This window comes from Arthrobacter ruber (assembly GCF_002954225.1).
Classification (GTDB): domain Bacteria; phylum Actinomycetota; class Actinomycetes; order Actinomycetales; family Micrococcaceae; genus Arthrobacter_D; species Arthrobacter_D ruber.
Window position 1 is genome coordinate 169383 of the sequence record NZ_PPTH01000014.1, and the last position, 169429, is coordinate 338811.

145 protein-coding genes, 2 tRNA genes, 2 pseudogenes and 1 riboswitch (1 of these 150 running past the window's edge) are annotated in these 169429 nt (G+C 68.4%); of the genes and pseudogenes, 64 read left to right on the plus strand and 85 right to left on the minus strand.

Annotation, left to right across the window (positions count from 1 at the left end; all coding sequences use genetic code 11):
• The 11 genes from CI785_RS05915 to CI785_RS05965 form a co-directional block, all read right to left on the minus strand.
• Positions 1 to 1077: the 5' portion of a glycerophosphodiester phosphodiesterase family protein gene (locus CI785_RS05915; protein WP_105031166.1), read on the minus strand. The gene continues 150 nt to the left of window position 1, outside the view; the window shows 1077 of its 1227 coding nt (coding positions 1–1077); the start codon lies at positions 1075 to 1077; its stop codon lies beyond the left edge, outside the window.
• A 156-nt stretch (positions 1078 to 1233) separates the two neighbouring features.
• Complete coding sequence (locus CI785_RS05920; protein ID WP_105031300.1) at positions 1234 to 2451, minus strand: NAD(P)/FAD-dependent oxidoreductase; 1218 nt, start codon at positions 2449 to 2451, stop codon at positions 1234 to 1236.
• A gap of 284 nt (positions 2452 to 2735) precedes the next feature.
• On the minus strand, positions 2736 to 3125 hold the full coding sequence (locus CI785_RS05925; RefSeq protein ID WP_105031167.1) for a hypothetical protein: 390 nt from the start codon (positions 3123 to 3125) through the stop codon (positions 2736 to 2738).
• A gap of 123 nt (positions 3126 to 3248) precedes the next feature.
• A complete protein-coding gene (locus tag CI785_RS05930) occupies positions 3249 to 3983 on the minus strand; it encodes a glutamine amidotransferase (protein WP_105031168.1) in 735 nt (244 codons plus the stop codon).
• Positions 3980 to 6334 (minus strand): alpha-xylosidase, encoded by a 2355-nt coding sequence (gene yicI, locus CI785_RS05935; RefSeq protein ID WP_105031169.1) that lies wholly within the window; start codon positions 6332 to 6334, stop codon positions 3980 to 3982. Before yicI ends, CI785_RS05930 begins: the two co-directional genes overlap by 4 nt.
• A gap of 2 nt (positions 6335 to 6336) precedes the next feature.
• Entirely contained in the window at positions 6337 to 7233 is an 897-nt protein-coding gene (locus tag CI785_RS05940) for a carbohydrate ABC transporter permease (protein ID WP_105031170.1), read from the minus strand.
• Positions 7233 to 8189: a carbohydrate ABC transporter permease gene (locus CI785_RS05945; RefSeq protein WP_105031171.1), complete on the minus strand. Its 957-nt coding sequence runs from the start codon at positions 8187 to 8189 to the stop codon at positions 7233 to 7235. The genes CI785_RS05940 and CI785_RS05945 overlap by 1 nt, the downstream gene beginning before the upstream one ends.
• An 85-nt stretch (positions 8190 to 8274) precedes the next feature.
• On the minus strand, positions 8275 to 9582 hold the full coding sequence (locus CI785_RS05950; RefSeq protein WP_105031172.1) for an ABC transporter substrate-binding protein: 1308 nt from the start codon (positions 9580 to 9582) through the stop codon (positions 8275 to 8277).
• Positions 9583 to 9697: 115 nt separating this feature from the next.
• A complete protein-coding gene (locus tag CI785_RS05955; RefSeq protein ID WP_105031173.1) occupies positions 9698 to 10714 on the minus strand; it encodes a LacI family DNA-binding transcriptional regulator in 1017 nt (338 codons plus the stop codon).
• Positions 10715 to 10924: 210 nt separating this feature from the next.
• On the minus strand, positions 10925 to 12736 hold the full coding sequence (locus CI785_RS05960; protein ID WP_240615046.1) for an MFS transporter: 1812 nt from the start codon (positions 12734 to 12736) through the stop codon (positions 10925 to 10927).
• An 86-nt stretch (positions 12737 to 12822) separates the two neighbouring features.
• Complete coding sequence (locus tag CI785_RS05965) at positions 12823 to 13416, minus strand: MarR family winged helix-turn-helix transcriptional regulator (protein ID WP_105031175.1); 594 nt, start codon at positions 13414 to 13416, stop codon at positions 12823 to 12825.
• A 333-nt stretch (positions 13417 to 13749) separates the two neighbouring features.
• Between CI785_RS05965 and CI785_RS05970 the strand changes: the two genes are divergently transcribed.
• Together CI785_RS05970 and CI785_RS05975 are read left to right on the plus strand one after the other, a co-directional pair.
• Positions 13750 to 16170: an FdhF/YdeP family oxidoreductase gene (locus CI785_RS05970; protein ID WP_105031176.1), complete on the plus strand. Its 2421-nt coding sequence runs from the start codon at positions 13750 to 13752 to the stop codon at positions 16168 to 16170.
• 170 nt (positions 16171 to 16340) lie between these two features.
• On the plus strand, positions 16341 to 17603 hold the full coding sequence (locus CI785_RS05975; RefSeq protein WP_105031177.1) for an MFS transporter: 1263 nt from the start codon (positions 16341 to 16343) through the stop codon (positions 17601 to 17603).
• 55 nt (positions 17604 to 17658) lie between these two features.
• Here the strand turns inward: CI785_RS05975 and CI785_RS05980 are convergent, their stop codons facing one another.
• Positions 17659 to 17973, minus strand: a complete 315-nt coding sequence (locus CI785_RS05980) for a DUF6457 domain-containing protein (RefSeq protein ID WP_105031178.1) — start codon at positions 17971 to 17973, stop codon at positions 17659 to 17661.
• An 87-nt stretch (positions 17974 to 18060) separates the two neighbouring features.
• Positions 18061 to 19152: an AraC family transcriptional regulator gene (locus CI785_RS05985; RefSeq protein ID WP_105031179.1), complete on the minus strand. Its 1092-nt coding sequence runs from the start codon at positions 19150 to 19152 to the stop codon at positions 18061 to 18063.
• A gap of 70 nt (positions 19153 to 19222) precedes the next feature.
• Between CI785_RS05985 and CI785_RS05990 the strand changes: the two genes are divergently transcribed.
• The 5 genes from CI785_RS05990 (at position 19223) to CI785_RS06010 (ending at position 23756) form a co-directional block, all read left to right on the plus strand.
• On the plus strand, positions 19223 to 20746 hold the full coding sequence (locus CI785_RS05990) for a flavin-containing monooxygenase (RefSeq protein ID WP_105031180.1): 1524 nt from the start codon (positions 19223 to 19225) through the stop codon (positions 20744 to 20746).
• Positions 20743 to 21594, plus strand: coding sequence for an SDR family NAD(P)-dependent oxidoreductase (locus CI785_RS05995; protein ID WP_105031181.1), 852 nt, complete (start codon positions 20743 to 20745; stop codon positions 21592 to 21594). Before CI785_RS05990 ends, CI785_RS05995 begins: the two co-directional genes overlap by 4 nt.
• Positions 21591 to 22502, plus strand: coding sequence for an alpha/beta fold hydrolase (locus tag CI785_RS06000; protein WP_205753572.1), 912 nt, complete (start codon positions 21591 to 21593; stop codon positions 22500 to 22502). Before CI785_RS05995 ends, CI785_RS06000 begins: the two co-directional genes overlap by 4 nt.
• A gap of 49 nt (positions 22503 to 22551) precedes the next feature.
• A complete protein-coding gene (locus CI785_RS06005; protein WP_105031182.1) occupies positions 22552 to 23115 on the plus strand; it encodes a dihydrofolate reductase family protein in 564 nt (187 codons plus the stop codon).
• A gap of 221 nt (positions 23116 to 23336) precedes the next feature.
• Complete coding sequence (locus tag CI785_RS06010) at positions 23337 to 23756, plus strand: hypothetical protein (protein WP_105031183.1); 420 nt, start codon at positions 23337 to 23339, stop codon at positions 23754 to 23756.
• 132 nt (positions 23757 to 23888) lie between these two features.
• Here the strand turns inward: CI785_RS06010 and CI785_RS06015 are convergent, their stop codons facing one another.
• Entirely contained in the window at positions 23889 to 24875 is a 987-nt protein-coding gene (locus CI785_RS06015) for an alpha/beta hydrolase (RefSeq protein ID WP_105031184.1), read from the minus strand.
• Between the two features lie 154 nt (positions 24876 to 25029).
• Between CI785_RS06015 and CI785_RS06020 the strand changes: the two genes are divergently transcribed.
• Complete coding sequence (locus CI785_RS06020) at positions 25030 to 26832, plus strand: bifunctional metallophosphatase/5'-nucleotidase (RefSeq protein WP_205753573.1); 1803 nt, start codon at positions 25030 to 25032, stop codon at positions 26830 to 26832.
• A 94-nt stretch (positions 26833 to 26926) separates the two neighbouring features.
• On the plus strand, positions 26927 to 27481 hold the full coding sequence (locus CI785_RS06025; RefSeq protein ID WP_105031185.1) for a GNAT family N-acetyltransferase: 555 nt from the start codon (positions 26927 to 26929) through the stop codon (positions 27479 to 27481).
• Positions 27482 to 27492: 11 nt separating this feature from the next.
• Here CI785_RS06025 and CI785_RS06030 read toward each other — a convergent pair whose 3' ends face one another.
• From CI785_RS06030 to CI785_RS06040, 3 genes are all read right to left on the minus strand, one after another.
• Complete coding sequence (locus CI785_RS06030) at positions 27493 to 27813, minus strand: putative quinol monooxygenase (protein ID WP_105031186.1); 321 nt, start codon at positions 27811 to 27813, stop codon at positions 27493 to 27495.
• Between the two features lie 96 nt (positions 27814 to 27909).
• Positions 27910 to 30252, minus strand: coding sequence for a YhgE/Pip domain-containing protein (locus tag CI785_RS06035; RefSeq protein ID WP_105031187.1), 2343 nt, complete (start codon positions 30250 to 30252; stop codon positions 27910 to 27912).
• Between the two features lie 3 nt (positions 30253 to 30255).
• Positions 30256 to 31095, minus strand: a complete 840-nt coding sequence (locus CI785_RS06040) for an ATP-binding cassette domain-containing protein (RefSeq protein WP_157940184.1) — start codon at positions 31093 to 31095, stop codon at positions 30256 to 30258.
• Positions 31096 to 31159: 64 nt separating this feature from the next.
• Between CI785_RS06040 and CI785_RS06045 the strand changes: the two genes are divergently transcribed.
• The 3 genes from CI785_RS06045 to CI785_RS06055 are packed head-to-tail and all read left to right on the plus strand — an operon-like array spanning position 31160 to position 33380.
• Positions 31160 to 31804, plus strand: a complete 645-nt coding sequence (locus CI785_RS06045) for a TetR/AcrR family transcriptional regulator (protein WP_170068215.1) — start codon at positions 31160 to 31162, stop codon at positions 31802 to 31804.
• A 59-nt stretch (positions 31805 to 31863) separates the two neighbouring features.
• Positions 31864 to 32307 carry a YkvA family protein gene (locus CI785_RS06050; protein ID WP_105031190.1) on the plus strand — a complete coding sequence of 148 codons (444 nt, stop codon included), beginning with the start codon at positions 31864 to 31866 and terminating at the stop codon, positions 32305 to 32307.
• A 44-nt stretch (positions 32308 to 32351) separates the two neighbouring features.
• Positions 32352 to 33380 (plus strand): isopenicillin N synthase family dioxygenase, encoded by a 1029-nt coding sequence (locus CI785_RS06055; RefSeq protein ID WP_105031191.1) that lies wholly within the window; start codon positions 32352 to 32354, stop codon positions 33378 to 33380.
• A 202-nt stretch (positions 33381 to 33582) separates the two neighbouring features.
• On the opposite strand, the gene CI785_RS17465 is transcribed toward CI785_RS06055, so the two are convergent.
• The 5 genes from CI785_RS17465 to CI785_RS06080 form a co-directional block, all read right to left on the minus strand.
• Entirely contained in the window at positions 33583 to 34050 is a 468-nt protein-coding gene (locus tag CI785_RS17465) for a DUF3253 domain-containing protein (RefSeq protein WP_157940185.1), read from the minus strand.
• Positions 34043 to 34411 (minus strand): 2-polyprenylphenol hydroxylase, encoded by a 369-nt coding sequence (locus CI785_RS06065; RefSeq protein WP_105031192.1) that lies wholly within the window; start codon positions 34409 to 34411, stop codon positions 34043 to 34045. Before CI785_RS06065 ends, CI785_RS17465 begins: the two co-directional genes overlap by 8 nt.
• Positions 34408 to 34863 carry a DUF3817 domain-containing protein gene (locus tag CI785_RS06070; protein ID WP_105031193.1) on the minus strand — a complete coding sequence of 152 codons (456 nt, stop codon included), beginning with the start codon at positions 34861 to 34863 and terminating at the stop codon, positions 34408 to 34410. Before CI785_RS06070 ends, CI785_RS06065 begins: the two co-directional genes overlap by 4 nt.
• Positions 34864 to 35068: 205 nt before the next feature.
• On the minus strand, positions 35069 to 35272 hold the full coding sequence (locus tag CI785_RS06075; protein WP_026533290.1) for a cold-shock protein: 204 nt from the start codon (positions 35270 to 35272) through the stop codon (positions 35069 to 35071).
• Positions 35273 to 35481: 209 nt separating this feature from the next.
• Entirely contained in the window at positions 35482 to 36471 is a 990-nt protein-coding gene (locus CI785_RS06080) for an LLM class flavin-dependent oxidoreductase (protein WP_105031194.1), read from the minus strand.
• 153 nt (positions 36472 to 36624) lie between these two features.
• Between CI785_RS06080 and CI785_RS17045 the strand changes: the two genes are divergently transcribed.
• Together CI785_RS17045 and CI785_RS06085 are read left to right on the plus strand one after the other, a co-directional pair.
• Positions 36625 to 36783, plus strand: a complete 159-nt coding sequence (locus CI785_RS17045) for a hypothetical protein (protein ID WP_157940186.1) — start codon at positions 36625 to 36627, stop codon at positions 36781 to 36783.
• Between the two features lie 17 nt (positions 36784 to 36800).
• Positions 36801 to 38000 (plus strand): benzoate/H(+) symporter BenE family transporter, encoded by a 1200-nt coding sequence (locus tag CI785_RS06085; protein WP_240615033.1) that lies wholly within the window; start codon positions 36801 to 36803, stop codon positions 37998 to 38000.
• 58 nt (positions 38001 to 38058) lie between these two features.
• Here CI785_RS06085 and CI785_RS06090 read toward each other — a convergent pair whose 3' ends face one another.
• Entirely contained in the window at positions 38059 to 39360 is a 1302-nt protein-coding gene (locus CI785_RS06090) for a cation:proton antiporter (protein WP_105031303.1), read from the minus strand.
• Positions 39361 to 39525: 165 nt separating this feature from the next.
• Here CI785_RS06090 and CI785_RS06095 point away from each other — a divergent pair, with 165 nt between their 5' ends.
• Entirely contained in the window at positions 39526 to 42816 is a 3291-nt protein-coding gene (locus tag CI785_RS06095) for a DEAD/DEAH box helicase (protein ID WP_105031196.1), read from the plus strand.
• Between the two features lie 26 nt (positions 42817 to 42842).
• On the opposite strand, the gene CI785_RS06100 is transcribed toward CI785_RS06095, so the two are convergent.
• The 8 genes from CI785_RS06100 to CI785_RS06135 form a co-directional block, all read right to left on the minus strand.
• On the minus strand, positions 42843 to 43673 hold the full coding sequence (locus CI785_RS06100; protein WP_240615034.1) for an alpha/beta fold hydrolase: 831 nt from the start codon (positions 43671 to 43673) through the stop codon (positions 42843 to 42845).
• Between the two features lie 70 nt (positions 43674 to 43743).
• Positions 43744 to 45243 (minus strand): ABC transporter ATP-binding protein, encoded by a 1500-nt coding sequence (locus CI785_RS06105; protein ID WP_105031197.1) that lies wholly within the window; start codon positions 45241 to 45243, stop codon positions 43744 to 43746.
• Positions 45240 to 45995: an energy-coupling factor transporter transmembrane component T gene (locus CI785_RS06110; RefSeq protein WP_105031198.1), complete on the minus strand. Its 756-nt coding sequence runs from the start codon at positions 45993 to 45995 to the stop codon at positions 45240 to 45242. Before CI785_RS06110 ends, CI785_RS06105 begins: the two co-directional genes overlap by 4 nt.
• Before the next feature lie 3 nt (positions 45996 to 45998).
• Complete coding sequence (locus CI785_RS06115; RefSeq protein ID WP_240615035.1) at positions 45999 to 46877, minus strand: ECF transporter S component; 879 nt, start codon at positions 46875 to 46877, stop codon at positions 45999 to 46001.
• A 105-nt stretch (positions 46878 to 46982) separates the two neighbouring features.
• Entirely contained in the window at positions 46983 to 48023 is a 1041-nt protein-coding gene (locus tag CI785_RS06120) for a nucleoside hydrolase (protein ID WP_105031199.1), read from the minus strand.
• 2 nt (positions 48024 to 48025) lie between these two features.
• Positions 48026 to 48691 (minus strand): GntR family transcriptional regulator, encoded by a 666-nt coding sequence (locus tag CI785_RS06125; RefSeq protein WP_105031200.1) that lies wholly within the window; start codon positions 48689 to 48691, stop codon positions 48026 to 48028.
• 95 nt (positions 48692 to 48786) lie between these two features.
• A complete protein-coding gene (gene acnA / locus CI785_RS06130; RefSeq protein ID WP_105031201.1) occupies positions 48787 to 51627 on the minus strand; it encodes an aconitate hydratase in 2841 nt (946 codons plus the stop codon).
• A 114-nt stretch (positions 51628 to 51741) separates the two neighbouring features.
• Positions 51742 to 52005: a YegP family protein gene (locus tag CI785_RS06135; protein WP_105031202.1), complete on the minus strand. Its 264-nt coding sequence runs from the start codon at positions 52003 to 52005 to the stop codon at positions 51742 to 51744.
• 230 nt (positions 52006 to 52235) lie between these two features.
• Here CI785_RS06135 and CI785_RS06140 point away from each other — a divergent pair, with 230 nt between their 5' ends.
• Complete coding sequence (locus tag CI785_RS06140; protein ID WP_105031203.1) at positions 52236 to 52694, plus strand: hypothetical protein; 459 nt, start codon at positions 52236 to 52238, stop codon at positions 52692 to 52694.
• A gap of 136 nt (positions 52695 to 52830) precedes the next feature.
• On the opposite strand, the gene CI785_RS06145 is transcribed toward CI785_RS06140, so the two are convergent.
• Complete coding sequence (locus tag CI785_RS06145; RefSeq protein ID WP_105031204.1) at positions 52831 to 53679, minus strand: SDR family NAD(P)-dependent oxidoreductase; 849 nt, start codon at positions 53677 to 53679, stop codon at positions 52831 to 52833.
• A gap of 192 nt (positions 53680 to 53871) precedes the next feature.
• On the opposite strand from CI785_RS06145, the gene fdhA reads away from it, so the two are divergent.
• Together fdhA and CI785_RS06155 are read left to right on the plus strand one after the other, a co-directional pair.
• Positions 53872 to 55095: a formaldehyde dehydrogenase, glutathione-independent gene (gene fdhA, locus CI785_RS06150; protein ID WP_105031205.1), complete on the plus strand. Its 1224-nt coding sequence runs from the start codon at positions 53872 to 53874 to the stop codon at positions 55093 to 55095.
• Between the two features lie 390 nt (positions 55096 to 55485).
• Entirely contained in the window at positions 55486 to 56208 is a 723-nt protein-coding gene (locus tag CI785_RS06155; protein WP_105031206.1) for a LysM peptidoglycan-binding domain-containing protein, read from the plus strand.
• A 78-nt stretch (positions 56209 to 56286) separates the two neighbouring features.
• On the opposite strand, the gene CI785_RS06160 is transcribed toward CI785_RS06155, so the two are convergent.
• Positions 56287 to 56952: a hypothetical protein gene (locus CI785_RS06160; protein ID WP_105031207.1), complete on the minus strand. Its 666-nt coding sequence runs from the start codon at positions 56950 to 56952 to the stop codon at positions 56287 to 56289.
• A 114-nt stretch (positions 56953 to 57066) separates the two neighbouring features.
• Complete coding sequence (locus CI785_RS06165; protein WP_105031208.1) at positions 57067 to 57966, minus strand: SDR family oxidoreductase; 900 nt, start codon at positions 57964 to 57966, stop codon at positions 57067 to 57069.
• Between the two features lie 60 nt (positions 57967 to 58026).
• Between CI785_RS06165 and CI785_RS06170 the strand changes: the two genes are divergently transcribed.
• The 3 genes from CI785_RS06170 to CI785_RS06180 are packed head-to-tail and all read left to right on the plus strand — an operon-like array spanning position 58027 to position 61202.
• Positions 58027 to 59310, plus strand: coding sequence for a type III polyketide synthase (locus CI785_RS06170; RefSeq protein WP_276308007.1), 1284 nt, complete (start codon positions 58027 to 58029; stop codon positions 59308 to 59310).
• Positions 59311 to 59341: 31 nt separating this feature from the next.
• Positions 59342 to 60073, plus strand: coding sequence for a class I SAM-dependent methyltransferase (locus CI785_RS06175; RefSeq protein WP_105031210.1), 732 nt, complete (start codon positions 59342 to 59344; stop codon positions 60071 to 60073).
• Positions 60066 to 61202: an FAD-dependent oxidoreductase gene (locus CI785_RS06180; RefSeq protein ID WP_105031305.1), complete on the plus strand. Its 1137-nt coding sequence runs from the start codon at positions 60066 to 60068 to the stop codon at positions 61200 to 61202. Before CI785_RS06175 ends, CI785_RS06180 begins: the two co-directional genes overlap by 8 nt.
• Before the next feature lie 107 nt (positions 61203 to 61309).
• Here the strand turns inward: CI785_RS06180 and CI785_RS06185 are convergent, their stop codons facing one another.
• The gene (locus tag CI785_RS06185) at positions 61310 to 61849 is read right to left on the minus strand and encodes a hypothetical protein (protein WP_105031211.1); all 540 of its coding nucleotides are present in this window, start codon (positions 61847 to 61849) and stop codon (positions 61310 to 61312) included.
• An 80-nt stretch (positions 61850 to 61929) separates the two neighbouring features.
• Between CI785_RS06185 and CI785_RS06190 the strand changes: the two genes are divergently transcribed.
• On the plus strand, positions 61930 to 62331 hold the full coding sequence (locus CI785_RS06190) for a DUF3140 domain-containing protein (protein ID WP_240615036.1): 402 nt from the start codon (positions 61930 to 61932) through the stop codon (positions 62329 to 62331).
• Positions 62332 to 62376: 45 nt separating this feature from the next.
• Here CI785_RS06190 and CI785_RS06195 read toward each other — a convergent pair whose 3' ends face one another.
• The 6 genes and pseudogenes from CI785_RS06195 to speB all read right to left on the minus strand — a co-directional run bounded on the left by CI785_RS06195 (position 62377) and on the right by speB (position 68277).
• On the minus strand, positions 62377 to 62580 hold the full coding sequence (locus tag CI785_RS06195; protein ID WP_105031212.1) for a hypervirulence associated TUDOR domain-containing protein: 204 nt from the start codon (positions 62578 to 62580) through the stop codon (positions 62377 to 62379).
• Between the two features lie 220 nt (positions 62581 to 62800).
• On the minus strand, positions 62801 to 63451 hold the full coding sequence (locus tag CI785_RS17775; protein WP_476692377.1) for an alpha-amylase family glycosyl hydrolase: 651 nt from the start codon (positions 63449 to 63451) through the stop codon (positions 62801 to 62803).
• A gap of 125 nt (positions 63452 to 63576) precedes the next feature.
• A pseudogene (locus CI785_RS06200) lies at positions 63577 to 64443 on the minus strand (alpha-amylase family glycosyl hydrolase); the annotation flags it as partial.
• Positions 64440 to 65405: a TIGR03885 family FMN-dependent LLM class oxidoreductase gene (locus tag CI785_RS06205; protein WP_105031213.1), complete on the minus strand. Its 966-nt coding sequence runs from the start codon at positions 65403 to 65405 to the stop codon at positions 64440 to 64442. The gene CI785_RS06205 and the pseudogene CI785_RS06200, both read right to left, overlap by 4 nt.
• A 173-nt stretch (positions 65406 to 65578) precedes the next feature.
• On the minus strand, positions 65579 to 67270 hold the full coding sequence (locus CI785_RS06210; protein ID WP_105031214.1) for a thiamine pyrophosphate-binding protein: 1692 nt from the start codon (positions 67268 to 67270) through the stop codon (positions 65579 to 65581).
• Positions 67270 to 68277 (minus strand): agmatinase, encoded by a 1008-nt coding sequence (speB, locus tag CI785_RS06215; protein WP_105031215.1) that lies wholly within the window; start codon positions 68275 to 68277, stop codon positions 67270 to 67272. Before speB ends, CI785_RS06210 begins: the two co-directional genes overlap by 1 nt.
• Positions 68278 to 68675: 398 nt before the next feature.
• Between speB and CI785_RS06220 the strand changes: the two genes are divergently transcribed.
• Complete coding sequence (locus CI785_RS06220; RefSeq protein ID WP_105031216.1) at positions 68676 to 70484, plus strand: APC family permease; 1809 nt, start codon at positions 68676 to 68678, stop codon at positions 70482 to 70484.
• 10 nt (positions 70485 to 70494) lie between these two features.
• Here CI785_RS06220 and CI785_RS06225 read toward each other — a convergent pair whose 3' ends face one another.
• Positions 70495 to 71070, minus strand: a complete 576-nt coding sequence (locus CI785_RS06225; protein ID WP_105031217.1) for a helix-turn-helix domain-containing protein — start codon at positions 71068 to 71070, stop codon at positions 70495 to 70497.
• 155 nt (positions 71071 to 71225) lie between these two features.
• On the opposite strand from CI785_RS06225, the gene CI785_RS06230 reads away from it, so the two are divergent.
• A complete protein-coding gene (locus CI785_RS06230; RefSeq protein ID WP_105031218.1) occupies positions 71226 to 72740 on the plus strand; it encodes a sodium:solute symporter family protein in 1515 nt (504 codons plus the stop codon).
• Positions 72741 to 72932: 192 nt separating this feature from the next.
• Here the strand turns inward: CI785_RS06230 and CI785_RS06235 are convergent, their stop codons facing one another.
• Positions 72933 to 74291 (minus strand): AI-2E family transporter, encoded by a 1359-nt coding sequence (locus tag CI785_RS06235; RefSeq protein ID WP_105031219.1) that lies wholly within the window; start codon positions 74289 to 74291, stop codon positions 72933 to 72935.
• Positions 74288 to 76018: a long-chain-fatty-acid--CoA ligase gene (locus CI785_RS06240; protein WP_105031220.1), complete on the minus strand. Its 1731-nt coding sequence runs from the start codon at positions 76016 to 76018 to the stop codon at positions 74288 to 74290. Before CI785_RS06240 ends, CI785_RS06235 begins: the two co-directional genes overlap by 4 nt.
• Positions 76019 to 76317: 299 nt before the next feature.
• Between CI785_RS06240 and CI785_RS06245 the strand changes: the two genes are divergently transcribed.
• Entirely contained in the window at positions 76318 to 77415 is a 1098-nt protein-coding gene (locus CI785_RS06245) for a VIT1/CCC1 transporter family protein (protein ID WP_240615037.1), read from the plus strand.
• Positions 77416 to 77544: 129 nt separating this feature from the next.
• Here CI785_RS06245 and CI785_RS06250 read toward each other — a convergent pair whose 3' ends face one another.
• The 6 genes from CI785_RS06250 to pcrA form a co-directional block, all read right to left on the minus strand.
• On the minus strand, positions 77545 to 78009 hold the full coding sequence (locus CI785_RS06250; RefSeq protein ID WP_105031221.1) for an SRPBCC family protein: 465 nt from the start codon (positions 78007 to 78009) through the stop codon (positions 77545 to 77547).
• 86 nt (positions 78010 to 78095) lie between these two features.
• Positions 78096 to 79151, minus strand: coding sequence for a zinc-dependent alcohol dehydrogenase family protein (locus tag CI785_RS06255; RefSeq protein WP_105031222.1), 1056 nt, complete (start codon positions 79149 to 79151; stop codon positions 78096 to 78098).
• 76 nt (positions 79152 to 79227) lie between these two features.
• Positions 79228 to 80652, minus strand: a complete 1425-nt coding sequence (locus tag CI785_RS06260; protein WP_105031223.1) for a sugar porter family MFS transporter — start codon at positions 80650 to 80652, stop codon at positions 79228 to 79230.
• Between the two features lie 252 nt (positions 80653 to 80904).
• Positions 80905 to 81807: a succinate--CoA ligase subunit alpha gene (gene sucD / locus CI785_RS06265; protein ID WP_105031224.1), complete on the minus strand. Its 903-nt coding sequence runs from the start codon at positions 81805 to 81807 to the stop codon at positions 80905 to 80907.
• Between the two features lie 12 nt (positions 81808 to 81819).
• Positions 81820 to 82986 (minus strand): ADP-forming succinate--CoA ligase subunit beta, encoded by a 1167-nt coding sequence (gene sucC / locus CI785_RS06270; RefSeq protein WP_105031225.1) that lies wholly within the window; start codon positions 82984 to 82986, stop codon positions 81820 to 81822.
• 343 nt (positions 82987 to 83329) lie between these two features.
• Positions 83330 to 85783: a DNA helicase PcrA gene (gene pcrA, locus CI785_RS06275; RefSeq protein WP_105031226.1), complete on the minus strand. Its 2454-nt coding sequence runs from the start codon at positions 85781 to 85783 to the stop codon at positions 83330 to 83332.
• Positions 85784 to 85861: 78 nt separating this feature from the next.
• Between pcrA and CI785_RS06280 the strand changes: the two genes are divergently transcribed.
• From CI785_RS06280 to CI785_RS06290, 3 genes are all read left to right on the plus strand, one after another.
• Positions 85862 to 86500, plus strand: a complete 639-nt coding sequence (locus CI785_RS06280; protein ID WP_105031227.1) for a hypothetical protein — start codon at positions 85862 to 85864, stop codon at positions 86498 to 86500.
• A gap of 35 nt (positions 86501 to 86535) precedes the next feature.
• Positions 86536 to 86609 (plus strand) — tRNA-Arg (locus tag CI785_RS06285).
• A gap of 77 nt (positions 86610 to 86686) precedes the next feature.
• Positions 86687 to 87118, plus strand: a complete 432-nt coding sequence (locus CI785_RS06290; protein WP_105031228.1) for an NUDIX hydrolase — start codon at positions 86687 to 86689, stop codon at positions 87116 to 87118.
• Here the strand turns inward: CI785_RS06290 and CI785_RS06295 are convergent.
• Positions 87115 to 89022 (minus strand): ABC transporter ATP-binding protein, encoded by a 1908-nt coding sequence (locus tag CI785_RS06295; protein ID WP_105031229.1) that lies wholly within the window; start codon positions 89020 to 89022, stop codon positions 87115 to 87117. The genes CI785_RS06290 and CI785_RS06295 overlap by 4 nt on opposite strands.
• A gap of 222 nt (positions 89023 to 89244) precedes the next feature.
• On the opposite strand from CI785_RS06295, the gene CI785_RS06300 reads away from it, so the two are divergent.
• The 3 genes from CI785_RS06300 to CI785_RS06310 are packed head-to-tail and all read left to right on the plus strand — an operon-like array spanning position 89245 to position 91508.
• Positions 89245 to 90066, plus strand: coding sequence for an amino acid ABC transporter substrate-binding protein (locus CI785_RS06300; RefSeq protein ID WP_105031230.1), 822 nt, complete (start codon positions 89245 to 89247; stop codon positions 90064 to 90066).
• A gap of 31 nt (positions 90067 to 90097) precedes the next feature.
• The gene (locus tag CI785_RS06305; protein WP_105031231.1) at positions 90098 to 90757 is read left to right on the plus strand and encodes an amino acid ABC transporter permease; all 660 of its coding nucleotides are present in this window, start codon (positions 90098 to 90100) and stop codon (positions 90755 to 90757) included.
• Positions 90744 to 91508, plus strand: coding sequence for an amino acid ABC transporter ATP-binding protein (locus CI785_RS06310; RefSeq protein ID WP_105031232.1), 765 nt, complete (start codon positions 90744 to 90746; stop codon positions 91506 to 91508). The genes CI785_RS06305 and CI785_RS06310 overlap by 14 nt, the downstream gene beginning before the upstream one ends.
• 151 nt (positions 91509 to 91659) lie before the next feature.
• On the opposite strand, the gene fdhD is transcribed toward CI785_RS06310, so the two are convergent.
• The 8 genes from fdhD to CI785_RS06350 all read right to left on the minus strand — a co-directional run bounded on the left by fdhD (position 91660) and on the right by CI785_RS06350 (position 98397).
• A complete protein-coding gene (fdhD, locus tag CI785_RS06315; protein ID WP_105031233.1) occupies positions 91660 to 92487 on the minus strand; it encodes a formate dehydrogenase accessory sulfurtransferase FdhD in 828 nt (275 codons plus the stop codon).
• 112 nt (positions 92488 to 92599) lie between these two features.
• Positions 92600 to 93862, minus strand: coding sequence for a molybdopterin molybdotransferase MoeA (locus tag CI785_RS06320; protein WP_105031234.1), 1263 nt, complete (start codon positions 93860 to 93862; stop codon positions 92600 to 92602).
• Positions 93859 to 94143, minus strand: a complete 285-nt coding sequence (locus CI785_RS06325; protein WP_105031235.1) for a DUF6457 domain-containing protein — start codon at positions 94141 to 94143, stop codon at positions 93859 to 93861. The genes CI785_RS06320 and CI785_RS06325 overlap by 4 nt, the downstream gene beginning before the upstream one ends.
• 17 nt (positions 94144 to 94160) lie before the next feature.
• Entirely contained in the window at positions 94161 to 94766 is a 606-nt protein-coding gene (mobA, locus tag CI785_RS06330) for a molybdenum cofactor guanylyltransferase (protein WP_105031236.1), read from the minus strand.
• Positions 94763 to 95260, minus strand: a complete 498-nt coding sequence (locus tag CI785_RS06335) for an HNH endonuclease (protein WP_105031237.1) — start codon at positions 95258 to 95260, stop codon at positions 94763 to 94765. The genes mobA and CI785_RS06335 overlap by 4 nt, the downstream gene beginning before the upstream one ends.
• A 224-nt stretch (positions 95261 to 95484) precedes the next feature.
• Positions 95485 to 96420, minus strand: coding sequence for an NlpC/P60 family protein (locus tag CI785_RS06340; protein WP_105031238.1), 936 nt, complete (start codon positions 96418 to 96420; stop codon positions 95485 to 95487).
• A gap of 24 nt (positions 96421 to 96444) precedes the next feature.
• On the minus strand, positions 96445 to 97371 hold the full coding sequence (locus CI785_RS17470) for an NlpC/P60 family protein (protein WP_105031239.1): 927 nt from the start codon (positions 97369 to 97371) through the stop codon (positions 96445 to 96447).
• A 5-nt stretch (positions 97372 to 97376) separates the two neighbouring features.
• A riboswitch (cyclic di-AMP (ydaO/yuaA leader) is annotated at positions 97377 to 97529 on the minus strand.
• Positions 97530 to 97698: 169 nt separating this feature from the next.
• Positions 97699 to 98397, minus strand: a complete 699-nt coding sequence (locus CI785_RS06350) for an iron-dependent transcriptional repressor DtxR (protein ID WP_105031240.1) — start codon at positions 98395 to 98397, stop codon at positions 97699 to 97701.
• A gap of 269 nt (positions 98398 to 98666) precedes the next feature.
• On the opposite strand from CI785_RS06350, the gene serC reads away from it, so the two are divergent.
• Together serC and CI785_RS06360 are read left to right on the plus strand one after the other, a co-directional pair.
• Positions 98667 to 99791 (plus strand): phosphoserine transaminase, encoded by a 1125-nt coding sequence (gene serC / locus CI785_RS06355; protein ID WP_105031241.1) that lies wholly within the window; start codon positions 98667 to 98669, stop codon positions 99789 to 99791.
• A gap of 213 nt (positions 99792 to 100004) precedes the next feature.
• Positions 100005 to 101507: an HNH endonuclease signature motif containing protein gene (locus CI785_RS06360; RefSeq protein WP_105031242.1), complete on the plus strand. Its 1503-nt coding sequence runs from the start codon at positions 100005 to 100007 to the stop codon at positions 101505 to 101507.
• A gap of 5 nt (positions 101508 to 101512) precedes the next feature.
• On the opposite strand, the gene CI785_RS06365 is transcribed toward CI785_RS06360, so the two are convergent.
• Genes CI785_RS06365 through CI785_RS06380 form a run of 3 tightly spaced genes read right to left on the minus strand, consistent with a single transcriptional unit; the run spans position 101513 to position 104243 of the window.
• The gene (locus CI785_RS06365; protein WP_105031243.1) at positions 101513 to 102790 is read right to left on the minus strand and encodes an MFS transporter; all 1278 of its coding nucleotides are present in this window, start codon (positions 102788 to 102790) and stop codon (positions 101513 to 101515) included.
• 34 nt (positions 102791 to 102824) lie between these two features.
• Positions 102825 to 103850 carry a DUF3027 domain-containing protein gene (locus CI785_RS17350; protein WP_205753575.1) on the minus strand — a complete coding sequence of 342 codons (1026 nt, stop codon included), beginning with the start codon at positions 103848 to 103850 and terminating at the stop codon, positions 102825 to 102827.
• Positions 103851 to 103859: 9 nt separating this feature from the next.
• Entirely contained in the window at positions 103860 to 104243 is a 384-nt protein-coding gene (locus CI785_RS06380; protein WP_105031244.1) for a cold-shock protein, read from the minus strand.
• Positions 104244 to 104421: 178 nt separating this feature from the next.
• Between CI785_RS06380 and CI785_RS06385 the strand changes: the two genes are divergently transcribed.
• From CI785_RS06385 to CI785_RS06410, 6 genes are all read left to right on the plus strand, one after another.
• Positions 104422 to 104709: a hypothetical protein gene (locus CI785_RS06385; RefSeq protein WP_105031245.1), complete on the plus strand. Its 288-nt coding sequence runs from the start codon at positions 104422 to 104424 to the stop codon at positions 104707 to 104709.
• An 83-nt stretch (positions 104710 to 104792) separates the two neighbouring features.
• A complete protein-coding gene (locus CI785_RS06390; RefSeq protein WP_157940188.1) occupies positions 104793 to 107372 on the plus strand; it encodes a helicase-associated domain-containing protein in 2580 nt (859 codons plus the stop codon).
• Positions 107365 to 109020, plus strand: a complete 1656-nt coding sequence (locus tag CI785_RS06395) for a DNA repair helicase XPB (RefSeq protein ID WP_105031247.1) — start codon at positions 107365 to 107367, stop codon at positions 109018 to 109020. The genes CI785_RS06390 and CI785_RS06395 overlap by 8 nt, the downstream gene beginning before the upstream one ends.
• 59 nt (positions 109021 to 109079) lie before the next feature.
• Positions 109080 to 109790, plus strand: coding sequence for a response regulator transcription factor (locus tag CI785_RS06400; protein WP_105031248.1), 711 nt, complete (start codon positions 109080 to 109082; stop codon positions 109788 to 109790).
• 9 nt (positions 109791 to 109799) lie between these two features.
• Positions 109800 to 111410, plus strand: coding sequence for a sensor histidine kinase (locus tag CI785_RS06405; protein ID WP_240615038.1), 1611 nt, complete (start codon positions 109800 to 109802; stop codon positions 111408 to 111410).
• Between the two features lie 65 nt (positions 111411 to 111475).
• Positions 111476 to 111766: a WXG100 family type VII secretion target gene (locus CI785_RS06410; protein ID WP_105031249.1), complete on the plus strand. Its 291-nt coding sequence runs from the start codon at positions 111476 to 111478 to the stop codon at positions 111764 to 111766.
• A 462-nt stretch (positions 111767 to 112228) separates the two neighbouring features.
• Here CI785_RS06410 and groL read toward each other — a convergent pair whose 3' ends face one another.
• The 3 genes from groL to CI785_RS06425 all read right to left on the minus strand — a co-directional run bounded on the left by groL (position 112229) and on the right by CI785_RS06425 (position 115218).
• Positions 112229 to 113863, minus strand: a complete 1635-nt coding sequence (gene groL, locus CI785_RS06415; protein WP_105031250.1) for a chaperonin GroEL — start codon at positions 113861 to 113863, stop codon at positions 112229 to 112231.
• A gap of 391 nt (positions 113864 to 114254) precedes the next feature.
• On the minus strand, positions 114255 to 114875 hold the full coding sequence (locus tag CI785_RS06420) for a LytR C-terminal domain-containing protein (RefSeq protein ID WP_105031251.1): 621 nt from the start codon (positions 114873 to 114875) through the stop codon (positions 114255 to 114257).
• Positions 114876 to 114912: 37 nt separating this feature from the next.
• Complete coding sequence (locus CI785_RS06425; RefSeq protein ID WP_105031252.1) at positions 114913 to 115218, minus strand: DUF3263 domain-containing protein; 306 nt, start codon at positions 115216 to 115218, stop codon at positions 114913 to 114915.
• A gap of 110 nt (positions 115219 to 115328) precedes the next feature.
• Here CI785_RS06425 and CI785_RS06430 point away from each other — a divergent pair, with 110 nt between their 5' ends.
• Positions 115329 to 116168 carry a uracil-DNA glycosylase gene (locus tag CI785_RS06430; protein WP_105031253.1) on the plus strand — a complete coding sequence of 280 codons (840 nt, stop codon included), beginning with the start codon at positions 115329 to 115331 and terminating at the stop codon, positions 116166 to 116168.
• Positions 116169 to 116282: 114 nt separating this feature from the next.
• Here the strand turns inward: CI785_RS06430 and CI785_RS06435 are convergent, their stop codons facing one another.
• From CI785_RS06435 to CI785_RS06445, 3 genes are read right to left on the minus strand one after another with little or no spacing between them, the layout of a single operon-like run.
• Positions 116283 to 117980, minus strand: coding sequence for a threonine/serine exporter family protein (locus CI785_RS06435; protein WP_105031254.1), 1698 nt, complete (start codon positions 117978 to 117980; stop codon positions 116283 to 116285).
• 50 nt (positions 117981 to 118030) lie between these two features.
• Positions 118031 to 119104 carry a lipid II:glycine glycyltransferase FemX gene (locus tag CI785_RS06440; protein ID WP_105031255.1) on the minus strand — a complete coding sequence of 358 codons (1074 nt, stop codon included), beginning with the start codon at positions 119102 to 119104 and terminating at the stop codon, positions 118031 to 118033.
• 2 nt (positions 119105 to 119106) lie between these two features.
• Complete coding sequence (locus CI785_RS06445; RefSeq protein WP_105031256.1) at positions 119107 to 120147, minus strand: lipid II:glycine glycyltransferase FemX; 1041 nt, start codon at positions 120145 to 120147, stop codon at positions 119107 to 119109.
• Positions 120148 to 120272: 125 nt separating this feature from the next.
• Here CI785_RS06445 and CI785_RS06450 point away from each other — a divergent pair, with 125 nt between their 5' ends.
• The 4 genes from CI785_RS06450 to CI785_RS06465 all read left to right on the plus strand — a co-directional run bounded on the left by CI785_RS06450 (position 120273) and on the right by CI785_RS06465 (position 124006).
• A complete protein-coding gene (locus CI785_RS06450) occupies positions 120273 to 121277 on the plus strand; it encodes an aldo/keto reductase family protein (RefSeq protein WP_105031257.1) in 1005 nt (334 codons plus the stop codon).
• 17 nt (positions 121278 to 121294) lie between these two features.
• Complete coding sequence (locus CI785_RS06455) at positions 121295 to 122140, plus strand: NAD-dependent epimerase/dehydratase family protein (RefSeq protein WP_105031309.1); 846 nt, start codon at positions 121295 to 121297, stop codon at positions 122138 to 122140.
• 103 nt (positions 122141 to 122243) lie between these two features.
• A complete protein-coding gene (locus CI785_RS06460; protein ID WP_105031258.1) occupies positions 122244 to 122696 on the plus strand; it encodes a hypothetical protein in 453 nt (150 codons plus the stop codon).
• Between the two features lie 218 nt (positions 122697 to 122914).
• Positions 122915 to 124006: an alkene reductase gene (locus tag CI785_RS06465; RefSeq protein WP_105031259.1), complete on the plus strand. Its 1092-nt coding sequence runs from the start codon at positions 122915 to 122917 to the stop codon at positions 124004 to 124006.
• 34 nt (positions 124007 to 124040) lie between these two features.
• Here CI785_RS06465 and CI785_RS06470 read toward each other — a convergent pair whose 3' ends face one another.
• Complete coding sequence (locus tag CI785_RS06470) at positions 124041 to 124583, minus strand: hypothetical protein (protein ID WP_105031260.1); 543 nt, start codon at positions 124581 to 124583, stop codon at positions 124041 to 124043.
• Positions 124584 to 124707: 124 nt separating this feature from the next.
• Between CI785_RS06470 and CI785_RS17050 the strand changes: the two genes are divergently transcribed.
• Positions 124708 to 124854: a hypothetical protein gene (locus CI785_RS17050; RefSeq protein ID WP_157940189.1), complete on the plus strand. Its 147-nt coding sequence runs from the start codon at positions 124708 to 124710 to the stop codon at positions 124852 to 124854.
• A gap of 466 nt (positions 124855 to 125320) precedes the next feature.
• On the opposite strand, the gene CI785_RS06475 is transcribed toward CI785_RS17050, so the two are convergent.
• The 4 genes from CI785_RS06475 to CI785_RS06490 form a co-directional block, all read right to left on the minus strand.
• Positions 125321 to 125593 carry a hypothetical protein gene (locus CI785_RS06475; RefSeq protein WP_157940190.1) on the minus strand — a complete coding sequence of 91 codons (273 nt, stop codon included), beginning with the start codon at positions 125591 to 125593 and terminating at the stop codon, positions 125321 to 125323.
• Positions 125594 to 125696: 103 nt separating this feature from the next.
• Entirely contained in the window at positions 125697 to 126629 is a 933-nt protein-coding gene (locus CI785_RS06480; RefSeq protein WP_105031262.1) for an SDR family NAD(P)-dependent oxidoreductase, read from the minus strand.
• A 162-nt stretch (positions 126630 to 126791) separates the two neighbouring features.
• Positions 126792 to 127166: an SPFH domain-containing protein gene (locus CI785_RS06485; RefSeq protein ID WP_157940191.1), complete on the minus strand. Its 375-nt coding sequence runs from the start codon at positions 127164 to 127166 to the stop codon at positions 126792 to 126794.
• Positions 127167 to 127214: 48 nt separating this feature from the next.
• A complete protein-coding gene (locus CI785_RS06490; RefSeq protein WP_240615039.1) occupies positions 127215 to 127460 on the minus strand; it encodes a hypothetical protein in 246 nt (81 codons plus the stop codon).
• Between the two features lie 64 nt (positions 127461 to 127524).
• Here CI785_RS06490 and CI785_RS06495 point away from each other — a divergent pair, with 64 nt between their 5' ends.
• Both CI785_RS06495 and CI785_RS06500 read left to right on the plus strand, forming a co-directional pair.
• A complete protein-coding gene (locus CI785_RS06495; RefSeq protein ID WP_105031310.1) occupies positions 127525 to 128028 on the plus strand; it encodes a metallophosphoesterase family protein in 504 nt (167 codons plus the stop codon).
• 157 nt (positions 128029 to 128185) lie between these two features.
• Entirely contained in the window at positions 128186 to 129448 is a 1263-nt protein-coding gene (locus CI785_RS06500; protein ID WP_105031311.1) for a multidrug effflux MFS transporter, read from the plus strand.
• 25 nt (positions 129449 to 129473) lie between these two features.
• Here CI785_RS06500 and CI785_RS06505 read toward each other — a convergent pair whose 3' ends face one another.
• The 4 genes from CI785_RS06505 to CI785_RS06520 form a co-directional block, all read right to left on the minus strand.
• On the minus strand, positions 129474 to 130325 hold the full coding sequence (locus tag CI785_RS06505) for a universal stress protein (RefSeq protein WP_170068216.1): 852 nt from the start codon (positions 130323 to 130325) through the stop codon (positions 129474 to 129476).
• Between the two features lie 192 nt (positions 130326 to 130517).
• On the minus strand, positions 130518 to 131981 hold the full coding sequence (locus CI785_RS06510) for an APC family permease (RefSeq protein ID WP_105031312.1): 1464 nt from the start codon (positions 131979 to 131981) through the stop codon (positions 130518 to 130520).
• Positions 131982 to 132037: 56 nt separating this feature from the next.
• Complete coding sequence (locus CI785_RS06515) at positions 132038 to 133219, minus strand: glutathionylspermidine synthase family protein (RefSeq protein ID WP_105031266.1); 1182 nt, start codon at positions 133217 to 133219, stop codon at positions 132038 to 132040.
• A gap of 1 nt (position 133220) precedes the next feature.
• On the minus strand, positions 133221 to 133655 hold the full coding sequence (locus tag CI785_RS06520; RefSeq protein ID WP_240615040.1) for a tRNA-dihydrouridine synthase: 435 nt from the start codon (positions 133653 to 133655) through the stop codon (positions 133221 to 133223).
• A 385-nt stretch (positions 133656 to 134040) separates the two neighbouring features.
• On the opposite strand from CI785_RS06520, the gene rsgA reads away from it, so the two are divergent.
• Entirely contained in the window at positions 134041 to 135093 is a 1053-nt protein-coding gene (gene rsgA / locus CI785_RS06525) for a ribosome small subunit-dependent GTPase A (protein WP_240615041.1), read from the plus strand.
• A 626-nt stretch (positions 135094 to 135719) separates the two neighbouring features.
• Positions 135720 to 136757, plus strand: coding sequence for a hypothetical protein (locus CI785_RS17265; RefSeq protein ID WP_170068217.1), 1038 nt, complete (start codon positions 135720 to 135722; stop codon positions 136755 to 136757).
• A 644-nt stretch (positions 136758 to 137401) separates the two neighbouring features.
• On the opposite strand, the gene CI785_RS06530 is transcribed toward CI785_RS17265, so the two are convergent.
• Both CI785_RS06530 and CI785_RS17055 read right to left on the minus strand, forming a co-directional pair.
• Positions 137402 to 137989, minus strand: a complete 588-nt coding sequence (locus CI785_RS06530; RefSeq protein WP_105031268.1) for an RES family NAD+ phosphorylase — start codon at positions 137987 to 137989, stop codon at positions 137402 to 137404.
• A complete protein-coding gene (locus CI785_RS17055) occupies positions 137986 to 138363 on the minus strand; it encodes a hypothetical protein (RefSeq protein WP_157940192.1) in 378 nt (125 codons plus the stop codon). Before CI785_RS17055 ends, CI785_RS06530 begins: the two co-directional genes overlap by 4 nt.
• A 409-nt stretch (positions 138364 to 138772) precedes the next feature.
• On the opposite strand from CI785_RS17055, the gene CI785_RS06540 reads away from it, so the two are divergent.
• The 11 genes from CI785_RS06540 to CI785_RS06585 all read left to right on the plus strand — a co-directional run bounded on the left by CI785_RS06540 (position 138773) and on the right by CI785_RS06585 (position 160272).
• Positions 138773 to 139597, plus strand: coding sequence for a hypothetical protein (locus CI785_RS06540; RefSeq protein ID WP_105031270.1), 825 nt, complete (start codon positions 138773 to 138775; stop codon positions 139595 to 139597).
• Between the two features lie 80 nt (positions 139598 to 139677).
• Positions 139678 to 140373, plus strand: a complete 696-nt coding sequence (locus CI785_RS06545; RefSeq protein ID WP_105031271.1) for a helix-turn-helix domain-containing protein — start codon at positions 139678 to 139680, stop codon at positions 140371 to 140373.
• On the plus strand, positions 140366 to 140821 hold the full coding sequence (locus tag CI785_RS17475) for a hypothetical protein (protein WP_240615042.1): 456 nt from the start codon (positions 140366 to 140368) through the stop codon (positions 140819 to 140821). Before CI785_RS06545 ends, CI785_RS17475 begins: the two co-directional genes overlap by 8 nt.
• 29 nt (positions 140822 to 140850) lie before the next feature.
• Entirely contained in the window at positions 140851 to 141171 is a 321-nt protein-coding gene (locus CI785_RS17480; protein ID WP_240615043.1) for a hypothetical protein, read from the plus strand.
• Positions 141172 to 142386: 1215 nt separating this feature from the next.
• The gene (locus tag CI785_RS06555; RefSeq protein ID WP_240615044.1) at positions 142387 to 143241 is read left to right on the plus strand and encodes a metal-dependent hydrolase; all 855 of its coding nucleotides are present in this window, start codon (positions 142387 to 142389) and stop codon (positions 143239 to 143241) included.
• A gap of 504 nt (positions 143242 to 143745) precedes the next feature.
• Positions 143746 to 144012, plus strand: a complete 267-nt coding sequence (locus CI785_RS06560) for a hypothetical protein (RefSeq protein ID WP_105031273.1) — start codon at positions 143746 to 143748, stop codon at positions 144010 to 144012.
• 325 nt (positions 144013 to 144337) lie between these two features.
• Positions 144338 to 147190, plus strand: coding sequence for a Tc toxin subunit A-related protein (locus CI785_RS06565; RefSeq protein ID WP_157940193.1), 2853 nt, complete (start codon positions 144338 to 144340; stop codon positions 147188 to 147190).
• A 36-nt stretch (positions 147191 to 147226) separates the two neighbouring features.
• Positions 147227 to 154498 carry a SpvB/TcaC N-terminal domain-containing protein gene (locus tag CI785_RS06570; protein ID WP_105031275.1) on the plus strand — a complete coding sequence of 2424 codons (7272 nt, stop codon included), beginning with the start codon at positions 147227 to 147229 and terminating at the stop codon, positions 154496 to 154498.
• A gap of 199 nt (positions 154499 to 154697) precedes the next feature.
• Positions 154698 to 155888: a patatin-like phospholipase family protein gene (locus tag CI785_RS06575; protein ID WP_105031276.1), complete on the plus strand. Its 1191-nt coding sequence runs from the start codon at positions 154698 to 154700 to the stop codon at positions 155886 to 155888.
• Positions 155885 to 156274 carry a hypothetical protein gene (locus CI785_RS06580; protein WP_105031277.1) on the plus strand — a complete coding sequence of 130 codons (390 nt, stop codon included), beginning with the start codon at positions 155885 to 155887 and terminating at the stop codon, positions 156272 to 156274. The genes CI785_RS06575 and CI785_RS06580 overlap by 4 nt, the downstream gene beginning before the upstream one ends.
• A 383-nt stretch (positions 156275 to 156657) precedes the next feature.
• Positions 156658 to 160272: a tetratricopeptide repeat protein gene (locus CI785_RS06585; protein WP_170068218.1), complete on the plus strand. Its 3615-nt coding sequence runs from the start codon at positions 156658 to 156660 to the stop codon at positions 160270 to 160272.
• Between the two features lie 243 nt (positions 160273 to 160515).
• Here the strand turns inward: CI785_RS06585 and CI785_RS06590 are convergent.
• The 3 genes and pseudogenes from CI785_RS06590 to CI785_RS06600 form a co-directional block, all read right to left on the minus strand.
• Positions 160516 to 160757, minus strand: a pseudogene (locus CI785_RS06590) (transposase); the annotation flags it as partial.
• A 131-nt stretch (positions 160758 to 160888) separates the two neighbouring features.
• Positions 160889 to 161098 carry a helix-turn-helix domain-containing protein gene (locus CI785_RS06595; RefSeq protein WP_105031279.1) on the minus strand — a complete coding sequence of 70 codons (210 nt, stop codon included), beginning with the start codon at positions 161096 to 161098 and terminating at the stop codon, positions 160889 to 160891.
• 139 nt (positions 161099 to 161237) lie between these two features.
• Positions 161238 to 161314, minus strand: a tRNA-Thr gene (locus CI785_RS06600).
• A 221-nt stretch (positions 161315 to 161535) separates the two neighbouring features.
• Here CI785_RS06600 and CI785_RS06605 point away from each other — a divergent pair.
• The 4 genes from CI785_RS06605 to CI785_RS06620 all read left to right on the plus strand — a co-directional run bounded on the left by CI785_RS06605 (position 161536) and on the right by CI785_RS06620 (position 166530).
• Positions 161536 to 163029 carry an alpha,alpha-trehalose-phosphate synthase (UDP-forming) gene (locus CI785_RS06605; RefSeq protein WP_105031280.1) on the plus strand — a complete coding sequence of 498 codons (1494 nt, stop codon included), beginning with the start codon at positions 161536 to 161538 and terminating at the stop codon, positions 163027 to 163029.
• On the plus strand, positions 163019 to 163798 hold the full coding sequence (gene otsB / locus CI785_RS06610) for a trehalose-phosphatase (protein WP_105031281.1): 780 nt from the start codon (positions 163019 to 163021) through the stop codon (positions 163796 to 163798). The genes CI785_RS06605 and otsB overlap by 11 nt, the downstream gene beginning before the upstream one ends.
• A gap of 132 nt (positions 163799 to 163930) precedes the next feature.
• Entirely contained in the window at positions 163931 to 165019 is a 1089-nt protein-coding gene (locus CI785_RS06615; RefSeq protein ID WP_105031282.1) for an ABC transporter ATP-binding protein, read from the plus strand.
• Positions 165020 to 165165: 146 nt separating this feature from the next.
• Positions 165166 to 166530, plus strand: a complete 1365-nt coding sequence (locus CI785_RS06620; RefSeq protein ID WP_105031283.1) for a DUF4032 domain-containing protein — start codon at positions 165166 to 165168, stop codon at positions 166528 to 166530.
• 55 nt (positions 166531 to 166585) lie between these two features.
• On the opposite strand, the gene CI785_RS06625 is transcribed toward CI785_RS06620, so the two are convergent.
• The 3 genes from CI785_RS06625 to CI785_RS06635 form a co-directional block, all read right to left on the minus strand.
• On the minus strand, positions 166586 to 167110 hold the full coding sequence (locus CI785_RS06625; RefSeq protein WP_105031284.1) for a DUF4190 domain-containing protein: 525 nt from the start codon (positions 167108 to 167110) through the stop codon (positions 166586 to 166588).
• A gap of 100 nt (positions 167111 to 167210) precedes the next feature.
• Positions 167211 to 168581: an FAD-binding oxidoreductase gene (locus CI785_RS06630; protein ID WP_105031285.1), complete on the minus strand. Its 1371-nt coding sequence runs from the start codon at positions 168579 to 168581 to the stop codon at positions 167211 to 167213.
• A complete protein-coding gene (locus CI785_RS06635) occupies positions 168578 to 169030 on the minus strand; it encodes an SRPBCC family protein (protein WP_105031286.1) in 453 nt (150 codons plus the stop codon). Before CI785_RS06635 ends, CI785_RS06630 begins: the two co-directional genes overlap by 4 nt.
• Positions 169031 to 169429 lie beyond the last annotated feature (399 nt).

Below are 169429 nucleotides of genomic sequence, written 5' to 3' on the forward strand. Positions count from 1 at the left end.
GGGCTGCAGCGTGTACCCCTCCCCTACCCGGAGGATGTTGTTCGCGGCGTCGCGGAGGAAGTAGCCGCTGACATCCACGGCCGAGCCCGATACGTTCCGCAGCGTCACGTACTCGCCGCCCTCGGGCCGGACGTCGTCGCCCGCCGGGTTGTTCACGGCTCCGCTGATCTCGACGGCCGCTCCCGGGAAGACGGGGATCACGCGGAGGTACCGGCTGTTCTGGATGGGGAAGTCGGTGGTCACGGCGTCGACGCCGAGGTCCACGACGGCCTGCACGGCCTCGGGTGAGTTCACGGTGTAGACGCTCATGACGAGTCCGGCGTCCTTGACGCGGGCGACGTCCTGCGCGGTCAGGCCCCGGTAGTTCGCGCCCACGGAATCGACGTAGCCGGCCCACCGGGCCAGCACCTCGGCGCCCGGCACCACGCCGGTGAGCTGCTGCAGCGGCACCTCGGGGGCCAATGCGGCGAACGTCCGGTTCGAGGCCTCGTCGAAACCGATCACCTGCACCTTGTCGGCGGCGACGAGCTTCTGCCATGCGGGGTCGGTGCGCAGCTCGTCGGCCACCAGCGCCTCGACGCCCGGCGAGTTCCGGGGCGACTTGATTTCGATGTACACGCCGGTGGAGCGGGTCGCGATGGCCGCGGCGTCGTCGAGGTGCGGGATCCGCTCGCCGGTGAAGCGCACGTCGAAGTAGGAACCGGCGTCGAGCTGCTGCAGTTCGGCCCAGGTGAAGGACGTGATGGGATCGCCGGCGCGACCCGGGAAGACGTCCTCCACGTTGGTGGTGCGGGCGGGGGTGTCGTCGTGGAAGAGGAACGGGACGCCGTCGGCGCTGAGCTGCACGTCGATCTCGATGAAGTCGGCCCCGGAAGCCCGGCCGTCCTTGAAGGCGGCCACGGTGTTCTCGGGCGCCGTCCCCCCGGCGCCGCGGTGCCCGACCAGGACGGGTCCGGCTGCGGGCTGCTTCGTGGCGGACCGGGCCTCCGCCGTGGAGGCGGTCGTGGGGACGGCGAGCAGCGAGAGTCCGACGGCGACGGCGGCCGCCGAGCGGATGGAGCGGACGATACGGGGCATGGGATGTCCTTCGGGTGGAGGATGCGGGAAGCGCTGCGCGCTCGCTCCGATCCAACCGGCCGGATCCGACGTGACCGTCAACGGCGGGTGAACGTCCGGTGTCGGCTCGTCTACCCACCGGCACCCGACCCACGCGGCCGGCAGTGCCTCAGCGCATCAGGCGCGGCCCTTGAGGATGAGGTTCCAGTAGACCTTGGGCAGCACGATCCGGTCGGCGACGTACGTCAGCCTCCGCTCGCGCGCCAGGTTGTTCCAGCCCGGGATGGTGGGCATCGGCGAGTACTTGTCGTCGAACTCCGAAAAGACCACGGTGCCCCGGCTCACCACGAAGGGGCACGCGGAATAGTGGTTGTACTTCGCGGTGGGCTTCCTGCCCTTCAGCACGGCTTTCAGGTTCTTCGCGAGGACCTTGGTCTGCATCCTCAGCGCGGCGCCGGACTTCGAGTTCAGCGTGGACGCGGCATCTCCCAGGGACCAGATCTCCGGGAACCGCGTATGCCGCAGGATGACGGGGTCCACCTCCACGAAGCCGCCGGGGTTGCCGGGCGACGGCAGGTCCGTGGTCTTCAGCCACTCGGGGGCGGACTGCGGCGGGACGGCGTGCAGGACGTCGTAGGCCAGGGTCTCGGAGGCGCCGCTCACGGTGTTCGTGAGGTCCACCGTGCGACCCTCGGGGTCCACGGACGCGAGCTCGGTGCTGTACCGGACCTCGATCCCGTACTCCTCGATCTTCCGGCCGAGTTCCTCGTCGATGATCTCCATGCCGAAGATGGTGGGGGTGGAGACGGCGAGGACCACCCGGATGTCCTTCAGGACGCCCTGGCGCCGCCAGTGGTCGCACGCGAGGTACATGGGTTTCTGCGCGGCACCGTCACAGGACGCGGGTCCGGGCGGCTGCGTGAACACGACGGTGCCGTGCGTGAGGTCCTTGAAGAGCTTCCAGGCCTTCGGTGCGAGCTCGTACTCGTAGTTCGACGCCCCGTGCGGCCCCTCCATCGCCTGCTTCAGGCCCGGGATGGCGGTCCAGTCGTTCTGGATCCCGGGGCAGACCACCAGATGGTCGTAGGTGACGGCGGAACCGGACTCCAGCAGCACTGTCCGCGCGTCCGTGCTGACATCCGTGGCCTTGTCCTGGATCCAGGTGATCCCGCGGGGCATCACCGCGGACTGCAGCCGGACGGCCTCGAGGGCGTCGGCGGTGCCTCCGGCGATGTGCGAGAACAGAGGCTGGTAGAGGTGGCGGCTGCGCGGCTCGATCACCGCGATGTCCTTGACGCGGTACCGGCGGAGGCGCCCGGCGAGGGACACTCCGGCATTGCCGCCACCGATGATGAGCACCCGATGGTGCCGCTTCTCGCCGGGCGCAAGGATCACCGGCACCGTGCGGGCCGCTGGAGTGGTGCTCGTGCTGGAACCGATGGCAGCTACCTCTTCCGTGTCGCCCTGCCTGTTCCACGACAGTACCGCGCGGCACCGACGCGCGACAGGAAGTGTTCACCGGGCTGCACCTGTCTCCGACGACGGATGCGATACGGTCCGCACCCACCGGATACGGCGCGCCCGCAGGGCCGGACTGCTACGCAGCTGGGGACGGAGGCGAGACGGATGCGATGCGGTACGGACCCACCGGATGCGGGCCGGTCCGTAGAAGCAGACTCCTACGCAGCTGCGGACGGAGGCGAGACGGACGCGGGCAGGTCTGTAGCGGGCGTGGCAGGCGCGGACAGGGCAACGGACGGGTGCAGCAGGTCACCCGCGGCGGTGACGTCCGGGGTCCCGTGCGCGAGGGCGACGAGCAGCAGGTAGAAGGCGACGAGCCAGAGCCCGACGGCGACACCGGACGGCCCTCCGCGGCGCCTGACATCCCCGCGCGGGGACCCAGGGGCGGGATCGGCCTCGGCAGGCTCCTCGGAAGGGACCGGCCGGCGTTCGAAGAACTCGAGTTCGATGCGCGCCCGCGTCAGTTCCGCACGCAGCTGGTCGGCACGTTCCGCCGCGCGGTTCGCCTGCTCCTGCTGCGCCTCCCGCTCGCGCCCTGCGGCCTTCATCGTCCGTGATCACCCACTCCTTGATCGTAGGGTGCAGGGGCGCGGACGACCCTCAGCTTTGCGACAGGATCAGCGCAGACCGGTACACCGCAGGCGCAGGCGCTCGCGGTATCCCGGTGACCGTCAGTCCCGGGCGTACCGCGTGACGAACGTGCGCAGGATGACGTGGGGCTGGTCCACCACGGTGGCGCGCGCCCGCTCCATGTACTCGTCGGCCTGCTCCGCCGGGAAGTACCCCGCATGCCGATAGGTGTCGATCCTGCCCACGAGTGCCTCGACGTCGAGCTCCGGGTGGAACTGCGTGGCGTACACGTTCCGGCCCACACGGAACATCTGCACGGGACACGTGGCCGACGACGCGAGCAGCACCGCCGATCCGGGCAGCGTGGCACACGCCTCCTTGTGCCCCACGTAGGCGGCGAACGACGACGGCAACCCGGCGAGCAGCGGATCGGTGGCACCGTCCGCGGTCAGCGTGACCTCGACGGTGCCCACCGGCTCCGCATACGTGGTGTCGATGACGGCTCCCTGGTGACGGCCCAGGGTCCCGACGCCGTAGCACGCACCGAAGAACGGGAAGTCCTCGGCGACCACCCGGTCCAGCAGCAGGCCGAGCTCGGCCTCCACCCGCAACTGGACGGCGCTCTTGGACTCCTCGGGATCGGAGGAGTTGAAGGGACTCCCGCCGAGGAAGATCCCGGAGTAGTCCGCGAGGTCCAGGGCCGGCAGTGGCTGCGCTTCCACGCGGATGCGCCACAGGTCGTCGTCGTCGAGCCCGCCGTAGTGCAGGAAACTGCGGTATTCGGCGTCGGCCGCATAGTCTTCGGCACGGGTACCCAGCAGGAGGAACGGTTTCACCCTCCGATGCTACTGGTCTCCAGCTCCGCGGCACCGTCGTCGGACGCCACCTCCCCGCCCCCGGCGAGGCGGGCGCGGAACGCGCTGCCGTCCGGACCCGTGACGCGATAGCCCGTCGCGGAGCGCGACACCCGGAACTCGCCCCCGGTCCCTGACGGGGTGACCACGCGGACGGTGCTGCCATCGGCCGCACCCGGGTAGACGGTGATTAGAGGGTCGTCCAGGTAGTCGTAGTCGGGGCGGTCCGAGGTGCTGCCGGTGACGAGGACGGCGCCCCCGCGCACCCACAGGGGCAGGCTGTCGAAGCCGTGCGTCTCCCGCCGCCATGCACCACCGGTGACCACCTCCCCGGTGAGCAGTTGCGTCCACGTCCCGGCGGGGAGGTAGTACTCCACCACGCCGTCCGCGGAGAACACGGGGGCCACGAGCAGGTCGGGGCCGAGCATGTACTGCCGGTCGAGGTGGGCGACGGCGGGATCGTCGGGGAAGGCGAGCTGCAAGGGCCGCATGAAGGGCGTACCCCGCTCATGCGCCTCGTGGCCCACCGCGTAGAGGTAGGGCATGAGGGAGAGCTTCAGCCGGGAGAAGGCCCGGGTGACGTCGACGGCGCTCTGACCCTCGGGCTCGCCGCCCGTGTCGAACAGCCACGGGACGCGGTAGTTGGTGGAGCCGTGCAGGCGTGAATGGCTCGAGAGGAGGCCGAACGCGAGCCACCGCTTGAACACGGCCGGATCCGGGGAGCCCTCGAATCCACCGATGTCATGGCTCCAGTACCCGAAACCGCTGAGTGCGAGGGACAGCCCGCCGCGCAGCGTCTCGGCCATCGATTCGAACGACGACGAGTTGTCGCCGCCCCAGTGCACCGGCATCTGCTGCCCGCCCGCGGTCGCGGACCGGGCGAAGAGGACCGCCTCCCCCGTCCCGCGGACCTCCTCGAGGACGTCGAACACGGCCCGGTTGTAGAGCTGAGGGTAGAGGTTGTGCATGGTCTCCGCGGGCGTGCCGTCGTGCCAGCGCACACCGAGCGGGACGCGCTCTCCGAAGTCGGTCTTGATGGCATCGACGCCCTGGCCGAGCAGTGTGCGGATCTTGTCCTGGAACCAGGCGGTGGCGTCCGGGTTCGTGAAGTCCACGAGGCCCATGCCCGCCTGCCACAGGTCCCACTGCCACACCGTGCCGTCGTCGCGCTTCACGAGGTAGCCGGCGCGTGCTGCCTCGTCGAACAGCTTCGAGCGCTGGCCGATGTACGGGTTGAGCCAGGCGCTGACCCGCAGGCCCTTGCCGTGCAGCCGTGCGAGCATGCCCTCGGGGTCCGGGAAGACCCGCGGGTCCCACTCGAAGTCCGTCCAGTTGAACTCCCGCATCCAGAAGCAGTCGAAGTGGAAGACGCTCAGCGGCAGATCCCGTTCGGCCATGCCGTCGACGAAGCGCGACACCGTGGCCTCGTCGTAGTCCGTGGTGAAGCTCGTGGACAGCCACAGCCCGTAGGACCACGCGGGCACCTGTGCGGGACGTCCGGTCAGGCGCGTATAGCGCTCGAGGATGTCGGCCGGCGTGGGACCGCAGATCACGAAGTACTCGAGTGTCTCCCCCGGCACCGAGAACTGCACGCGTTCCACGGCCTCGGAACCCACCTCGAAGGACACGTGCTCGGGGTGGTTCACGAACACCCCGTACCCGCGATTGGTCAGGTAGAACGGCACGTTCTTGTAGGACTGCTCACTGGAGGTGCCACCGTCGGCGTTCCAGATGTCCACGGTCTGCCCGTTCTTCACGAGTGGGCCGAAGCGCTCCCCCAGGCCGTACACCAGTTCGCCCACACCGAGGGAGAGCTGGGCGTGGAGGTACGACGGCGACGGCGCGCGCCCTGTCTCGGTCACCCCGGCGACGCCGGCCGGCTCGGCGGTCACGGGTGCGTCCGGCGCGAGACCCATGCGGCCCACCGACTTGTGGCCGCTGGAGGTGAGCGTCCGCCCGTCCGCCTCGAAGGACAGGTTCCATGGCGCCCCGCGGCTGATGCGTGCAGTCAGTGGCCCGGCGGTGAGGACACCGCCGTCGTCGTCCGCCTTCGCCGCGCCGAGCCCATCCACCGCACCGACGAGCTCGAAACCCCGGTGCGGGGTGTCGCCGCGGTGGTTCTCGATCCGCACGCCGATCACGCCGTCGAGCGGGGTGCTGAGCGTGACCGTCAGCAGAGCCCGGTTCAGCGTATCGCCGCGGCGCCCGATGACCCTGGTGGGGGCCGAGACGACGAGGCGCCGGTAGTCCACCGCCTCGATGTCGTAGGCCTCCTGCGCGTACTGCGCGTCGACGCCGGGGCGGACATGCCAGAATCCATCGGTGAATTTCATGGTTACTTGACTGCTCCTGCGGTGATACCCCGGGTGAGGGTGCGTTGGAAGATGAGGAAGAAGATGAGCGTCGGGAGAAGTCCGAGGAGGGCTGAGGCGCTCGTGGTGGTGACGTCCATGAGGCGATCGCCCTGCAGGACGGTGATCGCCACCGGGACGGTCTGGTTGTCGTTGCCCACCAGGAACGTCAGCGGGATCAGGAACTCGTTCCAGGTCCAGATGAAGAAGAAGATGAGCAGCACGCTCAGCGTGGGCCGCGAGATGGGGAAGATGACCCGCCACAGGATCTGCCAGCGGCTCGCGCCGTCGAGCGACGCCGCCTCCAGCAGCTCCTTCGGGAACGTCCCGTACACCGACGCCAGCAGGTAGGTGCCGAACGCGCTCTGGATGACGGTGAAGATGATGATGACGGCCCATACGCTGTCGTAGAGGCCCACCTGCCGGAACATGAAGTACAGCGGGTAGAGGAGGACCTCCTGCGGCAACATGTTGGCGAGCAGGATCAGCAGCACCAGCCAGGTCCGTCCGCGCACCCGTCCGATCCCCAGGGCGAAGGCGTTGAACATCGAGATCCCGACGGCGAGCACCGCCACGACGGTGCTGATGAAGAAGCTGTTCCACAGCTTCCGGGGGAAGTCCACGCGCTCCCAGAACGCGGTGATGCCGTCGAAGTAGAGAGCCGAGGGCAGGGACAGCGGACCGCCCTGCGCGTAGTCGGTGGGCGACTTGAAGGAGTTGGCGAGGATCAGCAGGAACGGGACCGCGATGAGCAGCCCGATCAGGACCGCCACGGCCAGGATGAGCCAGTCACCGACGGTCTTGCGGGACCGGCCGGAACGCCGTCGTTGGCGGGGTGGTTCCTGGACCACCTCAGGGGCGGTCAGGGTGGGAACGGCCATCAGCGTGCCTCCTCGCTGCGCTCGAGCCTCGTCTGCACGAGGACGAAGATGATGCTGACGGCGGCGATGACCACTGTCAGTGCGGTGGCGATCGTCGCCCCGTAACCCACCTGCTGGGACTGGAAGAACTCGCTGTACGCGTAGTACGCGGGCACGATCGTGGAGGTGCCGGGTCCGCCGCCGGTCAGGGCATAGATGGGACCGAAGACCTTGAGTGCGGCGATGGCGCACGTGAGGGTGACCACGAAGATCTCGGGCCGGATGATGCTGACGGTGATCGCGCGGAAGCGCTGGAACCAGTTGGCGCCGTCGAGCTCGGCGGCCTCGTAGAGCTCGGGGTCGACGCGCTGCAGGGCCGCCATGAAGATGACCACGGGGTAGCCGAGCTGCACCCAGACCATGATGACCATGATGCTCGGCAGCGCGGTGTCGGGGTCGCCGAGCCAGTTGCCCTGCAGGCCGCCGAGACCCATGGCGGCGAGCACCTGGTTCAACGCGCCGTTCTCGGGCCGGAGGATCCAGCCGATCACGATCGCCGCGATGACGCCGGGGAGGATCTGCGGCAGGTAGTAGGTGGCCCGCAGGAAACTCGCGAGGCGCCCGCCGAACTTCCGACCGATGAGGTCGAACAGCATCGCCGCGAGGACGAGGCCGAGCACCGTGGGCACCACCACCATCGCGACGATCATGGCGACGGAGTTGCGGAACGAGGTCCAGAACGTGGTGTCACCGAAGAGCTCCACCCAGTTCTCGAGGCCGATGAACTCCGGCGGGCGGATACCGCGGTAGGAGGTGAAGGTCAGGTAGACGTTCCACAGCAGCGGTACCACGATGACGAGCGTGAGCAGGGCGAGACCCGGCAGCAGGTAGAACCAGAAGGAATTGCGGCTGGAGCCGGGGATGAGACTGGTGGTCGGGCGCGCAGTGCGCTCCTTCGACCGGGTTGCGATCGCCATGGGCGTGCACCTTCCAGGGCAGGGGTCAGGGGCCCGACCGCGCCGCCGCCGGGAGGGACGGGGCGCGGCCGGAGGGATGCTTCGGTCAGCCGACGATGTCGTCGACGCCGCTCTGGTACTGCTCGCCGATCTGCTGCTGGAACTCCTCCGGCGACTTCGTGCCGTTCATCAGCTCCTGGAGGCCGGCGTTCAACTCGTCGTAGAAGGTGGGCGTGGGCCAGTCCGGGTAGAAGGCGATGCCGTCCTTCTCGGTGAGGGCGTTGAAGTTCGAGATGAGCTCCGAGCTCTTCTCGTCGGTGATGTCCGCCGGATCGGCGGCGACCGGGACGCCGCCGTTGTTGCCGATCAGGTTCTGGATCTCGGGGCGCATGGTGATGTCGATGAACTCGTAGGCGAGGTCCTTGTTCGCGGCGTTCTCCGGCACGGCCCACATGTTGCCCGCGGACCCCGGGGCGAGCTCGGCCTCGGGGAAGAGGAATGTGCCCCATTCGAAGCCGGTGGCCTCGGTGGTGAACCGGTTGTGCCACCAGCTGCCCGAGAAGAAGATCGGGTTGGTGCCGTTGATGAAGGCGGTGCCCGCATCCTCCGCAGTCGAGCCGGTGGCGTTGGTCGAGATGTAGCCCTTGTCGGTCCAGTCCTTCACCGTCTCCGTGGCGAACGAGACCTCCTCGCCCTGCCAGTCCACCGGGTTCTTGTAGAGCTGGTAGTCCTCGACCCAGCCGCGGTCCGCCTTCGTCAGGGCGAGCTGGTACCAGAGCTGGCCCAGCGGGTACTCGGCAGCTGACTGCGCCATCGGGGTGACACCCTGGTCGGTGAAGGCCTGCAGCACCTGCTCGAATTCGGCCAGCGTGGTCGGTACCTCGAGGCCCGCCGCGGTGAACATGTCCTGGTTGTAGTAGACCTCGACGAACTCCCCGTAGTTGGGGACGCCGAACCAGCTGCCGGAGCCCATGATGCCCTGCTCGTCGTACTTCGCCGTGGTCTGCAGCGAGGGTGCGAGCTTGTCGTCCCACCCGTACTGCTCGACGGCGTCGTCAAGGTTGGTGAGCAGGCCCTGGCTGGAGAGCAAGCCGGCCGTCGCGTTGCCCTTGTTGTACTCGAGGAGATCCGGCGCCTCGTCCGAGTTCAGGACCTGGCTCGCAGTGGAGCGGATCTGCTCGAAGCTGCGTTCCTCGAACTCGACCGTTGCGCCGGTCTCCTCCTCGAACACCCTGATGGCCTCGGCCCAAGCGATGCCCATGGCGCTCGTCTCGCTCTCGAAGTGCCAGAGCTTGAGGGTGTCCCCCTCCCCTCCCGACCCGGGGTCCGAGCCCGAGCCGGAGCTCGAGCAGCCCGACAGGGCGAGGGCTGCGGCCGTCAGGGCTGCCCCTAGGATCATTCTGCTGTTCTTCATCGCTACTCCCTTGTAGTGGCCGGACGCCCTCTGGCGGGCGGCATTTGTCGAAACGTTTCGATAGATGGACCCAGGCCCCTCGGAGTGGAACCTGACAGTGGACAGGAGACCGGCGCTAGGGGCCCGGTCGGGGTGCCGCGACCGAGCCGTGATCGCGGTATCTGGGCGCGACGAGCTCGACGCGCGGGGCGACGGCGCCGTCGAGCTGCTGGACTGCGAGCTCGACCGCACGGGTGCAGGAATCCGCCGGGATGAGCGGGATGACGTTCAGTGGCGGGGTGAAGGCGGAGGTGTCGAAGGTCGGCACGCCCGCGATGATGGACAGGTCGCCGGGGATGGACAGGCCACGCCCCGCTACGGCGTCGAGGAGTGTCTTATGGACGCCCTCCTCCCCGTGGACCACGAGTCCCGTGGGCGCCTGATCGGCGTCGAGGAGCTCGGCCAGGGCGGAGCGGACCTGAGCTGCCTCCTTCTCGACCATGGTGAAGGACGCGGCGACCTCGCGTTCGGCCGCCCGGCGCAGGAAACCGTCCCGGAAGCGCATGGGGAAGTTGGAGCCGCGCTCGTAGACGGCCGCCGGGTGCCCGAGGAGCGCCAGGGAGGTGTGCCCGGCATCGACCAGCCGATCGACGGCGAGACCCGCCGCGGCCTCGAAATCCAGGTCCACGCAGACCAGGCCCTCCGCGTTCCGGGGCACCCCGATAAGGGCCGCAGGTACACCGAGCGATCGCACGAGATCTGCGCGCTCGTCGTTCATGGAGACGTCCAGCACGATGATGCCGTCCACGAGCCTGCTCGAGGAGACACGACGGAGCCCGTCCGTCGCCTCGTCCTCGGTGAGGAGCAGGACGTCGTAGTCGTACTTCCGGGCCGCCGTGACCACGGACAGGACGAATGCCATGTGGGCGGGCGCGTAGGTGTCACTCCTCAGCGGCGCCGTGAGCGCGAAGATCCGAGTACGCGTCCCTGCAAGCATCCGGCCGGCAGCGTTCGGCATGTAGTCGAGTTCGCGCACCGCCTCGTCGATGCGCAGCCGGGTCTTCTCACCGATGGGGCGCTTGCCACTCAGAGCGTAGGAGACGGTGCTGATGGACACACCGGCGACGCGCGCGACGTCGTGGATATTCGCCATGCCGACTCCTGTGTCCGCTGGGATGAGGGCGTCGCACCTGCTCCGACGACCGGTCGTCTAAACGTTTCGACGACCGATGGCCAGTACGCTACGGCACACTGACCGACAGGGCAAGGGTTTTGCAGCCCTGCGGAACAAATAGTCCCGGGTCGGCACACGAACAGGCCACCGGGATCTCCCGGTGGCCTGTTCCGATCCGAGGACGAGTGACTAGCGGCGGGCGTCCGCGCGGTCCGTGAGTTCGGCCTCGAGTTCGGTCAGCTCCCGGGCCACGCGGTCGACGTCGGCCTTCGAGATCTCGAGGGGTCCGGCACTGTGCCTGCCGTGGGACGGCTGCACGGCGACGACGTCGGGCTGTGCGTGCCGCACGCTCTCGACGCCTGTCTCATCGGCGGGGCGGGCAGCGGCGGTCGAGGACTGCGCCTGCGTTGCCGGGGCACCGGCGGCCGGCGACCCTGCGCCACCGGGCTCCGTCCCGGTGGCGGCCGGGGACACCGATCCGGCAGGACCCGCGGGGGCCGCCGGGGCGAAGTCGACGGTGCGGCGCAACGGCGACTCCTTGATGAACAGGACGCACACGAGGCCGATCACCGCGATGACCGCCGTGATGAGGAAGATCATGGCCGTGCTGTCGCCGTAGGCGGCGCGCACGATGTCGGCGATGGGCGCGGGGAGATCGACGAGGTCGAGCGAACCCCCTGCAGCACCGCCGGTGGTGGGGATCCCCGCAGCCTCGAGACCTTCGGTGGTCCTGTTCTCCACCTGCGTACCGAGGATGGCACCGAGGACGGCGACGCCCGCGGCACCGCCCATGGAGCGGAAGAACGCCACCGAGGCACTGGCGGACCCGATGTCCTTCACGGCCACCGTGTTCTGGACGGCGAGGACGAGGTTCTGCAGCATGAGACCGAGTCCCAGGCCGAAGACGAAGGTGTAGATGCCCACGAGCCGGAGGTCGGTCAGGTGGTCGATGGTGCCGGCCAGGCCGAGGCCCGCGATGAGGAACAGGGCGCCGGCGACGATGTACCGCTTCCACTTCCCGAACTTGGTGACGAGCATGCCGGCACCGATGGAGCCGAGCAGGTTGCCGGCGATCATGGGCAGCGTGAGCAGGCCGGCCTCGGTGGGCGTCGCGCCGCGAGCCACCTGGTAGTACTGGCCGAGGTAGCTCGAGCTGGCGAACAGCGCGATGCCGACGGCGATCGAGGCGATGATCGCCAGGGCCGTGGTGCGCTCGGAGATGATCTTGAGCGGGATGATGGGCTCGGCCACCTTGGACTCGACCACGAGGAGGAGCGCCAGCAGGATGACGCTGCCGCCGACCATCAGGGCGGATTCTCGGGAGAACCACTCGTAGTAGCCCTCCTTGCCGGCGAAGGAGACCCAGATGAGCAGCAGGCTGACGCCGGCGGTCAGGAGGATGGAGCCGAGCCAGTCGATGCGTGCCTTGCGGCGCGTGTCGGGGAGCTTCAGCGTGACCTGCAGCAGGACCAGGGCGATGATCGCGAGCGGCACGCAGACGAAGAACGTCCAGCGCCAGCCCAGCGGGGAGTCGACGATGAAGCCGCCGAGGAGAGGCCCGCCCGCGGTCGCCACGGCCATGACGCCGCCCATGTAGCCGGAGTACCGGCCACGCTCACGTGGCGCGATGATGGTGCCGATGATGGCCTGCGCGAGTGCGGTGAGGCCGCCCATGGCCACACCCTGGATGACGCGCGCCGTCAGCAGCAGCGGGATGGTCTGCGCGAGGCCCGCGAGGACGGAGCCCGCCACGAAGATGACGATGCTGGCCTGCACCAGGATCTTCTTGTCGAACAGGTCGGCGAACTTGCCCCAGATGGGCGTGGTGGCCGCATTGGCGAGCAGCGCGGCCGTGATGACCCAGGCGAAGTCCGTCTGGGAGCCGTTGAGGTCGCTCATGATCGTGGGCAGGGCGTTCGCCACGATCGTGCTGCTGAGGATCGCCGTGAACAGGCCCGCGAGCAGACCCGTGAGCGCCTGCAGGATCTGCTTGTGGCTCATGGGTTCGCCAGCCCGGGGCTGGGGTGTCGACACAGGTTGCGGCCCGGCGGCCTCGGCGGTCCTCGTCGTGGTGGGATGGGTGGCCATCAGCGTTCTTCCTTCGTGATCTCGGACGTGGGGTCCAGGTGATGACGGCCGTCATTGCCCGTGCGGTCTTCGGTGGTGCGGCGTTCGGTGGAGCGTGCTTCGGTGCGGTGTGCCCTGGGTGGTCCCGCACGGCCCGTCTGCCCCGTCCCGAGCGGGGCCGCGGAGCGGAGGGCGAGGGTGAGTTGCTGGACCGATCGCGACGCCGCCTCGGCCTCGCTCTCGGTCCAGTCGGACAGGATCTCCCGCAACGTCTCCGCCCTGCGCTCGTAGGTGTCCGCGAGGTACCTCTGCCCCTCCCCGGACAGCGAGAGCAGGCACGCCCGGCCGTCCAGGGGATCCGGGGTGCGCAGCACGAACCCGTACTGCTCGAGGTCCGCGAGCTGCCGGCTCAGGGCGGACGGCCCGATGCCGAGCTTCGCCGCAAGGGCGGACGCCCGCATGGGGCCGCCCTCTCCGATGAAGAACAGGACGCCGGTGTGCGCCGGCCCCAGCTCGGAGTACTTCATGCCGGCCGCCATGACCCCGCGCAGGGCGCGCTGCAGGTCGAAGATGTTGTGCACCAGCTCAGCGGCGGTGTGCTGCGCGACCGACATGAAGGGCTCCCGGGCTCGAATACTTTGTTGCTCTAAGTAACAGTACGCTTCTCATTTCGTTAGGTCAACTAAATAAGCCGCGGGCGCCCCTCGCGCTCCACTACCCGCCGGACCCGCCCGGATCGCCGGATCGTGGGTCTGCCCGACTCGCACACCGCGCCGTTCAGGAGCGCCGCCCGCCGCGCGGACAGGGCATCCAGGCGTCAAGCCGCCGTGGAATCTGCTCAGGATGCTTGCGGTTTGGACCGACACCCTGTTAGGCCTGATACACAAGGGCAGTTGGATCACCTGTCGAGGAGCGCCCGGGCCGGGCCGCGGAGAAGGACGTTCGCCATGACACGCAAGGAACCCCGGGTAGTCGAGCCGGACGAGAAGAACCTCACGGTCGAGGACCGGCCCAAGGAGTGGGCGGCGGGCCTGCCGGGCGTCTACTACTCCATGAAGCCCGCCATCGAGCACATGGGCGTGGAGCGCACGCTCAAGACCGTCCTCAAGATGAACCACAAGGACGGTTTCGACTGTCCCAGCTGCGCCTGGCCGGACCCCGCCAAGCGCAAGACCTTCGAGTTCTGCGAGAACGGCGCCAAGGCCGTCACCTGGGAAGCAGCCCCGGTGGTCATCTCCCCGAAGTTCTGGGCCGAGAACTCCATCAGCGATCTCCGTGAGCGGTCCGAGTTCTGGCTGGGCATGCAGGGCCGTCTCGTCGAACCCGTCTACAAGCCGGCCGGTGAGGACCACTACCGGCCCGTCAGCTGGGATGAGGCCTTCGAGATCATCGGCAACAAGCTGAAGAGCCTCGACTCCCCCGACGAGGCCGCCTTCTACACCAGTGGCCGCACGTCGAACGAGGCAGCGTTCCTGTACCAGCTCTTCGCGCGCGGCTTCGGCACCAACAACCTGCCCGACTGCTCCAACATGTGCCACGAGTCCTCCGGCTGGGCCATGGGCCAGACCATCGGCATCGGCAAGGCCACCGTCACGTTCGACGACTACGCCAATGCGGACCTCATCATCGTCATGGGCCAGAACCCCGGGACCAACCACCCCCGCATGCTCACCGAGCTCGAGGCGTGCAAGGAGACCGGCGGGCAGATCGTGGCCGTGAACCCGCTGCCCGAAGCGGCCCTCAAGCGGTACAAGAACCCCCAGAAGGTCAAGGGCATCGCCGGCAAGGGCACCGAGATCGCCGACCAGTTCCTCCAGATCCGGCTGGGCGGTGACATGGCGCTGCTGCAGGCCGTGTCCAAGCGCGTGTTCGAGGCCGAGGCGAGGAATCCCGGGACGGTCCTGGACCACGCGTTCCTCGAGGAGCACTGCGAGGGCCTCGACGAACTCCGCGAGTACCTGCTGACGCTCGATGACGCCACCGTCGTCGAGGCCACGGGACTCCGGATCGAGGAGATCGACGAACTGGCTGCCCGCTACCTCGCGGCCGACAAGGTGATCATCACCTGGGCCATGGGCATCACGCAGCAGAAGAAGGGCGTGGCCACCATCAAGGAGATGATCAACCTCCTGCTGCTGCGTGGCAATATCGGCAAGCCCGGGGCAGGCGCCTCGCCCATCCGCGGTCACAGCAACGTGCAGGGCGATCGCACCATGGGCATCTGGGAGCAGATGCCCACCACCTTCATGGATGCGCTCGGCAAGGAGTTCTCCTTCGAACCGCCCCGTGACCACGGTGTAGACGCCGTCGAGTCCATCAAGCGCATGCGCGACGGTCACATCAAGACGTACATCGCCCTCGGGGGGAACATCGTCTCCGCCATCTCGGACACGCAGGTTGCCGAGGAGGCGTTCCGGAAGACCGACATGACGGTGCAGATCTCCATCAAGCTGAACCGCTCGCACCTGATCACGGGCGAGGAGGCGCTGATCCTGCCCTGCAAGGGCCGCACGGAGATCGATCGCCAGGCCACGGGTGAGCAGTTCGTCTCCGTCGAGGACACGGTGTGCGCAGTGCACCCCTCCCGGGGCAGCGTGGAGCCGGTCTCCGACAACCTGCTCTCCGAGCCGGCGATCATCAGCCGCCTCGCCCGCGCCACCTTCGGCGGGAAGATCGATGCCGACTGGGAAGGCTTCGAGAAGGACTACGACCTCATCCGTGACCACATCTCCCGCGTGGTCGAGGGATGTGAGGACTACAACCGCAGGATCCGCCTCGACGGCGGTTTCGTGATGCCGAACGGCCCGAGGGATTCACGGACGTTCAACACGCCCACCGGCAAGGCCGTCCTCACCGTCAACGACCTCGAGTACCTCGAGCGCCCCGAGGGCACGCTGATCCTGCAGTCGCTGCGCTCTCACGACCAGTGGAACACCACGATCTACAGCCACAACGACAGGTACCGCGGCATCAAGAAGGGCCGCCACGTGGTGTTCATCAACCCGGAGGACATCGCCGACCTGGGCCTGAAGGACGGGCAGAACGTGGACATCCACGGCGTGTACGACGACGGCATCCAGCGCGTGCTGCGCGCCTACCGCGTCGTCTCCTACCCGACGGCGCGTGGCTGTGCCGCCTCCTACTACCCGGAGGCGAATGTCCTCGTCCCGCTGGACGAGGTGGCACAGGGCAGCAACACGCCGACGTCGAAGCAGATCATCGTGCGGTTCGAACCGAGTACACACACCGCACCCACCGAGCATTACGCGGCAGCGACGGCCCCGGTCCCCGAGGCGGAGGCTGACGGCTTCCCGGCTGCCCGCACGGAGGAGACACCGGCGAAGGAGGCTGCGGCCACGATCGCCTGACGCCCCTCGACGACCGACATGCCGACGGACATGCCGACCGCCCGACCGGATGTGCCCGGCCGGGCGGTCGTGTGATCCGGGTCGGAGCCGGCACATGATCGGCCGTCCCCCGGCAGGACGGGCCCTGCGATCCGCCGTAGACTGCTGCGGTCACAGTGACCGGGGGCGACATGGACCAGCAGGACCAGCAGCAGGATGATCAGCAACGCCACGTCATCCGCGTCCTCGTCGTCGCCCAGATCCTGGGCGGGATCGGCGCCGGGGCCACGCTGTCCCTCGGGGCGCTCCTCGCGGCCGAGACGTCGGGCTCCAGCGCATGGTCCGGGATGGCCGCCACCATGGCCACGCTCGGTGCCGCCGCGGCAGCCGTCCCCCTGGCGACGCTCGCCCAGCGCAGGGGGCGCCGCGTGTCCCTCGCGGCGGGCGCCGTCGTCGCCTGCTGCGGAGCGTTGCTCGCGATCACGGCGGCCTCGCTCGCCCTCTTCCCGCTCCTGCTCGTAGCCCTGGTGCTGCTCGGGGCAGGAGCCGCGGTAGGACTCCAGGCTCGCTTCGCGGCCACGGACCTCGCCACCGACGCGACACGCGGGCGCAGTCTCGCCGTCGTGGTGTGGTCCACTACGATCGGCGCCGTCCTCGGCCCCAACCTCTTCGAACCGGGTCAGGCCCTGGCCGGGGTCCTCGGTATCCCTGCACTCAGCGGCGGTTTCGTCTTCACAGCGGCGGCCCAGGCGGCAGCGGCGCTGGTCTATTCGCTGGGACTGCGCCCGGATCCGCTGCTCACCGCCCTGCGCCGCGATGCCGAGGACCGTCCGGCCGACAGTCCCGCCCCGGTGCGGAGGCGCGGCCTCGCCGTCCTCGCGCGGAATTCCACCGCACGCTTCGCCGTGGTGACCATCGCGGTGAGCCACGCCGCCATGGTCTCGCTCATGTCCATGACCCCCGTGCACCTGCACGACCACGGCGCCGGCCTGTCGATCGTCGGACTGACCATCAGTCTGCACATCGCCGGGATGTACGCACTGTCGCCCCTGTTCGGCTGGATCGCCGACCGCGCCGGCCGGGTCCAGGGCATCCTCGTGGGGCAGGTCCTCCTGGTCGCGGCCCTTCTGACCGCGTGGCGCGGTTCCGGTTCGGAGTTCTGGGTGACCGTCAGCCTGATCCTGCTGGGTCTCGGCTGGTCCGCGTGCGTGGTGTCGGCGTCCGCCCTGCTCGCAGGAGCCGTGGACGTCTCCGAACGCGCCCCCGTGCAGGGCTCCTCGGACCTCGTCATGAATCTGGCCGGTGCGCTGGGCGGTGCCGTCGCGGGCCCTGCCCTCGTCCTGCTGGGCTACTCGGGCCTCGGTGGAGCAACCGCCGTGCTCGTGGCCTCCGCACTGGTCTGGACGGTCGCGCGCCTGCCGAGTTCGCGGACGCGCACGCCGGTCCCGGCCTGACGGCGCCCGTGGGCGGTGTCCACGGGCGCCGGCCTTCAGACCGGGACGGCAGGCCCTACTGCGCGGACCCCGTCCAGCCCTTCTGCTCCTGTGTCTCCTCGTCCTTCACGATGACGGTGGTGACGGTGTTCGCGGCCTTCTCGACGGCGGCGCTCGTCTCCTCGCGGTCCTTCGTGGTGACGGTGCCCGCGGCGTAGCCGACCAGAAAGGCGCTGATGACGCCGGCATGCGGTCCCACGTGGTGCGATGAGCGTTCGGCCAGCTCCACGATCCTCGGGTGATCCACGTCGAGATCGAGGATCTGCAGGGCCTGCGTCAGGGTCCGGCTCCACTCGTTGAGGGTGCGGTCGTCGTCGTCGGGCGTTGCCATGGTGTCTCCTCGTATCGGGTGCAGTCCGTGGCTGCCGACTCGCGCCGGCAACGGTCCCCCAAGCTTTAGCATCGGTGCTCCTACGCTTCAAGGACCCTCGGCGCATGTCCGGTGGTTCTTGACTTCGTCCCGCGGAAGCCCCCGCAGGACAGCCGTGCCGATGGTCCCCTCGGCGTCCGGTCCGCCGGCGCGCAGCACGCTCGGCGTCGCGCCGTACCAACGGCGCACGCACCGCGTCAGCGCCGACTGCTCCGACAGTCCCACGAGGCCTGCGACCTGCTGCAGCGGAAGATCCGTGCGGGTGAGCAACCGCAGCGCGGCGTCCCGGCGGGCGTCGTCGAGCAGGGCCTCGAAGGAGGAACCCTCGGCGGCCAGCCGGCGCTGCAGGGTCCGCGGGTGCATCCCGAGGAGCCGGGCGGCGGAGTCGATCCGCGGCGGCGAGGTGCCGAGCACGCGGTCGATGGCGTTGCGCACCTGCGGGGCGACGACGCGTCCCGGTTCCGGGAAGTGGCTGTGCAGGTAGTCGAGGGCGATCTCCCGGAGGGTGTCGTCCACTCCTGCCAGCGGCCGGTCCAGCAGGCTCCGCGGCACACGCAGCAGCGATGCCGCTTGCCCGAACCGCACCTCGGCGCCGAAGAACTCGGCATAGCGGGCGGCGGGGGCCTTCGGCTGGTGCGAGAGGTGGACCGAGTGCAGGGCGTAGGGCCCGTCCACGAGGAAGCGGATCATGCGGTGCGCGAAGGCGAGGATCGCGTCCGTGGCCTGCCGCGGCGGCGCGCCCTGGGAGGATCCGTAGCACAGGCCTACGTCCCCGGCACGCCCCTCGGGGTCGGGGATGATCGTGAAGCGGAGCACGGGGCTGTGCAGGAAGAGGAACTGGGAGGCGCACGCGAGGGCCGCGCCGACCGTCGGCGAGTTCTGCACGGCCACGGCGAGAGGACCGAGGATGCCGATGTCCTGGTACTCCGACATCCGCAGGCCGAGGTCCGGGCAGGGCAGGTCGCGCGCCGCACCCTCCAGCAGCTTGGCCATGGCGACGTCCGAGACGAGGACGTCGTCGCTGCTGATGGCCTCCAGCGGGACCCGGTACCGCGCCGCGAGCGCATCGGGGTCGCCGCCGAACTGCTCGACGACCTCGCGGAAGCCCCGCATGCCGGCGGATCGGATGACGGAGCCCATGTCGTCCAAGGGTAAAGAGGTGTCGCGTGGAGTCAAGTGCGGGTCAGGGTGCAGCCCGAATAATGGAGGGATGGACTCTTCTCCCGAACACCTCGACGTCGTGATCGTGGGCGCCGGTCTCTCCGGCATCGGCGCCGCCTACCGCGTCTCCACGGGACTGCCGGGCAAGAGCTTCGCCGTCCTCGAGGCGCGTGCGGCGATCGGCGGCACCTGGGACCTCTTCCGGTACCCCGGTGTCCGTTCCGACAGCGACATGTTCACCCTCGGCTACCCGTTCCGCCCCTGGACGGAGGCGAAGGCGATCGCCGACGGCTCCTCCATCCTGCAGTACATCCGCGAGACCGCCGAGGATCCCCGCATCCGCGAGCGCATCCGCTTCTCCACGAAGCTCGTCGGCGCGGCCTGGTCCTCCGCGGACGCCCGCTGGACGCTGGAGCTGGACGTGACGGACGACGACGGCGCCGGCCGGGCCACGACGACGCGGCGGCAGCTCACCTGCGGGTTCCTCTACCTGTGCAGCGGCTACTACGACTACGAGCGCGGATACGAGCCGTCCTTCCCCGGCCACGAGTCCTTCCGGGGCGAGACCGTGCGCCCCCAGTTCTGGCCGGAGGACCTCGACTACGCGGGCAAGCGCGTCGTCGTGATCGGCAGCGGCGCCACCGCGGTCACGCTCGTGCCGTCGATGGCGGAGGACGCCGCGCACGTGACCATGCTGCAGCGCTCCCCCACCTACATCACCGCCGTGCCGAGCCGCGACAGATTCTCCGACGCCGCACGCCGCCGGCTGCCCGCCGGGATGGCGCACCACGTGGCCCGGGCCAAGAACGTGCTGTTCACGCAGGCGTTCTACCAGCTGTGCCGCCGGCGTCCGGAGATCGCGAAGAAGCTCATCCGGACGCAGACCGCGCGCATCCTCGGGGACGAGAAGACCGTCGAGGAGAACTTCACGCCCGCCTACAACCCGTGGGACCAGCGCCTGTGCGTGGCGCCGAGTGCCGACTTCTTCAAGGCCCTGAAGTCCGGCAAGGCCTCCGTGGTCACGGACACCATCGACACCTTCACCCCGACCGGCATCCGCCTGGCCTCGGGGCAGGAACTCGAGGCCGACGTCGTCGTCCCGGCCACGGGCCTGGCGATGCTGCCGCTCGGCGGCGCCACCTTCACCGTGGACGGGCAGCCGGTGGACCTCGGCGACTCCTGGGTGTACCGCGGCCTGATGGTCAGCGGCGTCCCCAACCTCGCGCTGTGCGTCGGCTACACCAACGCCTCGTGGACGCTCCGGGCCGACCTCAGCTCACGCTACGTCTGCCGCCTCATCCGCTACATGGACCGCCACGGGCACCGCTACGGCGCCCCGGTGCCCGACGACGCCATGAAGGCCCGCCCGATCCTGGACCTGACCTCCGGGTACGTGCAGCGCGCGGTCGGGGCGTTCCCCAAGCAGGGCGACCGGCAGCCGTGGACCATGCGGCAGAACTACCTGCTGGACGCCCCCACAGCGCTCCGCGGCAACCTCGCCCGGAACATGGTGTTCGATGCCCCCGCCCCGCCCGCCGCCCCGGCGCCCGACCTGCAGGAGATCCACGCATGAGCCTCCGCCCCTTCCAGTTCAGCGGTGCCACCGCCATCGTCACCGGAGCCGCCGGTGGCATGGGCGAGCACCTCGCCCGCGGCCTCGCCGAACGCGGGAGCACCCTGCTGCTCGTCGACCGGGACGCCGGGAGGCTCGAGGGCGTCGCGGCGTCCATCCGCTCCACCTTCCCGGGCAGCGCCGTCACCACGTTCGTCGCGGACCTCGCCGAGCGCGACGCCGTCGAGCGCCTCGCCGCGGACCTGCTGGCCGCGACCGACCGCGTGGACCTCCTCGTCAACAACGCCGGTGTGGCACTGGCCGGCACGTTCGACCAGATCAGCCTGGACGACTTCGACTGGGTCATGTCCATCAACTTCACCGCACCCGTACGCCTCACCTACCACCTGCTGCCGAGGATGGTCCCGGGCGCGCACATCGTGAACGTCTCGAGCCTGTTCGGCCTCGTGGGTCCCAGGGGACAGACCGCCTACTCGTCCAGCAAGTTCGCGCTGCGCGGTTTCACGGAGGCGCTCCGCAACGAACTGCTGCCCCGGGGCATCGGCACCACGACCGTGCACCCCGGCGGCATCCGGACGGACATCGCCCGCAATGCGCGGATCGGCGGCAACCTGAGCGGGGTCGATGTGGCCCGCGCGCAGGCCGACTTCGACAAGCTGCTCACGTTCCCGGCCGAGAGGGCCGCCGAGCTCATGCTCGAGGCCGTCAAGGCCCGCAGGCCGCGCCTGCTGATCGGCCTCAGCGCGAAGGTGCCCGACGTCGTCGCCCGCCTGGCCCCGATGTCCTTCGGTACCCTCGAACGCGGCGCCACCAGGCTCGTGCGCCTCGCCGGGAAGGTGCGGCGGTGACCGCGCGCCACATCGGCGTCGGCGGCGCCCCGGGCACGGACGCGGTTCCCGCAGGGCCCGACGACGGCTACCTGCGCGTGCACGGGATCCGCGTCCGCTACCGGGACCAGGGCGCGCGGGACCGGTCCCCCGTCCTCCTGCTGCACGGCATCGGGCGCAGCCTGGAGGACTGGGAGGGGCTGTACGGCAGACTCGCACCGGACCACCGCGTCATCAGCGTGGACCTCCCGGGCTTCGGCCTCTCCGAACGGACCACCGGCCGGTACTCGCTCGAATCGCTCGCGCGGTTCGTCATCGCGGCCCTGGATCTCCTGGGCGAGCACCGGCCGCTGCACGTGGTGGGCAACTCCCTGGGAGGCGCGGTGGCCATGAAGATCAGCGCGCTCGAACCGGAGCGCGTACGGAGCCTCGTCCTGGCGAACAGTGCGGGCTTCGGCAAGGAGGTCACCATCGCACTGCGCGTCCTCGCGATTCGCCCGCTGGCCCGGCGGCTCATGAAGGACAAGTCGCGCAAGGTCGCGTACCGCACGGAACGCGCGCTGTTCTACGACAAGAAGTTCGTCACCGAGGAGCGACTCGACCACGCGCAGGAGGTGAGCCGGAATCCCGGGCGCGACGACGTCCTGATCGCCGTCGCGAGTCACCTCGGGACCGTCCGCGGAGTACGGCGGCGCTGGCGGACGCGGCTGCTCCGTACGGTCGCGGCACAGCGGAAGCCGACGCTCGTGGTGTGGGGCGCCGAGGACCGCATCCTCCCGGCGTCGCACCTCGAGCACGCACGTCAGGTCTTCCCGCACGCTGAGTTCCACCTGTTCGAGAAGACCGGGCACATGCCGCAGATCGAGCGCGAGGAGGAGTTCGACGCCCTCGTGCGACGGTTCATCGGCGGACTCGAGGCGGGAGGGTAGGGTCCGGAGCGGCCCTTCCCGCGGCACGGGCGGCGTGGTGGAATGGCCCATGGCGCGCGTCATCTTCTACACGGCTTCCACCCTGAACGGCTTCATCGCCGACGAGCAGAACTCCCTGGACTGGCTGTTCGCCGTCGAGCCTCCGCCGCCCGAGCATTACGAGCGCTTCATCGCGTCCGTGGGCGTGCTCGTGGAGGGCTCGACGACGTACGAGTGGGTCCTCGCGTTCGAGCACCTCCTCGACGACCCGGGCAAGTGGCAGACCCTGTACGGGGACCGGCCCACCTTCGTCTTCACCACCCGGGAGCTCCCGATCCCGGACGGTGCCGACGTGCGGATCGTGGCAGGCGACGTACGCCCTGTCTTCGGGCGCATCAGCGAGGCCGCCGGTGACAGGGACATCTGGATCGTCGGGGGCGGCGACCTCGCCGGACAGTTCCTCGCCGCGGGGCTGCTGGACGAGATTCAGGTGGCGGTGGCCCCCGTCGCCCTGACCGGAGGCGCCCCGCTGCTGCCGCTGCGCGTCGAATCCGACCGGCTGAGCCTCCGCTCGGTGGAACAGCAGGGACAGTTCGCCGTGCTGACCTACGACGTCGGCCGCCAGGACGCCTGAGCCCTTTCCACCCTCCCTGCCCGGCCTGCGGATCCCTTGAAGACCGGCCGGCTGCGAGGACCGACGGGCTCCGACCCCGACTTCGGCCGTTCTTGAGGAAACCTCGAGCATCCCTCCGCCCCGGCTTCATGTTGCCGCGCGAGACTGGTCACCTCGGTGGGGACCTGGGGCACCCACCCGGGTGACCCCTCTGCCACCGGCCCAGCCTGAAGGGATCCGCGGTGCAGCCCATCATCGACACGGCAGCCTTCGCCACACTCGTGGCCGACGTCGGCTCCTCCAGGGCTGCGACCAGCTTCGTCTCCCGGTTCACGGATCTGCTGGACGAACACATCCTCACCATCGAGCGCTCCTTCCGGAGCCCGGATCCGCAGCAGTGGCACAGTGCCGTCGAGGGTCTCCAGCTCGCCGCGGCGCGGGCCGGGGCGGGCCGGCTCCGGGCCACCGCCGCCCTTCTGCTCGAACCGGGGGCACGGGACACCGAGACCGCACTGGCCCTCATCGGGCAGCTGAGGTGCGATGCCCGGGTCTTCACGCTGGCGCACTCCGCCCTGTGCGAGGAGCAGGCCCTCGCCGACAGGCTGGCGGCGTCCGCCCGCGTGCGGCACCACGTCCATGAGCGCGCCCGCGTGAGCAGCTGACCCGCGACGGATCGACGCGCGGCGCTGCCGGGCGCGGTCACCGTACCTCCCTGACCGTCCGCGGGTCACCAGCCCCGGACCAGTCCCGGATCACCGGTCACGGGTGACCGGACACGCATCACCGCGCACGGATCACCGGTCACCCGCCGCCGGGACATAGGCTTCCTGCCAGCGCGCGAGCTCGGCGAAGAACGCAGCCCTGGCCGGTTCGGGCGAGAGTGTGAGGTCGTGGATGCCACCGGCGATCCGCACCAGGGTGACGAGCCCGCCGAGCTTCGGCGCGCGGCCGGCGATGTGCCCGACGTCGAGCACCACGTCCGTGGACGAGACCCGCGCCGGTTCCCTGGCCGGGTTCGAGGTGGCGTCGGAACATGCGACGAGGACGGGGCAGTCGATGGCGAGGCCACGGTTGAGCTCGGCGTGGCCACGCCGGATGGCGCGCAACCAGCCTGCCACGACGGGGTACCCGCCGTGCGGCTTCCAGGCCAGGTCGTAGTCCCACGTGCCACCGGTGTCCCGGTGCAGGTATCGGCCGTAGGAGGATCCGAGCTTCCCGACGACCACGCGCGGCCGAAGCGTGCCGATCCGGTGGACCGCGGCTGTGCCGACCGTGCGCTGGAAGAAGCTCGCGTTGAGGTCGAACCAGGGGCTGTTGAGGACGAGTGCATCGACGATCCCCCGCCCACGGCGGCGGTTCGCCCACAGGGAGGTGATCAGCCCGCCCGTGGAATGCCCCATGACCACGAGGACGTCGTGCCCTTCCTCCTCCCGGATGATGCGGGCCGCCTCGTCGAGTTCCGCGTCGTAGTCCTCGAGGGACGTGACGTAGTTCGGGGTCTGGTGCTCGCGGAGGGACCGTCCGTACTTGCGGAGGTCCACGGCGTAGAAGTCGAAACCGGCCTCGTGCCAGGCATCGGCGAGGTGGGTCTGGAAGAAGTAGTCCACGAAACCGTGGACGTAGAGCACGGCCCTGCGCGACCCGCCGGGGACGGCGCTGCGGATCAGGGTGGCGACGACGTCGCCCTCCTCGTCCGGGCGCAGCGGGAGTGTCCGCACCTCGTACCCGGCACCGAGCACGTCCTCGCGGTACGCGTCCTGCTGTCCTGCCGTCGTGGTCATCCGCGGTCCTCCCGATACGGTCCCTGCGGGCGTCCAGGCCGGGGCGCCCGGTGCCGGCCCTCCCCCGTTCACCTGGAGCAAGGCCGCCGTCACCAGTGTGTCACCCGTCACCGGTAGGCTGCTGCCACCGCATTCCTACAGGAGCTGATTTCACGTGTCAGAAAGTTTCACCAGGGGACACCGCCGCGTCGCAGCGGCCGTCGCCCTCGGCTGCGTCGCAGCACTCGGCCTCGCACCCGCCGCCACCGCCGCACCCGGCGGGAGCAAGGGCCCCAAGGACCCGACGGTCTCCGTCACCGTCATGGGGACCAGCGACCTCCACGGCTACATCGAGAACTGGGACTACTTCACCAACGCGGAGTACGACGACGCCGCGCACAACGACGTCGGACTCGCCAAGATCTCCACGCTCGTCAACCAGGTCCGCGCCGACCGCGGCGAGGAGTCGACCCTGCTGATCGACAACGGCGACACCATTCAGGGCACGTCCCTGACGGACTACTTCGCCAATGTCGAGCCGGTGACCGAGACCGGTGAGACCCACCCGATGGCCGCCGCGATGAACGCCATGGACTACGACGCCACCACGCTCGGCAACCACGAGTTCAACTACGGCGTGCCGCTCCTGCGCACCTACGAGGACCAGCTCGACTTCCCGCTGCTCGGCGCGAACGTCAAGGACGCCGTCACCGGCGAGGACGCGTTCACGCCGTACGTCATCAAGACCGTCAGGATCAAGGGCCAGAAGCCCATCAGGGTCGGCATCCTGGGTCTCACCACGCCCGGCAGCGCCATCTGGGACAAGAACAACGTCGAGGGCCGGCTGCGGTTCGAGGGCATGGTGGAGCAGGCCCGGAAGTACGTCCCGGAGATGAGGTCCGCAGGTGCGGACGTCGTCGTGGTCAGCTCGCACTCCGGCCCCTCCGGCACGTCCTCCTACGGCGGCGCACTGCCGGTCGAGAACGCGTCCACGCTGATCGCGGAGCAGGTCCCCGGGATCGACGCGATCCTCGCCGGCCACGAGCACCAGGAGATCGCCGAGCGCTTCGTCACGAACAAGGAGACCGGTGAGCAGGTGCTGCTCACCGAACCCAAGAACTGGGGCATGCGCCTGTCCGTCCTGGACTTCGAGCTGACCAAGGTCCGCGGCCAGTGGGACGTCACCTCGGCGAACTCGGAACTGCTGAACACCAACACCGTGCCGGCGGACCCGAAGATCTCCGCGATCGCCGCCGACCAGCACCAGCGCACCATCGACTACGTGAACACCGCGATCGGCACCGCGACCGAGACCATGTCCGCCGCCGAGTCCCGCATCCGCGACACGGCCGTCATGGACTTCGTGAACGAGGTCCAGGCCGGTGCGGTGGACAGGGCCCTCGAGGGGACGCCGAATGCCGACCTCCCGGTCCTGTCCATCGTGGCGCCCTTCAACCGGGCCGCCGTCATCCCCGAGGGCCCCGTGACCATCCGCGACATGGCCGGACTGTACGTGTTCCCGAACACGCTCTTCGGTGTGGAGCTGACCGGCGCGCAGGTCAAGGACTACCTCGAGTACTCGGCGAAGTACTTCACCCAGACCGCGCCGGGTGCCCCGGTGGACCCGGCGACGCTGACCAATGCGGCGGGGACCCCGGACTACAACTACGACATGATGTCCGGCGTCTCCTACGACATCGACATCAGCAAGCCCGTCGGTGAGCGCATCACCGACCTGAGCTACGCCGGCGCACCGATCGATCCCGCGCAGCGCTTCGCCGTGGCCACGAACAACTACCGGCAGTCCGGCGGCGGCAACTTCCCGCACATCGCGACGGCCCCGGTGCTCGTGAACCAGACCACGGAGATCCGCCAGCTCCTGATCGACTACCTGATCGCCGAGGGCACGATCGACCCGGCCTCGTTCTTCGACGAGAACTGGAAGCTCACGCGCGACGGCGAGCCGGTCTTCGGCTAGCACCTGCGCACTGGTGCCGGTCGACAGGCACTTCCCCACAGCAGGACGCGGACCCCGGTCCGCGTCCTGCTCGCGTTCGTCCTAGATTGGAAGCATGACCATCGACATCTCCCCGGCGACGGCCGACGACGCCGCGGGCCTCGCCGCGTGCGCCGCCGTCACGTTCCCCCTCGCCTGCCCCGCGGACTCACGGCCCGAGGACATCCAGCACCACATCGACACGCACCTGTCCGCCGAACGGTTCGCGGCGCTCGCAGACCTGCCGGACCACACGATCCTCTGCATCCGCGAGGAGGGCAGGATCGCGGGCTGGAGCATGGTGGTGCTGGACCAGCCCGAGGACGCGGACGTGCTGTCAGCCCTGTCCATCTCGCCCGTCGTCGAACTCAGCAAGTTCTACGTGCACCCCGACCACCACGGACGGGGCTCGGCCTCGGCCCTCATGGGCGCGACCCTGGAGCTCGCCGCTGCCTCGGGGCTGCCGGGGGTCTGGCTCGGTGTGAACCAGGAGAACGCCCGTGCCATCCGCTTCTACGAGAAGCACGGATTCCGGAAGACCGGCACCAAGCGGTTCCGGCTCGGGGACCGCTTCGAGGACGACTTCATCCTGCAGCAGGCGCTCCCCGGGGGTGCGGGGGACGCCGCCTGACGGTGTGGCGGCTATGCGACGGTCAGCTCACCCATGCGGCCCCAGCCCTCGGCCCCGATGCGCTCGCTGATGATCTCCGGCGTCTCCACGAGGGCCTGGGGCATGTCCCGCATGGCCTGGGAGAAGTGGTCGCTGTTCACGTGGGCTTCCGCGGCGTCGTCCTGGAACGCCTCCACGAGGACGAACTGGTTCGGGTCCTCGACGCTGCGCGACCAGTCGAACCACAGGTTGCCCGGCTCCTGGCGCGTGGCCTCCGTGAAGTCGCGGGTGAGGTCGATCCAGCGGTCGCTCCACTCGGGCTTCACGGTGAACTTGACGACGATGAAGATCATGGGATGGTGCCTTCCTGGTGGGAGTCGGTACCCACCCAACCTATGACGTCCTCTCCCGGAACGCATGTGCACCGGGGGCACATGGACCCGGAGTTGTCAGATCGCGAGGCTCGGGTGCAGCTTCTCCAGCGACCAGGAGCGCCTGCGGTGCGATGCGAGGACCGAGAGTCCCGCGGCGAGCGCGAAGAAGACCAGCAGCTGGGCCGCTGCCAGCCAGACGACGCCGGTGTCGCCGCCCGCGATGAGGTGGCGCAACCCATCCACGGCGTGCGTCATGGGCAGCAGCGGACTCAGGAAGCCGAAGAAGCCCGGCGCGGTGGCCACCGGATACGTGCCGCCGGCGGAGGTGAGCTGCAGCATCAGCAGCACGAGGGCCACGAGCCGGCCCACCCCACCGAGGAGTGCGACGAGCGCCTGGTGGATGGCCGTGAACACGAGGGCAGTCAGGACGGTGAAGGCCAGTAGTCCCACCGGGTGGGGCGTGGTCAGTCCGACGCCCAGGACCAGGACGCCCAGCAGCACGAGGACCTGCAGGACCGCGAACAGCGCGCCCTGCAGGTACCCGGCGGCCGAGACACGCCAGGAGGCCGCCGTGGAGGCGAGGGCCCGCGGCGAGACGGCGCGGAGCACGGTGTAGGTGATGATGCCGCCCACCCAGAGCGCCAGCGGGATGAAGTACGGGGCCATGCCCTCGCCGTAGGCGTCCACGGCATTGACGTGTGTCCGCTCGATCGAGACGGGTGAAGCGGCGACCTCGGTCAGCTCGGCGCGCTGGGCGTCGTCGTAGTCCGGGACCTGCCCCGCGCCCTCGTCGAGCTGCTGCGCGAGGTCCGAGGATCCGGTGGACAGTGTCCCGAGCCCGTCCTCGAGCCGGGTGGCGCCGTCGTAGGCCTGGGCGGAGCCGTCGGCGAGGCCTGCCGCTCCCCCGGCCACCTGCGCGGCACCGCCGCTGAGCGTCGACGCTCCCGTGGCGAGCCGTGCGGCGCCGTCGGACGCGGACACGATCCCCTCCCGCAGCGCGGGGGTGCCGCCGGCGAGCGTGGCCGTGCCGGCCTGGAGCTGGGCGAGCCCGTCGGCGAGGCCGCTGGCGCCCTGCGAGAGCTGGGTCGCTCCAGCGGCGGCGGCGTCCGCGCCGAGCGCGAGCTCTGAGGCCCCGGTGCTGAGGTGGCCGGCGCCGTCGGCCGCGGCGGCAGCCCCGGTGGTGGCGGTCCCGGCTCCTGCGGAGAGATCGGAGGCCGAGGCGGCGAGACGGTCCGCGCCGGCCGTGACCTGCTCGGTCCCCGTGGCTGCAGCCGACGCGCCGGCGGAGAGCTGCTGGAGGGCGGCGAGCCGCTCCGCATCGGTGAGCGAGCCATAGGTCTCCGCGAGACCGGCGAGGCCGTCGGCCAGGGTGCGTGAACCGGTCGCAGCCTGCCCTGCTGCGGACTGGAGCTGCGTGGCACCGCCTGCCAGGGCGCCCGCACCGCTCCCGACCTGCGCGACGCCCTCGGCGACGGCCCGCGTGCCGTCCGCCAGTGTGGCCGACGAACCCGAGAGCTGCGCGGCACCGTCGGCCACGGCCTGCGTCCCCGTGGCGAGACTGCCCGCACCGTCGCGCAGGGTCGCCCCGCCCGTGACGGCGGTGGCGGCGCCGTCCGCCAGCTGCTGCGACTGCGGCACGAGATCCGCCGTCGCCGTGTCGAGACGGTCGAGGCCGGTGGCGAGTTCGCCCGCGCCGGTCGCCAGGTCCGCGGCGCCACCGGCCACCCGGGTGGTGCCCGACGACAGCTCGCTGCTGCCGTCGACGAGACTCCCGAGCCCGACGACGAGCGACGCCGATCCCTCGTCCGCACTGCGGGCACCGTCGGCGATCCTGCCGGCGCCCTCGCCGGCCTCGGTGAGGGAGCCGTGGAGCGAGGAGAAGCCGAGGTAGATGCTGTCGAGGTAGTCCGCGGTGGCGCCGGACTGCACCTGCCGCTGCAGGTTCGCGGCGACGGTGTTGCCGACCTGGCCCACGATGTAGCTGTCGGCGTCGTTGGTGGTGATGTCGAGCATGGCCCGGGCGGGTGCCTCGCCGCCCACGGATGCGAGGGTCGACGAGAACCCGGCCGGGATGGCGAGTGTGGCCGCGTACGTGCCGTCGTCGAGTCCCTGCTCCGCCTCGTCCCGGCCGACCTCCACCCAGGTGAACCCGCCGTCGTCGGACGAGGTGAGCGTGGCGGCGAGGTCGGCGCCGGCATCGATGCCGGTCGGGCTGCCGTCCGGTCCGACGGCGGCGGCCGGCTGGTCCTCGTTGATGACGGCGGCCGTGAGGTGGTCGAGGTTCCCCGTCGGGTCCCAGTTGGCGGCGAGGTAGAGCCCGCCGTAGAGCGCGGGGATGAGCGCGACGACGAGCAGGGCGGCCTTCGACAGGAGGGTGATGCGGAAGCGGGAGAGCTCGACGCGGAGCAGGGAGAACACGCGTTACCTGATTTCGGGTGCTGGGGTCGGTTCGGAGGACGGGATGAGGGCGTGGACGGTGACGGGCCGCAGGGGCAGGGCGGCGAGGCGATGTCCGGCGTCCAGGACGTCGTCGAGCTCCTGCCGGTCCTGGCAGGTCGCGACGACGGTCAGCGGACGAGCGTCGTCGCGCGTGCGTCCCAGGGTGAGCAGCGCGGCCCAGGCGGCGCGGCGCTCGTGGACGGTGCGGAGCTGGTCGACGTCGTCCACCACGAGGATGTCGGGATCGGAGGCGAGTGCGAGGACGAGGCCCAGCGCGAAGCGCGCACCAGGGGCGGCATCGCGGACGAGTTCGCTCCGGTGGAGCCGGGCACGCACCAGGGAGGTCGCGGTGCCGCCGTCACCGACCACGCCCTCGAGGGCGCCGAGGAGGTCGTTGGCCGCCGTGATGGTGCGGTCCACCCGCCCTGGGGATGCGGAGGGCTTCCACCACGGGCCCGCCAGCTTCAGGGCCTCCGCCACATGGTGCTTCACGGGAAGTGTCCCGTCGAGCGGGGTCACGGTGGCATTGCCGGTGACGCCGACCCGGCGGCGTACCGCACCGGCGTACCGGGGCAGCGCGAGCCCGAGGACGGACACGCGCCCGGCGGTCGGGGTGAGCCGTCCGGCGACGGCGAGCGCCAGGGCGCTCTTGCCCGTGCCTGACGGACCGGTGAGGACGGCGAGGGACCCGGCCGGGACGTCGAAGGTGACGTCCTCGAAGATCGTGCGCTTCCCCGCCCGCAGGGCGAGTCCGTCGACCGAGATGGCGGGCACGCCGTCGGCGGGGCGCTCGGCGGGTGGAACGGACTGGGAGGTGGTCATTGCGTCCTTCATTTCAATACCTTGGGTATTCAATACCGATGGTATCCTACTTCTAGGAGGACGGATGACGACCACGAACACCGATACCAGCAGTACGACGGCGGGCAGACCGCGACGGCGTCCCCGCCGCGAGGACGTCCGCGCCGGACTGCTCGCCGCGGCCCTCGAGGTCTTCGAGGAGATCGGGTACGTCGCCGCACGGCTCGATGCCATCGCCGAGCGGGCGGGCTACACGAAGGGCGCCGTCTACTCCAACTTCGGCTCGAAACAGGAGCTCTTCGCCACCCTCCTGAGCGAACGGCTCGCCGACACCGCCGCCGACGTCCTCAGCCAGGTGGACAGGATCACCTCCCTCGACGAGACCGTCCTGCACACCGCGCGCTATCTGGCCCGTGGCGTCCTGCGGGAGCAGCGCTGGCACGCCCTCGTGGTCGAGTTCGCCCTGCAGGCCGGCCGCGATCCCGAGGTGGGCGCGGTGTTCCGCGAGCATCGGCGCACGCGGCGCACCCTGCTCGCCACCACCCTGGCGGAACGGGCTGCGACGTTCGGCGCGCCGTCGGACCCGGAGCACTACACCGTCCTCGCGACCATCCTGCTGGCCACCGTCAACGGCATGGCCGTGGAGTGCGCGGCCGATCCCGAGGCGGTCACGGAGGAACAGGTCACCGAGAGCATCGCGGCGGTCCTCCGCGCGGCGCTCGCACCCTAGTAACGCGAGGCGCGGCGCTCGCACCCTGGTAACGCGGAGTAAGGACAGGGAGGCACCGCATGGACCCAGGTCTCCTGCTGCGGTCGGCGCTCGCCCTCCTCGGGGCCTATGCGCTGTTCCTGCTGGCCCTGGCCGTCTATGCGCGGCGGCATCCGGAGGTCCTCTCGCTCACCGACGTGCTGCGCCTCGGACCCGATGTCCTGCGGCTTCTCCGCCGCCTCGCCGCCGACCGGGCCGTTCCGTGGTGGGTGCGGTTGCTGCTGTGGGGGCTGGTGGTGTACCTCATCCTGCCCCTCGACCTCGTCCCGGACTTCCTGCCCGTCATCGGGTACGCGGACGACGTCGTGCTGGTGGCCGCCGTCCTGCGCACCGTGGTCCGCAGCACGGGCGCCGGAGTCCTGGAGCGGCACTGGCCGGGGACCGACGGCGGGCTCCGCCTGCTGCGCCGACTGGCGGGCGTCGGGCCTCCCGGTACGGGCGGGTCAAGCCGCAATACGGCGTAACGTAAAGGCGGGCAGGCCTTTTCAACGGGCGTAACGTCCTGCGCATGCAGCACTCTCCGGGATCGATCCCCACTCTTGACCTCAGCACCGCACGTTCCGCCGATGGATCCTTCAACCCCGCATTCATCGACGAACTGCGCGACGCCGCCCACACCGTCGGCTTCTTCCACATCATCAACTACGGGGCAGCGCCCACCCAGGTGGACGACCTGTTCTCCATCACGCGCCGCTTCTTCGATCTCCCGCTCGAGGAGCGACTGAAGATCCACAACCGCACGAGCCCCCACTTCCGCGGGTACGCCGGCCTCGGCACCGAGATCACCCGCGGGCGCCCTGACGCCCGCGAGCAGATCGACTTCTCCCCCGAACGCGAGCCCCTCGCCGACTACCCGGCCGACGAACCGTACTGGCTGCTCCAGGGCCCCAATCTGTGGCCCCGCGAGGCCCTGCCCGCGCTCGAGGAGCAGGCCATGGCCTGGGCAGGCCTGATGTCCACGGTGGGCGCCGAACTGCTCTCCGCCATCGCCGTCGCCCTCCACCTGCCCGAGGACTACTTCGCCGAACCCTTCGAGGGGAGCCCGGCCTGGATGGCCAAGCTCGTCCACTACGTGGGCGGCGTCGTCCAGGGTGCCGGCTCCCAGGGCGTCGGCGCGCACGCCGACTACGGCTTCGTGACCCTCCTGCTGCAGGACGAGGTGGGAGGCCTCGAGGTACTCCCCCACAGCGCGACCGAGTGGGTGCCTGTCACGCCGATCCCCGGAGCGCTCGTGGTCAACCTGGGCGAGATGCTCGAGGTGGCCACCGAGGGCTACCTCGCCGCGACCATCCACCGGGTCACCGCGCCGGCACCCGGTGTGGACCGCTACGCCATCCCGTTCTTCTGGTCACCGCGCCTCGACGCCGTGATCGAGCCGGTGCCGCTCGCGGAGGACCTGAAGGCCGCGGCGCGCGGGCTCTCGGACGACCCCGAGAACCCCATGCTGTCCTCCTACGGTTCGAACATGCTCAAGGGACGCCTCCGCGCCCACCCGGACGTCACCGAGCTCCACTACCCGGAGCTCGCCCGGAAGTAGGCACGGCCCCGGGAGCAGTCCCCCGCCGGCGTGGTCCCGCTTCGCATCACGTCACGACCGGGGACATCCGCGACCCGCACTCCTCGGTGGACGACGGCGCCTCCCTCGCGGGGCGCCGTCGGCTGCTTGGGGTCCATCGGCGCGATCGGTGGCCGCTCGGGCGGAACGACCCCTCCGCTGGGCGGCAGCCGTCACGCCGGCATCACACCCCCGGGTTCTCCCTGCGCGCGAGTTCCTCGCGAAGGAGCCGGAGCGCCGTCGGGCCGACGCCGTGCAGAGCGGCGAGGTCACCCTCCGGGACGCCCTCGAGATCCGCCCTCGTCCGGTAGCCGGCCTGGTGCAGGGCACGCAGCGCCGGGGCGCCCACGGCCGGCAGCGCTGCGGCGTCCGTTGCGGACCCGGTCTCGTCCTCGGGCCGGCTGATCCAGCGGATCCGGATGGGCCCGCGGACGTCGGGATCCACGCGCTCGCCGTGCTGTGTCACGTCGACCAGACCCTCCCCCGCCAGCGCGAACGCGATGCGCCGTGCAGACGGCATGAGGTCCCGCCACGTGTCACCGCCGATGCTGCGGGCGGCCTCCGACGGGCAGAGCGTCTTCACACTCCCGCGCTGCTCCGCGATCCGCAGGATCTCGGCCCGCAGCCCGTCCTCCGAGGACTGCTCAGGCATCGCTGGGGCTCTTCCTGGCGGCGTCGCCCGCCGGCGGGGCGGACCGCTTCGCGTGGAGCGTGTCGAGCTCCTCGAGCGCGGCCGTCCACCGAGCCTTCCGCTCGGCCGCCGATTGCTCCCACCAGGGCGTCCCGCGCTCCCCGAGGCCCTCCTTGGCCAGCTGCACCGTGCGCCGCGCCCGCGGCAGCGCCGTGCCGTCGTCGCCCTTGGCGCTGTTGCGCACGCCCGAGCGACCGCGCCCTAAGTGGGACATGAGGCGCGCCTTGACGTCCTCCGGTAACGACGGGTCGGTCTTCCGCCAGCGGCGCCCGCTGTGCAGGAAGAACCGCTCGTCGTCGGTGGTGTTCCCCAGGTCACTCATGCGGACCCGGGAGGGCCGACCAGCAGCAGCACCGTGAAGACCACGGAGATGCCGCTCACCGCGACGAGCAGGGCGGCGACCGGGCTGCGCAGCACCCACGCCTGCACCTGCTCGGCCCGGTTCCCGGGCACCTCCGCCCCGGGCGCGAGGCGCCATGCACCGGCCAGCTGCCCGCGGCGCTCGATCCACCGCTCGTACGGGACCGTGGCGAACGGGACGACGGCGGAGGCGAGCCCGAGCAGACCGGTCAGGAATGACCAGCGCTGGTTGATCCACACAAACATGACGGTGACCACGAAGCAGAGGAACACGAAGCCGTGCACGGCGCCGGCCGGCGGCACGAGGGCCTCGGTGGAACGGGTCACGTACTTGAAGAACATCCCCAGCAGCAAGAAGGCCCAGGTCACCGCCTCCGCGACGGCGACGGTCCGGAACAGCGTGCGGGGGTTCATGGGTCCTCCTGGTCGATGGTCGATTGCGCCCATTCTCCCATCCCCACCGGAGGGTCCGAGCGCCGCTGCCCGGGCACGGGTGCGGGAGCAGGGCGGTCACCGGACTGGGCGCCGCCTTCGGGCATCGGACGGACACGAAAAAAGGAAGCAGGCCGGACCGGGGTCCGACCTGCTTCCTTCGAAGATCTAGTAGAAGATCCGAGCCTTAGAGGGGCTGGATGTTCGACGCCTGGGGACCCTTGGGGCCCTGCTCGGTGTCGAAGCTCACCTTCTGGTTCTCATCGAGCGAGCGGTAGCCGCTTGCGTTGATGGCGGAGAAGTGTGCGAACACGTCTGCGCTTCCGTCGTCGGGAGCAATGAATCCAAAGCCCTTTTCAGCATTGAACCACTTCACGGTACCTGTTGCCATTTTTATCTTCCTTCTGAAAATCAGACGCACTCCGACTTTCGGAATGCCCCAGTCGCGGCGTGCTTGTCCGCTCTTTCAGAGACGCGACCTACCCCGCAGGGGAAGACCGTGCGAAATACAAATGCGCAACACTACAACTGCGTCCCACTAAACCAAACCCGGGAGGGTAATGGCAAGCAGGAGTTCCAAGGTTCTTGTTTCGAGACCCTTCAGGCGGCCACCGGCAGCATCGCCCCCGCCAGCAGTTCGAAGGATCGCAGCCATGTCTCGGTGGTGCCGGCCTGGGTCGCGACGATGAGTTCGTCCGCCCCGACCTGCACCGCGAAGCGCTCCAGGTAGTCCCGGACGACGTCGGGCGTCCCCACGGCGCTGTAGCGCGCCATGTCCGCCATCTGCCGGCCGCCGGGAGACGCGAGGATCGCCTCGGACTCCTCCCGCGTGAAGGTCTGGCCGCGTCCGAGGAGCAGGGTGACGCGGCGCAGCATCGCCTCGTGGAACTCGTGGTGGGCGTCGTTCGCGGTGTCGGCCGCGATGACGTTCACGCCGGCGATGAAGTGCGGCGTCTGTGCCTGCGCGGAGGGCCTGAACTCCCGGCGGTAGATCGAGGCGGCGTCCTGCAGGGACTGCGGGGCGAAGTGGGAGGCGAAGGCGAAGGGCAGGCCGAGGGCGGCGGCCAGCCGGGCGCCGAAGAGGGAGGACCCGAGGATGTACAGCGGCACGTTGGTGCCCCTACCGGGCGTGGCCTGGACACCCGGGACGCGCGTCTCGCCGGTGAGGTAGCCCTGCAGTTCCAGGACGTCCTCCGGGAAGCTGTCGGCGGCCATGGGGTCGCGGCGCAGGGCGCGGGCCGTGGTCTGGTCGCTGCCCGGGGCGCGCCCGAGACCGAGGTCGATCCGGCCGGGGTGGAGGCTCTCGAGGGTGCCGAACTGCTCGGCGATGGTCAGCGGCGAGTGGTTGGGCAGCATGACGCCGCCCGAGCCGAGCCGGATGGTCGAGGTCTGCGCGGCGACGTGAGCGACCAGCACGCTCGTGGCCGAGGAGGCGATGCTACCCATGTTGTGGTGCTCCGCGTACCAGATGCGGCGGTACCCCCACCGCTCCGCGTGCTGCGCCAGCGCCACGCTGGACGCGAACGTCTCGGCCGGCGTGGAGCCCTCGGCGACCTGCGCGAGATCCAGGATGGACAGGGGGACAGACATGGGTGCACCTTCCGGTTCTTGGGATCCGCGACGGGGGTGTTGCGCGGTCCTTCTCAGGGAACGGTTGCCCGGGCGCATCTATTTCCGCACGTGCCGGGAGCACCGCGGTCATGGCAGCGCCATCTCGCGGCGCCGCTCTGACAGACTGGGCCCATGCCGAACAGTGAACCCCCCACCGAAGCCGAGCTCCGCGAACACCAGGACGCCCTGGTGCGGCAACTCGCCGTCGAGCAGAACACGGCCCGGTTGCAGTCCCTCAGCGACGAGCTCGAGGCCGTGCAGCGACGACTCGAACAGGGCCGCGGCGCCTGAACCCCGGGACGTCGAGGGTGCGTACCCGCCCTGCCACACGAGCCGGCCTGCACGAACCCGTCCTCGCGGGCGTCGTCACGGCGCTCGTCGGCTTCACGTCGTCGTTCGCCGTGGTGCTCGCGGGCCTGCGGGCCACCGGGGCGACACCCGAGCAGGCCGCCTCGGGGCTCCTGGCTCTGACCCTGGTCGTGGGGCTGGGGATCGTGGTGCTGGCGCTGCGCTACCGCATCCCCGTCACCCTCTCCTGGTCCACGCCGGGCGCAGCCCTGCTCGCCGGTGCGGCCGTCCCGGCCGGCGGGTGGCCCGCCGCGGTGGGCGCATTCCTCGTGACGGGTGCCCTGATCGCGCTGACCGGCGCCGTGCCGTGGCTGGGCCGCCTCGTGGCGCGGATCCCGCAGCACCTCGCACAGGCCATGCTCGCCGGCGTGCTGCTGCCCCTGTGCCTGGCACCGTTCCGGTCGCTCGGGACCATCCCGCTCCTGGTCCTCCCGGTCATCCTCGTCTGGCTGGCCGCATCGGCGCTCGTGCCGAAGTGGGCCGTCCCGCTCGCCCTCGTCGCGGCACTCGCCGTGATCGGGCTGCAGTTCGCCCTCGAGGGCACGGTGATCGAGCCCTCCACCCTGGCGCCGTCCCTCGCCGTCACGGTCCCCGTGATCGACCCGGCAGCCGTCGTCGGCATCGCCCTGCCGCTCTACGTGGTGACCATGGCGTCGCAGAACCTCCCCGGCGTCGCGGTCCTGGCATCCTTCGGGTACCGGGCGCCCTGGCGTCCGGCGCTGGCCGTGACGGGGCTCGGCACGGCCGTGGTCGCACCGTTCGGCGGGCATGCCGTGAACCTCGCCGCCCTCTCGGCCGCCCTCTCGGCGGGCGACGGCGCCGGCGAGGACAAGGAGCGCCGCTGGATCGCGGCCCTCTCGGCCGGGATCTCCTACGTGGTGCTGGCCGGGGCGTCGGGGGCGCTGGTCGTTGTCGTGGGCGCCGCGCCGGCCGGACTCGTGGAGGCGGTCGCGGGGCTCGCGCTGATCAGCACCATGGCGACGGCGGTCACGGCGTCGTTCGCCGACGCCACGGGCCGCATGAGCGGCGCGGTCACGTTCCTCCTGGCGGCGTCGGGCCTGTCCGTCCTGGGGATCGGCGGGGCGTTCTGGGCGCTCGTGGGCGGGCTCGTGGTCCGGGCCACCCTGGAGCGCACGCGCGTCACCACACGCCGCGGTTAGACACACCGCGGTTAGACACACCGCTGCCGGAGGGGCTCCCTGACCCGTCGGGCCCGGGCTAGACGGGGGTCGTGGGCGCCTGAGCCTCGTCACCCAGCGCACGTGCCCTCCGTTGGCGGGCGCGGTCCAGGGCGTTGATCACCGGGGCCGCCGTCACACCGTGGACCACGATCGACAGGACGATGACGAGGCCGCCGATGCGCCACAGCGTCGACTCGTCGGCGGAGAACTCGCCCTTGGACAGGGCGTAGCTGAGGTAGTAGATCGAGCCGATACCGCGGACACCGAAGAACGCGAGGACGCCGCGCTCCCTCGGACCGGTCTTGCCGCGGGCGAGGCTCACCCAGGCCGAGACCGGGCGGACCAGCAGGATGAACGCCACCGCGACCACCACCTCGAGCGGACGCAGGCCCTCGAAGAGGCCGCGGGCCACGGCGCCGCCCAGCAGGACGAGCACGACGACGGTCAGGAGCCGCTCGAGCTGCTCGATGTAGCTGTGGAGCACGCCGTGGTAGCCGTGCGTCTGCTCCCCGGCCCGGATGGTGACGGCGCACACGAACACGGCGATGAACCCGTAGCCCTCCACCGCCTCGGTCACGCCGTACGTCAGGAAGGTCGCAGCGAGCGCCACGAAGCCCTCGGAGTGGTTCGCGAGACGCGCGCTCTTGATGGGGGACCTGAAGAAGACCCGGCCGAGCAGCAGTCCCATGCCGACACCGAACGCGCAGCCGATGATCATGCGCCACAGCACGTCGAGCAGGATCCATTCAGGGAACCACGCGGAAGGAGCCGTCCCTACGGTGCTGATGAGGATTGCGAGGTACACGAAGGGGAACGCCAGCCCGTCGTTCAGGCCCGCCTCGGAAGTGAGCCCGAAGCGCACCTCGTCCTCCGCCTCGAGGTCCTCCTCCGACTCGGACGGCTCGCCCACCTGCACCTCGGACGCAAGGACGGGGTCGGTCGGCGCGAGCGCGGCGGCGACCAGCAGGGCGGATGCCAGCCCGAGCCCGAGCACCCACATGCCCATCAGGGTCAGGATCAGGATGCACAGCGGCATCGCGATGCCGAGGAGCCGCCACGTGGTGGACCACCGGCGCCAGCCGATCCGGCGGTCCAGCGCGAGGCCCGCCCCCATGAGCGAGACGATGACGCAGACCTCGCTGAGGTGGATCGTGACGTCGCTGTACTTCACCGGGTCCGGGTCCGGCAGACCGGACGAGAAGCTGAAGACCAGGATGCCGGCGCCCAGGAACACCATGGGCATGGAGACCGGGGCGCGCATCAACAACCGGGGCAGGAGCGCCGCGGCGAACACGGCCAGTCCTGCCGCCGCATAGGTGATGCTTGCTGCTTCGAACACGCGCGCCCTCTTCTGTCTCCGTCGGCCCGTGCCGATCATCAGTGCCCTTTCCAACAGTAGGGCAGGCACCGGCGGTGCATCGTCCGCGGACGGGAGCGGTACCGGCCCAGCAGAAAGCGCCCGGCTGTGCAGGAGAGCGTCACCGTCGCGTGAGAGCATGGAATTATGCCCAATTCCACCCACCCCATGGTCGATGTCACCGACATCATCCGGATCGTGGGCGGGGCCGCGTTCCAACGCGGGCAGACCTACGCCAAGGACGGCGCCGTGAGTTCCCTCGCCTGGGACGCCGACGCGAAGCTCCTCACGGGCAGGGTCCGCGGCAGCGCCCCCACGGACTACAGGACGAAGCTGCGGCTCGGGATCAAGGGGGACGGCCGCTTCCGCCCGCTGGAGAACTTCTGCAGCTGCCCCATCGGCGCCGACTGCAAGCACGTGGCGGCGACGGCCCTGCAGAGCAACACCGAGAGCCTCCTGGCGCAGCACGAACGCGAGCTCGGCGCGCGCCCGGCACCGCGGCCCTCCGCGCCCGAGGGCTGGCAGGCGTCCCTCATGGATCTCCTCGAGGCCGAGGACGCCCCGCAGTCGGCCACGCTGACACCCCTCGGTCTGCAGTTCGAGCTGCGGACCCCCGAGGTCGCCGTCCAGCGGTGGGGGTCCGCTGCCCAGCGCCAGGGCCAGCGCACGCTCAACACGCGCCTCGGCGTGCGCCCGGTGAGCCAGAACGGCAAGGGCAAGTGGATCAAGAACAACCTGTCCTGGGGCAGCATCAGCTACCAGACGTACGGGCTGAAGCTCGACCCCGAGCAGCACCGCTGGTTCTCGCAGTTCCCCGCGCTCCACCGCGGCACCGGGGTCAACTACTTCGGCAACAACGACTCCTGGCTGTACCTCGACGACTTCAGCAACCCGCTCCTGTGGCAGCTGCTCGACGAGGCGCAGCGCCTCGGCATAGCGTTCGTCGGGTCGAAGAAGTCCGTGACCATCGAGCTCGCCGACCGCGCCACCCTGAAGCTCGACGCGACGGTGACCGACGACGGCTCGGTGCAGCTGTGCCCGTCCCTCGACATCGACGGCCGGCCGCACCCGGCGGACACCGCCCACGTCATCAGCACCCACGGCCTGTACACCGTGGCACCCGACGACACGATCACGCTCGCCCCGACCTCCCGGCGGCTGACCGCCAAGGACGTCGAACTCCTGCAGCGCGGCCGCGCGGTCGTGGTCCCGGAGGACGAGACCGCCCTGTTCCTGCAGGAGTACTACCCGAAGCTGCGGCAGTCCATCGAGGTGCACAGCAGCGACGGCAGCGTGGCGCTGCCGGAGATCCAGCCGCCCGTCCTCGTCCTGACCACCGCCTACGGGACCGACGGCTCCGTGTCCCTCGACTGGCACTTCGACTATCCCCTCGGCGACGCCGTGCAGCGCCGGCCGTTCCGCAGAGGTGGGGCGGGCAGCGACGACGGCTACCGCGACGCCGACGCCGAGGACGCGCTGGCTGCCGCCGCCCGCCGGGTCCTCGGAACACTTCCCATCAAGGCCCTGAAGCTCGAGGACATGCAGGCGGTGGAGTTCGCGGAGGACGTCCTGCCGAAGCTCATGGAACTCGACGGCATGAGCGTCGACATCGTGGGCGAGAAGCCCGACTACCGTGAGCTGACGGAGACCCCGACGCTGCGTATCAGCACCGTGGAGACGGACAACCGCGACTGGTTCGACCTCGGCGTGATGGTCACCGTGAGCGGCCGCACCATCCCCTTCGACTCGATCTTCCGTGCCCTCGCCCAGGGCCGGAAGAAGCTCAAGCTCGTGGACAACAGCTACCTCTCGCTCGAGCAGCCGGTGTTCGACCAGCTGCGCGAGCTCATCGAGGAGGCCCGTTCGCTCAGCGAGTGGGACCCCGAATCGAACCTGCAGATCAGCCGCTACCAGGCGGGTCTCTGGGCGGACTTCGAGGACCTCGCCGAGGAGACCGAGCAGGCGCAGTCCTGGCGCGACGCCGTGAGCGGGCTGCTCGAGCTCCAGGACGTCGAGGCGACCCCCGCCCCTGCCGGACTCGTCGCGGACATGCGCCCCTACCAGGCGGAGGGCTTCAGCTGGCTCGCGTTCCTGTGGCGGCACCAGCTCGGCGGCGTCCTCGCCGACGACATGGGCCTCGGCAAGACCCTGCAGGCCCTGGCCCTGATGACCTACGCGAAGGAGACCACGGGCCTGGCTGCCCCGTTCCTCGTCGTCGCCCCCACCTCCGTGGTGCCCAACTGGTCCAACGAGGCGCACCGCTTCGCCCCGGGCCTGAAGGTCGTGTCGGTCGGCGACACGCAGGGAGCCTCCGGTGTTCCCATCCGCGAGCAGGTGGGGGACGCCGACATCGTCATCACGTCCTACACGCTTTTCCGGCTCGATTTCTCCGCCTACCAGGAACTCCGGTGGTCGGGGCTCGTGCTCGACGAGGCCCAGTTCGTGAAGAACCGCGCATCCAAGGTGCACCAGGCCGCCAAGGACTTCGAGGCGCCGTTCAAGCTCGCGATCACCGGCACGCCCATGGAGAACAACCTCATGGAGCTGTGGAGCATGTTCAACATCGTGGCGCCGGGGCTGTTCCCCTCGGCGCGGAAGTTCACGGAGGACTACCGGACGCCGATCGAGAAGATCGGCGACAACCGGCCGCTCGTGCGTCTGCGCAAACGCATCCGGCCGCTGATGATGCGCCGCACCAAGGAGGCCGTGGCCTCGGACCTCCCGCCGAAGCAGGAGCAGGTCCTGGAGGTTGAACTGCACCCGGAGCACCGGCACATCTACGAGACCTACCTGCAGCGCGAGCGGCAGAAGCTCCTGGGCCTGATCGAGGACATGAACCGCAACCGGATGATCGTGTTCCGGTCCCTGACCCTGCTGCGCATGCTGAGCCTCGACGCCTCGCTCGTGGACCCGGAGCACGAGGGCGTTCCCTCCGCCAAGCTCGAGGTGCTCTTCGAGAACCTCGACGGCATCCTCGCCGAGGGCCACCGCGCGCTGGTCTTCAGCCAGTTCACGTCCTACCTGAAGAAGGCCGCCGATCAGCTGGACGCCCGCGGCATCGAGTACGCGTACCTCGACGGCTCCACGCGCAGCCGCGGCGACGTGATCGACTCGTTCAAGGACGGCAAGGCCCCGGTCTTCCTCATCAGCCTCAAGGCCGGCGGCTTCGGCCTGAACCTCACCGAGGCCGACTACTGCTTCCTCCTGGACCCGTGGTGGAACCCTGCCTCCGAGGCGCAGGCCGTGGACCGCACCCACCGCATCGGGCAGACGAAGAACGTCATGGTCTACCGCATGGTGTCCAAGGGCACCATCGAGGAGAAGGTCATGAAGCTCAAGGAGCAGAAGGCGAAGCTGTTCACCTCCGTCATGGACGACGACGCCGTCTTCAGTTCGGCGCTCACGGCCGAGGACATCCGGGGGCTGCTCGAGGCGTAGCACCGGCACCGGCGGTACGCCTCCGCTCAGGCGTCGCCGGTCCGCAGCGCGGGATCGAGCAGTCCGGCGAACATCCGGGGCTCCCGGGCGATCCACCAGTGGCCGCCGGGCACGGTCGTCACCGTCAGGTCCTCCACCCAGTCCTCCAGTCCGTCCGTGAGGTGCGGCGAGAGGAACGGGTCCTTCAGCGGCACGATGACGTGCACGGGCACGGCGACCGGCCGGCGCCTGGGGGGCCGCACGTCGGAGAACATGTTGGCGCGGTAGAGGGCCAGGCCGCGGACCGGATCCGCGCCGACATTGCGCCGTGCAGTCAGCTCGTAGCGGCGTGCCAGCCCGTACCGCCAGGCCAGTTCGGGAAGGACCGGCAGCTGGAAGGCTCCGACGTACGAGCTGCGCAGCACCTGTCCCACCCCCTGGAGGACGAGGCCCGGCTGCCGGAACCTGCTCCGCAGCCAGCGGGAGAAATGGCGCAGGTCCGGCCCCGAGATGCTGGTGTAGTCGGTGACCAGCCCGTCGGAGCGCTCGTCCTGGACCACGGCCCAGCCCTGGATCGATCCCCAGTCGTGGCCCACGAGCCGCACCCCACCGGGGGCATCGATGCCGGCGAGCACGGCGAGGACGTCGTCGACGAGTTCCGCCAGGGTGAACCCGGCGCCGTCGAGGGGACGCGAGCGGCCCGCGTTGCGGGTATCGAACGTCACGAGATGATGCGTCGGGGCGAGGACCCGGAGGACGGGGAGGAAGACCCGGTGGTCGTCGGGGTATCCGTGCACGAGGACCATGGTCGGCGTATCGGGGCCGGGGTCCCGCCCGAATTCGAACACGGCGAGCTCGGCGCCCTCCGAGCGGATCATCCTGTGCCTCTCCCGCAACACGTCCATGCGTTACACCCTAGGTGCTGGCGCGCATCGGCGGCAGGCCGGATCAGCCGCCCGTCGCGGCTCCGCGCGGGCTGATCCGGCCCGCCTCGAGCCAGACCGTCCGGTGTGCCAGCGCGTCGGCGAACGCGGCGTCGTGCGTCGCCAGGACCACGGCGCCCCCCTCCCGGGCATGCCGGGCCAGCAGACCGGCGAGCATCGAGCGGGTCGGCTCGTCCAGCCCCGCGGTGGGTTCGTCGAGCGCCCAGACGGCGGGGCCCGTGGCGATGATGGACGCCACGGCCACCAGCCGGCGCTGGACGAAACCGAGTTCGTACGGGTGCGCCTCCTGCAGCGCCCCGAGCCCCACGCGGTCGAGGGCGTCCGCGGCGCGCCGGACGGCGTCGTCCCGGCCCAGCCCGGCCGCGCGCGGACCGTAGGACACCTCCCGCAGGACAGTGCGTTCGAAGAGCTGCTGGTCCGTGTCCTGGAACAGGTAGCCCGCGGCCGTGGCCAGCATGCCCGTCGGCTGGCCGAGGACCGGGACGCCGTCCACGGTGACACGACCCGTGTCCGCCCGGTACAGCCCGTTCAGGTGCTGCAGCAGGGTGGACTTGCCGGACCCGTTGGCGCCCCGCACCGCGACGATCTCCCCCGCCCGGACGGACAGGTCGACGCCGGACAGCACGGCGGCGTCCCCCGATGCACCGGCGTCCTGCGTGTGGCGGAAGCCGAGCCCCTCCACCATGACCAGTTCCGGAGCCGAGGGGTCCACCGGGGCGGGCCCCGCCCCGCGCCCCAGGCGGGGCGGATCACCCGCGATCCCGAGGCCGTAGCGACCGAGACCTGCCCGGCGCGCCTCCGCGAGCGGCCCCTCGAAGACGGCGTGCCCGTCCGCGAGCGCGAGGACGCGGGCGCCCGGCGGGTCCGTGGGCGGCAGCAGGGGTTCGCACACGACGACACCTGTACCGTGGGCGCGCAGTTCCTCCAGGGCCGCTACGACGTCGCGCGCCGCCTCCTCGTCCAGTCCCTGGAACGGCTCGTCGAGGATCAGCAGGCGCGGCCGCTGCACCACGGCGGCGGCGATGACGGTGCGCTGGAGCTGGCCCCCGGAGAGCCGCCGCGGATCGCGGTGCAGCAGGTCCTTCAGCCCCAGGGCGGCGGCCACGTCGTCGACCAGCCGGCGCAGGTCCGCAGCGGGCACGCCGCGGTTGGCGGGGCCGAAGGCGATCTCCTCCGCGACGGTCGCCGACATCATGGACAGCTGCCCCCAGGCACCCTGCGCCACGTAGGCCACCCGCTCGCTCCAGGCGGCGGGGTCGATCCGGGGATCGGAGGGCACGCCGTCGAACGTCACGGTGTCGCCGTCGAGCGTGATCGCGCCGCGGAAGACGGACCCGGCGTCCCCGCCGGTCTGGCCGGCCAGGAGGCGGGCGAGTGTCGTCTTCCCGGAGCCGGAGGCACCGGCAACGACCACGTACTCCCCCGGCCCCACGGCCAGGGAGACGCCCGTCAGGAACGGCTCGCCGTCGTCGTACGCGAAGTGCGCGCTCTCGAGCCGGATCATGCGGCCATCGCCGCCGCGAGCCGGATGACCGAGACCAGTCCCACCGCGGCCACCATGGCGCGGCGTGCCAGGCGCTGGCCGCGCGAATCGGTGTCCGGGAGGTAGCTCGTACGGGGCGCGGAGGACGAGAAGCCGCGTGCCTCGAGCATGCGAGTGCGTTCGGAGGCGTCCACGAGCAGCCCGATGACCAGCGGCGTGGTGACCGTCAGCAGGGCACGGAAGCGCGAGACCGGCCCGCGACCGACCACGAGGCCGCGGGCCTGCTGGGCGCGGCTGATCCGGCGTGCCCGCAGCGAGACGTGGGGGATGAGGCCGACGGCGGATCCCACGATGAAGACCAGCTTCCGGTTCCAGCCGCGGTGCGTCATGGTGGCCAGGAGGTCGGGGATGTCCAGCGTCATCGCGGTCGAGAGCAGCACGCCCGTGAAGACCCCCATGCGCAGGCCCATGCCGGCGGCGAAGGCGAGGCCCTCCGCCGTCACGCGGGCGACCCCGAGATCCAGCAGGACCTCACGGCCCTCGGGGTAGAACAGGCCGTGGAGCAGCAGCGACGAGACCAGCAGCGGACCTGCGACCAGCACGATGGCGAGGCCGATCTGCCGGGGCCTGCCGGAGAGGAGCACGGCGGGGACCACCACGAGCACGAGGACGGCGAGGGAGAACTCCCACCTGTTCACCACGAGCACGAGCACCACCAGCAGCGCTGCGGCGAGCAACTCCGTCAGCGGGTTGTAGATCCTGCGGCGCGGCATGGCTCAGGCGCCGGTGCGGTTCCCGCGTGCGGCGCCTGCCGTGGTCGTGCCGGTGGTCGTGCCGTCCTTCGTCCCCATGCCCGCCACGTCGGTCCGCTGCCCGAGCACGCGGTGCGTCCGCGCGAAGGGGAACTGGAGGACCGCGCGGCGCGGCAGGGCGTACACGATCAGCGCCACGAGGACGAAGACCACGATCTTGTCGAGCGAATCGGACAGCAGCCCCTGCTTTGTGGCGGCCACCAGGAGCTTGTCCCCCATCGACCGGAAGACGGCGATGATGGCGTTCGTGCCGAACGTGCCGGCCGCACCGAACATGAACACGGCGACCGGCGCCGCGACGAGACCGCCGATCGCACCGACCACGAGCCCCGCCACGGGTGCGAGGTACACGTGGCGGAAGGCACCGTACTTCGCAGCGAGGCCTGCCAGCAGTCCGATCAGCGCGGCGCCGGCCGCGAAGGGCAGCGCGAATGGATTGAACAGACCCCAGATGGCGTTGCTGAGCGCGCCGGTCGCCGCCCCCGCGGCGGGACCGGCGAGGACGGCGACGAGGACGGTCCCGATGGCGTCGAGGTAGATCTGCATGCCCAGGGATCCGGCGACCTGGCCGATCGCGATGTTCAGGGCGATGCCGAGCGGCATCACCACCAGGGAGCTCGTGCTGAGCATCGGCAGGATCCCCGCCACCAGCAGGGCGCCTCCGCCGAGGAACCCGACGAGCGAGACGAGCGACGCGACGCTGCCCATGCCGCCGGCGATCTCCGCGGGCTGCACGACGACCAGGAACAGGTAGGTGGCGGCGATCAGCGCTCCGCCGAGGAGGATGAGCAGGCGGCGTGGCCGCTCCGGAGTCGCGGAGGGTCGGGTCAGGGGTGAACTCACGGTAGTCCTAGGGCAGGATCGAGGAAGGAGGACGCACCTCATGTCACCTCGGCGCCGGCCACGCAGCAGTGCGGGCGATCCCAGTGTACCGGGGCGGCGCTCCCCTCAGCCGTGCATCCTCGCGAGGTCCGACAGGCGGCGGACCATCAGCTCGAACACCGCTGCGGGGTCGTTGCCCGTGACGATCCGGGCGTTCGGCGCCCGCTTCCACATCCCGGCGACGTCCGCGACGGTCTGCCCGAAGGTCAGTGGCGACGACGTCTCCACGTCGACCGTGGCGAGGCGCTCCCCGAAACCCGCCTCCCCGGTCGCGACCATCACCGCGAAGAGGTCGTGCAGGTGGGCGATGTAGCCCTGGTCGTACAGGCGGTGGAACTCCATGTAGAAGCGCAGGGCGTCCGACACGCAGGCGACGACGGCGTTGTCGCTCGTGCTGCGCGTCCCCGCCGGGTCGTCGGGCGAGAGCAGTTCGGGCCCGGCACCCGCGGCGCGCGCGACGGCGTCGACATGGGCGGGCGTGCACTCGATCCGCTCGGTGGTCTCCAGCGCGCACACCACGGGCAGCTTCTGGACCGGCAGCCCCTCGTAGGCGGCGAACACCTCCTTCGCGGCATGCGGGTCCACATGGATGTTCCACTCGGCCACCGGCGTCGTGTTGCCCGGGTGGTGGAACGCCCCGCCCATGATGACGAGCCCCTTCAGGAGCATCGGCAGCTCCGGTTCGGTGCGCAGGGCCAGGGCCAGGTTGGTGAGCGGACCGGTCACCACACCGGTGATCTGCCCCGGATGGCAGCGGACGGCCTCGAGCCAGACGTCGACGGCGTGCCGCCCGGACACGCGCCCGCGCGGCGGCGGCAGGACGGCGTAGCCGATGCCCTGGTCGCCGTGCGTCTCCTCCGTGGTGACGAGGGGCACCTCCAGCGGCACCTCGCTGCCGATCGCGACCTCGACGCCGGCGTGCCCGCACAGCTCGAGCAGGGCCAGGTTGTTCGCGGCGACCTGCCGCGCGCCGACGTTGCCGGCCGTGCAGGTGATCCCCTCCAGCGCGACACCGGGTGTCGCGAGCAGGTACAGGAGGGCCACGGCGTCGTCGATCCCGGTGTCGACGTCGAGCAGGAGACGGTGCCGGCCGCCCTCGGGAGCCACGGTCAGTCCGCCGCGGTGGTGCGCAGCAGCTGCAGGCGGATGGTGCGCGCCGTCTCCATGTGCCGGCGGGCGATGGCGCGGGCGTCGTCGCTGCGCCGTTCGGTGATGGCGCTGATGAGCGCCTCGTGCTCGAGGAGCACCTCCTGCCACCGGTCCCCCACGGACAACGTGGAGCGCGGCGTGTGGATGAGGTGCGTCGAGAGCCGCTGCAGGAGGTCCATGAGGATGGGGTTCCGCGCGGAGGCCCACAGCGAGGTGTGGAACTCGAGGTTGTTCGTGACCTTCGTGGTGTCGTCCGGGTCGACGACGGCGCGGTCGCGTTCCAGCAGCGCCTCGAGGCGCATGATGTCCGCGGTTCCGCGGTTCAGGGCCGCCTGGCCGGCTGCCTCCTCCTCGAGCATGACGCGCAGGTCGTAGATCTGGATGACCTCCTGCGGGTCGATCTGCGGGACCTGGAGCCCGCGCGCCGCCCGTTCGAGCAGGCGTTCGTGCTGCAGCCGGCTCAGGGCCTCCCGCACGGGGGTCCGGGAGACGCCGAATCGCTCGGAGATGACCACTTCCCGCAGGGCGGTGCCGGGCGGGTGGACACCGGCGAGGATCTCGCCGCGGAGGACGCGGAAGATGGCGTCCCCGTCGACGCGCGCCGACAGTTCTGCGGACTCGGTCATGGCGCCCCCTCGGTCGTGGTTCGGGTGGCAGGGCGGATGCCCTGCAGACGGCCCGGGCCGGGAGATGGGACTCCCGGCCCGGAACCTCGTACTGATCAGCTGGCGAGCTGGCGCAGCACGTACTGCAGGATGCCGCCGTTACGGTAGTAGTCCGCCTCGCCCGGTGTGTCGATGCGCAGGACGGCGTCGAACTCGACCGGCGAGCCGCCGTCGGGCGGGGTGGCCGTGACCTTCACCGTGCGCGGCGTGCGGCCCTCGTTGAGCTCGGTGACACCGCTGACCGCGAACGTCTCCGTACCCGTGAGTCCGAGGGACTCCGCGTTCTGGCCCGCGGGGTACTGCAGCGGCAGGACGCCCATGCCGATGAGGTTCGAGCGGTGGATGCGCTCGTAGCTCTCGGCGATGACGGCCTTCACGCCCAGCAGCGCGGTGCCCTTGGCCGCCCAGTCACGCGACGAGCCGGAGCCGTACTCCTTGCCCGCGAGGACCACGAGCGGGGTGCCGGCTGCGCGGTAGTTCTCGGCGGCGTCGTACACGGCGGCCTGCGGTGCGTCGGGCTGCGAGAAGTCCTTCGTGAACCCGCCCTCGACGCCGTCGAGCAGCTGGTTCTTGATGCGGATGTTCGCGAAGGTGCCGCGGATCATGACCTCGTGGTTGCCACGGCGCGAGCCGTAGGAGTTGAAGTCCTTGCGCTGCACGCCCTTCTCGGTGAGGTAGCGCCCGGCCGGGGTGTCCGACTTGAACGATCCCGCGGGCGAGATGTGGTCGGTGGTGACGGAGTCGCCGAGCTTCAGCAGCACGCGTGCGCCGTCGATGTCCTGCACCGGGCTCGCCTCGCGCTGCATGCCCTCGAAGTACGGGGGCTTCCGCACGTACGTGGACTCCGGGTCCCAGGCGAACGTGTCGCCCGCGGGCGTCGGCAGGGACTGCCAGCGCTCGTCGCCCTCGAAGATCGTCGCGTAGCTCGAGGTGAACATGCCCTCGTCGATCGAGGAGTCGATGACCTTCTGGACCTCGACCGGGTTGGGCCAGATGTCCTTCAGGAAGACGTCCTCGCCCGCCTCGTCCTGGCCGAGGGGCTCGTTGTCGAAGTCGAAGTCCATCGTCCCGGCCAGGGCGTAGGCGACCACCAGCGGCGGCGAGGCCAGGTAGTTCATCTTCACGTCCGGGTTGATGCGGCCCTCGAAGTTGCGGTTGCCGGACAGGACGGCGGTGACCGCGAGGTCGTTGTCCTGGATGGCCTGGGAGATCTCGTCCTCCAGCGGGCCGGAGTTGCCGATGCACGTGGCGCAGCCGTAGCCGACGGTGAAGAAGCCGAGCTTCTCCAGGTACGGGATCAGGCCTGACTTCTCGTAGTAGTCGGTGACGACCTTGGAGCCCGGGGCCACGGAGGTCTTGACCCACGGCTTGGACACCAGGCCCTTCTCGACGGCGTTGCGCGCCAGCACGGCGGCGGCGAGCATCACGGACGGGTTGGACGTGTTGGTGCAGGACGTGATCGACGCGATGCTGACGGCGCCGTGGTCGAGCTCGAACTCGCGGCCGTCCTTCATGCTCACGCTGACCTTCTTCGACGGACGCGAGCCCGCAGCACCGGCGCCGACGGTCTCGCGCGGCTTCGTGTTCTCCTCGGTGACCGAGGCCGTCGTGCCGGGGGTGAAGCTCGGTGAGTCGGAGGCCGGGAAGCTCTCCTGCGACGACTCGTCGACGGTGCCGCCGGGTGCGAAGTCCAGGTCGGGGTCGTCCGAGTAGTTGCGCAGGTCCTCGCGGAACTGGCTCTTGGACTTGCTGAGCTCCACGCGGTCCTGCGGGCGCTTCGGTCCGGCGATCGAGGGGACCACGGTGGACAGGTCCAGCTCGAGGTACTCGGAGAAGCGGATCTCGCGGGAGGGGTCGTGCCAGAGGCCCTGCTCCTTGGCGTACGCCTCCACGAGCGCCACGTTCTCGGCCGGGCGGCCCGTGAGGCGCAGGTAGTCGAGCGTGACGTCGTCGATCGGGAACATGGCGGCGGTGGAGCCGAACTCGGGGCTCATGTTGCCGATGGTCGCGCGGTTGGCGAGCGGCACCGAGGCGACGCCCTCACCGTAGAACTCGACGAACTTGCCGACGACGCCGTGCTGGCGCAGCAGCTGCGTGATGGTCAGGACGACGTCGGTGGCGGTGGCCCCGGCGGGGATCTCGCCGGTCAGCTTGAAGCCCACGACGCGCGGGATGAGCATCGAGACGGGCTGGCCGAGCATGGCCGCCTCGGCCTCGATGCCGCCGACGCCCCAGCCCAGGACGCCGAGACCGTTGACCATGGTGGTGTGCGAGTCGGTGCCCACGCAGGTGTCGGGGTAGGCGCGGAGGACGCCGTCCACCTCGCGCGTCATGACGGTGCGCGCCAGGTATTCGAGGTTGACCTGGTGCACGATCCCCATGCCCGGCGGGACGACCTTGAAGTCGTCGAACGCGGTCTGGCCCCAGCGCAGGAACTGGTACCGCTCGCCGTTGCGCTGGTACTCGATCTCCATGTTGCGCTCGAGCGCTCCGGCGTTGCCGAAGGCGTCGATCTGCACGGAGTGGTCGATCACCATCTCGGCCGGTGCCAGCGGGTTCACACGCTTGGGATCACCACCGAGGTCCGCGACGGCCTCACGCATCGTTGCGAGGTCGACGACGCAGGGGACGCCGGTGAAGTCCTGCATGATGACGCGCGCAGGGGTGAACTGGATCTCGGTGTCGGGCTCCGCGGCCGCGTCCCACTGCGCGAGCGCGCGGACGTGGTCGGCCGTGATGTTCGCACCGTCTTCGGTGCGGAGAAGGTTCTCCAGGAGGACCTTGAGACTGAACGGAAGGTTCTCGGAGCCTTCGACCGCACTGAGCCTGAAAATTTCGTAGTCTGCGCCGGCGACATCGAGTACGCCCTTCGCGCCGAATGAGTCCGCGGTCGACATGACGTTGGCTCCCTTCAGAGAGGTTTGTGGAATAGCCCCATCCTATTCCACATCCAGCGGCAATGTATACAGTGGTACACCGTGTCGCGGATTCCTCTCGTCCCGCGTCGCCGATCAGGCGTCGCGCCGCACCCGACCGTCCCGATCCGGGGCGCTCTGCAGCCCGAAGAAGAGCTCGTCCTGCTCGGAGGACTCGACCCGGCTGTGGTCCACCACGGGACCCGTCCCGGCGATCTCCCGGATCAGCTCGATGCCCGCGATCGCCTCTTCCTTCGTGGCGTAGAAGGTGGAGACCGCGACGAGCGTTCCATCCGGAGCGGTCAGTTTCACCCGGAAACCGTCGTCATGAGCGTCCACGAGTTTGAAGTAACCTGCCATCGTCCTACCTCCTTGTAAGGCGCATCTCCCACAACCCTGTGGCCTCCTATGATAAGCATACTTACTGACCGGTTTGACCCCTCCAGTCCTCCCATGCCGGTGCGCGGGGGACAATCAGGACACAGTGGTAGAAGCGGGCGCAGTCGCATGGTGCGCAGGGGCCCCGCTCGCACCTGACGGCACCACCAGCACCCAGTGGTAATCAGAAGTCGCAGATCAGAAGGAGCATGATGACCGAGCCGAGCAGCGCAGGCAATCCCGGCAGCGCATCCCTCCCCGAGGACCACCCCCTCGGCCCGGCGGAGCCCGTCCCGCCCCTGGAGAAGGAGGCCACCCGCGCCGGCGGAGCGGCCCCGCACGACGGCGGCTCACCCGGGTCCACGGGCCGCGGCTTGACGGCGGACAGGGACGGCAGCGAACGCGCGGGCGACGGGGTTCCGGACGGCAGCGCCACCGGACAGTCCGACGGCCACCCGGCGGCGGACCGGCGCGAGAACGTCCTCGACCCCTCGGCGGGATCGGCCGACCGCACCGCCGACGGCATCCGCCAGGAGCAGGGCATCCACAGCGCGGGCGCCGTGCCGGCCGCCTTCGACGGCGACAGCTCGGCGGAGGAGCCCGGGCATCGCCGCCCCGAGGACGCCGCAGCCGAACCCGATGCGTGGGACAGCGGGGGCAGCACCTCCTGACCGGCGTCCGTCGCCGGTCCGCTGCCGTCGAGCCCGCACGCGAAGTGGAAAGCGGGCAGCGGTCCGGTCGTCGTGCCGGTTCGGCCGTGTCGCGTGCAGCACTCCTCGCGTCAGCGACCCCGCGCCGCTCCTCGTATCAGCGGCCCCGCGCCGCGAAACCGGCCACCATCGGCGACGGCGCCACCCGCGCCAGTGCCGTGAGGATCTTGTAGCGCAGGCTCGGGATGGAGACCGCCCTGCCCGCGGCGGTGTCCCTCAGCGCCTGGCGGACCACGAGCCCGGCGTCGAGCCACAGGAGGGCGGGGACACCGCTCTTGTCCGCGCCCATCCGCTGATGGAAATCGGTGTGGACGAATCCGGGGCACACGGCGGTCACCCGTATCCCCTCCCGCCCGTAGGTGAGGTTCGCCCAGCGGCTGAAGCTGATCATCGCCGCCTTGCCCGCCCCGTAGGTCCCTCGCGGCGTGAAGCCGGCGACACTCGCCACGTTGATGATCGTGCCGGACCGTCGCGGCCGCATCGACTGGAGGGCCGCGTGCGCCAGGGACAGCGGCACCTCGACGTGGATGCGGAGGTGTCGGATCTCCTCGTCCAGCGCGTTGTCGGCGAAGGGCCGCACGAGCCCGTAGCCGGCATTGTTCACCAGCACGGTCACCGCGGCCGGTCCGCTCCGGCGTGACTGCGGGCGGGACTCCGCACCGGACACGGGCTCGGACACGGGATTGGGTGAGGCGTCGGAGCCGGCCTCGCCGTCCGCGACACGCAGGCGGGCGAGCACGCGGGCCAGTCCGTCGTCGTCGAGCAGGTCGGCGGCGAGGGTCTCGACGTCGACGCCCCACCGCGCATGGAGTGCGGCCGCCGTCTCCTCGAGCGGGGCCACAGCCCGCGCCACGAGCACGAGGCTGCAGCCACGGGCCGCGAACTGTCGCGCGAACTCCGCGCCGATGCCGGAGGTCGCGCCGGTGATGAGGACGGTGTCAGTCATGGGGCTACCCTCTCCCCGATCCGGGCCGCTCCACAAGACGGCCGGTGGACGATGCAACGTCCATGCGACCCCCTGGGCGGTAGGTTCGGCCCTATCAGCGGCCGGCGGAATTCCTTCGGGTCCCACAGCCGCTGGTTCGCGTGGCCGGGCGACCGGTCGCACCACGAACGGAATGAACGAAAGGGAAATTCCATGAGCGGTAACAGAGCTGTTGCTTACAAGGGACCGGGCAAGGTCGAGGTCATCGACATCGACTACCCCACCTTCGAGCTGAAGGACGGGCCGGGGGTGAACCCGGCCAACGTGGGCCGGGCGGTCCACCACGGCGTGATCCTGAAGACCGTCGCCACGAACATCTGCGGGTCGGACCAGCACATGGTCCGCGGCCGCACCACGGCGCCGTCGGACCTCGTGCTGGGCCACGAGATCACCGGCGAGGTGGTCGAGGTGGGACGGGACGTCGAATTCATCAAGGAGGGTGACATCTGTTCGGTGCCCTTCAACATCGCGTGCGGGCGGTGCCGCAACTGCAAGGAGCGCAAGACCGGCATCTGCCTCAATGTGAACCCGGATCGTCCGGGCAGCGCCTACGGCTACGTGGACATGGGCGGCTGGGTGGGCGGCCAGGCCGAGTACGTCCTCGTCCCGTACGCGGACTGGAACCTGTTGAAGTTCCCCGACCGGGACCAGGCCCTGGAGAAGATCCTCGACCTGACGATGCTGTCCGACATCTTCCCCACCGGCTATCACGGCGCGGTGACGGCCGGGGTCGGCGTGGGCTCCACCGTCTACATCGCGGGCGCCGGTCCCGTGGGCCTTGCCGCTGCGGCGTCGGCGCAGCTGCTGGGTGCGGCTGTCGTCGTCGTCGGGGACCTCAACGAGGACCGGCTGGCGCAGGCACGGAGCTTCGGCTGCGAGACCGTCGACGTGTCCAAGGGTGATCCGCGCGACCAGCTGGAGCAGCTGCTGGGCGTGCCGGAGGTCGACTGCGGCGTCGACGCCGTCGGGTTCGAGGCCCGCGGTCATGGGAGCGGCGCGGCGACGGAGGCACCGGCCACGGTGCTCAACTCGCTGATGCAGTTGACTGCCGCCGGCGGCGCCCTGGGCATCCCGGGCCTCTACGTCACGGGCGATCCGGGCGGCATCGACGAGGCCGCGAAGGTCGGCTCCCTGTCGCTCAGCCTCGGTACCGGCTGGGCGAAGTCACTGTCCTTCACCACCGGCCAGTGCCCGGTGATGAAATACAACCGGGGTCTCATGATGGCGATCCTGCACGACCGTGTGCACATCGCCAAGGCAGTCAACGCGAAGCCGATCGCGCTCGACGACGCACCGCGCGGCTACGAGGAGTTCGACGCCGGGGCAGCGACGAAGTACGTGCTGGATCCCAACGGGTACCTCGCCAAGGCCGCCTGACCGATCGCGGGAATCCCACCCGCAGAAGGGGCCCGGACGGCATCGTCCGGGCCCCTTCGCGTGCCCTCCACGGGGCCCGGGGCGCTAGTGTGGCAGAGGATCCTCAAATCAGCCACTTCCAATTCCTTGTTTTTGCTCAATGTCAAGCATAGAGCCGTACCGGTTTGGCAACGAATGAAATATGCCCTACGGTGGAGGAAGTTCCCCGTCCGGGGAAGCGAAAAGCTGCCGTCAACCGAGCAGCGATGAATGCCCGGCGCCGCCCTCCACCGCTCGTTGCTCAACAGGCGGCTGCCGAACCATGACCTCTAAACCGTCAAGGTGAGCAGCGGCACGAAGAAGTCCGGGGACGGACCTAGTGCGGGTGGCCTCTCGGAGCATCGTAACCCCATGAATACACACTCCTTCAGCACCAGCGCCCGTCGTGGACTCGCCGCAGTAGCACTCACCGGCCTCGGCCTCGGCGCAGCGGCTGGTGCAGCCAACGCCGACACGTGGGATCAGCTCGCGCAGTGCGAGAGCGGCGGAAACTGGAGCATCAACACCGGCAACGGCTACCTCGGCGGCCTGCAGTTCACGCAGTCGAGCTGGAACGCTGCCGGCGGCACCGGATCGCCGAATACGGCAAGCGTCGACGAGCAGAAGCGCGTCGCGACCAACCTCCAGCAGATCCAGGGCTGGGGCGCATGGCCCGCCTGCTCCGCCAAGCTCGGTCTGAGCGGTGGCTCCTCCACGGCCTACTCCACCCAGCAGGCTCCGGCGCCGGTCCAGGCGCCCGTGCAGTACGCGGCTCCGGTCCAGGCACCCGTGCAGTACGCGGCTCCGGTCCAGGCACCCGTGCAGTACGCGGCTCCGGTCCAGGCACCCGTGCAGTACGCGGCTCCGGTCCAGGCACCCGTGCAGTACTCCGCACCGGTCCAGGCTCCCGCCGCCGTGGCTCCTGTCGCCCTGAGCGGCCAGACCTACACCATCCAGTCGGGTGACACCCTCAGCACCATCGCCGCCAAGCTCGGCGTCGCAGGTGGCTGGCAGGCCCTGTACGCGGCCAACACCGACACCGTGATCCACGCGGACCTGATCTTCACCGGTCACGTCCTGCAGCTCCCGGCCTAGTCCGGCTCCGGTCGGCCTTCCGACCCGGATCACAGAGCCCCCGTCTCCTCGAGACGGGGGCTCTGTCGTCGGTACCGTTCAGCCGCAGGAGGTGGCGTCGACGTCGATCTTGAGGTCGTGCGCCACCGAGTAGTCGCGCTCCGGCGTCGAGAACGCCACGAGGATGTTCTCCGCGCTCCCGTGGGTCACGCCCTGGGCGAGTTCCACGGTGACGATGATGTTGACGTGGGCGTCCGGCACGAACCGGTACCCGTCGGCAGGGACGGGCGGGCCGATCGGCTCCTGCGGTGTGGTCGGCGCCGGCGTCGGCGCGTGCCCGCCGTGGGCACCCGTCTCAGCGCCCGGGTGGTTGTGCCCCTCCCGGTTGGCCGTCTGCACCATCGCGGACAGGACGTTCAGGCCCTGCGGGTCCCCCAGCGTCATCTCGCCGAAGGTGAACGTCTCCAGCGTGGGATTGTGGAGCATGACCGTGTAGCGCAGGCGGCTGTCGTCCGGCTGCACGCCGCAGAGTTCCGCCCCGTCGATGCCGACGTTCAGCGGATCGTCGCCGAGGTCGTCGCCCGCGAGCAGGGCCTGACCGCCGGCGGAAGGAGCGGACTCGGCGGGCTGGGCCTGGCCCGCGGTGTTCACCCCGAGCGGGTTCTCCTCGACGGCGCCGCATCCCGAGATCACCAGCGGGGCCGCGAGCACGGCGGCGATCACGGCGTTGCGGCGCCTGGGTGGCAGTGCAGTCAGAAGTTTCACGATCAGCCCGTCCGTGTCAGCCGGCCGCCGGTCGGTGTGCCTCCGGCGCTGGTATCTGCACTTCGTCGCGCGGCGCCGTCCGGCTTGGTCCGGGCCGCTGCACGGGACGCCGGGTCAGGCCAGGTACTTGCCGCCGGTGACGCCCAGGACCTCCCCGGAGACATACCGGGCGTCGTTCGAGGCGAGGAAGACGTATGCCCCGGCCAGTTCGGCCGGCTGACCCATGCGGCCGAGGGGCGTGCCCTCGCCGAAGGACTCCAGCTTCTCGCTGGTGGTCGTGGCGGGCTGCAGGGGCGTCCACACGGGACCGGGAGCGACGGCGTTGACCCTGATCCCGCGCTCCCCCAGCAGCTCGGCGAGACTGAACGTCAGGTTATTCAGGGCGGCTTTCGTGGCGGCGTAGTCCATGAGGCTGGTGGACGGATGGTAGCCCTGGATAGAGGTGGTGTTGATGATCGAGGACCCTGCCGACAGGTGCGGCAGCGCCGCCTGCGTGAGCCAGACGGTGCCGTACACGTTCGTCTCGAACGTGCGCCGCAGCTGGTCGGCGTCGATGTCCGGCAGTCCTTCCGGTTGGGCGATATGGAAACCCGCGTTGTTCACGAGGATGTCCAGCCCGCCGAGACCCTCCAGCACCGCTGCGATGGCAGCCGGCGCGTAGGACTCCTCCCTCAGGTCGCCGGGCACCGCGAGCGCGGTGCGCCCCTCGGCACGGATGAGCTCGAGGCAGCTGGCACCGTCCTCCTCCTCCTCCGGAAGGTATCCGATGGCGACGTCCGCCCCTTCCCGGGCGAAGGCGAGCGCCACGGCCCGGCCGATGCCGGAATCACCGCCCGTGATGAACGCGCGCAGCCCGGCCAGCCGCCCGTGGCCGGTGTAGCTGTCCTCGCCGTGATCCGGGCGGGGATCCATGCGTTCGGTGAAGCCGGGGTACTCCTGCAGTTCGGTGGATGCATCGACGGCGGGACCGCGCGGATCCTCCTGGTCGAGCGTGCCTGACGGATCGGTGCCCATGGTGTTCCTCACGGTGGTGGTCGGATGGCGAGGTGAACACTAAGCCTACTGTCATTGTGTTTGGCGCGTCAGTCCTCTAGTAATGGACCTATGACAGTGATCCTGAGATCCCTCGAAACGGCTGTGCCCCCCACCATCATGGTGCAGCCCCAGGTCCGCGACGTCTTCGCCGCGCAGCCGGGCCTCACGCGGCTCGGCCAGCGCCTGGTCGGCGCGGCCTTCGACTCCTCCGGGATCGATACCCGGCATACGGTCCTCGAGGAACTGACCCTCGACGGGCCCGTCGAGGACCCCCTCTTCTTCGACCAGAAGGAGCTGCGGATCCTCTCGCCGAGCACCAAGACCCGCAACGAGATCTACGCCGAGCAGGGGACCACGCTCTTCGTCGAGGCGGCCCGGAAGGCCCTGGATGCGGCGTCCGGCATCGAGGCCGCGGACATCACGCACGTCGTCACGGTGTCCTGCACCGGGTTCTTCGCGCCGGGCCCCGACTACAAGGTGGTGCGGGCACTCGACCTCCCGCCGTCGGTGCAGCGTTACCACCTGGGGTTCATGGGCTGCTACGCCGCCTTCCCGGCGCTGCGCTCGGCGAAGGCGTTCTGCGATGCGGACCCCGACGCCGTCGTCCTGGTGATCTCCGCCGAACTGTGCTCGCTGCACGTCCGCACCTCGAACAACCCCGACACCATCGTGGGATCCTCACTGTTCGCCGACGGCGCCGCAGCCGCGGTCATCTCCGCCCGGGACATCCCCCTGGACGGACCCGCGCTCAGCCTGGACCACTTCGAGACCGTGCTGACCCCGGTCGGCGAGGAGTCCATGGCGTGGAACATCGGTGACGAGGGCTTCGAGATGGTCCTCGGCACGTACGTCCCGCACATCATCGACAGCCACATCGTGGGTGCACTCGAGCCCCTGCTCGCCCGCGATCCCTCGCTCCAGGGGCTGGACTACTCGGACATCGAGCACTGGGCGATCCACCCGGGCGGACGGAGCATCCTCGACAAGGTCGAGGCCAAGCTCGGCCTCACGGAGCAGCAGCTCGTCCCCGCACGCGAGATCCTGCGCAGGTACGGCAACATGAGCAGTGCCACGGTCATGTTCGTGCTCAAGCACATCCTCGACCAGCCGGCATCATCGGGCAACGACCGCATCTGCTCGATGGCCTTCGGTCCCGGGCTGACCGTCGAGACCGCCCTGCTCACCAGGATCGGCGCGATCCCGGCCGACGGCACAGCCGTTGCCGTGCCGGTCGCGGAGACAGCCACCGATACCACCGATACCGCCGCTGTCGACGCCGTACCGTCGGACCTCGAGCCCATCCTCAGCGAAGCGGGAGCATGAGCCGACGCGGGACCACGGACGGACGCGGAGCATGAGCCGGGCGAGGTTCCTCGCCACACGCGACCTCGACGCCGTCGAGGAGATGGACCGGCCCGACTGCGATCCCGTGGTACTGGAGCGCACCTACGCCCAGTTCGGCATCGTCAACGCCGTGGTGTCGGGCTGGCGCCGCACGTACACCTCGCTGCTGCGCCCCACGTTCTCACCGGACCGCACCAACACCCTCCTGGACATCGGGTCGGGTGGCGGCGACCTGCCCCGGACCCTGGTCCGCTGGGCGCAGCTCGACGGGCTGGCGCTGGAGGTGACGGCGATCGACCCCGACGAGCGCGCCCACGCCTACGCGACGTCCCGCCCCGCCCTCCCGGGACTGTCCTTCCACCGTGCCCTGAGCTCGGAACTGGTGGCGCAGGGTGCGGTGTTCGACGCCGTCATCTCGAACCACGTGCTGCACCACCTCGACCCCACCGAGTTCACCGGCCTGCTGGACGACTCGGAACAGCTGACGCGACGCATGGCCGTGCACAGCGACATCGCCCGGCACCGCGTCGGCTACGCCCTGTTCTCGGCGGGAACGCTGCCGCTGCCCGGGTCCTACATCCGCAGGGACGGCCTGACGTCCATCCGCCGCAGCTACACGCCGGATGAACTGCGTGCGGCGGTCGCCGACCGACCGGACTGGCGGGTGCGGACGGCGGCACCGTTCATCGCCCAGCTGGTGCTCGACCGCCGGGACGCACACGGGGATGCCGGGCATGCATGACGTGATCGTCGTCGGCGGCGGACCCGTCGGGCTCTACACGGCGCTCCTGCTGCGCCAGGCGGGCCTCGACGCCGTCGTTCTCGAGCGCCGCACCGAACGCAGCACCCACTCGCGGGCCATCGGCATCCATCCCCCGGCGCTGCGTGCGCTCGAGACCGGCGGCATCGCGGACGAGCTGCGCACGCGCGGGGTCCTCATCCGGGACGGGGTCGCACGCAGCGCCGGCCGGTACGTGGGCTCCGTGTCCTTCTCCACCCTCCCCGGCCGGGAGAAGTACGTCCTCGCCGTCCCCCAGGCCGTCACCGAGGAGATCCTCGAGCGTCGCCTTGAGGAGGAGTTCCCGGGGACGGTGCGCCGCGGTGTCTCCGTGCTCACCACGCGCGACGACGGCGACCGTGCGCTGGTGGTCACGCGCACCCCGGACGGGGACGAGGTACTGGAGACGCGGCTGCTCGTCGCCGCGGACGGTGCGCGGAGCTCGATCCGGGACGTCGCCGGCATCCGCGCGCCGCTGCGCCGCTACCCGGACTGCTACGTCATGGGCGACTTCAAGGACACCACCGACGACGGCGACGACGCCGTGCTCTACCTCGAGACGGGGGGCATCGTGGAGTCGTTCCCCCTGCCCGGCGGTATCCGCCGGTGGGTGGTCCGGGTGGGCTGCCCGATGGACCGCCCGACGGCCGAGGACCTCACGCGGCTCATCAGGGACCGGACGGGCGTCGACGTCGATCCCGACACCAACTCCATGCTGAGTGCCTTCGAGGTGCAGTCGCGTCTCGCGGAGCGGTTCGTCGCGGGGCGCACGGTGCTGGTGGGTGACGCGGCCCACGAGGTCTCACCCATCGGCGGGCAGGGCATGAACCTCGGCTGGCTCGACGCGGTCCGGCTCGTGCCGATCATCGCCGCATCGCTGCGCGACGGGCACGACGTCGCCGCCCGGCTCACCGTGTACGAGAAGGACCGCCGGGCGGAGGCGGCGCTGGCCCGGCGCAAGGCCCACCTCAACATGGCGCTCGGACGCCCCCTGCCGGCGCCTCTCCTGCGCCCGCGCAACGCCGTCCTGGCCGCGATCATCAGGAACGACGCCCTGCACGGCCGGGTGGCGCGCGCCTTCACGATGCAGTGATCCCGGGTGGTTCCCGGCCTTAACGGCGAAACCCCCGCGGCCCGCGGCCGTCGACACCTGCTGGTGTCGGTCGGCGCGGACGCTGCGGGGGAAGCCTGGAACCGGGCCTACTTCTTGAAGAGGCCCTTCTTGACGTTCTCGGGACGCTGCATCTCGCCCTGCTTCGCTCCCATCACCACGACGATGCCGCTGATGAGGGGCAGGAGCCACTGGGTGGCCTTGAGCTGCGACTGGGCCTTGGCCAGCGCGTCGTCGGCACCGGGACGCGGTTCGGTCGCCCCTTCCGCACCCTGGTCGGCGAGTTCCCCGACCTTCTTGCCGAGGATGCCCGAGTACAGCGAGAGTGCCATGCCCACGACGGTGACGATGGTCTTCCAGACGGTGTTCGATCCGACGGAGTCCTGGGCCGCAACGCGACCCTTGTTGCCGAGGATCAGGCCGATGCCGCCGATGCCGTGGATCGCGAAGGCCGCGATCTGGACAGGGGTCCACTTCGCCCAGCCGAGCGCGGAGAGGCGCGTGCGCTCCTTGGGGTCCTTCGCCTTGCCCGTTGCACCGTTGAGTCCGACAGCGCCCATCAAGGTGCCACCGAACCAGGCTGCAGCGCCGAGATCGTGGGCTGATCGTGCCAAAAGGTTTCCTGCCATGACGTAGAGCTCCTTAGACGTTGGTTCGACGTACCCTCTACATTTATCAGCCTGCTTAGGATTAAGCTATTGCCAGCTTCATGGACGGATCGGATGTGATCCTGCAGGCGGAACTGCTACGAAAGGCCGGGCGGCGCATGGCGAACGATACGAGCGATCTCGACGAGGTATGGCCCCAGTGGAAGGAAGCGGTCAACATGAGCGCGTCCCAGCTCGAGAAATGGCTTGACACCGAGGAGTCGCAAGCGGTGGGCCAGAAGGAGTCGGGCTCCGGCGAGTCCGTGGGTCACGAATCGGGGAGGCGCATCGTCGAGATCCTCGGCACCCGGCGCGACGACCTGAAGGACGACGACGTCAAGCACATGCACAAGGTGGTGGGCTATGTCCACCGCCATCTGGCGCAGCGGCCCACCAAGGAGGACATCGAGTCCTCGAAGTGGCGCTACTCCCTGATGAACTGGGGACACGACCCGCTCAGGTAGCGGATCCTCCACGGAACCAGCAAGGGCGCTACGTGTTCACCAGCGCTACTTCTTCGACAGTGCGCTCTCCTTGTGTGCCGCCTGCTTGCCGGACTTCGCGCTCTCCACCGTGTAGTACGGCTCGTCCTTGGATGCCTTGAACTTCTGGTCGTCGAAGGTGAACTCCTTGTCGTGCTTCTCCACGACCTTGCCCTCGGTCTCACCCTGCGGCGTGTTCCAGGTGACCTTGTCGCCCTTGCTGAATGACATTGCGTTCCCATTCTCGGTATACGTGGTCGAGCAGTTCCCTCGACACTCTCATCCGCCGGGCGGAAAGGGAACCCCGGGCATCGGCCGGTCCCCGTGGGGTTCGTCCGACCCCATCGGTACCCGGGGTAGGGAAGGGTCCCGAGGGTGCGTACGGAGGGTACGGCCGGAGTCCGGCCCGGCCTCTGTGCGGAATGCGTCGCCCTGAAGCACGGGCCTTCCGTCAGAGGAGGCGCTTCTCGCCCGCCCGGACGATCCTGAGCCAGCGGTACCCGTAACCCGGCAGATCGATCTCGAGGGGGCCGTCCGTCCAGGTGACGGTCTCGTTGCCCAGAAGGTCGACCACGTGGGTGATGTCGGCGCCGCCCCGCACGTCGATGCTCACTCTGTGGGCGTCATCCGCGAAATTGTGGAGGGCGACGAGCTGCCCGTTGGCGCTGGTGAGGCGGTGCGCGAGGACGCAGGAGTTCTCCTGCTCGAGGATGTCGAACGCTCCCCAGCCGATCTCGGGGGACTTCTTGTAGGCGGCGATGAGGTGGCGGACGAACTGCAGGAGGGAGTCCGGGTCGTGCTGCTGCGCCGAGACGCTCACATGGGTCGGGGACCCACCGCCCTCCACGACAGGCAACGGCAGCTTGTCCGCGTCCGCATGGGAGAACCCGCCGTTGACCTCGCCCGACCATTGCATCGGGGTGCGGACGGCGGAGCGTCCCGCCAGGGTCGGGTGTTCCGCCATCCCGATCTCCTCCCCGTAGTACAGCACCGGCGCGCCGGGCAGGGAGAACAGCAGACTGTAGACCATCCTGATGCTCCGCGGGTCGTTGCCGAGCATCGGTGGAAGCCGGCGGATGATGCCCCGGCCGTGGATCCGCATCGACGACTCCGGCGCGAACGCGTCGAAGACCTCGCCGCGTTCGTCGTCCGTGAGCGGTCGAGCGTTAGCTCGTCGTGGTTGCGCACGAAGTTCGCCCACTGGGTCACGTTCGCGAGGTCGGGCCGAGCCGCCAGCGCCCGGGCCAGCGGGGTCGCGTCCTGCCGTGCGAGGGCGAGGTAGAGCTGCTGGTTGGCGACGAAGTCGAACTGCATGGTCAGTTCGTTCCCGTGGTCTCCGAAGTACGCTTCCTGCTCGTCATAGGGCAGGTTCACCTCACCGAGCAGCATGCCCGTCCCGCTGCGCCGCCCGACGTAGCTCCTCAGGGCCCGCAGGTAGTCGTGCTCGTTGTGGCCGTCGGCCTGGATGAGGAACGGGACGGCGTCGACCCTGAACCCGTCGATGCCGAGCTGCAACCAGAAGCCGATGACTTTGGCGATCTCCTCGCGCACCTCGGGGTTGGTGGTGTCGAGGTCGGGCTGGTGGTGGTAGAAGGAGTGCTCGTAGTACTGGCCTGCCTCCTCGTCATAGGACCAGACGCCGTCCTCCCTGTCAGGGAACATGTTCGCCCGCCCGTCCTCGGGCTTGTCGTCGCGCCAGGTGTAGTAGTCGCGGTACCGGTTGTCCAGGCTCGAGCGGGCCTTCTGGAACCAGGGGTGCTCGATCGATGTGTGATTCACGACGAGGTCGACGATGACACGCATCCCGCGGTCGTGGGCGGTGCGGACCATCTCCACGAGGTCACCGAGGTGCCCGTTGCGTTCGTCGACCCCGAAGTAGTCGGAGATGTCGTAGCCGTTGTCCTGGCGGGGCGAGGGGTAGAACGGGGCCAGCCAGATGCAGGTCACCCCGAGTTCCTCGAGGTAATCCAGCCGCTGGCCCAGCCCTTCGAGGTCACCCACCCCGTCGTCGTCCCAGTCCATGAACGTCTCGACGTTGAGGTTGTAGAAGACGGCGGTCTTCCACCACATGTCACTGGTGTCGGTGATCCTCATCGGGTCGCAGTCAGTTGGGGGAGGACATGCTCGGCCATCACGGACAGGAAGTGGCGCTGGTCCTTCCCGACGTTGTGAAGGTAGATGCGGTCCGCACCCCGTTCGCCGATGTCGTGGAGCAGTCCGGTGAGTGCGGCGTGGTCGTCGGTGATGAACACGGACTCGGCGACGGCGTCCGGGGAGACGTGCTCGGCGGCCTGGTCGTAATGCTGCACCGTCGGGAGGTCCCAGGACAGTGGGGGCGGGAAGACGTTCGTCCGCCACTGATCGTGTGCCACTCGCAATGCCTCGTCGCGGGTGGGAGCGACGCTGACCTGCGCCTGGATGATGACATCACCGATACCGCCGGCATCCCGGTACGCGCCGATGACCGCGCTCACCTCGTCGAGGGGCTGCAGGATGGTGATGAGCCCGTCGGCCCAGGACGCCACCCATGCTGCGGTCTCCCGCGTGACCGCAGCCCCGATCAACGGCGGAGGGGTGTCCGGAACGGACCAGACCTTCGCCCGGTCCACTGTGATGAGACCCTGGTGGGTGACTTCCTCCCCCGCCAGCAGTGCCCGGATCACGCTGACGGATTCCCTGAGCCGTGCCTTCCGTTCGGGTTTCGCGGGCCATCGGTCTCCGGTGATGTGTTCGTTCATCGCCTGTCCGCTGCCGAGAGCGGCCCAGAACCTGCCCGGGTACAGGAGCTCGAGGGTCGCGATGGCCTGGGCCGTGATGACCGGGTGGTAGCGCTGCCCGGGGGCCGTCACCACGCCGAACGACAGGTCGGTGGCCTCGAGCGCCGAGCCCAGCCAGGACCACGCGAACCCGGATTCGCCCTGCCGTTCGCTCCACGGCGTGAGGTGGTCCGAACACATGGCAGCTCCGAATCCCGCCACCTCGGCCTCCTTCACCACATCCAGAAGGGCGCGGGGGCCGAGTTGTTCGTGCGAGCAATGGAAGCCGACTACCGTCACGGGGCATACCTCATCTGTGGGATCGGGGCTGTGCTGGTCGTGCCCCTCAAGCTTCGACCGGCAGGTTCGCCCGACGCAAGTCCGTGACAGGTCCTGCGACGGATCCTGGTCGACGAGTCCGACGCCGGCGGAGACCCGATACGGTCCGTCGATGTGGCCGATCCGCTCCGGCGCTAGACCTCGAGGTGCGTGGGCGCGAAGAGCCGGATGAGCGTCTCCACCACGACGACGTTCGGGCCCTCCGCCGCGAGGCTCTCCCGCAGGGCCTGGCCGACGTCCTCCGGGGCCACCCGCCGTGCCGGGACGCCGAAGGACTCGGCGAGCGCCACGAAGTCGGGCCGTGCCAGCTCGGTGGCCGTCGCCTTGCCGAAGGCGCCCTCCATGTACTCGCGGAGGATGCCGTAGCCGCCGTCGTCGACGATCAGCCAGGTGACCGGGATGTCGTGCTGGCGCGCGGTGGCGAGTTCGGCGATCGAGTACATCGCGGACCCGTCCCCGGAGACCGCGAGCACCCGCGCGGGCAGGCCGCGCGACGCCAGGCCCACGGACCCGCCGATGGCGCCGGGGAAGCCGAAACCGAGGCCGCCGGCTCCCTGGGCTGAATGGAACTGGCCCTCGCGGGCGTCCCAGCAGCTCCACGCCCAGTAGGCGGAGATGGTCATGTCCCAGAACGTCTGCATCCCGGCCGGGACGGCCTCGCGGATGTCCTGCAGGAAGGTGCGCTCCTTGCCGAGGTCCTGCGCGTCGAGCCGCGCACCGACGCGTCGGAGGGTCTCGGCGACCAGGGCGGCGGCGTCGTATCCGGGCTGGCGGTCGCGGGCCAGCGGTTCGAGCGCCCCGTCGAGCGCCGCGAGGGCCTGGCCGGCGTCGGCGCGGATGCCGAGGGCGGGCCGGTTGGACTCGAGGACGCGCGGTTCGGCGTCGATCTGGATGATGCGGCCGCGGGGTTCCAGCGTGAAGTAGTTGGAGGTGACCTCGCCCAGCGACGAACCGACGACGAGGAGGACGTCCGCGTCCTCGAGGACCTCCGTCACGTGGCGGTCCTCGACCCACGACTGCAGGGACAGCTCGTGCGTCCAGGGGAAGGCCCCGTTGCCGCCCGGCGAGCAGACCACCGGGGCGCCGAGCTTCTCGGCGAGCGAGAGCAGCCACTTCTCGGCCCTGCCGCGCCGCGTGCCGCCACCGGCGACGATCGCCGGCCGCTTCGAGTCCTTGAGCCAGGCCACGGCCTCGCGGACCAGTTCGATGCGCGGCGGGTTGTCGAACGGCTCGGCGAGCGCGTCCTCGACCTCCGGCACCATCACGGGATCCAGCAGGACGTTCTGCGGTACCTCGACCCAGACGGGGCCCTGCGGCGAGGACACCGCCTCGGTCCAGGCGTCCTGGATGGCCGACGGGATGCCGGAGGCGTGCTGGATCAGGCGCTGGCTCTTGGTGACGTTCGCCGCCGAGGCCTTCTGGTCGTCGAGCTGGTGCAGCATGCCCTTGCGCCGCGCGCCCAGGCCCTCGAGCGGGATCTGGCTCGCGACGACCACCATCGGGACACCCGTCGCGTACGCCTCCTGCAGGCCGGCGAGCGAGGTCAGCGCACCCGGACCGGTGGAGAGGAACAGCACGCCGACGTCGCCCGTGGCGCGGGAGAAGCCGTCGGCGGCGAAGGCCGAGTTGTTCTCCACGCGCGAGGAGACGAAGCGCAGCTCGGAGCGCGACAGCGCGTCGAAGAGCCCGAGCGCGTGCTGTCCGGGGATGCCGAAGACCGTCGTCGCACCGAGGGCGGACAGGGTCTCGACCACGAGGTCCCCGCCGTTGCGCTGGCCGGTGACGGGGGCGGGGGGCGCGGAGGCGGCGCCGTCGGTGATGTCCATTACCGGTCCTTCGTTGTCGGAGCCGCGGCGGGCGCTTCGGGGGTGAGCGTGTCGGCCATCAGCGTCACGAGGTCGTAGGCCACGTGGGAGGCGGCGACGCCGGTGAGTTCGGCGTGGTCGTAGGCGGGGGCCACCTCGACGACGTCGGCGCCGACGAGGTTCAGGCCGCGCAGTCCGCGGAGGATCTCGAGCAGTTCACGGCTCGTGATGCCGCCTGCCTCGGGGGTGCCGGTGCCGGGGGCGTGCGCGGGATCGAGGACGTCGATGTCCACCGAGACGTAGAGCGGGCGGTTCCCGATGCGCGAGCGCAGCCTGTCGACCACCTCGTCCACACCCTGGCGGTACACATCGGAGGAGGTCACGATGCCGAACCCGAAGCGGCGGTCGTCCTCGAGGTCCCGCACGCCGTACAGCGGGCCGCGCGTGCCGACGTGGGAGATGGCCTCGGTATCGAGGATCCCCTCCTCCACGGCCCGCCGGAAGGGGGTGCCGTGCGTGTACTCGGCGCCGAAGTAGGTGTCCCAGGTGTCCAGGTGGGCGTCGAAGTGCAGCATGGCCACAGGCTGTCCCGCGCGCTCCGCCGCCGCACGCAGCAGCGGCAGGGCGATGGTATGGTCACCGCCGAGCGTGACCAGGCGGGCGCCGTCGGCCGTGAGGTCCAGGGCGTCCTGCTGGATGGTCTCGATGGCCTCGTTGATGTTGAACGGGTTCACCGCCATGTCCCCAGCGTCGGCCACCTGCACGCGCTCGAACGGCGAGACGTCGAGGGCGGGGTTGTAGGGGCGCAGCAGGCGCGACGCCTCGCGGACGTGGTTGCCGCCGAACCGCGCGCCGGGGCGGTAGGAGACGCCGGAGTCGAAGGGGACGCCGACGACGGCGATGTCCGCGCGCTCCACCTGGTCGAGGCGGGGCAGGCGCGCGAAGGTGGCGGCCCCTGCGTAGCGGGGGATCCGGGAGGAATCGATGGGGCCGAGGTGCCCGCCTCCGGTGACGCGCAGTTCTTCCACAGCTTCCGTCCTGTCCGGGCTGTCCTCGCCCGTGCGAAGTTGCCCAATATGCATCAAAGGTTTTGCACAAGGCTATTCCGGGCCGCAGGTGCGGTCAAGGATCGGCGTCCTGCGGAACGGGTGGGCCGGGCGCGCGAAGCCATCCCGGCGGAACCACACACCTGTGTCGCGGTTCCCGGAGGGCGCGGAAGGAGCCCCATCAAGGAAGCGTTAAGACGCCCGGATGGCGGGCGGGTCGGTCCTACTGTGATCGGGTGAGTTCTTCCGTACGTACCCAGTCACCCGCGCACACGCGGGCCCAGGGCAGGAGGCGCCTCGGGCGCTGGCTGCTCAACGAGTCCAGCCAGCCCACCGCGCACCAGCCCGAGCCCGAGCGCACGCAGTCGTGGTGGAGGGTCATGTGCCTGACCGGCGTCGACTACTTCTCCACCCTCGGCTACCAGCCCGCCATCGCGGCTGCGGCAGCGGGCGTGCTCTCCCCGATCGCCACCCTCATCCTGGTGGCCGTCACCCTGTTCGGCGCACTGCCGGTGTACAAGCGCGTGGCGTCGGAGAGCCCGCGCGGCGAAGGCTCCATCGCCATGCTGGAGAAGCTCCTGCCCAAGTGGCGCGGCAAGATCTTCGTCCTCGTGCTCCTGGGCTTCGCGGCGACGAGCTTCCTCATCACCATGACGCTGTCCGCGGCCGACGCCAGCGCGCACCTCATCGAGAACCCCTTCGCCCCCACCTGGCTGCACGGCCAGGAGGTCCTCATCACGGTGCTGTTCATCGCGCTGCTGTCGGCCGTCTTCCTCCGCGGGTTCCGGGAGGCCATCGGCATCGCCGTGGCCATCGTCGCCGTGTTCCTGCTGCTCAACCTCGTGGTGGTCGTCGTCTCCGTGGCCCAGATCATCGCGCAGGACGGCATCGTCTCCGACTGGTGGACGGCCCTGAACACCCAGCACGGCAATCCCCTGCTCATGGTCGGCCTCGCCGTCCTGATCTTCCCGCGGCTCGCGCTGGGGCTGTCCGGCTTCGAGACCGGCGTCGTCGTGATGCCGCAGATCGACGGCAAGCCCGGCGACACCGAGGAGGACCCGGCCGGCCGGATCGAGGGCGCCCACAAGCTGCTCACCTCGGCCGCGCTCATCATGAGCGGGTTCCTCATCGCCTCGAGCTTCGTCACCACGCTGCTCATCCCGGCCGAGGCCTTCGGGGAGGGCGGCCCGGCGAACGGCCGTGCCCTGGCCTATCTTGCGCACCTCTACCTCGGTGACGCGTTCGGCACCGTCTACGACATCTCGACCATCAGCATCCTCTGGTTCGCGGGCGCCTCGGCCATGACCGGACTCCTGAACCTCGTGCCGCGCTACCTCCCCCGCTACGGCATGGCCCCGGCCTGGGCCAAGGCGGTCCGCCCGCTCGTGCTCGTCATCACCCTCATCGCCATCCTGGTCACGTTCCTCTTCAAGGCCGACGTCGAGGCCCAGGGCGGTGCGTACGCCACCGGCGTCCTCGCCCTCATCACCTCCGCGTCGGTCGCGGTCACGCTGTCGGCGCGCCGCAGGCGCCAGCGGGGACTGACCATCGGCTTCGGCATCGCGACGGTCGTCTTCGTCCTGACGACGGCGGTCAACATGATCGAGCGCCCCGACGGGCTGAGGATCGCTGCCTTCTTCATCCTCGGCATCATCGTCATCTCGATCATCTCCCGCTCGCGCCGCGCCTTCGAGCTGAGGGCCACGAGCATCAGGATGGACGAGACGGCCCTGTCCTTCGTCAGCTCCCAGGACGACGGCGACATCCTGCTGATCGCGCACGAACCCAAGCGCCTGAGCAGCTCGGCCTACCGCCACAAGCACCAGCACGCCTGCGCCGTGTCGCACATCCCGAACACTGCCAGGCCGCTGTTCATCGAGGTGACCGTGGACGATTCGTCCGAGTTCGAGACGGAACTGCGCGTCCGTGGTGTCGTGCGGCACGGTTACCGCATCCTCGAGGTCCACAGCTCCAATGTCCCGAACACCATCGCCGCCGTCATGCTGCACATCCGCGACACCACCGGCCTCATGCCGCACGTCTACTTCCGCTGGACGGAGGGCGACCCGGTGGCGAACCTCTTCAAGTTCCTCTTCACCGGCGAGGGCGAGATCGCACCGGTGACGCGCGAGGTGCTGCGGGCCGCGGAGCCGGACGTCACCAAGCGCCCCTGGGTGCATGTGGGCTGAGCCCCCGGGTCTATCCCGACGCCGCCGGCACGAGCGTCCACAGCACCACGGCCTCGCGGTCGTCGGGGTTGAGCCAGGTATGGGGTTCCTGGCCCGGGAAGGTCACGGTGTCCCCCGCGTCGAGCTCGTACCTGCTGTTCGGGAAGATCAGCACGAACCGGCCCTCGACGACGTGCAGGGTCTCCACCTCGCAGTCCACCGAGTAGAGCTCGTCCTCGCCCCGGCCGTAGGGCTCCACGACGGCGCGGATCATCTGGAGCCGCCGCTCGGAGCGGGCCGTCATGAGGCGCTCGTTGATGCCCTGGCCGCCCAGGCTGATGCGCGGGGCTTCCGCCGCACGCGTCAGGTGCGTCTCGGGCACCTGGAAGAGGTCGCCGATCGAGATGGACAGCACCTGGCACAGCGTCACGAGCGAGGCGACGGACGGCGATGTGAGGTCGCGCTCCACCCTGCTGAGGAAGCCCTTCGTCAGGCCGGTCGACTCGGCGACCTGCTCGATCGTCATGCGCTGGGCCTGCCGCGCGGCGCGGATCCGCGACCCGATGGCAACAGGAGCATTGGTGGGTTCGACGGGCAGGGCCTTCATGCGTGTCCTCTCCTTCGACGCTCCGGGAAGCCTACAGCGCTCCCGCTGTAACAGGGGCCGATCCGGTTGACGCGTGAGCCGCGTCACGAGTAGCTTACGGGGCAACAATAGTTGCCCCTAGGGCATCCCAAGGACACCGACCGAAGGACTCGTCCATGCAGGCACTCAATATCGCCATCGTGGTGGCCTACCTCGTCGCCATGCTGGGCTTCGGCTGGTGGGGCAAGTCGCGCACCCGCAACGCCAGCGACTACCTCGTGGCGGGGCGGCGCCTCGGGCCCCTGCTCTACACGGGCACCATGGCCGCCGTCGTCCTCGGCGGAGCCTCCACGGTGGGCGGGGTGGGCCTCGGCTACCAGTACGGCATCTCCGGCATGTGGCTCGTGGTGGCCATCGGGACCGGCGTCCTGCTGCTCAGCCTGCTGTTCGCCCCCACCATCCAGAGGCTGAAGATCTACACCGTCTCGCAGATGCTCACCCTGCGCTACGGGCACCGCGCCACGCGCGTCTCGGGCATCGTCATGCTCGCCTACACCCTCATGCTCTGTGCCACATCCACGGGCGCCTACGCCACGATCTTCGTGGTCCTCTTCGGTTGGGACCGCGCACTGTCCATCTTCGTCGGCGGGGCGATCGTCCTGGTCTACTCGACGATCGGCGGGATGTGGTCCATCACCCTGGCGGACATGGCCCAGTTCATCATCAAGACCATCGGCGTCTTCGCCCTCATGCTGCCCTTCTCCCTGGCGGCGGCGGGCGGATTCGCCGGTATCGCCGAACGCGCGGGGGACGAGTTCTTCAGTATCACTGGCATCGGCGCGCAGAGCATCATCACCTACTTCGTGGTCTACACGCTCGGGCTGCTCATCGGCCAGGACATCTGGCAGCGCGTCTTCACCTCGCGCACGCCGGAGATCGCGCGCTGGGGCGGTTCGGCGGCCGGGATCTACTGCATCCTCTACGGGGTGGCCGGCGCCATCATCGGCATGAGCGCCAGCGTGATCCTGCCCGCCATCGAGTCCAGGGACGACGTCTACGCCGACGTGGCCCTCAACGTGCTGCCGGTCGGCATCGGCGGGCTCGTCCTCGCCGCGGCCGTCGCGGCCATGATGTCCACGGCGTCGGGTGCCCTGATCGCCGCCGCCACGGTGGCACGGACCGACGTGGTGCCCTTCGTGGCCGGCTGGTTCGGCGGGCGTGGCACGGGCGGCAAGGGAGGCACGGAGCGTGCCACGTCCGAGCACGACGTCTCCTCGAGCCGCTGGTGGGTCCTCGGCCTCGGAGTCGTCACGATCGCGCTCGCCGTGATCGTGCAGGACGTCGTGGCGGCCCTGACCATCGCCTACGACATCCTGGTGGGCGGCCTCCTCGTGGCGATCCTCGGCGGCCTCGTCTGGCGCCGGGGCAACGGCATCGGGGCCGGGGCGTCCATGGCGGCCGGCACCCTCGTGACCCTCGGCGTCATGACCTACCTCGAGGTCACGGCGGAGGCCCGGTACGACGGCATCTACGCCAATGAGCCGATCTACTACGGTCTCGCGGTGTCCGCGTTCGTCTACGTCGTGGTGTCGCTCGCCACCCGACCCACGGACGCCCGGGTGATGGCGGCCTGGGACCGGCGGGTGGCCGGGGAGGTCCCCGACGACGTCCCCGTCGACGCCGCACGCTGAGCGCGGACTCAGGGACCCAGGGACTCAGGGACTCAGGGACTCACGAAGCCATGATCCCTTGAACCCTTGAACGCAGGAATGCAGGAATGCAGGAGGGCTCCCGGCAAGTGCCGGGAGCCCTCCTGCATTCCTGGACCGATCACGGCCGGCGGCGCAGGTCCGCCGACCACTGCACGGACCGCAATGCGGCTTTCAGGCGGGTGACGATCCTCCGGAACGGCCCGTGGTGCCGCGCGTGCGGGAATCGTCGAGGGTACGGGCACCGTCGAAGGTGTCGGCGGCGCGGTCGTCGTCGTCGTGCCCGTCGATCCTGCGGTTCTGTGTGCCGGGGCGGTCCTCCGCCTCGTCCGATGCCGAGAGAGCCTGCTCGACCTTGGCGGCCTGCTCCTCCTTGGGGGTGGAGCTCAGGCCGTGCCCGGTCTCGTCGAGTGCCGTCAGCACCTCGGCCTTATCGATCTCGGCCTCGGTGATCTCTTCGTCCTTCTCCTGGTTCCAGGCCTTGATGGCGGCCCACCCGACGGCTGCCACGGGGACGGAGAGGATGGCGCCGATGATGCCGGCGAGGATGGTGCCGGCGGTCAGGGCGAGCAGGATGACGAGCGCATGCACCTGCAGGGTGCGGCCCATGACCACGGGCTGCAGGAAGTTGCCCTCGAGCTGGTTCACCACGATCACCACGATGATGACCATCAGCGCCACGAACGGGCCGTTGGCCACGAGCGCGATCAGGGCCGCGAGAACACCGGCCAGCGTCGCACCGACCAGCGGGATGAAGGCGCCGACGAACACGATCGCGGCCAGGGGCAGCGCGAGCGGCACTCCGAGGACCACAAGGGCGATGCCGATGAACACGGAGTCGACGAGGGCCACGATGGCCGTACCGCGCACGTAGCCACCGAGGACGGCCATGCTGCTGTAGCCGACCCGGCGGGCCTTCACGAGGCGCTTGCCCTTGAACGCGCGGAGCATGAACGCCCAGATCTTCTCGCCGTCCTTCAGGAAGAAGAAGAGGATGACCACCATGAGCAGGGCCCCGGCGATGAAGTTGCCGGCCGCGCTGAGCCCGGAGATGGCACCTGCGCCGGCGGTACTGCTGGTCGCGAAGTCGACCGCCGCGTCCCGGGCCTGCTGGATCTGCGCGTCGTCGATCGGGATGGGACCGTTCTGGGCGAACGCGTAGAGCTGGTCGAAGCCCTCGGTCGCACTGGCTGCCAGCTCATCCGCCTGTCCGATGACTGCGAACACGATGCCCGTGATGAGCCCGCCGAAGAGGACCAGGAGCAGCAGGAAGGACACGCCCGTGGCGAGCGAGGGACTCCAGCCCTTCCGCCGCAGCCAGAGCACGAACGGTCCGATCGCGGCCGCCAGGATGAGCGCCAGGAGCATCGGGATCACCACGAGCCGCACCTGGATCAGCGCGTAGACGGCCACCACCGCCAGCACCAGCACGATGAGGACCTGCGCCGAGCGGATGCTGGCATTACCGAGGCTGTCGCGCCACGGCCCCTTCGGGGCCGGCGCTCCCGCCCGCACTGCTGGGGAGTGGGTCATCGACTGTCACCTGTTCCTTCGGCCCGAGAGCCCTCGTTGAGTAGTTGCGTGCGTACCTCGCGCCGGAGGATCTTGCCGATCAGGGACCGGGGCAGATCCTCCGCCTGCACGATGGTGCGTGGGACCTTGTAGGCCGCGAGCGCGTCGCGGCAGTGGGAGCGCAGAGAGTCGACGTCGAGCGTCGCGCCGTCGGCCAGCACGACGACGGCGGCGACGTCCTCGCCACCTGCTGCCCGCGGGAGTCCGACCACGGCCGCGTCGACGACGCCGGGATGCGCCGTCAGCGCGTCCTCCACCTCGGAGGGCGCCACATTGAAGCCACCGGTGATGATGAGCTCCTTGATGCGGTCGACGATCGTCAGGAAGCCCTGGGTGTCCATGCTGACGATGTCCCCGGTGCGGAACCAGCCGCCGTCGAGCAGCGCGGCGCGCGTCTCGTCGGGGCGGCGCCAGTAGCCCTGGAACACCTGGGGCCCGCGGATGAGCAACTCCCCCGCCTCGCCCGGTGGGCGATCCCGGGCGGGGTCCTCGGGGTCGACGATCCGGACGTCCGTGCCGGGGAACGGTACCCCGACCGTCCCGGGGCGCCGCGTGGGGCCGATCGGGTTGCCCGCCGCGACCGGGGAGGTCTCCGTCAGCCCGTAGCCCTCGATGAGGTAGCCGCCCGTGGCCGCCTCCCAGGTCTCGACCGTCGACGGAGGAAGGTTCATCGCGCCCGAGATCGCGAACCGGATGCTGCGCAGGTCCGCGCCGCGCTCGGCCGCTCCGGCGGCGAGCCGCTCGTAGATGGGCGGGACCGCGGGCAGGAAGGTGGGCGGGCTCTTGACCGCCGCGTCGAGCACGAGCCCGACGTCGAAGCGGGGGAAGAGGACGAGCTTCGCGCCGATGCTCATCGCGAAGGTCAGGCACAGCGTCAGGCCGTAGGCGTGGAACATGGGCAGGACGGCGTAGACCGTCTCACGCCCGGCTTCGAGGCCCGGCACCCACGCGCGTCCCTGGGCCGCGTTCGCGAGCAGGTTCCGGTGGGTGAGGATGGCCCCCTTCGGGGTGCCGGTGGTCCCGCTGGTGTACTGCAGGACGGCAGTGTCCCCGGCGGTCGGGCGGGGGTGCCCGGAGGGCAGCGGCCGGTGGCGGAGCAGGTCGCGCCACGCCACGAGCCTGCGGGGGCCGGTGAGCTTCTCCGTCGTCGTGAGTGCTTCCCGTGCCTCGCGCGCCCGGCGGACCGGGAGCTTCAGGGCGAGCCGGCGCGACGCCGGCATCGCGGCGACCAGGTCAACCGCCACCACCGCGGTGACCGGGATGTCGGCCGGCAGGCTCTGCACGCGCGGGGCCACGCGGTCCCAGACGATCGCGACCGTGGCCCCGTGGTCCTCGAACTGGTGGCGCAGCTCGCGGTCGGTGTAGAGCGGGTTGTGCTCGACGACGATCGCCCCGAGCCGCAGGACGGCGTAGAAGGCGATGATGTGCTGCGGGCAGTTCGGCAGGACCAGGGCCACGCGGCTGCCAGCGGTCACCCCGAGCGACCGGAGGCCGGCAGCGGCGCGGTCGACGGCGTCGCCCAGGTCCCCGTACGTCGTCGGGGCCCCGAAGAACTCGAGGGCCGTCGCCCTGCGGTAGGTGCGGACCGATGCGTCGAGGAGGTCCGACAGGGTGCCCTCGGGCACGTCGAACGATCGGGGCACGCCGGGGGCGTAGCTCTCCACCCAGGGTCGGGCTGCCAGATCCATAAGCCTGCTTTCTGTTATCCGTCCGACTGTATCGCGCGTTGTCGGGTGACCGGTACCCGGACGCCTTCATCCTGTCCCCGCCCGGCCCGGCGGGGTGTTCCGGTAGACTGGTGGGTCGAAGGGGAGTAGCTCCGCGTCCGCTGGATGCGCGGCCTGTCGACATACTGGCGCTGACGGCGCCCGGCAGTCCACCGGTGGAACCGGCGAGCGAGACCTTCGGCCGATCCCTGCACCCGTGCACCCGGCCGGAGCCCTCCGCTTCGGACGGGGTGCACGCACCCGAGCCACCGGAGCATCCCGTGACATCCCCCGAGCAGTCCCCCTCCCGCGACGACGTCCGGCGCTGGCGCCAGTACCTCGCCGACGAACGCGCGGAAGCCGCCACCTACCGCGACCTCGCGCGCCGCAGGAGCGGCGAGGAGCGGGAGATCCTCCTCGGCCTCGCCGAGGCCGAGGGGCGCCACGAGGCACACTGGCTCGCGCTCCTCGGTGACGACGTCGGGCGCCCCCTGCAGCCCTCCGTCCGCAACCGGATCCTCGGCCTGCTCGCACGGCGCTTCGGATCGGTCTTCGTCCTGGCCCTCGCCCAGCGCGCCGAGGGCCGCTCCCCCTACGGATCGGACCCGTCCGCCACGAGCGCGATGGTGGCCGACGAGCAGATCCACGAGGAAGTGGTGCGCGGACTCGCCACCCGCGGCCGCAACCGGCTCTCCGGCAACTTCAGGGCGGCCGTGTTCGGCGCGAACGACGGTCTGGTCAGCAACCTGGCCCTGGTCATGGGCATCGGCGCCACGGGCGTACCGACCGCGTTCATCCTCTTCAGCGGTCTGGCCGGGCTGCTCGCGGGAGCCCTCTCCATGGGTGCCGGCGAGTACGTCTCGGTCCGGTCCCAGCGCGAACTCCTCTCGGCCACGCGCCCCACGCAGATCACCCTCGAAGCGGCGAAGGAACTCGACATCGACGCCAACGAGCTCGTGCTCGTCTACCGGGCGCGCGGCATGACGCCCGCTGCCGCCGAGCACCGGGCGGCGGAACGGTTGGGCCTCTACGGCTGCGACTGCGACCCGAGCTTCTCCCTCCAACCCGAGAAGGACGACGACGTCGACGAGCACGAGGCCGTCGGCACGGGGCTGGGGGCCGCGGCCTCGAGCTTCTGCTTCTTCGCCTCCGGCGCCATCGTGCCCGTGCTGCCGTACCTGGCGGGACTCAGCGGGGTCACCGCCGTCGTCGTCGCCTGCGTGCTCGTGGGGCTGGCCCTGCTCGCCACCGGCGCCGTGGTGGCGCTGCTCTCCGGTGCGTCGCCGTTGCGCCTCGCGCTGCGCCAGCTCGGCATCGGGCTCGGCGCCGCGGCAGCCACCTACCTGCTCGGCCTGCTCTTCGGCACCTCGCTGGGCTGACCGGGCCTCGCCTCCGCCTACAGCGCTGTGGCCATGTGCGTCCTGCGCGAACGGTCCCCACGGGAACCGAAGCGGTGTGCGTTCCGTGACGGTCGCCTCGTCCCGCTCCGAGGTCGAGCGCGCGGACGCCTAGGCGGCGTCGCGGTGCTGCAGCACGTAGTCCTCGAGCTTGCCGAGCGTCGCCTCGATGCTCGCCGGGTGGCGGCGCGTGAAGCCCGTGAGCCGGAACACGATCCGCCACGGCACGGCCCGGCCGTCCCACTCCTCGCGCACCAGGGTGGACTCGCCGCGAGGTTCGAGCGTGTAGCGCCAGACGTGCGCCGAGAAGTGGCGCCAGGCGATGCGGCGGCCCTCCTCGAACTCCACCACGCGGTTGAGGATCTTGTAGGGTGCGCCGATCCTCATGTCCATGCCGAACCTCGCGCCCTGCGACAGGCGTGCCGGGCCGTTGGGCTGCTCGCCGCGCACCGTCCCGGATCCGTCGATCACACTGTGGAGGGCGGGGGTCGCGAGGACCTCGAAGATGCGCTCGGCGGGGGCGTGGATGAGCCGCTCGCGGGAGATGAGGTAGGAGCCGTCAGCAGGTGGTGTCATGCCCTCATTGTGCCCGGTCGCGTCGCTTCCGTCCGACGACGAGGGGCCCCTCCGTGCGGAAGGGCCCCTCGGCCGTGCTGCATCGATCAGGGCTTGAGCAGCACCTTGATGGCACGTCGCTCGTCCATCGCCCTGTAGGCCTCGGCGGCGTCCTCGAGGGGCATCTCGAGGTCGAACACCCGGCCCGGGTTGATGGTCCCGTCGAGCACGTCCCTGAGCAGCTCCGGGATGTAGGTGTGCGCCGGGGCCATGCCCCCGCCCACCGTGATGTTCTTGGCGAACAGGACGCCGATCGGCAGCTCCGGACCGCCCGCGGGCACGCCGACGAAGCCGAGGTGGCCGCCGGGGCGCGTGCTGCGGAGGGCCTGGTCCATGGACTCCTTGGTACCCACGCACTCCAGGACGGAGTCGGCGAGGACGCCGCCGAGCAGCTCGCGGACCTTCGCCACGCCCTCGTCGCCGCGCTCGGCCACGATGTCGGTGGCCCCGAACTCGCGGGCGAGCGCCTGGCGGTCCTCGTGGCGGGACATCGCGATGATGCGCGTCGCGCCGAGGCGCTTGGCAGCGAGGACGCCGCACAGGCCCACGGCGCCGTCGCCCACGACGACCACGGTGCTGCCCGGGCCGACGTTCGCGGACACGGCGGCGTGGTGGCCGGTGGACATGACGTCGGAGAGTGTGAGCAGACTCGCGGTCAGTGCTGCGTCGGGCTCCGAGACACCCTCGACCTTGCGCAGCGTGCCGTCGGCCTGCGGGACGCGAACCGCTTCGCCCTGCCCGCCCTGGAGGAAGTCGCCGTGTTCGTCGGTGCTGCCCCAGCCCGCGAGGTGGTCGCACGCGACCGTGACGCCGTTGAGGCACTGCGGGCACTTCCCGCAGCTGTCCACGAAGGGCGCGATGACGAAGTCACCCACCGCCAGGCCGGTGACGTCGTCGCCGACGGACTCCACGACGCCCACGAACTCGTGTCCGATGGCCTTGGGCTCCTTGGTGGGGCGGACCCCGCGGTAGGGCCAGAGGTCCGAACCGCAGACGCACGAGGCCGTGACGCGGACGACGGCGTCGGTAGGGCGGATGATGCTGGGGTAGTCACGGTCCTCGACGCGGATGTCGCCGGGCCCGTGGATGATGGTGGCGCGCATGTGATCTCCTAGAAGGTTGCCTGACGCAAGTGGTTGTTCCCCAGTGGTCACCTTACAAGCAGCGCGGCCCCCGGCCCTACCGCCGGGGCGTTCCCGTCACGGACTTGAACTCGCGCTCGAGTTCCTCGAGCGTCCTGTCGCGGGTCTCCGGGATGTAGCGGCGCGCGAAGACGATCGCCGCGACGCCGAGGACCACGAAGACGAAGAACGTGTTGGAGATGGTGATCGCGGCCATGAGGATCGGGAAGCCGAGGCTCACGGCGAAGTTGACCATCCACAGCACGAAGACGGCCGCGCCCATCCCGAGTCCGCGCAGGCGCAGCGGGAAGATCTCGGAGAGCATCAGCCACGTCACGGGCGAGATGGCGCCCTGCTGGAAGGCCAGGAACGTCACCGTCAGCGCCAGGACGAGGAACCCGCGGGTCGTGCCCTCCGGGACCACCAGGGAGACCAGGCCGATCGCGAACAGGGCCGACGTCGTCCCGATCTGGCCCACCAGCAGCATGGGACGCCGCCCCACCCTGCCCAGCAGCCAGATCCCGACGAACGTGGCCGCCACCGAGATGACGCCGTTGGCGATGTTCGCGGTCAGGGCGGCCTGCGTCCCGAATCCGGCGACCACGAGGATCTGCGTCCCGTAGTACATGATCGAGTTCACGCCGGTGATCTGCTGGATCACGGCCAGGCCGAGGCCCACCAGGAGGATGCGGCGGAGCCAGGGCTCGCGCAGGTCGCGGAAGCCCACCTTCTCGCGTTCACGGTCCTCGGCGGCCATCGCCCTGATCTCCTCGTACTCCTGCCGGGCGACCGTCGCCGGGCGCAGCCGCTGCAGTACGCGCAGCGCGACCCCGAAGGCGCCCTGGCCCGCGAGCCAGCGAGGACTCTCCGGCACGAAGTACATGCCGATCCACAGGCCGATGGCCGGCAGCGTCGCCAGCACGAGCATCCAGCGCCACACACCCTGGCTGTCACCGAACACGTTCCCGAGGAAGGCGCTGGTGCTGAAGGCGAGCAGCTGTCCCGTCACGATCATCAGCTCGTTGCGTGTGACCATCTGGCCGCGCCGTGCAGCCGGGGACAGTTCCGCGAGGAGGATCGGCACCATCACGGAGGCACCGCCGACCGCCAGCCCGAGGACGAGCCGCGAGGTCACCATGACGGGAACGTCGGGAGCCAGGGCGGTGCCGAGCGTCCCTACGAGGAACACGACGGCGAGCACGATGATCATCCTCCGGCGCCCGTAGGCGTCGGCCAGCCTGCCTCCTGCGAGCGCACCGAAGGCCGCACCGAACACGAGCGAGCTCGCCACGAGTCCTTCCGTGACGGCCGTGAGTCCCAGGTCGTCCACCATGAACGGCAGGGCGCCGTTGATCACCCCGGTGTCGAAGCCGAACAGCAGACCGCCGAGGGTAGCCACCCAGGTGACTCGCCGCAGGAACCGGCGCTGCCGGGAACCATCGGCATCCGCCTCCGCCGCCCCATGGCTCGTCGCGCTGCTCATCGTCGTCTCATTCCTACCGCCCCGTTAGTCCGCATCGCCGGTCCGCTTCATCCGTCCGCAGAGCCCGTGCGCAGAGTCCGTCCGCGAGGCCCGGTGCACTCTCCTCACGCTACGTCCCGCCAGGGGGACTGCCGCCGGACGGCGACGGCACTGCACGGGTTGACACGTCCCGATCGTCCGGGCCTGCAGGGTTCCGGGAAACGGAACAGCCTCCCCCGCGGAGGCGGAGGAGGCTGTTCACGGGAGTGCGGATCAGAGCGTGGCGTAGACCTCGCGGAGCAGCGTGGCGGTCTCGGACGGCGTCTTGCCGACCTTGACGCCCGCGGCTTCGAGGGCCTCCTTCTTGGCCTGCGCGGTGCCCGCGGAGCCGGAGACGATGGCGCCTGCGTGGCCCATGGTCTTGCCCTCGGGAGCCGTGAAGCCCGCCACGTAGCCGACGACGGGCTTGGTGACGTTCGCCTTGATGAAGTCGGCGGCGCGCTCCTCGGCGTCTCCGCCGATCTCACCGATCATCACGATGGCCTTGGTCTCCGGGTCCGCCTCGAACGCCGCGAGGGCGTCGATGTGCGTGGTGCCGATGACCGGGTCCCCGCCGATGCCGATGGCGGTGGAGAAGCCGAGGTCGCGCAGCTCGTACATCATCTGGTAGGTCAGGGTGCCCGACTTCGAGACGAGGCCCACGCCGCCCTTGCCCGTGATGTTGGCCGGGGTGATGCCCACGAGCGCCTCGCCCGGCGTGATGATGCCCGGGCAGTTCGGCCCGATGATGCGGGTGATCTGCTTGCCGTCGGCGTCGACCTTCGACTGGGCGAGGGCCCAGAACGCGGCCGAGTCCTGCACGGGCACGCCTTCGGTGATGACCACCACGAGACCGATACCGGCCTCGATGGCCTCGACGACGGCATCCTTGGTGAAGGCCGGCGGGACGAAGACGATCGACACGTCGGCGCCGGTCTCCTTGATGGCTTCCTCGACGGTGCCGTAGACGGGGAGCGTGACGTCTCCGTGGGTGACGGTCGTGCCGGCCTTGCGGGCGTTGACTCCGCCGACCACCTGGGTGCCGGCCTTGAGCATGAGGGCGGTGTGCTTGGTGCCCTCACCGCCCGTGATGCCCTGGACGATGACCTTGGAGTCCTTGGTGAGGTAGATAGACATGCGGGGGATCCCTTACTTTCCGTAGGCCAGCGCGGCGGCCTTGTCGGCGCCTTCGTCCATGGTGTCGGCGATGGTGACCAGCGGGTGGTTCGCCTCGGCGAGGATGCGGCGGCCCTCTTCGACGTTGTTGCCGTCCAGGCGCACCACGAGGGGCTTGTTGGCCTCGTCACCGAGGATCTCGAGGGCCTTGACGATGCCGTTGGCGACGGCGTCGCACGCGGTGATGCCGCCGAAGACGTTCACGAACACGCTCTTCACCTGGCTGTCGCCGAGGATGACATCGAGGCCGGCGGCCATGACTTCCGCGGAGGCCCCACCGCCGATGTCGAGGAAATTGGCGGGCTTCACGTTGCCGTGCGCCTCACCCGCGTACGCGACGACGTCGAGGGTGGACATGACCAGTCCGGCACCGTTGCCGATGATGCCGACCTCGCCGTCGAGCTTGACGTAGTTGAGGTCGTGCTCCTTGGCCTTGGCCTCGAGCGGATCGGCTGCGTCCTTGTCCTCGAGTGCGGCGTGGTCCGCGTGGCGGAACTCGGCGTTCTCGTCGATGGTGACCTTGCCGTCCAAGGCGAGGATGTCGCCACTGCCGGTCTTCACGAGCGGGTTGACCTCCACGAGCGTGGCGTCCTCCTTCACGAAGACGTCCCACAGCTTGAGGATGGTGTTCACGACGCCGGTCCGGAGTTCGGGGGCGAAGCCTGCCGCGTCGACGATCTCCTCGGCCTTGGCCTGGTCGATCCCGGTGCCCGGGTCCACGGCGATGCGTGCCAGGGCCTCGGGGCGTTCGACGGCGAGCTGCTCGATCTCCATGCCGCCCTCCACCGAGCACATGGCCAGGTAGTTGCGGTTGGACCGGTCGAGCAGGACGGAGAAGTAGTACTCCTCCGCGATGTCGGCGCCCTGCGCGATCATCACCTGGTGGACCGTGTGGCCCTTGATGTCCATCCCGAGGATGTCCGAGGCGTAGGAGAAGGCCTCGTCGGGGGTCTTGGCGACCTTGACGCCGCCGGCCTTGCCGCGACCGCCTACCTTGACCTGGGCCTTGACGACGACGACGCCGCCGATCTTCTCGGCCGCTGCTCTGGCTTCTTCCGGGGTGTGCGCCACGATGCCGGCGAGCACGGGAACCCCGTGTGCCTCGAACAGATCGCGCGCCTGATATTCGAACAGGTCCACTGAGTTGAAGTCCTTCTGCGTCGAAGTAGGTTTACAAGAGGGAACTGTAGACCCTCGGGCCCGAGGCCCTCCCCAGAGTACCGGTTTAGTGAGTAAGGCCACAGTTCTATCGTCAGTAGAAAAGAGGCTGCCGTTCGTTGGGGCTTTTCACCCGGATCCGGTCACGGCATCGCGGTTGGCGACGAAGCCCCTGCCGTCCCCGGTGGTGCCGCAGACCACGCCGTCGCGGCCGGAACCGCACCGGCATCCGCGGCTCGACGGCTGCCCCCGCTCGAGCAGCGGCAGGCGCGCAATGGGACCGTCCCGTACCCCTGCGTCTCCCCCGCTTGCGGTCCGAGTGCGGTCAGGCCACCTTGGTGAGCGGTGCGTAGCGCAGCAGCAGCCGCTTCTCGCCGACGTCGAACCGGACCTTGGCGACGGTCTTGTCGCCGGCGCCCTCGACGGACAGTACGGTGCCGTTGCCGAAACTCGCATGGTTGACGCGGTCTCCGACGGCCACCGAGACCACTTCCTTCTGGGGCTGCACGCGGCCCACGGCCTTCGACGATGCCGGGGCGCCGTTGAAGCCGCCGCCGCTCGCACCCCAGTAGGAACCGCTGAACTTCGGCCCGCTGATGCTGCCGCCCGTGGTCCAGGCGGGCTTCGCGGCCCCCTCGCGCTTCCAGAGGATGAGGTCCTCGGGGATCTCGCTGACGAACTGGCTCGCCGGGTTGTACTGGCTCTGGCCCCACATGCTGCGCACCTCGGAGCGCGTGACGTAGAGCCGCTGCCGCGCGCGCGTCAGGCCCACGTAGGCCAGGCGCCGCTCCTCGGCGAGTTCCTTGGGGTCGGTCGCGGAACGCTGATGCGGGAAGATGCCCTGCTCCATGCCGGTGAGGAACACCACGGGGAACTCGAGGCCCTTGGCGGTGTGCAGCGTCATGAGCGTGACCACGCCCTGCCGGCGGGCTTCCTCGACGGCGCGCTGGACGTCCGCGGCGGAACCGTCGGGGGCGTCGGGGATCTGGTCGGCGTCCGCGACGAGGGACACCTGCTCCAGGAAGTCGCCCAGTGTGCCCTCGGGGTTGTCCCGCTCGAACTCGCGGACGACGGCCACGAGTTCGGCCAGGTTCTCCACGCGGGACTCGTCCTGCGGATCGTTGCTCGTCCTCAGCTGCTCGAGGTAGCTGGTCTGCTCGAGCACCGCCTCGAGGGCGGCCGACGCACCGGAGCCGCTCGCCACCTCGGCGAGGTCGTCGATCAGCTTGACGAAGCCCGTCACTGCGTTGACCGAGCGCGTGGCCATGCCGGGCGCCTGGTCGGCGCGCCGCAGCGCCTCCATGAAGCTGACCCGCTCGCGCTCGCTCAGGGCGGCGATGGCGTACTCGGCGCGGTCACCGATGCCGCGCTTGGGCTCGTTGAGGACACGGCGCAGGTTGACGACGTCGTCCTGGTTCACCAGGACGCGCAGGTAGGCCAGCGCGTCCTTGATCTCCTTGCGCTCGTAGAAGCGCGTACCTCCCACCACCTTGTACGGCAGTCCCACGCGCAGCAGGATCTCCTCGATGGACCGCGACTGCGCGTTGGTGCGGTAGAAGATGGCGACGTCGCCGGGACGGATGTCCTCCTCGTCCTGGAGGCGGTCGATCTCCTCCGCGATGAAGCGGGCCTCCTCGTGCTCGTTCTCGCCCACGTAGCCGACGATCTTCTCGCCGCTGCCCTCGGCGGTCCACAGCCGCTTCTCGGGTCGGTTGGGATTACGGGAGATCACGGCGTTGGCCGCGCTGAGGATGTTCTGGGTGGAGCGGTAGTTCTGCTCGAGCAGGATGGTGCGGGCGCTCGGGTAGTCGTTCTCGAACTCGACGATGTTGCGCACGTCGGCGCCGCGGAAGGCGTAGATGGACTGGTCCGAATCGCCCACCACGGTCAGCTCCGCAGGGTCCTCGGAGGACTCCCCCGGCACGCCCACGATCTCCCGCACCAGCGCGTACTGCGCGTGGTTGGTGTCCTGGTACTCGTCCACGAGGACGTGGCGGAAGCGCCGCCGGTAGTAGTCCGCCACGCCGGGGAAGGCCCGGAACATGAAGACCGTCTGCGCGATCAGGTCGTCGAAGTCCATGGCGTTGGCCTGGCGCATGCGCTGGGCGTAGCCCGAGTAGACCTCGGCGACGGCCTGCTCGAAGGGATCGGAGGGGTCGATGTCGGAGGCGAACGCCTCCTCGTCGATCAGTTCGTTCTTGAGCGCGGAGATCTTGTGCTGGATGGCCTTCGGGGCGAACTTCTTCGGGTCGAGGTCCAGGCCCTTGGCCACGAGCGTGATCAGGCGAAGGGTGTCCGCCGAGTCGTAGATGGAGAAGTTCGAGTTCAGCCCTACCGACGCCGCCTCGCGGCGGAGGATCCTCACACAGGAGGAGTGGAACGTGGAGATCCACATGCGCTTCGCGACGTCGCCGATCAGGCCCTCGATGCGCTCTCGCATCTCGGCTGCGGCCTTGTTGGTGAACGTGATGGCCAGGATCTGCCCGGGGTGCGAGCGTCCTGTGGCCAGCAGGTACGCGATGCGGTGGCTCAGGACGCGGGTCTTGCCGGATCCGGCTCCCGCGACGATCAGCAGGGGCGTCCCGCCGTGCTTCACCGCCTCCTCCTGCTGGGGGTTCAGGCCCGCCAGCAGCTCCTGCGCGCGGTGCTCGTCGACGCCGACCCGTGACGGCACGTGCTCCGTCGCGGGATCACCCGTCGTCGCCATCGCCGCCTCGCGCGCACGCTTCTTCTCGGCGGTCGTGGGCGGGGAGACGTAGGGATCGAAGAGCATGTCCATGGTCCTCCAAGTCTAGGCCGTGCCCCCGACAGTCACCCGGTCGCGCGGAGGAAGGGCTGCCTCGCCCATACTGGAGGAGTGGCAAGGACCCGCGCACAGATCGCACGCAAGCACAGCACGTCCGCGCCGCCGTCGGCGGTACCGCCCACGACGGTCGTGCCGGGCGTACCGGGCAGGAAGAGCAACGGGTCGCTCATCCTCATCGCCGCCGCCGTCGCATCCCTGTTCCTCTTCTGGTACTTCCACCTGCTCACGCTGGGGCAGATGACGCAGCTATCGGGCGGCCTCACGATGCCGGACATGATGATCGGCGGGTACGACGCCGGCTACATCCACCGCCTCGGGGAGGAGATGGATGACGACGCCCGCGGGCAGCTGAGCTACCTGCACCGTACGGCGGGCACGCTCTTCCCCCTGATCTTCGCGTTCGCCTGGCTCCTGCTGGTCCAGCTCACCGCAGGACGGCGCTGGCTGCGCTGGGTCCTGTGGTCCCCCGTGATCCTGTTCGTCGTCGTCGACCTGTGGGAGAACGTGGCGATCGACACCGTGCTGGCCTCCGCGACCGCCGATCCTGCCGCTGTGTCGCTCGCATCGACGCTGACGGTGCTGCGCTGGGTGCTGCTCGCCCTGAGCCTGGTGGCCGGTGCGGTGTCGGTCTTCCTGCCGGCGCACCCGCAAGGGTCGGCAGGGCACGGAACCGGCACGGGAACCGGGTAAGCTGGGACCGCCGGATCGGTGAACCCGCCATCCAGGCCTCTGTAGCTCAGTAGGATAGAGCGTCCCTCTCCTAAAGGGAAGGTCGTCGGTTCGATTCCGGCCAGGGGCACACGGCATACGACGAGGGCGATGACGGGCGGTTCCGCCCGTCATCGCACTCGTCGTGTGCGGGGTAGGTTGGACGGCATGGGGGAGGCATCAGGGGCGCCGGTCATCACCGTCACCGCCCTCTGCCTGCTGGACGCCCGCGGGCACCTGCTGCTCGTACGCAAACGCGGCACGAGCATGTTCATGCAGCCTGGAGGCAAGCCGGAGCCCGGCGAGACGCCGGCGGAGACCGGAGCACGGGAGCTGTCCGAGGAACTGGGCCTCGCCGTCGCGCCGGAGGACCTCACGCTGCTGGGCACCTGGCGGGGACCGGCGGCCAACGAGGTGGATACGCTCCTCGTCGCCACCGTCTTCCTGTGTCCCCTGACGGCAGAGCCGCTCCCGGCCGCGGAGATCGAGGAGCTCGCATGGCTCGACCTCGGGGCGGCCGGTGATCGGGAGGACCTCGCTCCCCTGCTGACCGACTTCGTGATCCCGCACCTGATCGCGGTCGGGAACAGCACCCCCTAGACGCCGCTGAGCGCCTCGGGCTCCTCGTCCACGGCCACGTTCTTCTGCACCGCGAACTGCGTGCGGTGCAGCTCCTCGTACCGGCCGCCGAGGGCCAGCAGCTCCTCGTGCGAGCCGCGTTCGACGATCCGGCCGTCCTCGACCACGAGGATCATGTCCGCGCTGCGGATGGTGGAGAGCCGGTGCGCGATCACCATGGCGGTCCGGCCCTCGAGCGCCTCGCTCAGTGCCGCCTGCACGGCCGCCTCCGAGGTCGAGTCCAGCGCCGCCGTCGCCTCGTCGAGGATGACCACGCGCGGGTGGGCGAGCAGGAGCCGCGCGATGGTCATGCGCTGGCGTTCACCGCCGGAGAGCCGGTAGCCGCGTTCGCCCACCATGGTGTCGAGCTGGTCCGGGAGGGACCGGACGAGCGGTTCCAGCCGGGCACGCCGGACGGCGTCCCACACCTCGTCCTCGGTGGCCTCCGGCCGGGCGAGCCGGAGGTTGGAGAGGATCGTCTCGTGGAACAGGTGGCCGTCCTGCGTCACCATCCCCAGGGTCTGCCGCATCGAGGCGAACGTCACGTCCCGTACATCGGCACCGGACAGGCGCACCGCACCGCTGTCGACGTCGTACAGGCGCGCCAGGAGCTGGGCGATGGTGGACTTCCCGGCACCCGAGGTACCCACGAGGGCAACCGTCTGCCCGGGCTCGATCCGGAAGGACACCCCGTGCAGCACCTCCTCGCCGCCCCGCGTGTCCAGCGTCGAGACCTCCTCCAGGGAGGCGAGGGAGACCTTGTCCGCCGACGGGTAGGCGAAGCGGACGTCGTCGAACTCCACCGCGACAGGGCCGGCAGGCACGCTTCCGGCGTCGGGCTTCTCCTGGATGAGCGGCTGGAGGTCGAGCACCTCGAAGACGCGCTCGAAGCTGACGATGGCGCTCATGATCTCCACGCGGGCGTTCGCCAGACTCGTCAGCGGCGCGTAGAGCCGCGTCAGCAGGAGGGCGAGGGTGACCACCTCGCCGGTGTCGAGCTGGCCTGCGAGCGCCAGGAAGCCTCCGAGCCCGTAGACGAGGGCCAGCGCGAGCGCGGAGACGAGCATCAGGGCCGTGAAGAACACGAACTGCAGCATCGCGGTGCGTACCCCGATGTCCCGCACGCGCGCGGCGCGGACGCGGAACTCCTCGGACTCCTCGTCGGGCCGGCCGAAGAGCTTCACGAGCGTGGCACCGGGGGCCGAGAAACGCTCGGTCATCTGCGTGCTCATGGCCGAGTTGTGGTCGGCCGCCTCACGGCGCAGGGCAGCGAGGCGGCTGCCCATGCGGCGCGCGGGCACGAGGAAGACGGGCAGCATGACCACGGCGAGCACCGTGACGAGCCAGGACGTGCTCAGCATGACCGCGAGCGTGAGGACCAGCGCCACGGAGTTCGTGACGACCCCCGAGAGGGTGCCGCTGAACGCCTGCTGGGCGCCGATGACGTCGTTGTTGAGCCGGCTCACCAGCGCACCCGTGCGGGTGCGGGTGAAGAAGGCGATCGGCATCTTCTGGACGTGGTTGAACACCGCGGTGCGCAGGTCCAGGATCACGCCCTCGCCGATGCGCGCCGAGTACCAGCGCGTCACGAGGGACACCGCGGCGTCGGCGACCGCCACGAGCGCGATCACGACGGCGAGCCGGATGACCGTGCCCACCTCGCCGCGGGCGACGATCACGTCCACCACCTGGCCGGCCAGGACCGGCGTCGCAACGGCGAGGAAGGCCCCGGCCACGGACAGGAGGATGAACAGCACCAGCTTCGAGCGGTACGGCACGGCGAAGGTCAGGATGCGGCGTACCGACTCCCGGGAGAATCCGTGTTTCGCGTCCTTCGCCGTCGAAATCCTGTACAGCGAGCTCCAGGCCGCGCCTTCCATGCTCATAACGGTCCCTCCCGGGGATGCCAGTTCCGGCTGTGATCCCCGGTGTCTGGACCCTCGCCGCAATACTTCGGAACAATAAGTGGATGCTCCGGTGTTCACCTCAGTAGTGTTCGACTCCGGCCGCGGCCGGGTGCAACTGAGGTACGTAGGGTTCAAGCCGTTGCCGGCCCCTTCTATTTCCCCACCCGCCGTATCCGCCCCACGCAACCGAAGGAAGCCCCCATGAAGCACCGCCTGTCCATCCTCGGCACCGCCGCAGCCCTCACCCTCGCGCTCGCAGGCTGCTCCTCGTCGACCCCGGCCGGCGAGAGCGGGGGATCCGGGGAGTCCGCGGCGGCGTCGTCGCTGCAGGAGATCCAGGACGCGGGCGTCCTGACGGTGGGCACCGAGGGCACCTACCAGCCCTTCAGCTTCCACGAGGGCGGCAGTGGCGAGCTCACCGGGTACGACGTCGAGGTCATCACCGCTGTCGCGGAGAAGATGGGCGTCGAGGCGGAGTTCGAGGAGACGCAGTGGGACGCGATCTTCGCGGGCCTCGAGGCCGGCCGGTTCGACGTGATCGCCAACCAGGTCTCCATCACGGACGAGCGCAAGGCCACCTACGACTTCTCCGAGCCGTACACCGTCAGCTCGGGTGTGATCGTCACGACGGCGGACAACACCGACATCACCTCCTTCGAGGACCTCTCCGGCAAGACGACGGCGCAGTCCCTGACCAGCAACTGGAACGAGCTCGCGAAGGCGAGCGGCGCGAACGTCGAGGCGGTCGAAGGCTGGGCGCAGTCGATCACGCTCCTCGAGCAGGGTCGCGTGGACGCCACCATCAACGACGAGCTGACCTACCTCGACTACCAGAAGACCAACAACAATGAGGGCATCAAGATCGCGGCGACCACGGAGGAGTCCTCCCAGAGCGCCGTCGCGGTCCGTAAGGGCAGCACCGAACTCGTGGACGCCATCAACACGGCCCTCGACGAGCTCCGCGCGGAGGGCACGCTCGCCGAGATCTCCGAAAAATACTTCGGCACTGACGTCAGCGAGTGATACCGGCGAGAAGGGCCGGAAGGCCTGACTGATGGACTGGGAACTGCTGCGCACCTCCTTCTGGCCCATGGTCTCCGGCGCTGTGACGGGCACCATCCCGCTCTCCATCGTCTCCTTCCTGTTCGGCCTGGCTCTGGCGCTCGTCGTCGCGCTCATGCGCATCAGCGGGCAGCCCGTCCTCTCGGGCATCGCGAGGTTCTACGTCTCGGTGATCCGCGGCACGCCCCTGCTGGTGCAGCTGTTCGTCATCTTCTACGGGCTCCCCTCGATCGGGTTGACCATCGACCCGTGGCCCAGTGCCATCATCGCGTTCTCGCTCAACGTCGCGGGGTACGCGGCGGAGATCCTCCGCTCGGCCATCCTCTCCGTGCCGAAGGGACAATGGGAGGCGGGTCATACCATCGGCATGTCCCGCACCGTCACCCTGCGTCGCGTCATCCTCCCGCAGGCGGCGCGCGTCTCGGTCCCGCCGCTGTCCAACACCTTCATCAGCCTCGTGAAGGACACCTCGCTGGCGTCGGTGATCCTGGTGACGGAGCTGTTCCGCGAGGCCCAGCAGATCGCCGCCTTCTCGCAGCAGTTCATGCTGGTCTACCTCGAGGCCGCCGCCATCTACTGGGTGATCTGCCTCGTCCTGTCCAGCGGCCAGTCCGCCCTCGAGAAGAGATTGGACCGCTATGTCGCCCACTGATCCCCTCCTGACCGCCACCTCGCTGCGGAAGTCCTTCGGCGACAACGAGGTGCTGAAGTCCATCGACCTGCGCATCGACGCCGGGCAGGTGGTCGCGCTCGTCGGCCCGTCCGGATCCGGGAAGACCACGGTGCTGCGCTGCCTCAACGGCCTCGAGACGCCCGACGGCGGCACCGTGGCCTTCCGCGGCGGACCGAGCGTGGAGTTCGGCGGCAAGGTGGGCAAGAAGGAGGCGCTGTCCCTGCGGGACCGCAGCGCCATGGTCTTCCAGAACTACAACCTCTTCCCCCATATGACGGTGCTCGAGAACATCATCGAGGGCCCCGTCCGGGTGCAGAGGAAGTCCCGGAAGGACGCCGTCGAGAACGCCGAACGGCTCCTCGCGCGCGTGGGGCTCGCCGCGAAGCGGGACGACCACCCGTTCAACCTCTCCGGCGGGCAGCAGCAACGCGTCGGGATCGTCCGCGCGCTGGCACTGCAGCCGGACCTGCTGCTGTTCGACGAGCCGACGTCGGCCCTGGACCCCGAGCTCGTCGGCGAGGTGCTCACCGTCATCAAGGAGCTCGCCGAGGAGAAGTGGACCATGGCGATCGTGACCCACGAGCTGGCCTTCGCCCGCGAGGTCGCCGACGAGGTGGTCTTCATGGACGGGGGCGTGGTCGTGGAGCACGGCCACCCCGACCAGGTGCTGCGCGATCCGCGCGAGGAGCGGACGCGCCGGTTCGTCCAGCGCCTGCTCAACCCCTTCTGACGCCGGGCACGGCGTGCGCGGCGGGGTCCGGTCCCCGCCGCGCGTCCCGAGGCCCGCGGAATGTCGCGGGTCCCTGCGGCCTGTCGCGGGCCGACGCGCTCCTGCCAGGGGAGGGCGTGTACGACGATGGGGCACCCGCCCGCGCGACGGATCAGGCCGCGATACGGTCCGGGTGCGAGTAGCAGTTCAGCGACGTCCCGCGGCTGAAACCCACGAGCGTGAGGCCGGCGTCGTCGGCGAGGTCCGCTGCCAGGGACGACGGCGCACTCACGGCGGCGAGGACGGGGATGCCCGCGAGCTGCGCCTTCTGCACGAGCTCGAAGGATGCCCGGCCCGACACCTGGAGGATGGTCCCGCGCAGGGGCAGCATGCCCTCCCGGAGCGCCCAGCCCACCACCTTGTCCACCGCGTTGTGGCGCCCCACGTCCTCCCGGAGGCACAGGAGCTCCCCCTCCGCGGTGAACAGGCCCGCGGCGTGGACGCCACCGGTGCGGTCGAAGAGCTTCTGGCTCTCGCGCAGGCGGTCGGGCAGCGACGCCAGGACGCCGAGGTCCACCGGGGCGGTGTCGTCATGCAGGTCGAACCGCGAGGACTTCCGTACCGCGTCGATCGACGCCGTGCCGCAGATGCCGCACGAGCTCGAGGTGTACACATGGCGTTCCATCGCGGTGTCAGGGAGCTCCACGCCCGGCCGGAGCTGGGCCTCCACCACGTTGAACATCTGCTGGCCGTTCTCGTCCACGCCGGCGCAGTACCGCAGGCTCGGCAGCTGGCCCGGCTCCCAGACCACGCCCTCCGAGACGAGGAACCCGGCCACGAGGTCGAAGTCGTCCCCCGGTGTACGCATGGTGACCGTGAAGGCGCTGCCGGCGAGGCGGATCTCGAGCGGTTCCTCCCCCGCCAGCACGTCCTCGCGGCGCCCGGTCTGCGCCCCGATACGGAACTTGGTGATACGACGTCGCTGGGTGACCCGGTTCATGCTGTGCTCCTTGCATCGGTCCTGTCTCGAGGTTAGTTGACCCAGGTCGGCGTCCGGACCGTCGGGGCCGCGGTCCGGGGGTGTGGACAGCGTCCCCGGCGTCGGCGTCGCGTCAGCCGACCACCCACGGCAGCGACAGGGCCGGCACGGCGTCGCCCGCAGCACAGCCCTCGGACGGGATCACCAGGACGCCCTCGGCGGAGGCGAGACCGCGCAGCATCCCGGAGCGCTGGTGGGTGCTGGGGACGGCCCGCCCGGCCTCGGCGCGGTACGGGACGAGGCGGCTCCTGCCGGGCAGCGGCTCGAAGGCGTCGGCGCTCGTCACCGTCCGCGGCTCCTCCAGTACGGCCCCGCGCAGTCCCGCCAGCAGCGGACCGGCCACTGTGAGCATGGCCATCATCGCGGCGAGGGGGTTGCCCGGGAGCCCCACGAGGAAGCGTCCGTCCGGCAGGCGCGCCAGCAGCGTCGGGTGGCCCGGCCGCATGGCGATGCCGTCGATGATCAGCTCGGCCCCGAGTTCGGTGAGTGCCCGGCGGATGTGGTCCGCGGAGGAACTGCCCGTGCCGCCGGTCGTGATGAGGACGTCACCGGATGCCCTGGCCAGGGAGAACTCGTCGGTCGGTTCCGCACTGATGGCGGCCACGACGTCGTCGAGATCGTCCTTCGCACGCCCGGCGACGTCGACGTGGCCTCCGAGCATCGACACGAAGGCGGGCAGCTGGGGGCCGAAGGTGTCGCGGACCTGGCCGGGGTGCGGGAGTCCGTGGTCGATCACCTCGTCACCGGTCATCAGGAGGGACACCCGCGGAGCCCGCAGGACGGCGAGGGTGTCGTGTCCGCACACCGCCGCCAGGGCGATCTGTGCGGGATTCAGGACGACGCCGGCGGGGATGGCCTCGGAGCCCTCCTCGGCCTCCTCCCCCGCGGGCCGCACGTGTTCGTGGGGCGACGGCTCGTCGGGCCGGGCCGACTCGTTGCGGTCCAGCACGTCCCCGCGGACCGCGCCGTGCTCGGTCCGCAGGATGCCGACGGCGTTCTGGGGGACCACTCCCCCGGTCAGGATGAACGTCGCCTCACCGGGCGCGAGCGATACCTCGCCGGAGTCGGCGTGCGGCGCAGGCCTGCCGCGGGGGTGCTCGTCCGGCTGCGCGTGGCTCACGAGCGTCCAGGGTGGCTCACCGTTCACCGCCCACCCGTCCATCGCCGAGGACGCGTAGTGCGGGATGGCCTGCAGCGCGTGGACGGGTTCGGCGAGCGTCTGCCCGAGGGCGTCCGCGAGAGTGACGGTCTGGAAGGGCAGCGGCCGCCCCGCGCCGTGCGCGAGGGTGCGGGCCATCGCCCAGTCGACGTTGCGGGCGGGTACCGACTCGCTCATGCGGGACCTCCACCCGCCGCGGCCTCCGCGCAGAGCGCGTCGGCCACCGCCATCGCGGATTCCATGGCCACCTGCTCGTCCGCCTGTCCGCTGCCCACCGCGAGGCCTGCCGCATACCCGACCACGAACGTCGTCAGGGGCGCCGCGGGCCTCACCACACCGTGGGCTGCGCGACCGGCCAGCCCGAGGACGGCGTCGATGTCCACGTCCGTCCCGTCGATCTCGAAGGCGGCGAGCAGTTTCTCGGTCCAGTCGTGCAGCAGTTTCTGGCGGTCGTCCATGGGCCCTCCGGGTGGTGCTAGGGGACGTCGACTCCCAGCATTCGCGCATCGTTCCAGGTGTCGACGTCGTGTGTGGTGCCCGGCGGAACCGGGACGGGTCTGGTGCTCACACTAGCAAGGAGGCTTCGCATCGAGAGGTTGTCCGCCGGACCGCGGGCCAGGACGGCGTCGATGGCGGCTGCGAGGTCCTCGCTCCGGTACAGCGCTGCCAGCAGCTGGTCACGCCCGCCGTCGACCGCGATCAGGGAGGTGGCGTCCCCTGCCGCGGCCTCGGCCAGCAGGGCTTCGAGGAGTTCACCGACACGCGGCATGTCACACGCCACCACGGCGCACCAGGGCGCCCTCGGTCCCGGTGACGCCCGGAACCCGGCGACCACGGCCGCTGCCGGCCCGGCGAAGGCGGGTTCCTCCCGGACGAACGACGGCGCGACAGCCTCGGCGCGCCACGCGCCGTCGGGCCGGGGACCGACGACGGTGAGGCGCCCCGCGTCGGAGAGGGCGGCGCATGTGCGCTCGAGCAGGGTCTGCCCGTCGAGGACCAGACCGGCCTTGGGCACGCCGCCGAGCCGCGAGGACCGGCCGCCGGCCAGGACGATGGCGTCGAACCGCGGGGTGCCGGTCACGCGGCGTTCTCGGCGAGGAACTCGCTCCACTGCGGTGCCGGCTTCTCGAGTTCGCGGATCTGCCACTGCGGGCCGCGCGGTGGAAGCGGGACGATCCGCAGTTTCCAACCGAGGCTGCTGAGCGTCTTGTCCCCCTTGGCGTTGTTGCACTTCAGGCAGCACGCCACCAGGTTCTCCCACGTGTCACCACCACCCCTGGACCGGGGCATCACGTGGTCGATGGTCGAGGCGGTCTTCCCGCAGTAGGCGCACAGGTGGTTGTCGCGGCGCAGGACCCCGCGCCGGGTCGCGGTGACGTCGTGCCGGTACGGGATCTTCACGTACCGGTGGAGGAGGATCACCGACGGCCGGCCGAGCACTTCCGTGGGACCCACCACCGGGTCGTCGTCCTCCGCGACCACGCTCGCCTTCCCCGTGAGCACAAGGACCAGCGCCCGGCGGAAGGTCACGACCGCCAGTGGTTCATACCCTGCATTCAGAACGAGAGTGCGCATGAACAAAGCCTCGATACCGACGTGTTCCCGCAACCGGGTGCCATCCCGGGGATCGGGAGAGGTGCTTCTGATTGACACTGCAAGGGTAAGCACAACACATGAAGGCCACTAATGGGCAGCATTCCTCAGCGGAAATGTGGTGCGAGGCCGGATTCGTCATCTATACACGAACGGAAGGACCGGCACATGGTGCCGGTCCTTCCGTTTGGTCGTTCGTCCGTCGGTCAGCCGCCGACGCGGATGTACACGCCGCCGGAGCCGAGCTCGGCGGGTGCGATCACGGTCGTGTTGCCGTTGAACCCGCCGTGCACGGCCTGGCCACCGCCGATGTAGACGGCGATGTGAGCCATGCCCATGCCGCCGTTGGCGTAGTAGATGAGGTCGCCCGGGATGGCCTCGCCGGCACTGACGGTCCGACCCAGCGAGAGGTAGCCTGCCGGCCAGCCGTGGAAGTTGATGCCCGCTGCGGCGAGGGAGTTGCTGGCCAGGCGTGTGCAGTCCTGCATGACACCGAGCTGGCCCTTGGCTGCTGCGGCGATGGTCGCGGCAACGCCTGACGACGCCCGAGGGGCGGGCGCGGGAGCGGGGGCCGGCGCGGGAGCGGGTGCCGGGGCAGGAGCCGGCGCCACTGCGGCAGGCGCAGCGACGGGTGCCTTGACTGCCGCAACGGGAGCCGGCGCCTGCGCCACGGGGGCCTGGACGACCGGCGCCTGGACTGCTGCGACCGGAGCGGGAGCGGCCGGCGCCTGGACTGCTGCCACCGGAGCGGGAGCGGGCGGCGCCTCGGCGACAGGGGCCTCGGCGACAGGCGCCTCGACGACGGGGGCCTCGACGACAGGAGCCGCGGGTGCGACCACCGGCTTGGCGTTGACCTTGACCGGCGTCCGGTTGAAGGACACGACGGTCTCGGTGGACGCCACGACGGCGGCGCGGACCGACGACAGGGAGATGCTGGAGGCAGCGACGTCGCGCTGCGGCTGCAGGTCGGCGGCGTTGGCCGCGACACCGCTGGTCAGGACGAGGCCGGACGCCGCCGCGATGACGGCGGCCTGACGGCCCATCCCGCTCGCGTTGGACGTGACGGCGCTGGCGAGGGCGGAGAAGCTTGCGGTGTTCCGCGCTTCTCCCCGGTGGCGTGCGATTGTGGCGCGTGAAGACATGGGGTTTCTCCGAAAAGTGGGGGGTTAGCGAACGCGGACGAAGCTGGCGCCGGGGAGGTCCGACAGGCCGTGGAGGCCGGTGTTCATGCCGTTGAGGCCACCGCTGATGACCTGGCCGTTGCCGACGTAGATGGCGACGTGGCCACCGGTGATCACGAGGTCGCCCGGTGCGGGGCTCCCCACCACGTCACCGAACTGGAAGAACTGGCCCGGGGCGAGGTCTCCCACGGACTTGCCGACCGAGCGCAGCGCCTTCTCGACCATGGCGGTGCAGTCCTGCGGGGTGCCGATCTGGGCGTAGGCCGAACCGACCAGGCCTGCAGCGACGCCGGAGGACTGGGCAGGAGCGGCGGGGGCAGGTGCGGCCGGGGCAGGTGCGGCCGGGGCAGGTGCGGCCGGGGCAGGTGCGGGTGCGGGCTGCGCGGCTATAGGGGCCGGGGCAGCGGGGACAACCACTGTGGCCGGTGCGGGGGCAGGTGCGGCGACGACCGTCACCGGGGCGGCCGGTGCAGCCGCGGCAGGGGCAGCCGTGACAGGAGCCGGGGCGGGAGCCGGTGCGACAGGAGCCGGCATGGCGATGGCGGGCGCGGCCTCGACGACGGGCGCCTCTACGACGGGCTCGGGAGCAGGTGATTCGACGACGGGCTCGGGAGCGGCGGTGACCTCGACGGCCACGCGGTCGAAGGAGACCGTTGCGGTGGCCGGGACTGTGACCTCGGCCGGGACGACCCGGTTCACGGTCAACGCTGCGGAGGACTGCACCTCACGCTCGGCGGTGGCTGCACCGTGGGCCGGCAGCCCGGCGGTCAGCACCAGGCCTGACGCGGCGACGATGACGGCTGCCTGGCGGCCGACGGATCCGGCGTTGGAGGTGACTGCTGTGGACAGGTTCGTCAGCGCACTGACGTTCCGGGCCGCACGATGGCGGCCCGGCGAAGAGCTTTTGGACACGTTGGATTGCCTCTCCCAACGCCTGCGAGGTGAGCTGTCGGATTCGGATGGGAGTCACCCGGCCGCTGCATGAAACAGCGACTTAACCCCAAGGATTTCTGTGAAGAAACCCGGAAATTGGTTCCCCCGCCTCTGCCATGCGATGGTGCGGACGGACCTCGAGCAATGGCAGAGCTAGGCGATTTGCAGGAGGGTGCCGGATCTAGAGCGAATTTGGCACGAGATGAAAGCTACATCAGAAACACCGATATGTCACATTACGGTCACGGACCGGTGTGTTCTTGATATCGGCGGCGATGAGGCGCACCCTGCCCCGCGGGTCGGGGATCAGGGTGCGACGGCGACGAACACGTGGGAGGCGACCACGGGCGGCAGCTCCAGGGCGCCCTCGACACCGGGCACGCGAACGGAGACATATCCGCCCACGGATTCCAGGTTCAGCTGCGCTCCGGGACGCAGGCCGCCCTCGTCGAGCTGCGTGAGGAGCTCCGGATCCACCTGGATCGGTTCCGCCAGTCGCACGAGCGTGACCTGCTTGTCAGGAGAGTAGGTGCCCATGGCGGACAGCAGGGTCACCACGCCGTCGGTGAACAGCTCGGACTCCACTCCCCCGATCGCCTCGAGTCCCGGAATGGGATTCCCGTACGGCGACTCCGAGGGCTTGCCGAGGAGTTCGTAGAGCCTGCGCTCCACACGCTCGCTCATCACGTGCTCCCAGCGGCAGGCCTCCTCGTGCACATAGGCCCAGTCGAGCCCGATGACGTCGCTCAGCAGGCGCTCCGCGAGGCGGTGCTTCCTCATGACCTCGGTGGCCCGACGCCGTCCCAGCCCGGTGAGCTCCAGGTGCCGGTCGCCGGAGACCACAACGAGGCCGTCGCGTTCCATGCGTCCGATGGTCTGGGAGACGGTCGGCCCCGAGTGGCGGAGTCGCTCGGCGATGCGCGCACGGAGGGCGACGATGTTCTCTTCCTCGAGCTCAAGGATGGTCCGCAGGTACATCTCGGTGGTGTCGATGAGGTCCGTCATGCGGTTCAGCTCCTTGGTGCGGTGCGGGTGCGCGGCTGGTGTGCCTCACGCCGGTGAGGCAAGGCGCCGCCGCCGCGGCCTGATCCGCCCCACGCTCCCCAAGGTTAACCCATGCCGCAACGGGCCCGGCAATCGACCCCCTCCGCCCGCCGGAAGACGCCGACGGCGCCGTTGGCCCCTTCCCGCAGGCAGGAGTTCACAAATGGAGGGGCCCGTGACAGCTGGGGCAGAATGAGGGCCGTACCCGCCGCCCAACAGCTGGAGCACCCATGAACGACCTGCCCCGCATCCCCGGACACCTGCTGCCCTCGGACGGCCGCTTCGGCGCCGGCCCCTCCAAGGTGCGGAGGGGGCAGATCGACGCACTCGTGGCCGCCGGACCCTCACTGCTCGGGACGTCCCACCGCCAGGCGCCGGTGCGCGATCTCGTCGGACGCGTGCGCACCGGCCTCAGCACCTTCTTCGGCGCCCCCGACGGGTACGAGGTGGTGCTGGGCGTCGGCGGATCCACGGCGTTCTGGGACGTCGCAACCTTCGGTCTGGTGGAGCGGAAGGCGCAGCACCTCTCCTTCGGCGAGTTCGGGTCCAAGTTCGCCGCCGCGACCGACAAGGCGCCGTTCCTGGAGGGGTCGAGCATCATCACCTCCGAGCCGGGTACGCGTCCGGACCCCGCGGCGGAGACCGGGGTGGACACCTATGCCTGGCCGCAGAACGAGACCTCCACCGGCGTCGCCGCTCCCGTCCGGCGGGTCGCGGGCGCCGATGACGGAGCGCTCGTCGTCGTCGATGCGACGTCCGCAGCCGGAGGCCTGGACGTGGACGTGTCACAGGCCGACGTCTACTACTTCGCCCCGCAGAAGAACTTCGCGTCCGACGGCGGACTGTGGCTCGGGCTCTTCTCCCCCGCCGCGCTCGAGCGCGCGGCGCGCATCGCCGCCGGAGACCGGTGGATCCCCGATTTCCTCGACCTGCAGACGGCCATCGACAACTCGCGCCTGAACCAGACCTACAACACGCCCTCGCTGTCCACGCTCGTCACACTCGAAGCGCAGGTGCAGTGGCTCAACGAGCAGGGCGGGCTGCCCTTCGCCGCCGGCCGCACCGCCGATTCCGCCGGGAAGCTCTACCGCTGGGCCGAGGCATCCGCCGTCGCGAACCCGTACGTCGCCCGCGCCGAGGACCGCTCCAACGTGATCGTGACCGTGGACTTCGACGACGCCGTGGACGCTGCACGCATCGCCGCCATCCTGCGGGCCAACGGGATCGTCGACGTCGAGCCCTATCGCAAGCTGGGCCGCAACCAGCTCCGCATCGCCACCTTCGTGTCGATCGAGCCCGACGACGTCTCGGCCCTGATCGCCTGCATCGACTTCGTGGTCGAGAACCTCCTCTAGGTCTCCGGGGCCGCTCGCCCACACCGGACTCCGCACGGGCGAGCGGCACCCGCTGGTCTCAGGCCCCGAGTCCCGGGTCCCGGGCCTCTGGTCAGGGTCGCTGGTCCCTGGTCCCTGGTCCCTGGTCCCTGGTCCCTGGACAGGGCCGCGCGTTCTTATCCACATAAGCACCCTTGATCTCGGAGTAGAACGTGTGTTCTATAAAATCGAGGCATGGCTACAGCACCGATCGAGAGTGTCACTCGGGCAGGGAGCCCGCTCGAATCGGCGCGCGCCACCCTGTCCGATTGCGCCCGCGACCTGACGCGGCAGCACAGCGTTCTCTCCAGAGCAGACGCCCTCCGCCTCGTCGTCGACGTCGAGCAGGTGTCGAGGGTCGTCGACCATTTGCAGATCCTCGTCGCCCGTCTGGCCGATGAACACGATCTCGCTGATCACCAACTGCGCGGTCCCATTCTCGTCCCGGCATCCGTGCAGGCACAGCCAGGAGCAGCATCCCCGCCGGACCGGCCGGACAGGCCCGCTGCCAGGCTGCGGGACTGCGCGGAGTTCCTGCGGACCACGCTGGGAATCAGCGAGTCGGAAGCGAAACGGCGGCTGGACCTGGCCGAGGTCGTCCTGCCGGGACTGTCACCCACGGGCGCGCCGACCCCTGCCGCGCTGGAGGCGCTCGGCGACGCCGTGGGTTCCTGCGTTATCAGTAGCCGCGCCGCGACCATTATCGTCCGGGCACTCAAGCGGGTACACGCCGTCGCGGCGCCGGAACAGCTCATGTCCATGGAGCACCACCTCACCCTGCAGGCAGCCCAGTCCGACGAGGACCTCCTGCGGGTCCTGGCTCACCGCTGGGAATCGGTGCTCGACCAGGACGGGCAGGAACCCACAGAGAAGATCCTGCGCGCCCGGCAGGGCGTCTTCCTCAAGGGCCGCCGTCACGGGCTGCATCTCCTGGAGATCGGCGCAACGGACGAACAGTTCGAGCACCTCGTCACCGTGATGAACTCGGCCACCAACCCGCGCAGGACCGTGAAGCATCCCGCCTCTCCGTCCGGTACGGCCGACGACGGCGGCAGTCCGGTGGCCACGGCCGTAGATGCCGCTCGTACCACGAGAGCCCAGGACATGCTCGAAGGCCTTGTCGCCGCCTGCAGGATCGCCCTGTCCGGCGATGGGCTCCCCGCAACGGGTGGGCACCGTCCGCAGGTCATGGTGACCATCGACTACCGGGACCTGCTGGAGCAGATGCAACGGGCTGGTTCAGCGGTGTTCTCGCAACAGATCAGTGCCAGGACCATCAGGAAGCTCGCGTGTGACGCCGAGATCATCCCGGTGGTCCTGGGCAGCAGAGGGCAGGTACTGGACGTCGGACGGGCTCAACGGCTCTTCCCTCCGCACCTCCGCCGTGCTCTGGTGGCTCGGGACAGAGGGTGCGCCTTCCCCGACTGTTCCATCCCCGCCAGCTGGTGCGAGGCCCACCACCTTCGGCCTTGGTCGTCCGGCGGCCGGACCAGCATCGACAACGGGGTCCTGCTGTGTTCGCGCCACCACCACGCCATCCATCAGGGCACGTGGAGCATCGAATCGCGCAGCGGCGTGCCCTGGTTCCTCCCACCCGTCCACCGACGAGGCATGGCCGGCCCGCGCAGGAACCTGTACTGGCAGGCGGGGCAGGCTGTCGATATCGAGCTCGCGCGGCAGACGGTTCCGCCGACATGACGTGGCTAGGGAGCGCCGTCCGCCGCACCGGCCTCGTGGTCGAGACGCAGGCGACGAGGCGCCGACCGGTCGTAGCGCAACCGCACGTCGTGGTAGCGCCATGCCCAGAAGATCCCGACAGCAGCCGCGAGAAGACCCGACGCCGCTGCGACCCCCAGACTCCATCGCGGACCGAAGGCGTCGGACACCCATCCCACCACCGGCGCTCCCAGCGGCGTCCCGCCGAGGAAGATGGCGAAGTACAGGGCCATGACACGACCGCGCATCACGGGGGCGGTCGTGGTCTGGACATAGGCGTTGGCGCTCGTCATCAGCGTCAGCGCGAACAGGCCCACCGGCACGAGGCTGAGTCCGAAGAGCCAGAGGTTCGGCGCGAGGGCGGCGAGGATGCACGCGAATCCGAAGGCCGCCGATGCACCGAACACGAAGCGCAGGCGCGGGCGGTCCCGCCGTGCCGAGAGCAGCGCCCCTGCCACGGACCCGATGGCCATGACCGAGGACAGTACACCGAACACCCCGGCATCCTGCCCGAACTCCGTGCGTGCCATCGACGCGATGAAGACGGCGAAGTTGAGCCCGAAGGTGCCGACGATGAAGATCGCCAGCAATACCACCATGAGGTCCGGCCTGTGGCGTACATAGCGGAACCCTGCGCGGATCCGGCCCTTGCCCGGGGTCTGGCGGGGCTGCTGGTTCAGCTCGGACGTGCGCATGGCGAGCAGCACGTAGACCATGGCGCCGAACGTCAGGGCGTTGATCATGAACACCCAGCCCGGGCCCACACCGGCCGTCAGCAGCCCTGCGATCGCGGGGCCGATGAGGCGGGCACCGTTGAAGGACGCGCTGTTCAGAGCCACGGCGTTGGGCAGGTAGTCGTCGCGCACGAGCTCGGACACGAAGGCCTGCCGCGCGGGGGCGTCGAAGGCCGAGACGATGCCGAGTGCCAGGGCGAACGCATAGACGTGCCAGAGGACAGCGACATCGAGGAGGACCATCAGGCCGAGGCCCACGCCCAGGAGCGCCATCGCCACCTGCGTGACGGCGAGCAGCCGGCGGCGATCCACGGTGTCCGCGATCAGGCCTGCCCACGGCGCGATGATGAGCTGCGGCCCCAGCTGCAGCGCCATCACGATACCGAGGGCCGATGCGTTCTGAGGCGTGAGGATGTCGTAGACCAGCCAGTCCTGGGCGGTGCGCTGCATCCAGGTACCGATGTTGGAGATCAGGGCCCCGATGAACCAGAGCCTGTAGTTGTGGATACCGAGGGATCGGAAGGTGCTCAAGACACCCCTTCCCCGCTCCGGTGCCACACGCCCATCACCCGGCGTCGGGCCGTTCCGCATCGTCGGTCGAGAGGCTGTCGGTCGAGAGGCTGTCGGTCGAGAGGCTGTCGGTCGAGAGGCTGTCGGCCGAACGGCTGCTGGTTGGCTCCTCATCGGCCGGCCCGTCGGTCGGCTCCTCCTTGGCCAAGCTGTCGGCCACGCCGTCGTCAGTCGGCTCGTCGTCGCTCAGCTCGTCGCCGGCTGGCTCGTCCTCCGTCAAATCGCCCTCAACCAACTCGCCGTCGGCCAGCTCGTCCTCGGCTGGCTCGTCCCCAGCCAACTCGTCATAGGCCATCTTGCCGTCGGTTACTTCTTCATCGGCTGGCTCGTCATCAGCCGACTCGTCATCGCTCGGTTCATCGCCGGCCGAGGCGTCGGCGGTATCAGCGGATACCGCGACCTCGTCTCCGCGATCTGAGACCTCGGTCGCACTCTCCACGACGGCCCCGCCCTCTTGCTCGTCAATCACCACTGATGCGTCGGTACCGGACCCGGCTGCATCATCGGCCAGGGACGTGGCGGCCGGGGACGTGTCGTCACCTAGGGACGCATCGGCAACGGGACCATCCGGCTCAGAATCCTCCGGGCGTACCCGCTCGGACCAGGGCAGCCACTCGGGCGCGATGAGTGATGCCGCCGAGGGCAGCAGACCGACCTCACACACCGTCACTTCCTTGCTGCGCGACACGCGAGCCACGCTGGCGTACCACTGCCACCCTCCGTAGCCGGGCAGGAAAGCCTCGAAACGGTGGGTGACGAGGCGCTCGCCCTCCACGACGGCGGACACGTGGCGACCGACCTGCGCCTCGGGGGCGACCTCGAGCACACCCTGGCGGGCACGCTCCACGGCGGCTTCGAGAACGACGTCGGACTTGGGGATACGGCGTGATGCCCGGGGCTTCCGCACCGTCACCGCGGGTGCGGTCTCGGCATCACCGGGCACCGCATCGGCCCCGGCGGGCTTCGTCGAGGCATCGATCGGAGCGGTGCCGTCGGTGGTCTCCAGGTTGCTCGAGGTCATGAGGGAAGCCTACGCGTCGAGGTCGTCGGCAACCGCTCGGAGGACCGCTGCGACCTTCGAAGCGTGCGCCTTCTCCGGGTAGCGGCCCTTGCGGAGGCCGTTGGACACCGCATCGAGGAGCTTGATGAGGTCCTCGGTGATGACGGCCATGTCGTCCGCACTCTTGCGGGTGGCCTTGACCACGGAGGGCGCCTGTTCGAGGATGCGCGCCGACAGCGCCTGCGGCCCACGCCGACCATCAGCGACACCGAATTCCAGCTTCGTGCCGACCTTCACCTCGCTGACGCCGGCGGGGAGCGCCGAGGCGTGCAGGAACACTTCCTTGCCATCGTCCGTGGACAGGAACCCGAAGCCCTTGTCCGCGTCGAACCACTTCACTTTGCCGATGGGCACGTCGTCTACCTCTTCTTAGCTGTACCGGATGGCATGCGCCTGCGGTCCGGGCCCCGATCCCTGAGCGCCTGGCGCCCGGGCGCACTGCCGCATGGAACGGTCGGGGAAGTCTGTATCTCCTAGGATATAGATTCTCCCACGACCACCGGCGCGGGAGTTCTTGTAGTCTGGAACGGCTATGATCCCCGATGAGCCGGCTCCGGCGCCCACGCCCCACAAGCCCCCGCAGCACCCCGACGACGGCGGCACGGAGCGCTCGTCCGGAGTCCGACGGGTCATTCTGGGCCTCGCTGTAGCCCTCGCAGCCATCGGCCTGCTCTCACTGGCTGCGATCCTGGCCACGGCCTTCCTCCAGGGCGCCGTATGGCCCGGCTTCGTCCTCGCCACCTACTTCTGCCTGCCGATCGCCTTCCTGCTCATGGTCTCCCTGGTCGTCTGGTCGGCCATCTCGCGTCGGGACTCCTGACCAGCCCCTCGGCCATCTGTCAGGCCGGACCCTGCACACGCACGACCCGCGCCGTGTCAGAGGCGGCAGGTAACCTTGAAGGAATGTCTGCCATCCGAGCACTGGCCGAACGCCTTGCACTCAGGAGCGACGACGACCTGCGCAGCCTCCTCGCCGTCCGGCCCGATCTCATCCTTCCCCCGGTGCCCGATTTCGCCGCGCTCGCAGCCCGCGCCTCCACGCGCGCGAGTCTGCAGCGCGCCCTCGACAACATCTCACGCCCCCACCAGCAGGTCCTCGAGGCGATCGTCGTCCTGAGCGACGATCACGGCGGCGGCCCCGTCACGTACGTGCAACTCACGGCAGCCTTCCTCGATGTCGACGGCGAGGCGCTCGAAGAGATCGTGGCTGAACTGCTGCAACGGGCACTGGTGGCCGGCTCCACCTCCGAGGGCCTGCTGCCCGTCGGAGCCCTGGCCGACGCACTGGGACCCTACCCGGCAGGTCTGGGCCGCCCCTTCCGCACGCTCGCCCGGTCCATCCCACGCTACGGGCCCGCCCTGATCCGGGCGGTCCCGCTGGTAGATCCCGAGGCCCGCGACGACGACGCCATGACCTCCGCGTCCGCCGCGCTGGCCCTCACCTCCCTCACCTCCGATCCGTCCGCATGGGATCGCGTCCTGGCTGATGCGCCGGCCGCCGCCGTGACACTGCTCTCCCGACTGCGTGATGCCCCGGTCGGCTCGACAGCCGCGGGAGGCGAGGGTGCCACGCCTGCCGTCCGCTGGCTGCAGGACAGGTGCCTGCTCGCGCCCCTGGACGCCCTGCACGTCGAACTGCCGCGCAGTGTCGGGGTGGCGCTTCGCGGTCATGCCGTCTTTCCGTCTCTCGAGGTGGCACCGCCCGCGACCACGGACCGGACCACCCGCGCCAGCCTGCGGGACAACGCGGCCTTCGGCGCCATCGCCGAGACCCTCCGGCTGATGACCGCCCTCCTCAATTCCGTCTCCTCCACGCCCGTAGCGACCCTGCGATCCGGCGGTGTCGGCGTGCGGGAGCTGCGGCGCGTTCGCGAGGCTTTGCGGAGCAACGACGGCGGGACGGCCTGGCTGCTGGAGCTCGCAGCCGCCGTGGGGCTCCTGACCCTCGATCCCGACGACTCGCGGTGGAAGACGTCACGACTGGACTCCTGGGAGGCCCTGGATCGTGATGAGCAGTGGCTCCTTCTCGTGGAGGGCTGGCTGGCCGTCGACCGGGCACCCGCACTCGTCGGCTCGCGGCTGCCGGACGGAACAGCGATCAATGCTCTCGCCGCGGAGGCCTCCCGTCCCGATGCTCCGATGGTGCGCCAGAGACTCCTCGCTGTCGCCGTGGAGCTCTCCAGCGGCACGGACCACGGTGCCGCGAACGCCGATCGAGCCGCCGGCAGCGTCACCGGCAGCGTCGAGGCGGTAAAGCTTCCCGGCAGCCCGGACCGCCCCGGAACGCACGGTGATCGAGTCGATGCCAAAGCGGCCGACAGCGCCGTCGTCGGCAACTCTTCCAGCGCCGCCGGAAGCGCCACCAGCCGCGCCGCCGGAAGCCCGACGGCGCTGCCCGTCCTCACCGAACAGTCCGTCGTCGACCTCGCCACCTGGCATCAGCCACGCCTGCACCGACGGTTCGCCCGCCTCCTTCCCGGCATGCTGACCGAAGCGGCCTCGCTCGGGCTGACCGGCGGCGGAGCTCTCACCGACGCCGGGCGGCTGGTCGCCGAAGGTCGCTTCGAGGACGCCGCACTCGCCGTCCGCGAGGCCCTGCCGGAGGCGGTCTCGCACGTCGTGCTGCAGGCCGACCTCACCGCCGTCGCCCCCGGGTACCTCCAGCCGGAGGTGGCGCGCGGACTCCTGCGCCTGGCCACGCCGGAGGGGCAGGGCCCTGCTACCACCTACCGCTTCTCGGCCGACTCCATCCGTTCGGCGCTCGACGCCGGCGAGGACGCGCCGTCGATCCTCTCCTTTCTGCGCACCCACTCGGCCACCGAGGTTCCCCAGGCCCTGGCCTACCTCGTCGAGGACACGGCCTCCCGGTACGGCAGCCTGCGCATCGGCCGGGCCGGGAGCTACCTGCGCACGGAGGACGACGCCGTGACCGCTGCGGTGATGGCCGATCCGCGGGCAGCCGTGCTCGGCGTCGTACAGATCGCACCGACCGTCCTCGTCTCGCCGGCATCGGCACCGGAGCTGACCGCACTGCTGCGGGACCTCGGGTTCTCGCCGGCCTCGGACGCCGTCGCCACCGTCGGCTTCTCCCCTCTGCAGGTCGAGCCTTCAGTGCCGGCCCGTGTGCCGCCGGACCAGCTGAGGTCACGCCTCAACCCCTGGTCGGTGGCCGAGGAGGAGATCTCCGCACAGCTCGCCGCCCTCCGCTCGGCGACGCCGCGGCCGGCGGATACCGCAGTCGGATCGGACAGTGAGACACTCCTCGGCCTCGAGACGCTGCGGGCCGCGATCCGGTCACGCAGCCGTATCCGCCTCGGCACCGCCGACAGCGAGGGGAATCACGTGCGCCAGGTCCTTGTTCCACTCTCGGTGTCGGGAGGTCGGCTGCGCGTGGTCGATCCCGAGACGCAGGTGGAGAAAGTCGTGTCCGTGCACCGCGTCATGGACGTGGAGATCCTCGAAGGGAGCCCAGCAGATGGCTGACGGGCCGCTGATCGTCCAGAGTGACAAGACCATCCTGCTCGAGGTGGACCACGAGCAGGCCACCGAGGCGCGCCACGCGATCGCAGCCTTCGCCGAGCTCGAACGCGCACCGGAGCACGTGCACAGCTACCGCCTCACCCCGCTGGGCCTGTGGAACGCACGTGCGGCCGGGCTCGACGCCGAGCGCGTCCTCGACACCCTCCTGAAGTACTCACGCTTCCCGGTGCCGCACGCCCTGCTGATCGACATCGAGGACACCATGTCGCGGTACGGCCGCCTCCGTCTCGAGAAGGACCCGCAGCACGGTCTCGTGCTGCGGACCAGCGACTACCCCGTCCTCGAGGAGGTCCTGCACGCCAAGAAGATCCAGCCGCTGCTGGGGCCCAGGATCGACGGCGAGACCGTCGTCGTGCACTCCTCCCAGCGCGGCCAGCTCAAGCAGCTGCTGCTCAAGCTCGGCTGGCCGGCCGAGGACTTCGCGGGCTATGTGGACGGGACACCACACCCCATCCTGCTCGACGAGGACGGCTGGGAGCTCCGGCGCTACCAGCAGCTCGCCGTGGAGAACTTCTGGGCAGGCGGCTCGGGCGTCGTCGTCCTGCCCTGTGGGGCGGGGAAGACGCTCGTTGGGGCCGCGGCGATGGCCACGAGCCAGACCACCACGCTGATCCTCGTCACCAACACGGTGTCGGCCCGCCAGTGGAAGGACGAGCTGCTGAAGCGCACCTCGCTCACGGAGGACGAGATCGGTGAGTACTCCGGCGCGGTGAAGCAGGTACGCCCCGTGACGATCGCGACGTACCAGGTGCTCACGACCAAGCGCGGTGGCCTGTACCCGCACCTGGAACTGCTCGACGCCAACGACTGGGGCCTGATCGTGTACGACGAGGTCCACCTGCTGCCGGCTCCCATCTTCAAGATGACCGCCGACCTCCAGGCACGGCGCAGGCTCGGCCTCACGGCGACCCTCGTGCGCGAGGACGGCCGCGAGGGCGAGGTGTTCTCGCTGATCGGCCCCAAGCGGTACGACGCCCCGTGGAAGGACATCGAGGCGCAGGGGTACATCGCACCCGCCGACTGCGTCGAGGTCCGGGTGGACCTGCCACGGGACGAGCGCGTCGCCTACGCCATGGCCGAGGATGCCGACAAGTACCGCCTGTGCTCGACGTCGGACACGAAGTCGGACGTGGTGGAGAAGCTCGTCGAGGCCCACCGGGGCGAGCAGCTGCTCGTCATCGGCCAGTACATCGACCAGCTCGACGACCTCGCGGCGCGGCTCGACGCACCGGTGATCAAGGGCGAGACGACGGTGAAGGAGCGGCAGCGGCTCTTCGACGCCTTCCGTGCGGGTGAGGTCGATGTGCTCGTGGTGTCGAAGGTCGCGAACTTCTCCATCGACCTGCCCGAGGCGTCGGTGGCGATCCAGGTGTCCGGCTCCTTCGGGTCCCGGCAGGAGGAGGCCCAGCGCCTGGGCCGCCTGCTCCGCCCGAAGGCCGACGGCCGTGCCGCCCGGTTCTACACCGTCGTCGCGCGGGACACGCTGGACCAGGACTTCGCGGCGAAACGCCAGCGCTTCCTGGCCGAGCAGGGTTACGCCTACCGGATCCTCGACGCCTCGTCGATCGGCGACAAGGAACCCAGAGACTGACAAGGAAGCGCACAGCAACGCTCCAGCCAGTTCACAGGCAAAACGCGGATACTGATGGAGTGAAGAAAACAGCCCCCGAAGCGAAACTGCTGGTCGTCGATGACGAACCGAACATCCGCGAACTCCTCTCGACCTCCCTGAGGTTCGCCGGCTTCGATGTGGTCGCTGCTGCCAACGGGCGCGACGCCCTCGCTGCGGCCGAGACCCACAATCCGGACCTCGCGGTGCTCGACGTCATGCTGCCGGACATGGACGGCTTCACCGTCACGCGTCGGCTACGGGCGGCCGGCCGCCACTTCCCGGTCGTGTTCCTCACCGCCCGGGACGACACCGACGACAAGGTCACCGGACTGACGGTCGGCGGCGACGACTACGTCACCAAGCCGTTCAGCCTCGACGAGGTGGTGGCCCGCATCCGGGCCGTGCTGCGACGCACTCATCCCCTCGAGGACGACGACGCCGTGATCCGCGTCGACGATCTCGAGCTCGACGACGACGCCCACGAGGTGCGGCGCGGTGGCGAGACGATCGATCTTTCTCCCACCGAGTTCAAGCTCCTGCGATACCTCATGATGAACCCGAACCGGGTGCTGTCGAAGGCCCAGATCCTGGACCACGTCTGGGAGTACGACTTCAACGGCGATGCCTCGATCGTGGAGTCCTACATCTCCTACCTGCGCCGGAAGATCGACAGGAATCCCGACGCCGTCGCCCTCATCCAGACCAAGCGCGGCGTGGGATACCTGCTCCGCACCGCCGACAAGCGGTAGCGCGACCCCTTGATCAAGCGCTGGAACGCGGCGTCGCTCCGCTCGCAGCTCGTCGCGATCATCATGCTCCTCATGATCGTCACGGTGGGCATCACGGGGCTCGCCACCGTCTCGCTCCTGCGTGACGGGCTGATCGACCGGGTGGACGCCGATCTCCAGAGCAACGCACGGGCCGTGGCGGCCGAGATCTACTCGGCCGAGCCGCAGGCCGACGGCGCCGTCCTGCGGTACTACGCAGCCGTGCTGGACCGGAACGGCACCAAGCTCGTGGCCAACCAGTCCGACGACGCCGAGGACATCCCCGACCTCGCGGGCATCACCGCGGAACGAATCATCGAGCTGAACAGCGACGGCTTCGACGTGGCCAGCACGGACGCCGGCAGCGAGGGCTGGCGCGTGCGGATCTTCCGGTTCGCCAACACCGAGGGCTACCTCGCGATCGCCTCCCGGCTGAACACGGTCAACGAGTCGCTGCAGGAGGCCGGTGAGATCATCTTCACGTCGGGTCTTGTCACCACGGCGCTGGCCTCGCTCATCGCGTTCGTGACCGTGACGCGGCAATTCGCCCCCCTCGCCCGCGTGGAGCGTACGGCCGCCGCCATCGCCGCCGGTGACCTGTCACGCCGCGTCGCCGTCGAACGTCCCTCCACCGAGATCGGGCGGCTGTCGAGGTCCCTCAACGCGATGCTCGCGCACATCGAACGTGCATTCGCCGCCCGGACCACATCGGAGACGAAGATGCGGCGTTTCGTCGCGGACGCCTCGCACGAGCTGAGGACGCCTCTCGTGACCATCCGCGGCTACTCCGAGCTCTACCGGCACGGCGCCCTGCAGAAGGAGGAGGACGTCGCCGCCGCCATGGGCAGGATCGAGAGCGAGGCCATCCGGATGGGGCAGCTGGTCGAGGACCTCCTGACGCTCGCGAGGATCGACGAACAGCGCCCCCTCGAAGTGAGACCCGTGGATCTCATGGTGCTCGGTCACGATGCGGCCTTCGACGCCCGGGCCACCGCACCCGGCCGGCAGATCACCGTCATCGGGCTCGACGGCGGCAACCCGCGCTCCGCGCCCACACGGGGTGATGAGGCCCGCCTGCGCCAGGTGGTGGCCAACCTGCTGACCAATGCCCTGCGCTACACGCCCGAGGGCTCACCCATCGAGATCGCCGTCGGCACCGCGCCCGTCCTGCACGGTCACAGTGACGCCGTCCTGGAGGTTCGGGACCACGGCCCCGGCATCTCCGAGGACGACGCCGCCAAGGTCTTCGAGCGCTTCTACCGCGCCGACAGTTCCCGGCACCGGGAGACGGGCGGCACCGGGCTCGGCCTGGCGATCGTGGCCGCGCTCGTGGCCCAACACGACGGCTCGGTCCGGCTGGAGGAGACACCGGGCGGGGGCGCCACGCTGTCGATCCGGTTGCCGCACATGCCCACCGAGGATCAGGCCGACGACGCCGACCATCAGGACCATGATCAGTCCGACGGCGGCGATCAGGCACACGACGACGGCGGCGCTGAGCCGGCCAGCGGCGCTCGGACGCATGCCTACTCGGATGGCATCACTCCCCCGCGCGCCCCCACGACGTCGCCGGTTGTCCACAAACAGCACGACGAGCGCTGACCGGCCTCCGCTCTGCCCTAGCGTCGCTCTCGTCAGAGGAAGCGCGAGGACACGGGAGCAACGCAATGGCATTCTTCAACGTAGACACCGACAGCCTGGCCGCCAGGAGCAGCCAGGTGCAGGGGACCATCGTGAGGCTGCAGGCGGAGGTCGACTCCATGCAGGCCGGGCTCCGTGAACTCGAGGGCCTCTGGACCGGCCAGGCCGCCACCAACTTCCAGAACCTGATCCTGCAGTGGCGGGCCACCCAGCAGCAGGTCGAGGAGTCCCTCGTCGGCATCAACGAGGCGCTCACAATCGCCACGCAGCAGTACGCCGACGCTGAGCAGAGCAATGCCCGCATGTTCATGGGCTGACCCGGCTGGTGCGAGGACGGAGGACAGCAGCCGGACCAACGTCGGCCGCCGTCCTCCTCGGACCGCGGCGCCGAGGGCGCAGGGACTCCCGCACACCTGCGGGTCGTCTCCGCCACGCCGGGCACGACCCGGACGGGACGTCGGGGGCTCGGCCCCACGCGGTCGCTCTCGCGGTCACGAACGCTTGCACGGTCTCGGGCGCGATCCTCGGAGGCGTTGCGGTCGCGGTCGCTGTTACGGCCGCGGAAGCGGTCCCGGTCCCGGTCCCGGGAGCCGTCCGGCCGCGGGAGCCGTCGCGGTCGTTGTCACCGTCGCGGTCGTTGTCACCGTCGCCCTCGCGGTTACGGACGTGCCTGACGGGACACTGACCGCTCCCGTCCGTGCCGTAGATGCCGAAAGGGCGGCACCCCCGTGGGAGTGCCGCCCTTCTCGAGCTGCGTCGGCGGGTAGCGCCGTAGGGGGCTAGAAGCCGCCCATACCGCCCATGCCACCCATGTCGTCGCCACCGCCGGCAGGGGCTGCCTTCTCCGGCTTGTCGGCCACGACGGCCTCGGTGGTGAGGAACAGGCCCGCAATCGACGCTGCGTTCTGCAGGGCCGAACGGGTGACCTTCACGGGGTCGTTGACGCCGGCGGCGAGGAGGTCCTCGTACTCACCGGTGGCCGCGTTCAGGCCGTGGCCTGCGGGCAGGCCGCGGACCTTGTCGACGACGACGCCGGGCTCGAGGCCCGCGTTGAATGCGATCTGCTTCAGCGGGGCGTCGATGGCGACGCGGACGATGTTCGCACCCGTCGCTTCGTCGCCCGAGAGCTCCAGGTTGGCGAACGCCTTCGCACCGGCCTGGATGAGGGCTACGCCACCACCGGCGACGATGCCTTCCTCGACGGCGGCCTTCGCGTTGCGGACGGCGTCCTCGATGCGGTGCTTGCGCTCCTTGAGTTCGACCTCCGTCGCTGCACCGGCCTTGATGACTGCAACGCCACCGGCCAGCTTGGCCAGGCGCTCCTGCAGCTTCTCGCGGTCGTAGTCGGAGTCGGAGTTCTCGATCTCGGCGCGGATCTGAGCGACACGACCGGCGATGGCGTCGGCGTCGCCGGCTCCTTCGACGATGGTGGTCTCGTCCTTGGTCACGACGACCTTGCGCGCGGTACCGAGCAGGTCGATGGTGGCGGTCTCGAGCTTGAGGCCCACCTCCTCGGCGATGACCTGGCCACCAGTCAGGATGGCGATGTCGGCGAGCTGCGCCTTACGACGATCACCGAAGCCCGGAGCCTTCACGGCGACGGACTTGAAGGTACCGCGGATCTTGTTGACCACGAGGGTCGCCAGCGCTTCGCCTTCGATGTCCTCGGCGATGATCAGCAGCGGCTTGCCGGACTGCATGACTTTCTCGAGGACGGCGACGAGGTCCTTCACGTTGCTGATCTTCGAGTTGACGATCAGGATGTAGGGATCCTCGAGCACCGTCTCCTGGCGCTCGGCGTCGGTGACGAAGTAGCCCGAGATGTAGCCCTTGTCGAAGCGCATGCCCTCGGTAAGTTCGAGCTCGAGGCCGAAGGTGTTCGACTCCTCGACCGTGATGACGCCTTCCTTGCCCACCTTGTCGAGGGCTTCGGCGATCAGGTCACCGATCTGCGTGTCACCGGCGGAGATGGAGGCCGTGGCAGCGATCTGCTCCTTGGTCTCGATCTCCTTGGCCGACGCGAGCAGCTCGTCGGTCACGGCCTTGACGGCCTTCTCGATGCCGCGCTTCAGGCTCAGCGGGTCGGCTCCGGCCGCGACGTTGCGCAGGCCTTCCTTGACGAGCGCCTGGGCGAGCACGGTGGCGGTGGTGGTTCCGTCGCCTGCGACGTCGTCGGTCTTCTTGGCGACCTCCTTGACGAGTTCGGCGCCGATCTTCTCGAACGGATCGTCGAGCTCGATCTCCTTGGCGATGGACACGCCGTCGTTCGTGATGGTGGGGGCACCCCACTTCTTCTCGAGCACGACGTTGCGGCCACGGGGGCCGAGCGTTACCTTGACGGCATCGGCGAGGATGTTGAGGCCTCGCTCGAGGCCGCGGCGGGCTTCTTCATCAAAAGAAATGATCTTGGCCATAGCGGCTTAGGTCCTTTCGGGGACGGTTAAATCTGAAGCACGTGAATGCTCTGCCTGTGTGCGGTGCCCGCGACGGCCGGGCGCTGCCCGGACGATCTCTTTCACGCCCGGTGCATCGCCCCCACCACAGAGGTTTGTCTGCTTCACTCGCCGCGCCCAGATTTAGCAGTCTGTGCGCGCGAGTGCCAACTCAATAATTAGCACTCCCACCCCGCGAGTGCAACCTGCACGGGACCCTCAGACGCCATTGTCGGGGTGGACAGCGAGGGGCGCACGGTGTTGGGATCTCGCCGGTCCAGGTTGCGGCCACGGCCGGTCACGATGGACAGGTAGGCCCTCCAGCACCGGTTCCTCGGGTCGAGGAGCCATCCCTCGGACGGCGTCGTGACGGTTACCGGAATTCCGGCCCGAGCACCACCGAGATGTCCGGGGAGATCTCGGGACTGTCCACGAGGTTCGTGATGCCGAGGTCTGCCGCCACGGCCTCCGCTGCGGCCCGCTGCGCCTCCCCGTTGTAGAAGATCACGGACACCCCCTGAGGTGCGCCGGTCCAGTTGCCGGGCAGGGCCGATGTCCAGCCTTCGGCGGCCAGACGTGCGGCCGCAACGGAGGCCTGACCGGGAGCGCCGGTGGCGTTGAGGACATTGACCGTTTGCGCACGGTCCGTCTCGTCGTCGGCGTCGCGCGTGGACGTGGCTTCCGCGCCCGCTTCGTCCTCGGCGTCCGAGGTCGACCCAGCCGAGGCGGACGGCTCGGCCGACGCGTCCTGGGCCTCGGCCGTGCTGGACGCCGTACCGGACAACGCGGCAGCGGAGCCGTCACCGCCGACGACGAAGCCCAGCCGGGGAAGGATGAAGTAGGCACCCACCCCGATCAGGAGCGCGAGCACTCCCACCGTGATCTTGAGCGCCAGTCCGTTCGACCCTGCCGGGATGAGCCGCTGCCGATGGACGCCCTGCCGCGCGGAAGACTCCGGGACCTTGTCGAACTCGTCCCGTGGGTGATCAGTCATGGGTCAGGGTGGTCCTTCGTTCGTGAAGAGGGCTGGACTAGATGTCCGCACCGAGTCGGCGGGCGGATCGGGCCCTCTGACGGGTTGATCGCAGGCGCCTCAGTCGCTTCACGAGCATGGGGTCGTGCGCGAGGGCTGCCTCGGTGTCGATCAATGCGTTGAGCACCTGGTAGTAGTGCGTGGCTGACATGTTGAACAGGTCCCGGATCGCCTGCTCCTTGGCGCCGGAATACTTCCACCACTCGCGTTCGAGAGCGAGCATGCGCTGTTCACGGTCACCCAGGGCCAGTTTCGCGTCCTGTGCGGAAGCAGTAGTGTCCGAGTGCCCCTGTGGCTCGGCCATCGCGCTACCGCCTTCCCTCCGACTGGCACATCTGTCATCCAATCGTAGAGGGGAATTACAGGCGTGTCATTCCGGCGGTGCCCACAGGAGTCGCGCGCAAGAATGGGCTCATGACCTCCGACGACGGCACCCTCTTCGACCTTCCCGAGACCCCTCCCGCGAGCAGTGCAGCAGGCGATCCACGCGTCCGCGCAGCCCGTAAGGCGGCAGGTACAACGATCCCGTCACCCAACGAATCGGTGTTCCCGTTCGCGGCACCGGCTTCCATCGGCGATCTGGTCCCCGCCGACTGGGCGGCAGCGCTGGAACCCGTGGAGCCCGTCCTCCACCAGCTCGCCACGTCCCTCGCGGCCGATCTCGACGACGGACGGCGGGTACTGCCCGACGCGCGCCACATCCTGAGGGCCTTCACCACACCGCTGGACCGCGTCCGGGTGGTCATCGTGGGACAGGATCCCTACCCGACCGTCGGTCATGCAGTCGGTCTGAGCTTCGCCGTCGATCCGGCGACACGACCGATACCCCGCAGCCTGGCGAACATCTACCGGGAGTTGGCCTCGGACACGGGGACAGCCCCGCCCGCGACCGGAGACCTGTCGGGCTGGGCCGAGCAGGGAGTGCTCCTGCTCAACCGGGTACTGACGGTCCGCGCCGGAGAGACGGCGTCCCATCGGGGGCTCGGCTGGGAGCTCGTGACCGATGCCGCGATCCGGGCGCTCGTGGCGCGGGGCGGGCCACTCGTGGCCATTCTCTGGGGCAAGGACGCCCTGCGCCTGAAGCCCCTGCTCGGCTCCACGCCCACCGTCGAATCCGTCCACCCGAGTCCGCTCTCCGCCTCGCGGGGGTTCTTCGGCTCGCGGCCCTTCACGCGGGTGAACGACCTCCTGATGCAGCAGGGCGCCGACCCCATCGACTGGTCGCGCACCTCGACGAACCGCACGGGGTCCTAGGCGGCGATGTCAGCAGACAGTCGGGACCCGGATGACGACAGGTAGCAACGTCGGCGTCGGCAAGCGGGGACCCGGCGCGATCGACGCCGGCGGCCGCACCGGCGGCGAAGCGGCCTACCGCCGTCGGTTCCGCTGCCGCTCGTTCGAGCTCAGCTTCCGGGTGAAGGGCCGCGCCAGGTTGTCTCCGAGGACCACCCCCGCGGCGATCGCCAGCACGATCGTGAGCGCGTTGAAGAGGCCGAACGCGCCGTCGCCCGCCACCCCCGAGTCGATGGTGAGCATGTACATGGACCGGAAGACGGTCAGTCCCGGGTAGAGGAACAGGACTGCCGGGACGGCGACGACCAGCTGCGGAGCACCGAAACGGAGCGCGACGACGCGCGAGAGGGCACCGATCAGGATGGCCGCGAGCGCCGGCGCGAGCCGGTAGCCCACGCCCGCCGCCGTGGCGCTGATCAGCAGGAGGTATCCGGCGACCGCCACGAGCGACGTCGGGATCACGAGCTTCACGTCCGTCTGCTCCGCGATGCAGATCATCGCCACTGCGACGAAGGTGAGCACGGCGACCACGGGCCACGGATACTGGCTGCCGGAGGACTCCAGCACCTCCAGTTCGGGGATCCCGAGGGCCGTACCGGCCACCAGCGCGACGGCGATCCCGGCCACCAGCGCCGCGAAGATGAGGATCGCCGAGAGGAACCTCCCCGCGGCGGTGACCGGGAAGCCGTTGATGGCATCCTGGGTCGCCGAGACGAGTCGGCCCGTGGGCAGGAGCAGGAGGATGCCTCCCACCACCACGAGGGCCGGGGCGATCGGGACCTGCAGCCACCAGAACAGCAGCGCGATCAGGGTGACGAGCGCTGACGACGTCGCGACGGAGAAGAACTCGGGGACACGCCATTCTCCGAGCTTGCGGCTGACGAGGTCCACGAGGATGCAGCTGACGAACCCGACGAGTGAGCCCAGCGGTGTCCCGCCGACGAACGCGACGATCGCCGCCGCGAAGATCCCGAAGGCCGCCGTCACCATCCAGCGTGGGAACGGCTTGGGCCGGTGGATGATCTCGTCCAGCCGCTGGGTCGCCTCCGTACGGGAGACGCCGCCGTCGGCGATGTCGGACACCAGCCGGTGGATGGCGGTGAGACCGGCATAGTTGTTCGTCCAAGAGCGCACCACCCGCAGGACGGTCGTCGGCGTCTGGTCCCTGGCCGAGTAGTTGATCACCACCGACTGGTTGGTGATGTCCACCTCGATGTGCTCGAGCCCGAAGGCCGCGGTGACCGCGATGATGCTCGTCTCGACCTCGAGGGCCCCGGCGCCGTAGCGGAACATCGTCTCGGCGAGGTTGAGGGCGAAGTCCAGGGCCTTGCGGGCGCTGGCGTCGGGGCCCCCGACGTGGATCGTGGGATTCGCGTACGGGCTGCCGGCAAGCCGCTCCACGATGCTCATGGCCTGGGTGGGCGGGGCCTCTCCCTGCACCAGGCGGCGGAGCACGCTGCGTGCCGCCGCGTTGGGACGGCTCGACGACGGCACGCTCTGCGGTGTGGTGGGCAGCGCATCGGCCGGCTTCGTGACGGCCTGCCGCTGCCGGCTCTGCCGTTGCGGCTTCGGCGCGGCTGCAGGACGCCGGGACGGCGTGCCGGTCTTCGGCGGCTTCCGGCCACCGCTCCCCCTGCCCGCGGCGAGCCGGTTCTTCTCGTCGTCGCTCGGGTCGAAGGGACGCTGGATCACCGGGAGCGCCTGGGCGACGGGTGACGGGTTGGTGGTGGGCGAGCGGCCATCCACCGGTTCGTCATGCTGACCCTCGGTCATGGGAGCACCTCTTGATCGTCCCTCTGGGTGGTTCGGGGGCCTGGGAAGGCCTAGTAGAAAGGCTGCCGGTGACGACGCCAGTGGATCTGGCGTGCGACGCGCTCACCCATCGCCTGCCAGACACGGTAGGTGCGCGGCCGCACCACGGCGTCGTAGCATCCTGCGAAGTCGGTCACCGTCTTGGTGAAGCTCGTCTTGAACATGCCCAGGCCGTACTGCGGGTGATCCTTGTCCTTGAGCCGGTCAGCCGGAGGGGTGCCGCAGAAGTCGTATTCGCGGGCCCCGAGGCGCTTCATGTCGAGGATCGCCTCCCACTGGACGAGATGGGAGTCCCCGTACTGGCTGCGCTTGGGCAGGGAGCCGCCGTCCTTGTAGGTGGCCTTCTCCCCGTACAGGATGACGAACGCACCGACCGAGGGCCTCCCGTCCTCGAAGACGAAGTAGAAGCGGCCCATGCCTGCGTCGACGAACTCCTGCCAGAAGCCCCGGTAGTACTCGTACGGCCTCGGCACGGCGGACAGGCGGCCCTGCTGGGCCTGGCCGATCAGCGCATACATGGTCCGGTACGTCTCCTCGGAGGGCTCCACACGCTGCGCCTGGACGCCGTCCCGGAGGGCGCGACGCACGGCGTTGCGTCCGCGGGACGAGAGGTTCCGCAGGAGCTGGTTCTCGTCGGGGGTGAGGTCCAGGAGGGCGGTGCTGTCATTGGCCTGGATGTTGAACGACTTCACCAGCCCCGCCCCGGTGAACAGTGCCCTCACCTCGTCGGAATCGGGGACGTCGGGCTCGATCTTCACCGCGAAGACCCGCCCCGGCTGACGCCGGGCGTAGGCGACGACCGCGTCGGTGAACGGCGGGACGTCCTCCGGCACGGCGGTGTCGGGGCCCTTGATGAGGTACCACAGGGCGCCGAGCGCGGGGATGCTGCGCTGGTAGGCGACGACATAGCTCGTGTAGGCGTCGGACTCGACGGCGAGATGGATCGGCGTCCAGCCCTGGCGCTGCTTGACGCGGCTGAACGGCCCCGACTGGAGGACGTTGCCGCCCAGTGGGTTAGCCGGCACGAGCTCGTCCCAGCGCTCCACCTCGGCCGCCGTGGCTGCGCGTGCGGTGAACTTCGTCATGCTCAGTACCAGCTCTCGTGGTGGCGCATGCGATGCACCTTCAAGGTCGCGCGCTCGCCGATCCGTGTCCAGGCCCGGTGCTGCAATGCTTTGACGGGGAGGTCGAAGGTCCCCACGAAATCGGTGATGGTGGAGTTGAACCCTGTCTTGAACATCCCGATCCCGTAGTGCTCGTGGTCCTTGTTCTTCGCCTCGCTCGACGGCGGTGCACCGCAGAGGTCGTACTCCGTGACGCCCCGGATCTTCAGCCATTCGATCGCCGCCACCTCGAGCAGGGCACTGGCTCCGCGGACGGTGCGCTTGCGCGTGCTCGCGGCGTCCTTGCGGCTCGCCTTCGCCCCGAGCATCATGATGAAGTCGGCGGACACCACCTCGCCCTCGACGTAGGCGAACAGGAACGCTCCCGCCTGCGCGCGGGCGTGCCGCTGCCAGAAGGAGGTGTAGTACTCCTCGCTGCGGATCGAGAAGCTGCCCTCGGCCGTCTCGTCCAGCAGGCGATAGAAGATCCTGCAGTTCTCGTCGTCGACCTCGACCACGCGGGTCTCGACACCGGCCTTGCGGGCCGCGCGGATGTTGTACCTGGTCTTCGATCCGAACGAGGCCTCGATGCTCTCGAGGTCACCCGAGATGTCGAGGACCACCGTGGACACGTTGGGCTGCACGTTGGTGGTGCGCACCAGCCCTGCCGCCTCCAGCGCTTCCGCCACCTCGGGGTCGGAGGGGAGCTCGGGGTCGATCTTGATGCCGAACACCCCACGGCCGGCCGCGAAGGCCTTCAGTTCGGGCAGCAGTGCGGCGAGGGATGCTGCATCCTCCACGCCCGGCCCCTTGGGGACGTACCAGTAGCGCCCCAGCGGAAGGACGGTTTTCTGCAGCACCGTGAGGGCCACGCCGTCCAGGCGCAGATACACCGGCGTCCAGCCCGTGGCGCGCTTCTGCTCGGCGAATTCCCGCCCCTGCATCACGTTCCCGCCGTCCGGATTCTCGCTGATGATGCTGTTCCAACGGGCAACCTCGTCGGGCATTGCAAAGCGGGTAGTCATGATGATCGAGTCTACGGCAGGGCCCGAATCCCCTCCAAAGCACCACTCCGTAGCATCACTCCCCCTGCACGGTGGTTGCCTGCGGAACCTATCGCTCGGCGAGCCGACGCGGCTAGCATCGCCCTATGGACTTCAGACACCTCGGCAACAGCGGATTCAAGATCTCGGAGATCACCTACGGCAACTGGCTCACCCACGGATCGCAGGTGGAGAACGACGTCGCCACCCGGTGCGTGCGCGCAGCACTCGACGTCGGCATCACCACGTTCGACACCGCGGACGTGTACGCGAACACGGCGGCGGAGACCGTCCTCGGCGAGGCGCTGAAGGGTGAGCGCCGGCAGTCGCTCGAGATCTTCACGAAGGTCTGGGGGCCCACGGGGCCGAAAGGCCACAACGACGTCGGGCTGTCCCGCAAGCACATCATGGAGTCGATCGACGGCTCCCTGCAGCGCCTGCAGACGGACTACGTGGACCTGTACCAGGCCCACCGCTACGACTACGCGACCCCGCTCGAGGAGACGATGCAGGCGTTCGCCGACATCGTGCGCCAGGGCAAGGCGCTCTACATCGGTGTCAGCGAGTGGACAGCGCAGCAGATCCGCGACGGGCACGCCCTCTCCAAGGAGCTCGGCTTCCAGCTGATCTCCAACCAGCCGCAGTACTCGATGCTGTGGCGGGTCATCGAGGGCGAGGTCGTCCCGACGTCGGAGGAGCTCGGCCTGTCCCAGATCGCCTGGTCGCCCGTCGCGCAGGGCGTGCTGACCGGCAAGTACAAGCCGGGGCAGCAGCCCGAGCAGGGGACGCGGGCCTCGGACGAGAAGGGCGGCGCCGACATGATCAAGCGCTGGATGGGCGACGAGGTCCTCACCGGCGTCCAGAAGCTCGCGCCCATCGCCGACGGCGTGGGCCTCACCATGGCGCAGCTCGCGATCGCGTGGGTGCTGCAGAACAGCAACGTCGCCTCGGCGATCATCGGCGCCTCGCGCCCCGAGCAGGTGGAGTCGAACGCGGCCGCCGCGGGCGTGAAGCTGGACGACGACGTCATGAAGGCGATCGACGATGCCATCGGCGGCCTCGCCGAGACCGACGTCGAGAAGACCGTCTCCCCCGCGGACCGGCCGGCCTGATGGGGGACCCCACCCCCCTGAACGTCGCGGTCACGGGATCGAACGGCAAGCTCGGCCGCAGCGTGGTGCGCGGCCTGCGCGAGGCCGGGCACACCGTGCTCGAGCTCGACCAGTACGGCGAGCGCAGCCCGGAGTTCCTGCGCATCGATCTGCGGGACTACGGACAGGTGGTCGATGCGCTCCTCGGCGTGGACGACCGGCACAGTGGCTTCGACGCCGTCGTGCACCTCGGGGCCATCCCTGCCCCTGGGCTGCAGGCGGACGTGGCGACGTTCCACAACAACATGGCGGCCACCTACAACGTCTTCCAGGCGTGCCGTCGGGCCGGCATCAGGCGGATCGTCTACGCGTCCAGCGAGACGGTCCTCGGGCTGCCCTTCGACACGCCTCCCCCGTACATCCCCGTCGATGAGGACTACCCGGCCCGGCCCGAGAGCACCTACTCGCTGGTGAAGCACCTGGAGGAGCAGCTGGCCATCGAGTTGACGCGCTGGGATCCGCAGCTGAGCATCACGGCGCTTCGGTTCTCGAACGTCATGGATCCCGAGGACTATGCGGAATTCCCGTCCTTCGACGCCGATGCCACGGCCCGCAAGTGGAACCTGTGGGGCTACATCGACGGGCGCGACGGCGCCCAGGCCGTGGCGAAGGCCTTGGAGAACGCCGCACCGGGCTTCGACCGCTTCATCATCGCCGCGGCGGACACCGTCATGACGCGCGCGAGCGCGGAGCTCGCGGCGGAGGTGTTCCCCGGCGTCGCCCTGACGCGGGCCGTGGAGGGCACCGAGACGCTCCTCTCGATCACCAGGGCACGCACCGTGCTGGGGTACGAGCCCCGGCACAGCTGGCGCGACTACGTCTAGCCCCCGCTCCTGCGCCCGGGCGGCAGTACGAACTGTCGTCCGGGCAGGAAGATCAGTAGGCTGATGATCGAAGGATGCGCAGCACCGATGAAAGGCAGAGAAGATGACCGAGAACCTTCCCGATGAGGAACTGACCATCGTGGGCGAGGAGCCCGAGACGCCGAACGATGCGCTCGCACCCGAAGCCTTCGACCCCGTGCTCGAGGGTCGGCCCGACGATTACGAGGGTGCGGCGGAGATCAACCCCGACCGATGGCAGGAGGACCCACTCCTGCAGGACGAGCCCGGCGCTGCCGTGACCGGCGACGACGAGAACGGTGTCTCCGCGATCGGCGAGGAGGGGTACCTCAGCGACCAGACCCTCCGCGACGAGACGGCCGAGGTGCGCTTCGCTCACGGTGATGAGCAGGTCCCGCCGGGCGAGCCCATGATGGGCGAGGCCGCCGCGGACGTGGACTTCGGCATGATGGAGGACGACGAGGTGGACGCGAGCGACGATCCCGCCAACCGCGGCGGCTCTCCGCTCAGCGCCATGGACGAGCAGGACGTCACGTAGCGGACGGCTCCTGAAGGACGAGGCCCCGGGCACGCGCCCGGGGCTTCGTCATGTGCCCGACCATTCGGTATCGTCCCGGTGTCGCCTCCCCGACCCGGGACACCGAGGCCGCGGACCAGGACCACCGACGACGACGGCGTGACCCGTCCCACATCCGGAATAGCCCCCGGTCGAGGCCGGTTACCGCCCGGTAGGAAACCTACCGGAAAGCAGGCCTCGTGAAGCTCTTCTCCCCCCTGACCCTCGGCACCCTCGAGCTCCCCAACCGCGTCGTCATGGCGCCCCTCACCCGGGTGCGCTCGGGCGAGGCCGGCATCCCCGGCGACATGGTCGTGGAGCACTACCGCCAGCGCGCCTCCCTCGGTCTGATCGTGAGCGAGGGGACCTACCCCAGCCACGCCGGGCAGGGCTTCCCGGGCCAGCCGGGCCTGGTCGAGGACGAGCAGCTGGCCGGCTGGAAGCGGGTCACGGACGCGGTGCACGCCGACGGCGGACGCATCGTGGCCCAGGTCATGCACGCCGGACGCGTGACCCACCCGGACACCAACGGCGGGTACGAGGTGGTGGCCCCGAGCGCGATCGCGATCGACGGCACCACGCGCACCAGCACCGGGAAGCAGCCCTATCCGGTACCGCACGCCCTCACCACGGACGAGCTCCCCGGCATCATCGAGGAGTTCGTCACTGCCTCGCGCCGCGCGATCGACGACGCCGGATTCGACGGCGTCGAACTCCACGGCGCCAACGGCTACCTGCTGCACGAGTTCCTCTCGCCGGAGTCGAACCAGCGGACCGATGCGTACGGCGGAACCCCCGAGAAGCGTGCGCGGTTCGTCATCGAGCTCGTCACCGCCGTCGTCGCGGAGGTGGGCGCCGAGAAGGTGGGACTGCGCATCTCACCCGCCCACAACATCCAGGACGCCCTCGAGACCGAGGCCTCCGAGGTCCATGCCACCTACGGCACGCTCGTGGACGCCCTCGCGCCGCTGGGGCTCGCCTACCTCAGCGTGCTGCACGCCGAGCCCACCGGGAACCTGATCCAGGACCTGCGGACGCGCTTCGGCGGGCCCGTCCTGATCAACAGCGGCTTCGGCGTGATCACCAACCGCGAGGAGGCCATCGCGATCCTCGAGGACGGCGTGGGAGACGCCGTCGTCGTCGGCCGTCCCGCCATCGCCAACCCCGACCTCGCGCGCCGCTGGCGGGAGAACCTGCCGGAGAACGAGCCGAACCCCGCGACGTTCTACTCGACCGGCCCGGAAGGGTACACGGACTACCCGTTCTACGACGGTTCGGCCAACGCCAACTGATCGCCTGAACCGATCCGCGCGGAAGGCGCTCCCGTCATGCGACGGGGGCGCCTTCTTCAGTGGGCAGGGTACCCCGGCTCACGGTCGTACGCCCGCCCGCTCCTCCGCTCGCACTCCGGCGGAGCACCCCGTTCCTCACCCGGGGGTACTGCGCCACCGCCCAGGCGATCACGAGCGCGGCTGCCAGGTGGGTGTGGAGCATGAGCATGATCTCCGGCGAGTGCCCCTGGCCTGCCCCTGAGACCACGGGCACCTCATCGTGGTGCACGCCGGTCGGGGCGACGGTCGATGACGCCCCCGCCCCCAACCCGCCGAGCAGCCAGTGGAGCATCTGCTGCGCCACCCCGAGCAGCAGCAGGACCACCCATCCGGGCGGGCGGGCCTGTGCCACGAGCGTCGCCGCGAGAACGGCGAGTGCCGCCAGTCCGCCGAGGATCGGCAGGCTCGGCAGCACACCTCCCGAGAGGGCATGGGCCGCCAGACCGAATCCGAGCGACAGCAACCCCACACCGGCGGACCGCGAGATCATCCGTGCGCGGTCGACGGGCTGGGACACGGCGTCCCCGGGAGCTTCCATGTCCTGATCGTAAGCATGCTGACGACTCCCCGTCACGCGCAACGTGCGGGTTATGCTCGCGGCGCCCTGTCCGTAGACTCACCATAAGGGGGCTTACCTTCCCCGCAACCGAAAGGATGAGCGCATGTCAGAGAACCCAGGCGGCCAGGACGGCACCCGCGACCCGGCGTCAGCAGATAGCGACTCGGACGCGTACCCGGAAACGGTCCGCGCGCGCCCCGACGAGCCCGCAGAGGGCGCGGATTCCGACGACAAGGACGGCGGCTCGTAGCAGCCCCGCACCGCAGAATGACAGCCATGAGCGCCGGCCCCAGGGCCGGCGCTCATGCGTTCAGGCACTGGGTGCGGCCCTCCAGCGGGCTGGAGCCCCTCGGGAACGAAGAGCCTGCCCGGCGGCGGGCCTTCGCAGCCGACCGCCCGTTCGTGCTCGACGTCGTGGCGGACCCGACATGCCGCTGCTACTGCCCTTCCCCGCGGGCGCCGCGAAGCACACCCCATGCGCGGGGCGATCGGCGAGGAGCCGGCGAGCAACGCTGCCCGGCTGCTGCAGCGCTACGCGGAGATCGAGGAGGGCGCCGACTCCCGGTCGTCGTGAGTCCGTCGGGGACAGCCGGCCACCGGGCAATCACGGGCAGTCGAGCGGGAACCGGCGATCCGCGTCACGCCACCGCGGCTGTCGCTGACGGGAGGGACCCGCGACCCGGCGTCACGCCACCGCGGCTGTCGCTGACGGGAGGTTAACGTCGGCGTCGCTGAACGGCCTGCCGGCCGAGCTCTGCCACGGCTGCCGCCGCGACGACGAACGAGAGCGCGATGACGGCCAGCATCACGTACAGGAACACCAGGGTGGTCATGGGTGACGAGGCCGAATGCAGGATACGCAGCCCGCCCAGCAGCCCGACGGCCCAGAAGACTCCCACGCCCAGGAGCGCGTAGGCCGCGCGACGGTGCCCGCGGTCGAAGCCCATGCTCCGGGCGCATTGTGCGAGCAGACCCTGCCATTGATTCATGCCTCAACTATCGCTGGGCCATCGGGAAGCTCTGCCCGTCCCCGGTATCGTGTTCGTCACATTGACAGCGGCCCCCAAGTGGTGCAGGAGGGGCCATAGGGGCTCATGGTGCAGGAGGGGTGCTGTCTCCTCGGCGCCGCGGGACGTGCCGCAACCCGGGCAGGATCCGCCATCCTCCCGTGACGCCCGTGGCGTCCCGCTCGGGCTGGAACACGTTGCCCGGACTGTCCTGCACCGACCCGCGCTTCAGAGCGATGATCGGGTACACGCGCGCGATGACAGACTCGTAGACGGCGGGGGCGAGCGCCCGCGCGTGGACGAACAGCGACTGGATGCGACCGACCTGCGTCAGCCTGCGGGGACGGCGGGAGACGCGGACGATGGCGCGGGCCACCCGGACGGGATCCGTGACCGGGGGCGGCGGACGCACGGGCCTGCCCGTGTAGTTCGCGGCGTGCTGGTGGATCGGGGTGTCGATGGTCGCCGGGAGGACCGCGCAGACGTGAATTCCCGGCGCCCCGCGCAACTCCATGCGCAGCACCTCGAGGAAGCCGAGGAGCCCGAACTTGCTCGTGATGTAAGGGCTCACCAGGGGCGAGGTGATCCGTGAGTAGACGGACGCCACGGACACCAGGACACCCCTGTCCTGGCGCCGGAAGACCCGCAGCGCAGCACGTGCACCGTAGACCTGACCGAGCAGGTTCACCTCGACGAGCCGGTCGAAGACCTCCGACGGCGTCTGCTCGAAGGTCCCGAAGCTGTAGAGCGAGGCGTTGCCGACCCACACGTCGATGCCGCCGAATCGCTGCACCGCGGCATCGGCCAGACCCTCGACGTCGGCTTCCGAGGAGACGTCCGTGGGCACGGTGATGGCCTGCGCTCCCCGGTCCCGGCACTCCACCGCGACGACCTCGAGCGTGTCCGCGTCCCGCCCGGCGAGGACGAGCCGGGCGCCGTCGTCGGCGAACAGGCGAGCCGTCGCCCGTCCGATGCCGCTCGACGCTCCCGTGATCACCACGATCACCGCTTCGTCCATCCGCCTACCTCCCGCTCTGCCGGACCGTGTACTCCTCCGCGTCACCTTTCGAGTCTTCGGGGCCGACCGCGAATTGTCACGCACTTCCACATGCGCGATGCGCCCTGCGAACGTGTGAAGGGAGCCCTCGTGGAGGACCCCCTTCACGGGTGCCGGCACCTGTCAGCGGCGCCGATCCTGATCGTTGGTGACGTCCGGGTCCAGCGAATCGGCCTCCTGATGGTGGTGCGTCACCTTCTCGCGCAGTCCCTGGGCGTCGGCCTGCCGCTGCTCGGCCTGCTGCCGCAGCCGCTCTGCCTCCACCTCGGCCCTCTGCGCCTCGGCCTCCGCCATGGAGGCTTTGGCTTCGCGTTCCCGCGCCTCGAGCTCCGTGGCTCTCGCCTGCTCCCGCATCTCCGCGGCCCGCTGCCGGTCCTTCTCCTCCTGGTGCTTGCGCTGCGCCGCCCCCCGCTTGCGCGCCAGGACCGCGATCACGGCGACGATGGCGAGCAGGACGACGATCCCGACGATGATCCATACCACTTGGCCTGTATCCACTGCTTGCTCCCTCACTCGTCGACGGCGGCGGGGCGCCGCCGGAACCCGCTAGCCTCCGAAGCCACCCAGTCCGGGGATCTTGCCCAGCAGGTCCTTGGGGTTGATGCCGAACTTGGCGAGGAGGTCCGAGTGCTGCTCCGGGTCCACCTGGTCCGGGAGCTCGGACTGTGCCTGATCCGCGTGATCCTGCTTGCCCTGGCTCTTCAGCAGCTCGATGATCTGCGACTTGTCAATCTGCATTTCCTGCTCCTCGTCGTACCGGTTCCCATTAGTAAGCGTGCTGAGGAAGAGCATGGCACAGGCCCTTCCACTTGTCACGGGCACCCGGACACGCCCGACACGCCGGAGAATGGACGGCATGGCCCTCACCCTGACGCTCCTCGCCGACACCCATCTGCCCCGGCGTGCGAAGGAGCTGCCCGACGAGGTGTGGGGCGCGGTGGAGTCCTCGGATGCCGTCGTACACGCCGGCGACTGGACGGAGCTGCCATTGTTGGAGGACCTGGAGTCCCGCGCGAACCGCCTGATCGCCTGCTACGGCAACAATGACGGCGCCGGGCTCAGGGCCCGCCTGCCGCTGATCGCTCGGGCGGAGCTCGAGGGCGTGCGGCTCGCCGTCGTGCACGAGACCGGGCAGAAGCAGGGCCGTGAGGCGCGCATGGCCGCGCTGTACCCCGACACCGACGTCCTGGTCTTCGGGCACAGCCACATCCCGTGGGACACCCGCGCGGACACCGGGCTGCGGCTCCTGAATCCGGGCTCCCCCACCGACCGCCGTCGCCAGCCCTACTGCACCTACATGACCGCGGTGGTCACGGCGGGCCGGCTCGACGTCGTCACGCACCGGCTTCCCCCGCGGTAGCCCGCACCGCGCCGCGCGTCCAGTGCCTGCGCACGACGACGGAACATGCCATGCATCTGTTCGCCCGGTCAACGATGTGGCTAGGCTTTCCAGGGTGAACACCGCGACGACCGCCACGGCCGCATCCGGCAGACGCTCCAGCATCAAGTGGATCCTGATGCTCGGCGCCCTCGCCGCCCTGCCCGCCATCACCACCGATATGTACCTGCCCTCCCTCCCGGCGGTCGCGCAGGACCTCGAGGCGACGCAGGCGGCGGCGCAGTTCACGATGTCCGGCATGCTCATCGGAGCCGGGGTCGGCCAGCTCGTCATCGGGCCCTTCTCGGACCGGTTCGGGCGGCGCCTGCCGCTCCTCATCGGCATCTCCCTGCACGTGGTGACCTCGATCCTCTGCTCGGTCACACCCGACATCGCGTCGCTGATCGGGCTGCGGGTCTGCCAGGGCTTCTTCAATGCTGCCGCGTCGGTGGTGGCCATCGCCGTCATCCGCGACCGCTTCGTCGGTTCGGACGCCGCCCGGCTGCTGTCGCGCCTGATGCTCGTGATCGGCGTGGCGCCGCTGTTCGCGCCCACCATCGGACAGGCCATCGCCGGCGCATGGCAGTGGCGTGCGGTGTTCTACGCGCTCGCGCTCATCGGGCTGGCCCTCGTCCTCATCGTGTGGCGCTTTATGCCGGAGTCGCTCCCCCGTGAGCAGCGGCGCTCGGGCGCCCCGCGGCAGGTCGCCGGAGGCTACCTCGCACTGCTGCGCGACAGGCACTTCATGGCACTGGCGGTGATACCGGGCCTCGGCCTCGCCGTGATCATGAGCTACGTCGTGGGCTCGCCCTTCGTGTTCCAGGACGAGTACGGCCTCAGCCAGGGCCAGTTCGCCGCCGTCTTCGCGGTCAACGGCGCCGCGATCGTCGGGTCCGCACAGCTCAACGCCGCCCTGGTACGCCGTGCGGCGCCCATCCGGGTGCTCCGGGTCGCGGTGATCGTGCAGCTCGTGTGCGCACTCGTGCTCCTCGGAATCGTGCTCACCGGTTTCGGGGGCATCGTCGGACTCGTCGCGGGCCTGTGGCTCGTCCTCGGGACGCAGGGGATGATCCCTGCCAACGCCTCCGTGCTCGCCCTGCACAACTACGGCCACATGGCAGGTACGGCCGCGGCCGTCATCGGCGCCCTGCAGTCGGGCGTGGCGGGGGTGGTGAGTCCGTTCGTGGGCCTCCTCGGTGGGGACTCGCTGGCGATGGTGTGCGTGATGCTCACCGTCGTCGTCCTCACGCTCGTGGTCCTGGCAGCAGGCACGCCCGCCTACCGGAAGGGCGGGTGGCGCGAACGGGACGGCATGGATCCGGGGCCGACGGCGACGGCGTCGGAGACCGAGGAACGCGAGGCGGAGCAGGTGGAGGTTCAGGGGCCCGACCAGCGGAGTTGAGACCGCCGGTGCCCTGACAGGGACCTCACGGGACGATCCCGATGTTCCCCCTGGCATGGTGGAGGACCGCGTGGACGGTGGAGCCGAGGCGGGCCCCCGCGGCGTCGGCCCCCCGGGCTCCGAGGATGACGCTGCACGCGGTCGCGGTCCACTGCACGATCTCCCCGGCAGCCGAGTGTCCTGCGGCTGAATCCTCCGTCACGGACAGCTCTCCGATCCCGGCCAACAGGGCGGCAGCCCGTTCCAGAACAGGATCCCGGCCCTCCAACGGCGCATCGGCCGCCTTGCGCCGGCGCTGGACGCGTACATGGAGCAACTCCAGGCGCTTGTGCAGTGTCCGTGCGAGATCGGCGGCCGTCGCCGTGGCCCTGTCGCTCGCGGGGGACCCGTCGACGGCGGCGATGACGGTGTCGCAGATCGGTCGTGCTTCCCGGACCACCATGACGGGGCACGATGCGCTCGAGGCGAGTCGGAGGCTGACCGATCCGATCAGGAGTTCGCCGAAGCCGCCCAGTCCCCTGGTGCCGGTCACCAGGAGCGAGGCTTCCGCGGAGAGTCGGGTCAGGGCCTCGGAGGGGAACCCGACGACCAGGCGTGAGCTGACGAGCAGTTCCGGTTCGGCCCGTCCGGCGAGGTCCTGCCCCTCGGCGAGGAGCTTCTCTGCTTCCCTGCGCAGACCGCTGTCCTGGACGCCCGCTGCCGGTCCCAGATCATGGGTGAAGAACGGCCACGGCCAGCAGTGGACGACGACGAGGGGAAGCTGCGCGCCGCCCGCGTATCGGGAGGCCCAGAGGACGGCGCGCTTCGCGCCGTCGGACCCGTCGTAGCCGACGAGGACGGGCCTGCGCGGAGCGGTCCCCGCGATGCCGTCGGTCATCGCGCTGCTCCGCCCGGCTGGACGGTCGGGGGTTCCAGGGGTCGGAGTGCTGACGTTCATGACAGTTGCTCCCGGGTCTCGGATGGCGTCCTCCCTCCATGGTGGCCGGTCCGCTCGTCCGGCGATAGGGCCGAACGGCCCGTAGGGCAGCAGCACCGCGTACCACCCGGACGGGGATGGGCTCCCTGACGCTCATCCGCCCGTCGCGCGCCGTCCGTGCGGTTCCGCGGACGCAGCCCGCCGTAGTCCGGCGATGGCCCGGTCCGCGCTTTCGCGCCGCCGTCGGCTGCTGTAGTACAGCGCCGTCAGCACCACCCCGAGCAGGAGTGCGCCCACCCCCACCACGAACGTGCCGCCGATTCCTGCGACCACCGTCGCCCCGTATGCGGGATCGAACATCGAGGCCGCGGACCCGACGAACGCCGCGGTCATCAGGAGCGCCCCGATCAGTGGCAGGACACCCCGGAGGACGAGGTGGCGGGCACTCGAGCGCAGCGTGTGCCGGAAGTACCAGACGCATGCGAAGCCCGTGAGCCCGTAGTAGAACGCGATGAACAGGCCGAGCGAGGCGATCGAATCGGCCAGGACGTCGTCACTGACGAGCGTCAGGACCACGTAGTAGGCCGCCGCCGTCGCGCCCAGCAGGACCGTCGAGAAGGTCGGTGTCATGTAGGTCGCATGCACGGTCGCGAAGCGGCGCGGGAGCGCGCCGTGGACGGCCATGGCGAGCGTCCCGCGGGCGGTGGGCAGGATCGTCGTCTGCGTCGCGGCGATGGCGGAGACCAGCACGGCCAGCACGGCCACCCACGCCCACGGCCCGAGAGCAGCGTCACTGATGGCGTAGAAGACGTCGCCGGCGTTGGCCTCGTTGCCAAGGCCGATCCCCTCGCTGCCGACACCCGCGAAGAGGATCGCCAGGGTGCTCACCCCGGTGTAGGTGATGACGAGGATCACCGACGAGATGATGGCCGCCCTGCCCGGCGTGGTCCGGGGACGGCGTGTCTCCTCGTTCAGTGCCAGGCACGTGTCCCAGCCCCAGTAGGCGAACAGGGCGATCAGGGCTCCCTGGACGGCGGCCTCGGGGCCGCCCAGCGCGAGCGGGTTGAACCAGTCCGCGCTGAAGGAAGCGGCGCCGACGGCGTCGCCGGTTCCCAGGCGCCAGACCAGGAAGGCCACCACCACGGCGAGTGCCGCGTACTGGACGATGATGGTGACCCGCTGCATCTTCTCGCCGAGGTCGATGCCGCGATAGTTGGTCCAGGTCATGGCGGCGATGAAGGCCACCCCGGTCGCCGTCACCAGGAGGGTGTTCGAGGCGAGATCCTCGGCCACCAGCAGCCACAGGTAGGTCCCGGCGACCTGGGCGAGGTTCGCGAGGACCACGACCCCCGAGAGTGCCAGGCCCCATCCGCCCAGCCAGCCGGTGAAGCGGCCGAAGGCCGCGGACGCCCAGGTGAAGGTGGTCCCGCAGTCGGGCAGCGCGCTGTTCAGTTCGCGGTAGGCGACGGCGATGAACAGCATCGGGACGAACGCGAGCAGGAAGGCCGCCGGCGCGTGCACGCCCACCGCGAGGACCACGAAGCCGAGCGCCGCAGCCAGGGAGTAGACAGGCGCCGTGGAGGACAAGCCGATCGAGACGCTGCCGGCGAGGCCCATGTCGTCGCGGGAGAGACCCTTGTCCCGGACGAGCGGTGAGGGCTGCGCGTCCGCGGTCACGGTGCCGCCTCGACGGGGGCCGGGGCGTTGATGACGTTGGGGACGAACCGGCAGAAGTAGTCGGTGATGTAGCCGTCCGACTCGCGGATACCCACGCCCACGCTCTCGCCGTCGACCACCCAGGCTCCGACGACGGGGTGGTTGCCGTCCATGGACGGCAACGGATGCCACGCCTGGTAGCACCAGCCTTCCGCTCCGTAGTCACCCGGCTGTTCGATCTCGACGCCGTGGGCGTGGACGCGGATGTTATCGCCCTCGCGCCCGTGCAGCGGCTTCGCGACCCACTCGGACAGTTCCCGCGGTGAATCGAGGTAGGCGGGCAGCAGGTTCGGGTGGTTCGGGTACAGGTGCCAGAGGGCGGCCAGGAGCGCCTTGTTCGACAGGAACATCTTCCAGGCGGGCTCGATCCACCGGGTCATCACGGGCCAGTCGAGGATCTTCTGCCCGAACTCCTCCTTCATCATCAGCTCCCACGGGTAGAGCTTGAAGATGGTGCTGATGGCCTTGTTGTCGAGGTCCACGAAGCGGTGCTGACGGGCGTCCCAGCCGATGTCGCCCATGTTGATGCCGACGGTCTCCCAGCCGGCCTGCGAGGCGACGTCGCGCATGTAGGCGGCCGTCATCCAGTCCTCGCCGGATGATTCGGCCTCAGTGTGGGCGACATGCAGCCGGGGACCTTCGAGACCGCCTCGCTGCTTGTCCCATGCCGCGACGAGGGCCTCGTGGATGCCGTTCCACTGGTCGTTCTCGGGCTTGACGTCCTGCAGCCAGTACCACTGGGCGATGGACGCCTCGATGAGGCCCGTCGGGGTGTCTGCGTTGTACTCGAGCATCTTCGGCGGGTTCACGCCGTCGTAGGCGAAGTCGAAGCGGCCGTAGACGGCGGGCTCGCTGCGGGCCAGGGACCCGGCGGCGAGCTTCATGGCCGCGGCGCTGATGCCGATGGTGCCCATGGCGCCCGTGGCGAGGTAGCGGGCCGCCTCGATCGACATGCGGTGCAGCTCCTCGGTGACCGCCTCGAGCGTCTCGACCTCGCTCATCTCGAACTCGTAGTAGGCGTCCTCGTGCCAGTACTCGATGGCCCCGCCGTCGGGCTTGATGGTCGTGGAGTAGATCAGGCCCACGCTCTCGATCTTCTCCCGCCAGTCGGGCCGGCGGGTCGATGTCCGTCGCCTCATGTCAGCCACCCGTCCCGCTGTTGCTGCCGCCGAAGCCGCCCCGCGACACCGACGACGCCCCGTCCGGTGCGACTCCCGACCTGGAGGTGGCACCGGACGGGACGGACGTCGTGCCGCCGGAGAGCCCGGACCCGACGGCGGGGATGCTGCGCCTGCCCGATCCCATCGCCAGGAAGTACCAGCCGTACAGCCCCGAGGACACGCCCTGGTCGCTGCAGCGGTCATCCTCGGCCCGCTCCTGCGTGGTCCGGTCCTGGCACACCTTGGCGTAGTCGGCGTCGATCACCTCCCCGTCGGGTGAGCACCCGGTCAGCAGCGCACTCGCGAGGAGGGCCGTCACGCCGATGGCCACTCCGGAACTGCGGCGCAGGTGGGCGGTCCGGCCCCGTGCAGGGACGGGCCCATCGGGTGCTGCGGCGCGAAACTGGGGATCCATGTCTACCTTTCTGGCCGAACCGGTGCCCCGGCCGGCGCGGAGCGGTCCGGGGAGGACGGCGTGAAGCCAGTTTCCCATGCAGCCGACGAACTGCGCCGCGGACTGCGCGAGGTGAAGGATCAGCTGAGGACACCGATAGAGGGATCTGCTTCCCGACCCTCCTGGCAGGAGCAATGATGGGGATCCGGGTCTGGTCACGCCGACACGGCACGCATAGGATGTGGATCCCGGCTGTCGAAGCCCTGAGGGAGTCCTGCGAGGAGGTGGAGTCATGACGAAGGTCCTTGTCGTTGCGCTGTGCGCCGCCATCCCCATGAACCCCGCCTCCCCTGCATCCGCGCACTAGCCGCGCCCTGCGGGGAGGCCTCCCCGCAGAGGAACACCGTTGGACACTCTTGTGCAGTACGGCTTCACCGACCGCATCGGCGGTCTTTTCTCCTTCCACTTCCCCGACCCGGGAACTGCCCAACCGGCGCGCGTCATCCGTGCGGACCGCGGCCGGGTGCTCGTCGCCGCGCGGCACGGCATCGTGCACCTCGACGGCGGGACGTCCCTCGTCACCGGCGACTGGGCCGCGATCGGGCCCGACGGCGGCACCGTGATCGGCCACCTGCCGCGCTTCTCCCTGCTGCAGCGGAAACGGGCCTACGATCCGCTGTCCGAGGCACAGATCCTCGGCGCGAACATCGATGTGCTGGGCGTGGTCATCCCGCTCGACCGGCCGCTGTCGACCAACCGGCTCGAACGGACCCTCGTCGCGGCCTGGGACTCGGGCGCGGTGCCCGTCATCATCCTGACGAAGGCCGACCTCAGCACTCGGTTCGACGTTGTCGTCGCCGAGACCATCCAGCGGGCACGCGGTGTGGAGGTGTTCACGACGTCCGCCGAGCAGCGTGACGGCCTCGAGGATCTCCGGTGGAGGATCGGGGCCGGGCAGACCCTGGCCCTGCTCGGTCCCTCGGGTGCCGGGAAGTCGAGCCTCATCAATGCCCTCGTGGGCGATCCCCGACAGGACACCGGCGAGGTCCGGGCCGGGGACGGCAGGGGCAGGCACACCACGACGGCGCGTGAGCTCGTGCCGCTCGGCGACGGCGCCGTCGTGATGGACACCCCCGGGTTGCGCGGCTTCGCCCTCTGGGACGCCGAGAACGGTCTGTCCGAGGTGTTCGGTGACGTCGAGGAACTGTTCGGGAACTGTCGTTTCCGCGACTGCGTGCATGTCCGCGAGCCCGGATGCGCCGTGCAGGCAGCCATCACGTCGGGGGATCTGGAGGAACGGCGCTGGCTGAGCTACCGGAAGATGGAGCGCGAACTCGCGAGCCTGCGCCGCAGACAGGACGTCGCGGAGCAGCGGCGCCTCGGGAAGGAGTCACATCGGACGGTGAAGGATGCCGCGCTCGCGAAGGACTACAGGAACCGCTTCAGGGAGGGCCTGTAGGTCGGGCGCTGGATCCGGGGACACGGTCCGGACCGGATGGGGCACACGAGGATGCGTGGAGCCCCCTGTCGGATTCGAACCGACGACCCCCGCTTTACGTATCGGTGGTTCCCGGCTATTCCCGCGGACGCCCGCTAGGCCCTTGTGACCAGGCAAAACAGTCGATAGATGGAGTTCAGGCTACCGAATAGTTCCCGGAAGTTCCCGCGCTTTCCCGTCAAAACGTCGATATAAACGTCGGCCGAGTCGCGAAAACTTGACGCGAAGAGTCCTTCGGTTCGAGAAGAGCGTGTTGGACCTAGTGCCATCACGATCATCTCTGTCCCGACCGGCTACGAGCCGATCGACATCAAGGTCGGCATCCCAACGTGAGCCTTAGCAGAGCCTTGCCGACTGGGTGATCGCGGTACTGCTCGAAACAGCGGCTACTCTGGGTTCGTTTAGGGCTTCTTGCGGCAAAACGGCGAGTGATCTGAGTTGAGGAGAGAGCCATGGGTTATGCGTGGCCCGCACTGCTAATTTTCACAGCGTCGGCAGGGCGCCGGCCAAGCAGCGTTGCCGAGTCGAACGCCCTTGTTGTCGACCGGCCGTCGATCAAAGTGTCTTTCTCGGCCGAGGGTGCGTAGATGGCTGACTTTGCGGAGTTGCGACGGCAGGCATTGTCGCTCGATGAACTCACCCGTGATGCCTTTGTCGAGGAAGTCCTGGTCCTTCCGATGGACGATGCGACCACCAGGGGCTGGAAGCGAATGCAGGCCACCGACCGCGACGACTGGGTTTTTGCCGCCGGTACTGGGCTAACGTGGGCAGTGGATCGTCCCTCGAAACTGGGCGCACGAAGGGCCGCCGAAGCCGTCACCTTCCCTCCGCTCCACTCGCAAATGGTGGGGTGGTGGTTGTTCCATGCATGGCGAAGCATCGACCTTCTAAAGGCAGGTCTAGACGCGTCGGCGAGTGGCACGACAAGCGTAACCGCCGTCACTTCGCGGGCACTTATTGAAGAACTCGGATGCCTGGTCACCGAAGTACGTCTAGTACGGAAGGCCTGGGAAACAGCCAAGCTTCCGGACCTCGCATGCCTTCATCGAGCTAGCTTGGTACGCGCGCAACTCTCCCCGACGCTGACGAAGCTGCAGTTCGCAAGTCGAATGTCTAACCTGCCAGCAAGTATGCCGAGTGCCACGAACGTGTTGACCTACGTCGCCAAGCTGGACAAGCTCTCGAAAAGCCCCAAGTTCTCCGAGTGGTATAACTGGCTGTCGGATGCCTCCCATCCCGCCTTCGGGGCACGCCTCATCTACGTGACCAACCCATTACGGCATGCATCGGGGGCATCAATACTCCGACTTCACAGCCGGTCACCGATACACCTCGTCGACCACCATGGTGACCGAACCGATTTCACATACGACATCGAGGATAAGGCCAACGCGGCACTTGAGACTTGCGGCTTCCTCCTCGTTGAGCACCTGCGTGCGGCACTGAAGCTAGTAGACGACTTCGGGCTAACTACATCCGCGCCGGCCCTGACTGAGCGCGCCTACTGGCGAAATTTACTCCCCGCTTCGTCAGGGGACACTTGTCCGTGCGGCTGCGGACCATGGGCAGTGAGTTTGCACGCATGGGGAGCGGAAGCCCCATCCGTCCCTGCCCTAACCGTATAAACAGGCCTACCCTCTACGCCTGCTCCGACGTGCCAGCTGGGGACGTACAAGGAACAGTGGCTTGCCAGCATTAACCCATTCCCCTACGCCAAACCCGTCGGGCTCATCACAAGGGTCCTTGAGGTGGCCACAGAACCAGGGGATGCAGTGTTGGACCCTTCGGCGGCGCGGGATGACAGCAGTGGCGGTCCGACATGCACAAAGAAAGTTCGTGCTCCTTGAGGAGCAAACAAGCACCATCCAGGACTTCATCCGCCCGCAGATTGCCAGCATGGAGCGAGATGGGCTGGCAGGGCGTCATGGTGGTGCGGATAGGGAGGGTAGGAATTTAATGTCCTCGGTCTTCCGACTACACGTTGCAACGGGGTGTGAGGAGGTGCGTGCCGCGTGCGTGCGGCAGGCAGGGCAAAAAGGGCGGGCTTGTCACCGGTCTTCCTAAGGCACCCTTAGGGGCCATACTTCTACCTGAAAGTTACGTTTGAAGCTTGCAAAGTCTGCCTAGGCTGCCCTGAATCGGACCACCACGCAGACACACTCCGTGTACCGGCGGGAAACCCCGTCCGTAGCGACCAATTTTTCTCAATTGCCTTCGGCCGCATTCCACGCATGAACTGCTACCAGCACAAACGGATGCGGCGGCATATTTAGGGCACCACCTCCTTCGTCAGAGCATCGGCGGCGGCTACGACCGCGGCATGATTCAGGTTTAGGTCTTGGTGCTCGATGTAAGTGAATGGCAGGTCTTCGCCAGGTTCCACCCATAGCCCGAAAACGACCCAGTTCGGGCGCTGGAACGACCACCATCTGACACCCGCCCACTTCCGCTTACCGTCGGTGCGCCGCTCCTCGAATATCTTCAGAGCCCACGCCTGAGTCGTGGCGCGATTACGGGCGACGATCTGCGTTGGCCGAAGCGCCCGGTCCTTCAAATTGTTCGGGTCATCGAGGTCGAGGAAGGAGTACTCGTCCTCGTCGATCGAGTAGGTTCCTAGGACTTGCCTGCCGTGCGGCATGTAATCACGCAAAAACATGTCGTCGGTAAACTTGTCCAAATTCCCGAACACCTCGCCGACCGCAGCCTCCGGAGTCAGAGCGAAGTACCAGAGACCGTATCGATCATTGTTGTCCAATCTGCCTCCCGCCTGTGGCTTATGAAGAAATAGCGGGTGCCCTGACTTGCTAGAATCAGTTGCGCCTGCGTCATACCCGAATACCCGGTAAAGGAGCGTCACGAGAAGTTCCCGGCAGCCTCAGACTCAACGGCGCCCTTAACGTCGCGCAACCCCTTTACCCGGATGGAGTCAATTGGTCGTACCCCGTCTAGATACGAGTTATTGCCCAACAGCCAATCGACGGCAACATTCGACTTCCAGATCTTTTCCGCCTGCTCCAAAACCACATGCGTGTGCACGATTAGCCGGCCATCCTTGGTCCCGGGCTTGGAGTTCCCGCTTTCCCACGCTACTAAATCCGCCGGGTCCACTTTCAATGCAGCGGCGAGACGGCTCTTGCTGCCCCAAGCTCGAAGCAGGTGCTTGAGCGCAACCTTGACGTTGTGGGAAGTAGGTTCAAGGGCTTGGGCGGAGGGCCAGGTGACAATGGACATGATTGCACCCTATTCGAGGTGTAAGCGATGCGCACTCTTGCTAGGCAACGGAGAGCCCCTCCTTGCCCGGAGACTCGATCGGCAGGCCGCATGTTAGGCGGGCGTAAGCGCAATCAACGCTGGCATATGGGGTCAATGTGCTCTTGGTGGCCCTGGTACAGCTGATCGGAGGGAGCCCGGTTACTGCCGCCCCGATGTTGTCCAGCCTCCTGATGAAGTCGGCCCAGCGGGAGGTGAATTGTGCTGAGAGCTTGGACCTACTCAAGAGCGTCGGCGGCAGGACGTATCTGTCACCTGCAGGGTCCTCCCCAAGACCCTGGAGCTGGATGAGACCGTTACGACTGGTGCGCCTGCCGTCGTTCCCGAGTCCGAGCTGTTCTGGGACGACGAGGTCGCCGAGGTTCAGGAGGTGCCCGGTGTCGCGCTCTTCACCGACGTCGACGAAGCCATCGCCCCCTTTACCCACACGGCCGACATGGAGATGATCGACACACCGGGGCACGGAGCGACAGCATTCCGACTCGCGATCGTAGGACGCCTGGCGGCCCTGCCTGCACGTCAGGTGTGGCTGAGCGCTCGGGGGCAGGACGCGCCGGGGCACCTGGGCCGGCTGCTGCCCCGGGCCGCTGATGCCCTCGAGTCGGGATTCGACGACAGCGGATGGTGGAAGATCGACGCCGCACTCGCCTGGCTCGAGCAGAACCCTGACATCCGTCGGGTTGCGTGGATCGACGACGAGCTCTCGGAGGAGGACACTCTGCTCGGGCTCTCCTTCAAGGAGATCGCCCAGGAGGCGTTCGCCGAGATCGGGGTCCAGTCGCTGCTGGTCGTCCCCGACTCGTTCACCGGGGCGACCCACGAGGAGGTCGACACCATGGAACAGTTCATCGCCGGGGCCGACACCGCCGACTTTGAACTGACCGTGATCCAGGCGCCGGAGACCCCTGTGCAGGACATGGTCGTCGTGGAGGAGCCGATTCCGGTGACACCAGTCGTGGAGGCGGCTCCTGACGAGTGGGGGTTCACGGGCTTCGACACTGCTGCCGCTCCCTCTCCCGCGCCGGCCGCCCCATCGGCACCTGCCAGCCAGGCTACGGCCGACGACGATGATCTCTTCGCCCGTCGCACCACGCCGTTGGGCGCCGGTCGACGACGACGACGACTTCGCCCCCGTGCGGCCCAAGCGGGTCGTCACCGAGGACGTCTTCGGGTAGGGGCAAACCCTAGACGGTGAGGGGCGCATGGCCGCTTTGACCAGCGGCGATGCGCCCCTCAACTATTGACACTAAACCTGACGTTGATCAGGATTAGTGTATGCAGGCACTCGAGGGGCTCACCGTGGCCGAAGTCGCGGAACGCCTCGGAATCACGCGCCAATCGATTCACGAGCTCATTGACCGCGGGCGGCTTGACTCGCTTGGAGCCGCCGGCCGAACCATCATCGTCGACCCCGCTTCCGTGGAACGGCTCCTCGCCGGAGGGCACGTCCTGCGGCGCGGCCGCGCCTGGGCAGAGGGCTCTGCCTGGGCCGCCATCTCCCTGCTGTCCGGCATGCGCGCCAGCTGGATGTCCGCCTCCGAGGTGTCCCGGCTCAAAAATCGACTGCGACACTCCTCCGCCGAGGACGTCCACTTCCTGGCACGGGACCGAGCGGTCACCCGACGTTTCCGGGCCAGCAGCGACGCCATCCCGATCCTCGAGGCCAACCTTCTGGCCACCGGCGGAGCCGCCATGCGCGACGCGGAGACCGCCGAGGTCTTCGGCCTCTCCGGAGGAGGCGGCACCTATGAGGGATACGCGATGTCCGGCGACGCGGACCAACTCGCCGCCGGACTCGGCATGCGCGAAGATCCGCGCGGCAATGTGACGATTCGCGAGGTGGCCAGCAACCGGGCCTTCGATGACGACCGGGTGCCCGTCGCCGCCATCGCCCTCGACCTCATGGACTCCCTCGCCACCCGCGAGAGGTCCGCGGGCATGCGTGTCCTTGGGGACCTTCTTCGTGGCTGACGCGGTTGTGGAAGCGGTCACCGACGACCGGCCAGTCTGGGATGCGCCCATGCCGCCCGGTGGATGGGGAACCCCGTGGCCGCAGTGCCTCGAGCTCGCTCGCGAGATCCCGTCGACTCAGTGGACCCTGGTCGGCGGCCTCATGGTCCAACTCCATGCGGCCGTCGCCGGCCTGGAGGTCACCCGGCCTACCGCCGACGTCGACATCGTCCTCCACGTCGAAACCGGAGCCGCGTCCGCACCACAGATCCGGGCAACCCTCCAGCGCCTCGGCTACGAGCTGGAGGAATCGATCAGCGTTGACGCTGCTGCGCACCGGTTCGTGCGCGGCAAGGAGCAGATCGACGTCATGATCGCCGACAACGCAGCGCCCAAGGTGCGCCCGACGATCGGCGGCCGGGCACCCTTCCTGCTGCCCCCGGCACCCAAGCACTGCAGCGGACCGTGAACTGCCGGATCGCCACGGACGATGGTGAGGTGATGGTCAGCATCCCCAACGCGCTCGGAGCACTGGTCCTCAAGGGCGCCGCCTACATGTCCGACTCGCGCGACCCGGGCCGGCATCTTGAGGACGGCGCGGTGCTCGCTGCGACCATGACAGCTCCCCTGTCCGTGGTGCCCGAGCTCAAGGGACACGACCGGAACCGGATCGGTGCACTGCATAAGGAACTGATTAACGAGCGTCACAGCGCGTGGCTTCTGCTCGAGCCGGCGAACCGCGACACGGGGCTCACCGCATTCAGGGTGCTGACGGCCAACCCCCAGGACTTCCAACTCGGAGGCATTCGGAGGAAGTAGCCGCTGGCACCTGAGCGGACATCGCCCTTGCCGGCACGCGCCAGGCGGATCATCGCGGAGGACACCATCGGATAGGCAGAGGCAAAATCAGAGCCCGATCCATCTGTCGTTCCACGTTAGAGGAGGCGCATCTGGGCTGCACTCGCCCCTTCAGCGAAGGGGTGCCATCCGACCCTTCCATATCCTCAAGTCCGGGCGGAGACTTGGACTCCACAAACTTCTAGGAGTGCCCAGGAGCCAAAATGCCACCGAATCCAGAACTCACAATCGCTTCAGGCCGGGGACTTCGAGCCTTGCTTTCAGACGAAGCAGTGGCTTCAGGCGGCCCAAGTCGGGTGCGATTTCCGCCCGCGGGTTTCGAGCTTAAACTCGATAATGACAGTAGCGTGCTATTCGTTCCCGGCCCTAACCACACGGGCATAACCCGCACACGCGTCCCAGCGCAGATTCAGTCCCTGGAAAGACTCGAGAAGGCCCTGACAGCTTTTTCGAGCGCAACAACCGATCCGACTGCGAGCCGCCGGATCTCGAAAGAGGCCAAGCAGGTGGCCGCTGAAGTGCGTCAGCGCGGAAGGGCTACGGTAGCCAACAAGTTCAAGGTGATGTCACACGCCGGCGGATACACCTTCGAACTTCCCGGTAGACGATTCCTGAGCATAATCACCCCAGCTGACGTTGAGACAGTGTTTGGATGGGTCAGCGCTGCGGCCGGTGATACTCCAGCCGAGCAAAGCGGCGGTGGCGGCTCATCCATGTGGGGAGCCTTCGCGACCGGCGAGGTCCCCACCGCGCAACCTGAAGACGACGATGGCGGCTTCTGGGGTGGGGTTAGTGATGTCGTGGGGTGGATCAAGGATGTTCTCACTGACGACGGTCGCACCCCCAGCCCCACCAGTGGAGATAACAGCCCCAGCGGTGGCATGAACAACTCTTCAAGTGGAGACAACAGCCCCAACGGGGGAAATCACGTAACCGTTACGGTACCCCCCGCCGGCTCGAAGTCAGGTGATGGCTCAGGCAGCGGCTCAGGCAGCGGCTCGGGCGGCCACCCACCTGCTAATTCGGATCCTAACCATACGAAAACGCGCGCTAGTTTCGTGATCTGCATTGGGTGCGGCAACTGCATAGAGATGTGAGACAGGGGCGGGGAGGCGCCGGGCGGGAGCCGCACACATGGGAGGTGAGAACACTTCACCTCCCGAAAGGACCGCCATGATGGGTGCCCACCACGCAGCCTGCGGCGCAGCCGCCTGGGTCGCTGTCACCACGCAGATCGAGGTGGGCCTCGGACCGCCAGCCGAGAAGGTCACCTTCCTTCCCGAATCCCTCACCCTGGGCCTCGGCCTGCTCGACGTCAGCCCCGTCGGTGTCATCACCGGCGCCCTGGTCACCGCCGGAGCTGCACTCCTGCCCGACGCCGACCACCACAGTGCGACGATCGCTCACTCGCTGCTGCCGCTGTCGAACATCATGTGCGCCGGCATCGGGAAGATCTTCGGCGGACACCGCCACGGCACGCACTCCCTCCTCGGCATCGTCGCCTTCATCGCCGTCGCCTGGGTGGCCGGACTCTGGACGATGCAAACCGAATCCTTCGGGACGATCTACCCCGGTGCCGGACTGCTGACCATGCTGCTGGTCGCCTTCGCAGCGAAGGCCCTGAAGATGATCCCGGACGGCCTGAAAAAGTCCCCATGGGCGGTCGGACTGGCCGCCGGCGCATTCGTCACCGCATTCGCCCCGAACGAGCAGTTTTGGTTTCCGATGGCCATGGGCATAGGCGTCATCGTCCACATCCTCGGTGACAGGATGATCACCGGCGGCTGCAACCTCGTCCACCCGTTCATCATCCGGCCGCCCGGGGCCATCGGCGCGATCCCCGTCATCAACTGGATGTGGAAAAGGAACGGCTACTTCGCCGTCCCCGTCCTCGGCAACGTCGGCTCCATCCGCGAATGGTGCCTGCTCGTGCCCATCAGTGCTTACGCGATCGGCAATTTCGGCTGGCCGATCACCAGCATGGGACGAACCGGCCTGCAGACCCTGACTGCTGCGACCGGCCTCGGCTGAGCATCACCAGCACCAATGAAGAAGCCCCGGCGGTTGTCGGGGCTTCCCCGCCCGCCCAGAACCACCACACGCCCGTTACCCCTGTCCGGTTTGGATTGTGGGAGGTTCGAAGCGGTGCAGCCGCTTCGCTCGCGTCGTCATACGTGCATCTGCTGTGCCCCTACAAGTAGTGAATGAGTGCCCCTCGCCAGAATCTGCGCCTAACTCTCCCGCTTGTTCACCCCACGTCTTGACGAATGAGTGTGCGCAGGCGCAATCTCTACCTACGAAGTGGACTCGACCCTTCACGGCTGGAGTGCTGGCGTCCTCGTTCACAATTGCGAAGATGCGAACGAGGATCGCATTCAGGACTTTAAGAGAACGACGGGCAAGATCCGCGACCAGCGGGGTGGCACTATTGACATCCAAAGCAATCTACCGCCGCGGCACTTTAGCCCCTAGCGGCAATGAAACCGGTCGAGAGAGTCATCGAGTAGACAGCTTAAGAAGCAAGGAGAACAAGCGATGCCGACGAGACTCAGCGGACAAATTATTGGCATCAGAACCGATAGAGTTGGCGTGGCGATCGCATTGGACAATGACCCTTCGGTCGGCCCGTTGAATAACGAGTTCGTGCTTTTAGGCGACCACGCCCAGTTCAACGCCGTGTACTCCTTAGCATTGCTGGCTGCGACGAACCGCTGGAGTATCCTAATTCGCATTGGCGGCGATGAACCGATCAATTCCACCAAGGAGGCAACCATCAAGTCCATCAGTACCGCTTTTCAATGAATTTGGATGAGGCCTGACAGCGATTTAGCGGATTGCCTGAGGGACGGGATAGGTTCTTCACCAATCTGCGAGGCTTGTGTCGTCTGCTATGCCGACAGATTGCGAAATCGGGTTCGACTGGCACGGCGTACAAGTTGCCCTACACGTGAATGCTTCAAAGCATGTTCAAGTACATCAGTACTGCACCAACTAGTCTCTCGTCGGCCTGGCATATGGATCGTTTCTTCAATATTCAGGCACTTCGTGCAGTAAGGCCCTGGCAACGCCAGCAATCTATCGTGAAAATCATGGTGAATTGATAATGATGTCTTTTCCAGAAAACGGAGTGAAGATTTTCGAGTTCGTCGACCTTTTCGCGGCGGCTAACCTTGACGAGGTAAGGACCGCACTGGGAGACGTTGTCCGACCGGTCGATACGCACCCCGGATCAGTTACGCCGGTTCCGCCCGACCTTCGAGGCCGTGCTAACGACGTCAGGGCGGCGCGGGAGGAGTTGATATTGTTCCTCGGACATTCGGCGATGACTGAGGAAGCCCCCGCATTGCAGGAAGCCTACCAATCGATTCTCTCGGGAAAGTTCGGGCCCGCCCACCGACTGCTGGGCCGCGTGCACAGCCATAGAGACCTGCCAGCGATCACGCCAGCGACGATCGATTTAGCCTTTTCAGGTCCAATCTCGTTCGGAGCCTTCATAAAGGGCGGGGTCGACGCCGAGGGAGAGCCGACAATCGAGCGAGTGACGCGAACCATTTGCCAAGGGTACAAAGGCCCGCCCGTCTCGGCCACTGACATCGTCGCATTGAACAAGTTCTTTCAACCCGGCGCGGCGCGTAAGAGTTTACTCGACAACGAAGCCCTTCAGGGTATCGGCACGCCTCCGCGCCTGGTCGAAGCAATTCACTCTTATGCCCTCCTGCTGCCGGAGGCGGCGACAAAAAAGGTTAATGTTCTCGGTGCGGAGATACGACTTTTCCAGCATTACGTAGCTCTGACTGGTCCCCGCCAGATATTAGCGCTGCCCGGCGTCTTCGTGACTTCAACGGGGCCAGCACGAGGCATTACGCCTGTGCAACAATTCGCCGCCCTCCGGTCCGCATTCGCGTACCTCAAGCTCGGCGACGTTCTGTTCCGACGGCACCGCATTCTCTCTACAGAGAATAGGCGCCTTCTCTGTGAGGTTTACGAAGCCGCGGTACGTATCGTCACGGACAGTGCAATTTCCCCCGGGAACGCTCTACGCGGTCAGGTCATAACGCACGCAGGACGGCAATGTCGGCTTTTGCGAGCCGGTCTCAACGTGCTCGGCTTATCGGAAGACTTCGTTCCGGTCATGCGCTGGACGGCATTGCAAGCCGCAGCGGACAACAAGTTTCAACAACTGGCACAAGCAGCCGAGGGCGCGCTGAACTCACTCGCAGCTGCTCAGTCGCTCATCGGGCAACAGATGAACATCGTCCACGAACTAAACGAGGAGACCTTGCGGACCGGTATTCTCGTCGATCAGATCGCGATTGCAGGTCTCGAGGAAGGGAAGTCCGAAGAGCAGGTGGCGTTAATCAGGGATCAACTGGATGTACTGGCAGCGCAGACCATGGCTGGTTGGGCCTCGCGTATTTCCTCGGCTATCACCAGCCCTCAGTCTTTCGTAGGAGGAGCCCTTATAACGGGGTTCATCGAGTCCTCTGTTAACCACTTTGCGCGAAGTACGGAGCTGGGACACCAACTAGATATAGCAAAAGCGGACGTCGAGATCGCGGAAATCAGAAGTCACATTGCCGAGACCGAGCTGTCTCTATCCCAGCGACGAATCCAGCACTTGGATCAACGACTGAACTTCCTCACCGACAATCGTGTCGACGCCGACCTTTATCTCACACTCGCCGAATTGCATGAGAGAAGAGCTGCTAGGGTGCTCGATACAGCGATCTTGCTGGCCTACCTAGCCGAGCGCGCCTGGTCCTTCGCGCGCGGCCAGGATGCACCGCTCATCAGATTCGACTACTGGGACAATCCTTCCCCCGACACTGTGGGCGAGACTCCGGAAGACCTCGACCCGCTCGCACGTCTTAACGCTGCCACGGACTCGTTGTCAAAGGATTTGGGCGAGCTTCACGACCAAGACTTGCACATGAGTGGGGATGCACTTCGGACGTTTCAGATCCATATTTCACTCAGCCAACATTATCCGCTCGAGTACGCCCGACTGTTGCAGGACGGCGAAACTTACTTCGAGTACTCGCTGTACCAGCTAAATAAGGACTTCCCATTCTCCTACATGTGCAGAATTTACGCTGTAGCGGTTCAGATCGATGCGACCGGCCCGGCGAGCGGCCCGCGCGGAGTACTGGAGCACACTGGCGCGTTCCTGCTGCGGCACAAGGATGTAAGGGATACGACGCGGTTGGTGCCGACCGAGCTCGAGGTGCGACGGGCACGGGAGGAACAGCGGACGGAGGGACGCGGGGTCAGTCCAGTTGGGGGGGTCCTGTCCTACGTTCTAGAAAAGAATCCCATCATATCCACCGAAATTTTCAGCTCTCCGCTTCTACCCGTAAATGCTCCGAATGACTTAAAGCCGGAGGCTCTTCGCGAGGGATTGGAAGGCTACGGCCCGACCGGACTGTGGCGGCTTGAGCTACACAATCTTGAGGAACTGCGGATAGGAGACATCACGATCCATTTCGGCGTTGTCGCTGGCGTGGACACCGGGGACCTGGAAACAAAAATTGAGCAGCTTGTGCATGACTACGAGACAGAACTTGCACCCAATGGCGAGCCACTCGACAAGATCTCCGGATTCTCTCTGCAGGAACTGTTCCCCGACAGCTTTGGAGCCCTTCGCACGGGAACGGCCAGTGTGCCCCTCGAACGCAAGCACTTTCCCGCCTCACTAACGAATCTCCAGTTCAAAGCCCTCGTACTACAAGCGACAGATAATAACGACAAGGGTGTCGAAGGCATTCGGCTACGCTACGGCAGGGCAGACGCGAACTTCCAGCGCGAACGCGTATCCGGCCGAGGCGGGTTCAGCGAAGACCTGGACAGCGAGCCCGAGACCCTTCCCCTCGATGATCGGTTCCCCGTAGAAGGGCCATGGCAGATCACGCTACTCGATGGTGAGCAGGCTTTCACCCAACTTGGCGACCTTCGCCTGTTCGTCATGTACTCCTACCAGTAGCGATACAAGGACACCATTGAGTTGGAGGTCTGATCGATGAGTAACAAGTCAGGCGTTGCCGCCCAGGTCATTTCGTTGCCCAGTGGAGGTGGAGCCCTGCATGGCATCGGCGAGACCTTCGCCCCGGACCTCTTCACGGGAACCGGGAACCTCACCGTGCCAATTACTGTGCCGTCAGGGCGCAACGGATTCCAGCCAGCGCTGAGCCTGTCGTATAGCACCGGCAACGGAAACGGCCCGTTCGGTCTCGGTTGGGCACTAAGTACGCCGGAAATCACCCGCAAAACCTCACGGGGTATCCCCCGGTACCTCGACGACTCGACCGACCCCGACGACCACGACACGTTCTTGCTGTCCGACGCGGAAGACCTCGTGCCGGTCGGCCAGCAGTCCCTAGGAGTCACCCGTTTCCGGCCCCGCACCGAAGGACTTTTCGCCCGGATCGAGCATATCCGTGACGGCGCGGATATGTGGCGGGTGCAGGGTAGGGACGGCCTAGTCAGCCGCTTCGGGGGTACCGGATCCCCCGATGCAGTGTTAGCCGACCCACGGAACCCGTCCAAGATTTTCAGCTGGAAACTGACCGAGACGACCGACCCATTCGGCAACCGGATCCGCTACGAGTACCGGCGGGACCACGCCGAGGACGGACTACGGGCCTGGGACCAGGTTTATTTGGAAACCATCCGCTACGTCGACTACGGCGACGATGCTTTTCTGGTGTCAATTACGTTCCTCTACGAAGATCAACCGAATCCCGTCTCTCATTTTTCCCACCACCGGGCAGGATTTGAAATCCGCACCCGACTGCGCTGCAAACGCATCGAAATCCGGACCCATCCGGATAACGAAAACCACCTGACCCGTAGCATTGACCTGACCTACCTGGATGACCGGGTCCGCATCGGGGAACTGGACGCCGGGTTGCTGCCGCGCAACGGCATCTCACTGCTGAGTCAGGTCCGCGTAACCGGCCACGACGGAGCAGATACCCAGGAACTGCCGCCCCTGGAATTCGGGTACAGCACCTTTGACCCGGAGGGCCGCCGGCCTCAATTGGTCGAGGGTACCGGCGGAACCCTGATGCGTCGTTCGTTAGCTGACGAAGATCTAGAGTTGGTGAGTCTGTTTGGCAACGGACTGCCCGACATCATCGAAATGAACGGCGGCTCCCGGTTTTGGCGCAACCTCGGCAACGGGACATACGATGCGCCGCGCATGATGCCGGAGGTCCCGGTAGGCGTACGGCTGGGCGATCCAGGGACTCAGTTCGGCGATCTTAATGGGGACGGCCGCGCCGACCTCCTCACCCTTGACCGAGGAGGCTACTTCCCGCTCAGCTTCACCGGACGATGGAGTCCTCGAGGATTCGTGCGGTACGCGACGCCGCCCTCCGTCCCCTTCGACGACGGCAATTTGCGTCTGGTAGACCTCGACGGTGACGGCGTGGTCGACGCTCTGCGCACCGGCTCAAACTTCCAGTTGTTTTTCAACGATCCGGTCCACGGCTGGGGAGCGGTGGCAACCAGACCCCGTGGCCCTTTGGAGGAGTTTCCCGACGTCACCTTCGACAACCCACGGGTAAAGCTGGCCGATCTTAGCGGCGACGGCCTGCAGGACATCGTACTAATTGGCCAGGGCCGGGTCGATTACTGGCCCTCTCTTGGGCACGGCCGGTGGGGCGCGCGGATCAGCATGGCCAACAGCCCCCTTTTCGAGGACCAACTGTTGCCGGGGGTTCAGTTTGATCCGCGCCGCGTCCTCCTCGGCGACGTGGATGGCGACGGATTGGATGACCTCATCTACGTCGAGCCCGGCCGCGTGACAATCTGGATCAACCAGAACGGCAACAGTTGGTCGGATCCGATCCGCATCGAGAACACGCCTTCATTCCCTGACATCGACGCCGTGCGGCTGGTCGACCTGCTAGGCAACGGAACCGCGGGCATCCTTTGGACAAGCAACTCGCCGGGGGCCACACTGGCCCTGCACCGGTTCCTGGACCTCACCGGCGCCGTGAAACCCTACCTGCTCGAAATGATGACAAACAACATCGGAGCGGTGACCCGAATACGCTACGCTTCCTCGACGAATTTCTACCTCTCAGACCAGCAATCGCCTTCACGATGGCAGACGCCGCTGCCCTTCCCAGTTCAGGTGGTCGCGCGGACAACAGTTCTCGACGAAATCTCTCGGAGTAAGCTCACGACGAGTTATCGCTACCACCACGGCTACTGGGACGGCGCAGAGCGGGAGTTCCGAGGCTTCGGCCGCGTGGACCAGCTAGACACCGAACAACACGTCGACGAGTTCAATAATCCGGATCTAGCCGATGAAGACTCCAAAGTGGACCCGGTGCGGCAGTCGCAGTTCGCACCTCCGTTGCTAACCAAGACGTGGTTCCACCTTGGCCCAGTCGGAGACGAGTTCGCCGACCGCTTTGAAGCTGACTTCACCGGCGAGTACTGGACCGACGATCCGCAGTTCCTGCCGCGCCCGGTGGCCACCCAGCAGATGCTCGCTGTTATGACAGCCGTTCAGAGGGCCGATGCCCTCCGCACGCTACGAGGTCAGACTATGCGAACCGAAATTTACGCCGTCGACGGCTCCGAAGGCCAGTTGCGACCTTTCACCGTTACAGAGTGGCAGTACGGCATCCGGGAGGAAAGCCCCCCGCCTGACAGAGGCAGTGATCGCCAGCGGATCTTCTTTCCTCATGTCGATGGGCAGCGGACCACTCAGTGGGAGCGGGGCGCCGATCCGATGATCCAGTTCGCTTTCAGCGAGGACTACGACAGTTTCGGCCTGGCCCGCCGCCAATTCATCGTGGCCGTACCCCGGGGACGCGATTTCCGCGTCACGTCCGAGCATGGGAATCCCTATTTGGGAACCACAACCACATCCACTTTCGCCCAGCGCGACGACCAGCTGTACATGGTGGACCGTGTTGCCAAGGTCACAGTCCATGAGATCGTCAACGACGGCAGCCTTACCCTGCTGGAACTGCGCAGGGAGATAGCGGACGGAACCGCCGAGTTGTCGGTAATTGGGGAGACGCGCACCTACTATGACGGGCAACCATTCACAGGGCTTGAGCTAGGGCGGCTGGGCGATTTTGGCGCACCGGTCCGCACGGAGATCCTGGTCCTCACCGAGAAGATTCTCAAGGACGCTTACCGACTGGACTCGGGCGGATCCGCAATACCGCCTTACTTTGCCCTCGGGGAGGCGCCCGCGTGGACGGCGGAGTACCCACAGGAGTTTCGCGACCACACCGCTCCCCACGCGGGGTATACGATAGCGCCGGTAGACAGCGTAGACAGCGTCGAAATCATGGGCTTTTACGTGTCCCAAAACCGCCGCCAGTACGATTTCCATGCGGAGCCGGCCACTGGCCGCGGATTGTTGACAGGGTTTCGGAACCAGATCGGCGGCGAGGCGCAAGTCGAGTACGACAACGTTGGGCTTCTGCCTAAACGGGTGACCGATCCAGCAGGGATGGTGACTCAAGTAGTACACAACTATCGCGTCCTCCAGCCCGGACTCGTCACGGACGAGAACGGAAATCGCACGGCCTATACCTACACCCCCCTAGGGTTGCCGGGCAGCACCTCGGTAATGGGCAAAGAAGAGGAAATCGTCGGAGACACCGTGCAAACGCCCAGCACAAAGTTCGTGTACGACTTCAGTCAGCAACCGGTTGCGGTTCGTACAATCCGGCGTGTGGCGCACATTAGCGACTCCACCTCACCCGAAGAGCAGCGGGCCGCGTCTATAGAGTCAGTGCAGTACTCAGACGGCTTCGGCAGGCTCGTCCAAACGCGTGCCCAAGCGGACGACGTTCGATGGGGCGATCCGCTATTCGGCTCGCTCGTACGTGCGGAAGCGCAGGGAAGTTCGACTCCCCAGCAAGAGGTCACCGGAGTGCTCAGGGGTGCTGAGCCAAATGTGGTGGTCAGTGGCTGGCAGGTCTACGACAACAAGGGTCGCGTGGTCGAAAAGTACGAGCCCTTCTTCGCCAGCGGATGGAGATACGAGCAACCAAGCGAGGCCCAGCGGGGTCAGTGCGTTTCGATGCTGTATGACGCGCGCGGACGGCTCGCTTCCACCCGGCATCCGGACGGAGCGGAGGAGCTGGTGGTGTGCGGGGTGCCTGCCGATCTGTCCGCGCCCAACCGGTTCACCCCCACGCCCTGGGAGGTGTACACCTACGACGCTAACGACAATGCCGGACGCACTTCGGCAGTCAAAGCGAGCGGCTACCGAGACCACTGGAACACGCCAATGAGCTGCATAGTCGATGCGCTGGGCCGCGTCGTCGACCGAACCGAACGCCATCGAGAACCAGGAGCGGACTCGCCAGTCTCGGATATAAAGACCGAGTTTTCGTACGATGTCCTCGGAAACATGGTTGGCGTGACTGACGCGTCCGGACGGTTCGCCATGCGGAATGTCTACGACTTTATGGGTCGTCCGCTACGCGTTGTGCAGCTCGACGAGGGCGTACGCCGCATCGTTCTCGACGCAGCCGGAAACGTCGTGGAAATCCGGGACGACAAGGATGCCCTACATCTACAGGCATACGACGTTCTGCTCCGCCCGATCCGCCGGTGGGCGCGGGACGAGATAAGCGAACCGGTCTCCCTCCGCGAGCGGCTGGAGTACGGCGACAGGGGGGACGCGCAGCAGCTGGCTCAGGAGCGGGCCGAGAATAAGGCAATGAATCGCCTCGGCAAGATCCACCGACATTTCGACGAATCGGGTTTGCTGGTGTTCGCCCGCTACGACTTCAAGCAAAACGTCGTCCATCGGGTCCGCCAGGTCATTGCGGACGAGGTACTACTCGGAGTATTCCCAAATCCTGTTCAACCGCGCCCTGACTGGGCCGTCAAGCCCTACAGAGTTGATTGGCATTCGCTGGCAGGAACAAATCAGCTGGAAGAAGCCGTGCTGGACAGCACAATCTATGAAACTTCAGCGACATTTGACGCTCTTAATCGAATTTCCACCACACGCCTTCCAGCGGACGTCACTGGGCATCGTTCCGAGCTTCGCCCGATCTACAATCGGGCCGGCGGGTTGGAGCAGGTCGAGCTCGACGGGCAAACTTTAGTGGCACGTATCGTCTACAACGCCGCTGGCCAGCGGACTCTTGTCGCTTCCGGCAACGGTGTCCTCACGCGCTACGACTTCGACCCCCGGAGCCGGCGCCTACTGCGGCTTCGATCTGAGCGCTATGCTCAACCGGATCCCTTGACCTACCGGCCCGGAGGCAATGCCCTACAAGATGTGGCATACAGATACGACTTGGCCGGCAATGTACTTGAACTCATCGATAGGGCACCTGGTAGCGGGGTACGTGGAAACCCGGAGGCAGGTCTGGTCGACGACCCACAGTTGCGTTCCTCGGTGGTGGACGGCAACGCGCTCGTTCGCCGATTCAAGTACGACCCGCTCTACCGGCTAATTTCGGCCACCGGGCGTGAGTGCTCCGGGCTTCCGTCGCCCCAGCCATGGCGGGACGATCCCCGCTGTGGGTCGGCTGGAGGCATTGCCAGTCCTGCAAACGCAGCAGAGGTAACCGTCGGTTATGCCGAGACTTACCGGTATGACGCAGTCGGCAACCTTGTCCGGCTGCGACACACCAACAGTGGCGCCGCTTGGGTCCGGCAGTTTGCACTGTTTCCCGGCACCAATCGGCTCCACACGCTGGGCTCCGGCGCCGCTAGTTTCACCTACACCTTCGATCAGTGCGGCAACATGACCGGCGAGTCGACCTCGCGGCATTTCGACTGGGACTACGGCAACCGACTGAAGGCTTACCGCACCCAAGTCGGCAATGAGGAGCCGTCCGTATACGTGCAGTACCTTTATGATGCGTCAGGGGAACGAGTAAAAAAACTCACCCGTCGTCAGGGCGGCATTGCTGAGTCGGCGACGTACATCGATGGGATTTTCGAGCACCACCGGTGGAACACCAGCGGTGCGTCCGGCGCCAACAACTACCTGCACGTTATGGACGGCGACCAGCGCGTTGCCCTTGTGAGGCGGGGACCAGCACATCCGGATGACTTCGGTCCACCCCTGCAATACCACTTCGGCGACCACCTAGGCAGCAGCACAGTCGTTCTCGACGCCAACAATGGTTTCCTAAATCGCGAGGAATACACCCCGTATGGCGAGACCAGCTTCGGCAGTTTTGGCCGCAAGCGGTATCGCTTCACCTCGCGAGAGCGCGACGAAGAGAGCGGGCTCTACTATCACGGTGCCCGATATTATTCCCCTGGGGTGGGCCGCTGGACAAGCTGTGACCCGCAACCGCTTGCTGATGGCACAAATCCGTACCGATACGTCCGAAACGATCCGCTGGCATACCGGGATCCACATGGTACGCAGGCGGAGGCTCGGACTCAACGCCAGACGGGTTCCCGTACCGAAAGTGGATCAGATGCAGCCGCCGATGGATCCCCCGGCCCCATCGGTCGCGCCGCGGAGTGGCTCACTTCGCTGGATGTAGCTTTGCGAGACGCCTATAAGACATTGAACGTATCTAGAGCTGCTGCCGCTCATGCGGATGTTCGAGCCCTTAATGGCCTCCAACCCGGGGAAGCCGCCCGCATAGCCCAACAGACGAGTACGCTTCGAAATGTCCTTCGTGCAGAGACACAAGATAAGCTCACGCCCGGTGGCAGACTCCTGTCGAAGTTGTTGGACAAGGAGCAGAACTGGGCCAAGATCACTGGGCGTTACGGCGATCCGTCCAATGAATCCCTTCCTGCAAGTAAACGTATCGCGATCGCCAACAAAATCATCGAAAAATCGCAAAGTACTTCCAAATGGATGAACAAATTCCAGTGGGTGGGCAAGGGAGTGATGGGACTTGGCGTGGCAGCATCCAGCCTTCAGATCTTGCACGGGGTAGAAAAAATATACTCTGGACGCGGAGCGGAAGGGACCATAGATGTGGCGGAAGGCGCCACCAACGGCGGTCTAACGGTGGGTGTGTATGGTGGCGTGCGTTCGGGCGCCATCGCTGTTGAGGCGGGACTCAGCGCGAGCTTCCTCACGATTGGGGCTACTGGACTGGGGTCCGGCTCGGTCGCGTTCGCATTCACTGAAGTACGACGCTCAGCTTCGGGCGAGAAAACTGCGGCAGCGGAGGCGTCAGACTACTGGGCTGACCTTTACGTTTCAGGGGATCGGCAAGGTGGAGCCGCAGGATTCGGGAAAAAGGTAGCCGGAGGTGTGCTGGGTAGCCTCTCGGCCCTAATTTCCTTCGGGCAGGGAGACCTAGACTGGACTTTCTAAGGAAGACTCAATAGTGATGACCTCAAATCGCCGCGGGACTTCATCCTCCTGCTCCAGCAGCCGGATCCGCTTGCGCAGATCACGATTCTTCGACGTCGCGCTGCGTCATTTCGTCAGGTTCACGTGATGAACACCGAAATCTTGGGCAATCTGCTCGATTGTCACTCCGGGCTCGCGGTTCGCGAAAGAAGAATTCCAAATGAACTATGAGGAACTTACCGCCGCAGGACATCTACGTAATGACGGTCGACCCAAAAGGATCTTGGCGCTGGACGGGGGCGGGCTCCGGGGAGTACTAAGCCTAGGAATTTTGGAACGGCTCGAGGACCTCTTGCGGAGACGCCACGGCGGCGATCAGGACTTTCGGTTATGCCACTACTTCGACCTGATTGCCGGCACCTCCACAGGCGCTATCATCGCGGCCGCGCTGGCTCAAGGCTGGAGCGTCGGGGAGCTCAGGAGAAAGTATTTCAGCCTCGGAGAGCGAGTTTTCGAGAGGAGTCTCTTCCGTAAGGGCTTTCTCCGCGCCAAGTACGACGATCAATTACTGACAGCTCAGCTGAAGGAGCTCTTCGGTGCAGACACCACCCTGGGCAGCGACCGGCTCCTGACGGGATTGCTCATCGTCACCAAACGCCTGGACACCGGCAGTCCCTGGCCGGTAAGCAACAACCCCAGCGGCAAGTATTTCAGCGCCGGTCTAAACGGCAGGCTCGGCAACGGCGAATATCGGCTGTGGCAGGTTGTCCGCGCATCCACCGCGGCGCCGTCGTATTTTGAGCCCGAGACCATCACCATTAGCGGTCCAGAGGATTGGGATCCTGTGGTCGGCAACTTTGTCGATGGCGGCGTTAGCCCGTTCAACAACCCGGCCCTGCAGGCACTCATGTACGCCACTTTGGAGGGCTATCGGATTGGCTGGCCCACGGGAGCCCATAGACTGCTCCTGGTATCAGTCGGGACCGGTTCGACCGACCCCGTCATTAAAAAGAGCGCCCTGGCCGCGAGTCACGCTGTCAGCGCGTTGATGTCGGTGATGAGGGACTGCGCCATGCTGCAGGAAACTATGCTGCAGTGGATGTCAGCCAGCACCACCGCCCGACACCTCGACCGGGATCTCGGGGACCTGGGCAATGACCTCCTTTGCGGAACACCGCTGCTGACCTACTTACGCTATGACGTTGACTTGAGCCTTGAGAACATTCTGAAGCTAGACGAAAGCTTGGCGGACCCGGACAGAACTGCATCCCTCACCGAGATGGATGCCCCGGAAAACATGGAAACGCTCCATCGTCTCGGCATTCTGGCCGGCAAGCGCGACGTGCACGAAAGCGATTTCGATCAGATCTTCGACCTTCCGTCGACCCCAACAGATCGGACCAACGCATGAACATACGCAAACAATACCGCCGCACGCCGGACCAGCATGTTGTTGCCATACCGCTGCGCCTGGACACCCCGGGGTTCAGCTATCGCAAATGGGGGGCAGAGCAGCACTGCAAGCCTGGCGACTGGCTCGTTGACAACGACGGCGACATTTACACTGTCGACGCCGATGTCTTTGCTGCCACCTATCGACAGCTAAGTCTGGGGGCGTACGTGAAAACCAGTCCCGTCTGGGCAGAGCAAGCGGTCAAGTCCGGCAGCATCGCCACCAAGGAAGGTCGCACGCACTACTTCAAGGGCGACTACGTCGTATTCAACAACGAAGACGGCACCGATGGCTACGCCATGAGCGCCGAGAAGTTCGAATCCCGCTACGAACCGGACGACTAGGCGCGGCGGAGAAACTCCCACAGGGTGAAAGAGGGACGCTATGCGCTTGTTCGTCATTCGGGGCTTCGGATTCCACAGGGACTCTTCAGGCGAGAAGATAGATTTCGCCCGTGTTCATGACGTACTTATCGCACCTGCCATGGGGCGGTGCGGACCTACCGGCGGCACCAACACGGACACTTTTCCGGTGCTGAGGAGGCAGGAGAGTTGCACTCCACTCCTCGGCGACTCGCTCACGACCTTCTCAGCAACTGACGTCTTTCCTCAGTGCCCCCTCGGCAGCCCTTGGCCTGTCCCTCCCGCTCAATCTTGGCCCGGGTTCATCTACAGAAAGTTTCATGACAGCGGGGTCAAGTCCTGCCCATGAACGGAAAGATGGGGACATGAAATCAGATGCAGGACCGCAGTGGCAGGTGTTCATCTCCCACACCTCCGAGCTCCAAGAATACCCACAGGGCGGGTCGTACATCGATGCGGTGAAAGGAGCTATCTCACGTGCGGGGCACGTTATCGTGGACATGGCCGAGTTTCCCTCCACGAACGCGCCACCGGCTGAGGAGTGCATCCGGCGCGCCCAGGACTGCGATGTGTTTCTCGGGGTTCTCGGCGCCCGCTACGGCTCATGGGTGAAAGGTGGCCCCAACCTCTCTTACACAGAACTTGAATACGAAGCCGCCACCGAGGCCGACAAGCCGCGTCTGATGTTCGCGATCGACCTGGATGCCCCTAGTTTGGGAATCCCTCCCAATCAACTCATCGACCCGGAGTGCTGGAAGCAGCAGAAGGCCTTCCGTGACCGGATCACCGGCATGACCCAACGGTTCACCAACCCCGATCATTTGGCCATGTTGGTAGCTGACTCCCTGCAGAAGGAGAAGGAGCGACAAGCCGAAGAAGCCAGAAAACGCATAGATAACGACATCGATAAGGAGCGGCAACCCGCTTCTCAGCCAGCGGCACGGGCCTCAAAATTTATCAATCGTCCCCCCGCCACAGCTCCAATCTGGTTCCAGGACCGGGTCGTGGAAACCGGTCTGACTGCCAACTGGCTGACAGACCCGGGTACACGGATGATTACTATCATAGGCCGGGGCGGAATGGGCAAGACCGCGATAGTCTGCCGTCTGCTCAAAGCCCTGGAAGCCGGCCAACTGCCTGACCTAACCCAAAGGCCGGTCTCTACGGCGGTGGGCGGCATCGTCTATCTCAGTCCCACGGGCGACCACGGAGTCAGCTACCCGCACTTAGTCAACGATTTGTGCAAGCTCCTGCCGCCCAACATCGTTCAAATTATCAAGACACAAAACCAGGACCCACGCAACAGTCCCACCCAGATCATGCGGGCAGTTCTCGCCGCCCTGCCCCGCGATGAAGGACCGGTCATCGTGCTGCTGGACAACCTAGAGTCCGTCATGAATACCGCCCAGGAACGCCTAGCGGAGGGCGCCTTGCACGAGGCCCTGCAGACGGTGCTGAGTACCGCTGAACACCCGTTGAAACTTTTGGTAACCACCAGGGTGGCCCCGACCGGTTTGCTGGAAGTCCAGCCCGGCGCCCAGCAACAAATCTGGTTGGAGGAGGGCTTGGGCCCCAAGGACGCCCGAACCGTGCTGCGAGCACTGGACCCCGGCGGATCGCTGGGCTTGGAACAGGCTACCGATAAGGTTTTGAACCAGCTGCAGGAGCATACCCGCGGTTTCCCTCGGGCCTTAGAAGCCGTTAAGGGCATCTTGGCGGCAAACCGCCCAAAACTCACTCCGCAGAACCTGGTGCAGCGCACCGCCGACCTGCCCGCGAATAAGGTGGTGGAGGCGTTGGTGGGACAGGCCTACCAAGCACTGGACGCCAGGGACCAACGGGTGATGCAGGCCGTGGCCGTTTATCCCAGTCCCGTGGCTGCGGTTGGGGTTGATTTCCTGCTTCAACCTTACGACCCCACGATCAACACCACCCCGATTCTAGACCGGTTGGTGCGCTGGCAACTGGTTCGCTACGACCCAGGCCACGACCACTACTACCTGCACCCGGTCGACCGCGACTACGCCCATGCCCAGATCCCCCTCGAAGCTTTGGAGGGCACCGAATTCGCCCACCCGCTGGCGGCATTCCAGGCCCGGGCCGCGGACTACTACGCCCAGATCCGCACCCCGCGCGAGGTATGGCATTCGATCGATGATGTCTTTCCCCAATTGGCGGAGTTCGAGCTGCGCTGCGAGGTCGGCGGCTACGACACCGCCGCCGAGGTGCTCGACGACATCGACGGTGAACTGCAGACATGGGGCCATTACCGCACCGTGATTGAACTTCACACTCGCCTTCACGGGCACCTCACCGATTCTGGCCAAAATATGCGTCACTTGCTTGTTATGGGCAACTGCCAGCACACCCTCGGAAACTACCCTGAAGCAGCAGATTTGTACGACGACCTATTGGTCTCGGCCCACGAGAACAATGACCCTTGGAACAGAGCTGCAGCTTTAGGCAGCCTCGCTCGTTGCCATTACGCTTTGGATCGCTACCCGCAGGCCATTGAACTGCTTACTCAGGCTCTGGCCATCAACCGCGAAATCCGCAACCGCTCCGGAGAAGCCACCAACCTAGGCAACCTTGGGGGCTGCCATGCCGTCCAGGGCAACTACCCGAGAGCTATCGAACTACTCACCCAGGCCCTGGCCATCAACCGCGAAATCCGCAACCGCTCCGGAGAAGCCACCAACCAAGGCAGCCTCGGTTACTGCCACGCCGTCCAGGGCAACTACCCGAGAGCTATCGAACTGCACACCCAGGCCCTGGCCATCAACCGCGAAATCGGCAACCGCTCCGGAGAAGCCACCAACCTGGGCAACCTCGGGGCCTGCCACACCGACCAGAGCGATTACCCCAAGGCTATCGAACTGCACACCCAGGCCCTGGCCATCAACCGCGAAATCGGCAACCGCTCCGGAGAAGCCACCAACCTGGGCAGCCTCGGGGCCTGCAACGCCTACCAGGGCGATTACCCCAAGGCTATCGAGCTGCACACCCAGGCCCTGGCCATCAACCGCGAAATCGGCAACCGCTCCGGAGAAGCCACCAACCTGGACAGCCTCGGGGCCTGCCACGCCGTCCAAGGGGACTACCCCAAGGCCATCGAGCTGCACACCCAGGCCCAGGCCATCAACCGCGAGACCGGCAACCGCCGAGGAGAAGCCACCAACTTGGGCAGCCTCGGTTACTGCCACGCCGACCTGGGCGACTACCCCAAGGCCATCGAGCTGCACACCCAGGCCCAGGCCATCAACCGCGAGATCGGCAACCGCCGAGGAGAAGCCGCCAACCTGGGCAGCCTTGGCTACTGCCACGCCGTCCAAGGCGACTACACCAAGGCCATCGAGCTGCACACCCAGGCCCAGGCCATCAACCGCGAGACCGGTGGTCCCTATGTAGAAGCAGCAGTTCTAAACTTCATAACGGAGAGCCTAGTCAGTACGGGGAACCCACAATCTGTTGTTGTCTTGCTCGAGGAAGCGCTGGACCTCGCGGAAACCATCGATCACAGCCAGATCTTGGAGGAGACAAGGTCACAGCTGGCCGAGATGCGGCTCAAATTGGGGGTACCCGCCTTAGCGCTCCCGCTCATCGCTCAGGGCCGAAAGTTCATTTATCCGCCCCAGCAACAACAACTCTGGTGCCTAAAGGGCATCGCCCTCTCGGCCCTAAAGCAATTTGAACAAGCCCACTCGGCCTTCTTGGAGGCGGTTCACGGGACCGACCGCCTACTGGGCTTGGCGCCGACCAACGTGAGTGCTTTGACCGTCCGCGCCCTGGCTTACTGCGGGCTTGCACTAACCGGTGCCCCGCACCGGAGGGACGAAGCAGTACAAGAACTAGGCCAATTGCGCGCCGCGATCAGTGACGCGACCGGAATCCTCACCGATGTAAAAGCCCTGCTCATGGTGCTATCCACAAACGACCCTGAGGGGATCCTGAAACCGGCTTGGGTAGTTCTACAACAGTGATTCGAGTCAACACCAACCAGCTAAACCCTGTCACCCACTGGTCGAGTATTGACCAAGGCGCCGATGAGGACCGGATCGCACTCCAGGTTGCATTGGAGGGCAATCCAAGCTTTCCTGACTCCTTCCGCGCTGTTGATACAGCTTCGCGCAACCGAACTGGAAATTCTCTTATGGGCGGTTCTGGGTTTAATGAAGACTCGCGCTATGTGATTTCTACCAGTTGATCGTGGTTAGTTTTGCGGCTCATCGTAATTCAGGGTGTAGTCGTGGTCTGAAGCCGCCGGATCCAGGAGCGATCGGGCGATGTAGTTGGTAAGGTTCCGGAATCCGAGGGCTGAGCCGCGAAGGTGCTCGAGGTGCCTATTGACCGCCTCCGTGGGGCGGTTGCTGGTGCCGGGCCGTTCGAAGAACGCGAGGACATCGCCAGCACGCTGCTTCAGGGACCGACCGAGTCTGCGGATCTCTACCAGGGCGGCAGGATCGCCGCTCCCCGACCGTTCAATGCGGACAGTGCCCGACGCGGTACCGAATCGCGCCCACGCTTCCCACCCGCCCTTCTTCGACGGCTTTGTTCCGACTGACCCTAGCTGCCCCGGCAGCAATCTCGGGCGCCCCATCAGGCAGCGTCCTTCATGCTTTCGTACCAAGCGAGGAACTGTGCCTGGTCGTATCGGACAATGCCATTGAGGCGACGAGCCGGCGGACCGACGCCGGAGGAGTGCCAGTTGGCCAGGGTTTTCGGGGCAACCCCGAGAATCCGAGCGACCTCGATCCTGGTCAGGACTTTGACTAACGGGGTTGCGGATTGATCGTTGTTTTCATTCATAGAAACCATGTGTGCGGCGGCAAAAGGAACTCTCACCGGCTCTGCACAGCGCAAAACGTCGGATAAACGTCGGATTGAAAAGACAGCTGACACAACAAACCCCTCCTGTTAGGTGTTTTACCTAGTCAGGAGGGGTTGGTGGAGCCCCCTGTCGGATTCGAACCGACGACCCCCGCTTTACAAGAGCGGTGCTCTGGCCAACTGAGCTAAGGAGGCGTACCGGCCGGAGCCGGCGAGCGCGGTGGCCCCTTCGACCTACGGGAGGAGGGGACGCCGAGCGCTCGTTAAGGGTAGCCCAGCACCCGCACCGCGGGAAATCAGGCCATGGGAAGCCGAGGCGACGGCCGCCGGCACGGAGGAACCTCTTCCCGGGGCAGCGGCACCGGACCCCGGACGGCGTGAACCGATAGAGTCGACGACGAGACCGAACTACTGCGATGGAGCCCGTTTTGAGTGCACAGCCTTCGACCACCCCGGGCATCACGCCGCCCTCCGCGACCGAGGGGGAGTTCGGTGATTTCGACTTCATCGTCGTCTCGAACCGGCTCGCTGTGGACCGCGTCGTCGACGAGCACGGCGAGAGCTCATGGCGACGCTCCCCCGGCGGCCTCGTGACGGCCCTCGCCCCCGTGATGGCGAAGGCCGACGGCGCCTGGGTCGGCTGGCACGGAGCGCCCGACGAGACGCTCGAGCCCTTCGACGAGGACACCATGCACCTGGTCCCCGTGCCGCTCAGCGCCGAGGAGGTGGAGCTCTATTACGAGGGCTTCTCCAACGCCACCCTGTGGCCCCTGTACCACGACGTCATCGCGTCCCCCGAGTTCCACAGGACCTGGTGGGACTCCTACCGGAAGGTGAACGAGCGGTTCGCGGAGGCGACGGCGTCTGTCGCGGCCGAGGGCGCCACGGTGTGGGTGCAGGACTACCAGCTGCAGCTCGTGCCGAAGATGCTGCGGCAGGCGCGCCCCGACCTGAAGATCGGCTTCTTCAACCACATCCCCTTCCCGCCCCTGGAGATCTACGCGCAACTGCCCTGGCGGCGCCAGGTGATCGAGGGGCTGCTGGGCGCCGACCTCATCGGCTTCCAGCGGCCGAGCGACGCGAGCAACTTCCTGCGCTGCGTGCGCCGCTTCAAGGGCTACACCATCAAGGCGCAGCAGGTGCATGTGCCCGCCGACGACGGCACGCCGGCCTACGTCTCCCGCGCCGAGGCGTTCCCCATCTCCATCGACACGGCGTCGATCACGGAACTGGCGCACCGCCCCGACGTGATCGAGCGGTCAAGGGAGATCCGACGCGAGCTGGGCGATCCGCAGCACATCCTGCTCGGCGTCGACCGCCTCGACTACACCAAGGGCATCGGCCATCGCCTGAAGGCCTACGGCGAGCTGCTCGAGGACGGCGCCATCACGGTCGAGGACGCCGCCCTCATCCAGGTGGCCAGCCCGAGCCGCGAGCGCGTGGAGCAGTACCGCATCCTGCGCGAGGACATCGAGGGCGCGGTCGGCCGGATCAACGGCACCCACGACACCATGAAGAACACGGCCATCCGGTACCTCCACCACAGCTACCCGGTGGAGGAGATGGTGGCGCTGTACCTCGCCGCGGACGTCATGCTCGTGACGGCGCTGCGTGACGGCATGAACCTCGTGGCCAAGGAGTACGTCGCGGCCCGCACCGCGAACACGGGCATGCTCGTGCTCAGCGAGTTCGCGGGCGCGGCGGACACCCTCCGGCAGGCGATCCTGGTGAACCCGCACGACATCGACGGGCTGAAGAGTGCCATCGTCTCGGCCATCACCATGCCGAAGGCGGAGGCCATGCGGCGCATGCGGCTCATGCGCCGGCAGGTGGTCCAGAACGACGTCGAGCGGTGGTCCCGGGCCTTCCTCAACGCCCTCCAGTCCGAGGGTCCCGATCATGACGCTTGAACCGGCCCTGCACGCCGCCCTGGGGCGCCTTGCCTCCACCCCGCGACTGCTCGTGGCACTGGATTTCGACGGCACGCTCGCCCCGCTCGTCGAGCGGGCCGAGGACGCCCGGGCGTTGCCCGCGTCGGCTTCGGCGGTCCGCGCGCTGGCCGACCTCCCCCACACGACCACAGCCCTGATCTCGGGGCGCGCCCTCGCGAGCCTCCGCGCCGCTGCCGATCCTCCCGGGGATACCCTGCTGATCGGCAGCCATGGCGCCGAGACCTGGACCGGCCCCGACGCCGCACCCCTCGCGCTGACGCCCGAGCAGGAGGACCTGCGCACCCGCGCCGTCGACGTCGTCGAACGCACGGTCTCCGCACACGAGGGGACGCGCATCGAGCTGAAGCCGGCCGGTGTCGTCCTTCACACGAGGACCGCGGCCGACGACGTCGCCGATGCCGCGGTCGAGGCAGCCAGGGCCGGCCTGGCCCAGCTCGAGGGGGTCCGCGTCACGGACGGGAAGCGTGTCCTCGAGATCTCGGTGGTGGCCGCGGACAAGGGGCAGGGGCTGGCACTGCTCCGGGAGACCACAGGCGCCACCGCGGTCCTCTTCGCGGGCGACGACGTGACCGACGAGCACGCGCAGCGCACCCTCGGCCCCGACGACGTCGGAATACGGATCGGCCCCGGAACGACGGCGGCCGCCTTCACCGTGCCCACGCCCGAGGATTTCTCGGAGGTGCTGCAGGAACTCGTGTCCCTGCGGGCCCCTGGTGCGCGCCGCTAGAGGAACGTGTCATACTACGGGGACGCGGCTCCTGTCACCGGTACTGGTGGCCGGCCGCGCACCCCAACTGAATATCTTCCATTCACTACGGATCGTCGGGCACGTACCTGCCCGTGAAAAGGAACCAACACCATGGCAACGGTAACGTTTGACCAGGCCACGCGCCTGTACCCGGGCACCGAGAAGCCCGCCGTCGACAAGCTCGACATCGACATCGCCGACGGCGAATTCCTCGTCCTCGTGGGACCCTCCGGTTGCGGAAAGTCCACCTCCCTGCGCATGCTCGCCGGCCTCGAGGACGTCAACTCCGGACGCATCCTCATCGGCGACCGCGACGTCACGGACGTCCCCCCGAAGGACCGCGACATCGCGATGGTCTTCCAGAACTACGCGCTCTACCCGCACATGTCGGTCGCCGACAACATGGGCTTCGCCCTCAAGATCGCGGGTGTCTCCAAGGAGGAGCGCGCCGAGCGCGTCCGCGAGGCCGCGAAGCTCCTCGACCTCGAGGACTACCTGGACCGCAAGCCGAAGGCACTCTCCGGCGGCCAGCGCCAGCGTGTCGCCATGGGCCGCGCGATCGTGCGCAACCCGCAGGTCTTCCTCATGGACGAGCCCCTCTCCAACCTGGATGCGAAGCTGCGCGTGCAGACCCGCACCCAGATCGCTTCGCTGACCCGGCGTCTCGGTGTCACCACCGTCTACGTCACGCACGACCAGGTCGAGGCCATGACCATGGGTGACCGTGTCGCCGTGCTCAAGGACGGTCTCCTCCAGCAGGTCGACACCCCCCGCAACCTGTACGAGCGTCCGAAGAACGTCTTCGTCGCCGGGTTCATCGGCTCCCCCGCCATGAACCTGCTCGAACTGCCCGTCACCGACGGGGGCGTCCTCTTCGGCGGCATCGTCTACCCCGTGCCGGGTAATGTCCTGGACGCCGCAGCCGGCAACACCGTCACGCTCGGCGTCCGCCCCGAGGACCTCGTCCTCAGCAGCGTCGGCGAGGGCCTGCAGGTCGAGGTCGACGTCGTCGAGGAACTCGGCGCCGACGCCTACATCTACGGCCACACCACGCTGGACGGCAAGGACCACGACATGGTGGCCCGCGTCGACGGCCGCCGCCCGCCGATGAAGGGCGACACGGTCTACGTCCGCCCCGAGCAGGGTCACGTGCACCTGTTCGACACCAGCAGCGGTCTCCGCCTGGCAGAGACGGTCTAAGTCCCTCCGCGGACACAGCACCACGAACGACGACGGCGGTGGCTCCGCCGGGTATCCCTCGGGAGGCCCGGTGGACGCCACCGCTTCGTTTAACGGCAACTACGCTTGGACCAGGACCACCCCCGCCCTATCGCGAAAGCAAGATCATGACCGAGATTTCCAACGCCCAGTGGCATGACGAGCCGACCGACTACGACCAGACCGGCAAACTGCCGCGATTACGGCCGGCGTCCGCCGAGGGCCCGAGCTCGCTGGGATCCCTGAACATCACCGCCGCCGCCACCGACCCGGAGCTGCTCGACCTCCCCTGGCACGTGGCCCTCGAGGAATGGCCGGCCAGTGCACTCGCGGCGCTCCCCCGCGGTATCTCCCGGCATATCGTGCGGTTCGCCCACCTCGGCGGTTCCGTGATCGCCGTGAAGGAGACCAGCGAGCACATCGCCCGTCACGAGTACCACATGCTGCGCAAGCTGCAGCGACTGGACGTGCCGTGCGTCGAGCCCGTGGCCGTGATCTCCGGACGGACCAGCCCCACGGGCGAGGAGCTCGATCCCGTGCTCGTCACGCGGCATCTCAAGTTCTCGCTGCCCTACCGTGCGTTGTTCTCGCAGACGCTCCGCCGGGACACCCTGACGCGGCTCATCGACGCCCAGGCGCTGCTCCTGGTCCGCCTGCACCTCATCGGGTTCTACTGGGGCGACGTCTCCCTCTCCAACACCCTCTTCCGCAGGGATGCGGGAGCGTTCGCCGCCTATCTCGTCGACGCCGAGACCGGCGAGCTGTACCCGGAGCTCTCGACCGGCCAGCGGGAGTACGACCTCGAGATCGCCCGGGTGAACATCGCAGGGGAGCTGATGGACCTCGCCGAGGGCGGGCTCATCGAGGAGAAGGTGGACCCGCTCGCGACCAGCGAACTCATCATGGACAGCTACCGCCGCCTCTGGACGGAACTGACTGAGAAGGAATCCTTCGAGCTGGGCGAGCGCTGGCGGGTGGGGGCCCGCATCCGCCGACTCAACGAACTCGGCTTCGACGTCGAGGAGTACGCCATCAGGTCCGCCGCCAACGGCACCCAGATCCAGCTGCAACCAAAGGTGGTCGACGCCGGACACCACAGCCGCCGCCTCCTGCGGCTCACGGGCCTCGACGCCCAGGAGAACCAGGCCCGCCGGCTCCTGAACGACCTCGATGCCTACCGTGCCGACAGCGACCCGGCACTCGACGAGGAGTTCAGCGCACACCTCTGGGTGAACGAGGTGTTCGAGCCGATCGTCCGGGCCGTGCCCCGGGAACTCGGCGGCAAGCTCGAACCCGCGCAGGTGGTCCACGAAGTACTCGAACACCGGTGGTACATGTCCGAGCGTGAGGACCGGAACGTCCCGCTGGCGGAGGCCGTGCAGTCCTACCTGGACGACGAACTGCGCCACCGACGCGACGAGGCGGCGATCATGCTGACAGCCGATGCCGGGACCATAGGCATCGACGAGGACTCGGAGTACGGCGACAACTAGGTGTTAAAGGAAAGGACCGGCAGCCGATGGCTGCCGGTCCTTCCTGCTCAGGAGCCTACGGGCACTGTGTGGGCTGGCCCTGAACGGTGACGGGCGTGCCGGTGGGCAAGCCTTCGCACGCTTCCAGGATCTGCCCTGCCAGCTCTGCAGCGAAGCTGGCGATGACGGCGATGAGGATCGCGCCGAGGATCGTGAACACGACGCCGATAATGATGCCGGCGAGGGCAAAGCCGTTGCCCATCCTCGCTTTCCGGGACTTCACGAAGGCGATGATGCTGATCACCAGTCCCACGGGGGCGATCAGGATGGCGAGGATAAATCCGACGATCCCGAGCGTCCTGCCCGGGTTCTCCGCCGGCTGGCCCTGATAGCCCTGCTGTCCCGGGTAGTTGCCCATCGCGGAGCCGTACTGTCCCTGCTGACCGTACGGTGACTGCCCCTGCTGACCGTACGGCGACGTGCTCTGCTCGCCGTACTGCGGCCGGTTCTGACCGTACTGCGGCTGGTTCTGGCCGTACTGCGGCTGGTTCTGCTGACCGTAGGGCGAGTTGCCCTGCTGATCCGGATTGTTGTCAGACATGCTGCCCCCAGGGGAAAAATGGTAAGTGACGGGAACTCCCGGCAGTTTCCTAAACGGTATCATCGGGCGCCTGCCCGCAGCAGGAGCGGCGACGCAACGATCAGGAGATGATCGCCTTCCCCGGATTGAGGATGTTCAGCGGGTCGAATACCTGCTTGATGCGGCTCTGCAGCTCGAGGACCGCGGGCGACTGCTCCCAGGCGAGCCAGCGACGCTTGTACTGACCCACTCCGTGCTCACCCGTGATGGTTCCGCCGAGGTCCAGCGCACACCGGACCGATTCGTCGAGCGCCTCTTCCAGTCGCTCCTGCGCCCGCTCCCCCTCACTCCGTTCCACCCAGAAAGTGGGGTGGAGATTGCCGTCCCCAGCATGCGCCACGACCTTCAGCCGGACCTCATGACGGAGGGCCATGGCCTCGAGAGCGGCGACATACCGCACGAGCTGGGACTTCGGGACGGCGACGTCCTCCCCCACCCGATACAGGTCGTCCACCTCGTCGCCGCGGCTGTGGCGTCTGAGGTCTATGAGCCGGTCGGCCTCCCCCGATCCTTCCTCGCTCACGCCGGCACCCAGGTCGAGGAGAACGCGCCGGATGACCTCGGCTTCCACGGCAGCACCGTACCCGTCGGTCTGCACCAGGAGGAGTGAACCCCCGCGGTTACGGAGGTCCGAGCCGTGGGCGCCGTCGAGCGCCTCGAGCGTCCGTCCGTCGAGGAGCTCGAGGATGGCCGGTTGCACCCGGGCCCGGCCGATGGCGAGAACGCCCGCCGCCGCCTGGGTGAAGTCGTCGAAGAAGGCGGCAAGCGTATGCACTGCCTGAGGCAGGTAGCGAAGACGCACGGTGATGCCGACGATGACGCCGAGAGTACCTTCCGACCCGGTCATGAGGGCCGTCAGGTCGTAGCCGGCCACCCCCTTGAAGGTCCGGTGACCGGTCGAGACGAGCGACCCGTCCGCCAGTACTACCTCGAGTGCCAGCACGGAATCCCGGGTGACACCGTACTTGGCGCATCGGAGTCCACCCGCGTTCGTGGCCACATTGCCGCCGATGGTGGACCATCGATAGCTGGCCGGATCGGGTGCGTACATCAGCCCGTACGGAGCCGCAGCAGCATTAAGGTCTGCGTTGACCACGCCGGGCTCGACGACGGCCGTTTCGTCGTCGGGATTGATCTCGACGATCCGGGTCATGAGTTCGAGGGACAGGACCACGCTGCCGGTCGTGGCGTGGGCACCGCCGGAAACGCCGGACCCTGCGCCCCGGCACACGATCGGAACCGAGTGGCGGGTCGCCCATTTCAGGAGCGTCCGGACATCGTCGACCGAACGTGCCAGCACGACTGCCAGCGGAAGGATCACCTGCTCGATGGGGCCCTGGTCCCGGGAGTACCGCGCGAGATCCTCGTCCGACGTCGATACCCGTCCGGGCAGCGAGGCCTCCAGCTCTGCGATGGTGGTTGCGTCTGTCATGATCCCCCCATGAATCGCCGGTAGCGCGCCAGGGCTCCGGGCCAGAACAAGCGGTAGAAGTCGTAGGTGTCCTGCGGATCGGCAGTCGTCCACCCGTCATGACCGAGAGTGAGCACGGTAGAGGTGCTCTCACTTGGCCGGTTCACCAGCGTCGGCTCCGCCGTATCCGCCGCGCCACCGTCTCCCAGAACCAGTTCGAGACGAACCTGGGTGGTCGAGGCAGAGCCGGGATGCTTCCATCTCAACTCGAGCCACTGCCCGGGCCGACCCTCGATCACCTCCCCCCACACGTTCTCCTCGTCCTCCGCCGAGGTCTCCACGAGGGCGTTGTCCTCCAGGTCGAAGAAACTGTCGTCCCCCCAGCGGCTCAGCTCATCCGCAGGCCACCAGAGATGCAGATGCTCCGTGAGCCCCGCCCAGGCGTGATCCGCAGGCGCGGGTACCGTCACGACAGCCTGTAGAGGCGGTCGAGGAGCCGGGAGGTCGCCGGCGGCGGAAGAATGCGAGAACAGACCACTCATGTACCGACCCTACCGTCGGGTGTGCAGTGCTTTGCGCGGGCTGGTCGGTTCTGGCGGATGCTGTGGCGGGTGCTGTGGCTGCCGACCGGTGCTTGACGGGTGTCAGCTCCGTCGGCGGTGGTGGTGTGGTCGGTTGCCGGGAGTACGGTTCCGGGTGGTGTCGGCCCTCTTGGGGATGGTGCCGGCGGGTCGGCGGCCGTGCGGCTGTGTGCCTGTGTGCCTGTGCCTGTGGGGGTGGGTTTGGTGGTTAACGGGGAAGAGGCCCCACCGTGGGGTGGGGCCTCTTGCCTGTAATGGTTGTCCGGCGGTGTCCTACTCTCCCACACT

Bases quoted from the DNA above. Each gene is read 5' to 3' on its own strand.
- CI785_RS06225 (WP_105031217.1), bottom strand. From the start codon at position 71,070: ATGAAGGCCCTGCCCGTCGAACCCACCAATGCTCCTGTTGCCATCGGG.
- CI785_RS05970 (WP_105031176.1), top strand. From the start codon at position 13,750: ATGACACGCAAGGAACCCCGGGTAGTCGAGCCGGACGAGAAGAACCTC.
- CI785_RS06140 (WP_105031203.1), top strand. From the start codon at position 52,236: ATGACCGAGCCGAGCAGCGCAGGCAATCCCGGCAGCGCATCCCTCCCC.
- CI785_RS06460 (WP_105031258.1), top strand. From the start codon at position 122,244: ATGACCGAGAACCTTCCCGATGAGGAACTGACCATCGTGGGCGAGGAG.
- CI785_RS06190 (WP_240615036.1), top strand. From the start codon at position 61,930: ATGGACGGATCGGATGTGATCCTGCAGGCGGAACTGCTACGAAAGGCC.
- CI785_RS05990 (WP_105031180.1), top strand. From the start codon at position 19,223: ATGGACTCTTCTCCCGAACACCTCGACGTCGTGATCGTGGGCGCCGGT.
- CI785_RS06555 (WP_240615044.1), top strand. From the start codon at position 142,387: ATGGGTGCCCACCACGCAGCCTGCGGCGCAGCCGCCTGGGTCGCTGTC.
- CI785_RS06290 (WP_105031228.1), top strand. From the start codon at position 86,687: ATGGGGGAGGCATCAGGGGCGCCGGTCATCACCGTCACCGCCCTCTGC.
- CI785_RS06605 (WP_105031280.1), top strand. From the start codon at position 161,536: ATGGAGCCCGTTTTGAGTGCACAGCCTTCGACCACCCCGGGCATCACG.
- CI785_RS06630 (WP_105031285.1), bottom strand. From the start codon at position 168,581: ATGACAGACGCAACCACCATCGCAGAGCTGGAGGCCTCGCTGCCCGGA.
- CI785_RS06470 (WP_105031260.1), bottom strand. From the start codon at position 124,583: ATGGAAGCTCCCGGGGACGCCGTGTCCCAGCCCGTCGACCGCGCACGG.
- CI785_RS06250 (WP_105031221.1), bottom strand. From the start codon at position 78,009: ATGACACCACCTGCTGACGGCTCCTACCTCATCTCCCGCGAGCGGCTC.
- fdhD (WP_105031233.1), bottom strand. From the start codon at position 92,487: ATGAACCGGGTCACCCAGCGACGTCGTATCACCAAGTTCCGTATCGGG.
- CI785_RS05950 (WP_105031172.1), bottom strand. From the start codon at position 9,582: ATGAAGAACAGCAGAATGATCCTAGGGGCAGCCCTGACGGCCGCAGCC.
- CI785_RS06125 (WP_105031200.1), bottom strand. From the start codon at position 48,691: ATGACCGAGTCCGCAGAACTGTCGGCGCGCGTCGACGGGGACGCCATC.
- CI785_RS06615 (WP_105031282.1), top strand. From the start codon at position 163,931: ATGGCAACGGTAACGTTTGACCAGGCCACGCGCCTGTACCCGGGCACC.
- CI785_RS17045 (WP_157940186.1), top strand. From the start codon at position 36,625: ATGCCGAACAGTGAACCCCCCACCGAAGCCGAGCTCCGCGAACACCAG.
- CI785_RS06350 (WP_105031240.1), bottom strand. From the start codon at position 98,397: ATGACGGACCTCATCGACACCACCGAGATGTACCTGCGGACCATCCTT.
- CI785_RS06325 (WP_105031235.1), bottom strand. From the start codon at position 94,143: ATGGACGACCGCCAGAAACTGCTGCACGACTGGACCGAGAAACTGCTC.
- CI785_RS06005 (WP_105031182.1), top strand. From the start codon at position 22,552: ATGGCGCGCGTCATCTTCTACACGGCTTCCACCCTGAACGGCTTCATC.
- CI785_RS05985 (WP_105031179.1), bottom strand. From the start codon at position 19,152: ATGGGCTCCGTCATCCGATCCGCCGGCATGCGGGGCTTCCGCGAGGTC.
- CI785_RS06030 (WP_105031186.1), bottom strand. From the start codon at position 27,813: ATGATCTTCATCGTCGTCAAGTTCACCGTGAAGCCCGAGTGGAGCGAC.
- CI785_RS05945 (WP_105031171.1), bottom strand. From the start codon at position 8,189: ATGGCGATCGCAACCCGGTCGAAGGAGCGCACTGCGCGCCCGACCACC.
- CI785_RS06425 (WP_105031252.1), bottom strand. From the start codon at position 115,218: ATGGCCGAGCCACAGGGGCACTCGGACACTACTGCTTCCGCACAGGAC.
- CI785_RS06080 (WP_105031194.1), bottom strand. From the start codon at position 36,471: ATGTCTGTCCCCCTGTCCATCCTGGATCTCGCGCAGGTCGCCGAGGGC.
- fdhA (WP_105031205.1), top strand. From the start codon at position 53,872: ATGAGCGGTAACAGAGCTGTTGCTTACAAGGGACCGGGCAAGGTCGAG.
- CI785_RS05995 (WP_105031181.1), top strand. From the start codon at position 20,743: ATGAGCCTCCGCCCCTTCCAGTTCAGCGGTGCCACCGCCATCGTCACC.
- CI785_RS06335 (WP_105031237.1), bottom strand. From the start codon at position 95,260: ATGCGCACTCTCGTTCTGAATGCAGGGTATGAACCACTGGCGGTCGTG.
- CI785_RS06625 (WP_105031284.1), bottom strand. From the start codon at position 167,110: ATGTCTGACAACAATCCGGATCAGCAGGGCAACTCGCCCTACGGTCAG.
- CI785_RS06100 (WP_240615034.1), bottom strand. From the start codon at position 43,673: ATGATCCGCTCGGAGGGCGCCGAGCTCGCCGTGTTCGAATTCGGGCGG.
- CI785_RS06495 (WP_105031310.1), top strand. From the start codon at position 127,525: ATGGCCCTCACCCTGACGCTCCTCGCCGACACCCATCTGCCCCGGCGT.
- CI785_RS06180 (WP_105031305.1), top strand. From the start codon at position 60,066: ATGCATGACGTGATCGTCGTCGGCGGCGGACCCGTCGGGCTCTACACG.
- CI785_RS06435 (WP_105031254.1), bottom strand. From the start codon at position 117,980: ATGACCGAGGGTCAGCATGACGAACCGGTGGATGGCCGCTCGCCCACC.
- CI785_RS17465 (WP_157940185.1), bottom strand. From the start codon at position 34,050: ATGCCTGAGCAGTCCTCGGAGGACGGGCTGCGGGCCGAGATCCTGCGG.
- CI785_RS06340 (WP_105031238.1), bottom strand. From the start codon at position 96,420: ATGTCTTCACGCGCCACAATCGCACGCCACCGGGGAGAAGCGCGGAAC.
- CI785_RS06545 (WP_105031271.1), top strand. From the start codon at position 139,678: ATGCAGGCACTCGAGGGGCTCACCGTGGCCGAAGTCGCGGAACGCCTC.
- CI785_RS06520 (WP_240615040.1), bottom strand. From the start codon at position 133,655: ATGGATCCCCAGTTTCGCGCCGCAGCACCCGATGGGCCCGTCCCTGCA.
- CI785_RS06490 (WP_240615039.1), bottom strand. From the start codon at position 127,460: ATGCTCTTCCTCAGCACGCTTACTAATGGGAACCGGTACGACGAGGAG.
- CI785_RS06320 (WP_105031234.1), bottom strand. From the start codon at position 93,862: ATGAGCGAGTCGGTACCCGCCCGCAACGTCGACTGGGCGATGGCCCGC.
- CI785_RS06110 (WP_105031198.1), bottom strand. From the start codon at position 45,995: ATGCCGCGCCGCAGGATCTACAACCCGCTGACGGAGTTGCTCGCCGCA.
- CI785_RS06360 (WP_105031242.1), top strand. From the start codon at position 100,005: ATGGCTACAGCACCGATCGAGAGTGTCACTCGGGCAGGGAGCCCGCTC.
- otsB (WP_105031281.1), top strand. From the start codon at position 163,019: ATGACGCTTGAACCGGCCCTGCACGCCGCCCTGGGGCGCCTTGCCTCC.
- CI785_RS06515 (WP_105031266.1), bottom strand. From the start codon at position 133,219: ATGAGGCGACGGACATCGACCCGCCGGCCCGACTGGCGGGAGAAGATC.
- CI785_RS06050 (WP_105031190.1), top strand. From the start codon at position 31,864: ATGGACCCAGGTCTCCTGCTGCGGTCGGCGCTCGCCCTCCTCGGGGCC.
- CI785_RS06235 (WP_105031219.1), bottom strand. From the start codon at position 74,291: ATGACCCACTCCCCAGCAGTGCGGGCGGGAGCGCCGGCCCCGAAGGGG.
- CI785_RS06015 (WP_105031184.1), bottom strand. From the start codon at position 24,875: ATGACCACGACGGCAGGACAGCAGGACGCGTACCGCGAGGACGTGCTC.
- CI785_RS06195 (WP_105031212.1), bottom strand. From the start codon at position 62,580: ATGTCATTCAGCAAGGGCGACAAGGTCACCTGGAACACGCCGCAGGGT.
- CI785_RS05965 (WP_105031175.1), bottom strand. From the start codon at position 13,416: ATGTCGGTCGCGCAGCACACCGCCGCTGAGCTGGTGCACAACATCTTC.
- CI785_RS06300 (WP_105031230.1), top strand. From the start codon at position 89,245: ATGAAGCACCGCCTGTCCATCCTCGGCACCGCCGCAGCCCTCACCCTC.
- CI785_RS05975 (WP_105031177.1), top strand. From the start codon at position 16,341: ATGGACCAGCAGGACCAGCAGCAGGATGATCAGCAACGCCACGTCATC.
- CI785_RS06220 (WP_105031216.1), top strand. From the start codon at position 68,676: ATGTGCCTGACCGGCGTCGACTACTTCTCCACCCTCGGCTACCAGCCC.
- CI785_RS17050 (WP_157940189.1), top strand. From the start codon at position 124,708: ATGTCAGAGAACCCAGGCGGCCAGGACGGCACCCGCGACCCGGCGTCA.
- CI785_RS06390 (WP_157940188.1), top strand. From the start codon at position 104,793: ATGTCTGCCATCCGAGCACTGGCCGAACGCCTTGCACTCAGGAGCGAC.
- CI785_RS06620 (WP_105031283.1), top strand. From the start codon at position 165,166: ATGACCGAGATTTCCAACGCCCAGTGGCATGACGAGCCGACCGACTAC.
- groL (WP_105031250.1), bottom strand. From the start codon at position 113,863: ATGGCCAAGATCATTTCTTTTGATGAAGAAGCCCGCCGCGGCCTCGAG.
- CI785_RS17350 (WP_205753575.1), bottom strand. From the start codon at position 103,850: ATGACCTCGAGCAACCTGGAGACCACCGACGGCACCGCTCCGATCGAT.
- CI785_RS06070 (WP_105031193.1), bottom strand. From the start codon at position 34,863: ATGAACCCCCGCACGCTGTTCCGGACCGTCGCCGTCGCGGAGGCGGTG.
- CI785_RS05955 (WP_105031173.1), bottom strand. From the start codon at position 10,714: ATGGCGAATATCCACGACGTCGCGCGCGTCGCCGGTGTGTCCATCAGC.
- CI785_RS06570 (WP_105031275.1), top strand. From the start codon at position 147,227: ATGAGTAACAAGTCAGGCGTTGCCGCCCAGGTCATTTCGTTGCCCAGT.
- CI785_RS06255 (WP_105031222.1), bottom strand. From the start codon at position 79,151: ATGCGCGCCACCATCATCCACGGGCCCGGCGACATCCGCGTCGAGGAC.
- CI785_RS06105 (WP_105031197.1), bottom strand. From the start codon at position 45,243: ATGATCCGGCTCGAGAGCGCGCACTTCGCGTACGACGACGGCGAGCCG.
- CI785_RS06165 (WP_105031208.1), bottom strand. From the start codon at position 57,966: ATGGGCACCGATCCGTCAGGCACGCTCGACCAGGAGGATCCGCGCGGT.
- pcrA (WP_105031226.1), bottom strand. From the start codon at position 85,783: ATGGACATGCTCTTCGATCCCTACGTCTCCCCGCCCACGACCGCCGAG.
- CI785_RS06305 (WP_105031231.1), top strand. From the start codon at position 90,098: ATGGACTGGGAACTGCTGCGCACCTCCTTCTGGCCCATGGTCTCCGGC.
- CI785_RS06385 (WP_105031245.1), top strand. From the start codon at position 104,422: ATGATCCCCGATGAGCCGGCTCCGGCGCCCACGCCCCACAAGCCCCCG.
- CI785_RS17775 (WP_476692377.1), bottom strand. From the start codon at position 63,451: ATGCGGATCCACGGCCGGGGCATCATCCGCCGGCTTCCACCGATGCTC.
- CI785_RS06260 (WP_105031223.1), bottom strand. From the start codon at position 80,652: ATGAGCAGCGCGACGAGCCATGGGGCGGCGGAGGCGGATGCCGATGGT.
- CI785_RS06575 (WP_105031276.1), top strand. From the start codon at position 154,698: ATGAACTATGAGGAACTTACCGCCGCAGGACATCTACGTAATGACGGT.
- CI785_RS06175 (WP_105031210.1), top strand. From the start codon at position 59,342: ATGAGCCGGGCGAGGTTCCTCGCCACACGCGACCTCGACGCCGTCGAG.
- CI785_RS05980 (WP_105031178.1), bottom strand. From the start codon at position 17,973: ATGGCAACGCCCGACGACGACGACCGCACCCTCAACGAGTGGAGCCGG.
- CI785_RS06510 (WP_105031312.1), bottom strand. From the start codon at position 131,981: ATGGGCCTCGCCGGCAGCGTCTCGATCGGCTTGTCCTCCACGGCGCCT.
- CI785_RS06310 (WP_105031232.1), top strand. From the start codon at position 90,744: ATGTCGCCCACTGATCCCCTCCTGACCGCCACCTCGCTGCGGAAGTCC.
- CI785_RS06295 (WP_105031229.1), bottom strand. From the start codon at position 89,022: ATGAGCATGGAAGGCGCGGCCTGGAGCTCGCTGTACAGGATTTCGACG.
- CI785_RS06155 (WP_105031206.1), top strand. From the start codon at position 55,486: ATGAATACACACTCCTTCAGCACCAGCGCCCGTCGTGGACTCGCCGCA.
- CI785_RS06500 (WP_105031311.1), top strand. From the start codon at position 128,186: ATGCTCGGCGCCCTCGCCGCCCTGCCCGCCATCACCACCGATATGTAC.
- CI785_RS06450 (WP_105031257.1), top strand. From the start codon at position 120,273: ATGGACTTCAGACACCTCGGCAACAGCGGATTCAAGATCTCGGAGATC.
- CI785_RS06045 (WP_170068215.1), top strand. From the start codon at position 31,160: ATGACGACCACGAACACCGATACCAGCAGTACGACGGCGGGCAGACCG.
- CI785_RS06055 (WP_105031191.1), top strand. From the start codon at position 32,352: ATGCAGCACTCTCCGGGATCGATCCCCACTCTTGACCTCAGCACCGCA.
- CI785_RS06595 (WP_105031279.1), bottom strand. From the start codon at position 161,098: ATGAATGAAAACAACGATCAATCCGCAACCCCGTTAGTCAAAGTCCTG.
- acnA (WP_105031201.1), bottom strand. From the start codon at position 51,627: ATGTCGACCGCGGACTCATTCGGCGCGAAGGGCGTACTCGATGTCGCC.
- CI785_RS06580 (WP_105031277.1), top strand. From the start codon at position 155,885: ATGAACATACGCAAACAATACCGCCGCACGCCGGACCAGCATGTTGTT.
- sucD (WP_105031224.1), bottom strand. From the start codon at position 81,807: ATGTCTATCTACCTCACCAAGGACTCCAAGGTCATCGTCCAGGGCATC.
- CI785_RS17055 (WP_157940192.1), bottom strand. From the start codon at position 138,363: ATGTCCATTGTCACCTGGCCCTCCGCCCAAGCCCTTGAACCTACTTCC.
- CI785_RS05960 (WP_240615046.1), bottom strand. From the start codon at position 12,736: ATGAGCCACAAGCAGATCCTGCAGGCGCTCACGGGTCTGCTCGCGGGC.
- CI785_RS06025 (WP_105031185.1), top strand. From the start codon at position 26,927: ATGACCATCGACATCTCCCCGGCGACGGCCGACGACGCCGCGGGCCTC.
- CI785_RS06480 (WP_105031262.1), bottom strand. From the start codon at position 126,629: ATGGACGAAGCGGTGATCGTGGTGATCACGGGAGCGTCGAGCGGCATC.
- CI785_RS05925 (WP_105031167.1), bottom strand. From the start codon at position 3,125: ATGAAGGCCGCAGGGCGCGAGCGGGAGGCGCAGCAGGAGCAGGCGAAC.
- CI785_RS06440 (WP_105031255.1), bottom strand. From the start codon at position 119,104: ATGACGAAGTTCACCGCACGCGCAGCCACGGCGGCCGAGGTGGAGCGC.
- serC (WP_105031241.1), top strand. From the start codon at position 98,667: ATGAACGACCTGCCCCGCATCCCCGGACACCTGCTGCCCTCGGACGGC.
- CI785_RS06145 (WP_105031204.1), bottom strand. From the start codon at position 53,679: ATGACTGACACCGTCCTCATCACCGGCGCGACCTCCGGCATCGGCGCG.
- CI785_RS06135 (WP_105031202.1), bottom strand. From the start codon at position 52,005: ATGGCAGGTTACTTCAAACTCGTGGACGCTCATGACGACGGTTTCCGG.
- yicI (WP_105031169.1), bottom strand. From the start codon at position 6,334: ATGAAATTCACCGATGGATTCTGGCATGTCCGCCCCGGCGTCGACGCG.
- CI785_RS05940 (WP_105031170.1), bottom strand. From the start codon at position 7,233: ATGGCCGTTCCCACCCTGACCGCCCCTGAGGTGGTCCAGGAACCACCC.
- CI785_RS06210 (WP_105031214.1), bottom strand. From the start codon at position 67,270: ATGGACATCACCGACGGCGCCGCCTCCGCGCCCCCCGCCCCCGTCACC.
- CI785_RS17265 (WP_170068217.1), top strand. From the start codon at position 135,720: ATGGCTGACTTTGCGGAGTTGCGACGGCAGGCATTGTCGCTCGATGAA.
- CI785_RS06230 (WP_105031218.1), top strand. From the start codon at position 71,226: ATGCAGGCACTCAATATCGCCATCGTGGTGGCCTACCTCGTCGCCATG.
- CI785_RS06395 (WP_105031247.1), top strand. From the start codon at position 107,365: ATGGCTGACGGGCCGCTGATCGTCCAGAGTGACAAGACCATCCTGCTC.
- CI785_RS06095 (WP_105031196.1), top strand. From the start codon at position 39,526: ATGCCCAATTCCACCCACCCCATGGTCGATGTCACCGACATCATCCGG.
- CI785_RS06505 (WP_170068216.1), bottom strand. From the start codon at position 130,325: ATGACCGACGGCATCGCGGGGACCGCTCCGCGCAGGCCCGTCCTCGTC.
- CI785_RS06185 (WP_105031211.1), bottom strand. From the start codon at position 61,849: ATGGCAGGAAACCTTTTGGCACGATCAGCCCACGATCTCGGCGCTGCA.
- CI785_RS06475 (WP_157940190.1), bottom strand. From the start codon at position 125,593: ATGAATCAATGGCAGGGTCTGCTCGCACAATGCGCCCGGAGCATGGGC.
- CI785_RS06560 (WP_105031273.1), top strand. From the start codon at position 143,746: ATGCCGACGAGACTCAGCGGACAAATTATTGGCATCAGAACCGATAGA.
- CI785_RS06445 (WP_105031256.1), bottom strand. From the start codon at position 120,147: ATGACTACCCGCTTTGCAATGCCCGACGAGGTTGCCCGTTGGAACAGC.
- CI785_RS06430 (WP_105031253.1), top strand. From the start codon at position 115,329: ATGACCTCCGACGACGGCACCCTCTTCGACCTTCCCGAGACCCCTCCC.
- CI785_RS06410 (WP_105031249.1), top strand. From the start codon at position 111,476: ATGGCATTCTTCAACGTAGACACCGACAGCCTGGCCGCCAGGAGCAGC.
- CI785_RS06065 (WP_105031192.1), bottom strand. From the start codon at position 34,411: ATGAGTGACCTGGGGAACACCACCGACGACGAGCGGTTCTTCCTGCAC.
- CI785_RS06075 (WP_026533290.1), bottom strand. From the start codon at position 35,272: ATGGCAACAGGTACCGTGAAGTGGTTCAATGCTGAAAAGGGCTTTGGA.
- CI785_RS06040 (WP_157940184.1), bottom strand. From the start codon at position 31,095: ATGACCACCTCCCAGTCCGTTCCACCCGCCGAGCGCCCCGCCGACGGC.
- CI785_RS06585 (WP_170068218.1), top strand. From the start codon at position 156,658: ATGAAATCAGATGCAGGACCGCAGTGGCAGGTGTTCATCTCCCACACC.
- CI785_RS06240 (WP_105031220.1), bottom strand. From the start codon at position 76,018: ATGGATCTGGCAGCCCGACCCTGGGTGGAGAGCTACGCCCCCGGCGTG.
- CI785_RS06420 (WP_105031251.1), bottom strand. From the start codon at position 114,875: ATGACTGATCACCCACGGGACGAGTTCGACAAGGTCCCGGAGTCTTCC.